The 230686-nt window shown below is 43.9% G+C and carries 233 protein-coding genes, 5 tRNA genes and 3 riboswitches (2 of these 241 only partly in view); of the genes, 176 read left to right on the forward strand and 62 right to left on the reverse strand.

The features are described 5' to 3' along the window. The 3 genes from ACSQ2E_RS00295 to dnaB form a co-directional block, all read left to right on the forward strand. On the forward strand, positions 1 to 882 hold the final stretch of the coding sequence (locus ACSQ2E_RS00295; RefSeq protein WP_435988842.1) for a DHH family phosphoesterase. It extends 1092 nt beyond the left edge of the window; 882 of the gene's 1974 nt are visible here — the last part of the coding sequence; its start codon lies beyond the left edge, outside the window; the stop codon is at positions 880 to 882. Further along, on the forward strand, positions 879 to 1325 hold the full coding sequence (gene rplI, locus ACSQ2E_RS00300) for a 50S ribosomal protein L9 (protein ID WP_435988843.1): 447 nt from the start codon (positions 879 to 881) through the stop codon (positions 1323 to 1325). Before ACSQ2E_RS00295 ends, rplI begins: the two co-directional genes overlap by 4 nt. A gap of 187 nt (positions 1326 to 1512) precedes the next feature. Next, positions 1513 to 2865, forward strand: a complete 1353-nt coding sequence (gene dnaB, locus ACSQ2E_RS00305; protein WP_034764791.1) for a replicative DNA helicase — start codon at positions 1513 to 1515, stop codon at positions 2863 to 2865. 41 nt (positions 2866 to 2906) lie between these two features. Here dnaB and ACSQ2E_RS00310 read toward each other — a convergent pair whose 3' ends face one another. Beyond that, the gene (locus tag ACSQ2E_RS00310; protein WP_435988844.1) at positions 2907 to 4631 is read right to left on the reverse strand and encodes an ABC transporter ATP-binding protein; all 1725 of its coding nucleotides are present in this window, start codon (positions 4629 to 4631) and stop codon (positions 2907 to 2909) included. A 653-nt stretch (positions 4632 to 5284) separates the two neighbouring features. On the opposite strand from ACSQ2E_RS00310, the gene ACSQ2E_RS00315 reads away from it, so the two are divergent. Next, a complete protein-coding gene (locus ACSQ2E_RS00315) occupies positions 5285 to 6577 on the forward strand; it encodes an adenylosuccinate synthase (protein ID WP_435988845.1) in 1293 nt (430 codons plus the stop codon). Between the two features lie 41 nt (positions 6578 to 6618). Here the strand turns inward: ACSQ2E_RS00315 and ACSQ2E_RS00320 are convergent, their stop codons facing one another. After that, a complete protein-coding gene (locus ACSQ2E_RS00320; protein ID WP_435988846.1) occupies positions 6619 to 7641 on the reverse strand; it encodes an ion channel in 1023 nt (340 codons plus the stop codon). A gap of 123 nt (positions 7642 to 7764) precedes the next feature. On the opposite strand from ACSQ2E_RS00320, the gene ACSQ2E_RS00325 reads away from it, so the two are divergent. The 20 genes from ACSQ2E_RS00325 to ACSQ2E_RS00420 all read left to right on the forward strand — a co-directional run bounded on the left by ACSQ2E_RS00325 (position 7765) and on the right by ACSQ2E_RS00420 (position 23311). Next, positions 7765 to 8229 carry a hypothetical protein gene (locus ACSQ2E_RS00325; protein ID WP_435988847.1) on the forward strand — a complete coding sequence of 155 codons (465 nt, stop codon included), beginning with the start codon at positions 7765 to 7767 and terminating at the stop codon, positions 8227 to 8229. Then, entirely contained in the window at positions 8226 to 8534 is a 309-nt protein-coding gene (locus ACSQ2E_RS00330) for a hypothetical protein (RefSeq protein WP_435988848.1), read from the forward strand. The genes ACSQ2E_RS00325 and ACSQ2E_RS00330 overlap by 4 nt, the downstream gene beginning before the upstream one ends. A gap of 1 nt (position 8535) precedes the next feature. Further along, positions 8536 to 9777: a glutathionylspermidine synthase family protein gene (locus tag ACSQ2E_RS00335; RefSeq protein ID WP_435988849.1), complete on the forward strand. Its 1242-nt coding sequence runs from the start codon at positions 8536 to 8538 to the stop codon at positions 9775 to 9777. A 15-nt stretch (positions 9778 to 9792) separates the two neighbouring features. After that, positions 9793 to 10206: a DUF350 domain-containing protein gene (locus ACSQ2E_RS00340; RefSeq protein ID WP_435988850.1), complete on the forward strand. Its 414-nt coding sequence runs from the start codon at positions 9793 to 9795 to the stop codon at positions 10204 to 10206. Between the two features lie 273 nt (positions 10207 to 10479). Then, on the forward strand, positions 10480 to 11445 hold the full coding sequence (locus ACSQ2E_RS00345; RefSeq protein ID WP_435988851.1) for a nuclease-related domain-containing protein: 966 nt from the start codon (positions 10480 to 10482) through the stop codon (positions 11443 to 11445). A 175-nt stretch (positions 11446 to 11620) separates the two neighbouring features. Beyond that, a tRNA-Lys gene (locus ACSQ2E_RS00350) sits at positions 11621 to 11696 on the forward strand. 9 nt (positions 11697 to 11705) lie between these two features. Next, positions 11706 to 11780, forward strand: a tRNA-Glu gene (locus ACSQ2E_RS00355). A 72-nt stretch (positions 11781 to 11852) separates the two neighbouring features. Beyond that, positions 11853 to 11926, forward strand: a tRNA-Met gene (locus tag ACSQ2E_RS00360). A 146-nt stretch (positions 11927 to 12072) separates the two neighbouring features. Beyond that, positions 12073 to 12149: transfer RNA gene (locus ACSQ2E_RS00365), tRNA-Asp, on the forward strand. Between the two features lie 159 nt (positions 12150 to 12308). Continuing rightward, positions 12309 to 12381 (forward strand) — tRNA-Phe (locus tag ACSQ2E_RS00370). A gap of 354 nt (positions 12382 to 12735) precedes the next feature. Continuing rightward, on the forward strand, positions 12736 to 14220 hold the full coding sequence (locus ACSQ2E_RS00375; protein ID WP_435988852.1) for a peptidoglycan DD-metalloendopeptidase family protein: 1485 nt from the start codon (positions 12736 to 12738) through the stop codon (positions 14218 to 14220). A gap of 216 nt (positions 14221 to 14436) precedes the next feature. Beyond that, complete coding sequence (gene yycF, locus ACSQ2E_RS00380) at positions 14437 to 15144, forward strand: response regulator YycF (protein WP_060674576.1); 708 nt, start codon at positions 14437 to 14439, stop codon at positions 15142 to 15144. A 6-nt stretch (positions 15145 to 15150) separates the two neighbouring features. Then, positions 15151 to 16977, forward strand: a complete 1827-nt coding sequence (gene walK / locus ACSQ2E_RS00385) for a cell wall metabolism sensor histidine kinase WalK (protein ID WP_435988853.1) — start codon at positions 15151 to 15153, stop codon at positions 16975 to 16977. Beyond that, entirely contained in the window at positions 16974 to 18293 is a 1320-nt protein-coding gene (locus ACSQ2E_RS00390) for a YycH family regulatory protein (RefSeq protein WP_435988854.1), read from the forward strand. Before walK ends, ACSQ2E_RS00390 begins: the two co-directional genes overlap by 4 nt. A 3-nt stretch (positions 18294 to 18296) precedes the next feature. Further along, positions 18297 to 19103 carry a two-component system regulatory protein YycI gene (locus ACSQ2E_RS00395; protein ID WP_435988855.1) on the forward strand — a complete coding sequence of 269 codons (807 nt, stop codon included), beginning with the start codon at positions 18297 to 18299 and terminating at the stop codon, positions 19101 to 19103. A 5-nt stretch (positions 19104 to 19108) separates the two neighbouring features. Continuing rightward, on the forward strand, positions 19109 to 19903 hold the full coding sequence (locus tag ACSQ2E_RS00400) for an MBL fold metallo-hydrolase (protein ID WP_206857680.1): 795 nt from the start codon (positions 19109 to 19111) through the stop codon (positions 19901 to 19903). A gap of 264 nt (positions 19904 to 20167) precedes the next feature. Then, positions 20168 to 21412, forward strand: coding sequence for a S1C family serine protease (locus tag ACSQ2E_RS00405; RefSeq protein WP_435988856.1), 1245 nt, complete (start codon positions 20168 to 20170; stop codon positions 21410 to 21412). 120 nt (positions 21413 to 21532) lie between these two features. Continuing rightward, on the forward strand, positions 21533 to 21691 hold the full coding sequence (locus ACSQ2E_RS00410) for a CxxH/CxxC protein (RefSeq protein ID WP_336200735.1): 159 nt from the start codon (positions 21533 to 21535) through the stop codon (positions 21689 to 21691). 94 nt (positions 21692 to 21785) lie between these two features. Continuing rightward, positions 21786 to 22265 (forward strand): 23S rRNA (pseudouridine(1915)-N(3))-methyltransferase RlmH, encoded by a 480-nt coding sequence (rlmH, locus tag ACSQ2E_RS00415; RefSeq protein WP_435988857.1) that lies wholly within the window; start codon positions 21786 to 21788, stop codon positions 22263 to 22265. A 65-nt stretch (positions 22266 to 22330) separates the two neighbouring features. Continuing rightward, positions 22331 to 23311, forward strand: a complete 981-nt coding sequence (locus ACSQ2E_RS00420; RefSeq protein WP_435988858.1) for a Gfo/Idh/MocA family protein — start codon at positions 22331 to 22333, stop codon at positions 23309 to 23311. A gap of 104 nt (positions 23312 to 23415) precedes the next feature. On the opposite strand, the gene ACSQ2E_RS00425 is transcribed toward ACSQ2E_RS00420, so the two are convergent. Beyond that, positions 23416 to 24411, reverse strand: coding sequence for a tRNA dihydrouridine synthase (locus ACSQ2E_RS00425; RefSeq protein ID WP_435988859.1), 996 nt, complete (start codon positions 24409 to 24411; stop codon positions 23416 to 23418). A gap of 332 nt (positions 24412 to 24743) precedes the next feature. Here ACSQ2E_RS00425 and yiaA point away from each other — a divergent pair, with 332 nt between their 5' ends. Continuing rightward, positions 24744 to 25214, forward strand: coding sequence for an inner membrane protein YiaA (yiaA, locus tag ACSQ2E_RS00430; RefSeq protein WP_435988860.1), 471 nt, complete (start codon positions 24744 to 24746; stop codon positions 25212 to 25214). Positions 25215 to 25534: 320 nt separating this feature from the next. Here the strand turns inward: yiaA and ACSQ2E_RS00435 are convergent, their stop codons facing one another. The 3 genes from ACSQ2E_RS00435 to ACSQ2E_RS00445 all read right to left on the reverse strand — a co-directional run bounded on the left by ACSQ2E_RS00435 (position 25535) and on the right by ACSQ2E_RS00445 (position 28798). Continuing rightward, positions 25535 to 26725, reverse strand: a complete 1191-nt coding sequence (locus tag ACSQ2E_RS00435) for an MFS transporter (protein ID WP_435988861.1) — start codon at positions 26723 to 26725, stop codon at positions 25535 to 25537. A 145-nt stretch (positions 26726 to 26870) separates the two neighbouring features. Further along, positions 26871 to 28289: a PH domain-containing protein gene (locus ACSQ2E_RS00440; protein ID WP_435988862.1), complete on the reverse strand. Its 1419-nt coding sequence runs from the start codon at positions 28287 to 28289 to the stop codon at positions 26871 to 26873. Continuing rightward, positions 28286 to 28798, reverse strand: coding sequence for a PH domain-containing protein (locus ACSQ2E_RS00445; protein ID WP_435988863.1), 513 nt, complete (start codon positions 28796 to 28798; stop codon positions 28286 to 28288). Before ACSQ2E_RS00445 ends, ACSQ2E_RS00440 begins: the two co-directional genes overlap by 4 nt. A gap of 551 nt (positions 28799 to 29349) precedes the next feature. Between ACSQ2E_RS00445 and ACSQ2E_RS00450 the strand changes: the two genes are divergently transcribed. The 5 genes from ACSQ2E_RS00450 to ACSQ2E_RS00470 are packed head-to-tail and all read left to right on the forward strand — an operon-like array spanning position 29350 to position 31830. Further along, positions 29350 to 29688, forward strand: a complete 339-nt coding sequence (locus ACSQ2E_RS00450; protein ID WP_435988864.1) for a hypothetical protein — start codon at positions 29350 to 29352, stop codon at positions 29686 to 29688. 13 nt (positions 29689 to 29701) lie between these two features. Beyond that, the gene (locus ACSQ2E_RS00455) at positions 29702 to 30424 is read left to right on the forward strand and encodes a hypothetical protein (RefSeq protein WP_435988865.1); all 723 of its coding nucleotides are present in this window, start codon (positions 29702 to 29704) and stop codon (positions 30422 to 30424) included. After that, entirely contained in the window at positions 30421 to 31122 is a 702-nt protein-coding gene (locus ACSQ2E_RS00460) for a hypothetical protein (RefSeq protein ID WP_435988866.1), read from the forward strand. Before ACSQ2E_RS00455 ends, ACSQ2E_RS00460 begins: the two co-directional genes overlap by 4 nt. Before the next feature lie 30 nt (positions 31123 to 31152). Further along, on the forward strand, positions 31153 to 31530 hold the full coding sequence (locus tag ACSQ2E_RS00465; RefSeq protein WP_435988867.1) for a hypothetical protein: 378 nt from the start codon (positions 31153 to 31155) through the stop codon (positions 31528 to 31530). A 33-nt stretch (positions 31531 to 31563) separates the two neighbouring features. Continuing rightward, complete coding sequence (locus ACSQ2E_RS00470) at positions 31564 to 31830, forward strand: hypothetical protein (RefSeq protein ID WP_435988868.1); 267 nt, start codon at positions 31564 to 31566, stop codon at positions 31828 to 31830. Positions 31831 to 31890: 60 nt separating this feature from the next. Here the strand turns inward: ACSQ2E_RS00470 and ACSQ2E_RS00475 are convergent, their stop codons facing one another. The 4 genes from ACSQ2E_RS00475 to ACSQ2E_RS00490 form a co-directional block, all read right to left on the reverse strand. Beyond that, positions 31891 to 33837 (reverse strand): FtsX-like permease family protein, encoded by a 1947-nt coding sequence (locus tag ACSQ2E_RS00475; protein ID WP_435988869.1) that lies wholly within the window; start codon positions 33835 to 33837, stop codon positions 31891 to 31893. After that, positions 33827 to 34588, reverse strand: coding sequence for an ABC transporter ATP-binding protein (locus ACSQ2E_RS00480; RefSeq protein WP_435994347.1), 762 nt, complete (start codon positions 34586 to 34588; stop codon positions 33827 to 33829). The genes ACSQ2E_RS00475 and ACSQ2E_RS00480 overlap by 11 nt, the downstream gene beginning before the upstream one ends. Positions 34589 to 34688: 100 nt before the next feature. Further along, positions 34689 to 35693, reverse strand: a complete 1005-nt coding sequence (locus ACSQ2E_RS00485; RefSeq protein ID WP_435988870.1) for a sensor histidine kinase — start codon at positions 35691 to 35693, stop codon at positions 34689 to 34691. Continuing rightward, complete coding sequence (locus tag ACSQ2E_RS00490; RefSeq protein ID WP_435988871.1) at positions 35690 to 36376, reverse strand: response regulator; 687 nt, start codon at positions 36374 to 36376, stop codon at positions 35690 to 35692. The genes ACSQ2E_RS00485 and ACSQ2E_RS00490 overlap by 4 nt, the downstream gene beginning before the upstream one ends. 177 nt (positions 36377 to 36553) lie before the next feature. Here ACSQ2E_RS00490 and ACSQ2E_RS00495 point away from each other — a divergent pair, with 177 nt between their 5' ends. The 7 genes from ACSQ2E_RS00495 to essA all read left to right on the forward strand — a co-directional run bounded on the left by ACSQ2E_RS00495 (position 36554) and on the right by essA (position 47557). Then, the gene (locus ACSQ2E_RS00495; RefSeq protein WP_435988872.1) at positions 36554 to 37180 is read left to right on the forward strand and encodes a hypothetical protein; all 627 of its coding nucleotides are present in this window, start codon (positions 36554 to 36556) and stop codon (positions 37178 to 37180) included. A gap of 515 nt (positions 37181 to 37695) precedes the next feature. Next, on the forward strand, positions 37696 to 37989 hold the full coding sequence (locus ACSQ2E_RS00500) for a WXG100 family type VII secretion target (protein WP_034764875.1): 294 nt from the start codon (positions 37696 to 37698) through the stop codon (positions 37987 to 37989). Between the two features lie 80 nt (positions 37990 to 38069). After that, positions 38070 to 38309, forward strand: a complete 240-nt coding sequence (locus ACSQ2E_RS00505; RefSeq protein ID WP_435988873.1) for an EsaB/YukD family protein — start codon at positions 38070 to 38072, stop codon at positions 38307 to 38309. Between the two features lie 14 nt (positions 38310 to 38323). After that, on the forward strand, positions 38324 to 39619 hold the full coding sequence (gene essB / locus ACSQ2E_RS00510) for a type VII secretion protein EssB (protein ID WP_435988874.1): 1296 nt from the start codon (positions 38324 to 38326) through the stop codon (positions 39617 to 39619). 15 nt (positions 39620 to 39634) lie between these two features. After that, complete coding sequence (essC, locus tag ACSQ2E_RS00515; protein ID WP_435988875.1) at positions 39635 to 44092, forward strand: type VII secretion protein EssC; 4458 nt, start codon at positions 39635 to 39637, stop codon at positions 44090 to 44092. Beyond that, a complete protein-coding gene (gene esaA / locus ACSQ2E_RS00520; RefSeq protein ID WP_435988876.1) occupies positions 44089 to 47085 on the forward strand; it encodes a type VII secretion protein EsaA in 2997 nt (998 codons plus the stop codon). Before essC ends, esaA begins: the two co-directional genes overlap by 4 nt. Before the next feature lie 7 nt (positions 47086 to 47092). Further along, complete coding sequence (gene essA, locus ACSQ2E_RS00525; protein WP_435988877.1) at positions 47093 to 47557, forward strand: type VII secretion protein EssA; 465 nt, start codon at positions 47093 to 47095, stop codon at positions 47555 to 47557. 206 nt (positions 47558 to 47763) lie between these two features. On the opposite strand, the gene ACSQ2E_RS00530 is transcribed toward essA, so the two are convergent. Both ACSQ2E_RS00530 and ACSQ2E_RS00535 read right to left on the reverse strand, forming a co-directional pair. Then, positions 47764 to 48165, reverse strand: coding sequence for a carboxymuconolactone decarboxylase family protein (locus ACSQ2E_RS00530; protein ID WP_435988878.1), 402 nt, complete (start codon positions 48163 to 48165; stop codon positions 47764 to 47766). A 106-nt stretch (positions 48166 to 48271) separates the two neighbouring features. Then, a complete protein-coding gene (locus ACSQ2E_RS00535; protein WP_435988879.1) occupies positions 48272 to 49147 on the reverse strand; it encodes a LysR family transcriptional regulator in 876 nt (291 codons plus the stop codon). A gap of 180 nt (positions 49148 to 49327) precedes the next feature. Here ACSQ2E_RS00535 and ACSQ2E_RS00540 point away from each other — a divergent pair, with 180 nt between their 5' ends. The 18 genes from ACSQ2E_RS00540 to gvpU all read left to right on the forward strand — a co-directional run bounded on the left by ACSQ2E_RS00540 (position 49328) and on the right by gvpU (position 61064). After that, positions 49328 to 50614, forward strand: coding sequence for a GntP family permease (locus ACSQ2E_RS00540; protein ID WP_435988880.1), 1287 nt, complete (start codon positions 49328 to 49330; stop codon positions 50612 to 50614). A 20-nt stretch (positions 50615 to 50634) separates the two neighbouring features. Continuing rightward, positions 50635 to 51411, forward strand: coding sequence for a 3-hydroxybutyrate dehydrogenase (locus ACSQ2E_RS00545; protein ID WP_435988881.1), 777 nt, complete (start codon positions 50635 to 50637; stop codon positions 51409 to 51411). A 544-nt stretch (positions 51412 to 51955) separates the two neighbouring features. After that, positions 51956 to 53134: an Alp7A family actin-like protein gene (locus ACSQ2E_RS00550; RefSeq protein WP_435988882.1), complete on the forward strand. Its 1179-nt coding sequence runs from the start codon at positions 51956 to 51958 to the stop codon at positions 53132 to 53134. Positions 53135 to 53143: 9 nt separating this feature from the next. Then, positions 53144 to 53737, forward strand: coding sequence for a hypothetical protein (locus ACSQ2E_RS00555; protein WP_435988883.1), 594 nt, complete (start codon positions 53144 to 53146; stop codon positions 53735 to 53737). Positions 53738 to 54099: 362 nt separating this feature from the next. After that, on the forward strand, positions 54100 to 54360 hold the full coding sequence (gene gvpA / locus ACSQ2E_RS00560; protein ID WP_435988884.1) for a gas vesicle structural protein GvpA: 261 nt from the start codon (positions 54100 to 54102) through the stop codon (positions 54358 to 54360). A 51-nt stretch (positions 54361 to 54411) separates the two neighbouring features. Next, entirely contained in the window at positions 54412 to 54903 is a 492-nt protein-coding gene (gene gvpT, locus ACSQ2E_RS00565; protein ID WP_435988885.1) for a GvpT/GvpP family gas vesicle accessory protein, read from the forward strand. Positions 54904 to 54927: 24 nt separating this feature from the next. Next, positions 54928 to 55401, forward strand: a complete 474-nt coding sequence (gene gvpQ / locus ACSQ2E_RS00570) for a gas vesicle protein GvpQ (protein ID WP_435988886.1) — start codon at positions 54928 to 54930, stop codon at positions 55399 to 55401. A gap of 21 nt (positions 55402 to 55422) precedes the next feature. Beyond that, positions 55423 to 55683 carry a gas vesicle protein GvpJ gene (gvpJ, locus tag ACSQ2E_RS00575; RefSeq protein WP_034764908.1) on the forward strand — a complete coding sequence of 87 codons (261 nt, stop codon included), beginning with the start codon at positions 55423 to 55425 and terminating at the stop codon, positions 55681 to 55683. A gap of 80 nt (positions 55684 to 55763) precedes the next feature. Continuing rightward, on the forward strand, positions 55764 to 56030 hold the full coding sequence (gene gvpO / locus ACSQ2E_RS00580) for a gas vesicle protein GvpO (RefSeq protein ID WP_034764910.1): 267 nt from the start codon (positions 55764 to 55766) through the stop codon (positions 56028 to 56030). Positions 56031 to 56059: 29 nt separating this feature from the next. After that, a complete protein-coding gene (gene gvpN / locus ACSQ2E_RS00585) occupies positions 56060 to 56983 on the forward strand; it encodes a gas vesicle protein GvpN (protein WP_435988887.1) in 924 nt (307 codons plus the stop codon). A 14-nt stretch (positions 56984 to 56997) separates the two neighbouring features. After that, entirely contained in the window at positions 56998 to 57762 is a 765-nt protein-coding gene (locus tag ACSQ2E_RS00590; RefSeq protein WP_435988888.1) for a GvpL/GvpF family gas vesicle protein, read from the forward strand. Beyond that, positions 57762 to 58022, forward strand: a complete 261-nt coding sequence (locus tag ACSQ2E_RS00595) for a gas vesicle protein GvpG (protein ID WP_435988889.1) — start codon at positions 57762 to 57764, stop codon at positions 58020 to 58022. The genes ACSQ2E_RS00590 and ACSQ2E_RS00595 overlap by 1 nt, the downstream gene beginning before the upstream one ends. 4 nt (positions 58023 to 58026) lie before the next feature. After that, positions 58027 to 58833: a GvpL/GvpF family gas vesicle protein gene (locus ACSQ2E_RS00600; protein ID WP_435988890.1), complete on the forward strand. Its 807-nt coding sequence runs from the start codon at positions 58027 to 58029 to the stop codon at positions 58831 to 58833. 23 nt (positions 58834 to 58856) lie between these two features. Beyond that, positions 58857 to 59132 carry a gas vesicle protein gene (locus tag ACSQ2E_RS00605; RefSeq protein WP_435988891.1) on the forward strand — a complete coding sequence of 92 codons (276 nt, stop codon included), beginning with the start codon at positions 58857 to 58859 and terminating at the stop codon, positions 59130 to 59132. Further along, positions 59098 to 59382 carry a gas vesicle protein K gene (locus ACSQ2E_RS00610; RefSeq protein WP_034764925.1) on the forward strand — a complete coding sequence of 95 codons (285 nt, stop codon included), beginning with the start codon at positions 59098 to 59100 and terminating at the stop codon, positions 59380 to 59382. The genes ACSQ2E_RS00605 and ACSQ2E_RS00610 overlap by 35 nt, the downstream gene beginning before the upstream one ends. Before the next feature lie 22 nt (positions 59383 to 59404). Further along, complete coding sequence (gvpJ, locus tag ACSQ2E_RS00615; RefSeq protein ID WP_435994349.1) at positions 59405 to 59737, forward strand: gas vesicle protein GvpJ; 333 nt, start codon at positions 59405 to 59407, stop codon at positions 59735 to 59737. Between the two features lie 15 nt (positions 59738 to 59752). Continuing rightward, the gene (gene gvpT / locus ACSQ2E_RS00620) at positions 59753 to 60643 is read left to right on the forward strand and encodes a GvpT/GvpP family gas vesicle accessory protein (RefSeq protein ID WP_435988892.1); all 891 of its coding nucleotides are present in this window, start codon (positions 59753 to 59755) and stop codon (positions 60641 to 60643) included. 19 nt (positions 60644 to 60662) lie between these two features. Beyond that, positions 60663 to 61064 carry a gas vesicle accessory protein GvpU gene (gvpU, locus tag ACSQ2E_RS00625; RefSeq protein WP_435988893.1) on the forward strand — a complete coding sequence of 134 codons (402 nt, stop codon included), beginning with the start codon at positions 60663 to 60665 and terminating at the stop codon, positions 61062 to 61064. Positions 61065 to 61214: 150 nt separating this feature from the next. Here the strand turns inward: gvpU and ACSQ2E_RS00630 are convergent, their stop codons facing one another. The 5 genes from ACSQ2E_RS00630 to ACSQ2E_RS00650 all read right to left on the reverse strand — a co-directional run bounded on the left by ACSQ2E_RS00630 (position 61215) and on the right by ACSQ2E_RS00650 (position 67093). Beyond that, positions 61215 to 62570, reverse strand: coding sequence for a GntP family permease (locus ACSQ2E_RS00630; RefSeq protein ID WP_435988894.1), 1356 nt, complete (start codon positions 62568 to 62570; stop codon positions 61215 to 61217). Positions 62571 to 62584: 14 nt separating this feature from the next. After that, a complete protein-coding gene (locus ACSQ2E_RS00635; protein WP_435988895.1) occupies positions 62585 to 63721 on the reverse strand; it encodes a glycerate kinase family protein in 1137 nt (378 codons plus the stop codon). Positions 63722 to 63851: 130 nt separating this feature from the next. Next, on the reverse strand, positions 63852 to 65009 hold the full coding sequence (locus tag ACSQ2E_RS00640; RefSeq protein WP_435988896.1) for a CdaR family transcriptional regulator: 1158 nt from the start codon (positions 65007 to 65009) through the stop codon (positions 63852 to 63854). Positions 65010 to 65295: 286 nt separating this feature from the next. After that, on the reverse strand, positions 65296 to 65553 hold the full coding sequence (locus tag ACSQ2E_RS00645) for a GlsB/YeaQ/YmgE family stress response membrane protein (protein ID WP_060674001.1): 258 nt from the start codon (positions 65551 to 65553) through the stop codon (positions 65296 to 65298). A gap of 70 nt (positions 65554 to 65623) precedes the next feature. After that, positions 65624 to 67093 (reverse strand): phospholipase D family protein, encoded by a 1470-nt coding sequence (locus tag ACSQ2E_RS00650; RefSeq protein WP_435988897.1) that lies wholly within the window; start codon positions 67091 to 67093, stop codon positions 65624 to 65626. 145 nt (positions 67094 to 67238) lie between these two features. Here ACSQ2E_RS00650 and ACSQ2E_RS00655 point away from each other — a divergent pair, with 145 nt between their 5' ends. The 3 genes from ACSQ2E_RS00655 to msrB all read left to right on the forward strand — a co-directional run bounded on the left by ACSQ2E_RS00655 (position 67239) and on the right by msrB (position 69438). After that, the gene (locus tag ACSQ2E_RS00655) at positions 67239 to 67910 is read left to right on the forward strand and encodes a haloacid dehalogenase type II (RefSeq protein ID WP_435988898.1); all 672 of its coding nucleotides are present in this window, start codon (positions 67239 to 67241) and stop codon (positions 67908 to 67910) included. 219 nt (positions 67911 to 68129) lie between these two features. Beyond that, the gene (locus ACSQ2E_RS00660) at positions 68130 to 68459 is read left to right on the forward strand and encodes a CHY zinc finger protein (protein WP_435988899.1); all 330 of its coding nucleotides are present in this window, start codon (positions 68130 to 68132) and stop codon (positions 68457 to 68459) included. Between the two features lie 40 nt (positions 68460 to 68499). Beyond that, positions 68500 to 69438 carry a peptide-methionine (R)-S-oxide reductase MsrB gene (gene msrB / locus ACSQ2E_RS00665; protein ID WP_435988900.1) on the forward strand — a complete coding sequence of 313 codons (939 nt, stop codon included), beginning with the start codon at positions 68500 to 68502 and terminating at the stop codon, positions 69436 to 69438. Positions 69439 to 69566: 128 nt separating this feature from the next. Here the strand turns inward: msrB and ACSQ2E_RS00670 are convergent, their stop codons facing one another. The 3 genes from ACSQ2E_RS00670 to ACSQ2E_RS00680 form a co-directional block, all read right to left on the reverse strand. Then, positions 69567 to 69701 (reverse strand): hypothetical protein, encoded by a 135-nt coding sequence (locus ACSQ2E_RS00670; RefSeq protein WP_435988901.1) that lies wholly within the window; start codon positions 69699 to 69701, stop codon positions 69567 to 69569. Positions 69702 to 69847: 146 nt separating this feature from the next. Next, positions 69848 to 71404 carry an FAD-dependent oxidoreductase gene (locus tag ACSQ2E_RS00675; RefSeq protein WP_435988902.1) on the reverse strand — a complete coding sequence of 519 codons (1557 nt, stop codon included), beginning with the start codon at positions 71402 to 71404 and terminating at the stop codon, positions 69848 to 69850. A 115-nt stretch (positions 71405 to 71519) separates the two neighbouring features. Next, positions 71520 to 72374 carry a bifunctional 5,10-methylenetetrahydrofolate dehydrogenase/5,10-methenyltetrahydrofolate cyclohydrolase gene (locus ACSQ2E_RS00680; RefSeq protein ID WP_435988903.1) on the reverse strand — a complete coding sequence of 285 codons (855 nt, stop codon included), beginning with the start codon at positions 72372 to 72374 and terminating at the stop codon, positions 71520 to 71522. Between the two features lie 46 nt (positions 72375 to 72420). Next, a riboswitch (ZMP/ZTP riboswitch) is annotated at positions 72421 to 72516 on the reverse strand. Positions 72517 to 72712: 196 nt separating this feature from the next. On the opposite strand from ACSQ2E_RS00680, the gene ACSQ2E_RS00685 reads away from it, so the two are divergent. The 9 genes from ACSQ2E_RS00685 (at position 72713) to ACSQ2E_RS00725 (ending at position 82212) form a co-directional block, all read left to right on the forward strand. Next, positions 72713 to 73444, forward strand: a complete 732-nt coding sequence (locus ACSQ2E_RS00685) for an SDR family NAD(P)-dependent oxidoreductase (protein ID WP_435988904.1) — start codon at positions 72713 to 72715, stop codon at positions 73442 to 73444. Then, a complete protein-coding gene (locus ACSQ2E_RS00690) occupies positions 73441 to 74460 on the forward strand; it encodes an S-adenosylmethionine:tRNA ribosyltransferase-isomerase (RefSeq protein WP_435988905.1) in 1020 nt (339 codons plus the stop codon). The genes ACSQ2E_RS00685 and ACSQ2E_RS00690 overlap by 4 nt, the downstream gene beginning before the upstream one ends. 11 nt (positions 74461 to 74471) lie before the next feature. Beyond that, positions 74472 to 74828, forward strand: a complete 357-nt coding sequence (locus ACSQ2E_RS00695) for a VOC family protein (protein WP_435988906.1) — start codon at positions 74472 to 74474, stop codon at positions 74826 to 74828. Positions 74829 to 75146: 318 nt separating this feature from the next. After that, positions 75147 to 75791, forward strand: coding sequence for a YczE/YyaS/YitT family protein (locus ACSQ2E_RS00700; RefSeq protein ID WP_435988907.1), 645 nt, complete (start codon positions 75147 to 75149; stop codon positions 75789 to 75791). A 249-nt stretch (positions 75792 to 76040) separates the two neighbouring features. Next, on the forward strand, positions 76041 to 76736 hold the full coding sequence (locus ACSQ2E_RS00705; RefSeq protein ID WP_435988908.1) for a DNA alkylation repair protein: 696 nt from the start codon (positions 76041 to 76043) through the stop codon (positions 76734 to 76736). Between the two features lie 108 nt (positions 76737 to 76844). Next, positions 76845 to 78023 carry a MalY/PatB family protein gene (locus tag ACSQ2E_RS00710; RefSeq protein ID WP_435988909.1) on the forward strand — a complete coding sequence of 393 codons (1179 nt, stop codon included), beginning with the start codon at positions 76845 to 76847 and terminating at the stop codon, positions 78021 to 78023. A gap of 255 nt (positions 78024 to 78278) precedes the next feature. Then, positions 78279 to 79469, forward strand: a complete 1191-nt coding sequence (locus ACSQ2E_RS00715) for a glycine C-acetyltransferase (protein WP_435988910.1) — start codon at positions 78279 to 78281, stop codon at positions 79467 to 79469. Between the two features lie 91 nt (positions 79470 to 79560). Further along, positions 79561 to 80502 carry an L-threonine 3-dehydrogenase gene (locus ACSQ2E_RS00720; protein WP_435988911.1) on the forward strand — a complete coding sequence of 314 codons (942 nt, stop codon included), beginning with the start codon at positions 79561 to 79563 and terminating at the stop codon, positions 80500 to 80502. A 441-nt stretch (positions 80503 to 80943) separates the two neighbouring features. After that, a complete protein-coding gene (locus ACSQ2E_RS00725; protein ID WP_435988912.1) occupies positions 80944 to 82212 on the forward strand; it encodes an ATP-binding protein in 1269 nt (422 codons plus the stop codon). 55 nt (positions 82213 to 82267) lie between these two features. Here ACSQ2E_RS00725 and ACSQ2E_RS00730 read toward each other — a convergent pair whose 3' ends face one another. Further along, positions 82268 to 83629 (reverse strand): YjiH family protein, encoded by a 1362-nt coding sequence (locus tag ACSQ2E_RS00730; protein ID WP_435988913.1) that lies wholly within the window; start codon positions 83627 to 83629, stop codon positions 82268 to 82270. 366 nt (positions 83630 to 83995) lie between these two features. On the opposite strand from ACSQ2E_RS00730, the gene sda reads away from it, so the two are divergent. Next, positions 83996 to 84127: a sporulation histidine kinase inhibitor Sda gene (gene sda / locus ACSQ2E_RS00735; protein ID WP_224944160.1), complete on the forward strand. Its 132-nt coding sequence runs from the start codon at positions 83996 to 83998 to the stop codon at positions 84125 to 84127. A 121-nt stretch (positions 84128 to 84248) separates the two neighbouring features. Here sda and ACSQ2E_RS00740 read toward each other — a convergent pair whose 3' ends face one another. Continuing rightward, entirely contained in the window at positions 84249 to 85562 is a 1314-nt protein-coding gene (locus tag ACSQ2E_RS00740; RefSeq protein WP_435988914.1) for a short-chain fatty acid transporter, read from the reverse strand. Between the two features lie 134 nt (positions 85563 to 85696). Continuing rightward, entirely contained in the window at positions 85697 to 87211 is a 1515-nt protein-coding gene (locus ACSQ2E_RS00745) for a BCCT family transporter (RefSeq protein WP_435988915.1), read from the reverse strand. A gap of 160 nt (positions 87212 to 87371) precedes the next feature. Here ACSQ2E_RS00745 and ACSQ2E_RS00750 point away from each other — a divergent pair, with 160 nt between their 5' ends. After that, entirely contained in the window at positions 87372 to 88241 is an 870-nt protein-coding gene (locus tag ACSQ2E_RS00750; protein WP_435988916.1) for a Cof-type HAD-IIB family hydrolase, read from the forward strand. A gap of 60 nt (positions 88242 to 88301) precedes the next feature. Next, complete coding sequence (locus ACSQ2E_RS00755) at positions 88302 to 89393, forward strand: PQQ-dependent sugar dehydrogenase (protein WP_435988917.1); 1092 nt, start codon at positions 88302 to 88304, stop codon at positions 89391 to 89393. Positions 89394 to 89462: 69 nt separating this feature from the next. Here the strand turns inward: ACSQ2E_RS00755 and ACSQ2E_RS00760 are convergent, their stop codons facing one another. The 3 genes from ACSQ2E_RS00760 to ACSQ2E_RS00770 form a co-directional block, all read right to left on the reverse strand. Continuing rightward, entirely contained in the window at positions 89463 to 89555 is a 93-nt protein-coding gene (locus tag ACSQ2E_RS00760; protein WP_219169586.1) for a putative holin-like toxin, read from the reverse strand. A 73-nt stretch (positions 89556 to 89628) separates the two neighbouring features. Beyond that, on the reverse strand, positions 89629 to 89850 hold the full coding sequence (locus ACSQ2E_RS00765; protein ID WP_435988918.1) for a hypothetical protein: 222 nt from the start codon (positions 89848 to 89850) through the stop codon (positions 89629 to 89631). 3 nt (positions 89851 to 89853) lie between these two features. Next, positions 89854 to 90429, reverse strand: coding sequence for a sigma-70 family RNA polymerase sigma factor (locus ACSQ2E_RS00770; RefSeq protein WP_435988919.1), 576 nt, complete (start codon positions 90427 to 90429; stop codon positions 89854 to 89856). A gap of 300 nt (positions 90430 to 90729) precedes the next feature. Here ACSQ2E_RS00770 and ACSQ2E_RS00775 point away from each other — a divergent pair, with 300 nt between their 5' ends. Beyond that, a complete protein-coding gene (locus tag ACSQ2E_RS00775) occupies positions 90730 to 91074 on the forward strand; it encodes a hypothetical protein (RefSeq protein ID WP_435988920.1) in 345 nt (114 codons plus the stop codon). Positions 91075 to 91124: 50 nt separating this feature from the next. Here ACSQ2E_RS00775 and ACSQ2E_RS00780 read toward each other — a convergent pair whose 3' ends face one another. From ACSQ2E_RS00780 to ACSQ2E_RS00815, 8 genes are all read right to left on the reverse strand, one after another. Next, the gene (locus ACSQ2E_RS00780; protein WP_435988921.1) at positions 91125 to 91919 is read right to left on the reverse strand and encodes an SDR family NAD(P)-dependent oxidoreductase; all 795 of its coding nucleotides are present in this window, start codon (positions 91917 to 91919) and stop codon (positions 91125 to 91127) included. Positions 91920 to 92144: 225 nt separating this feature from the next. After that, positions 92145 to 92792: a TetR/AcrR family transcriptional regulator gene (locus ACSQ2E_RS00785; RefSeq protein WP_435988922.1), complete on the reverse strand. Its 648-nt coding sequence runs from the start codon at positions 92790 to 92792 to the stop codon at positions 92145 to 92147. A gap of 33 nt (positions 92793 to 92825) precedes the next feature. Further along, entirely contained in the window at positions 92826 to 93842 is a 1017-nt protein-coding gene (locus tag ACSQ2E_RS00790) for an ABC transporter permease (protein ID WP_435988923.1), read from the reverse strand. Next, a complete protein-coding gene (locus ACSQ2E_RS00795) occupies positions 93832 to 94560 on the reverse strand; it encodes an ABC transporter ATP-binding protein (RefSeq protein WP_435988924.1) in 729 nt (242 codons plus the stop codon). The genes ACSQ2E_RS00790 and ACSQ2E_RS00795 overlap by 11 nt, the downstream gene beginning before the upstream one ends. A 170-nt stretch (positions 94561 to 94730) precedes the next feature. Then, entirely contained in the window at positions 94731 to 95414 is a 684-nt protein-coding gene (gene bshB2 / locus ACSQ2E_RS00800; RefSeq protein WP_098438675.1) for a bacillithiol biosynthesis deacetylase BshB2, read from the reverse strand. A 34-nt stretch (positions 95415 to 95448) separates the two neighbouring features. Further along, positions 95449 to 95796 (reverse strand): YojF family protein, encoded by a 348-nt coding sequence (locus ACSQ2E_RS00805; protein ID WP_435988925.1) that lies wholly within the window; start codon positions 95794 to 95796, stop codon positions 95449 to 95451. A gap of 185 nt (positions 95797 to 95981) precedes the next feature. Further along, positions 95982 to 96785, reverse strand: coding sequence for a pyridoxine/pyridoxal/pyridoxamine kinase (pdxK, locus tag ACSQ2E_RS00810; RefSeq protein ID WP_435988926.1), 804 nt, complete (start codon positions 96783 to 96785; stop codon positions 95982 to 95984). 155 nt (positions 96786 to 96940) lie between these two features. Then, the gene (locus tag ACSQ2E_RS00815; protein WP_435988927.1) at positions 96941 to 97291 is read right to left on the reverse strand and encodes a general stress protein; all 351 of its coding nucleotides are present in this window, start codon (positions 97289 to 97291) and stop codon (positions 96941 to 96943) included. Positions 97292 to 97424: 133 nt separating this feature from the next. Between ACSQ2E_RS00815 and ACSQ2E_RS00820 the strand changes: the two genes are divergently transcribed. From ACSQ2E_RS00820 to ACSQ2E_RS00835, 4 genes are all read left to right on the forward strand, one after another. Beyond that, positions 97425 to 98183 (forward strand): DUF4230 domain-containing protein, encoded by a 759-nt coding sequence (locus ACSQ2E_RS00820; protein ID WP_435988928.1) that lies wholly within the window; start codon positions 97425 to 97427, stop codon positions 98181 to 98183. A gap of 15 nt (positions 98184 to 98198) precedes the next feature. Beyond that, complete coding sequence (locus tag ACSQ2E_RS00825) at positions 98199 to 98873, forward strand: uracil-DNA glycosylase (RefSeq protein ID WP_435988929.1); 675 nt, start codon at positions 98199 to 98201, stop codon at positions 98871 to 98873. Between the two features lie 285 nt (positions 98874 to 99158). Continuing rightward, on the forward strand, positions 99159 to 99452 hold the full coding sequence (locus ACSQ2E_RS00830; protein ID WP_435988930.1) for a YwdI family protein: 294 nt from the start codon (positions 99159 to 99161) through the stop codon (positions 99450 to 99452). Between the two features lie 15 nt (positions 99453 to 99467). Beyond that, positions 99468 to 99839, forward strand: coding sequence for a DUF423 domain-containing protein (locus ACSQ2E_RS00835; RefSeq protein WP_435988931.1), 372 nt, complete (start codon positions 99468 to 99470; stop codon positions 99837 to 99839). A 49-nt stretch (positions 99840 to 99888) separates the two neighbouring features. On the opposite strand, the gene gerQ is transcribed toward ACSQ2E_RS00835, so the two are convergent. The 3 genes from gerQ to hemQ form a co-directional block, all read right to left on the reverse strand. Continuing rightward, on the reverse strand, positions 99889 to 100356 hold the full coding sequence (gene gerQ / locus ACSQ2E_RS00840; protein ID WP_336200802.1) for a spore coat protein GerQ: 468 nt from the start codon (positions 100354 to 100356) through the stop codon (positions 99889 to 99891). A 24-nt stretch (positions 100357 to 100380) separates the two neighbouring features. Then, positions 100381 to 100803, reverse strand: a complete 423-nt coding sequence (locus ACSQ2E_RS00845) for a cell wall hydrolase (RefSeq protein ID WP_435988932.1) — start codon at positions 100801 to 100803, stop codon at positions 100381 to 100383. Positions 100804 to 100942: 139 nt separating this feature from the next. Next, a complete protein-coding gene (gene hemQ / locus ACSQ2E_RS00850; RefSeq protein ID WP_435988933.1) occupies positions 100943 to 101689 on the reverse strand; it encodes a hydrogen peroxide-dependent heme synthase in 747 nt (248 codons plus the stop codon). Between the two features lie 297 nt (positions 101690 to 101986). Between hemQ and pta the strand changes: the two genes are divergently transcribed. After that, positions 101987 to 102958: a phosphate acetyltransferase gene (pta, locus tag ACSQ2E_RS00855; protein WP_435988934.1), complete on the forward strand. Its 972-nt coding sequence runs from the start codon at positions 101987 to 101989 to the stop codon at positions 102956 to 102958. Between the two features lie 179 nt (positions 102959 to 103137). Continuing rightward, positions 103138 to 103980, forward strand: coding sequence for a lipoate--protein ligase family protein (locus ACSQ2E_RS00860; protein ID WP_435988935.1), 843 nt, complete (start codon positions 103138 to 103140; stop codon positions 103978 to 103980). Positions 103981 to 104089: 109 nt separating this feature from the next. Here the strand turns inward: ACSQ2E_RS00860 and ACSQ2E_RS00865 are convergent, their stop codons facing one another. Beyond that, the gene (locus ACSQ2E_RS00865; protein ID WP_435994351.1) at positions 104090 to 104905 is read right to left on the reverse strand and encodes an RsfA family transcriptional regulator; all 816 of its coding nucleotides are present in this window, start codon (positions 104903 to 104905) and stop codon (positions 104090 to 104092) included. Between the two features lie 247 nt (positions 104906 to 105152). Here ACSQ2E_RS00865 and ACSQ2E_RS00870 point away from each other — a divergent pair, with 247 nt between their 5' ends. From ACSQ2E_RS00870 to ACSQ2E_RS00880, 3 genes are all read left to right on the forward strand, one after another. Continuing rightward, positions 105153 to 105377 carry a DUF1450 domain-containing protein gene (locus ACSQ2E_RS00870; RefSeq protein ID WP_060674304.1) on the forward strand — a complete coding sequence of 75 codons (225 nt, stop codon included), beginning with the start codon at positions 105153 to 105155 and terminating at the stop codon, positions 105375 to 105377. A gap of 271 nt (positions 105378 to 105648) precedes the next feature. Further along, a complete protein-coding gene (locus ACSQ2E_RS00875; RefSeq protein ID WP_435988936.1) occupies positions 105649 to 106947 on the forward strand; it encodes an HD domain-containing protein in 1299 nt (432 codons plus the stop codon). Between the two features lie 46 nt (positions 106948 to 106993). After that, complete coding sequence (locus ACSQ2E_RS00880) at positions 106994 to 107503, forward strand: YwgA family protein (RefSeq protein WP_435988937.1); 510 nt, start codon at positions 106994 to 106996, stop codon at positions 107501 to 107503. A 67-nt stretch (positions 107504 to 107570) separates the two neighbouring features. Here the strand turns inward: ACSQ2E_RS00880 and ACSQ2E_RS00885 are convergent, their stop codons facing one another. Continuing rightward, positions 107571 to 107759: a DUF4083 family protein gene (locus tag ACSQ2E_RS00885; protein WP_435988938.1), complete on the reverse strand. Its 189-nt coding sequence runs from the start codon at positions 107757 to 107759 to the stop codon at positions 107571 to 107573. 153 nt (positions 107760 to 107912) lie between these two features. Next, positions 107913 to 108098: a 2-hydroxymuconate tautomerase gene (locus ACSQ2E_RS00890; RefSeq protein WP_034765056.1), complete on the reverse strand. Its 186-nt coding sequence runs from the start codon at positions 108096 to 108098 to the stop codon at positions 107913 to 107915. A 277-nt stretch (positions 108099 to 108375) separates the two neighbouring features. Here ACSQ2E_RS00890 and ACSQ2E_RS00895 point away from each other — a divergent pair, with 277 nt between their 5' ends. Together ACSQ2E_RS00895 and ACSQ2E_RS00900 are read left to right on the forward strand one after the other, a co-directional pair. Continuing rightward, a complete protein-coding gene (locus ACSQ2E_RS00895) occupies positions 108376 to 108981 on the forward strand; it encodes a site-2 protease family protein (RefSeq protein ID WP_435994353.1) in 606 nt (201 codons plus the stop codon). Positions 108982 to 108996: 15 nt separating this feature from the next. Then, positions 108997 to 109503, forward strand: a complete 507-nt coding sequence (locus tag ACSQ2E_RS00900; protein ID WP_435988939.1) for a YwhD family protein — start codon at positions 108997 to 108999, stop codon at positions 109501 to 109503. A gap of 311 nt (positions 109504 to 109814) precedes the next feature. On the opposite strand, the gene ACSQ2E_RS00905 is transcribed toward ACSQ2E_RS00900, so the two are convergent. Further along, positions 109815 to 111875 carry a transglycosylase domain-containing protein gene (locus ACSQ2E_RS00905; protein WP_435988940.1) on the reverse strand — a complete coding sequence of 687 codons (2061 nt, stop codon included), beginning with the start codon at positions 111873 to 111875 and terminating at the stop codon, positions 109815 to 109817. A gap of 423 nt (positions 111876 to 112298) precedes the next feature. Between ACSQ2E_RS00905 and speE the strand changes: the two genes are divergently transcribed. The 5 genes from speE (at position 112299) to ACSQ2E_RS00930 (ending at position 116708) form a co-directional block, all read left to right on the forward strand. Further along, positions 112299 to 113129: a spermidine synthase gene (gene speE, locus ACSQ2E_RS00910; RefSeq protein WP_435988941.1), complete on the forward strand. Its 831-nt coding sequence runs from the start codon at positions 112299 to 112301 to the stop codon at positions 113127 to 113129. A gap of 103 nt (positions 113130 to 113232) precedes the next feature. Further along, positions 113233 to 114105 (forward strand): agmatinase, encoded by an 873-nt coding sequence (gene speB / locus ACSQ2E_RS00915; protein ID WP_258264530.1) that lies wholly within the window; start codon positions 113233 to 113235, stop codon positions 114103 to 114105. A 207-nt stretch (positions 114106 to 114312) separates the two neighbouring features. Then, positions 114313 to 114750 (forward strand): DUF1934 domain-containing protein, encoded by a 438-nt coding sequence (locus ACSQ2E_RS00920; RefSeq protein ID WP_286162912.1) that lies wholly within the window; start codon positions 114313 to 114315, stop codon positions 114748 to 114750. 4 nt (positions 114751 to 114754) lie between these two features. After that, positions 114755 to 116425, forward strand: a complete 1671-nt coding sequence (argS, locus tag ACSQ2E_RS00925; RefSeq protein ID WP_435988942.1) for an arginine--tRNA ligase — start codon at positions 114755 to 114757, stop codon at positions 116423 to 116425. A 103-nt stretch (positions 116426 to 116528) separates the two neighbouring features. Continuing rightward, on the forward strand, positions 116529 to 116708 hold the full coding sequence (locus ACSQ2E_RS00930; RefSeq protein ID WP_032086963.1) for a XapX domain-containing protein: 180 nt from the start codon (positions 116529 to 116531) through the stop codon (positions 116706 to 116708). 46 nt (positions 116709 to 116754) lie between these two features. On the opposite strand, the gene uvsE is transcribed toward ACSQ2E_RS00930, so the two are convergent. From uvsE to ACSQ2E_RS00945, 3 genes are read right to left on the reverse strand one after another with little or no spacing between them, the layout of a single operon-like run. Beyond that, on the reverse strand, positions 116755 to 117708 hold the full coding sequence (gene uvsE, locus ACSQ2E_RS00935; RefSeq protein WP_435988943.1) for a UV DNA damage repair endonuclease UvsE: 954 nt from the start codon (positions 117706 to 117708) through the stop codon (positions 116755 to 116757). Positions 117709 to 117719: 11 nt separating this feature from the next. Then, positions 117720 to 118925 (reverse strand): cardiolipin synthase, encoded by a 1206-nt coding sequence (gene cls, locus ACSQ2E_RS00940; protein ID WP_435988944.1) that lies wholly within the window; start codon positions 118923 to 118925, stop codon positions 117720 to 117722. Further along, positions 118913 to 119107 (reverse strand): hypothetical protein, encoded by a 195-nt coding sequence (locus tag ACSQ2E_RS00945; protein ID WP_435988945.1) that lies wholly within the window; start codon positions 119105 to 119107, stop codon positions 118913 to 118915. Before ACSQ2E_RS00945 ends, cls begins: the two co-directional genes overlap by 13 nt. 119 nt (positions 119108 to 119226) lie before the next feature. Between ACSQ2E_RS00945 and ACSQ2E_RS00950 the strand changes: the two genes are divergently transcribed. The 10 genes from ACSQ2E_RS00950 (at position 119227) to ACSQ2E_RS00995 (ending at position 133730) form a co-directional block, all read left to right on the forward strand. After that, positions 119227 to 121344, forward strand: coding sequence for a 4Fe-4S dicluster domain-containing protein (locus ACSQ2E_RS00950; RefSeq protein WP_435988946.1), 2118 nt, complete (start codon positions 119227 to 119229; stop codon positions 121342 to 121344). Positions 121345 to 121669: 325 nt separating this feature from the next. Further along, positions 121670 to 122857 carry an acetyl-CoA C-acetyltransferase gene (locus ACSQ2E_RS00955; protein ID WP_435988947.1) on the forward strand — a complete coding sequence of 396 codons (1188 nt, stop codon included), beginning with the start codon at positions 121670 to 121672 and terminating at the stop codon, positions 122855 to 122857. A 221-nt stretch (positions 122858 to 123078) separates the two neighbouring features. Then, a complete protein-coding gene (locus ACSQ2E_RS00960) occupies positions 123079 to 123930 on the forward strand; it encodes a 3-hydroxybutyryl-CoA dehydrogenase (RefSeq protein ID WP_435988948.1) in 852 nt (283 codons plus the stop codon). A gap of 29 nt (positions 123931 to 123959) precedes the next feature. Next, positions 123960 to 125096, forward strand: a complete 1137-nt coding sequence (locus ACSQ2E_RS00965) for an acyl-CoA dehydrogenase (protein WP_435988949.1) — start codon at positions 123960 to 123962, stop codon at positions 125094 to 125096. 170 nt (positions 125097 to 125266) lie between these two features. Further along, positions 125267 to 126406 carry an acyl-CoA dehydrogenase gene (locus tag ACSQ2E_RS00970; protein ID WP_435988950.1) on the forward strand — a complete coding sequence of 380 codons (1140 nt, stop codon included), beginning with the start codon at positions 125267 to 125269 and terminating at the stop codon, positions 126404 to 126406. Positions 126407 to 126517: 111 nt separating this feature from the next. After that, complete coding sequence (locus ACSQ2E_RS00975) at positions 126518 to 127171, forward strand: TetR/AcrR family transcriptional regulator (protein ID WP_435988951.1); 654 nt, start codon at positions 126518 to 126520, stop codon at positions 127169 to 127171. Next, complete coding sequence (gene icmF / locus ACSQ2E_RS00980; RefSeq protein ID WP_435988952.1) at positions 127168 to 130434, forward strand: fused isobutyryl-CoA mutase/GTPase IcmF; 3267 nt, start codon at positions 127168 to 127170, stop codon at positions 130432 to 130434. Before ACSQ2E_RS00975 ends, icmF begins: the two co-directional genes overlap by 4 nt. Positions 130435 to 130756: 322 nt before the next feature. Further along, positions 130757 to 130939, forward strand: coding sequence for a hypothetical protein (locus ACSQ2E_RS00985; protein WP_435988953.1), 183 nt, complete (start codon positions 130757 to 130759; stop codon positions 130937 to 130939). Between the two features lie 160 nt (positions 130940 to 131099). Further along, positions 131100 to 131663, forward strand: a complete 564-nt coding sequence (gene rpoE / locus ACSQ2E_RS00990) for a DNA-directed RNA polymerase subunit delta (RefSeq protein WP_435988954.1) — start codon at positions 131100 to 131102, stop codon at positions 131661 to 131663. 462 nt (positions 131664 to 132125) lie between these two features. Next, positions 132126 to 133730 carry a CTP synthase gene (locus ACSQ2E_RS00995; RefSeq protein WP_435988955.1) on the forward strand — a complete coding sequence of 535 codons (1605 nt, stop codon included), beginning with the start codon at positions 132126 to 132128 and terminating at the stop codon, positions 133728 to 133730. Positions 133731 to 133840: 110 nt separating this feature from the next. Here the strand turns inward: ACSQ2E_RS00995 and ACSQ2E_RS01000 are convergent, their stop codons facing one another. Then, on the reverse strand, positions 133841 to 134365 hold the full coding sequence (locus ACSQ2E_RS01000; protein ID WP_435988956.1) for a DUF2529 domain-containing protein: 525 nt from the start codon (positions 134363 to 134365) through the stop codon (positions 133841 to 133843). 194 nt (positions 134366 to 134559) lie between these two features. On the opposite strand from ACSQ2E_RS01000, the gene ACSQ2E_RS01005 reads away from it, so the two are divergent. From ACSQ2E_RS01005 to ACSQ2E_RS01165, 33 genes are all read left to right on the forward strand, one after another. Further along, positions 134560 to 134922: a response regulator gene (locus ACSQ2E_RS01005; RefSeq protein ID WP_034765110.1), complete on the forward strand. Its 363-nt coding sequence runs from the start codon at positions 134560 to 134562 to the stop codon at positions 134920 to 134922. Between the two features lie 180 nt (positions 134923 to 135102). Then, complete coding sequence (locus ACSQ2E_RS01010) at positions 135103 to 135960, forward strand: class II fructose-bisphosphate aldolase (RefSeq protein ID WP_060674348.1); 858 nt, start codon at positions 135103 to 135105, stop codon at positions 135958 to 135960. 178 nt (positions 135961 to 136138) lie between these two features. Continuing rightward, on the forward strand, positions 136139 to 136780 hold the full coding sequence (gene fsa, locus ACSQ2E_RS01015) for a fructose-6-phosphate aldolase (protein ID WP_258264583.1): 642 nt from the start codon (positions 136139 to 136141) through the stop codon (positions 136778 to 136780). A 178-nt stretch (positions 136781 to 136958) separates the two neighbouring features. After that, on the forward strand, positions 136959 to 138242 hold the full coding sequence (locus ACSQ2E_RS01020) for a UDP-N-acetylglucosamine 1-carboxyvinyltransferase (protein WP_435988957.1): 1284 nt from the start codon (positions 136959 to 136961) through the stop codon (positions 138240 to 138242). Between the two features lie 368 nt (positions 138243 to 138610). Next, positions 138611 to 139573 (forward strand): class II fructose-bisphosphatase, encoded by a 963-nt coding sequence (gene glpX, locus ACSQ2E_RS01025; protein WP_258264551.1) that lies wholly within the window; start codon positions 138611 to 138613, stop codon positions 139571 to 139573. Positions 139574 to 139917: 344 nt separating this feature from the next. Further along, a complete protein-coding gene (gene rho / locus ACSQ2E_RS01030) occupies positions 139918 to 141180 on the forward strand; it encodes a transcription termination factor Rho (RefSeq protein WP_060674356.1) in 1263 nt (420 codons plus the stop codon). Between the two features lie 222 nt (positions 141181 to 141402). Next, on the forward strand, positions 141403 to 141615 hold the full coding sequence (rpmE, locus tag ACSQ2E_RS01035) for a 50S ribosomal protein L31 (RefSeq protein ID WP_034765123.1): 213 nt from the start codon (positions 141403 to 141405) through the stop codon (positions 141613 to 141615). 297 nt (positions 141616 to 141912) lie between these two features. Continuing rightward, positions 141913 to 142524: a thymidine kinase gene (locus tag ACSQ2E_RS01040; protein WP_060674359.1), complete on the forward strand. Its 612-nt coding sequence runs from the start codon at positions 141913 to 141915 to the stop codon at positions 142522 to 142524. A 336-nt stretch (positions 142525 to 142860) separates the two neighbouring features. Next, positions 142861 to 143313: a hypothetical protein gene (locus ACSQ2E_RS01045; protein WP_435988958.1), complete on the forward strand. Its 453-nt coding sequence runs from the start codon at positions 142861 to 142863 to the stop codon at positions 143311 to 143313. Between the two features lie 132 nt (positions 143314 to 143445). Continuing rightward, complete coding sequence (prfA, locus tag ACSQ2E_RS01050) at positions 143446 to 144516, forward strand: peptide chain release factor 1 (protein WP_435988959.1); 1071 nt, start codon at positions 143446 to 143448, stop codon at positions 144514 to 144516. A gap of 2 nt (positions 144517 to 144518) precedes the next feature. After that, positions 144519 to 145385: a peptide chain release factor N(5)-glutamine methyltransferase gene (gene prmC, locus ACSQ2E_RS01055; RefSeq protein ID WP_435988960.1), complete on the forward strand. Its 867-nt coding sequence runs from the start codon at positions 144519 to 144521 to the stop codon at positions 145383 to 145385. Between the two features lie 304 nt (positions 145386 to 145689). Then, entirely contained in the window at positions 145690 to 146529 is an 840-nt protein-coding gene (spoIIR, locus tag ACSQ2E_RS01060; protein WP_435988961.1) for a stage II sporulation protein R, read from the forward strand. A 137-nt stretch (positions 146530 to 146666) separates the two neighbouring features. Then, positions 146667 to 147107 carry a GNAT family N-acetyltransferase gene (locus ACSQ2E_RS01065; protein ID WP_435988962.1) on the forward strand — a complete coding sequence of 147 codons (441 nt, stop codon included), beginning with the start codon at positions 146667 to 146669 and terminating at the stop codon, positions 147105 to 147107. A gap of 304 nt (positions 147108 to 147411) precedes the next feature. After that, on the forward strand, positions 147412 to 148452 hold the full coding sequence (locus ACSQ2E_RS01070) for an L-threonylcarbamoyladenylate synthase (RefSeq protein ID WP_435988963.1): 1041 nt from the start codon (positions 147412 to 147414) through the stop codon (positions 148450 to 148452). A gap of 106 nt (positions 148453 to 148558) precedes the next feature. Beyond that, on the forward strand, positions 148559 to 149113 hold the full coding sequence (locus ACSQ2E_RS01075; RefSeq protein WP_435988964.1) for a manganese efflux pump MntP: 555 nt from the start codon (positions 148559 to 148561) through the stop codon (positions 149111 to 149113). Positions 149114 to 149782: 669 nt separating this feature from the next. Beyond that, the gene (gene ltrA, locus ACSQ2E_RS01080; RefSeq protein WP_435988965.1) at positions 149783 to 151219 is read left to right on the forward strand and encodes a group II intron reverse transcriptase/maturase; all 1437 of its coding nucleotides are present in this window, start codon (positions 149783 to 149785) and stop codon (positions 151217 to 151219) included. Positions 151220 to 151437: 218 nt separating this feature from the next. Next, the gene (locus ACSQ2E_RS01085) at positions 151438 to 151875 is read left to right on the forward strand and encodes a low molecular weight protein arginine phosphatase (protein ID WP_435988966.1); all 438 of its coding nucleotides are present in this window, start codon (positions 151438 to 151440) and stop codon (positions 151873 to 151875) included. 18 nt (positions 151876 to 151893) lie between these two features. Then, positions 151894 to 153183 (forward strand): methyl-accepting chemotaxis protein, encoded by a 1290-nt coding sequence (locus ACSQ2E_RS01090; protein WP_435988967.1) that lies wholly within the window; start codon positions 151894 to 151896, stop codon positions 153181 to 153183. Between the two features lie 117 nt (positions 153184 to 153300). Next, positions 153301 to 153744 carry a ribose 5-phosphate isomerase B gene (gene rpiB, locus ACSQ2E_RS01095; RefSeq protein WP_435988968.1) on the forward strand — a complete coding sequence of 148 codons (444 nt, stop codon included), beginning with the start codon at positions 153301 to 153303 and terminating at the stop codon, positions 153742 to 153744. A 12-nt stretch (positions 153745 to 153756) separates the two neighbouring features. Then, positions 153757 to 154299 carry a TIGR01440 family protein gene (locus tag ACSQ2E_RS01100; protein WP_435988969.1) on the forward strand — a complete coding sequence of 181 codons (543 nt, stop codon included), beginning with the start codon at positions 153757 to 153759 and terminating at the stop codon, positions 154297 to 154299. A gap of 404 nt (positions 154300 to 154703) precedes the next feature. Next, on the forward strand, positions 154704 to 155945 hold the full coding sequence (glyA, locus tag ACSQ2E_RS01105; RefSeq protein ID WP_435988970.1) for a serine hydroxymethyltransferase: 1242 nt from the start codon (positions 154704 to 154706) through the stop codon (positions 155943 to 155945). Positions 155946 to 156359: 414 nt separating this feature from the next. Continuing rightward, positions 156360 to 156989: a uracil phosphoribosyltransferase gene (gene upp / locus ACSQ2E_RS01110; protein ID WP_435988971.1), complete on the forward strand. Its 630-nt coding sequence runs from the start codon at positions 156360 to 156362 to the stop codon at positions 156987 to 156989. Positions 156990 to 157007: 18 nt separating this feature from the next. Then, the gene (wecB, locus tag ACSQ2E_RS01115) at positions 157008 to 158159 is read left to right on the forward strand and encodes a non-hydrolyzing UDP-N-acetylglucosamine 2-epimerase (protein ID WP_435988972.1); all 1152 of its coding nucleotides are present in this window, start codon (positions 157008 to 157010) and stop codon (positions 158157 to 158159) included. A 692-nt stretch (positions 158160 to 158851) separates the two neighbouring features. Next, complete coding sequence (locus tag ACSQ2E_RS01120) at positions 158852 to 159073, forward strand: AtpZ/AtpI family protein (RefSeq protein ID WP_098438721.1); 222 nt, start codon at positions 158852 to 158854, stop codon at positions 159071 to 159073. A gap of 6 nt (positions 159074 to 159079) precedes the next feature. Continuing rightward, on the forward strand, positions 159080 to 159454 hold the full coding sequence (locus ACSQ2E_RS01125; RefSeq protein ID WP_229595906.1) for an ATP synthase subunit I: 375 nt from the start codon (positions 159080 to 159082) through the stop codon (positions 159452 to 159454). 22 nt (positions 159455 to 159476) lie between these two features. After that, a complete protein-coding gene (gene atpB, locus ACSQ2E_RS01130) occupies positions 159477 to 160190 on the forward strand; it encodes a F0F1 ATP synthase subunit A (RefSeq protein WP_034765155.1) in 714 nt (237 codons plus the stop codon). Positions 160191 to 160267: 77 nt separating this feature from the next. Continuing rightward, the gene (gene atpE, locus ACSQ2E_RS01135) at positions 160268 to 160480 is read left to right on the forward strand and encodes a F0F1 ATP synthase subunit C (protein ID WP_032086923.1); all 213 of its coding nucleotides are present in this window, start codon (positions 160268 to 160270) and stop codon (positions 160478 to 160480) included. A 141-nt stretch (positions 160481 to 160621) separates the two neighbouring features. Next, positions 160622 to 161149, forward strand: coding sequence for a F0F1 ATP synthase subunit B (gene atpF, locus ACSQ2E_RS01140; RefSeq protein ID WP_435988973.1), 528 nt, complete (start codon positions 160622 to 160624; stop codon positions 161147 to 161149). Further along, a complete protein-coding gene (locus ACSQ2E_RS01145) occupies positions 161146 to 161682 on the forward strand; it encodes a F0F1 ATP synthase subunit delta (protein WP_435988974.1) in 537 nt (178 codons plus the stop codon). Before atpF ends, ACSQ2E_RS01145 begins: the two co-directional genes overlap by 4 nt. Before the next feature lie 27 nt (positions 161683 to 161709). Further along, entirely contained in the window at positions 161710 to 163218 is a 1509-nt protein-coding gene (gene atpA, locus ACSQ2E_RS01150; protein ID WP_435988975.1) for a F0F1 ATP synthase subunit alpha, read from the forward strand. A gap of 71 nt (positions 163219 to 163289) precedes the next feature. Then, positions 163290 to 164147, forward strand: a complete 858-nt coding sequence (locus tag ACSQ2E_RS01155) for a F0F1 ATP synthase subunit gamma (RefSeq protein ID WP_435988976.1) — start codon at positions 163290 to 163292, stop codon at positions 164145 to 164147. A 70-nt stretch (positions 164148 to 164217) separates the two neighbouring features. Next, complete coding sequence (gene atpD / locus ACSQ2E_RS01160; RefSeq protein ID WP_336201464.1) at positions 164218 to 165621, forward strand: F0F1 ATP synthase subunit beta; 1404 nt, start codon at positions 164218 to 164220, stop codon at positions 165619 to 165621. Positions 165622 to 165643: 22 nt separating this feature from the next. Then, positions 165644 to 166048 carry a F0F1 ATP synthase subunit epsilon gene (locus ACSQ2E_RS01165; protein WP_034765168.1) on the forward strand — a complete coding sequence of 135 codons (405 nt, stop codon included), beginning with the start codon at positions 165644 to 165646 and terminating at the stop codon, positions 166046 to 166048. A gap of 44 nt (positions 166049 to 166092) precedes the next feature. Here the strand turns inward: ACSQ2E_RS01165 and ACSQ2E_RS01170 are convergent, their stop codons facing one another. From ACSQ2E_RS01170 to ACSQ2E_RS01190, 5 genes are all read right to left on the reverse strand, one after another. After that, positions 166093 to 166764 carry a DUF2642 domain-containing protein gene (locus ACSQ2E_RS01170; RefSeq protein ID WP_435988977.1) on the reverse strand — a complete coding sequence of 224 codons (672 nt, stop codon included), beginning with the start codon at positions 166762 to 166764 and terminating at the stop codon, positions 166093 to 166095. 23 nt (positions 166765 to 166787) lie between these two features. Beyond that, positions 166788 to 168140, reverse strand: a complete 1353-nt coding sequence (locus ACSQ2E_RS01175) for an arsenic transporter (RefSeq protein ID WP_435988978.1) — start codon at positions 168138 to 168140, stop codon at positions 166788 to 166790. Continuing rightward, positions 168130 to 168288, reverse strand: coding sequence for a hypothetical protein (locus ACSQ2E_RS01180; RefSeq protein WP_435988979.1), 159 nt, complete (start codon positions 168286 to 168288; stop codon positions 168130 to 168132). Before ACSQ2E_RS01180 ends, ACSQ2E_RS01175 begins: the two co-directional genes overlap by 11 nt. Positions 168289 to 168440: 152 nt before the next feature. Beyond that, entirely contained in the window at positions 168441 to 169106 is a 666-nt protein-coding gene (locus ACSQ2E_RS01185) for a hypothetical protein (protein WP_435988980.1), read from the reverse strand. Positions 169107 to 169135: 29 nt separating this feature from the next. Continuing rightward, positions 169136 to 169597, reverse strand: a complete 462-nt coding sequence (locus tag ACSQ2E_RS01190) for a hypothetical protein (RefSeq protein ID WP_435988981.1) — start codon at positions 169595 to 169597, stop codon at positions 169136 to 169138. A gap of 495 nt (positions 169598 to 170092) precedes the next feature. Between ACSQ2E_RS01190 and ACSQ2E_RS01195 the strand changes: the two genes are divergently transcribed. The 5 genes from ACSQ2E_RS01195 (at position 170093) to spoIID (ending at position 174900) form a co-directional block, all read left to right on the forward strand. Then, entirely contained in the window at positions 170093 to 170653 is a 561-nt protein-coding gene (locus ACSQ2E_RS01195) for a hypothetical protein (RefSeq protein ID WP_435988982.1), read from the forward strand. 211 nt (positions 170654 to 170864) lie between these two features. After that, on the forward strand, positions 170865 to 171101 hold the full coding sequence (locus ACSQ2E_RS01200) for a DUF1146 family protein (protein WP_060672855.1): 237 nt from the start codon (positions 170865 to 170867) through the stop codon (positions 171099 to 171101). A 219-nt stretch (positions 171102 to 171320) separates the two neighbouring features. Next, a complete protein-coding gene (locus ACSQ2E_RS01205; RefSeq protein WP_435988983.1) occupies positions 171321 to 172070 on the forward strand; it encodes a YwmB family TATA-box binding protein in 750 nt (249 codons plus the stop codon). Between the two features lie 32 nt (positions 172071 to 172102). Then, positions 172103 to 173410 carry a UDP-N-acetylglucosamine 1-carboxyvinyltransferase gene (murA, locus tag ACSQ2E_RS01210; RefSeq protein ID WP_435988984.1) on the forward strand — a complete coding sequence of 436 codons (1308 nt, stop codon included), beginning with the start codon at positions 172103 to 172105 and terminating at the stop codon, positions 173408 to 173410. A gap of 476 nt (positions 173411 to 173886) precedes the next feature. Continuing rightward, positions 173887 to 174900, forward strand: a complete 1014-nt coding sequence (gene spoIID / locus ACSQ2E_RS01215; RefSeq protein ID WP_435988985.1) for a stage II sporulation protein D — start codon at positions 173887 to 173889, stop codon at positions 174898 to 174900. 33 nt (positions 174901 to 174933) lie between these two features. On the opposite strand, the gene ACSQ2E_RS01220 is transcribed toward spoIID, so the two are convergent. Continuing rightward, positions 174934 to 175371 carry a VanZ family protein gene (locus ACSQ2E_RS01220; protein ID WP_435988986.1) on the reverse strand — a complete coding sequence of 146 codons (438 nt, stop codon included), beginning with the start codon at positions 175369 to 175371 and terminating at the stop codon, positions 174934 to 174936. A gap of 420 nt (positions 175372 to 175791) precedes the next feature. Between ACSQ2E_RS01220 and ACSQ2E_RS01225 the strand changes: the two genes are divergently transcribed. The 12 genes from ACSQ2E_RS01225 (at position 175792) to ACSQ2E_RS01280 (ending at position 186065) form a co-directional block, all read left to right on the forward strand. After that, a complete protein-coding gene (locus tag ACSQ2E_RS01225; protein ID WP_435988987.1) occupies positions 175792 to 176688 on the forward strand; it encodes a peptidoglycan DD-metalloendopeptidase family protein in 897 nt (298 codons plus the stop codon). Positions 176689 to 176979: 291 nt separating this feature from the next. Continuing rightward, positions 176980 to 177162 (forward strand): hypothetical protein, encoded by a 183-nt coding sequence (locus ACSQ2E_RS01230; protein WP_435988988.1) that lies wholly within the window; start codon positions 176980 to 176982, stop codon positions 177160 to 177162. A gap of 24 nt (positions 177163 to 177186) precedes the next feature. Then, a complete protein-coding gene (locus ACSQ2E_RS01235; RefSeq protein WP_435988989.1) occupies positions 177187 to 177489 on the forward strand; it encodes a DUF4212 domain-containing protein in 303 nt (100 codons plus the stop codon). 33 nt (positions 177490 to 177522) lie between these two features. Further along, a complete protein-coding gene (locus ACSQ2E_RS01240; RefSeq protein WP_435988990.1) occupies positions 177523 to 179190 on the forward strand; it encodes a sodium:solute symporter family protein in 1668 nt (555 codons plus the stop codon). A gap of 878 nt (positions 179191 to 180068) precedes the next feature. After that, positions 180069 to 180329 (forward strand): sporulation transcriptional regulator SpoIIID, encoded by a 261-nt coding sequence (gene spoIIID, locus ACSQ2E_RS01245; RefSeq protein ID WP_034765200.1) that lies wholly within the window; start codon positions 180069 to 180071, stop codon positions 180327 to 180329. A 562-nt stretch (positions 180330 to 180891) separates the two neighbouring features. Next, on the forward strand, positions 180892 to 181902 hold the full coding sequence (locus ACSQ2E_RS01250; protein ID WP_098438738.1) for a rod shape-determining protein: 1011 nt from the start codon (positions 180892 to 180894) through the stop codon (positions 181900 to 181902). 47 nt (positions 181903 to 181949) lie between these two features. Then, the gene (locus tag ACSQ2E_RS01255; protein WP_435988991.1) at positions 181950 to 182792 is read left to right on the forward strand and encodes a flagellar hook-basal body protein; all 843 of its coding nucleotides are present in this window, start codon (positions 181950 to 181952) and stop codon (positions 182790 to 182792) included. A gap of 56 nt (positions 182793 to 182848) precedes the next feature. Then, positions 182849 to 183691, forward strand: coding sequence for a flagellar hook-basal body protein (locus tag ACSQ2E_RS01260; protein WP_435988992.1), 843 nt, complete (start codon positions 182849 to 182851; stop codon positions 183689 to 183691). 15 nt (positions 183692 to 183706) lie between these two features. Beyond that, positions 183707 to 183982, forward strand: coding sequence for a DNA-directed RNA polymerase subunit beta (locus ACSQ2E_RS01265; RefSeq protein ID WP_435988993.1), 276 nt, complete (start codon positions 183707 to 183709; stop codon positions 183980 to 183982). Positions 183983 to 184291: 309 nt separating this feature from the next. Continuing rightward, the gene (fabZ, locus tag ACSQ2E_RS01270; RefSeq protein ID WP_435988994.1) at positions 184292 to 184726 is read left to right on the forward strand and encodes a 3-hydroxyacyl-ACP dehydratase FabZ; all 435 of its coding nucleotides are present in this window, start codon (positions 184292 to 184294) and stop codon (positions 184724 to 184726) included. Between the two features lie 167 nt (positions 184727 to 184893). Further along, positions 184894 to 185193 (forward strand): hypothetical protein, encoded by a 300-nt coding sequence (locus ACSQ2E_RS01275; RefSeq protein WP_435988995.1) that lies wholly within the window; start codon positions 184894 to 184896, stop codon positions 185191 to 185193. Between the two features lie 550 nt (positions 185194 to 185743). Further along, positions 185744 to 185894, forward strand: a riboswitch (cyclic di-GMP riboswitch). A 33-nt stretch (positions 185895 to 185927) separates the two neighbouring features. Next, positions 185928 to 186065, forward strand: a complete 138-nt coding sequence (locus tag ACSQ2E_RS01280; RefSeq protein ID WP_435988996.1) for an anti-repressor SinI family protein — start codon at positions 185928 to 185930, stop codon at positions 186063 to 186065. 34 nt (positions 186066 to 186099) lie between these two features. Here ACSQ2E_RS01280 and ACSQ2E_RS01285 read toward each other — a convergent pair whose 3' ends face one another. Continuing rightward, the gene (locus tag ACSQ2E_RS01285; RefSeq protein ID WP_034765209.1) at positions 186100 to 186420 is read right to left on the reverse strand and encodes a helix-turn-helix domain-containing protein; all 321 of its coding nucleotides are present in this window, start codon (positions 186418 to 186420) and stop codon (positions 186100 to 186102) included. A 97-nt stretch (positions 186421 to 186517) separates the two neighbouring features. Next, entirely contained in the window at positions 186518 to 186958 is a 441-nt protein-coding gene (locus ACSQ2E_RS01290) for a YwpF-like family protein (protein ID WP_435988997.1), read from the reverse strand. Positions 186959 to 187226: 268 nt separating this feature from the next. On the opposite strand from ACSQ2E_RS01290, the gene ACSQ2E_RS01295 reads away from it, so the two are divergent. Both ACSQ2E_RS01295 and ACSQ2E_RS01300 read left to right on the forward strand, forming a co-directional pair. Continuing rightward, positions 187227 to 187604 carry a single-stranded DNA-binding protein gene (locus ACSQ2E_RS01295; RefSeq protein ID WP_435988998.1) on the forward strand — a complete coding sequence of 126 codons (378 nt, stop codon included), beginning with the start codon at positions 187227 to 187229 and terminating at the stop codon, positions 187602 to 187604. A 23-nt stretch (positions 187605 to 187627) separates the two neighbouring features. Continuing rightward, positions 187628 to 187801 (forward strand): hypothetical protein, encoded by a 174-nt coding sequence (locus ACSQ2E_RS01300; protein WP_430339893.1) that lies wholly within the window; start codon positions 187628 to 187630, stop codon positions 187799 to 187801. Between the two features lie 614 nt (positions 187802 to 188415). On the opposite strand, the gene ACSQ2E_RS01305 is transcribed toward ACSQ2E_RS01300, so the two are convergent. The 3 genes from ACSQ2E_RS01305 to ACSQ2E_RS01315 all read right to left on the reverse strand — a co-directional run bounded on the left by ACSQ2E_RS01305 (position 188416) and on the right by ACSQ2E_RS01315 (position 194858). After that, entirely contained in the window at positions 188416 to 191241 is a 2826-nt protein-coding gene (locus ACSQ2E_RS01305; RefSeq protein ID WP_435988999.1) for a DEAD/DEAH box helicase, read from the reverse strand. Then, entirely contained in the window at positions 191234 to 192868 is a 1635-nt protein-coding gene (locus ACSQ2E_RS01310; protein WP_435989000.1) for an SWIM zinc finger family protein, read from the reverse strand. The genes ACSQ2E_RS01305 and ACSQ2E_RS01310 overlap by 8 nt, the downstream gene beginning before the upstream one ends. Positions 192869 to 193253: 385 nt before the next feature. Continuing rightward, entirely contained in the window at positions 193254 to 194858 is a 1605-nt protein-coding gene (locus ACSQ2E_RS01315) for an alkaline phosphatase (protein ID WP_435989001.1), read from the reverse strand. A 133-nt stretch (positions 194859 to 194991) separates the two neighbouring features. Here ACSQ2E_RS01315 and ACSQ2E_RS01320 point away from each other — a divergent pair, with 133 nt between their 5' ends. After that, complete coding sequence (locus ACSQ2E_RS01320) at positions 194992 to 195519, forward strand: hypothetical protein (protein ID WP_435989002.1); 528 nt, start codon at positions 194992 to 194994, stop codon at positions 195517 to 195519. Positions 195520 to 195547: 28 nt separating this feature from the next. On the opposite strand, the gene ACSQ2E_RS01325 is transcribed toward ACSQ2E_RS01320, so the two are convergent. Both ACSQ2E_RS01325 and ACSQ2E_RS01330 read right to left on the reverse strand, forming a co-directional pair. After that, on the reverse strand, positions 195548 to 196783 hold the full coding sequence (locus ACSQ2E_RS01325; RefSeq protein WP_435989003.1) for an efflux RND transporter periplasmic adaptor subunit: 1236 nt from the start codon (positions 196781 to 196783) through the stop codon (positions 195548 to 195550). Positions 196784 to 196806: 23 nt separating this feature from the next. After that, positions 196807 to 197472, reverse strand: coding sequence for a hypothetical protein (locus ACSQ2E_RS01330; RefSeq protein WP_435989004.1), 666 nt, complete (start codon positions 197470 to 197472; stop codon positions 196807 to 196809). Positions 197473 to 197734: 262 nt separating this feature from the next. Continuing rightward, a riboswitch (cyclic di-GMP riboswitch) is annotated at positions 197735 to 197810 on the reverse strand. A gap of 197 nt (positions 197811 to 198007) precedes the next feature. On the opposite strand from ACSQ2E_RS01330, the gene ACSQ2E_RS01335 reads away from it, so the two are divergent. After that, the gene (locus ACSQ2E_RS01335) at positions 198008 to 198169 is read left to right on the forward strand and encodes a hypothetical protein (protein ID WP_435989005.1); all 162 of its coding nucleotides are present in this window, start codon (positions 198008 to 198010) and stop codon (positions 198167 to 198169) included. Positions 198170 to 198314: 145 nt separating this feature from the next. Here ACSQ2E_RS01335 and ACSQ2E_RS01340 read toward each other — a convergent pair whose 3' ends face one another. Beyond that, positions 198315 to 198728 (reverse strand): helix-turn-helix domain-containing protein, encoded by a 414-nt coding sequence (locus ACSQ2E_RS01340; RefSeq protein WP_435989006.1) that lies wholly within the window; start codon positions 198726 to 198728, stop codon positions 198315 to 198317. A gap of 196 nt (positions 198729 to 198924) precedes the next feature. On the opposite strand from ACSQ2E_RS01340, the gene ACSQ2E_RS01345 reads away from it, so the two are divergent. The 8 genes from ACSQ2E_RS01345 to hutG all read left to right on the forward strand — a co-directional run bounded on the left by ACSQ2E_RS01345 (position 198925) and on the right by hutG (position 206711). Then, entirely contained in the window at positions 198925 to 199113 is a 189-nt protein-coding gene (locus ACSQ2E_RS01345) for a hypothetical protein (RefSeq protein ID WP_435989007.1), read from the forward strand. Positions 199114 to 199259: 146 nt separating this feature from the next. Then, complete coding sequence (locus ACSQ2E_RS01350) at positions 199260 to 199832, forward strand: transposase (RefSeq protein WP_435989008.1); 573 nt, start codon at positions 199260 to 199262, stop codon at positions 199830 to 199832. Positions 199833 to 199932: 100 nt separating this feature from the next. Next, positions 199933 to 200415 carry a hypothetical protein gene (locus ACSQ2E_RS01355; protein WP_435989009.1) on the forward strand — a complete coding sequence of 161 codons (483 nt, stop codon included), beginning with the start codon at positions 199933 to 199935 and terminating at the stop codon, positions 200413 to 200415. A gap of 214 nt (positions 200416 to 200629) precedes the next feature. Next, positions 200630 to 201076, forward strand: coding sequence for a hut operon transcriptional regulator HutP (gene hutP, locus ACSQ2E_RS01360; protein ID WP_079534321.1), 447 nt, complete (start codon positions 200630 to 200632; stop codon positions 201074 to 201076). A 226-nt stretch (positions 201077 to 201302) separates the two neighbouring features. Next, a complete protein-coding gene (gene hutH, locus ACSQ2E_RS01365) occupies positions 201303 to 202835 on the forward strand; it encodes a histidine ammonia-lyase (protein ID WP_435989010.1) in 1533 nt (510 codons plus the stop codon). Further along, a complete protein-coding gene (gene hutU, locus ACSQ2E_RS01370) occupies positions 202828 to 204498 on the forward strand; it encodes a urocanate hydratase (RefSeq protein WP_435989011.1) in 1671 nt (556 codons plus the stop codon). The genes hutH and hutU overlap by 8 nt, the downstream gene beginning before the upstream one ends. 1 nt (position 204499) lies before the next feature. Further along, the gene (gene hutI / locus ACSQ2E_RS01375; protein ID WP_435989012.1) at positions 204500 to 205786 is read left to right on the forward strand and encodes an imidazolonepropionase; all 1287 of its coding nucleotides are present in this window, start codon (positions 204500 to 204502) and stop codon (positions 205784 to 205786) included. After that, complete coding sequence (hutG, locus tag ACSQ2E_RS01380) at positions 205764 to 206711, forward strand: formimidoylglutamase (RefSeq protein ID WP_435989013.1); 948 nt, start codon at positions 205764 to 205766, stop codon at positions 206709 to 206711. Before hutI ends, hutG begins: the two co-directional genes overlap by 23 nt. Before the next feature lie 180 nt (positions 206712 to 206891). On the opposite strand, the gene ACSQ2E_RS01385 is transcribed toward hutG, so the two are convergent. Both ACSQ2E_RS01385 and ACSQ2E_RS01390 read right to left on the reverse strand, forming a co-directional pair. Beyond that, on the reverse strand, positions 206892 to 207218 hold the full coding sequence (locus tag ACSQ2E_RS01385) for a hypothetical protein (RefSeq protein WP_435989014.1): 327 nt from the start codon (positions 207216 to 207218) through the stop codon (positions 206892 to 206894). 204 nt (positions 207219 to 207422) lie between these two features. After that, positions 207423 to 207551, reverse strand: a complete 129-nt coding sequence (locus ACSQ2E_RS01390) for a hypothetical protein (protein WP_435989015.1) — start codon at positions 207549 to 207551, stop codon at positions 207423 to 207425. Positions 207552 to 207749: 198 nt separating this feature from the next. Here ACSQ2E_RS01390 and ACSQ2E_RS01395 point away from each other — a divergent pair, with 198 nt between their 5' ends. Then, entirely contained in the window at positions 207750 to 208631 is an 882-nt protein-coding gene (locus tag ACSQ2E_RS01395; RefSeq protein ID WP_435989016.1) for a helix-turn-helix domain-containing protein, read from the forward strand. A gap of 423 nt (positions 208632 to 209054) precedes the next feature. Here the strand turns inward: ACSQ2E_RS01395 and ACSQ2E_RS01400 are convergent, their stop codons facing one another. Further along, positions 209055 to 210119, reverse strand: a complete 1065-nt coding sequence (locus ACSQ2E_RS01400) for a LysM peptidoglycan-binding domain-containing protein (RefSeq protein WP_435989017.1) — start codon at positions 210117 to 210119, stop codon at positions 209055 to 209057. Between the two features lie 337 nt (positions 210120 to 210456). Here ACSQ2E_RS01400 and ACSQ2E_RS01405 point away from each other — a divergent pair, with 337 nt between their 5' ends. The 16 genes from ACSQ2E_RS01405 to ACSQ2E_RS01480 all read left to right on the forward strand — a co-directional run. Continuing rightward, positions 210457 to 211413, forward strand: coding sequence for an NAD-dependent epimerase/dehydratase family protein (locus tag ACSQ2E_RS01405; RefSeq protein WP_435989018.1), 957 nt, complete (start codon positions 210457 to 210459; stop codon positions 211411 to 211413). Positions 211414 to 211722: 309 nt separating this feature from the next. Further along, entirely contained in the window at positions 211723 to 212052 is a 330-nt protein-coding gene (locus ACSQ2E_RS01410; protein WP_435989019.1) for a hypothetical protein, read from the forward strand. Positions 212053 to 212067: 15 nt separating this feature from the next. Next, entirely contained in the window at positions 212068 to 214296 is a 2229-nt protein-coding gene (locus ACSQ2E_RS01415; RefSeq protein WP_435989020.1) for a cell wall-binding repeat-containing protein, read from the forward strand. Between the two features lie 90 nt (positions 214297 to 214386). Then, positions 214387 to 215832, forward strand: a complete 1446-nt coding sequence (locus ACSQ2E_RS01420) for a cell wall-binding repeat-containing protein (RefSeq protein ID WP_435989021.1) — start codon at positions 214387 to 214389, stop codon at positions 215830 to 215832. An 86-nt stretch (positions 215833 to 215918) separates the two neighbouring features. Continuing rightward, complete coding sequence (locus tag ACSQ2E_RS01425) at positions 215919 to 218132, forward strand: N,N-dimethylformamidase beta subunit family domain-containing protein (protein ID WP_435989022.1); 2214 nt, start codon at positions 215919 to 215921, stop codon at positions 218130 to 218132. Positions 218133 to 218355: 223 nt separating this feature from the next. Next, complete coding sequence (locus ACSQ2E_RS01430; protein ID WP_435989023.1) at positions 218356 to 219414, forward strand: glycosyltransferase family 4 protein; 1059 nt, start codon at positions 218356 to 218358, stop codon at positions 219412 to 219414. Positions 219415 to 219464: 50 nt separating this feature from the next. Then, entirely contained in the window at positions 219465 to 220742 is a 1278-nt protein-coding gene (locus ACSQ2E_RS01435) for a glycosyltransferase (protein ID WP_435989024.1), read from the forward strand. After that, positions 220732 to 222060, forward strand: coding sequence for a flippase (locus ACSQ2E_RS01440; protein WP_435989025.1), 1329 nt, complete (start codon positions 220732 to 220734; stop codon positions 222058 to 222060). The genes ACSQ2E_RS01435 and ACSQ2E_RS01440 overlap by 11 nt, the downstream gene beginning before the upstream one ends. A gap of 98 nt (positions 222061 to 222158) precedes the next feature. Continuing rightward, positions 222159 to 223172: a Gfo/Idh/MocA family protein gene (locus ACSQ2E_RS01445; RefSeq protein WP_435989026.1), complete on the forward strand. Its 1014-nt coding sequence runs from the start codon at positions 222159 to 222161 to the stop codon at positions 223170 to 223172. A 12-nt stretch (positions 223173 to 223184) separates the two neighbouring features. Beyond that, a complete protein-coding gene (locus ACSQ2E_RS01450; RefSeq protein ID WP_435989027.1) occupies positions 223185 to 224519 on the forward strand; it encodes a nucleotide sugar dehydrogenase in 1335 nt (444 codons plus the stop codon). A gap of 68 nt (positions 224520 to 224587) precedes the next feature. Beyond that, the gene (locus ACSQ2E_RS01455) at positions 224588 to 225709 is read left to right on the forward strand and encodes a glycosyltransferase family 4 protein (protein WP_435989028.1); all 1122 of its coding nucleotides are present in this window, start codon (positions 224588 to 224590) and stop codon (positions 225707 to 225709) included. Between the two features lie 21 nt (positions 225710 to 225730). Beyond that, positions 225731 to 226978: a glycosyltransferase family 4 protein gene (locus ACSQ2E_RS01460; RefSeq protein ID WP_435989029.1), complete on the forward strand. Its 1248-nt coding sequence runs from the start codon at positions 225731 to 225733 to the stop codon at positions 226976 to 226978. Then, the gene (locus tag ACSQ2E_RS01465) at positions 226975 to 228090 is read left to right on the forward strand and encodes a DegT/DnrJ/EryC1/StrS family aminotransferase (protein WP_435989030.1); all 1116 of its coding nucleotides are present in this window, start codon (positions 226975 to 226977) and stop codon (positions 228088 to 228090) included. Before ACSQ2E_RS01460 ends, ACSQ2E_RS01465 begins: the two co-directional genes overlap by 4 nt. 12 nt (positions 228091 to 228102) lie before the next feature. Next, on the forward strand, positions 228103 to 228813 hold the full coding sequence (locus ACSQ2E_RS01470) for a DapH/DapD/GlmU-related protein (RefSeq protein ID WP_435989031.1): 711 nt from the start codon (positions 228103 to 228105) through the stop codon (positions 228811 to 228813). 50 nt (positions 228814 to 228863) lie between these two features. Beyond that, positions 228864 to 230351 carry an O-antigen ligase family protein gene (locus ACSQ2E_RS01475; RefSeq protein WP_435989032.1) on the forward strand — a complete coding sequence of 496 codons (1488 nt, stop codon included), beginning with the start codon at positions 228864 to 228866 and terminating at the stop codon, positions 230349 to 230351. Then, on the forward strand, positions 230317 to 230686 hold the 5' portion of the coding sequence (locus ACSQ2E_RS01480) for a hypothetical protein (protein ID WP_435989033.1). It continues 320 nt past the right edge of the window; 370 of the gene's 690 nt are visible here — the first part of the coding sequence; the start codon lies at positions 230317 to 230319; its stop codon lies off the right edge, out of view. Before ACSQ2E_RS01475 ends, ACSQ2E_RS01480 begins: the two co-directional genes overlap by 35 nt.

Consider the following 230686-nt stretch of genomic DNA (forward strand, 5'->3'; position numbering starts at 1 on the left):
ATGAACCAGCGTGATGGCTATGTCGTCTTGAACTTTAATGAAATTGATAATGGTGTGAAACGATTGATGAAGGAAATCAAAGCGAATTCCGATCTTCATCCCCGCTTCATCACCCCGGAGGAAGCACTTGAGATGGCAACGGATGATACGGTGCTCGTCGTCGTCGATACCCATAAGCCTTCCCTGGTCATTGAAGAAAAGCTTTTAAATAAGGTGGATAAAGTCGTCGTCATCGATCATCATCGACGGGGCGAAGATTTTATCAAAAACCCGCTGCTTGTCTATATGGAGCCATACGCTTCCTCTACGGCAGAGCTCGTGACAGAGCTGCTTGAATATCAGCCGAAGCATGAGAAGATCACGATGCTCGAAGCGACGTCGCTCCTCGCCGGGATCATTGTCGATACGAAGAGCTTTACGCTCAGAACCGGATCAAGAACGTTCGATGCGGCCTCGTATTTACGGGCACAAGGGGCGGATACGGTGCTCGTCCAAAAATTCCTCAAAGAGGATGTCGATACGTACATCAAGCGTTCCAGGTTAATCGAATCGGTCAAATTCTTCCGTGAAGGAGTCGCCATTGCGAAAGCAGAGGATGATGTCATTTATGATCCCGTCCTCATTGCCCAGGCAGCAGACACTTTATTGACGATGGATGAGGTCATCGCTTCCTTCGTCATTTCAAAACGGGATCCTGAAACAATCGGTATCAGTGCACGTTCACTCGGTGACATAAATGTACAGATCATTATGGAAAACTTGAACGGTGGTGGTCATCTAACCAATGCCGCCACTCAAATCAAGCAGGTATCGGTCCTGGAAGCGGAAGAACAGTTGAAAGAAGCATTAAATGATTATTTTGAAGGGAGAAAAGAGATATGAAAGTCATTTTCTTAAAAGATGTAAAAGGTAAAGGGAAAAAAGGCGAAGTGAAAAACGTAGCAGACGGTTATGCACATAACTTTTTATTGAAAAAGGGCCTGGCTGTTGAAGCGACGAATGCAAATATGGGTCAACTTGAGGGGCAAAAGAAGAAAGAACAGCAAGTCGCTCAAGAAGAACTGGAAGAGGCAAAAAAATTAAAAGCGACACTAGAAGACATCACGGTTGAGATGAAAGCGAAGTCCGGTGAAGGCGGCCGATTATTCGGATCCATCACGAGCAAGCAAATCGCAGATGCACTGAAAAAGGCTCATGACATCAAAATCGATAAACGTAAAATCGAAATGAATGACGCCATCCGTGCCCTTGGTTACACAAATGTTCCTGTGAAACTGCATACAGATGTGTCCGCAACATTAAAGGTACATGTAACGGAAGAATAGTTTTCCACTGAATATACGAAATTTGGTAACTTCATTTTGAGAAAAACATGTTAAAATGAATATAGCTTGATATAAAATGTGATCTGGATTTTATCCTGATCACATTTTTTCGGTAGAATACCATTCTTTTTTTATATAGATAATGAAAGTCAGGATCTGTTTGATCGTAAGGGAGGCTTGAGCATAGATGAATGAAATGTTTCAGGACCGGGTTCCACCTCAGAATATAGAGGCTGAACAAGCGGTATTAGGGGCCATTTTCCTGGAGCCCAGTGCATTGACGACCACATCGGAAATATTGATTCCAGAGGATTTCTATCGTCATTCTCATCAAAGAATATACAACGTCATGCTGAATCTTGGGGATGGTGGAAAAGCCGTCGACCTGATTACGGTGACTGAAGAATTGGCAGCAGCGAAAGAGCTCGAGGATGTCGGCGGGGTAGCTTACTTAAGTGAACTGGCCGCTTCCGTTCCAACCGCTGCAAATATTGAATATTACGCCAAGATCGTGGAAGAGAAATCATTACTGCGCAGGTTGATTCGTACAGCGACTGATATCGCTTCCGACGGCTATGCCCGTGAAGACGAGGTGGACAGCCTCCTGAGCGAAGCGGAAAAAAATATCATGGAAGTGGCCCAGCGTAAAAACGCCGGAGCTTTCCATAATATTAAAGATGTACTGGTGCGGACGTATGATAATATCGAAACCTTGACGAATCGGAAGGGTGACGTTACGGGGATTTCAACGGGATTCGCCGACCTTGACCATATGACGGCAGGATTCCAGCGAAATGACTTAATCATTGTAGGTGCCCGTCCTTCCATGGGGAAGACCGCCTTTGCCCTGAACATCGCTCAGAACGTAGCCGTAAAAGCCAAGGAAAATGTAGCCATCTTCTCACTCGAGATGGGTGCGGAACAGCTCGTCATGCGTATGCTGTGTGCGGAAGGGAACATCAACGCACAGAATCTCCGTACAGGTGACTTGACGGATGAAGACTGGAGAAAGCTGACCATGGCCATGGGTAGCCTCTCGAATGCCGGTATTTACATTGATGATACGCCGGGGATCAAAGTAGGGGAAATCCGTTCCAAATGCAGACGTCTCGCACAGGAACACGGTCTTGGAATGATCCTCATCGACTACTTACAGCTGATCCAGGGTAGCGGTCGTTCCGGCGAAAACCGTCAGCAGGAGGTTTCAGAGATTTCCCGTTCCCTTAAGGGGCTTGCCCGTGAGCTTCAAGTTCCCGTTATTGCCCTGTCCCAGCTCTCCCGTGGAGTGGAGCAGCGTCAGGATAAGCGTCCGATGATGTCGGATATCCGTGAATCAGGAAGTATCGAGCAGGATGCGGATATTGTAGCCTTCCTTTACCGTGAAGATTACTATGACAAAGAAGCGGAAAACAAGAATATCATCGAGATCATCATCGCCAAGCAGCGTAACGGTCCGGTTGGGAACGTATCATTGGCGTTCGTGAAGGAATACAATAAATTCGTGAATCTGGAGCGGCGGTTTGACGACGCTCCGGCTTAATAGAAAAAAATCCAAGCTTATCAGGCTTGGATTTTTTATTGTTATAAGATCGTTGCATGCTGATGGGCATGGAGCCTGGTAAAGATTCCATTTTCATTAGAGAGCAACTCTTCATGCGTCCCATCCTCGGCTATCCCGTTTTCAGTGACGACCAGAATACGGTCCGCTTTCCTGATTGTTGCCAACCGGTGGGCAATCACCAGGGTGGTCCGGTCTTTTGCGAGTTCATTTAACGCTTCTTGAATGATCGCTTCTGTTTCTGTATCCAGAGCAGAAGTGGCCTCATCCAGAATCAGGATCCGTGGATTCTTAAGGAACATACGGGCAATGGATAAACGCTGCTTTTGCCCTCCGGAAAGCTTCAGTCCCCTCTCCCCGATCTGGGTCTCATATCCGTCTGGAAGGGATGCGATCAAATCTGTCAGATGCGCACGTCTCGTCGCTTCCTCGATCTCTTCCTGAGTGGCATCAAGTTTCCCATAAGCAATATTTTCACGGAGTGTCCCAGTAAATAAGAACACATCCTGCTGTACGATCCCGATCTGGGAACGGAGGGATTCCTTCGTCATCTCACGAATATCGATCCCATCAATGGTGATGGCTCCTTCTTCTATATCATAGAAGCGGGGAATCAATGAGCATATCGTGGTTTTCCCGGCACCGGAAGGACCGACAAATGCGACCGTCTGTCCTGAGTGAATGGTGAAGGATAAATCGTTCAGAATGGGCCGGGCAGGCTCATATCCAAAAGTCACGCCGTTAAAGGCAATATCCCCTCTCAGCGTGGACACTTCAACGGCATGGGGGCGATTCTCGATATCCGGCTCCACATCCATGAGCTCGGTGAACCGCTTAAAGCCTGCCATTCCCTTCGGATACAATTCTAAGAGTGCCGAAATCTTGTCGATCGGTTTAAACAGAACGTTAATATAAAGAATGAAGGCGACAAGCTCCCCATACGAGAGAGCCCCTGAAAAACTTAACCAGGCTCCATATACTAGTATGATCAAGGTCATCAACCGAGTCGTAATATAAATCCCTGATAAATTCACACTCATCACGTTATATGCTTTTAACTTGGACTTTCGGAAAAATTGATTATTCTCGTTAAAACGTTCCATTTCATAAGACTCATTCGTGAATGACTGAACCACTCTTGCCCCCGAAACACTATCTTCAACGCGGCTGTTGACGTCAGCAATATTTCCGTACATCTTCGTCCAGGCCGCATTCATTTTAATATTTGAATACGAAATGAGCCACACAAGGAATGGAACAATGATGATCGCAACTAAAGCAAGCTCCATATTAATCGAGAGCATGATCCAAAAAGCCCCGATAAAGGTCATGACGGCGATGAACAGATCCTCTGGTCCGTGGTGGGCAAGCTCCCCGATATCCATCAGGTCGTTTGTCACCCGGCTCATGATATGACCCGTTTTCGTATTATCAAAGAATCGGAAGGATTGCCTCTGAACATGATGAAACAATTCCCGCCTCATATCCGTCTCGATATTGATCCCGAGCTTATGCCCCCAGTAGTTCACAACAAACTGCATACTTGAACTGAGCAAATAGAGAACCAGGAGACCCGCTGAAACAGCCAGAATCGTACTCCAATTCCCATCGGGCAATAAAGAATCGATGAACCACGATACCGCCAAAGGAAATCCTAACTCTAAAAGTCCCACTAACACCGCACAGGCAAAATCAATATAAAAAAGCCGCCGGTGCGGACGGTAATAACTAAAAAATCGTCTAATCATCAAATCGTCACCTCAATATTCAATTGTATGTAAAATTCAAAATGCTTATTTTAGATTAGCAAAAGATTCTAAAATGCGCTATATAATCTACCAGAACATTAAATCTTTATCCAAAAAAGGATAGTAGTCGGTTGATTTCTTAAATTGAGACAAACCATACAAGTTTTAATAAACAGCATCCTTTGGAGTGGTTAGTGATATATTAACTGCTATCATCACACATTAAATCTAAAACGATCACTAAGCAATTCTATACAATAATCATAATGAGCTCTGTTCACGACTCATTAATATGATTGTAAGGGGATTTGCGAGACTCCTGCGGAAAAACGGGCGAGCCAAGACCCCGCAGCGAATGCGAGGAGGCTTGGCCGGTCGTCCTCGGAAAGGGAGTGAATCCCCTTACAATCAAAGGATACGTTGGTCAAACAGAGCTAGAACACCCACATTGAGTAATATCGTTTACTAAAATTAATTTATCAAAAAAATCAACCACCAACTGTTTTTAACAGAAAAAAGCATGCGTTTACACGAACATAAATATAATTACCTATATAAACGTTCGTGTTTTGATTGACTTTCAGTGTTAGTGTTGATAAAATGAGTTTGTTTGATAAAAGAGGGAATACTAATTCCCGTCGGAGGTGCTTAATATGTCTTCAGTAGTAGTAGTAGGTACACAATGGGGAGACGAAGGAAAAGGAAAGATCACTGACTTCCTTTCTGAACATGCAGAAGTAATCGCGCGTTACCAAGGTGGGAACAACGCGGGTCATACAATTAAGTTTGACGGTGAAACATATAAATTACACTTAATTCCATCAGGTATATTTTATAACGAAAAAACGTCCGTTATCGGGAATGGGATGGTTGTCGATCCGAAAGCTCTTGTGAAAGAGTTAAAGTATCTTCACGATCGCGATGTGAAAACAGATAATCTTAGAATCAGCAACCGTGCACACGTGATTCTTCCATATCACTTAAAACTGGACGAAATCGACGAAGAGCGTAAGGGTGCCAACAAAATCGGTACAACCAAAAAAGGAATCGGTCCTGCTTACATGGATAAAGCCGCTCGTGTCGGTATCCGTATCGCAGATCTTCTGGATCGTCAATCGTTCGAAGAAAAGCTTACCCGTAATCTTGAAGAGAAAAACCGTCTCTTTGAAAAATTCTATGAAACAGAAGGCTTCAATATTGAAGACATCCTGGATGAATACTACGAGTACGGTCAGCAAATCAAGCATTACGTTGTCGATACATCCGTTGTCTTAAACGATGCCATCGATAATGGCCGTCGTGTTCTATTCGAAGGAGCTCAAGGGGTTATGCTTGATATCGATCAAGGTACATATCCGTTTGTCACATCTTCTAACCCGGTAGCTGGTGGAGTAACAATCGGTTCTGGTGTAGGTCCTACAAAAATCAACCACGTAGTTGGCGTATCCAAAGCTTATACAACCCGCGTAGGGGACGGACCTTTCCCAACGGAACTGACGAACGAAACAGGAGACAGAATCCGCGAAGTGGGCCGTGAATACGGTACAACGACTGGACGTCCGCGCCGTGTCGGCTGGTTTGACAGTGTGGTTGTGCGTCATGCCCGCCGTGTCAGTGGCTTAACGGATCTTTCATTGAACTCGATCGATGTATTAACTGGAATCGAAACATTGAAAATCTGTGTTGCTTACAAATATAAAGGTGAAGTCATGGAAGAGTTCCCGGCTAACCTTAACATCCTGGCTGAATGTGAGCCTGTGTATGAAGAGCTTCCAGGCTGGACGGAAGACATCACAGGATGCAAGACGTTAACGGATCTTCCTGAAAATGCCCGTCATTACTTAGAGCGCGTATCACAATTGACAGGGATTCCTCTTTCCATCTTCTCAGTCGGACCGGACCGCTCTCAAACAAATGTTGTTCGCAGCGTGTGGAGCCCGATTTAAGGATATAAAAAAATCTCAGCCTACAAGCGGCTGGGATTTTTTTATTGATTCAACTCTTCGTATACCCGGTCATGACAAACCACATAGAGAATGTCAGCAGAATGAAGCTCCCGGTTCGTGGCGTCGGTGAAATCCATATTATCATTCACGGCAAGGAGAATGGCCCCTTTTTCAAGAAGTTCCTCTGATGCCTGCTTGATCGTCTTCCAATTTTCTTTCACCTTGAATTCATGAATGTTATTGCCGTACCGTTTACTGAGTAATTGTCTGAATAAATTCGTCGTCCCGGGATGCAGGGTGGCTTTTGCCATGAGAAGGGAGACAGAATCATTGGATAAAATAAAGTCTTCGACGGCGATATGCTGAAATTTAGGAATATGACGGTCTTCCGATACTTCCACGATCGTATGAACTTCCTTCTGATGGGTTTTCGATAATCCTTCAACGGCGGAAGCTATTAACAATGTCTTACCATCTATCAGGGAAGGATCCTCGATTTTGGAATCCGAAAAGATCGCCACCCGCTTAGCCTCAAAGATATTCGCCATCAGCAAGATATTTTCATCAGAAGGGTCCCCCTGGATGAAGTGGATCTGCTCATGCTCGATCGGTGTGACGGGAAGCATATCGATGAGTACAATTTCAGCATCGGGAACATGGGCGAGAATTTCTTCAATGGCCCTTTCCGTTTTCTTTGACCAATTGATGTAAATGTAATGATCTTCATATGTATACACTAATTTTCCCTCCCTTTTGAATTTCTGAAAAGTGGTAATCGAATCAACGGTCTTACTGATCAACACCCCAATGATCCCGATTCCAAAGATGAAGAGGAAGATCCCAAGCATCCGTCCTCCAACCGAAACGGGGAAATAATCCCCATAACCGACAGTAGTCAAGGTCGTCATCGTCCACCAGAATCCGTCAAAGAGCGTTGGAAAGGTTTCAGGTTCCAAAAAATGACTGCCAACGGTTCCCAATAGGATAATTATCAGAGATAATAGAAGAATGAAACCAAAGTCCATTTTTGTGATCTGTTTCCAAATCCTTTGGAAAATAAGCATACAACCCCTCCTTTTTTAAAAAAATCATAGTTCAATCATACCAATGAACTACCGGGAAATGAAACCTTTTCCGCAGTGGTTCGTATAGTTAAAAGAAATCATTGTAGGAGGCTGGAGTTATAAATGAAAGCATCGATATTAGAATATAGATTGAGAAAAGGGAACGACACCTTCGAAGCCATTTATCATTATCAGGATATTGAGCTGGAACAGATCCTGGCAAGAAGGGAATGTGAGTTCTTCGTGAAGGAAGGAGTCACCTACCGGCAGCTATCTTCTGCCATCGAAGGGAACCTCTTCATCATTTATGTTGAAACGTATGAGGAAGAACCGCTGAAGGATCCATTGTTTCCCCCTGAACGATTGATACTGGAAATACGTGAATTAAATCAGCGGAAACAGAATCCTATTTTAAAAATAGAACACCATGATTACCATCTTGACATTCTAAGTGTCATCGGTTCTGTTTACTCTTATATAGATGGGACTGAATGGGAACGGGACTCTGCTGAAATCGATGAGGACCGTTATGTGTATATACTATATGTGAAAGCAACGGGATGTAAGCTGGAGGAGGAAAGAAGATGAACAAAACGAAAAAGATGATGGCGGGAGTGGCCGCTTCTGTCATGGCGATATCTGTCACTGGATGCGGGAATCAGGATCTTCCACCGGAACCGACGGATGTAGACTGTGACGACTGGGATTGGGATGACGATAGCGGAACGTATTATTGCGATGACAACCGGTCACCACACTTTGGCTACTTTTGGTTTGCTGGCAGGATGTTTAAAAACAAATCAAATCTGAAGAGTTTCTCTAAATATAAATCATACTCCAAAAGCTATAAATCAGGAATCGGAAGCGGTTCTAAAGGTGGATTCGGAGGATAATATGACTACCTCTCATCGTGAAAAAAGAAATGACTTTTACAACAGAATTCCGGAGTTCTGGCACAATTTATATGACTTGGAATATGCCTTACTGGATATTCATATGAAGTCACGTGAAGCGGTTTTGGGGATTCACGAAGCGACAAGCCGCGTGTACGCCATCTTTGATAAGACAGCCGATCTGCTTCGGGAATTAGAAGACGATACCCTCCTCGAGCTCGGATATCCCGAGGAATCCATTTCTTATATAAAATATAAATCCATCCCGCAAGAATGTCTCATCGGGAGATTCGATTTTGTCGTTTCAGAAGGAGAAATGAAACTATTAGAATTTAATAGTGATACTCCCACATTCATAAAGGAACTCAATTACGTGAACGGAAAGGTATGTCAGTATTTTAATTGTATGAACCCGAACGCGGGAATGGAAGAGCAATTAACCAAAGAGTTGAAACGGGGTCTCTTATCTTCCTGGAAGTCCCTTGGCCGAAAAGGAGACGCAAAAATCGTCTTCACTTCTCATGCCGATCACGAAGAAGATTACTTGACGACGAAGTATATCCAGACGCTTTCCGGGGTCCCTTCAGAATATGTCAGTCTGGATCAGCTGCACATTCGGGATGATGGACTATATACTCCCGCCGGAGAGCGGATCGATGTCCTATACCGGCAAACCTATCCCGTCGAGCATCTCGTCGATGATCAAGATCCATTGACCGAAGAAAAAGTAGGTCTGGACCTTATGCAATTGGTCTTGGATAAAAAGCTAGCAATCTTGAACCCTCCCTCCGCATTTTTATTGCAATCAAAAGGGGTGCAGGCGCTCATATGGGGTCTGCATGAAGAGGGGAGTCCCTTTTTTACCGAAGAAGAACATCAGTGGATCGAACGCTACTTCCTTCCAACCTACCTGGACCCCGAGCCCTTCAAAGAAAGCGGGATGACCTACGTACAGAAACCTGCATTCGGCCGCGAAGGAGATACGGTCAAGATTTTGGAAGCGACAGGGAAGGTCCTGTTGGAGGATAAGAATGAAACCTATAAACAAACCCTCCCTGTCTATCAAAAGTTCTGCCCCCTGCCTGTCTCAGTAATCACAACCGATGGAGGGGAAAAGGAAGCAAGCCTGATGGTTGGAAGCTTCATCATCAACGGCAACCCCGGCGCCATAGGCATCCGAGCCGGAAATGCCATCACCGATAACGAATCATACTTTCTGCCTGTAGGGATACGGGAGAAATAAAAAGGAGAGAAACATATGCAAATCATAACTAGTGACGCCCTACTCAGCTTTCTTGCCCATGTCGGTACCGGCCTTGGACTAATGCTCCTCGGAATCACCGTGTTCGCCTTCACCACCAAGTTCTCAGAAGCGAAGTTAATCAAAGAAGGAAACATCGCCGTAGCACTGAAGTTATGGGGGAAAGCCATCGGACTCGCGATCGTCATCTACACCGTCTGGGCGAACAGCCTGAACCTGCTTGACGCGTTCATCTGGGGCCTGATTGGAATCGTGACCCAGGTCATCGCCTACTGGATTATCGAGTACGTCCTCACCCCGCGTACGAACTTAGCCAAGAAAGTGGAAGAAGGAAACATCGCCATCGGATTCAGCCTATTCTCCGCCGCGATCGTCGTCGGATTGGTTGTGGCGGCTAGTTTGACATATTGATTGTGGGATCTGCTGTTGGAGCGGTTATATGGCTCTGGTGGCGGGTCTTTTTTTGGGGTGGAATTCAAGTGGAATTCACTTTTGATAATATATTTTCGGTTTTGAAAATAAAAGTGGGGTTTTTGATAATATAATCCTGGTTTTAAAAATAAACATTGAGGTTTTGAAAATAAAACCTTGTTGAACCGGTATAGAGTAAAATATTTACAGAGAGAGCAGGATTTTCTTAAGAAAAGGAGAATAAATAATAAAAATCAGTATTGGAGTGATGAAATGATCAGCAAAGAGCGTCCTTTTCCGATTAAAATTCAAAAACTGCAGGTCCTGCTACTTCGTATTTCGGAGAACCATCCCAAAACAAAATTTATCAAAGAAAACCTTTCAAAAAGTCTAGCTGGTTATAACGGAGAGAAATCCATCGACTATTATCTAAGCCTCCTCCCCACTAAATCCTTCTACATTTTGCATGACCTACGTCTCCTAATAAACGGTCGCTATTTCCAGATTGACACATTACTATTAACAAGCAGCTTTGCACTTATTTTAGAAGTGAAAAACATTGCCGGATCAATAGAGTTCGATTCCATCTTTAATCAAATCATACAGAAGAAGAACGGTCTAGAGATTGCATTACCCGATCCCATCATCCAGACAGGAAGGCAGGAATCACAATTCAGATTATGGTTACATGAGCATCACTTCCTTCCTATTCCCATTCGTACACTCATCGTTATAAGTAATCCTCAGACAATTATCCGCTCTAATGATAAGAATGTCAGTCAGCAGGTCATTCACGCTGCTTTGCTCCCCCAAAAAATATCTCAATTGAATGATAAATATCAAAAACCCATTTTATTAGATAAAGATATTAGAAGAATGATTAAGCAAATAAAAAAACTAGATACTCCCTTGAATCCCTCAGTATTAAACCAATATCATATATCCAGAGAAGATATTATAAATGGAGTGGTATGTGAAATATGTGGTTATCTCCCCATAGATAGAGTACACGGTTATTGGTACTGTCCTACCTGCAAATCAAAATCAAAATCAGCTCACCTTAAGACTCTTGAGCATTATGATCTTCTTTTTGGTAATGAAATAACTGGGCGGCAACTAAAAGATTTTATAATGATTTCTTCACCTTCCCTTGCAACAAGAATATTAAATTCCGTCTGTGTAGAATCTCGTGGTAAAGGAAAGGGGAAAGTCCACACATTACCGTTTAAGGAAAAGTAGATTAGGAAATCACTCCAAAACCAACGTTTCAACCAAATTATTCCCCGAGAAATAATTTTCGACAAAAAAACCAAAAAAACTGTTGCCCTCGACAATCATACTGTGATATTATTAATTTCGTTGTCACGAAAGAGGCTTTGATCAAGCCTTCGATTCGTGTTTATATAAACTTAGAGAGCCATTAGCTCAGTTGGTAGAGCATCTGACTTTTAATCAGAGGGTCGAAGGTTCGAATCCTTCATGGCTCACCATTTTTCTACGGCCCATTGGTCAAGCGGTTAAGACACCGCCCTTTCACGGCGGTAACACGGGTTCGAATCCCGTATGGGTCACCAAAGTTTTTTTGCGAAGCATAAGCGGAGTGAAAAATCTTCCTTAATTATTTGTAACTTACCATTTCTTATCGTCGCGGGGTGGAGCAGTTCGGTAGCTCGTCGGGCTCATAACCCGAAGGTCGCAGGTTCAAATCCTGTCCCCGCAATACCATTTTGATTTGTTTATGAATTTGAAATTGATAATTCGCGATGAGTCAAGTATGGATAGTTATTTTCGCTATCGCAGAATATTGAAACTTATTTTGCTGGCGCAAAGTAATGAATGTTATTTTGACTATCGTCAAAAAACTCTGGTCCGGTAGTTCAGTTGGTTAGAATGCCTGCCTGTCACGCAGGAGGTCGCGGGTTCGAGTCCCGTCCGGACCGCCATTTTTATATTTGATAGTCATAGAATGGAAAAGGGTTTCGATAAGCGAGAAGGTCGAGGAAGCGATCGAAGGAACACCAGAGCGTATTTTATATACGTGAGGATGTGACTGAGTGAGCTGACGAAGAGATTCGAAGCTTAGCGGAAGCCGAAAACTATTTGGCTCAGTAGCTCAGTTGGTAGAGCAATGGACTGAAAATCCATGTGTCGGCGGTTCGATTCCGTCCTGAGCCATCACACAAAAAGTACTGCGACGACTTTGCCTCTCGTAGTACTTTTTTATTATGCTCTGTAATATTCATGTAACATAAAACAACAAAAATCCTCTAATTTCTACCAACCCTATTTCATTCAAAAATCAATCCTTAGACCCATATCATTCCCATTATGACGCGGATCATCGTCCAAAAGACTAAGAAATATTTTCAGACAAATTATACAGTTATATTACAATCATGATTCTGCGTCCCGGATTTCGTCGAATTATGGTAAATTAGTAAAGTAGTAATTTCAAAGAATTCGACTAAATTAGGCATAATGAACTACCGTTAACTGGGATTTTTGCTTTAGTTTATAGGAGGCAAGTCAATGAGTTTTGTAGAGAAGTTATCACCCATTTTAGAAAAATACAAAAAATTTAATATTCGACATAGATCAAGTCAATTAGTGAAGAGAGTAGGGATTACAACACTCGCTCTTACCACTTTAACCTTTTCTTCTGCTGCGGCTACGGGGTCTGAAGAAGATTTGCAAACCATCTATCATGTGTATATGGGTAGTGAGTATGTAGGTGCCGTTACAAGTCAGGACGAAGTAAAGGCGGTATTAGAGGAGAAGCTTGAGAAGGCTCAGAAGGAATACAGTGATTACCAAGTTGATTTTGATCATGAAGTTACATACATACCTGAGAATGTATTTGAAGCTTCCAAAACAAATAATCAGCAAGTCATTGAGAGCTTAAATCAATCTGTAGCAATCGAAGCAAATGCATTTGCTTTGGTTGTCGATAATAAGCCGGTTGCTTATGTGAAAGACGAACAGGCCGCTGAAGAAGCGTTAAAAGCCTTTAAGCTTAACTATGTTTCTGAAGAAGAGCTGGCTGAATTAGAGGCAAGGAAAAATGACTCTTCAACTACTTCATTACCCGCTTTAAAAGAAAATGAAACTCGTTTATTAGAAGTTTCTTTCAAAGAGAATATAGACGTTAAAAAGGCGCAGGTGAGACCGGAAGAAATGATGTCTCCTGAAGAAGCGGCTGATTTTCTTGAAAAAGGTGCGTTAGAAGAGAAGAAATACCAGGTGCAAGAAGGCGATTCCCTAAGTACGATTGCCGAAGATCATCAATTGACGACCGGTACTTTACTTAAGTTGAACGAAGGTATGAAAGAAGACGACGCGTTGAAGGTCGGTACAGAGTTAAACGTTACTGTATACGAGCCGCTTGTTCACGTACTTGTTAAGAAGGAAGCAAATAAGATTGAAAAGATTCCTTATGATAAAGAAGTAGAAGAAGACTCTTCTATGAATAAGGGCGATACGAAAGTAAAACAAGAAGGTCAGGATGGTGAGAAATCCATTACTTTTGAAACGACGGAGGTAAATGGTTCTCAAACCGCTAAAAATGTAAAAGAAGAAAAGAAATTAAAAGATCCAGTGAAATATATCGTGATTAAAGGAACGAAAGCCGTTCCTTCAAGGGGATCGGGAAGTTTTGCATGGCCGACGAATGGCGGTTATATTTCTTCCAAGCAAGGACAAAGATGGGGGAAAATGCATAAAGGTATCGACATCGCCCGTCCAAGTGACCGTACCATCAAATCCGTTGATAACGGAAGAGTCGTATCAGCAGGCTGGGACGATGGCGGTTATGGAAATAAGGTCATCATCGATCATGGAAATGGATATAGAACTCTTTATGCTCATTTAGACTCGATCTCTGTGTCTGCCGGCCAAACGGTTGAAAGAGGGCAAAAACTCGGGATCATGGGAGAAACCGGGGAAGCAACAGGCGTTCATCTTCACATCGAAATATTCAAAAATGGATCATTGATTAATCCATTGGATGTACTGTAATTATATAGAGGTAATCAAGCAAGGGACTGACACAATCATTTTATTTGTCAGTCCCCTTTGTTATATTTAGATTATAGTCAACAAGCATTGAAATAAAGGGTATGATAGAGTTAAAGATGAATTAATATGAAGAAAGTGATAAATTTAAAGGAAGAATCTTATACTAATCACAACTTTATATGATACATTACTTTTTTCTAAAGGAGATCAATTGATATGGAAAAGAAAATATTAGTCGTTGACGATGAGAAACCAATTGCAGATATATTACAGTTTAATTTAAAGAAAGAAGGATATGAGGTTCATTGTGCATATGATGGCGATGAAGCGGTGAAGATGGCGGAAGAAATTAAACCGGATCTTGTCCTTCTTGATATCATGCTTCCGAATCGTGATGGAATGGAAGTGTGCCGTGAAATCAGGAAGAAGTATGAAATGCCGATCATCATGCTGACAGCGAAGGACTCTGAAATTGATAAAGTATTGGGACTGGAGCTTGGGGCGGATGATTATGTGACCAAACCATTCAGTACACGTGAATTGATTGCCAGGGTGAAAGCCAACCTGCGACGTCATCAGCACGGTGCGCAGCAAGCTGTCGAGGATGAAAATAATGAAATAACCGTCGGATCCTTAACGATCCATCCGGATGCCTACGTTGTTTCAAAACGTGGAGAAACAATCGAATTGACGCACCGTGAGTTCGAGCTACTTCATTACTTAGCAAAGCATATCGGACAAGTCATGACCCGTGAGCATTTACTTCAAACTGTTTGGGGTTATGATTACTACGGGGATGTACGTACAGTCGATGTTACTGTCAGACGTCTTCGCGAGAAAATTGAAGATAACCCGAGTCACCCTACCTGGATCGTAACACGTAGAGGAGTAGGTTATTACTTACGAAATCCTGAACAGGAGTAATATGTAATGAAGAAAGTTGGCTTAACCCGTTCGATTCATTTGAAATTTGTTCTGATCTACGTCCTGCTCATCCTGCTCGCCATGCAAATCATCGGGGTTTATTTTGTGCGGGAACTTGAGCAGAAGTTGGTGGAGAACTTTCAGTCTTCCATTACGAACCGAGTAGAATTATTAGAGTATACGATTAAGGAAGAAATGGTGAAAGAACGTGAGGATGATGATCCCACCCAGGAAGAGGACATTAGAAGAATATTAGAAGACAGCAGCAAGAATTCAGACATCGCTGAAATCAGGGTGATCGATAATCGAAAGCGGATAATCGGTACTTCCGATCCGAATAACCAGAAGCTTGTTAACAGGGTGACCTCGGATAAAGATGTTAAAAGGGTACTTGCACTGGGTGTTACTTCTGAAAACACGTATGTTGATAATCAAACACATGACCGCATTTGGGTGCATGCGAAACCGATTGAATCAAACAATGAAGTGATTGGTGCCATTTATATCGTTGGTGAAATTGAGAGGGTCTACGACCAAATGAATGATATAAATAAAATCTTTACCAACGGTACCCTGATTGCCCTGTTCATAACGGCTATTCTGGGAGTTTTATTGGCTCAAACCGTCACCAGGCCGATTTCAGATATGCGAAAACAGGCACTGGCTATGGCGAAAGGGAATTTTTCTAGAAAAGTTAAAGTTTATGGATATGATGAGATCGGTCAGCTTGCCATCACGTTTAATAATCTGACAAAGCGCCTCCAGGAAGCTCAGGCAACGACAGAAGGAGAGCGAAGAAAGCTTTCATCCGTCCTCTCTTATATGACGGATGGAGTCATCGCCACCGATCGAAAGGGAAGGGTCATCCTTATCAACGACCCTGCAGCAAGTATGCTGAATGTTTCACGTGAAACAGTCGTTTCCCAACCCATCGTTTCACTATTGGGGCTGGAAGAAGGATATACGTTTGATGACCTGTCCAATGAACAGGAGTCCATCATTTTAGACTACAGCACAAAGGATAAACCATATGTCCTGAGGGCTAATTTCTCTATTATTCAAAAAGAAACCGGGTTTGTAAACGGTCTGATCGCTGTTTTACATGATATTACGGAACAGGAGAAGATTGATCTGGAGCGAAGGGAATTTGTAGCCAATGTATCCCATGAGCTCAGAACGCCGCTTACGACGATGAGAAGTTACTTAGAGGCTCTTGCTGAAGGTGCATGGCAGGACGAAAGTATAGCCCCTCAATTCCTGGATGTCACTCAAAATGAAACCGAGAGAATGATCAGGCTGGTCAATGATCTCTTGCAGCTTTCTAAAATGGATAGCAAAGACTATCGATTTAATAAAGATTGGGTTGACTTTATTCTCTTTTTCCATAAAATCATCGACCGATTTGAAATGACCAAAAATATAAATGTAACCTTTCAACGGTTTTTACCGGAGAAGGCATTGTTCGTAGAATTGGATCAGGATAAAATCACTCAGGTTTTAGATAATATCATTTCCAACGCATTGAAATATTCCCCTGAGGGTGGAACGATTACGTTCAAAGTAAAAGAAAAAGACGGCTACATTGAAATCAGCGTATCGGATCAAGGGTTAGGTATTCCTAAGGAAAACTTAGAAAAAATCTTTGAACGTTTCTACCGTGTTGATAAAGCCAGGACAAGGCAAATGGGTGGTACAGGTCTCGGTCTTGCGATCGCAAAAGAAATGATTTCAGCACACGGTGGGGATGTGTGGGCGACCAGCACGGAAGGGAAAGGGACTACCATCATCTTTACCCTCCCATATGAAGTCGAACAAGAGGATGAATGGTCATGAAATACGAAAAAATAAAATCGATAGTCTTAACCTTACTAGTGTGCCTAAGCATTTTTCTAACCTTTAACCTTTGGACGTATCAACCCGGGTATGACACGATAGATAGTAACGAAGCCTTTGATGTTTCTGTTGGAGAAAAGATTGAGCAAACAAACCTTGCGAAGGTGTTGATCAAACCGTATCAACTTTTTTATCATTCTGCTAACAAAACCGTAGGAACACTGGATGGTAAGGAAATGAACAGTGTGATAAAAGGGTTGAGTGGTTGGACGCTGTTTGATTTGAAAGATTACTCAAATCAATATTCTAAAGATGAGATGAGATCTATTATTCAGGGTGCACAGAAAGTTGAGATTGTTTTTCCTGATACTGTGCCTCTATCTGTTTATAGCCGCGTCATTCATTTTGAAGATAAAAACATTCCCACTGCTTCATTCGACCGTATTGTAATCGATTTGAATACAGTAAACTCCGATACAGGGACGATTTATTTTGCATCCCTTGATTCCGGGAAGAAGTATTTTTATGAATGCCGCGTCAATGCGGAAAGCTTACAAAAATTCGAGAAAAATTTCTTGAAACAGGTTGCTTCTTATGATGAGTATATTGAGCAGCCCTTGAACTCAAAGAAAAATATTTTTCTACCCAGATTACCCAAAGAGTATAAAAGCTATCGGTTTTATGCTGATACATTATCATTAGAAGATTTTAAGAAAGCCCTATTCAGCGATCCGAATAATGTTGAAGTAACAAAGAATACCTTTATTAATATACCGAGCGTAATGAAGACGTATGACGAATATAGTACTCTTTCGTATATAAATTTATCTGTCGAAAACGATGCCTCCATGCCTCCTGCTACTCTATTTCAGAAAAGCATGGAATTTGTCAATGATCACGGGGGATGGACGGATGACTATCATTTTTATTCCATCAGTTCTGTAGAAAATAAGATTGTGTACAGACTATTTATGGAGAACCATCCGGTTTTTAATGAGAATAATATGGCTGAACTCACCCAAGAATGGGGAAGTAATTCCATCAGCAAGTATGAACGGTCGTACTTTACATTGGATATGGTTTCGAAAAACGCGATCAGAGATGTGCAGCTCCCTTCTGGTGCCTCTGTACTGTATGCGTTGAAGAAGAATAGCCCGAAAGAATTGGAAGAGATTGAGGACATTGTCGTTGGATATAAGATGACCAGGGATACCAATGAATCCAATAGGAAATTCTTAATATTTGAGCCTTCCTGGTACTACAAGTTTAGTGGAAATTGGATAAGGGTCCCACTGGAAGAATTGGAGGGATTCTAAAAGATGGATTGGAGTAAAACAAAGAGCATTTTCATTATCGTCTTTCTGGTTCTGGATATATTTCTCCTGACTATATTCATGAATAAAATCAGGGCGAGTAATCCAGCCACTTTAGAACAGACTTCCTTTGAAGAAACGTTAAAAGCGGCTAATATACAGTATCCGCCCAAACTGTCAAAAGAGCCTGTAAAAGATGCGATTATCAGTGCCAGCAAAAAAAAATTCAGTGAAAAAGACCTCGAAAAGCTAACTGCTCAGGAAGTCAATGCTGTAAATGAGAGTACAATCAATTCAACTTTGAAGGAACCTTTTCCCATTAGTGAAAAATTTTCTCCGGCAGAATTGAAGGGATTTTTAAAAGATGAAATCATCAGTGGAGAGCATTACAGTTTTTGGAAATATAATAAGGAAGATCAGACCCTCATCTATTTCCAGACGTACAAAGACCGGAAAATCTTTAATAATACAAACGGGAAGTTGATTCTCTATTTAAATACAGATAGGGAAATTGTCTCATACAAACAAACATTGTTGGAAAACCTGGAGGAATCCACCGGAAAAAAACAGCTGGTAACTCCTTTTGATGCACTAAGGTTCTTAGTGGAAAACAATGAAATTGACAATGGTAGTGAAATCATCGATGTCCCAAGCCTGGGTTATTCAACCCTCGAACTTGATGATTATCAAGTATTGGCACCAACCTGGCATTTCATTGTTGAAAAAGATGGGAAGAATGAAGATTTATTTATCAATGCAGTGGAAGCACAGATCGTAGAGATCACCAAACCGGAAAAAGAAACATTGGAGTGAGAGATATGACGATGCATTTTAGTGTACTTGCAAGCGGCAGTACGGGAAATGCGATATTTGTTGAATCGGAGGAACATTCCTTTCTTGTCGATGCCGGATTGAGTGGCAAGCAGATGGAAGGATTGTTCAGTCAGATCGACCGAAAGATTGAAGATTTGTCGGGGATTCTGGTCACTCATGAGCATAGTGATCACATTAAGGGGATCGGTGTATTGGCGAGGAAGTACAAGCTGCCGATCTATGCGAACGATAAGACGTGGAACGCCATGGACGGTCTGGTGGGGAAGATTGATACAGAGCAGAAGTTTTCTTTTGATATGGAAACGGCCAAGCATTTTGGGGGATTAAGCATTGAGTCGTTCGGGGTATCACATGATGCTGCCGAACCGATGTTTTATATTTTCCATCATGGGGATAAGAAGCTTGTTCTTGTCACCGATACGGGGTATGTAAGCGATCGGATGAAAGGGATCATCTCGAATGCCGACGCCTATGTATTTGAAAGCAATCACGATGTAGGGATGCTCAGGATGTGCCGTTACCCATGGAATATCAAACGTCGGATCCTCAGTGATTACGGCCATGTATCCAATGAAGATGCGGCCATTGCCATGAGTGAAGTGATGGGTGATAACACCAAGGGTATTTACCTGGCTCATCTAAGCCTTGATAACAATATGAAAGATCTCGCAAGAATGAGTGTCACCCAAACACTCGAATCACAAGGAATCATGGTAGGAGAACAAATCGATTTATTTGATACGGACCCTAAAGTACCAACACCTTTAGTTGCGATTTAAACCAATTCAAATGTTTATGATTTTTCTGTTAAAGGTATGAAAAAGGTGAGGGCTTCTGTCTTCGCCTTTTTGTATATCTCCGCGGAAAGTAAGCACCCAATCACTAATCGCTTCGTAAAAACAACAATGTTAACAACCTTACATAAATAGTAACCTAATAAATTTCTTACCATCTTTTCATCATTTTTTAATTTAATCTGACTATAATCGGGCTTGTAAAGATAAAATAACTAAAGGAATAGCTGGTAGAAAGGATGAAGATACATGGGATATTATGACGGTGATCATAATTCAGAAGGCAGGAACGTCAGGCAAAAGGGAAATCGGGGAGGAATGTTCCTGGCGGGGCTTTTGGGAGTGGTCCTTGGGGCGGTCCTCGTAATCGTGGCCATTCCTCAGCTGACGAACTTTGATATATTACCTTATTCGGTCCAACCGGATCAGGATTTGAAAGAAACAGATCAGACGTATCATAATGGAACCACCAAGAATGTGTCTGTCAATGTGACGACGGATGTGACAAAAGCCGTTGAAAAGACCGGGGACTCCGTGGTAGGAATCACGAATATCCAATCCCAGAGCTTCTGGGGTCAGGGTGGTGGTCAGACCCAGGACCAGCAGGCAGGAACGGGATCAGGGGTTATGTATAAAAAAGAAGGAAAAACAGTCTATATCGTGACGAATAATCACGTGGTTGAAGGGGCAGATCAATTGGAAGTCACCCTCGCTGACGGTACAAAGGTTCCTGCTAAACTCCGTGGCACTGATGTTTGGACAGACCTTGCCGTCATTGAAATCGATGGAAGTAAAATAAAGAATGATGATATTGCCGAGTTTGGAAATTCTGATGAGCTGAAAGCGGGTGAACCTGTCATCGCTATCGGGAACCCCCTTGGACTTCAATTCTCTGGTTCCGTGACGCAGGGTGTCGTTTCAGGTGTAGAGAGAACGATTCCTGTCGACATCAATCAGGATGGTATGGAGGATTGGAACGCAGAGGTCCTGCAAACGGATGCAGCCATCAACCCGGGTAACAGCGGTGGAGCCCTTATCAATATTTCCGGACAGCTGGTCGGCATCAACTCCATGAAGATCGCCCAGGAAGCGGTGGAAGGAATCGGACTCGCCATCCCGATCAACTATGCCGAGCCGATCATCGAAGACCTTGAGCAGTACGGAGAGGTCAAGCGTCCCGCTATGGGCGTGACACTGGAAGACGTCAATCAGATTTCTGCCTATCACCAGCAGGAGACCTTGAAGCTGCCGAAAGATATCAACTATGGTGTGATGATCAGACAAACCGTTCCAAATTCACCTGCTGCTCAAGCTGGTTTACAGGAGCTTGATGTCATCACAGAACTTGATGGTGAAAAGATAGAGAATGTGATCGACTTGCGGAAGCATCTTTATAATAAAAAAGAAGTGAACGATCAAATGAAAGTCACTTTCTATAGAGATGGTAAGAAGAAAAAAGTCACGATGAAATTGACGGATGAGTCCCGATTATAATATGTGGATAAATGAAAAGCAGGAAGGCGGTGCGCCCTTTCCTGCTTTTTCTTTACATGATATGATGATTGTGGATAAGTATATAAACTACATTTTGAAGAATGGTTAGGAGGAAACGACATGATTTTCTGCTGCTTGGAGCATGTGGAATTAGCCATGGATATTGTCGTCGATGAACATGAGGTAGCGCCTCAACTAACAGAGCTTTCTGAAGACAAGAAGTTATCCACAACCTGTGAATATTGTGGGAATAATGCCGTATATATAGTGGCGAACTAATATTCTCATACTATATGAGGATTAGTCTTGTGGATATGTGGATAATTTCTGTGGATAACGTGTTTGTAAATTGTTTGTAAAGCGAGTGTGGATAGTGAACATCACAATAGTAACGGTTGGTAAATTGAAAGAAAAATATTTAAAGCAGGGAATCGATGAATATGTGAAGCGTCTTCGTGCGTACGCAAAGATTGATATTGTCGAGCTGGCAGATGAAAAGGCCCCTGAAGTACTCAGTGACTCTGAAATGGAGCAGGTGAAGAATAAAGAAGGTGAACGGATCTTAGCGAAGATCTCATCCGATCATCATGTCATTGCCCTTGCCCTTCAAGGGAAAATGCGTTCTTCAGAAGATCTCGCCGATAACCTGGACAAGCTTGCAACGTACGGTAAAAGCAAAGTGGCGTTTGTAATTGGCGGATCATTGGGACTGAGTGATGAAGTGATCAAGAGATCCAATGAAACCCTTTCGTTTTCGAAAATGACTTTCCCCCATCAATTGATGAGACTGATTTTGGTGGAGCAGATCTATCGGGCGTTTCGGATTAATCGGGGGGAACCGTACCACAAATAGTCCGGAAAAACGATAAAGTGACGTAAGGTATTTATGAAGAATGACATTTGAGGAGGGGTCCACCCATGCAATATGAAAAAGTCCGCTGGGGAATAATCGGCTGCGGCGATGTAACAGAAAAGAAAAGTGGCCCTGCTTTTCAAAAGGTACGAAACTCAGAGCTTGTGGCAGTCATGCGGAGGACGGGTGAACTGGCGAAGGATTATGCTGAAAGACATGGAGTAGCGAAATGGTACGACGAGGCTGATGCCTTGATTAACGATCCTGATGTGGATGCAGTTTATATCGCCACTCCTCCAGGTTCACATAAGGAATATACGCTGATGGCAGCGGCTGCCGGGAAACCGGTTTATGTGGAGAAGCCGATGGCGCGTACCTTCGAGGAATGTAATGAGATGGTGGCTGCTTGTAAGGAGGCTGGTGTTCCTTTGTATGTAGCATACTACCGCCGGGCTCAGGAACGCTTTTTGAAGATAAAAGAATTGCTTGATCAGAACGCGATTGGAGACGTTCGTTTTGTCACCTCGACCCAGTATCAAACAGCAGGAGAAGACGTGAAAGATTCAGATCAATTACCTTGGCGTGTTCAGCCTGAAATAGCAGGAGGTGGGTTGTTCTTCGATTTGGCCAGCCATACCCTTGATATACTTGATTTTCTACTCGGACCGATTCAAGAAGCAAAAGGTTTCGCTTCCAATCAAGGGAGATTTTACAAGGCGGAAGATATTGTGACTGGTACATATCGTTTCACATCGGGCGTACAAGGCGTCGGAACCTGGTGCTTCACGGCTTTTGAAAATGTGGATAAGAATGAAATTGTCGGCAGCAAAGGGAAGATCAGCTTTTCCACTTTTGGCGATGATCCAATCACGCTGACGACAGTTGAAGGAAAAGAGCAATGGAGTTTTGAACGGCCGCTTCATGTCCATCAGCCGCTTGTAGAAACAATCGTGAAGGAGCTGACCGGGAGTGGCGTTTCCTGTCCCAGTACTGGAGACTCTGGTGCACGAACCAACTGGGTGATGGATAAGATAGTAGGGAAGTAGAAAGTACCTGATTCCTCCTATAAAACATCGACTACCAGTATGGCTATCCTAAAAAAGAGAGAAGAGCATTTTCGCTCCTCTCTCTTTTTTACTACTATTATTATTTACTTAGAAACAGAAAAGCCTTCCGCATCTTTCACTGCATCCGCATATTCATCTAAAAGAGCACGAACTTCATCGGAGGTCTCTGATTCCATCAGGCGATTTCTCAGCTCACTTGCTCCCCGGAATCCACGTACGTATATTTTAAAGAAGCGGCGAAGCGGTTTGAATTGGCGCGGCTCAAGTTCTTCTGAGTACTTATCATGAAGATCGAGCTGCAGACGCAAGAGATCGAGCAGTTCCCCACTCGTATGGTCTTTCTTCTCCTTTTCGAAAGCGAACGGATTGTGGAAAATCCCACGTCCGATCATAATGCCGTCTACACCGTATTTCTCCGCAAGTTCAAGTCCCTTCTCTCGGTCAGGGATGTCTCCGTTGATCGTCAGTAATGTATGAGGGGCGATTTCGTCCCGAAGCTTCTTGATTTCAGGAATCAGCTCCCAGTGAGCATCAACGTCACTCATTTCCTTTTTCGTACGTAGGTGGATGGAAAGATTGACAATGTCCTGTTCCAATAAGTGCTTCAGCCAGTCTTGCCACTCCTCCACCTTGGTGTAACCAAGTCGTGTCTTCACACTGACGGGAAGTCCTCCTGCTTTGGCTGCCTGGATGATTTCAGCTGCGACATCAGGTCGGCGGATCAGGCCGGATCCTTTTCCATTCGCTGCGACATTGTGCACCGGACACCCCATATTGATGTCGATTCCGCGAAAGCCCATTTTAGCCACACCGATACTCGTTTCACGGAAGTATTCAGGCTTATCCCCCCAGATGTGGGCGACAATCGGCTGTTCGTCTTCCGTGAACGTCAGACGTCCGCGGACGCTGTCTTTTCCTTTCGGGTGACAATAGCTTTCTGTATTCGTAAACTCTGTAAAAAACACGTCAGGTCTCGCCGCTTCACTCACCACATGACGAAAAACGACATCGGTCACAGCTTCCATCGGTGCCAGAACAAAAAATGGCTTAGGCAACTCATGCCAGAAATTTTCTTTCATACTCTATTTAAACCCTTTCCTTTAGGGAAGCGTATTCCCAAAATTAAAAAGTAAGATGCTTTACTGTTATCCATTCCTGGTTAGGATGGATTCCAACCAGTATATACTTTAATGGTATTGGACAAAAAGTGCAAGGGGACGCGTCGTCTTGTTAGGAGGGAAATACTTATTATTGAAGAAAAATGAACCAAATCTTGAATAGATTAATAAGGTGATCAGTACTTTGAATATGGAAGAATTTATTTCATAATACCGAACACAATCTGTAAAAAATTGCTATAATTGTTTACAGAAGCAGTGTATCGACCTGCGAAAGTAAAGGGGAGCCGCCAATGTCTGATTTTAATGAAAATCCGTTAATGAAGAGCGATGAAAAGAAACCGAAGATCAAGATGGAAAGAAAAGAAGGGGAACCGACGTCTGCCTTTAAAGGGGCAAGTTGGGCAGCTTTGGTGATAGGTGTTTCCGCTTATCTGATTGGCTTGTTCAATGCCGGAATGGAACTCAATGAGAAGGGGTATTACTTTGCGGTATTGGTATTCGGGCTCTATTCAGCTGTATCCCTGCAAAAAGCTGTAAGGGACAAGGAAGAGGATATTCCTGTTTCGGGCATCTATTATGGGCTCAGCTGGTTCGCCGTCATTGTAGCCGTATCCCTGATGACCATCGGACTCTACAACGCCGGAAGTATCATCCTAAGCGAAAAAGGATTTTATGGAATGTCGTTTGTTCTTAGTCTATTTGCGGCCATCACGATTCAGAAAAACATCCGGGACACCCAGGTGGCAAGAGATAGAGACTAATGAGTGGCGGTACTGCTTTCAGTGCCGCCCTTTGCTATTCATAAAGCGTATTTCAAAACCAGGGTTTGAGATAGAGAGTGGACTGGTTTGCTGCTGAATAAAGAAAATTCGACATGGTGGCACGAATATTCTGAGATTCGCATAATTAGTTGAAATCCCGCATGAAAAACTTTTTCTCCGCACGTAAATCGAAATTTTCGCACGATCCAGATCATTTTCCACATGATTCTTCCCATAATAAAGCTTGCCTCACAGTAAACCCAGTTAAAAAAAGAAGTATCCAAGAACCATTTTACGTTCTGGATACTTCTTTTTAAACGTTATGCTGCACTTATCTGCTTCTGATCCAACCGATAACTGAAGAAAGTAAGCAGACTCGCACAAATTGCAACCACTCCGCCGACGAGGGTCACATTCATCAACGGTCCCTGGTGGTAGACAAGGCCACCGAGTGCCGAGCCCATGGCGATGCCGACATTGCTTGCAACCGGCATCAGGGAAGCGGCGAGGCCAGTCGCTTTAGGCTGATACACACCGGCAAGGTCGATCAGGTAAAGCTGAGTCGATGTGGTAAGGAGGATGGCCATTAAGGACATTAATCCGATGTTGATCAATCCGATGATAAAATGATCGGTCGTAAAGTACAGGGCAAACAGGACAAATGCCTGGATAAGAAACACGAATCGGAGGCGTCCGATGGCATTGTGACTGGCAATCTTCCCTGCAAGGATGTTGCTGAATATTGAGATGAAGCCGTAAGCGAACAGGATCAAGCTGATGGAGCTGCCTGGTGCTCCCATCTTGTTCAGAATCGGGACAAGATACGTAAATACTGCATAAGTTGCACCGAAGCCAAGGGATGGAATGAAGAAAGCCATCAGGATCCTTGGATGAGTCAATAAGGAGAACTGATCACGCATGGAACTGCGGTATTGACTGAGCTTACTTGGCAAATTCATGAACGATGCCAAAAAGGCAACGACACCTAATAACGTCGTCAAAAGGAACGTAGCATGCCAGTTGTACCATTCGGCAATGACCGTGCCGATGGGAACTCCGATGACGTTTGCCAAGGTAAACCCGCCGAACACGAATGAGATGGCGACGCCTCTTTTTGTGACGGGAATGGCCTCACTGGCGATCGTCATGGCAAGGGAAATCAACACTCCTGTCACAATCGCTGTCAGCATCCGAAGAGCCATAAGCATGACGTAGCTTGTGGAAATCACGCACAAAGCATTCAAAACGATGAACGACCCGATCAAACACAACATCCATTTCCTCTTTGGAAAATGACTAGTTGCCGACATGACAATGGGTGTGGCGATGGCAAAGGTAATCGCAAACGCTGAAACAAGCGTGCCTGCCTTTGCATTTGTTATATGAAGACTTGAGGAAATCTCCGTTAAAATTCCGACGATGACAAATTCGCTTGTCCCGAGAACAAATGTTAATAACGTAAGAGTAAAAATAAGGAACCAATGTTGTTTAGATAATACCGTTTCTTTCATACGTACCTCTTTTCTAAGTTGAATATCCATATAGGATAGAGTGGGCAAACAATTTAACCATCATACCATAAAACATTTTTGCGCAGTATCCCTTGTATGTGAAAAATACAAACAAAAGGGCAGGGGCTAAAACAAATCCGTCTCCCTAAGAGACGGATTTATGATAGTACCATCGATAAAATGTTTCAGCTTCCTCACTTGATATTCCAAACAATAAACTTTCATGGGTGGGGTTTGCCCGGTTTGAAAACGTGATGGTAGCCACACCAAACTTCCGCTCGAGAAAAGAGTGCTTTACCATTACCTGCTGGATCCGATTACGATGTGTAATGAAGGTTTCATTGATCCATCCTCCCTTACGTATTTGGATGGTTTGCCCGTGCCGTGAATAGCTCGTATACCAGTAATCTAGAAATCTCAGGAAAATGGTAACGGCAAAGATCACCCCTGCCATCCACATCCATTCAATCTTGAAGATCCAGAACCCAGCAATCGCAACGATTGTCAGATAATACGGCTGGATAAGCTTCAGCCAAAGGACTTTTACAGGAAAGCGTTCCATCTCCTCATTAACTGGGAACTGGGGAAGGATGGCATGCAGCATCTCATACGCTTCCTTTTTCGGCATAAACGGATAAAACGAACTGATGTCCTCTTCGGATGAACCGGCACTGATCAATTTAATGGATACGATTCCTATCATTCTTTTGACAATGGATTGTTCCACTCTGACTGCTTGTACTTTATTCTTTGGAATAGAGAAGCTTACCTCATTCCCGATCCCTTTCTCGATATAAATCCGTTCGTGATCATCAGTGATGACATAGTTTCCGTACTTAATAGACGTTTTCACGAAGCCAATCAAAATGGACAGCAACATGGCAGCAAGGAATAAAGTGACAAGAATCCATACATGTCCAAGGAGATAATGCCAGGCACTTTCCGCAGATTTCTCAATGGCAAAGAAGTCTGCCAAATTGAAATAGACGGCACTTAATAACGGGAAGATCGCCAGGAAGCTGAGTGAGGTAAAAGATGCTTTGATCAGATCCTTCCTGGTCGTCTGGAAGTGTACCCTTCGTTCTGGTATCGTCTTTTCTTCCAATTCAGTCAATTCCTGAGTTTGTTCAAGGTGAGTCAGGATTCGTGCCTTTTCAGCCTGTGTAATAACAGGAAAATGACAGGTAGAGTCCTCGTCGTTTGTCCCGGTCTCCATTGTTAAAGAGGTTAATCCGAACCAGCGATGGACGAAGGTGGTATGGGACCTGTGGCTATGGATCCGGTTCCAGGCAACGGTTTTTTGCTTTTTAATGACCATCCCTTCTTTGAAGATGATGGACTTCGTTCCTAATTCATAGCGGTTTGAGAACCATTTGGTAAAAATAGAGACAACAGAACCCGCTGTCACGATTAACAATGCATAGCGGCCCCATACTACCCATCCGGCAGTTGAGTTTGCCTTCAGGATGAACAGGAGGAGATAGAATCCAAACTGGTTCTTAACGATTGATACCAGTTCAACAAGAATATACGCGGGATGATATCGTTTCGAAGGTTTGATCATGCGCCCATTTCTCCTTCTTCGGCATCCCTTATTTTTGCGAAGGTGGCAATCTCTGTTTTTAATGATTTTGCAATATCGGATGAGATGGCCGGTATTTTATGATTGGAAGTCGTGGTCCCGATTTCCAGGTCATAAAGATCATACCGACGCATGATCGGACCCTGCTCGGTTCGGACGTATTCCACTTTTTCCATTGGGATCAGAACGTGCTGCTGCTGCCACTTCCCGAATTTCAGTTGGACAAATTCCCGGTCAACCTGGTAGCGCCATGTTCTTTGCAGATAAACAGGTTCAATGAAGATGGAGAAAATGGCAGAAAGAATGAGTAGAACTCCTAGTATGTATAGGACGATTTCAACCCAGTCATACCAATCGAATTGGTTGGTGCAAAATATAAAAATTCCTATGATGAGCAGTGCAGTTGTATGCCCAATCGTGTTGGAGATTCGCCAGACTTTGGTGGCATTGTTTGATATGGTTTCCGTTGGTTCTGTTATATGTAAGTACATATGGTTCACCTCTGTCTATATTTACGGTTTTAAGAAACAAAAAGTTTCATAGAATATGGAAATTAATCATGACATCTATTAAGTGATTCTTACTGATAGATACTATCAGTAAGAAATTTCTGTGATATAGTGAGTGATATGGTAAATTTTAGATGAATGTACGACTATTGAGGTGAGCAGAGCTGAAGAAACTGAAAGATATAGATGATATTACCCGTGTGTACCTGAGCAATATGCAGCTTCCTAAAGAAAACAGAAGAAATGTGATAGGGTTTCTAATCCTACTTTTGGACTTTTTAGGATTGCTTCCTTTACTGAGCATTCCTTTTTCTTCCTCTTTTTTCTGGGCTGCACTGGCACCTGCTGTTTTTATTCATCTCTGGGGTATTCTTTATATCGTTGCTCCTTACAAATTTGAACGGTCTTATTACTTATACATTGGAATTTTTGGGGTTGTAAATACGTATGTATTTTTCCTTGTTATTCAAAAGCTTTTATATCTTCATATCGGTGTAGAAAGCAGTCGCTTCTTTTACATAGGATTAGTGTTGATGGTGTTGCTATTGGTTTTTATTCAGGTTTTTCATGTGAAAATGCTTTCTTCCGGTGCCTATGTCAAAATCCAGGATGGAAAGTCTCCATTTACTATTTCATCGATTGTCGCTTTTTCAACTTTTGGATACGTTGCTGCACAGTTTTTAATGTCTTATATGCTCACTGACTCAGTTTTTATGATTATATTAATGATGGCGTATACTGTTGTATCCATCGTGACTGCTTATTTATCAACTTTCGTTCACCGGTATATTTATATACAAAGAAATAATGAAAAAGTGCTGAAAATGTATCCTGATTTTGGGAAACCAAAGGATTTCAGGAAGTTTGGTTAGGGGGATTTTATCGTTGAAGCAGAAAAAGGTAGATGATATTACTCTGTCTTATTTAAGGTTCCAATCACCCAGAGAAAACAGGAGTAATATACTGGTGTTCTTTTTCGTTTTTCTGGATCTCATTGGTGTGCTTTTCCTTCTGGGAGAGCCCTTGATTCCTTCGTTATTTTGGGGTGGCATGATTCCGGTGATATTCATTCACCTGTGGGCCATTTCATATGTAATTGCCCCTTATACGTTTGAAAAATCCTATTATTTATTTTTCGGAGTGTACGGGGTTATCAATACCTTCGTGTACTTTTTAGTGATACAAAAATTGATATATTCTCATTTTCAAATATTCGGAACAACCCCTTTGATTTTAGGCTCAATTTTATTTGTATCCCTCCTTTTCATCATGAATTGGATGAATACCCGCTTATTGTATTCGGGAACGTACTCACGTCTTCAGAAAGGAGAAAAGAGTGTAAACCTTTCTCCTATTGTCACAGCCTCAGGCATTGGGTACGTACTGGCACAGGTAATCTTATCTTCCTTTTTTGTAGAATCAGTGAAAATCCTTATGATCATTGGCGTGTTCTCTATCCTCTCTGTGGCGACCGCCTACTTTTCTACAAGCATCCATAAATATATTTATATCAGAAGAAGTATCGAGAAGGTAAAACAGGTTTATCCCCAATTCGGGTTACCGAAAAGAGAACGAACGGTGAGTGAGGAAAAAGGGGAGATGACATGAACAAACATAAGGATATTGACCCAATCACATTATCTTACTTGAATTTGCAAACACCGAAAGAGAATAGGAGAAATATCATTACATTCTTTATCTTTTTTTTAGACATCATTGGTCTCCTTCCCATTTTGGGAGAGCCTTTCTCCTACGCATATTTTTGGCCAGCTGTTGTACCAGTGGCATTTATACATATATGGGCAATCGTTTATTTGGTTGCCCCATTTATGTTTGAAAAGTCGTACTACCTGTTTTTCGGTATATATGGCATCGTGAATACATATGTGTGTTTTTTGGTGATTCAAAAATATTTGTATGTATATGCCGGATTGGATGGTAGGGTCCCGTTTATTTTAGGTGCGTTGTTACTACTGGGATTGCTGGTGTTTTTCCAGCTATTTAATCATAGATTGTTGTATTCCGGGACGTATGCAAGACTGCAGAGAAATGATCAGAAGGTTACGTTATCACCTATTTTAACTGCTTCGAGTATAGGGTATGTCATTGTTCATTTTTTGCTTTCTACGTTCATGACGGAATCTCTTACTATGATCATCATCGTTACGGGAGTGTCCATCCTATCGATACTCACCGCCTTTTTTTCAGTATCCGTTCATAAATACTATTTTATTTTGAAACATGAAGAAACCGTTAAGAAGTTGTACCCTCAGTTTGGTTTACCTAAAAGGAAGAGGGGAATTTAACGGGGAATCATTTTTTTTGGGGGGAATTACATGTCAAGAAAGAAAGTAGTAGGATTTATCCTTGTGTTTGTGGTGTTTACCTTGATTGCATGTTCGCTATATGGAATAAATGTTCCTTTACCCAGTTCCTATATTCCATTAATGATAGCAGCAAATGGTGTGTTTGCTTTTTGCTCTATTTTTACTCAGCGATTGGTTATTGCTTTATACGAAGTGAATGTCTTCGAAGGAAAAGAGAGTTTAATCGGATATTTTAATAAGTACACGGCTATCTTTACATCGGGTCTTAACTACTATATACAAAACATATTAAACCGCCTTCCTTTTCTAGTGAATAAGCTCCTGGCCTTATGTTTTTTCCTATCTCTTGTTTGGATTGGCTTTGGGATAATTGGAATCTTTAATTAACATTTATGAAATGGTGGAAAGGCGGGATATAGCATGTCAAAGGAAGAACTTATTCAGCTTTCAAAAGTGAATAAAGAAGTTAAAAATAAGGATGAGAAATTCTTCTCTTTAAAACGAGGCTTTATTTTTTACTGGAAAAGTAATGTTTTCCTTCTCTTTTCTATTCTTCTATTCTTATTGAATAAGAACAGTTGGGCTCCGGATGGAGATAGTTATGTATGGTTATTTGGCATCCAGGTTGAAGCGTTACTTATTCTGCTCTCATTCATTGCTTGTTTACGTCCCAGGATATTGGAATAGGTAAAAGGATTCGGTATTAAATAAAAGAGCCATCCCTACATCAAGGGATGGCTCCTTCCATTATAGCGACGCTTTAATCACTTTTTTATAATACAAAACCGATAATACACCAAAGATTGAATACAACACCGTATATAAGACCATCACGATGATCATCGGCGTCCAGACTTCGGCTCCGAACAGGAACCATCCGGATTGGACCGCAAAGTAACTGTGTAGAAGTCCGATGAGGAGAGGGATTCCGAAGCTGAAGAGCTGTTTGGCTTGAATGCCTCTCAACAAGTCTCCTTGAGTAAATCCTAATTTTCGTAAAATCGTATAGTTCGGCTTCTCATCTTCACTTTCGTCCATCTGTTTAAAGTACAGAATACAACCAGATGTGATCAGGAAAGTGAGGCCGAGGAACCCGACGATGAACATCGTGAGGCCGATGTTTTGTTTTTGTTCAGCTTTCATGTCGTACTGTGAAGCGTTCCCCCATCTTTCAACTAGATTTAACTCATGAAAGAGGTCGTTTGCTTTCTTTAAGTCTTTTTCCTTTTCGATGTTCACACCGATATACAGTGAGGACTCCCTCTGAATTTCTGGATCCAGATCCTTTTTCAATTCCTGGAAAACATGGTCATCCACAATGACCGCAGGGGAACCAAACCCTGTAAACCACCCTGAAATCGGGTATTCATCCCGCATTCCCAAGTATTTGAGCTTTATGTTCTTCGTTTTTCCTTTCAGCTCTATCTTACCGGAATCATGTAGTGGCATTAGCTTTTGAAGTAAATCGCTATAGCCTGTAAAGACTGTTTCACCTTCTTTTACGTCAATACCTTCTACACTTTTTTCACTGATGACAGCAGTAGGCATGGCATCTTGTGATCCGTTCAGTTCACTGAATTCAGAGTCTGCAATGTCTTCCAGGTTCACGAGAACTCTAATGACTTCAATCTCCTCTTTTTTGAATTCAATACCTTTATTCAAAAGGGCTTCTTTAAAATCATTGAAGTCTTGTTTGTTTATTAATGAAAAATCCGCAGGAACATTATTTTCAGCCGTTTTTTCAGCTGAGTAATATCCGATATAGCTCAATGACAGTAGGGCGATAGCCAGAGCCGAAACCGTTGTGATGATCGTCAACAGTAAGGCACTCGATTTCATCCGGAACATGATGGATGAAAGGGACAGGACCTCGTTAATGTTCAAGTAGCCATTCTTTTTCTTACGGATCACATTGAAAATAAAGCTGACGGACCCTTTATAAAAAAGGTAGGTTCCGAGAATGACGGAGCCGAGTATAAAGAGCATGGCTCCATACAGTTGAGTCATGGTCGTGAAGTCGCCGCCAAACAATTTGGAAGATACATAATACCCGGAAGCTATCAATATGATTCCGAAAACCCCAATGACCATTTCAAGCTTGGACATCTTTTTCACTTTCGTTTCCGTTGAAGATCGGACTCTGAATAGTGATAAGATGCTTTGTCTTTTGATGAATACAAAGTTCATCAGCATGATCAGCAAGTAAATCGCACAGAACACGATAACGGTCTGGATGAGGGCCTTAGTCGAGAAATGCAATGTGGCAATCGCATCAACGCCGGTTATATTGAATAAAATCATGATGATTAATTTGGAGAAGGAAAACCCGATCAAGATACCCAGTATCAAAGATCCAAAATAAAGGATGAAATTCTCCACACTTAAAATGCGGAAGATTTTATTCTTTGTCATGCCGATTAGCTGAAATAACCCGATTTCTTTGCTTCTTCTCTTAATGAAGAGGGTGTTGGCGTATAAAAGGAAAATCGAGACGATGACCACAAGCAAGACAGAAGCGGCTCTGACGGCTGCTCCACCTTTGATGGTTCCCTTCGCTGCATCCATGGACGGATCATACTGGAGGGTCACGAAGGCGAAGTAAAGGGCAACACTAAAGACTAAAGCAAATACATAAAGATAATAATTCTTCAGGTTCTTCTTCAAATTCCTGAAGATCAAGGTATTAATGTTCATTCTGCACCCCGCCAAGCACTCCTTGGGTTTTCATGATGTCACTGAAGAAATGCTGTCTTTCCTGTTCACCTTTATTTAATTGCGTATAAATTTGACCGTCCTTGATGAAAACGACCCGACTACAGTAACTTGCCGCAACGGGATCATGTGTGACCATGACGATCGTCGCCTTCAGCTTTTGATTGAGCTCGCTCAGTTTATTCAGAAGATCTGACGCTGATTTCGAGTCGAGGGCACCCGTCGGTTCATCTGCGAAAATAATGCTTGGTTCATGGATGAAGGCACGGGCTGCTGATGTCCGCTGTTTCTGCCCCCCGGAGATTTCGTTCGGATATTTATCTTTCAGTTCAAGGATCCCTAGCTCGGAAGCAAGGTCATTGAATTTCTGATCAGCTTCTTTCTTAGGGGTCTTGGTGATGGATAATGGCAGAAGGATATTTTCTTTCACCGTTAACGTGTCGAGCAGGTTGTAATCCTGAAAGATAAAGCCGAGGTGATGCTTTCGGAATTGTGCGAGCTGCTTTTCTTTCATCATCGTCATTTCATTGCTTTCAATTTTAATCGAGCCCTCGCTCACTTTGTCGATGGAGGATAGGACATTTAAGAGAGTCGTCTTTCCGGAACCCGACGCCCCCATGATACTGACGAATTCACCCTTTTGGATCGACAGGTCGATTCCCTTTAACACTTCCTGCTTATTGAATTTATTTCCGTAGCTTTTATGAAGTTTGCTTGCTTCTAGTATTGTCATCATATAAAACTCCTTTGATTTGATACCTTTATTATAAAAAGCAGGAAGTTTGTTTTCCTTTTATTGTTCGAACAAAATAGAAAAGCATGTGACATTTTTGTCACACGCCGGTAAGTTGGACGAAATCATTTTTCTCCGGGAATATGAGGGTGACCCGGGTCCCTTCTCCCCGTTTGGATTCTATCTCTATGGAAATCAGCAGAGATTCTGAAACTCTCTTGGTTAAATATAAGCCCATGCCGGTAGAGGCGGTATCATTGTGGTCAGTGGTCGAAGTGAATCCTTTTTCAAAGATCCTTGCCAGGTCCCTGGAGTCGATCCCCCTGCCGAAATCCTGAATGGTGAGAGCCACTTTACCATTTCTTTTTTCGCTTAATATGACAATGTCCGATTTAGAGCTATATTTAACGGCGTTAGTCAAAAGCTGTCTGATCATAAAAGCGAGCCACTTCGCATCGCTCAACACGTTTGTGATCTTGAGTTGAATGTCAAATCCGATCCCCTTCTGAATACACCAGGATTGTAAGGTTTTTATTTCCTGAAAAATGACAGACTCGAGATCGGTGTCCTCAATGTATAAATCATTCTTCATAAAAGACATACGCTTCTGGTGCAGCTGCCGATCCAACAAAAGGTGGATGCGCAGCCACTCATATTTTAAATGAGACTTCAAAGGTTCGTCTTCCAAACGTTCAATCATCAAATGCATCGCCGTCAGTGGGGTTTTCACTTCATGGATCCAGGACAGAAGGTCGTCCTTTTCCTGTTCGAGCATCATTCGATTCTCAGATGCTGTCTTTCTCAAAAGGTTCGCCTGCTCCGATAGACTATCCGAAACGATTTCCTGGAATGGAGTATCCGGGGCATCCAGCCCTGTAATATTGAGATTATGATCCCATTCTTTCAGACGCTTGAAGAATCGGATTTCCTTCTGATATCGGATGAACACAAATACAATGAAAAAGAGCAGAGACAGAAACACCATATACATGATCGGTTGTAACGGGATGGCCCTATCGATAGAGGCGATAAAGATCCATAACAGGTGGAGTCCAAGCACGAACGAAATCCAGCTTTTCCGTTCCCATAAGAATGTACGGATCATGGCGAACCCTCTTCAATGGCCAGATACCCCTGCCCGACTTTCGTTTCAATGAAACGGCCCAATTCGATCTCTTCAAGGCGCTTTCTGAGGCGGTTCACATTGACGGTCAACGTGTTATCGCTGATGAATCGCTTGTCGTCCCAGAGGCTGTTCATCAGCGCATCTCTGCTGACAATCTTATTCTTCTGTTCGATTAGAAGCTTTAATATGTACATTTCATTCTTCGTCAAATCGATAGAACCGATCTCATTGGATACCGTATTCCGTTCAAAATCAACGGTTGCTCTGCACCAGGTCTTGATACTCACCTGTTCGGTGTTATAGTTATACACCCTTCTGAGAGTGGCCTGGACCTTTGCGATGAGGACATCGAAATGAAAGGGCTTCTGGATGAAATCATCTGCCCCAAGCTGCATGGACATGACCATATCCGTCGGGTGATCCCGGGAAGACAGGAACAGGATGGGCACATTGGAATGCGTGCGGATCATCCGGCACCAGTGGAAGCCGTCGAATCTAGGCAATTGAATATCAATGATCACAAGATCCGGTTTCACCTCTGTGAACTCCTGCATGACATGATTGAAATCGTTGATTCCATATACCTCATAGGACCACTGGGAAAGCCGTTCCTTTATTTCATTGAATAGGGTTGTATCATCTTCGATTAGTAATAATTTCAATTTCTTTCACCACTCTAACTTGCTGTTTACATAAATTGTATAGGAAATCTCATATGTTTGCCATATGCCTGAAGATAGGAACTGTTTTATTTAGAAATATTTAGATTATTTTTACAAAAGATGGGTATTTAATTTCTAAAAGCAATTGACCAAATTGCATAAGAAAGGAATTAAATCATGAAGAAACTTCTCGGGTTAGCATTGATAACAGCCGTTCTGTTAAGTGGATGTGGTGAAGTGCAGATTTCGATTAATAAGGATCAGGAAGTGGAGGCCGAGACCGCCAGCAAGAAAAAAGAGAATGAGAAAGTGGATCTGATCAGTGATGAACCAGAAAGTGAAAAGACGAGGGAAGCAGATAAGCAAAAGGCAATCCTTCGATTCATCAACGAGGATATCTATAAGGTAGCGGAATATGAAGTCGTCGCCTTCCAGTCACTGGCTTCCGTATCAGGAGTCAACTATACGGATGATCAAACCGTCTACAGGGAATTGACCACCAACACCATTCCAGCTTACAAGAAAGCATTGAATGAAGCCCAGGGCATTGAGGCTGAGATCCCTGAACTTGAAGAAATGGGGGACCGCGTCGTGACGGCAACCCAGACCTTTTATGATGCCCTCATTCTCGAAAAGAAGGCGATTGAAGACCAGGATGAAGGTTTGATCAATGAATCCAATGCCAAAATGGAGGAGTATTACAAACTGGTGGACGCCTATCACTCGGACATGAAACTTCTTGCAGAAGAGTATAATGTGACGTATGACCTGAATGAACCGAAACAAAATGTAGAAGAATTATAAGTGAATAAAATTAAATGAACTTTTTTCTGTCAAAACCTAATTCCAGAATGAAAGGAGTTAGGTTTTTTTAGGTGCTAAATGAATCTTTTTAAAAAAATTCTATATAAGAAAATTTTATTAAAAATGCGGTTTATTAAAGTAAAAATAAGGATATATAGTAAGTACTTGTAACTATTTGATAAGATTATCCAATCTTTATTCTCCAGATTCATGAATACCGGGGAGCCGATAGTAATTGTTTTCGTACTATTTACCTAATAAATGATAGTGGATCTTGTATCAAATGACCTGTAATTGATTATTCCTGTAGTTATAAAGTTTCCTTTTTCCTGTAAAAATTGTGTTTATATGTATGTTTATAATAGTATGATATTGGAAGTGTGGAAACAATTGTAATTTTAAGGATATTGAGTAAAAAAGGGTTACATAGTTTAGTTGATTTCATGTTTCTTATTTGGGTATTCTGATTTGAAATAGATGATTACCACCAATTTTAATTAAGGGAGAGGAATTACATGTCAGGAATTATTCGTGTTACCCCAGCAGAATTGATTAGTATGTCAAACCGATACACAAGCGAAAGCAGCCAAGTTGGTGAACAGATTTCACGCCTTGACAATATGATATCTGAGTTGGAAGGTATGTGGGAAGGTGAATCAAGCCGTGCGTTCGGTGAGCAATATCAAACACTTCGTCCTTCATTCCTGCAAATGCAACAACTTCTTGAAGACATCTCTATGCAGTTGACCAGCACAGCCAAGTCTCTTGAAGATGCAGATGCTCAGATCGCTAATCAAATTCGCGGATAAGTCTATCCCAATCCATTTTAAACCTGAAGGAGCGCTTATCATTATGTGGGGCGCTCCTTCCTTATGAGGTGAACCCGGACATGTATATAGAAATCACCATTGATCTTAATCGTTATGATGAGAGTTCTTTCGATCTCAGACTATCAAATTATCATACTGTGAAAAAACTGATTGATCTTGTATGGCAGTCCCAAAAACTTACGGCTGAAACCAGGGATGGCTATTGGATCCGGATTGCCAACAAGCATAAAGTGGTTCCAGGCAATATGCGGCTTGTTGATGCAGGGATCCACACAGGAGATCGAATTGAAATTTTATAAAGGAGACCAATAGAATGGCACAAAATAGTGGATCTTACTTACAAGAAAAGCTGGAAGCCGTAATACATAGAAAAGATCATCGTATCACGCTGATTTTTCAAAAAGAGAAGATTAAATTGGATGACGTAACAGAGATCGGCTTCCTAAAGGAGTTATCCCCTTCCATTCAAAGAGATATCACCATGGAAAATGATGAATTATGCATGGTGAATACCGTACCGGAGTCCTTCTCGTTTCATCCTCAATTAAAGGCAAATGAGAAAGAACGTTTGATGACTGCTTATCAGTTGGTGCAGAAAATTCAAAGACATACACTGTCACGCCTCCACCTCATTATATGTCCCGAAAACATTGTGTTTGACCAGGGAATGACACCTCATTTCATTCACTACGGTGTGAAAGAGAGTCTTCCCCCATACGAAAGAGACCAAGAGCTGCTGCTTAAAGAAACGAAAGCCACAGTAGCAGCCATTGTAGATTCACAGCATAGTTTCAAGGACTACTTAAAATTCAATGGAACATTGAAGTTATCTTCCCTTACAAAGGCTATTCTGGAAGCAGGTAGCTTACAGGAATTAAGTGAAGTGTTGAATCATTTCATCGCAGAGGCCAAAAAATCTGAACGTTTATACGTGAAGGTCAGCAAGAAGAAATGGAAGGTCAATCGGTATGTTCTCCTTGGGGTCTCTATATGTTTAGTCCCTGCAATCCTTTATTCCATTTATTCTCTTTTCTTCATGAATCCAAAGCAGGACAGGGTTGTAGCGGCGCAGGAGAGTTTCCTGCTTGAAAAATATAGTGACGTTGTGACGGAGCTCCAACCATACGAAATTGACGAAATACCCAAGGTCACTCAATACCAGCTTGCCCTTTCCTATATCATTAATGAATCCTTGACCGAGGATCAAAAGGAAAATGTGCGTAACACGGTCTCGCTTCAATCAGATCCTCTATATTATGAGTATTGGATTAATATCGGAAGAGGGGAGGCGAAGGAAGCGTTGGAAACAGCCCGTTTCTTAGAAGACCGTGACCTGATCCTATTTGGACTCTTGAAATACAGGGAACAAGTGAAGGCTGACGGAGACCTTGATAGTGAAGAAAGACAACAGGAATTAAATGAAATAGAAAGTGAAATTGCTGAATATGAAGAAGAAATGAAGGCATTGGAAGAGGAACAAACTTCACAGCCGACTGAGTCACTGGAGCAACCGCAGCAGGCTGAAGATAAAGCGGAACCGGCTACGGACGGAGCAGAATCTGAACCTTCAGAATCAAAAACAAAAGATGATAAGAAAAAAACAAACTAACAGGGGGGTGAACACATGTATGCCCTATGGGTTTTTCACGACCATTATTATCAAACAATCCTTTTGAAGGATGAAAACAAAAAAATTACACTAGGTCCCCATATAGAAGATACGATCACTATTTTATCCTTGCCATCAGCTATTGAAATAGAGTATTCCGGATCAACATTCCATCTTCATCACGAAGGGGAGGAAGGAAGCATCCTTGAACCAGGCAGTGATCATTGCGTTCGGCTTGAGGATAATGAGCTGCATATCATCATCACTTCATTCAAACCAAAGGCTGAAATCTATTATATAGGACATAAAGAAGAAATCAGGATGTCGACCATGAATCCTGAAGCAACGATCTATCATCCATACGGGAACAGGGAAGCAAGCTGCTTCTGGTATAAGGATTCCGATGGTGGATGGATAGTGGAAACAGGTGATTCTTCTTCTCTCTATCTAAATGGTCACCTGGTTACAGGAAAACAGAAGCTCCAAACAGGTGACATTCTATTTACTGCTTTCTTATCCGTTACCCTGTTAGAGGATGATTTAATCGAGATACATAGTATTGAAGACTATCAGACTTCGTTGGTGGAGACTGTGAGACCGTTGTCCGAGATGCAGAAGAAATATCCCAATTACCGCCGCACCCCGAGGATGGTTTACGATCTGCCGGATGAAAAAGTTCAATTGTCCTTTCCGAGTCAGGAATCAAGTGATACAAACCGGAGTCTGTGGTTAATTATCCTTCCTCCACTCATGATGCTGATCGTCATGGGAATTGTAGCCATTGTAATCCCGAGGGGGATATTCATCATCATCTCGATGGTCATGTTCACCACCACCCTTGTAACATCGACCGTCCAGTTCTTCAAAGATAAAAGCAGCAAGAAGAAATCTCAGGAACGCAGAAAACGCATCTATACTCAATACTTAGAGAATAAAAGGGAAGAGCTTCAATCCCTTGCGGGGAGACAATCTGACGTCCTTCAATTTCATTTCCCTTCTTTTGAAAGGATGAAATATCTTACAGAGCAACTATCGGACAGGCTCTGGGAGAGAACGATCGAAAGTCCCGACTTCCTGCAGTTCCGGTTGGGCAGGGGGAAGTTACCTGCCAGTTACAGTATTTCGGTGAATTCTTCCGATATGTCCAATCGTGAAATGGATGAGCTATTGGAGGAGTCACAGAAGTTAGAAGAGGCCTATCGGGAAATCGAACAATTACCGGTAACTGCCGATCTTCATAAAGGGGCAATTGGTCTGATTGGGAAAGAGTCCGTCTACAAAAACGAGATTCACCAGCTTATCGGCCAATTGACGTTCTTTCATAGTTACCATGATGTACGATTCATCTCCATCTTTCATGAAGAAGAGTATAAGGATTGGGAGTGGATGAAATGGTTACCCCATTTTCAATTACCGCAGTCCTTTGCAAAAGGGTTTATTTACAATGAGAAAACGAGGGATCAAATCCTCTCCTCCATTTATGAAATCCTGCGTGAAAGAGATATAGATGAAGATTCAGAAAAGGTAAGATATGCTCCTCATTTCGTCTTTGTCATCACGAATCATCAGCTTATTTCTGACCATGTGATCCTTGAATACCTGGAAGGGGAGTATGGACACTTGGGGATGTCTGTCATATTCGCGGCAGAGGCAAAAGAAAGCCTATCAGATAATGTTCACACCCTTGTCCGTTATATTAATGACAACGAAGGGGATATCCTGATTCAAGATAAAAAAGCCGTAAAGATCCCTTTCACTATGGATGGGTATGAGCATGATGGAAATGAGAAATATGCCAGAACCCTGCGAACCCTCAACCATCAGATCGGGATGACCAACTCGATCCCTGCAAGCGTGTCTTTCCTCGACATGCTCAGAGTAAGGGATGTGGATCAACTGCCGATTGAAGAAAATTGGCTATCGAGAGAATCAGCTAAGTCGCTGGCTGTGCCTGTAGGCTTAAAAGGTAAGGAAGATATAGTTGAACTTAACTTGCATGAAAAGGCACACGGACCTCACGGATTACTTGCAGGAACGACCGGATCAGGTAAGAGTGAATTCCTGCAGACATATATTCTATCGTTAGCGGTTCACTTCCATCCCCATGAAGTAGCGTTTCTGTTAATCGATTATAAGGGCGGCGGAATGGCTCAACCGTTCAAGAACATCCCTCACTTATTAGGGACGATCACCAACATCGAGGGAAGTAAGAACTTCAGTACCAGGGCGCTTGCCTCCATTAAGAGTGAGTTGAAACGGAGACAGCGCTTATTCGACCGTTATGAAGTGAATCATATTAACGACTACACCCGCCTCTACAAACAAGGGAAAACGGAAGAGCCCCTTCCTCATTTATTCCTGATCTCGGATGAGTTTGCGGAATTAAAGAGTGAAGAGCCGGAGTTTATCAAAGAATTGGTCAGTGCAGCCCGTATCGGTCGTAGCCTGGGGGTTCATCTTATTCTGGCCACCCAGAAGCCGGGCGGTGTCATAGACAATCAAATCTGGAGTAATGCCCGTTTCAGAGTAGCATTGAAAGTGCAAAACACAGAGGACAGCCGTGAAATCCTCAAAAACGGGGATGCTGCTTCCCTGACGGTGACAGGAAGGGGATACCTGCAGGTTGGAAACAATGAGGTGTATGACTTATTCCAATCAGCCTGGAGCGGTGCCCCTTACCAGGAGGAGTCCTTTGAAGCAGAAGATGAAGTGGCGATCGTCACGGATCTCGGACTCATTCCTTTATCAGAAGTATCGACAAATCCCGGCAGTCAAAAAGACATGACCAGTGAAATCGACGCTGTAGTCGATCGGATAGAAGCGTTACAGAATCAAATGGACTTGAAAAAGTTATCCAGTCCTTGGCTCCCTCCATTGTCCAATCGGATTTACAGAACAGGATTCGCCCAGACTGAGGAGAATAAAATCCTCCTCTCGATGGTGGATGAACCGGAGAAACAGAGCCAAACCCCTTATCATTATGAGGTGATTGAGGATGGAAATGTCGGTATCTTCGGTTCATCCGGGTACGGGAAGACCCAAACGCTCATTACGTTATTAATGGGTATGGCTACACAGTTTACCCCGGAAGAGATCCATTATTATCTTCTCGACTTCGGGAATGGCGGATTGCTGCCACTGAAGCAACTGCCTCATACGGCAGATTACTTCCTGATTGATGAGGAGAGGAAAATAGAGAAGTTCATTGGGATTTTAGACGATGAACTGGCACGCAGAAAACAACTGTTCCAAAAACAAGAGGTCAGTTCAATCAAAATGTATAACACTGTAAGTGAAGATAAACTTCCTCTTTTATTCGTGACCATTGATAATTTTGATCTGGTCAAAGAAGAAATGCAGGAGCTTGAAACGCAGATCAATCAGTTTGCTAGGGACGGCCAATCGCTTGGAGTATATATGTATTTTACAGCTACACGAGTAAATTCTGTACGACAGTCGTTGATGAATAATCTCAAAACGAAAATTGTCCACTATTTAATGGACAGTTCAGAGGCTTATACGATGTTAGGGAGGTTACCTTTTTCCCCGGAAGCCATTCCGGGAAGGGCCATCGTTAAGAAAGACACGGCTTACTTCTCCCAAGTCTTCCTTCCTACTGAAGGGAAGGATGATTATGAACAGCTGAATCTGTTGAAAGAAGATATTCAGTTATTAAAAGAGAAATATAAAGGCTTGTCTTCACCTAAACCGGTGCCGATGCTGCCGACAGAACTGACCATGGTCAACTTCACCCAGTACACGGATTCAGGAAGGAAAGCTGGCCTGCTGCCGATCGGGCTGGATGAAGAGACGGTTGAACCAGTGTATGTGAACTTCAAGAAAACAAAGCATTGCCTCGTATTGGGACAGGCACAAAAAGGGAAAACAAATGTGTTGAAAGTATTAGCCAACACAGCACTCCTCCAGGACAGTGAACATATTGCGATCTTCGATTCCATAGACAGGGGATTATCGAATTTGATGAGGGAAGAAAAGGTTGTATATATGGAAAATAAAGAGCATATTTCCATGTGGCTTAACAGAGTGGAGGAGTTATTCAGTTCAAGAGAAGAGCAATATAACTTATCCATTCAAAAGGGAAGCACTCTCCCATCCTTCTCTCCTGTAATGTTGATCGTGGACGGGTATGCAAGATTCCTGCAAAATCTGGATCCCCTTCTCCAGGACAAAATTGTGAAGTGCATGAAAAATTACAGTCACTTAGGCTTCTGTGTGATCGTTTCCGGAAACAACAGTGAGTTAACGAAAGGCTACGATACATTGACGGTTGAAATGAAACAAATTCGACAAGCCCTTGTGTTGATGAAGAAATCAGAACAAACTCTATTCACTCTCAGTTATGACCGGAGAGAGCCGGAAATCCAGCCTGGTTTTGGTTATTATATTGAGAATGGAAAAGAAATAAAAATTCAAATACCACTTATGGTAACGGAAAGGAAAGTACACGCATGACAGAGAAGGTAAGCCTGTTCAAACTTTTATTAGCGGTCATGATGATTCTTGCAACTCCTCTTCTATTCTTCCGTTCAGTAGGTGAAAACCCGCTGAAAGTAAAAGAAAACGCCACTAAAGCCATTGCCATTGTGAACGAAGATGCAGGGACAGAAGTAGATGGGGATCCCTTGTCATTTGGTGGGGATGTGACGTCCATACTAGAGGATCAATCATCCTTTGAATGGACAGTCGTTGGCAGAAGTGCAGGAGAAAACGGTCTTCAAAGTTCAAAATATGACGCAGTGGTCTATATCCCTTCGGACTTCTCTGACAAAGTCATGACATATGATGAAGAAAGACCGGAAAAGACAAACTTGAATTTTAAAGTCCAAAGCCAACTGAATGCCGTAAATAAGGAAAAGGTCCAGCTGGAAATCGAAAAAGCCACCAAAAGGGTCAATCATAAAATGTCCTCCCTTTATTGGAACTATGTATCAGCGGATATGGAGAATATCCGGGCAGAATTCGATGAAATTTTACAAAAAGAACAGACGTTCCAAGAAACGATGCTGGCATTCTATAAACCTAGCTCAAAGGATCTCGCTGGCCAGATCGAACAGCAGACATCGATGCTATCAAACCTTCAAAACTCGATCCAGCAGGCGGACAGTCGGGCACCGGAGCAGCAAAATTCACTTGAATCCTTTGAACAAAGCCTTTCAAGCTTCGTAGAATATGTGAATCAGTATAGAGAATACCAAGATAAACAAAAGCAGTTATTAGCGGATATCCAGTCTCAATCCGTACAGATGATCAACGAATCAACTGAAAATCAGCAGCCGCGTTACTTAAAGTCCAAATCACTCTTCTCAGAACAAAGTGAGGCTTTAACGGCAGGTTTGACCCAGTTGAATAACAATATGGATACAAACCAAGAGGTATTTACTGACCTCCAGCAGCGTAGATTTGAAGAAGTAGGCAGACAAGTGGAAGACTTCTATTCTTTTCAGGAAAGAGTGTTGAATTTCTATCAGCAATTACAGGACACAACGACGCTGAATAACCTGCAAGGAAATATCTTTGAACTTAATAATAAGTTGGCTGAAGGAGATGGGGAGATCTTCAATCCACCTGCCCCACCTGAAATTCCAGAGCCGCCAAAAGATGGAGAGGATCCCGAACCTCAACAGGTCGTCATTTCCTCACAGGAAGGTGAGCCCGAGCCAGGGGAACCAAATGATCCTCCTCCTGCACCACCGAATTTAGAACCGGAAATAGCGGAACTGACGGCCATTTCAACAGAAATTGATACGTTGAAAGAAACACTGACTAAATTAACAGTACCAACACTTAAAGACATAACGGATGCTGTGACCACTATTCATACGATCAATGATCGCATCTCGAAGGTCAGAACGCAGTTGGAAGAGAAAAAGAATAGCTCTGAAAACCCTCTTCAAGCTGAAGTGGATAGACTAAAGGCAGAAGTATCAAGACTTCTTAAAGATAATCAAACATTGATTGATAAAATCGATGAACTGACCAAACAGGTTAAAACTCTTACAACCGAAAATCAAGAACTCAAAGATCAAGTAAAGACATTGACAGAGACAAATGAAGTTCTCTTAAACCAATTGGAGATGTTCTCAGACAACATTTCGAATATCGTTGCCGAAATTGAGGATAAAGAGAGTTCAATCCTGAACTCGGCCGCTTTATCGGAAAATAGAAGAAACACTTTATATGGCTATTTTTCCCGAGGGATTAATAACTATAAGCTTATGGATCTTCTACAGTACTATTCTTACCTCGATCGGTATGAAGCGACTCTAAATGGAATGTTAACGGAGAATGGAGTGAAAGCGGCCGTTCTTCAGGATGAAGAGCTTAAAAATGAGGTCAATGAGATATTGAAAGTGAGTCAGACTGAACAAGCGGAGTGGAAACAATTAAATACAGGGTTGCCGACTACTGAGGATGCCCTTATCACACTTCAAGACTCATACACTGTATTTGCTGCTGAATACAATCAAACCATAGATGATCAGCAATCACAGGTTACAGAGAGCCTGAATGCGATTAATCAAGAAGCAACAAATGTATTAAATCGAATCCAGCAACCTGAACAAGCTGCTCCAACGCCTGTCACAGGAGCAGCAGGCCCTGATTTAGTAGGGAATCAAAAGCAAATCGGAAGTGAAATCAAGTCTATCCATTCCTTCCTGGATACAGTGAGTGAAAGTCAAAATACAATCGTTTCCTATACGAACGAGCTTCAATCAAATGTGTCCAATGTTCAAAGTGATGCAGATACCTTGAATAATAAGTGGGCAACGAATGTAGCTTCCACTCAATTAATCCGTGATGATGTATTCAGCGTCCTTGGGAATGCGTTCGTTGACGGGCAATCCAATGGGTATGTATATGATTTCTTAACAAATCCTTTAAATGTAAAGGGTGATGTTCCGGAAGAGAAGAGTGCGAGCGTTCTTCCACCGGTCGTTATTCTGTTTATCATCTTGTTATCCAGCTTGCTTATCGGATATACAAGTTATTACTTTCAAAATGCCCCTCTTTGGATTCAAGGAGTCATTTTTCTTCTCCTGAATCTAATTGTCGGATTTGTGATCAGCTTGTACGGTCTGGACATCTATCCGTTGGTGGAATCCCGTTCAGTCGAGTGGACGATCTTTACGATTCTCCTTTTATTGGCTGCATCTGGACTGGTCAGAGTGGCTTTTGTGGCACATCGTTTAGTGGGCTGGTTTGTTTCTGTGGGACTCATCACCCTGTTTGTGACACCACTATTAGCCTTGACTACGCCGAATTTCAATTTTAAAGATCCGATGTCTACTGTGTATATGTCGATTCAATACGGCACGGAGTCACTTTTCAATCAAGCGGTCATCGTTTTGGGATTGGTCGTGATCGGCCTTGCCGTCTTACAGGTATTGTTGAATAAACGATCCATCAAACAAACCGACGAGACAACAGAAGCTTATGAGGGGTAAAATCCTTTTGCTCCTGACCTCCATCGTCAGTGTAATGATGATGTTCGGTTCACCTATTTTTGCAGGTACAAGCATAAATGAATTGATTCCAAACGACTATCAGGAAAATAAGTTCAAAAAAAATAGTGACCTCATCCATGATCAGTCATCAACAAACCAGAAGATCCGAATTCCCGATGAACAGAAGAACCTGACCTTTGAAGGACGTCCAAGCAACGGATTGAACGAGTTGAAAGATAAAATTTTCTACAATGAAGAAAAAGATACCAATACAATAAAAGCAAAAGCTGTAAATCTAAAACTTTTTAGTCAATCCGAATCGGCACGATTAGGTGGATTGGAAGAAGACAGTCAATCCTCTTCTTCCCTTTCTCTTTTGATTGCTGTATTTGTAGGGATTTGTGTATTACTTCTCATCATGGTTATTATCATCTGGAATAGAACGGCTCAAAGAAAACAGGGATTGAAATAATAAGAAGAGGTGCCCAGCGAAATATGGGCACCTCTTCCTTTATTAGTTATAAGTCTCATTCACCACCCTATATAAATGCACAGAAGCCCCTTAATTTCGTCATATCGACCTTGCTAAGGGGTAAGGTTGGTATTAGAAGTGAAAGACCTAATAAAGCAATCTAGACGAAAAGAGACCTGACAATTCATTCAGGTCTCTTTTTTAGATCAGTGTTTATCTTCATGACGGATAGCGAATACTTTTTTCGCCACCGTTAAGGCATTAAGAACGCGTGGGAACCCTGTATATGGGATTAAATGAGTGATGCTCTCGACGATTTCTTCCTCCGTAAGCCCTGCTGTGAGTCCAGTGTTGATATGGAGCTCAAGCTGAGGCTCCGTTCCTTGTGTCACAAGGGAGGAAATGGTGACGAGGGCACGTTGCTTATTCGTCAATCCTTTTCGGGAATATATTTCACCATAGGCAAATTCAATGATGTATTTTGCCACATCGGGAGCGATATCTTCCAGTGCTTCAGAGATTTTGAGATGAGTGGCGATTTCTTTGTTATCGGTCAGTGTGTATTCCATCAGTTTATCCAATCCGAGTTGATATCTGTCTTGATTCATCTTCCATTCCTCCTGTCTAAGTTGCTACAGGAATACTATAACGCTGAAAGTATATATGCGTAAAATACATATAATTTATCGGTAGTATGCAAAATAGTTATATGTTTTATCGATCATCCAGCATTTTCTTGAACTCACGAACAGCAAAAGATTCATATCGTCCTTTTTTCGTGATGATCCCTAAGTTCCAGGGAACGACTGGGTTTACGATGCGAATGGATTTGACGACTCCCTGGTCCACTTTTTTAGAAATGGATTGAGGGAAGATGGAAATGCCAAGATTTTGCCCGATCATTTCACCTATGAAATCCCACTGTGAACTCTCATAGGCGACCTTAGGATAAAATCCCGCTTTTCTGCACTCATCAATGATTTTGTCATGCAGGGCAAAGTCTTCACTGAAGAGGATGAAGTCCTCGTCATGTAATTCGTTCATTTCCACCGAATCTTTTTCCGCCAATGGGTGAGAGTGATGAACAAATAGCATATGTTTCTCGGAAACGAAGGGGACGACATCAAACTGCTCTTCATCCATCGGTAAGACGACCACACCAAGGTCCAGCCTCCCATCCCTCACTTCTTCCTCCACTTTATTGGCACCATACTCGTTCAGCTGTATCTGGATGTCCGGATATAATGTTTTAAATTCCTTTATGATGCTTGGAAAAAATAAAAAACCAATCAAAGGCGGGATCCCGATTTTGATTTTCCCTTTCTTTAAGTTCATTAAGTCATACAGATGAGTCGATAAGTGATCAAGAGATTCAAGGATAACCTGTCCCTGTTCATAAACGATTTCGCCCGCTTCCGTCAATTCGATTTGCCGTGCGGACCGGTCGATCAGTTCCATGTCCAGTTCATCTTCCAGACTCCGTACCATCTTACTGAGGGTGGGCTGGGATAGATGAAGAACGTTTGAAGCCTTCGTAAAACTTTTGAATTTGGCCACTTCATTAAAGTAGGTAAGCTGTCGAATATCCAATAGTTTCTCTCCTTTTCAATCTATAACTTTTTTGCATGATAAGTATAGTTTTAATTCATTTTACTTATTAATAGGAGAAGAGTAAAATTTCTTACGTCAAAATAATTACTGTTTAAACGATTGAAGAGTAGTGCGAATGCGTGCACTCTCTTTTGTTTTCTTTAGAAGGGTGGAAAGAAGTTGTTTAGTATTTTAATAGGATTGGTGCTATTGATGGTCTTCGCTTACCTGGGGTGGTCCATCATATGGATTGCACCGATCGTCGCAGGCATTGTCGCGCTGATGAGCGGTATGGATCTGATGGAAACGTACACCGACACTTATATGTCGGGGTTCGTGAATTTCGCCAAGCAATGGTTTCCGATTTTCTTACTGGGAGCCGTTTTCGGGAAGCTAATGGAAGATACAGGGGCAGCAAAATCTGTCGCTTATCAGATCACGAAGATGATTGGGGAGAAGCGAGCCATTCTTGGGGTGCTGGTCGCTTCGGCCGTACTGACTTATGGGGGCGTGAGTCTCTTCGTCGTTGTGTTCGCCATCTATCCCATCGCTCTGGCATTATTCAGAAACGCGGATATCTCAAGAAAGCTGATTGCACCGACGATTGTACTGGGGGCATTTACGTTCACTATGACGGCTGTTCCGGGAACACCGCAAATACAGAACTTAATCCCGATGAAGACGTTCCACACGACACCAATGGCAGGTTCATGGATGGGAATTGTATCCTCAATCATCATGGCTGTCGGGGGATACCTGTGGCTCGTGGGCAGACAGAAGAAAATGGCTGCAAGCGGGGATACCTTTAAGGAAATCAGTCAAGCAGGGGCAGGGTCCAATGAAGAGCAACAAGCTTTACCGAATTGGATCGTCTCTTTGCTGCCATTACTTTTGGTTGTCTTGTTATTGAACGGTATCAAATTGGACGCCATTCCTTCTTTACTGGCAGGGATTGTTCTGATTCTCCTTATTAATGTGAGCAGGTATAAGAAATTCATCCCTTCCATTAATGAGGGGGCAAAGGGCTCTGTGATGGCAATCATCAATACCAGTGCCGCAGTAGGATTTGGTGCAGTCGTGACGAGTGTACCTGACTTTGACCGCATCACGGATCTAGTATTAGGAATTTCGTCAAATCCCTTGATCTCTGAGTCATTGATCGTACAGATCCTTGCCATGATCACCGGTTCTGCTTCAGGTGGAATGGGAATTGCCATGCAGGCACTGGGCGACACCTATTACCAACTGTCTCAATCGACGGGAATCAGTCCGGAAGCATTTCATCGCATGGCTTCCATTGCTTCCGGGGCATCGATACTGCCTCATAACGGAGCATTATTGACGCTTCTGGCGGTTACGAATGTAACGCATAAAGACTGTTATAAAGATGTGTTTATTGTCGGTCTTGTAATCCCTACCATCGCAGTCATAGCAGGGATCATCATGGCAAGTATAGGATTAATATAAAATTAAAGGAGTGTTTTGAAATGGTAGAAAATAAAGTGGTTTTAATTACGGGTTCAGCAAGCGGCATCGGCTTTGAGTTAGGGAAATCCTATGCTGAAAAAGGAAGTAAAGTGGTACTGACAGATTTGAACGAAGAGGGTGTTAAAGCAGCTGCTGATAAACTTAAAGCTCTTGGATATGAAGCAATTGGACTTAAAGCTGACGTAACGAGTGAAGAAGATATCAAGAATATGATCGACACAGCCCAAAAACAATATGGACGCATCGATGTACTCGTGAACAATGCGGGGTTACAACATGTGTCTCCAATTGAAGAGTTCCCGACAGCGAAGTTTGAACTTATGATCAAGATCATGCTTACCGCCCCTTTCATAGCCATCAAACATGTTCTGCCAATCATGAAAGAACAGAAGTTTGGCCGTATCATTAATGTCTCTTCCATTAATGGCTTAGTGGGCTTTGCTGGAAAAGCTGCTTACAACAGTGCGAAACACGGCGTGATCGGATTGACGAAAGTGGCGGCTCTGGAGTCGGCTCCTTTCGGGATCACGGTGAATTCAATTTGTCCTGGTTATGTTGACACACCACTCGTAAGAGGACAATTGAAGGATATTGCCACTACGCGCAACGTTCCTTTAGAAAAAGTACTGGAAGAGGTCATCTATCCGTTAGTCCCTCAAAAACGCTTGCTCGATGTCAGTGAAATTGCCGATTACGCAATGTTCCTGTCCAGCGATCAAGCGAAGAGTGTAACGGGACAAGCGGTCGTCATCGACGGCGGATATACCGCACAATAAATTGTTTCATTCTTTATAAGACTTCGGCGTATTAAATGCTGAAGTCTTTTTTTATCCTTTTATCGAGTCGTTAGACGACATTTCTATTTTCAACACAAACGTTCTTCCGCCGACATTTTTATCCCTAGCCACTTTCTGAATCAATTTTATCCCAGGACATCTTTTTTCACTCTTCAATTTCCATCTACTTAAAATGTAATAAAAAGGTAGTTTTCTAGTTTCGTAGTGTAGTAGAAAGAGCACGATTTGAAGTAAGAATATGTAAAATTCACTGAGTTTACATATTTGTATACATGTAAACAAAAACGTATACAAATGTATACAAATATGTACACATGTACACAAACAAGTACACATGTTGTTATTAAGGTATGTGTACAATTAATGTATACAACGATACAAAAGTGTATACAACTCAACGCTCTCTCGCTTGCCATATTCGATAGAAAAGTAGGATTGACCGAAGACGAGAAATTGTATACTCTGAGAGTAAGAGTGGAAATGTTTTGACAAATTCTTACTCATGAATGAAAGGATGATTTTAATGACTAACTCTCGCATTGCAGCCATTGATGTTGGTAATGATTCTTTAAAAGGTATGTTTGGAAAAATGGACGCTGAGGTGAATATCCCGAACGTCATCGCAAGGGATGTTGAAGACCGTCCTATCATCGGTATCGAGGAGCTGGATACACAAGACCCGCTAGACGGCATACATATCCGTGTCCACTCCCCTGCCCTGAAAGACAATAATGCAATTTATCGTGTCGGTAATCTTGCGACCAAGAGCAATAACTCGACTGAACTGGATCCAGGCAGTAGTAAATCAGAAGAAGATCAAACATTAGTCATGCTGTTTGCTTCTATCGCACTGGATGCAGCGCGTCACGAATCAGATTTTAAAAAGAATAATAATGTAATAGAAGCAAACTACACACTGGGAACAGGACTTCCCCTGCGTGAAGTAAAGGAAGGGAAAGATGTTGGATACCGTTCAAGATTATTAGGTTCGGTTCACCAGGTCGAATTCCTTGTTACTCCACGCTATCAAGGCATCAAAGTAAATATTAAATTTGATGAAGTGAAGGTGTATCCTGAAGGATTCGCTGCTTTTATCAACCTTGTGATGGATAATAATTCAAATATCATCAACAAAGATTTGATCGATAAGCGCATCTTGATACAGGATATTGGTGGATTATCAACAGATATCGCGGTCATCAAAGATCGTAAAGTAGACGATGATAAAGCTCAAGGGTTTAACCTGGGTGTATCTGAATCACTTGAATTGATTCGTGAGGAGATCCGTTCGAAGCATGGTATTGAGCTTGACAGCCGTCGTGATGTGGTCGAAATCATCACGAAGAAAAATGACCGCAATCATATTATGGTAAAAGGTAGTCGTACAAGCGTACACGATATCGTAGACCGCATCATGCTTGAACTGGCTAAGAAGCAGTACCGCCATCTTCGCAATATGTGGCAAAAGAATTCCCAAACGGAAATCTGCTACTTCATCGGTGGAGGGTCTAGTGTCCTGAAAGAATATATCAAGACGCTTAACAACAATCTTGATGGGTACAATATCGACTTCTTTGAAGATGAGAAGGAAAGTATCTGGATGATGGCCAATGCTTACTACAAGCTGATTGCCGACTTCTCAAGAAAAACACAAAAGCAACAAGCCCCGAAAGAAGAACAAAAATTAGCGAAAACCAAATAGGGTGATGGTATGACTGAAAAAGGGATGTCGAGGGGACAGCCGATCACATTTCGGATCCCTTCAGATACACCTGACCACGTTTTAAAACATTTACAAAAGCTCAAAGAAAAAGAAAAACGGAATTTCTCCAGTAAAATTGCAGAGCTTGTCCTAAACGGGGTAAATGATACGATTTCCAAACAGCGGGAAGCGATTACGATTCCACTTCCGAAGGGTCTGGACAAGTCCCAACGTGACTGGCTTAAGCATGAACACTCAGAAGCGCTGCTTGGAAGCATCGTATACCAGTTGCTTTCAAACCCGGTACGGACTGCCTCCCTTCTTGCTTCTTTGAGCAGTAATTCATTGGATATCGATGAAGCACTTTATCTTCAGGAAGAATCGGCAGCAAGTCACGATACCGGAAGAGAGTGGTCCCTTGATCAAGTGATGGATGATATCCCTGAAGAAGTAGTGGATGAACGTTCGTACTCAACAGATGAAGAACTGGACAACTTCGACTGGGACAATGCCATGAAACCCAAGGAAACCGTCAATGAGGAACCTAAAGAAGAGTCAATGGATGATCTGTTAGGAGACTTCCTTGCCCAAATGAATAAATAACAAGAACCTGGAGTGTGGCCCTTTGGCCTATCGCTTCAGGTTCTTTTTGGTTCTATATCCCCTATCGCTTCTAAGCATATTCACCCTTTAAATTCAACCACCTATTATAGTTGGAAACTGTAACCGATTTGTCTTATTTGAATTATTATTTCCACAAAAACTCCACAAATGCATATGCCTCTAAGGGAAAATTGTTACAGCCTGTTACAACCGATTTAAAACATGTATAAAAAATGGCAGTTTACTTCAAATAATTCCCACCACATGGTTTAACAGGGGCGGAAATCGAGGTAAACACCGATTAAACAGAATAAAATTTTTGCACACAGTCATTGGCTACACCAAATAAGAGGAGAGATTCGATGAGTATTCAAAAAAGTAATGATAGCTCAAGTCTCGCAGAAGTAATTGATAGAATCCTGGATAAAGGAATAGTCATTGATGCATTTGCCAGAGTTTCCTTGGTAGGAATTGAAATTCTTACAATAGAAGCAAGAGTCGTCATTGCAAGTGTAGATACATGGTTACGATATGCAGAGGCAGTTGGGCTCTTAAGAGACGATGTTCAAGAAGAGGGCTTAGCGAAACAGGAAAATGAAAGAGGAACAGCATTTAGCGTTTAAACAAGTAAGTAACATATAGTTTTACTATTTTTTCTAGAAAAGAGGATGGATATGGCAGAAACAAAAAGCAGTCAACAAGTGGAAGAAACGAAAAATACTGAAGGAAACGAAGAACAAACAACTGAAAACAGACAATCCATGAATTACGCGATTATAGGTGGAGTAGTCGGAGCGGGTCTCGGATTGCTTACAAATCCGGGTACAGGAAAGAAAATGGTGGACAGTTTAGGGAAATCAGAAGTGATGAAAGCTGCAAGTAAAGAATTGCGAAGGTCAGCACAGGAATTCCTGACAGAGCAGGCCATCATCACCCTTAGACAATCCGCTACCGGATATATGAGCAGGCTCGAAGGTGGTTTGCTGTCACCTAAGAAGAAAAAAGAAGAGGCGTCGGAGAACACTGATGCCAAAGCTGAACAGAATGAAGGTTCTTCCAATCAATCAGAAGAATTAGAAGGGATCAAAGAAGAAAACAAGAATTTGAATGAGCGTTTAGAACGTATCGAGGAAATGCTGAACAGCCTGGTGGATTCTAAGAAATAATCGCATCCCTGAAGGGGGCATTACATGAGTAAGCCTGTAAAAAAAGCAGTTGGGAAGATGGCTAAAAAAGCATACGACCATGCTCCAGAACCAGTGAAAGATAAAGTGAAAGATACGTTGAAAGACAAAGCGAAAGAAACATTTGTAAACAGTGTGGAAAGTGGTATTCAATCAAAAGCCAACGAAGCATCAGCGAAATTAGATAATGCAAAAGAGAAAAACGCCGAAAATGTTCATAACAAAGCAGAAGAAGCAAAAGAAAAAGTACAGGATGTCCTGCTTTCCGTACGAGAAAAGTTAGGAAACGCAAAGGAAGCAGGAGAAGAGTTTCAAAAGAAAGTCTCTTCATCGAATGACAAACAAACAAAAATCAAAGGCGTGGGAAATATTAAGGGAGCAAGTGACATAAAGAGTTCCTTTAATATAAAGAGTTCGACTGAAATCAAAAGTTCGGAAAACATTAAATCATCAAAAGACATTAAGACAATCTGTTCATAAACACTGGAAGGAGAATAACAATTGGCTATTCAAAAGAGTAATAACAGTTCGAGTTTAGCAGAAGTCATCGACCGTATTCTGGACAAAGGGATCGTCATTGACGCATTTGCAAGAGTATCCGTCGTTGGAATTGAAATATTGACAGTTGAAGCAAGGGTCGTCATCGCAAGCGTTGATACATGGTTGCGTTATGCAGAGGCAGTAGGCCTCTTACGGGATGACGTCGAAGAAAACGGACTTGCTACACAGCAGAATGAAAGAAGCTCCCAGTTCAGCATCTAAATGGAGTACCACTAAAAGAATAAAAGTATGAAGGGGGCCATTATTGGCACCCTCCCCTTCATCTAAAGTAGGAGGCAGCTATGGTAATCAAAGAAATCATGAATAGTGTGACGGATTTCTTCAATGAACATGTAGCTCCGGTCCATAAGATAACGTCAGTGGAACTGACAGAAGATGAAGGCTGGAAGCTGCAAGTCGAAGTGATTGAAGAAAAAGAATATATGAAGAAATATGCGAAAGACGAAATGCTTGGAACATATGATGTTCTACTTAATAAAGAAAAGGAAGTCACGTCATTTAAACGACGGGATATCCGTTACAGAAGTGCCATTGGTCAGGAAATGTAGTGGCTCTAGCGAGTAGGAGGGAATTGTAAGTGACGGTCTTAACAAAACGGATCAAAAAGGATAGCAGGGCATTAATACAAGATGATGAAACGAAAGAATTGCTTTCGCGCTCATTGCAATATCTAAAAGCTGGATATCCTGTGCATTTTACAGGCCCTTCTGGAGCCGGAAAAACGTCTCTTGCACTCGCACTGGCGAAGAAGAGAAAAAGACCGGTTATGCTCATGCACGGAAACCACGAACTGAATAATAAAGACTTAATTGGTGATTTTACGGGTTATACAAGTAAAAAGGTCGTCGATCAATATGTACGATCCGTTTACAAAAAGGACGAAAGCGTCACAGAGACATGGAGAGACGGTCGATTACTGGAAGCCGTCAAGAATGGTTATACCCTTGTATACGATGAATTTACACGATCACAGCCGACGACGAATAATATCTTCCTATCCATTTTGGAAGAAGGAATCATTCCGTTGTATGGTTCGAAGCTCACAGAGCCCTTTATTAGAGTACATCCGGAATTTGCCATCATATTTACTAGTAATCCTGCAGAGTATGCAGGGGTTTATCAAACACAGGATGCTCTACTGGATAGGTTAATCACCATTAACGTAGATTACAAGGGAGCAGAACAAGAAGCGAAGATTGTATCAGAAAAAGCTAACCTGGTTATGGGTGAAGCAAGAGCGATTACTACACTAATCTCAACATTACGCGATCAATGTACAAATGAAATGAACGGACCGAGCTTGCGTGCTTCCTTAATGATTGCAAGACTCGCCATTGAATCAGACATTCCCATAGACGGTAAGGATACAGATTTTCAACGTCTATGTATTGATATAGCAGCACATAGTATAAGTCGATGTATCGACGGGGAAAACTCACAAGAAAAAGCAGAACAATTGATTATAGATGCATGTAAACGTATGAAGGTATCTGAGGAATAAAGGAGAGTATTATAATGAGCCAGGAAGAAATGGGAATTTATATATTTTGTGCCATCCAAACCAATGAAGACGATCAATTTGGTTCGATTGAAATAGAAGGCCAAGAACGCGAGACGTTCACGATCAGATATAAGGACGCAGCTATGGTAGCAGCAGAAGTGCCCATGAAAATTTATCATCCCAAGAAGCAGAATTTACTGATGCACCAGGGAGCTGTATCCCGGGTCATGGAACAAAAGGATACGGTCATCCCGATCAGCTTCGGAAATGTCTTTAAATCAACAGACGATGTAGAGGCACTGCTTGAAAACCTTTATCCACAGTTCGAAACTCTTTTCCCGGCCATTAAGGGAAAAATCGAGCTGGGCTTAAAGGTTATCGGTAAAAAGGAATGGCTTGAAGCAATGGTAAAGGATAACCCTCAGGTAGAAAAAATGGCCACAGCCGTTAAAGGCAAATCAGAATCAGCAGCGTATTATGACCGGATTCAGCTTGGCGGAATGGCTCAGAAGTTATTTGCTTCCCTCCAAAGTGAGATTAAGGAAGAAGTGTATGCACCTCTTGAGGAAGCGGCAGTATCGGCAAAGGCCAACGAACCTTCAAGTGAAAAAATGCTTCTTAACGCTTCTTTCTTAATCGACCGGGATCAGGAAGAGTTGTTCGATCAAAAAGTCAATGAAGCACATGAAAAGTGGAAGGATAAGGTCGAATTTAATTACAGCGGCCCTTGGCCGGCATACAACTTTGTCAACATACGATTGAAGGTTGAGGAAGGCTGATGATTCATAAATTGGGGAGTGCACCAATTAATTTAGTCATAAAAGTCGCTGAAAAGATCAAAGAAGAGGCAGACAAAGAATTGTACGACCTTCCTACCATTCAACAAAAATTGATTCAGCTTCAGATGATGTATGAATTAGGAGAAATTCCTGAGGAGGCATTCCAGGAAAAAGAAGATGAGCTCTTAACAAGGTATGAAATTGCGAAACAGATGGAAATGGAACAATGGGAAGAATTAACGAAAAAGAAACAAGGGTGATCAGATGAGCGATTTACTTTATTTATACGGCTTAATTCCGACAAAAGAAGCAAATAAAGAAAACCTGCCCTCCATGAAAGGATTCGATGGAGAAAGTGAGCTGTACTCGATTGAAATCGGAGAAGTGACAGCCATAGTTTGTGATTTACCATCAAGTGAATACTCTGAAGAAACCATTAAGGACAAAGTCGATAACGACATGGATTGGCTTCAGGAAAAGGCATTTCATCATCACGAAACGGTATTGATGGTTTCAAAGTTGTATACCATCATCCCCTTGAAGTTCTGTACATTATACAAAAATGAGGATAGCCTCAAGTCCTCGATAGAAGGCAATCGAAACAAGCTCGAGGCGACCTTTGAACAGCTGGATGGCAACGAAGAGTGGAACGTCAAGATCTACTGTGACGATAAGCTGCTGAAAGAACAAGTAAGTGAAAACAATCCATCCATCGAAGCCAAAAGGAAAGAAATCAGCGAGTTACCAAAGGGCAGGCAGTTCTTTGAAAAGAAAAAAATCGATCAGCTGATTGATCGGGAACTAGAAAATGAAAAGAACCGACTTTGTGAAGAGGTTCATGAAAAGCTGAAAGAACATTCCCTGCATGGGAATATCAAAAAAAATTGGAGTAAGGATGTCACAGGCCGACAGGAACATATGGCCTGGAACAGTGTATTTCTCCTTCCTGCATCCAAAGTAGATGAATTTGTTGAAGAAATAAAGCAATACGAAGAAGAACTGGGACACGCAGGTTGGAAAATTGAAGCATCCGGCCCTTGGCCACCTTATCATTTTTCTAGTTTTTCTTAATCACAAAATAAGGAATGAGAAATATGACAGTCAGAGAATCGATCGAAAACAAAGATATAGCCCTTATAGATATTTTAGATGTCATTCTCGACAAAGGTGTGGCGATAAAGGGAGATTTGATTATATCCATTGCAGGTGTCGACCTCGTGTATCTGGATTTGCGAGTGCTGATCTCCTCAGTTGAGACATTGGTGCAACACAAGCAGGGAACGCGCAAAACGGTAACATCCGATCATTTCGATAAAGAAAGGGAGGGATTGATTCATGCAACAGGCCAGCGGGACAAATGGGCGAATTAATTTCGACCCTGAAAAAGCAGAACAAGGATTGGCACAGCTTGTATTAACTGTTGTAGAACTATTAAGGCAAATCGTCGAGAGACATGCGATGCGCCGTGTAGAAGGCGGCACGTTAACAGATGAACAAGTGGAGAATCTAGGCATTGCCCTAATGAACTTAGAAGAAAAGATGGAAGAGTTGAAAGAGGTATTTGGTCTTGATGCAGAAGACTTGAATATAGATCTTGGTCCTTTAGGGAGCTTAATGTAATGCCGAATAAGGAGGTTACATGATGGGTATGGAGCATCCGGCACAATCCAACACAATCGTGGATGTATTAGAAAAGATTTTAGATAAAGGAGTTGTCGTGGCAGGAGATATTACGGTGGGAATCGCCGATGTCGAGCTGCTTACGATAAAGATCCGCTTAATCGTTGCTTCTGTAGATAAAGCAAAAGAAATAGGCATGGACTGGTGGGAAAATGATCCCTATCTCAGTTCCAAAGCCGCAGATAACAACACGAAAGCACTTGAAGAGGAAAATAAGAAATTACAGGAACGACTGGAATCACTTGAAAAGAAATTGGATACAAACCGTCTTAATACGGCGGAAACAACTAACTAAATGGAGGTTTTACCGATGGCAGAAAAAAATAATAAGCAAAACACAACAGTTGAGAATCAAGAACAGGAAAAGAATTCAACAAATGAGAATAAGGCAAGAAGAAGCGGCCCTATCAAAAGAACCGTGGCAGGAAGTCTGTTAGGAGCAACTGTAGGATATCTGGCAACACCTGAAAATGGAAAGAAACTTCTGGATCGTATCGATCAGGAGAAAATCAAAAGCAAAAGCCTGGACTTCGGGAATGCAGCAAAGGAAAAATCCAGAAAAGCCGCTGTCTCGTTAAAATCGTCAACAGCTAACCTGTTCAAGCGTGATAAAGAGGAAGAAGCTTCTGAAGACACGGAAACGGCCGTTAACTCAACAGAAACGAACAGTCAAGAAGAAGAGTCTAGCCAGGACTATGATGCCCTTAAACAGGAAAATGAAGAACTTCAGACCCGCTTACAGCAATTAGAAGAGAAAATGAATCAAATTGCCGGAGCAGGTGAAGATGAAAGCGATGAAGAGGAAGACGAAGACGAGGATGAAGAAGAAAAAGAAGAAGAAAAAGAAAAAGAAGAAGACGAAGAAACTTCTTCAAGTAAGAAATCTTCTAAAAAGCCTAAAGAAGAAGCGTCTGATGAAGATGAAGAAAATGTAGAAGACAAAGAAACTGATGAAGATGAAAACGCAGAAGACGAAGAAACTGATGAAGATGAACAAGATGATAGCGAAGAAGAGGAAGAAGCTTCCAGCAAGAAGAAATCAAACGGCAAATCTGGTTCAAAGGGAAAGAAGCGTTCTACTCGCAAGTCTTCAGCTAAAAGTAAAAAATCTGCAAAAAAAGATGATGATAAAGACGAAGGTCAAGACAAAGATCAAGACGAAGATACAACAATCTCTACCGAAGATGATACTGTAGCTTAACAATAAAGGAGATGTGAAAATGAGTGTAGAATCAGGTACAGGGAAGGATAGCATCTTAGAATTTTTTGTACAGGCATCAAACAAGCATGATTTTTCATTAGACATCACGTTAAACGTCAAAGGAGCTGTCGTAACAGGTACCCTCGTCTCCGCAAAGGAATACTTCGATTCATTGAGTGAAACCTTTGAGGATGGCAGTGATGTAGCTCAGAAGCTGAGTGAGGAGCTTGCGAGAGCCGGAGAATCTGTAGAAGAAAATCAAAGTGCTGAAGCTCACTTTATTCATTTGAAGAACACAAAGGTGTATTGTGGCGACAGCAAGCCGACCCCTTCGAAAGGGAAGATCATGTGGCGTGGGAAAATAAGCGAAGTCGATGGATTCTTCTTGGGTAAAATAGCAGAATCGAAAAGTAGTAAATAATGCAAAAAAAGCAGCCAGATACAGTTACTGGTTGCTTTTTTGTATTTTCAATCCCTCGACAAGGAATTATTTCCCGGGGAGGATTTACCGGATTCGACACAAATCTCCTTTCCGGTAATCGAAGGAAAGGAGATTTTGTTATGATCCCGGTTACACAAGGATGACCCAAAGGAGTAAGGTGAAAACAAGAGCCGTTAAACCTTGAACCAGTGTAGCTGCAGTTTGCGCCTTATACGCATCTGTGACTTTCATCCCGCTGAATTGGGTTACAACCCAGAAATAACTGTCATTGACATGACTCACTGTCATGGCCCCTGCACCAATGGCCATGACCACTAAAGCAAGAGGCACGGCTCCATCAATCCCCATCTGTGGCAGCAATGGAGCAATCAAGGAGGAAGTAATGACGAGCGCCGCGGTTGAAGAGCCCTGAGCCGATTTTAATAGTGCCGCGACAACAAATGGTATGAGAAGGACGAGGGCACCGGAAAGCAAACCTCCGTCTGCGATTCCTTGAATCAATTCTGCAACAGGAGTCGCCTTGATAACGGAACCGAATGCTCCTCCTGCGCCTGTGATTAATAGAATATTGGTTGCATCTTTCATCCCTTGAGTGACCCAGCCGTTCAGGGTTTCTTCATTCCACTTCGGCATGAGGGCAAAGGCAGCGAGGACTCCGATGAGTAAAGCGACAACAGGAGAACCGATGAATAAGAGGACCTCTGCTGCTCCGCCTTCCCATTGAAAGAAGCTGACGATTGAACCTGCACCAATCAAGAGGATGGGAAGTACAATCGGAGCAAAGGATTTGAACGTTGAAGGAAGTTCCCCGAAGGATTTGACGATCTCATCATAATCCAAATCCAGTTCTTCTTCCCCTTCGATTTTAATTTTACTTGCGACTTTGATGGCCCAAAGATACCCTGCCAGAATCGTAGGAATGGCTACAATCATCCCGATTAAAATAATGGTTCCTAAGTAGTCGCTGGCACCGATGTTCCCGGCTGCTGCGATGGGACCCGGAGTGGGCGGAACCAGCGTATGGGTGGCATATAGCCCTGTTGCAAGTGCAACGGACATGGAAGCTAAAGCTACTTTTGCACGCTTTGCCAACGCTTTTTTCAAGCTTGAGAGAATGACGTATCCGGAGTCGCAGAAGACGGGGATGCTCACGATTGCGCCAATAAGGGACATAGCCAATTGTGGCCTCTTTTCCCCCACTAAACGAAGAACCACTTCTGCCATCCTGAGAGCGGCACCGGATTTCTCTAAAATAGTCCCGATTATGGTACCCGCTACGATAACGATACCAATATACCCCATTAATCCTCCGAACCCACCGTTGACTGCTTCTACGACGGTATTCAGTGGCAGTCCTGCAAAGATACCGACCAAGAACGCAGCAAACAATAACGATAGAAAAGGCTGAAGCTTCAATTTAGCCGTTGTGAAAATGATGAACCCTACCCCTAATACAATGACCGTAAATAACCAAATTCCTGACATAAGATTTTCCCCCTTTATCTTTCTCCCTTTGTTACGTGTAAAATTCGTGCGATGTTCCTTGTTTCATGGTAAAGCAGTTCTTCTGCCCGGCTGATGCTCTCAGCAAGAGTCATTGGGCCAATGGCAATGGAATGACAACTGGTAAAGTCTTCGTATAAATGTTGAAACCCTTCTCCTAAGCTCCCGGCAACAAGAGATACCGGCGTATGATGCTGTTTAGCAATGGATGCTACATAAGAAGGGAGTTTACCAAACAGTGTTTGATAATCGCTTTGTCCTTCACCGGTAAGAACCCAATCTGCCTTCCAAATCGCAGCTGAAAGATCGGAAGCTTCAGCCACCAGTTTAGCGCCTGATTGAATTTTGCCGTTTAAATGAAGGAAGGAAAAGCCGAGTCCTCCGGCAGCACCTGCACCATTTGTGTCCTTGAAATCGCTCCCATTTACTCCTTTAAGCAACTGACTGTAGTGAAGCAATTGCTGATCGAGCTCTTTCACCTGTCGTTTTGTGGCCCCTTTTTGAGGGCCAAATACAGATGAGGCGCCTTTCTCACCGCATAAAGGGTTTTCCACATCTGAAGCAATATGAAAGGTACAGTCGTTTACTAGAGGGTGAAGGGTACTCCAATCCACACTGGAGATGAGTCCTAAATCTCTTCCAAAGGACCCCAAAGTATGACCTTGTTCATCAAGGAAGGTAACACCGAGAGCTTGAAGCATTCCGAACCCGCCATCATTCGTCGAGCTCCCGCCAAGTGCAATAATGAAACTTCGAAAGCCTTCTTCCATGGCTGAAGCAATGACTTCCCCAATGCCATACGACGTAGTGTGGTAGGGATTCCGTTTTTCAATGGGCACCATTGGTAACCCTGAAATGGAAGCTATTTCAATAACAGCTGTCTTTTGATCTCCTAACACACCGTACTCTGTGGAAACTTTTTCTCCTAAGGGACCGGTTGCGATCGTTTTTACTTTTTTCCCTCCCGTTGCGTAAATTAAGGTCTCGAGCGTTCCTTCGCCACCATCGGCCATGGGGATGACGTTTGTTTGAAAGCTTGAGGATTCATCCTTAAAGGCTTTTTCCATAATAGTTCCGACCTCGAGTGAGCTTAAACTTCCTTTAAATGAATCGGGGGCAATAAGAATATTCATAGCGACTCCTTTTTCAGAAAATATAATCCATTTACTCATTTAATCAATTTTAGTAAGCGGTTACAATGTAAATTAACCTAAACATTTCTTTATAAATAGAAAAAAGATTGTGCATATGCACAATCATATTTCACGCCTCTTTATTCATCTCTTGAATAAGCAATATAAACCGAAGTAAGATGGCATCATCAAATTGCCGCGGGTTGAGACCTGTCAGTTCCTGGACACTTTCAAGTCTGTAGAGAAGTGTGTTGCGGTGGATATGTAATGAGATAGCCGTTTCTTTCATGTTTAATTGGCAGTCAAACAACCGCTGGAGGGTATATCGCAGGGAGGCACTCACATGAATGGTGCGCTCATGATATCGGTTCATGAATTCCTTCCGAATCTCAATGGGTATTTGCTTGATGAAATCCATAATACCCCAATCCTGAATATGAACATAGTCAGTGAACTGTGGGAAGCTCTCCTGTAATTCAAGACAGTTTTGTGCCTCCACATAAGATTTTCTATATCCTTTGACTCCTGAATAGCCATTGCCGACAGCCATCTTCACCTTGAAATGCTTCTCCTGTAGATGTTGATGCAAACGCTTGGCCAAGTGGCATGCTTCTTCCTTAGTGGGACAAATACTTGATGGGACACCGAGGACGCAGTGGGAGTCAGTGATAAAGGATTGAAACTGTACCTTTGGTAATTGAAGCTTCATTCTTCTTAAAATCTCTTCTTTGACCATTGATAAAGGGAGGTTGGTTGTAGAGTGAGTGGATATGTCATCAAACTGAATCAAAAAAACTTGAACATTCTGGCTTGTTTCAAGATGTAAGTAGTGATGAGCAAATGATTCATTTTTTCTTTCATCAAAATAATGGGGGTGAACTAAATCCAGTAACCAATTATCCATGAGTGTTTTTTTATGTTGCAATTGACTATGGAAATGGACCTGTTGAAGCATCACTTCCACTGTGACTTTTACGATTTTCACGAACTGTTCCAATTCCGAGGGAGACCCTGTTACGCCGACAACTCCAATCATTTCCCCGAGAAACTCAATAGGGAGGTTGATGCCTTCTTTAGAACCATGATACCTGTCTGAATCATGCTCAGAAATAATCAATGGTCTTTTTTGTTTGAGCACAAATAGAGCTCCTTCATGAACGTGATTCATCCGTGTAGCATCTGTTGTGGCAACAATGACACCCGACTCGTTCATGATATTGATATTGTAGTGTACGATGGTTTTTAATTTTGCGATGATTGGATAGGCTAATTCTTCTGTAATATGCATATGGAACACTCCGTTCATTTGACCTGCCTTCATTCTAGCATATGTTTTCTTTCTGCATAATTCGGGTAAAGAATACTATACAAAGGAGGTTACCTTCATGAAACGTTTAATGGGAAGACTGATCAAATGGGGACCTATTATTTACCCGATTTATAAGAAGTATCGGAATAAAAGAAGACATAAGAAATCGATGACATATTAAGAGGGCAGCCTGCATGGGCTGTTTTTTTATGTCTTTTAGCACAAATAAAAAACCCCTGGATTCCAGGGGTTTCAGTATTCTTTCTTAATGAGACGTTCTTCTCATTCCTCTTAGAATTAAGCTTAATAAGAAGACGAAGATGATCGCTCCCAATAATGCCGGGATGATAGCGATTCCTGCAAGGGACGGGCCGAAGCTTCCAAGAAGTTCCCCACCGATCCATGCACCGATAATACCTGCTATGATGTTTCCGATGATTCCACCTGGAACGTTTTTACCTAAAATTAGACCAGCTAGCCAACCGATGATTCCACCAACAATTAAATATAAGATAATACCCATCTTTTCTTACCTCCATGTAATGTTTTTATGTTGTTAAAAGTTATTTTCCCCTTTTTTCAAATGTCAAAACCTAATATGTTGTCACTTGAAAAATTTTCTGCAGAATATACATGACATACTTAACAGCAGGTAACTTATCCTGATATTTTTCATAGTCAACGGTGTAGGTCCCGTTTTTATTATTCCAAATTCGTTCGAAATAGTCGTCGACTTCGGTCATGGTTTTGCTGTCTGATGGGGCCGTCAGCTTCAGGTTTTCTTCCAGGTTATAATCATCCAGGTTTCGGGATGTATAATTACCCGATCCCCCGATCACGGTACTTTGCTTTTTCCCTTTTACATAAATGAATTTCGTATGATACTGCTCTTTGTTCGTGTTATACCATCTAATGGTGATATGTTCGTTCTCCAGTTTATAAAGCTCGGCTGCAATGGGAAGGTTCGGCAGTCCGATTTTTTCTTGTCCAAAGGCGTTCTGGTTCGGGTCCAGTACTAACCGGATGTCAACTTCACGTTCTGCCGCATCCTCAATTGCATCGATGATGTCCCGATCCGCAAGGTAGAACATGCCAATCCAGGCCTCGTCGCCTTTTTTGGCATCATCTAATGCCTTTACCACCCCTTTTTGAATTTCTCTTTCCGTCAGGATCTGTGCGTTGACAGATGTTTCACCTGGAGGTGAGGCTTTGACCGAATCGTTTACCTCTTCCTTTGTAGGGAAAGCATTCAAATTCCCACCTGAAAAATCCGCTACGGCTTTTTCAGCTTTGACCATGTCTTTGATGATGTCTCCTTTAACCTTAAAAGCGATATTCGAGTGAAATCCGCTGGCATCATGTGGGTTGGCGGATAGGATGAGTCCCGAGTCTTCCGAGATGACGACTTTTCGATGGTTGGCTTTCACGTTCAATAGTTTTAAATAGGATCTCATCGTGACCTTCGGGGCAGAAGGGGACATAGGGTTAGGCAGCCACCCGTAGCCATCCTGTCCGAACCATCCTAAAGCGGTCCTCCATACGCCGGAATAGATGAGGTTGGGATCCCGGAGGCGGTTCAAATCGGTAAAGACGACCTCAGCGCCAAGCTTTTCCAATGGTTCAATTTGTTTCGCTTGGTGTGACCCGTAAGTCGTGTTGACGACGTCACTGATAAAGACCACTTTCAGGTCGGGCTTCTTTTTCATTTGTTCTTCAATCTTCCTGGACAATGTTTCACTGATCTTCGGATAATCACGGTCACCCTTTGTATAGCCATTTACTAAGAATAAGTCCAAAATGAGAAAATCATCTGCTTCTTCAATGGTTTGATACACCTCATCAAAGATCGATTGATCATAAAGTTCTTTCCCATCCTTCTGATAAGTGAGGTCGTATAAGAATTCTACGTCACTCTCCGGTATGGTATAAGTATCGCTTGAGTATGAGATTCCTGGTGGTAAGGGCTTGATGCGGTTGTAAATCATCACCGCTGTCAGAATCAATATGATGGCTCCCCAGATCCACCATTTTTTCTTCTTATACCACTTTTTCTTTGTCTTCAAATGAATTCCCCTGTTCTACTGTTTTTTCTTACTATACCCCCAATGCCTCTGGGAGAATCCACATGATTTGAAGAAAATGGATTGTGAAAGTTTACATTCTGGGAAATAGTCTATTATATAAGGAGAATCTGGGAGGAGTGTGTGTATGTCAAATCTCAACATAAAAGCTTTTGTATTCGATGCCTATGGAACGTTATTCGATGTTCATTCCGTTATTGAAAAATGCAATGAACTTTTTCCTGAGAAAGGGGAGGAAATCAGTCAGGTTTGGCGGCAGAAACAATTGGAGTACAGCTTCCTGCGTCAGTTGATGGGAACGTATACAACCTTTTTCTCCATCACGAAGGATGCCCTTCATTACGCGTGTGTACAAGTCGGGGTCGATCTTACTGATGAAAAAGAGAAGGTGTTATTGGATGCCTATCTGGAATTAACTCATTATGAAGAAGTGGAAAGTGTACTGGGGGAATTATCATCTCATCAAACCGCGATTTTCTCCAATGGTTCCCTGGATATGCTTTCACCGCTGGTTGAGCAGTCGTCGTTTGGTCCCTTATTGGATGAAGTGTTGACAGTGGATGAGGTGAAGCAATTCAAACCAACTCCGATGGCTTATCAGCTTGTCCTGAAAAAGCTTGGAGTCAAAAGGGAGGAAGTCCTGTTTATGTCCTCTAATCCATGGGATATAGCAGGGGCCGCTAACTTTGGTTTCCATACGGCTTGGATCAATCGCCAGGATAAGGTGATGGATGAGCTGGGTGTGAAACCTGATTTTGTCTATCGTGATTTGAACGGAATACTTGAGCATAAGAGCTAGGAACAAGAGGCTGATCTTCTTACGTCGTGAAAGACATTAGAAGATCAGCTTTTTCTTTTATCGGCAGTTTCGGGGAACTTCAAAAATCTTCCCACTCCCTTTCCGTTTAAATTCATTGTATAGTACAGGTAGATCATTAGACTGATTTCCTTTCTTTTTTGAGAGGAATACGAATCCTAAATATAGAAGACTACTACATACTGATTGGGGAGGAAAATCATGACTGAAAAGCTGATTCCGGTATCCGGCGTAGAAGTGGATTCTAAAACAAAATGCAAGCATTATCGAACACCAAAGGATATCATCGCCATTAAATTCAAATGCTGTAACACCTATTACCCTTGCCACTCATGTCACGAAGAAGTGACAGATCATGATCCCATTCTCTGGTCTCCGGAAGAGTGGAATACGAAAGCGATTCTTTGCGGGGAATGCCATAATGAACTAACGATTTTACAATATATGAACTGCCAATCGGTCTGCCCGCATTGTCAGTCTTCCTTTAATCCTGGGTGTCGGAACCATTACCACCTTTATTTTGAAGGGTGAAGGACAGCGATGTTTCACGTGAAACGAAGGGAATGATGAAATGGAAAAGGCGACGTTTGCAGGAGGTTGTTTCTGGTGTATGGTGGAACCCTTTGAGAATCAGGAAGGAATCGAAGAGATCATCTCCGGCTATACTGGCGGGGATACGGCAGATCCAACCTATAAAGAAGTGACGTCAGGCGAAACCGGTCGTTATGAAGCAGTGCAGATACTATTTGATCCTGCCTTGTTTTCGTATGAGAAACTACTGGATCTTTACTGGCGACAAATTGACCCAACAGATCCCGAAGGACAATTCAAAAATCGGGGAAGCTCCTATCGGACAGCGATCTTTTATCACAATGAGAGTCAAAAAAAGGTTGCGGTGGACTCTAAAAAAGAATTGGAGAAGAGTGGAAGGTTTGCAGACCCCATTGTGACAGAAATCCTCCCCGCCAGGGAATTTTATCCTGCGGAAGACTATCATCAGGATTTCCACAAGAAAAACGCTTTCCGATATGCGCTTTACAAACGCAGCAGGGAAGATTTCCTGAAGAAATATTGGCCAAAGGATCGATCCTATTTAAAAGGGCAGCTAACAGAGATGCAATATTTCGTCACCCAGGAAGATGGGACGGAGCCACCATATGAAAACGAATTCTGGGAAAACAAAAGAGATGGAATATACGTGGATATCGTGTCAGGGGAACCCCTCTTCACGTCGAAAGATCAGTATGACAGTGGCTGTGGGTGGCCCAGCTTTACAAAGCCGGTCATGGACGCAAGCGTCAGCGAACGATACGATCTCTCCCATCTTTCCACCCGGAGGGAAGTCAGGAGCAGAGAAGCGGATTCCCATCTTGGCCATGTATTTTCGGATGGGCCGGGTCCCAAAGGACTTCGCTACTGCATCAACTCTGCAGCTTTACGGTTTATCCCTACAGAAAAACTTGAAGAAGAAGGATACGGTGATTTTCTGTTATTGTTTCCTGGTAAGTAAAGCCATGCCGGCCGCCACGGTTAGCCAAAGGACTTCAACCAATAGGAGGAAGAATCCTCCTTGCAAAAAAGAACAACCGGAAGCAGATGATGTCCCACTGTTTCCGGTTGTTGGTCTATGACAGGTTCCTACTTTTGTGGTCGGTTTTTCTTGGCATTTTCCTGCCCGGTTGTAAATTCGACTAATTCAGAACTTGTGCGATTTCCTCTTTTAGCATTCGTGTTGCTTTGAGCATTGCGGTTACCTTTTTTTGTGCGTCCCATTCAGAATCCCTCCCAAAATAGTCAAGCATCTATAGTGTAAGGAGTTACGCAGGAAATATTCTTCTGTATCATGCGACAAAATATGTCAGATACCTTGGTTTTTCAGTTTATTTCCCAGGCTATATTCGACAAATATCTCATTTTCTCTAGAGGTCCGTCCCTCCATCGTTTAATTCGAACCTTGTGAGGGGTTTCTTGGCAGGGCCTTCGATGACGTCTCCGTCAATGGAGAAGCGTGAGCCGTGACAAGGGCAGTCCCAGGTGTGGTCTCCGTGATTCCATTCGGTTTCGCAGCCGAGATGGGTACAGGTTGTGTCCACGACATGCAGTTCTCCGGATTCATCACGGAACCCTCCACATCGGCGTCCGTTCAAATTGACGACATCGCCTTCCCCTTTCTCAAGGTCCTCGGGCTTTTTAGATGGGATTTGCAGTTTTCCTTTAATGAGCTTGCCGGCTACATTGAGATTCTCCTTGAAAAAATGCTTGATACTTGGGTCAGCGACAAACCTCGAAGGTGAGTAGATGTCTGCATAAATGTGATGATTTCCTAAGATCTGGTCAGAAAGGATCTGGCCGGCAAGAGTACCGGAAGTCATGCCCCACTTATTAAAACCTGTTGCCACAAAAATCGAGGGATGCTTTTCCGTCAACTTTCCGATATAAGGCACTTTATCAAGGGTGATCAAGTCCTGTGCGGACCAGCGATACCTTATTTCCTCTACACCGACAACCTTTTCTGCAAATTCCTCTAGTGCCCTGTAGTGGTTCATCGTATCTTTTCCTTGCCCCGTTTTATGTTTATCCCCGCCGATCAGAATGAGTTTTGCCCCATTTTCATCCACTTCATAGCGGAGGGAACGAGTTGGATCTTCTGCGCTGATATACATGCCTCCCGGATAATCCTTGTTAGCTTTCACCCCGATGATGTACGAGCGTTCTGCATGCATTTTCGTGAAATAAAAGCCCATGCCATCATAAAAGGGGAAGTGGGAGCAGATGACGACGTATTCACTATCGAGATGATAACCGTCAGAGGTGACAACCTGAGTGCTGTCTCCTTCATTGATGGTCTTGGCAGGGGTTCCTTCATAGATTTGGCCGCCCAATCCAGTGTAAGAATCGATTAGGGCTTTAAGATATTTCAATGGATGGAATTGAGCCTGTTTTTTCATCACCACTGCCTTTTTGATATCCAGGTTGAGAGGGATATCTTCTTTGAGCCTACCTGCAATATCCAACTTCTGATACGCTTCATATTCCTTTTCAATCTTCTCTGCATATTGGTCCGATGTTGCATACACATACGCGTCTTCTTCTGAAAAATGACAGTCGACGTTTTCGTTATGAATGGTGTCCTTGATGAACTGGATAGCCTTGGTTTGGGACAGATAATATTTCCTTGCGAACTCTTCCCCGAAATGCTGGATGAGTTCATCATAAATCAACCCGTGCTGTGCGGAAATTTTGGCGGTTGTATGACCTGTCGTGCCGTTCAAGACGTGATCAGCTTCTATGAGGGCAACCTTCTTCCCGCCTTTTGCCAACAGGTAAGCAGTAGTGATCCCTGCCATCCCGCCTCCGACAACGGTCACGTCTACTTTAATATTTTGATCCAGCTTTTTAAATAGGGGGAGTTTAGTCGTTTCTCTCCAGTAGGGTTCCGGTGTGTTGAAAAATGCATTTTGTTGGTGTGTATCCATATGAACGCTCCTTTAACTTTCTATTCCTTACCATTCTCTCCCGAAATGAAGAAAAAATAAGTAAGAATGAAGAAAAAAAGAGACCGGCTCAGCCAGTCTCTTAATGGATCGCTTTTTATGAACTCTGCAGAATGCGATCATCTTTCTCTGCAGATTCAACGGTTTGTTTTAACAGCATGGAAATCGTAACAGGGCCCACTCCGCCTGGAACGGGTGTGATGGCACTGGCCTTTTCATAGCATGCTTCATAATCAATGTCCCCGACGTTCCCCTTGTTGTAGCCGGCATCAAGTACGACAGCACCTTCTTTTAACCATTCCCCTTGGATGAAGTTCGGTTTGCCGACAGCTGCCACGACAATATCTGCAGTAGCGAGAAGGTCAGGGAGATTTTCTGTATAGGAATGACATGTCGTCACGGTAGCGTTCCGGTTCAATAACATCATGGAAACGGGTTTGCCCAGGATCGGACTCCTTCCAACCACGACGGCATGTTTCCCCTCAAGGGAGACTTCGTAGTAATCAATGATGCCCATGATGGCCGCCGGAGTACAGGATGGATATTCACCAAACCCCAATGAATTTTGACCGAACCCGAGGCTCGTGACCCCATCCACATCCTTTTCAATGGAAATCGCTTCAAAGGCAGCACGTTCGTCGATATGATGGGGAACGGGGTGCTGTAAGAGAATCCCATGGACGGAAGAGTCATCATTCAACTCCCCGATCACGTCAAGCAGTTCTTCTGTAGTCGTTTCTTTAGGAAGATGAATGCGCCTCGATTCCATTCCGATCTTCGCACAGGCATTTCCCTTCATCTTGACGTACGTCGCAGAAGATGGATCATCTCCGACCAGCACCGTTGCAAGACACGGAGTGATTCCCTTCTCCTTTAGTGCAGCTACTCTTGATTTCAGGCTTTCCTTAATTTCAGATGCAACAAGTTTCCCGTCTAATACTAGTGGTTCCACTGCAATCCCTCCTGATTAGAGTAAAAAAAGACAAGGGTATCCCCTTGCCTTCTGCCCAGGCGAACGGCTTTGGCTCATGTTTTGTAAAATTCGCAGCTCCCTTGTGGTTAATTCCACATTTTCGCCAGTCACTGCTTTAATTATCTTCAAACTCATTGTAACACGAATATAAAATGTATTTCCAGTATTAATGTTCGTGTTTTTTATCGGAATACATCAAAAGACTGAGAGGGTGCTACATCTAATTTTCTATATGGTTCAACTCCGAATAGACGATTTTTTACCTTTGGAAATTCCATACACTGGGAGTAACAAGAGAAATGAAAGGGGTATGGAATATGTTTGAACATAAAGTCGTCATGATAACGGGTGCTTCCAAAGGACTGGGGAAGGCATTGGCCGTGAAGTTCGCTGAAGAAGGAGCGAAGGTGGCCATCTGTGCAAGAAACTCAGGTCCACTAAAGGAAGTGGAGGAAGAACTGAAAGTATTGGGAGCTGAAGTTGTGGCTTGTGAGGCCGATGTTTCGAGTGCACGGGATGTTGATCGCTTCGTGTCGGTAACGGAGGAAGTGTGGGGAAGCGTTGATGTTCTGATAAATAACGCTTCTGTGTTTGGACCGGGGCCGCGTCTGTTGGCGGATTATCCAGAGGCGGAGTTTATGGAGGTGCTCAGGATCAATACGTTAAACCCATTTTTAGTAACCAAACGGGTTCTTCCCGGAATGATCAGCAGAGGGACGGGGTCCATCATAAATATAACTTCAGAAGCGGGCCAAACAGGGTTCGGAGAATGGGGGGCGTACGGTATTTCAAAATTCGCGGTGGAAGGAATGACTCAAACGTGGGCTGACGAGCTGAATGGGACAGGTGTGCGAGTGAACATGGTGGATCCGGGTGAGATGGACACGGAAATGCACGACAAGGCTGTACCTGAATGTGATTATCCCCTTGCGAATCCACATGATCACCTTGATGTCTTTCTTTACCTCGCTTCTGAGGCTTCGACAAAGGAACACGGTAAGAGATTTGAAGCACAGGAGTTTCAAGGGAAAGCGAGGGAGGAGGCATGAATGAACATTCGAATTCATTTCACATCCCCTCCCGTTTGAACGCGACGACACCCATCGAGCTTCAAGGGTTTGAAAGGGATGACGTAAAGCTGATGGTGCTGGACCGTGAGAACGGCAAGTGTGAACATGCTGTATTTAAAAACCTGCCTGATTTTTTAAATGAGGGGGATGTGCTTGTTTTTAATAACAGCAGAACACTTCCCGCTTCACTCAAAGGGACACAGGGAAACCGGAATGTCCTCGTTCGCCTTTCCCGGAAAAAAGGTTGTAACACATGGGATGCCCTCATCCTTGGGGACTTTCATCAGGCGGGGGAACCAATTCACTTTCCAGGAGGTGTATCAGGGCGCATAAAGGGTCAAGGAAGTGAAAGCCCGCTTGTACAGCTGGAGTTCAACAAGGGTGGCAGTGAACTGATGGATTTTATTTTCAAATACGGTGAGCCCATCCGTTATGAATACATCCAGGAGCCTTGGCCCCTGGATTATTACCAGAATGTCTATGGATCGGTACCGGGGTCCGTTGAAATGGCCTCTGCCGGAAGAGCTTTTACATGGAGGCTATTACAAGCCTTAAAAGAAAAAGGAGTCGGCATTGTGTTCATCCAGCTCCACGCAGGCTTGAGTTACTATGGAAATGATCGCTGGCCGATGCCAGAGCACCATCCCGAAGACTATCAGGTTAGTTCAGGAGCGGTTAAAGAGATACTTCACGCTAAGGATCGGGGGAAGAGGGTCGTCGCAGTGGGTACGACGGTTGTACGGGCACTTGAGACGATCATGATTCAGTACGGGCAGCTGCAGCCGGCTGAAGGTGTCACCAATCTGTATATATCCGGCGATACACCCCTCCAAATCGTAGACGGCCTCATTACAGGGCTGCACGAACCGGAAGCGAGTCATTTGAATCTCTTAAAGGCGTTCATGTCAGAGGACAAATTGCGTCATGCCTATCAAACGGCACTGGCAAAAAACTATAAATGGCATGAATTCGGGGATATGAATATCATTTTGTAAGGAGAATGGATATGAGACTTCATCATATAGGGATGAATGTATTGAGCCTGGAGAGGTCGAAGGAATTCTATCAGACCCATTTTGGGTTTGAAGAAGAAATGATTTTTGAGTGGGGCAGTGAGAGCATCCTGTTTTTAAAAAAGGGGGATTGCCGATTCGAGCTCATAGAGGAATCTGGGAATGGTGAGGGCTCACCATGTGCATTCCTTCATATTGCATTGGAAGCAATGGACCTTGAAAAGGAAGTTGGATTCGTAAAGGAGAAGGGGTTGATGCCTGTGGAAGGCCCCCTTCTTCTTGAAAATGGATGGAAAGTGGCTTTTTTATTTGGTCCCGATGGAGAAATCATTGAAATGATTGAAGAGTAGAGGATGGTTTATTGTTTTTGAGAGAGTGAGCCATCCTGAATCCAGCCGTTTTGTCCGATAATCCAGCCGTTTTTCGTGAAAAACCAGCGGGAATAGCCATAAAACCAGCCGTTTTCGGCGAAAATCCAGCCAAAACCCCAAGAAATCCAGCCGATTAACAATAAATGTAAAAAATAAATGAACGCACGCGCAACAACTCCCCCCTACTAAATTATCCCCACCAAACCCATAGGCTTTATGAAATTTTTTTGTCTGTGATTCTGTGATACAGTTATCCGGGTAATAAATGAACTGACTATGGTGTAGGAAGGGATTTTCATGAATAAAGAAAAGAGTTTACGCTGGTCGTTTTTCTTTGTGGGACTGCTTGTACTGTCGTTTGGCATCAGCTTGACGATCAAGGGGAAAGACCTTGGAATCGGACCTTGGGATGTATTTCATTATGGGTTATTCAAGCAACTCGGTCTGACGATCGGGACGTGGTCCATCATTGTGGGCTTCATCATCCTGTTTGTGACAGGTATCGGGACCAGGTCATTTCCTAAAGCCGGTGCTTTTATCAATATGCTGTTAATTGGCATTTTCATAGATGTGTTTAATTTTGTACTGCCTGATCCTCATTCGCTTGTGGCTCAAACCATTGTATTTGCCATTGGGATCGTGGTGATCGGGTATGGAATCGGTCTGTACGTATCAGCGGACCTCGGAGCGGGGCCACGGGATAGTCTCATGCTGCTGGTCGTTGAGAAAACGGGTTGGAAAGTTCAATGGGTCCGGAATGGAATGGAAATCATCGTGTTCTTCTTCGGGTGGTTATTGGGTGGTCCTGTCGGGATCGGTACCGTGATCATCGCACTCGGACTCGGTTCCATCGTTGGATTTTCATTACCTCAAAGCAAAAAGCTGCTTCACTTTCTCATTGCAAGACAGATGGCAAAACGCGACAATCCTTTAGCAAGCTAAGGATTGTCTTTTTTTACATTCTAAAAGGTATTTCAAACGATCATCCAGAAGTATGAATAGAGTTCAGGTAAGCGGGATCTATTATGTGAGAAGGAATGGGTGGGAGTATGAAAGAGCTTGTAGACTATTGTTGTTTCTGTCAAAAGCCTCTCTATTGTTTGGACGGTTTCTTTAACGGTGTTCAAATCGGGGACGGAAAGTGCTGTTGTTTTGAATGTGAGGAACGGAGTCAAAAGGAGGAGACGTTACATGAGTCATGAGTATGCTGATAAACTGATTGCTCTATTGAACGATCATCAAAACAGTGAAAATCGGGAAGCCATGGAAGCTTATATGAGGAATCAATTTGAGTTCTTTGGCATCAGGAGTCCGGAACGCACTCTCTTGCTCCGTGATTTTGTGAAAGAAAACGATAAACCGGCCATTGAAGAATTGCCTGATATTGTCCGTTCTCTCTGGTCCCGGCCTCAGCGAGAATGTCAATACGCCGCTCTCGGCCTGATCGATAAACAATCAAGGTACTTAACAAAAGAGCATCTTCCCCTTTTGGAAGAAATGATCGTAACGAAATCCTGGTGGGATACGATTGATCATATTGCTTCCAATCATGTAGGGAAAATCTATCGTAAAGAAGAAGATGACACATACTTAGAGAAATGGATTCAATCGGATAATATGTGGTTGAACCGCATCGCCATACTCCATCAATTGAAATATAAGGACAAAACCGATGAGGCTCGCCTATTCAGATACATCAAAATGCACCATCAATCCAATGAATTTTTCATCCAGAAGGCCATCGGCTGGGCCTTAAGGGAGTATTCAAAAACGAATCCAGAAGCGGTGGAAAATTTCATTGCTTCAGAGGAGCTGGCTCCACTAAGCATACGAGAAGGATTGAAGCATGTGAATCGAAAAGCTAAGGTGGAGAAAACGGTAAAGTAGCAAGGGGTCCCGCAAAGAGATAAGGGGAAATTCCTATTTGTTTGTATTCACCCGGGCCCCAATCTAGTATAAAGTAAAGAAAGATAGATTCGAGAGGGGCATTGGGATATGAATTGGAATGATTGCATCGAGAGAACGAATACTCACTCCGTTAAATGGTCGTTTCCAAAAGGGGATGTGATCCCTATGTGTATAGCAGATATGGACTTCCAGGTTTCTTCTGCCATTGTGGAAGCACTGAACAAGAAGGCCCGGCACGGCATTTACGGCTATACGACATTTAGCGATCGATACTTTGAGTCCATTATGTCATGGTGGAAAAGACGATTCCAGATGGATATTAATAAAGAATGGATCAGCTTCAGTCCCGGGATCATTCCCGGAATCAATGTACTGCTGTCCGTGCTGACTGAGCCTGGAGACGGTGTCATCATTCAGGATCCGGTTTATTATCCTTTCTATAGCACGATTGAGAATCATGGCTGTTCGGTAGTGAAGAATACTTTGCTCTATAAAGATGGTATGTATTCCATCGATTTCGACGATCTGGAAGAGAAAGCGAGTCGCTCAAGAACCAAGATCCTTATCCTCTGCAGCCCGCATAACCCTGTGGGGCGGGTGTGGACGGCTGAAGAACTGAGGAAAATCGGTGATATTGCCAAACGTCATGATCTATGGATCATCTCCGACGAAATGCACGGAGACTTAGTGTACGAAGGAAATGAACATATTCCTCTCTTTAAAGGGGATGAGAGTCTGTTGGAGAGAAGTATTCTATGTGCAGCTCCAAGTAAAACGTTTAATATAGCGGGGCTGCAAACCTCCATCCTCCTTATTCCCAGTGAAGAAGTAAGGGAGAAGTATCAGGACAAGCTCACCGGCTTTGGATTGATGCGGCCGAATGTGTTTGGAATCGAAGGCACGATCGCGGCTTATGAGGAAGGGGAACCGTGGCTGAAAGAGCTCCTGATGGTGTTGGAAGAGAATAAACAGTATGTAGAGAACTATCTGGGGCAGCATCTGCCGGAGCTTAGAGCCATCCAGCCACAGGCCACACATCTGATCTGGATCGACTGTACCGGGTTGGACATGCAAGGGGAAGAGCTTTGCAGATTCTTCTTAGAAAAAGCCCGGGTCAAATTTGACGAAGGCTTCAAATTCGGAGAAAGCGGCCAATCCTTCGTCCGAATGAACATCGCCTGCCCCAAGGAACGTGTCGACCTGGCCCTGAGAAGAATGCACGAAGCCATACTCCAACACCGTCTCGAAGGCAAAATAGTTAAATAACGAACTTGGATGAACAGAAGTGACGGCTTTTGTTCATCTTTTATTTTTCGTCAAATAAAATCAACTAACTTCAACCATTAAGGGAACACTAACATTAACCCGAAAACTGAAGATAATTTTTGTCCATCACGAAAAAACATGTTAAACTAAAAAATAGAATAATCCTTAGAAAACACAAAGAACCAACTGATAAATATTGTATTTTTGGAGTGGACATTTGTTTTTAAAACGCTTACATAACAGGAGGACGAGTATATGACAAGCAAGACATTAGATCACTTTCTACAAGAGAACCTTGAAGATTTAAAATCACGCGGTTTGTATAATGAAATCGATCCATTGCAAGGAGCTAATGGACCGGTGATCACCATTAACGGGAAAAAGCTCGTGAACTTATCTTCAAATAACTATTTGGGACTTGCTACAGACGAACGCCTGAAAAAGGTTGCGATTGAAGCGGTGAAAGAATACGGTGTTGGAGCAGGAGCTGTCCGTACCATCAACGGTACGCTGGATCTTCATGTGAAGCTTGAGGAAAAGCTTGCGAAATTCAAAGGGACAGAGGCAGCGATCGCTTATCAATCAGGATTTAACTGTAATATGGCAGCCATCTCAGCTGTGATGGATAAGAATGATGCCATTCTTTCAGATGAACTGAACCATGCATCCATCATTGACGGGTGCCGTTTATCGAAAGCCAAGATCATCCGTTTTGGTCACTCCGATATGGAAGATCTTCGTGCGAAAGCGAAAGAAGCTAAGAATTCCGGTCAATACAATAAAATCATGATTATCACTGATGGAGTATTCTCAATGGACGGGGATGTATGTAAGCTCCCTGAAATCGTTGAAATCGCTGAGGAATTCGATATCATGACGTATGTAGACGATGCTCACGGTTCAGGTGTCCTTGGTAAAGGTGCCGGTACGGTCAAACATTTTGGCCTGTCTGATAAAGTGGACTTCCAAATGGGTACATTATCGAAAGCGATCGGTGTAGTCGGCGGATATGTGGCGGGAACACAAAACCTGATCGATTGGTTGAAGGTCCGTTCACGTCCATTCCTATTCTCCACATCTCTGACACCTGCAGATGTGACGGCTTGTACGGAAGCCCTTGATCTTATTATGAATTCAACGGAACTTCAGGATAAAATGTGGGAAAACAGCCGTTATTTGAAGGAAGAGCTGACGAAGCTTGGATTCGATATCGGAAACAGTGAGACACCTATCACGCCTGTGATCGTCGGTGAAGAACAGGCAACGCAGAACTTCAGTAAGCGTCTCTATGAAGAAGGGGTTTATGCAAAATCAATCGTTTTCCCAACTGTGCCAAGGGGAGCAGGACGTGTCAGAAACATGCCTTCCGCTGCACATACGAAGGAAATGCTTGATCAGGCGATAGCAGCATATGAGAAAGTCGGAAAAGAAATGGATATTATCTAATCAAACAGTACAAACCGTATAGGGCGCGACTTACATAGCCGTCCCTATATGTAATACGATATCACCAAAGGTAAATGCAGGAGGAAAGACGATGAAAAAGATTTTAGTAACGGGTGCTCTTGGACAAATTGGTTCTGAGCTCACCAATAAAATGCGTGAAGTATACGGTTCAGATAACGTTATCGCAACGGATATCCGTGAAACGGATAGTCCGGTTGTGAAAAATGGACCGTTTGAACAACTTGACGTCACCAATGGCGAGAAAATGTTTGATATTGCGAAAACACATAACGTGGATACGGTCATTCACCTGGCCGCGCTGTTATCCGCGACGGCAGAAGAGAAACCGCTTCTCGCTTGGAATCTGAACATGGGCGGACTTGTGAATGCCCTTGAGACGTCAAGAGAATTAGGATGCCAATTCTTCACACCGAGTTCCATCGGAGCATTCGGCCCATCTACACCAAAGGATTCCACACCACAGGATACAATCATGCGCCCAACGACCATGTACGGGGTGAACAAAGTATCAGGCGAGCTTCTTTCAGATTACTACTTCACGAAATTTGGAGTGGACACCAGAGGGTTGCGTTTCCCTGGGCTTGTTTCATATGAAACCCTCCCAGGCGGTGGAACGACGGACTATGCTGTAGAAATCTACTACGAGGCAATCAAGAATAATGAGTATACTTCCTATATTGGTGAAGGTACTTACATGGATATGATGTATATGCCGGATGCCCTCAATGCGATCATCGACCTGATGGAAGCGGACGGTTCAAAGCTTGAGCATCGCAATTCCTTCAATGTGTCAGCCATGAGCGTGGCGCCTGAAGACATCGCCGGAGCGATCCGCGTTCATCAGCCGGATTTCAAGCTGGATTATCACGTCGATCCCGTTCGCCAAAGCATTGCTGAGAGCTGGCCAAACGCCATCGATTCAAGTGCAGCCATGAAGGAATGGGGCTTTAAAGCGGAATACGATTTAGCGAAAATGACATCAGATATGCTGGATAAATTGAAAACGAAATAAGAGAAAGGATCCCTGTGAAACCGTTCATGGGGATCCTTTTTTCACTGTTCAAAATGTCTTAGGAAATACGACAAAAAGTGACAATATCTGATAGGTCCATGATATAATGAAAGAGAGAGTTCCCTTTTGTGGAAAAAAATGGTGAAAACGCTTCTCGATTATGCCCAACTTCAGTCCCGCCATCGTGTCTATATTTTCAAATGAATATTAATATCTGAAATTTCAGACCGAACGTGTTGACTTCGTCAATCGTACCCAAGTTATGCTGCGCATTCTCCCAATCAATTAAGGGACGATTACTTGGTTTGGTTTAATTAGGAGGGTGGTACATATGAACTATAAAGGTATGGGAGTCTATGTCCTCTTTTATAACACATCGATTGGTCCGTTATATATTTAATTTATTTTGAATAAAAAGTATGAGTGAGACGGGTGACTAAAATGATTGAGAAAATGAATCGTACGAAGATACATGCATTTCACAATTTAATCATGATCATGATGGCTCTATTCGTGTTTCAGATCCTCGCTATACTCATGCTTGATAAGCCTTGGAACATCATCGCTTCACTTCTTCTGGTGAGTGCAGCAGCAGCGGTTCTCCTCTTCCTGTTAAAGGAAGGAAATCAGTTTATGCTAAAGCACCAGAAATTATTAGAAGAAGAAAATCAGCTCTCGACCCTTCTTCATTCGCTACCCGATTTTGTCTGTTTCAAGGATGGGGAGGGGCGCTGGTTGAAGGTGAATCAGTTTGGACGTAAGCTGTATAATCTTGAGGACATTGATTATGTCGGCAAGACGGATAGGGAGCTGGGCAAGCTGGTTCCATTCTTTAAAGACGCCTTTGACTATTGCATCGATTCCGATGAGGAGTCATGGAAAGCAGAGCAAGTCACACGATGCGAGGAAGGGTTTTATCTTCCAAACGGAGAGTTCAAAACCTTTGACGTCATTAAAGTCCCATTATTCCATTCGAATCAGGAACGAAAGGGACTGGTCATCATCGGTAGGGATATTTCCCAACAGAAGATTGCAGAAGAAATGCTGTTAAGAAAAGAGAAGCTTTCCGTTGTGGGGGAACTTGCGGCAGGGATCGCACATGAAATCAGAAACCCCCTTACAAGCATCAAAGGCTTCATTCAACTGTTGGAAGAAAACGAGCATGTATCCGGCCACTACCTTAAAGTCATGTCTTCTGAAATGGACAGGATCAATCAAATCGTTGGGGAGCTCCTCATTTTATCCAAGCCTCAAATGAGGGAATATCAACCTTTTGATATGAGTGACGTCCTGAGGTATGTGGTCAAGGTCATGGGGCATGAAGCCCTTCTTAAAGGCATCACATTGAATATACAACTACCATCATCCCCGATTCATGTGTTCGGGGATAAGAATCAATGCATACAAGTCTTTATCAATATTATTAAAAATGCCATAGAGTCGATGGTTGAAGGGGAAATCGATGTCGACTGGAAAATAAGGAACGAGTCCATTCATATCATCATCGAGGATGAGGGGACAGGTATCCCTCCAGATCGATTGAAACGACTGGGAGAGCCGTTTTTCACACTGAAGGAAAAGGGCATGGGACTCGGGCTTACCATCAGTCAAAAAATTATCGAAGACCATAAAGGATCCCTTCAGATTGATTCTGAGGTGAATAAGGGAACGAAAGTGGAAGTGACGTTTCCGGTGGTTCAAAATAGTTAACAGATGTACCTATCAAAAAAACCAGGTTCGGATCCGAACCTGGTTTTTCCTATTCTTAAAAGATCATATGAGCAATCGCTACAATCACAAGTAACGTCAAAAATGTCCGTTGCAGGAAGATGATGACCAGATCCTTGAAATCGACCGGGATCTTGGAACCAAGGAGCAGTCCGCCAACTTCAGACATGTAGATCAATTGTGTGACAGATAAGCAGGCGATGACAAAGCGCGTCAATTCACTTTCAATTCCCGATCCGAAGATGGCCGGTAGGAACATATCAGCAAACCCGACAAGGATGGAGCGTGATGCTTCCGTTGCTTCCGGGATTTGCAGAAGCTCAAGGACCGGAATAAGCGGCATCCCAATGTATTCAAAGAACTTTGTGTTCTCGGCAACAATCAGGGCCGTTGTCCCGATCGCCATGACGATCGGTGCCACCCCCATCCACATATCCAGCACATTTTTCATTCCATCTGTGAAGAACTTCGAGGCACTGTTGTTGTTTTTCGCCTGTACAAGAGCCTGCTCGTAGCCATAACCGACACGGCTGTAACCTTCAGGGATCTCTTCCATCGTGTTTTTCCCTTCCTGACCATTGAAATACGTGTCAGGTTTACGGGATAAAGGCGGGATCCTCGGCAGGATAATCGCTGCAAGAAGTCCTGCGGCAGATACGGTCAGGTAAAATGGAATGAAATATTCCCCAAGATTCACCTGTGAAATGACGACAAGGCAGAAGGTGATGGATACGACTGAGAAGGTTGTCCCGATGACCGCTGCTTCCTTCTTCGTATAATAACCATCTTCATATTGCTTGCTTGTCAATAATACGCCGATCGTACCGTCCCCAAGCCACGACGCTAAGCAGTCAATGGAAGAACGACCCGGAAGGCCGAATACAGGACGCATAATTTTCGTTAAAAGTGCACCGAATAATTCGAGTAATCCGAAATTCAATAATAGCGGCAGGAAAAGTCCTGCAAAAAGAAATACAGAAAAAAGAATAGTGAGAAGTCCGTCCGCGTTTAATAGAAGTCCCCCTGTTGCATCTGACCAGACCCACTCAGGCCCTAGCTTAAACAGAGTCATCACGGCAAAGATGGCGCCGACTACTCTGACAACGGCCCATACAGGCCTGACATCGAATAGACTTGTAAAAAACGGTGATTTTTCAATGAAATCCGGGTGTGCGAGCTTTGTGATGAACGTGCCGATGACCGTCAGGATGATCAAGCCTGTCATAATGGAAGGTACATAGCTGCCGATCCAATCCTGTAGAAGCCCGGATAAGACCGCGATCGGTATCGTAATTCCGTCTTTCCCCGGGATCGGTATCATAAATAGAAAAACTCCCAATAAGGAAGGGATGATAAATCGTAAATGACTTGTTAGTGTAAAGCGATGTTGCTGATTCATAAATTCACCTCAGAAGTAGTAGTAACGGAAAATGAAACATTATTCATTTTAATGCATACATATAAATTTGTCCACAGAAAGTTAGAGGAATAGAATGTATGTATCCCTCAGTAGGTTTTCCCAAAGGAAGGCGGGGTGAAACATAAAGTATTAATAATATCCAGTAAATCTATAATACCAGAAAAGAAAGCGCTATCTTTATGTATGTTTACCATTTTACTAAAATTTTAAAAAATTTCAATAATAACATGAGTAGAAGGTGAATATAGAACTAAAAAAAGATTTTATAATTTGAAAATATGGGTTTAACCTCTGTTTATGTGGGTATAAAGAATTCATACCTTAGATGGTCAGGAGTTGTAAACGATGACATCTTTAACAAAACTTACAGAAGAACAGTTGGCCAATGTCTACCAATTGGCGCAGGAAGAAGGATTGGAAGAAGAATTTATTGAGATGTTAGAAGGAGAGCTGGAGAGAAGGGAAAGTGTACGATAGAAGGTAAGCGAATATAAAAGATAATGAGCTTCTATACATACCGGCCGGTCTCTTAGGAGGCCGGCCTTTTTATGGTTCCAGGTAAAAAACACCATCCGGAAGAATAGCACTGCTTATTCCATTATAAAAATAGTAACCCCAGTGAAATGACCACGCCACTGATGACAAGGATGATCACACAATAGCCCATAATATCCTTTGCCTTCAGTCCTGCGATGGCAAGAGCCGGCAAAGCCCAGAATGGCTGGATCAAATTGGTCCATGCATCACCCCATGCAACGGCCATGGCAGTTTTGGCGACCGATGCATCAAGGGTTTGAGCGGCATCGAGCATGATTGGAGCCTGAACAGCCCACTGTCCGCCACCGGAAGGAACGAAGAAGTTGACAATCCCTGCGCTCAGGAAGGCGAAGAAATAAAACGTCGCATCATTTGAAATCGATACAAAAGCTTCACTCATGACGACAGCGAGTCCGGATGCAGTCATCATCCCCATGATCCCCGCGTAGAAAGGGAACTGGATGACAATCCCGCTTGCTCCTTTAATGGCCTCTTGTACAGCCGCAAGGAAGCGCTTCGGCGTACCGTGAAAAAGAATGCCGAGAAAGAGGAACAGAAAGTTTACGATATCTAAATTTAGTGCGAAACCATTTTTAACAAAGTATGAGAATAAGAACACAATTCCGAGCACCGCCACAATAATCGATAAAATCATACTATTTTCAAGTTTATCGGCAGGAGTCATCGCTTCTTTTTCAAGGGTGGAAGCTGTCTCATTGAAGAGCTCGGGGTCAACCGTTATCGTCTCTTCTTTCGATGGCATTAACATCCTGTTGGTGATCGGAAGGACGATAAATAATGCTGCAACGATGATGAGAGTGGACGTGGCAAAGATGGTTTCATTGGTCGAAATGACCCCGATCAAATCCTGAAACGGATGACCATCAGTCGCAATCGAAAGCGGAATCGATCCTGAGAACCCTGCATGCCAGACGACAAAGCCCGAGTATGCACTGGCGATGAGCAATCGGTAATCGACGCCCTTCACCCGCTTGGCCAATTCTTTTGCAAATAATGCCCCGATGACAAGTCCGAATCCCCAGTTGATCCAGCTTGCAATCATGGAAACCACGGTCACGATGACGATGGCAGAACCAGGAGATTTGGCAAACGAAGCAAGAAACCCGAGGAACCGTTTAAATAGAGGACTGCTCGCAAGAACGTACCCTGTCACAAGGACCAGTACCATCTGCATGGAAAAGGCAAGCAGGCTCCAGAATCCATCCCCCCAATACTGAACCATCTCAAGACTTGAACTTTCAGTGAAAATGAGCCCAAGGCCGAACACGACCAACGTTAAAATGACCACGAATAAAAATGGATCCGGCAAATAACGCTGCATGATTTTGTTAGATAATGAAATAAGTCCCTTCATCTTCATCCCCCTTATAAAAATATACCTCCATACTATTCTTCTATAGCGATGAATGAAAACCCTTTCATTCTATATGAAATTGCAGAAAATGATAAAAAGCGCCTGCACTCTAATAAGAGTGCAGGCGCTTAGGATTATTTTTTTACCGGACGGGCTTTGCTTTTTTCTTTCCGTAGAAGCCGGAATAACGTCACACACATGAAGATCAGGATGACTGTGAATGGCAGTGCAGAGACGAGAGAAGCGGTCTGTAATCCCTCGAGACCACTGGATACGAGCAATACAGCTGCTATGGCGGCAATCAATACTCCCCAGACGACCTTCACGATCATTGGAGGGTTCAAGCTCCCCTCTGTCGTCATACTACTTAAAATGTATGTCGCTGAGTCAGCCGACGTAATGAGAAAGGTAAAGATCAACAGAATGGATAGGACAGACAGGACCATGGTAAAGGGAAGTTCACCATATGTTGAAAATAAGGCACTCGTCACATCTTTATTGACCCCTTCCGCAATCGAGGTACCGCTGAATAAGTCCAGGTGAAGGGCAGTTCCCCCAAAGACGGCGATCCACATGAGGGCAATGAGTGGTGGAACGACCAACACGCCTACAATAAATTCCCTGATGGTCCTCCCTCGTGATACCCGTGCGATAAAGGCACCGACAAATGGAGACCAGGCGATGGCCCATGCCCAGTAGAAAATCGTCCAGTCCTGTACCCATGTGCCTCCCTGATAAGGTGTGAGACGAAGGCTGTAGCGGATGAAATTCGAAATGTAATCACCGATTCCAAGTGTGAATGTGTTTAAGATAAAGACTGTCGGACCGACGATGAACACAAAGAGCATCAGAAAAAGAGCCAAGGATAAATTGAGATTACTGAGCCATTTAATACCTTTATCAAGTCCTGTTGTGGAGGATGCTAAGTAAAGGATGAGCAGGATCAATACAATCACCAATTGAGTCCATGTGCCACTTCCTATTCCAAAGACGGAACTCAATCCTCCATTGATCTGCAGGATCCCGAGGCCGAGTGAAGTAGCGACACCCATGACGGTTGCAATGACCGCGAGTATATCAATCGTATTTTTAATGCCTTGTGACCCTTTACGTTTCCCGATCATGGGTGTGAGAGAGGTGGAAACGAGTCCATTGTCCCCTTTTCTAAATTGAAAGTAGGCAATGATCAACCCGACAATCGTAAAGACCGACCATTGACTGACTCCCCAGTGGAAAAAGGCATACCCCATCGCGAGGCGTGCGGCTTCTTCCGTCTGTGCTTCCACACCCGGGATCGGAGTTTCAAAGAAATGGCTCATCGGTTCTGCAATCCCCCAGAACACAAGTCCAATCCCGAACCCGGCGGAAAACAACATTCCTATCCATGTGAAGAATGGATACTGTGGCCGTTCCTCATCCTTTCCCAGACGTATTTTCCCGTATCTACTTCCCATAAGAAACAGTAGAAATAGCACAAAGAAAAATACGGACACAAGATAAAACCATCCAAACGAATAGGTGGTGAAACCAAAGGCTGCATTCGCTCCTTGTGCAAAAAGTTTCGGAAAAGAAGCGCCAAAAACAACTAAGATGGACAGAATAATAGCTGAAATCCAAAACACTTTGTTCAAATATGTACGGTTACCCATGAATAATCCTCCTGACGTAATAGACGAGCATTCTCTTTATTTCTCATACCCTAATTCTTGCAGGGTATTCATATCAGGAGGGTGTTCAGTATAAAACCATAAAAGATTCATGATACAATGGCTAAATTAAGAATATTCAACAACAGGAAGGTGTTTACAAATGATTACATTCATTGCTACAGATATGGACGGAACGCTATTAAATGAAAATCAGGAAATCAGTGAAGCGAATAAGCAGGCTATCCTGGACGCACAGGAGCAGGGGATCGAAGTGGTGGTTGCCACAGGCAGGTCATATGAGGAAGCCCGTTATGTCATACAAGAAGCAGGCATCTCATGCGATATCGTCTGTGCCAATGGAGCAGAAGTGCGGAACAAACAAGGTGATATCATCTATCAGGCAGGGATTGAATCAACGCGCGCAAGAGAGATTGCCGCTGTCTTGAATGAAACCGGCATTTACTTTGAAATCTACACCGATCAGGGTACGTATACGGAAGACTATGAAATGGGAGTCGAATTGATCGTCAACATTTTCACAACGGCCAATCCCGGCGTGTCTGAAGAACAAGTTAGACAAGCGGCCAGGGAACGATTTGAAAAAGGTCATATCAAGCTAGTGGAAGATTACGGGGTCCTATTCGCAGATGACAGCCAGCTAGTCTACAAATTCCTTGTTTTCTCCTTTGATGAGAAGCAGCTGCAAGAAGCGAACGAGAAATTAAGTGAACTTACAGGCATCGCCATCAGCTCATCGGGTAAAGAAAATATTGAAGTGAACAGCCTTGAGGCACAAAAAGGCGTCGCTCTTGAGAAACTGTTGAAGGACAAAGGACTTTCCCCTGAACATGCCATGGCCATGGGTGATAATCTTAATGACCTGTCCATGATGAAAGTAGTCGGAAGACCCGTCGCCATGGGAAATGCCCTGGAGCAGATTAAGGACTTCTGTCCATTCATCACGGCAACGAATAAAGAGGATGGTGTAGCTAAAGCCATCCTGGAAGTGATCCACCAACCGGCAAAGTAATGAGAACTCCTTCTGTTGTCCATACTGGTAAAAAAAGAGTGAATAAAGGGAGCTGGTAGGATGAAAATTAAAATGGGTTGGCTCGTGTTTCTCATGAGTCAGAGCTTACTACTCAGTGCGTGTTCGTTCGGACAGCCAGATGTGCAGCAGGAAGAAAGTGAATCCGTCACCAGGCCGAGTGTCGAAAGTAAGGTTGTGGCGCAGGATCTCTCCATTCCCTGGTCCATCCAGAAGCTTGGGGCTGTGTTCTACCTTACTCAACGGACCGGGGACATCGTTGAAATAAAGGATGGAAATAAATCCATAGTTAAGACCAGGCTTTCAAAGCCATTATCGGATCGACCTGAAGCGGGGCTGTTGGGGTTTGTGCTTCACCCGGATTTCGAATCGAATCAACAGGCCTTTGCCTATTATACGTACGGGGATTCAGATGCCAACTACAATCGGGTCGTAACCCTGAAGCGGAATGCAAGCGAATGGGCCGAGGAAAAAGTCCTGTTGGACCGAATCCCAAGCGGTCAATTTCATCAAGGTGGCAGGCTTGAAATCAGTCCCGATCACAAGCTCTACATTACCACCGGGGATGCCACCAGGCAGGATCATGCTCAGGATCTCTCTTTCCTTGGTGGGAAAATTCTTCGCATGGATCTGGATGGCGGGATCCCATCTGATAATCCATTTGAACAATCATACGTTTACAGCTACGGCCACCGGAACCCCCAAGGCCTTGCATGGAGCCAAAATGGTGAATTTTATGAAACCGAACATGGTCCGAATGGATTTGATGAAGTCAACCTGATCAAAGCCGGAAACAATTACGGCTGGCCGAAAATCACAGGTAGTGATAAGGAAGAGTCCATGATTTCCCCGCTGGCACACTCCGGGGAACCTTCATGGGCACCTTCTGGAGCGGACTTCTGGAATGCAGATTTCGTATTTGCATCCCTCGCTGGTCAAAGCGTAAAGCGATTTGATACGGAAACGGGGGAAGTAACCGATCTTCTCACTGGATTTGGACGTGTCAGGGATGTGCTGGTGGAAGGGGACACCCTTTATTTTGTCTCCAACAACACAGATGGGCGCGGAATCCCCCGTGAGAATGACGATAAGCTGTATGGGGTGGATTTGAAGTCAGTGATGAATGAAGAATAGAGTGACGGAAACCTCCCTTCGTTTTGGGGAGGTTTTTTTCGCAAAAAAAAAACACGCTCTAAAGCGTGTTCATGAATGTTTATTTTCATCATTGGCTTTCAGAATCGCAATCACGAACATCCCAAAACTGAGCATCAGAGATAATACTTCGAATGTATTCATTATACATCGCCTCCTTATTCTAAGGCTTCCCGGATTCAAGATTGTCCTATACGCTTGAAATAAATGGAATGTTTCACTGCTTCTTTTCGTCAAATAATCCCGGGACATTTTCCAATGAATAGTTCCTGACATACCGGATCAATTTGATTTTTAACTCCTGCTCGAGGTCGTCCCTGTTTTCGAGTCGGGTCAAGTTCAATGATTTCCTGATTTTCGGTTCGAACCTCCGGATGACCTTCGTTTCATATTCCGTGTTACTCTTCGCTTCTTTGACTAAATCGTATAAAATTCCCATGGTTTATGATTCTCCTTTTTCTAAAATGGATTTTAATTTACGTAACGCTTTTCGATGGGCTTTCGAGACGGCTTGTTGGGATACACCCTGCATTCTTGCTATCTCCGTATCAGACCGCTCCTGCACATAGGCTAAATCCAGGATATGCTTTTGTTTGTCGGTCAACGTTTTATAAGCCTGCAGGAGTTCTTCGTTCTCCAGGCATTCCATTAAGGTCGAATAATTGGTGAAAGGTGCAATATCCAATGCGGGATCCGGAACAAGGTCGACATACGATCCGCCATCTTCACCCACCTGGTTATCCAGGGTGAGAGGATGACGTTCGCTATATTTTCTTATATGCTTGTCAAAGTTCACACTGTGAAAATAAAGGGATGAACTGACATAAGAGGTAAACCGGATATCAAAATAATAGGCTTTAAACGCTTCGTTTAAATGCTCTTCCTTCCTTGCACTGGGGTGACGTAAAAAATCTTCGACTAACTTACGGTTCTCGATTTGACTGATAAAGGACTCAACGGCTTTATTGTATTTGAGATGAGGATAATGACGATAAAATTCACTCACTAATGAATCCATTTTTTCACCACCAATAGAACATATGTTCGATTTTAAAGTAAAAAAAAGAGGAGAAAACATCTCTCTGCTTTTACTCTATAAAGAAGCGGAAGGGACCCATTTCCACAACCTTCTTCTCTTTAATCGATCCATAGTACTATCTATTAAACCACATATTACAGAATGAAGTAAGTGATGAATGCACTAATTTTCCCTTATTATCCACTTATTAGATGGGGGTGGGATTTTATAAAGGAGATTGAGGGTAGTTTATGTAATATAGTATACAAGGTTCATTCTTTATGAAAGGGAAGTGACGGGATGAGTGGTAAATGGGTGTTCGCCTTTCTTTTGGCAGGTTTGTTGCTGGGTGGATGTGCTGCAGACGATGGGAAGAAAGATCAGGATTCTACTGAAGTCAATTCGGATGTCCCTGCTGCCGAAACGGAACAGCCTGCGAATAAAATGGATGTTCTGGCCAACGATGAAAAGATCATAGAGATGTTAAAGAAGACCGGAGTCATAGCGGAAGACGCTACTCATGAAGAGATTGAAAAGGCTCTTCAGAAATACCTCCAGGATAAAAACAGTGACCAGCTGATGAATGAGAAAGAAAAGAAAAAATATATTGATGAGATTAAAAAGAAAATCCAAGAGGGCAGCTAGAAATTGGGAACGGGCAAGGGTGAAGAACCCTTGCCCGTTTCTTCATGGGATCAGCGCATGACACTGCCCCCTGAAATTTTGACCGATTCTCCGACAATGTTTGCGGCAGCATCACTTAATAGATAAACGATGGTGTTCGCGACTTCAACGGGGGAGGTTAATCTTCCAGAAGGAATGCTATCCTTCGCGATTTCCAGTTGATCCTCATAACTTCTGCCTTCCCGTTCCCCTTTGGATTTGATGGCGTTTCGACCCATCTCTGTATCGACATACCCCGGGCAAATGGCGTTGACTCTGATATTTTCCTCGATCGCTTCATGGGCAAAGGCCTGGGTGAACCCTGTCACTGCAAACTTGGATGCACTGTAAGCAATGTTTCCGTGGGTACCTCTCAGTCCGGAAAGGGATGAGATGTTAACGATCGCTCCACCTTTTAATCCCTTCATTTGGTTATAGACGTCCTGGGAGAGCTGAACCAGTGAGAAATAGTTTAGTTCCATGATTTTTCTCATATCTTCTTCAGTCAGTTTCTCCACCAGATCACCCCCGCCAATTCCGGCCGAATTCACAAGGCCTGTGATGGGACCGTGCTGCTTTCTTGCAGCAAATAGAAGCTGTTCGCGGTCTTCGGTTTTCGTAAGATCCGCTTTATGGAGAAAGACACTGGAAGGATCTTGGCATTCTGCTTTCAACTGATTCAGTTTTTCTTCATTCCGACCCGTAATCGTCACCTTGGCACCCGCTTGAACGGCAGTTTTTGCTGTTTCATATCCGATCCCCCCGGTGGCACCTGTGATAAGGATATGCTGATCTTTCAACGTGTTTTCATGAAAAAGGAAACTCATTTTTTTACCTCCTTGTGATGTATAGTACGTTTTACCCGGGGGGGAGAGGTGGGAAACGGAAGGTGGCCGTTTTGAAAATAAAATCCCGTTTTTGAAAATAAAAGGGTGAGATTTGAAAATAAAAATGGATTTTTGAAAATAAAAGTAGTGAAATTGAAAATAAACGCTCCGGGACTCCACCTGCAACTGAAAAAGGACCCCGATTTGGAGTCCTTTCTACACGTTTTAACCCTTCCCGATCCCGTTTACAATCATCTGCACGGTCATCTCGATCTCTTTTTCATCATTCCAATCGGCTTCAGGAAGGAAAAGGTACCGAACGATGAGCAGGCCGAAGATGCTTGTAGCTGAAAATCGCACGACAGCTGGTGATGGCAGGTCGATAATCTGCCCCTTATCTTTATAATGATCAACGAGGCGAACGAATTTCTCGAATACCTTTTCAGCGATATGCTCTCTGAACTGTTCTTTCAATTCGGGATGAAAAGGGATTTCCTGTATCAATATTTTAAAAGCGGTCATATTCTCTTTGAGGAACTCCTGGCGATTCAAAATCATCGCTTTCAGGAAATCTTCGTACCGGTCATACTTGGCATCAAGCACTTTATTAAGATCCCGGATTACAAAAGGAGCGATCAGTTTGGCCATCGTAGGGGATACAATCGAAAGAAGCAGGTCCTTCTTTGTTTTGTAATGCCGGAAGATGGTTCCTTCTGCGACGCCTGCCTTTTTAGCGATTTGACTGGTGGAAGTGGAGGCGTACCCTTTTTCAGCAAACATTTCGATGGCTGCCTCCACGATTTTCTGTTGTTTTTCCGTCAGTGATTCTTCTTCATCGAACAACTGTTTAAATATATTTTTTTCTTCAGACATTATTAAACCCCTAACTTGTCGTTCATTCCTACCCTATATTTTACGGTATTTTCGGAGGGCTGCAACATTAAGGACGATAAAGAGTAGAGAAAAACCGATCAGCACGGATAGATTAAAGAGTAAATCCCCGAATGCATAGCCGCGTATCATGACATCCCTTAGTGCATCAGCTGCATAATAAAGCGGGGTTAACGGTCCGATCCAGCTTAGCCACTCGGAGATGGTGTCTAAATTGAATAATCCCGAGAAAAAGATCTGAGGAACCACGACAATCGGAATGAACTGCATCATCTGTAATTCATTTTTAGCAAAAGCGGACAACAATATTCCGAGAGTAAGAGCAGTGAACGATAAGGAAACGATGATGATCAATACGTTGAAAAAGCTGCCTTTCATCATCATGTCCAAGATGTAAATTGAGTACCACGAAATCAGGGAAGCCTGAAGGAGCGTCACGATCCCGAAGCCAATGACGTAACTGACGACCATTTCCCAGATTTTAATGGGAGAAGCAAGCAATCGCTCGAGTGTCCCCGTCGTTCTCTCTCTTAAAAAAGACACGCCACTGATTAAAAAGACGAAGAAGAAGACGAAAAATCCAAGGAGGACGGGTCCAAAGGAGTCAAACATCTCCATGTCCTTACTTCCATAGACGTATTTCACTTCATCGGTCATGTTTTGTGAAGGAGAAGGGAATAAGGTCTGTACCTTCTTCATGACGGCCCCATTGACAGTGGGATCACTGCCTTCGATGACAATGGATGGTGAAGTGGGGTCTTCGAATGAAATATAGCCATCCAATTTTCCACTTTTAATGTCCTTCAATGCTTCATCAGGGTTCGGATAGACTTGGAAATCCTCTGTATCAACCTTCGCTTCCATCTTTTGCGGCAGGTCTACAATGGCGACCTTTGCGTCATAATCCTCAGTGTCAAAAACAAGGGACAGCATGCTGAGGATCAGGAGTGGTGCCAGAAACATCAGGGCCAATGTGCGTTTGTCCCGGAGGAGCTGCTGAAGGATACGGATGACAAATCCACTAATTCTCAACGGAAACACCTCCATTTTTCAAAAAGACATCTTCAATTGAAGTGACCCCGTACGTTTCTTTAATCCCGGCAGGTGTGTCGCTTGAAATGATTTCTCCATGCTGCAGGAGACCCAGCGCGTCACATCTTTCTGCTTCATCCATGACGTGAGTCGTAATGATCAGCGTCCTGCCTTCTTCTTTCAGCCGGTGGAAGCTGTCCCAGATTTCTTTTCGCAGGACGGGATCGATTCCGACGGTCGGTTCATCAAGAAATAGGACTTCAGGTTCGTGTAGAAGGGCGATGGCGAGTGAAAGTCTTCGTTTCATCCCGCCTGAATATTGATGAACCGGCTTGTTCAGGTGTTCAAGTAGATCGACGGTGTTCATCACTTTTTCGATTTGTGCTTTTCGGTCGTTTTTCTTTAATCCATAGAGGGATGCCATGAAGGATAGGTTTTCTTTAGCCGTCAGCTCATCGTATAGGGCATCGGATTGAGCCATATATCCGATGGTCGGGTAAAGGTCGTCAGCCTTCAGCTTGTTCCCTTTGAAGGTCACACTGCCGGATGAAGGCGTTTCAAGTCCGATCATGAGCTTGATGATTGTCGTTTTCCCTGAACCTGACGGGCCCAATAATCCGTAGATTTGTCCTTTAGGAATAGCAAGATTGATTTTTTGTAATACGTTCTGTGAGCCAAATGATTTTGACAGCTCCCGTAATTGGATAATGGAATCCATGTAAATCACACCTTTCAAAAGTAGTGAGTGATTACTCACTATTAATATAAAGTAAGAGGATCGTTTTGTAAAGTGAGTAATCACTCACTAATTTATTCTTCTCATTTATTTTTAGAAGAGCCTACATGAAAAAAAGAGCCTGAGCAGCGGCCCAGACTCTTCTTATCTCATTATTTCACGTTGTCATTTTCCCATTGATAGCTCCAGAATCGTTCAACGGTGACCCATTTTAATGATTCAGGATCATTTTGCTGAATGCCTTTTTCAAGATCCTTCAGCATCCAGGCCGTTTGGGAGATATGGGCCTTCATGGCACCGATTTTTTGATCTTTGACCGGTGTGATATCAACAAAGATATCGGGTTTGCCCAATTCTTCTTCGCAATTCTTAGAGAATGCCAGGCAATGAAGCTTTGGTCTTGATGCTTTCGGAAGGCGTCTGACGGCACGGACGACGGCTCTTGCAGTTGCTTCATGATCCGGGTGGACCGAGTAGTCCGGGTAGAACGTGATGATGAGGGACGGGTTTAATTCTTCGATCAGCTCCGTCACCATGTTTGAAAGCTTTTCATCATTTTCAAATTCAAGGGTCTTATCCCGGTAGCCCATCATGCGCAGATCCTGTATTCCCATCACGTCGGCGGCTTTTTGCAGCTCTTTTTTCCGGATTAAAGGAAGGGATTCCCGGGTCGCAAATGGCGGGTTTCCTAAGTTCCTTCCCATTTCCCCTAATGTGAGGCATGCATAGGTGACGGGCGTTCCATTGTTTACGTGGGTGGAAATGGTCCCTGATACACCAAATGCTTCATCATCCGGGTGAGGGAAGATGACAAGTACCTGTCTTTCTTTTTCCATTTTGACCTCTCCTTTATTTATAGGTTCAAGTAGTTTAATTGAAAGGGGTTGGACTGATTTCAAGGGCAACGGCCAGTTTCCCGTCCCCGCCATGTCCTGCAAGCAGCAAGCGGCCCTGTTCATCGAATTCATAATGAGTCAATCCCTCGGCATAGATCCAGCCGATTTCAATTTTCAGACCGACACGGTAAGGTCCGTCCCCGATGATTTTTCCGTGCTCGTAGTTCACTTTTGCGTTACGCATATAGGCTCCCGCGGAGAAGAAGCCTTCATTGAAGTGTGAAGCGTAGGCTCCGTTGGTGGTTTCTAAATGTATATAAACGTCCTGACGGGCAAGCTGGGTGATGATTCCCTGCACATCGGCAATCTTAATTGGTTCCATTCTTTTTCCTCCTTAAATACAGAAAAGACTCTTAACCATTATGTACTATCTTACTAAAATTCATGATTGAATGCGAAAAGTATGATTGAGAGAAGGGGGATTCGCGACAGTGGAGGTCCGTCCCTCAAAAAAAGGCGCCAGGCACGAATGGGTATATTCGTTCCTGGCACCTGGGCGGGAGAGTATTATTTATTGAAGCGGTTGTAGGCTCCGTGCATGACGGGCCCTACGTATTCGTTCAGTTTGAAGCCGTGTTTGATGGCTGCAGTGACGAAGGATTTGGCATTCTTAACCGCTTCTTTCACGTCTTGTCCATTGGCAAGGTTTGCCGTGATGGCTGCGGCGAACGTGCATCCTGCTCCGTGGTTATAGGTAGTTTCTACTTTCTCTTCTTCAAGTAGAGTGAATTCGCTTCCGTCATAGAATAGATCGAGTGCTTTATCGTGCTTTAATTGCTTTCCGCCTTTGATGACAACGTTTTTAGCTCCCAGGTCGTGAATCTTCCTGGCTGCTTCCTTCATTTCATCAATCGTTTTAATCGGACCGGTCCCGGCAAGCTGCCCCGCTTCGAACAGGTTAGGGGTGACAACGGTCGCACGCTGCAGTAAGTGCTCTCTCATGGCGTCGGTTGTTTCAGGGTGAAGGACTTCATCTTCCCCTTTACATACCATGACTGGATCGATAACGACTTTATTTAAACCGAATGCATCGATTTTTTTCGCCGCAAGTTCAATGATCTCGACCGTGCCGAGCATTCCTGTTTTCATGGCATCGATCCCGACAGACATAACCGTTTCCAATTGTGCTTCCAGTGTATCGATGGATAGTGGGTGAACGTTATGGTGCCAATGGTTGTCAGGATCCATGGTCACGACAGTGGTAAGAGCCGTCATACCATATACGCCGTGCTCCTGGAATGTTTTAAGATCGGCTTGGATCCCGGCGCCTCCGCTTGAGTCGGATCCGGCGATCGTGAGTGTTTTTTTCATGGCTGCATTCCTCCTGTGATTTCGTTTCATTGTAAAAGTCTGACTAAAGAATATAATATCGGACGGGTAAATACAAATCCTTTTGACTATAGATGACGACAAAAAAGACGCCGGATGAAAATCCATCGACGTCTTTACGTAGCTGTTAGACAAACTTAGAAAGGTTTCGCATTATTATTCGTAGCTTCTTTAGAAGCAACAATGACAAGCTTGCCTTTATCAAGTTCTTCCTCATAGGCATCGGCTTCTGCCTGATTCATCCCGACAGACTTCATTTTCGAACGCAGTTCATCTCCGCGGCTGTTGAACATATTACCCATGGATTCAAGGATTCCCTGCTCTTTTATCCCGGTTGATTCCGTATTTGTTGCCTCTGTGATGTGTTTAGAGCGATGTTTGTCATGAGCGAATACGTAAATGTCATCTTTCGTATAACCTTCACTTGTGAACATTTCGATTTCTTTCTTTGCCTCTACCACATTCTGTACTGTTTGAACTTTATACATGCTTATTACCTCCGTGTTTTTATGTCTTGTCCCTTCTTTTCCCGGTAGGATCAACTTCAAACTTTCCAAAATATAGAAATAGAATAAATGTTTCCAAGATTCTACATTATTTCCTATAATAGAAGAGAGGAAGGTGAAGGATTTGACAAGTCAACACAAGAAAATACAAGAAATGGAAGCGGTTTTGGCAGATTTGAAGGCGGCTGAAAGACAAACGGGTGCCTCTTTGGCCATTGACAATAGAAGAAGCGGGCGTCGGGGATTGACCAATACCCTCCTGGCTTCGTGGAAAAGAAGAGTGTTGCTCTTTCTGATGGTGCTCTTGCTAGTGGTGGGAGGGGCATCGATAGGAGTCTACTACTGGTTATCTGGATCTACTTTTACAGAAGAAAAGGGCTCATTTGTGGAACGGATTCAAGAAATGAGTTCACTGGCCACGGCTCAAGGGTTTGTGAAAGCCGTGATCGAGCAGGAAGATAATCAGTTATTCGGGAAAGAAATCAATGCGGATCTTCCCGGAACGAAACGAAAACTTCTGATGGTCGTGCCCGGGACCGTCCTTGCCGGGGTAGATTTACAAGAGATCGATGACAAAGATATAGTAGTTAATGAAGAGAAGAAAGAAATCCGGCTTACGCTGCCCCGTGCGGAAATCCTTCAGGAACCGTCCATCGATACGGACAATATCAAGACGTTCTCTGTGGAAGGGATCTTCCGTAATGATGTAGATTGGAATGAAGGGTTTGCCCTTGCGGAAGTGGCAAAGGATCAAATCAGTCAGGAAGCGATCGAACAGGGGATCCTTCAAGCTGCTGAAAAAAATGCTGAAAAATCATTGACGGGTTTCTTTGAACAATTAGGGTACGACGTGACGATTGAATTTCAAAACTAGAAAGGGTGTCTGCTGGTGTCGGCGATTTTTCAAAATGATTGGGGACACGTTCTGGAAGATGAACTTCAGAAGGAGTACTACCGGGATTTACGGGAATGGCTGAAAGGGGAGTATCAGACGAACCTCACTCATCCACCCATGCACGATATTTTTAACGCTTTTCACTATACAGCCTTTGAAGACGTAAAGGTTGTCTTACTGGGGCAGGATCCGTATCATGGAGCAAATCAGGCAGAGGGCTTGAGTTTTTCTGTGAAAAAAGGGGTGAAAATTCCTCCCTCCCTGCGAAACATGTACAAGGAGCTTCAGGAGGATGTGGGATGTCCGGTTCCCAATCATGGCTCACTGGTGAAATGGGCCGAACAGGGTGTCCTCCTATTAAATACAGTGCTGACCGTCGGGGACGGCAAGGCCCACTCCCATAGAGGGAAGGGGTGGGAACGGTTCACAGATCGAGTCATCTCCTTATTGAATGAGCGGGAGAAGCCGGTGGTGTTTTTGCTATGGGGGAAGCCTGCCCAGGCGAAGCAGTCGTTGATTGATTCATCCAGGCACTACATTGTCACGGCTCCCCATCCGAGCCCTTTATCGGCCCACCGCGGCTTCTTTGGAAGCAGACCTTATTCAAAAACGAACGGGTTTCTTCGTGAACAGGGAATGGAAGAAATCGACTGGTGTGTAGAATCGTGATGTTTCACGTGAAACACAGAGGGAGGAAGCTTTGTGAAAAAGGAAGAAAGGATCAACTGTTTTCAATGTCAGTATTTTTATACAACGTGGGAGCAGGCTCACCCGCGGGGATGTAAAGGCTACGGGTTTAAAACAAAAGCGATGCCTTCCCTTGTGGTTTTACAATCCTCCGGAAGTCCATGCATGAAATTCAAGGCGAAACAAAGATGATATTTGCGAAATCCTTCAATAAGAATTAGGATAAAGACGTACATACTGTAGACCTTGTGGAAGGAGTCAATCATTGTGAATATCCCACATCAATCATTAATCAAGAAAATCGAACATGAACTCGGTAAAGCGAAGTCTGCTGAAAAGTCCCAGCAGATCCGTGAACATGTTTATTCAATAAAAGCACTATGTGAAGTATTGCTGGAGGAGAACAACGGGGCATCCACCCAGACTGCGTTTTCCCAACCTCAGCAAACGATGCCGTATTTCCAGGAATCACAGCCTGTTCAGAAGCCCGTTTCCATTCAGAAGGAAGAGCCTCTCGAAACAGATGACGGAGCCAATGGCAATTCTTTATTTGACTTTTAACCTAGGAGGTTCATCATGAAAACATTTATCATTATCGGTGCCATCAACGCCTTTTTATCCGTGGCACTCGGGGCTTTCGGTGCCCACGCATTGGAAGGGAAGATTTCACAGAAATACATCGATACGTGGAATACAGGGGTTCTTTATCAAATGTTCCATGCGATCGGGATCATCATCGTCGGAGTGCTGATGGGAAATGTCACGCCAACATCCCTGCTTTCCTGGTCAGGCTGGCTGATGCTGATCGGAATCATTCTTTTCTCTGGAAGCCTTTACGTACTGAGCATCTCAGGAGTGAAAATCCTAGGGGCGATCACACCGCTTGGAGGAGTATGCTTCCTCGTCGCCTGGGTACTTTTGATCGTATTTGCAGCGAAAACATTATAAACAAAAAAGATACCCTGTCAGGAAGTGGATTTCCTGACAGGGTATTTTTTTAGCGTTGGGAATAGCTTTGCATGGAGCCTCCCGCACCATATGGATATTCATATTCGATTTCTTCATCAAATGTAATGTAATCAAGATAAATCATCGGAATGAGGTACCGTGTGCCGGTTTGTGGATCGCTCAGGATAAGGTGATCCCGGCCGGCGGCTTCAATGATCCCTTTGAACACTTTCGCATTCCATTCCTTATTATTTTCAAACGTCGTATAAACCGTCGCGACTTTTCCTTTATTCAACCTGAGAATATTCTCGATATACGACTCTTCAATCGGAAGCATTCCCGGAACATTTTGAGAAGGCGCCGGGGCATTAGTAGGGGAAGGAATTTGAAACCCTCCACCGCCTTGCTGCTGGGGATAGTATTGTCCCTGACCTTGCCCACCACCGTAATACTGACCATAAGGATTATAAGCAGATTGATTATACCCTTGATACGGGTTTGATTGTTGGTTCGCCAAACCGAATACCTCCTTTAAGTAAGATTAATATACTTTCGGACAATCACCTTGAGTGGGTTGAAAGAAACAGTGGGACTTGAACCGCCCGGAGTTCGACTGGTTATACCATTGATCCGGACAGCTCCCGGCCGGCTTAAAGAACCAAAGGGAGTAAGACGCAGGGTGATACCTGCCACCTTTAATGGTCTTCCGCGCCAAATCGATATCCTTCTGCCGGGCCCGCTGATAGAAATAGCTTTTCTGGGTGGCCTCAAATCCACCGGGACTCTGAAACACCATATCCTGAAGATTAGCCAATTGCTTAAAGTCAAGGCAATCGGACCGGACCCGATTCACACCGACATTTCCCACCATAAGCATTCCAAGCTGTCCTTCACCCTCGGCCTCAGCCCTCATCAGTCGAGCCAGGAGCTTCACTTCCTTCTCGTTATAAGGAATAACACCCATCTTCTCCCACCTCACTTTAGAAGATGCTATGTCTCACTATTTCATGTCTATGTGGTGGGAGAAATATTTATTCATTTGTTTTATTGACTGAACCCATAAAAAAACGACAAGCCACAGGGACTTGTCGTTTATGTTGTATTTAGTTGACGTGAAGGAATTTTGAAATACCTTCTTCTTTTAACAGGTTTCCTACGTAGAAGGCACCGAACTCACCGAAGCGGGCGCTTACTTCATCAAAACGCATTTCGTATACGAGCTTTTTGAACTGAAGCACGTCATCGGCGAACAGAGTGACACCCCATTCGTAATCATCGAAACCAACAGATCCCGTAATGATCTGTTTCACTTTACCTGCGTATTGGCGGCCGATCATACCATGACTTCTCATCATGTCACGACGCTCTTCCATCGGCAGCATGTACCAGTTATCATTCCCCTGGCGGCGCTTGTCCATCGGGTAGAAGCAGATATGCTTCGCTTTTGGAAGGATCGGGTAGATGCGTTCCTGTACGTATGGATTCTCGTAAGGATCGCCCTCTGAAGGCATGTAGTTGCCGAGTTCCACTACAGAAACGTATGAAAATGTCGGAATAGTGAACTCAGCGATTTTCAGCTTGTTGAATTCATTTTCCAGCTCATTTAGTTCTTCCATTGTCGGACGAAGGATCATCAGCATGAAGTCCGCTTTCTGCCCAACAATCGTGTAAAGGGCATGGCTTCCTTCTTTTGCATCCTGAGTGCTGTTCAATCGATCTAAGAAACGGTGGAATTCTGAAATAGCCGAGGCTCTCTCTTCACTCGGAAGCATCTTCCATGAAGTCCAGTCCATTGCGCGAAAATCATGCAGGGAATACCAACCATCTAATGTTTGTGCCGGTTCTGCCAACGTAATCACTCCTTAAAGTACTTTTTCCAACTTTACTATATCATAGTTTCACCCTAGAGTAAGAATACAAAACCCAATGTCGCAAAAATGGCACAAATGGTGGATAGCCGGTGGATTTCTGGAACACACTATCCTCGTAGATTGTCATATAGGCTTAGGTTATTGTCAGTTTGGGTAAAATTATTAGAAAACAAAGACTTTTGAGTTGAAACCGGTATCATTACTCCTTTTCCTTGAATTCTTCATTGAGAAGAGTATTCTAAGATTGGATATGTATAAATCAAGGAGGTTCCTCTATTGAGCAACTTATTTACAACATTAACGGATAAAGTAAAAGGCAAAGAGTTAAAGATCGTTTTCCCTGAGGGGACGGATGAACGCATTCTGACAGCAGCATCCCGTTTGTCTGCTGCCGGTATCCTGACACCGATCGTAGTCGGAAACGTGGATGAAGTGAATGCCAAAGCGGATCAGCTGGGAGTCAAGCTTGACGGTTGTGACGTCCTCGACCCGGCATCATTTGCTGGAATGGACGAGCTTGTGAAAGCATTCGTGGAACGTCGTAAAGGAAAAGCGACTGAAGAAGATGCGAAGAAAATTCTCTTGGACGGAAACTACTTCGGTACGATGCTTGTATACACCGGCCAGGCTCACGGACTTGTAAGCGGCGCAGTCCACTCAACAGCTGATACGGTTCGCCCGGCCCTGCAGATCATCAAAACAAAAGAAGGCGTCCGCAAAACATCCGGTGTCTTCATCATGGTACGTGAAGATGAGAAGTATGTATTCGCTGACTGTGCGATCAATATCACTCCGGACAGCCAGGATCTAGCTGAAATCGCCATCGAAAGTGCGAAGACAGCTGACATGTTCGATATCGATCCACGCGTTGCGATGCTGAGCTTCTCGACAAAAGGATCGGCTAAATCACCTGAAACGGAAAAAGTGGTAGAAGCCGTATCTCTCGCAAAAGAAAAAGCACCGGAACTGACTGTCGACGGTGAATTCCAATTTGACGCTGCCTTCGTTCCATCCGTAGCAGAGAAGAAAGCACCTGGTGCGGACATTCAAGGGGATGCCAACGTATTCGTATTCCCAAGTCTTGAAGCAGGAAACATCGGATACAAAATCGCACAACGTTTAGGAAACTTCGAAGCAGTAGGCCCGATTCTTCAAGGACTGAACGCCCCTGTGAACGATCTTTCCCGCGGTTGTAACGAAGAAGATGTGTACAAGCTTGCATTGATTACGGCAGCTCAGGCGCTGTAAGGAGATAGATGTATTGGGAAACCGGATCCTTTAGGGGGTTCGGTTTTTTTGTGTTTTTTATTAGTGCCAGGCACCAGGTGATGGATCCGGTATTTGTTCACCCGTCCGGCCCCTTTTTCAGAAACCCCACCATTATGTGATATAATGAGCTCGCATGTTGTAAGTGAAGGAGAAGCGTTATGGATAAGGAAAAAGCGTATGCACTGCTTCGTCAAGATCGATGGAGAGTGATTGATCAATCAAGTTTGGGACCGATGTTCGGGGCCCTGCAGTCGTTTGCCATGGACGATACATTATGTACGGTGATCGGAGCAGGTCAGTCTGATCCGACGGCACGCTCATGGGTCCATCAGCAAACGGTTGTATTAGGCATTCAAGATACAAAACTGCCGTTTCTTTCTGATGCCTTGGAGGTGTTGGAAGAGGAAGGCTACCGATATATTGTACGAAACTCCGGGGGCCTTGCGGTCGTATTGGATGAGGGGGTACTGAATCTTTCATTGGTTTTCCCAGATTCTGAAAAAGGCATCGACATTAACCGTGGATACGACGCGATGTGGCTGCTGGTAAAGGATATGTTCAGGGAATTTGACGTGGAGATCGAAGCGAAGGAGATCACACAGTCTTACTGTCCCGGCAGTTACGATCTCAGCATCAATGATCAGAAGTTCGCGGGGATCTCCCAGCGGAGGATCCGAAACGGAGTAGCCGTTCAGGTGTATCTTTGCGTCAGTGGGAGCGGTTCTGAGCGGGCGGGACTGATTCAGCGTTTTTATGAGACCGGACTGAAGGGTGGAACGTCGAAGTTTACGTTTCCGACGATTGACCCTGAGGTGATGGCTTCTTTATCGGAGCTCTTAGGCGTCGAATTATCGATTCAAGATGTGATGCTCCGCTTCCTGCAATCGTTGAAAGGATTCAGCGGCGAATTTTACAGCAGTGCCCTCCAGGGAGAAGAGTATGGGATGTACGAGATGTATTATCAGCGGGTCGTGGATCGGAATGAAAAGGTATTAGGATAATGAAGAGAGCGGGACTTCTATGGGAATGGGAGTCCGGCTTTTTTTATCCCGGCATCCCTTCTCTACCAAAAAACCAGCACGCCCACAGGCGCACTGGTTGGGAATCCCATTATTCAGCAACTTTCTCGAGATTTCCGTTTCGGTCCATCTTGAATCGCGGTGCTTTCGATTCGTCTTCATCGAATACGACGAGTTTTCTGGCCCGGTTCATGATTTGCATGAGTGTTTCGTAGTCTTCCTGCATCGTAACGGAGTTGTTTTCAAGGGCTTTGACTTTCTTTTCGAGATCGGCATTCTCTTTTCGGAGGTCGGAAATCTCCTGCTTCAATCTCTGATTCTCAATTTTCACGTAGTCGGAGTTCATGTTGGTTTGGGCCAGGTTCTGAAGGAACGCGATCACCTTTTCAAGGGTGACTTCCCCTTTAAGTCCCGATGGTTTTACAACATGGTTGGCAGCAGGTGCTTGTGGCGCCACGTAAGCTTGTTCCTCACTTGCTTCCACTTTAAAGTTCTGTGCTGCTTCTTCAGTTTCTTTCCCCAGTTGCTCTGTTTCCGGTACGTAGTTCTCGTACTCGGCAAATTCCATTTCTTCTTCCGCTTCAGACATTGATAGAGACATAGCGTCTAAATCTTCGAAGGAAGGTGTCGGTGGCTGGTATAATAGCTTTTTCTTGCCGCCCTGGTCTTTCCCGAGGATGCGGTGGCGCTGTTTGCGTTGTTTTTTTGCTAGTGAAAGAGCTTTCTCGTACTGGTGGCGCACGACGGCGTTCCAGCGGAATCCACATGCGGCGGATGTGCGGTTCAGTTTGTCCCCGACTTCCTCGAAGGCATTCAGCTGTGTGCTGCCTTCACGCACATGACGTAGGACCGTTTCTGCCAATAATAGATCATTTTCTTCCGTCCAGGCATCCTGTCTTGTTTTCATCATCATTTCATCTCAACTCCCAAAGTTTTCTTAAAGTATTCGTTGATTAAAGGATGGACCATTTAGAAGGTTTTTATACGAATATGTTAAAATTATTTTCTGTCTGCTAGTTTCGTTGTATCAGTGATGAACGCATGCAGGATGGAAACGATGTTCACTTGCAAAACATGACTGAAAACTGTATTCTATAAATCGATGTTTACGACGTATAAAATCCATTTCAATAGATAGAAAGGGTTGTTGACAGATGGCAAACGAATTCCGTGTTTGCGATGATTGTCAGGCCGTTAACCTAAAGACCTTGATCCCGAAATTAAAGGATATTGATCCGGATGCACCGATCGACATTGCGTGCCAATCCTATTGTGGTCCAGGACGCAAAAAGACATTCGCCTTTGTGAATAATCGTCCTGTAGCGGCGTTGACTGAAGAAGAACTGATGGAAAAAGTGATCAAGAAAATAAAGAAGTAAAAGGAAACTTCCACCTGAGGGAGTTTTTTCTTTTCTACTGATAAAAATAAATAAAGGTTTGCGCCTCCTTGGAAAAGGAAACTACATAAGGGGCAGAGAAATAATAGGAGAGAATTTTTTGTCAAGCGTCCAAATTTTTTTGAAGGATTTGGAACGCTTGCGGTTGAACTATCAAAGGACAAATACCTATTTTTTTCGACAAAATTCGAGATGAATGCGATGACGCAAGTCGCTATAATAGAAATATGCTAGTTTAGGAAGAGGGTAGAAGATGGAGTATGCCAAGCAGAAATTACATGAAGAAAAAGTATTTAAAGACCCTGTTCATCGCTATGTTCATGTAAAGGATCGCGTGATTTGGGATTTGATCGGGACGAAAGAGTTCCAGCGACTCCGCAGAATCAGACAGCTCGGAACCACCTACTTGACCTTTCACGGGGCAGAGCACAGCCGGTTCAATCATTCTCTTGGCGTGTATGAGATCATTCGCCGCATCGTCGATGATGTCTTCGTCGGAAGACCGGAGTGGAATCAGGATGAGCGATTACTGTCATTGTGTGCTGCGTTATTGCATGATCTTGGGCACGGACCGTTTTCCCATTCCTTTGAAAAGGTGTTTCACCTCGATCACGAGCATTTTACCCAAGCCATCATCTTAGGGGACACAGAGGTGAACGCGGTTCTCGGTAAAGTGGCACCGGATTTTCCAAAACATGTGGCAGAAGTGATCGCGAAGACGTACAGTAACAAGCTGGTCGTCAGCCTCATTTCAAGCCAGATCGATGCCGATCGTATGGATTATCTGCAGCGTGACGCCTATTTTACAGGGGTTAGCTATGGACATTTCGACATGGAGCGGATCCTCCGTGTCATGAGGCCGCGCGAAGATCAAGTCGTCATCAAGCAAAGCGGGATGCATGCCGTGGAGGATTACATCATGAGCCGCTATCAGATGTACTGGCAGGTATATTTCCATCCGGTCACCAGAAGCGCAGAAGTGATCCTGACGAAAATACTACATAGGGCAAAGGAGCTTCATGAAGAGTCCTATTCCTTTAAGCAAAGCCCGATCCATTTTTATTCCCTGTTTGAGGGGGAAGTGGCCCTGGAGGATTATTTAAAGCTGGATGAAGCGGTCATCATGTACTATTTTCAGATTTGGCAGGAAGAAGAGGATCCGATTTTACGGGACTTATGCGAGCGGTTCATGAACCGGAATCTCTTCAAGTACGTGGAATTTGATCCAGCGAAGGAATACAAGAAGCACAGTGAACTGGAAGCCCTCTTTAAAAAGGCGGGAATCGATCCCGATTATTATTTAGTGGTGGACTCATCTTCAGATCTTCCATACGATTTCTACAGGCCGGGCGAGGAAGAGGAACGCCTCCCGATCCATCTATTAATGAAAAATGAGGAGCTTCGTGAACTTTCCAGACAGTCGGATATCGTGGATTCCATCTCCGGAAAGCGCCGGACCGATCATAAATTATACTATCCAGTGGATTTACTATATGACGAATCAACAAAGAAAAATATTAAGCGCCAGATACGTTCGATTCTGGAGTTGTAGACAAGAGCCTGACATATGCAATACTAGGAGTAGGAGATGACGTACATTGTTAAAAGAGCATGCAAAATTGATGAGTGCCTTCTTAGCCTCGGGTGAAGTGGTGGGAAGAAAGAAGCTTCAGAAGATGATATACATCGCGAAGAAGCTTGAATTCCCGTTTCAGGAAAAATTTCAATTTCATTTTTATGGTCCGTACTCGGAGGAACTGACGCTTCGGGTGGAGGAGCTATGCAATATGGGGTTCATCTCCGAGGTGAAGGAAAAAAAGGGCGGCTACTTTCAATACCGCTATGCCGTCACGAAAGAAGGGGAGGACTTCCTGGAGATCTATGAAAAGGATATGCCCTGCCTGAAAGATTGCCTTACGGATATGAACGTTCAATCAGCACGCTTTTTGGAACTGGTTTCGACCATCTTATATTTTGATAATCTTTCAAAAGAAGAAGTCGTGGAAAAAGTGTTCACACTCAAGAGCAAGCAGAAATATACAGAAGAAGAAATCGACGAAGCCTTCGCTTACATTGATGGACTAAAATCGAAAAAAATCGTTCAGTAGAGAACGTTCTTATAGGATTGAAAGGGGGGATCACTCGACAGGAGTGATCCCCCTTTATATAATCTTGCTATTTTGATGATTGATCCATTTTTTCAATGATTTGATCAAGCTTTTCTTCAACCTGTTTGTCTTGGTTCCGCTGCTGGATCCTTCTGTTTCGAAGCCCTTTCGCCACCACAAAAGCGACAACGACAATGGCTATAAGTAAAGCCGTCATGAACAACTGTAAGAAAACATCGCCAATCGTCATGTCCATTCATTTCATCCTTTCCGTCGACTGTATGGTATATCGTATTCTTAAGATGCAAATGTTGCCCGTGTGGAATCCCGGATTTATGAAAAAGCGAAGACATAAGACAAGCCCGCTGAAAAGGAATGCCTTTTCAGCGGGCTTGTCTTATGTTTGCTTCTATTGATCACTGAGTCTCTTGCCTCCGACGGCATAGTGACCTTTCGTCATTTCTTCAATGAAGACGACGATTTTTTCTTCAGGGGCACCGGTTGTTTCGCTGACGGCTTCTGTCACTTTTTCAACGAGGGCACGTTTTTGCTCTTCTGAACGGCCTTCGAGCATTTTTACGGTGATATAAGGCATAATGATTCGCTCCTTGGTTTTGGATTTGGTACAATCTGTGGTAGGCTCCTGTATTCATGCCTACCATTTAAATGTAATGGGTAGGGGATGAGAGAGCAAGTTTGGTATGATGGAAAGATGAAGTGTCATGAAGGCAGGAATTTTTCTGTATACTATGGAATAAGAAAGTAAAACATTTTTTAAAGGAGTACATACTTTGGATACAATTAGCTCACTTTTTGAGTCGATCTCCGTCTTTCGGTTGGAAGAGCTTCCGTTTGTCGTGATCGCCCTCGTCATGGCCTTTACGGTTCATGAGTTCGCACACGCCTTTGTGGCATACAAGTTCGGGGATACGACAGCGAAGGATCAGGGAAGACTCACATTGAATCCGATTCAGCATCTGGACCCCCTGGGAACCATTTTAATATTAATCGCGGGATTTGGCTGGGCGCGGCCTGTGCCGGTCATGAGATCACGTTTTAAGAATCCCCGGTTGGCGGGAGTGTTGGTATCGGTTGCCGGCCCCCTGAGTAATTTTTTACTGGCGTTCATTGCATTCGGTTTTTTCTATTTCTTTGTAGGGGTGACGGGCGGAGTCGGGGTACCGCCGTTTGTCATTGATCTCCTGCAGATGATCGTTTACTTGAACGTACTGTTGTTTGTCTTCAACTTACTGCCGTTCCCTCCACTGGATGGGTACCGGATCATCGAGGACTTGTCACCGAATCATGTCAGGGCAAAATTGTCCCAGTATGAGCAATATGGCGTTCTGCTGTTTTTAATCATTATCATCACGCCTCTGGACGAATATACGATCTGGCCGTTATTACAAGGCGGCATGACCGCGACCAATCAGGCATTCAGTGCGATATTCACGACTATTTTTTCAATCTTTAACTAGAAGGAGTGACGTTTCATGGAAAAGAAAAAAAACATTGGATTCAATATCATCAAAAGTGATCCCACTGACGGCCATGGCGGATACGGGGTAGGGTCATTGAGCCTTGATAATGTTTCGCCTGTGATGATTGATGTCGAAGAAGGTGAAGCGACGATCGAAATCGGCGCCTTGCATGCAAGAAGCCCGATTGAAAAAGGGATCAAGTTCACGAATAACCGTGAGGACTCGGCTGGCGGTAAGCTGTACTGGCTGATCTGGGTGACCATCGACCGGATGGAAGACGGCCCGTACTATGCAGGCATGACGGCTTGTGAGCTCGTCGTGAACCGCGAGAAGCGCAGGGGCTACAAGTCCATGCCGGAACATGTGAACAATATGGATAAATCCATCAAGCGGAAGATCGTGCTGGATCAACTGGACGATAAATCCAAAGGCATTCTCACGGACTTTTTAAAGAATCATGATGAAGGCATGTGGGAACGCTCAAAGGAGGAACTGAAGGAAGCGCTAAAAATAAAATAGATCGTTTTGTGAACAAAATGTGACATTTTTTTGAATATGTCGTTCACATCTTGCTCTATGGGTGGAAAAAAAGTACACTTAAATCACAGTTTGCACATAAACTAGGACATGAAAAACCCCGGGTTCGCACAAACCCGGAGTTTTTTATTTTTTTATTGGTATATAGCTGGAAATTGGTTTTTCGAGATGTCCAGCTCCAGGGGCTTGGGGCTCGAGGTCATAAGCCAAGTCACCCAAAAAGGCAAAGAACGCCTTTCCGGGTGACTCGTCTTATGCTTGTCGCCCCAGTGCGAGCCCCTTCCGCTTTTCGGTTAAAAAATCCAATCCCTAACTTTATCATACCAAGACTTCTTCTCTTTTTCCGGTACCTTTTCTTTCGGTGCTTCTTTTTCACCCAGATGTTCATGGCAGTATTCTGTCGGTTCTGTGCCTTTTACAAAATAGGTGAAGCGCTGAACGGGACAGTCTTTTGTTGCGAGCAGTCCGTTATGGGGGTTCACGGCCACGCCGACGACGCCCTTGGTCGGTTTGAAGTTTTTGACGGGTTCATTCTTCAGGGCTTCCTCCATGAAGTGGACCCAGATTTTCTTGGCATAGTATTTATCATCGACCAGGGAGACTTCTTTTCCTTTATCGTATCCGGTCCACACTCCCGCTGTTAATTGAGGGGAGTAGCCGATCATCCAGTTGTCTGTATTGGTTGTCCCGGATTTACCTGCATAGGGACGGGTCGCGTCTTTCCGGATCTGGATCCCTGTGACCGTCGAGTAATCATTGAGCTTAGGATCGAATATCCCGGTGAGCATATGGGTCATGACATATGTGAGATCCGGGTCAAGTACCTGCTCTTTTTTAGATTTCTGTTCATAGATGATGTCCCCCGACCAGTCTTCCACTCTTGTAATGAAGACGGGCTTCACTTTATAGCCGCCATTGGCAAAGATGCTGTAGGCATTGACCATATCGATGACCCGTGCCCCTGATGTACCGAGTGCCGATGAAGGATATTTTTTCACCTTTGTCGTCAATCCGAACTTCTCTTTTGCCGTTTTCGTCAAGGTGTCCTGACCGATGAAGAGGTGGGTCTTCACGGCGTAGACGTTATCAGATAGAGCGATGGCCTGGGCCAGGGTGATGTCACCATCTGCAAATTTATTGTTGTAATTATGAGGGGTGTACTTTTTTCCATCATCGAATGTGAAGGACGTCATTTCGCTCTTCATCGTCGTGGATGGCGTAAACCCCTGCTTTAAAGCAGAGTAGTAGAGTAACGGCTTGATCGTTGATCCCGGCTGGCGGATTGCCTGCACGGCACGGTTAAATGGACTCTCTTCGTAATTTCGACCCCCGACTAAAGCTGTTACATATCCATTTTTCGGGTTCATGGACACAAACCCCAATTGGATATCCGATTTATCGGGGATCTGTTCCTTCACGACTTTCTCGGCGGCTTTCTGGTGATCGGGGTTTAGGGTCGTGTATACCTTCAGTCCTCCCATCTCAATCGTGCGTTCCTCGATTCCCAAGTCGGAGCGGAGGATACTTTTCACTACATCTTGAAAATAGGGGGCGGTTTCCGCCTTTTGATGGGCGTGCTCGCCTGTGATGCGGATTGGTGCGGCTTTGGAAACGGTCTCTTGCTCTTTTGTTATAAAGCCGTCATCGGTCATGGACTGAAGAATGAGTTCCTGTCGATTCTTGCTATTTTCAAGATGGGTGACAGGCGAATAGTAGGACGGTGCTTTCGGTATCCCGGCGAGCATGGCCGCTTCGGAAACCGTCAATTGATTGGCATCCTTGCCGAAGTAATATTGACTCGCTGCCTGGACACCGTATGCGCCGTGTCCGTAATAGATGGTATTTAAATAGCCTTCTAGAATGTCCTTCTTGGAGTAGTTCATTTCAATCCTTATCGTATAAAGGGCTTCTGAAATCTTTCGTTTCCACGTCTTATCATGAGAAAGAAATAGATTGCGAGCGTACTGCTGTGAAATGGTACTGGCCCCCTGTACCTTCGACATCGCTTTGACGTCGGCCAGTGCTGCCCCTGCCATCCGCTTCAGGTCAAACCCGTAATGCTGATAGAAGCTTTTGTCTTCAATGGAGATCGTCGCTTCAATGAGGGCAGGTGAGATTTCCTTCAGTCCCACCCAGTAGCGCTTCTCGTCTGTATTCGTTTCTCCTATGACCGAACCATCCTCACCGTAGATCAAAGTAGATTGAGGGACGGCAAGGGGAGGCGGCCCCTGGACCTTGGCGTAAATCAAAACCCCCATGATCCCCAACAAAAAGAGGACCATAGCCGCGAGAGCCCCGACCACTGCAAATCTCGCATATTTCTTTGTCTTCCCCATTCGAGCCATCAGTTCCATACCTCTCCCTACTTTCCCTACAGAGGTCCGCATCATTTGAGGGACGGACCTTGGATTTTTCTTATATTTGTTATTTCGTTTATACTGATTACTGTGTAGTATCAGTATGAAAAGATTTACGAGATTTTAAACCTAAAAGGTTTAGAAAAAATTTCACTTGAAATTTTGCTAGATTCCACTATACTTTTTCTCATGTTTGTATTTATCATGATAGGGAAGGATAAAAATGACGTCCGTTCCGGATGTTTTTATAAATAGGAGTAAAGCCCGTTATGTCAGGGTTTCGCTTAACAGAGTGATCTATTTTGTCCTAAAGATGAACGTGTGAAAACTCAAACTAGTGGTATATGATTTTGACAGCGAAGATCGACCTATGCTGGAAAAACTGATAAAAATATAAAAACAAGAAGGGAAGTTGAAATAATGAGTGGACTTTGGTACACAGAGAAACAAACAGAAAACTTCGGGATCACGATGAAAATCAAGAAGACTTTACATACAGAGCAAACGGATTTTCAATATCTTGAAATGGCTGAAACAGAAGAGTGGGGCAATATGCTGTTCCTTGACGGCATGGTCATGACGAGCCAGAAGGATGAGTTCGTCTATCACGAAATGGTCGCGCATGTTCCATTATTCACGCATCCGAACCCGGAGAACGTATTGGTTGTCGGCGGTGGAGACGGAGGCGTCATCCGTGAAGTGTTGAAACACCCAAGCGTGAAAAAGGCCGTACTTGTTGAAATCGATGGGAAAGTGATCGAGTACTCCAAGAAGTATCTTCCTGAGATTGCAGGAGAATTAGAGAACGAGCGGGTGGATGTACAAGTCGACGACGGCTTCATGCACATCGCGAAGAGTGAGAACGAATATGACGTGATCATGGTCGATTCCACTGAGCCTGTTGGTCCGGCGGTGAACTTGTTCACAAAAGGATTCTACGCAGGGATCTCGAAAGCCCTGAAAGAAGACGGAATCTTCGTCGCGCAGTGTGACAACCCTTGGTTCAAAGCAGACCTTATCCGCCAGGTACAGAGCGACGTAAAGGAAATCTTCCCAATCACACGTCTGTACACAGCGAGTATCCCCACATACCCAAGCGGATTGTGGGCCTTCACGATCGGTTCCAAAAAGCACGACCCGATTGAAGTGCCGGAAGAGCGTTTCCACGACATCGAAACGAAATACTACACACCGGAACTGCACAAAGCAGCATTCGCCCTTCCGAAATTCGTTAAAGACCTGACAAAATAAATGGGAGGGACGGACCTCACATTTCAACGGTAAATCGCTTAAAATCAATGAGGGACGGACCTTAACCAAGGTCCGTCCCTCTCTAAAAGAGAGGTTGAAGAATATGCGTTTTGATGAGGCTTATTCAGGTAATGTGTTTATTAAGAGCCATCCTTCTTATGAGGATAGCCAGGTGGTCCTTTACGGGATGCCGATGGATTGGACGGTCAGTTATCGTCCTGGTTCCCGTTTCGGCCCGACCCGTATCCGTGAGGTGTCCATCGGTCTGGAGGAGTATAGCGCGTACCTAGACCGGGAACTTGAAGAAGTGAAATACTATGATGCCGGTGATATCCCGCTTCCGTTCGGTAACCCGCAGCGGAGCATCGATATGATTGAAGATTATATCGACGGCCTGCTCGGAGACGGGAAGATCCCGTTCGGAATGGGTGGGGAGCACCTGGTCTCATGGCCTGTGATGAAAGCCATCGCGAAGAAATACCCGGATCTTGCCATCATCCATATGGACGCTCACACAGACCTGCGTGAAGAGTATGAAGGGGAGCCGCTATCCCACTCGACTCCGATCCGTAAGATCGCCGAGCATATCGGGCCAAAGAACGTTTATTCATTCGGCATCCGTTCCGGGATGAAAGAAGAATTCCAATGGGCGAAGGAAAACGGCATGCACATTTCGAAATTCGAAGTGCTCGAGCCGTTGAAGGAAATCCTTCCTCAGCTTGCAGGACGTCCTGTTTATGTGACGATTGATATTGACGTATTGGACCCTGCCCATGCTCCTGGAACCGGAACCGTGGACTGCGGGGGAATCACATCCAAGGAATTATTGGCATCCATCCATGCCATTGCTCACTCAGACGTGAACGTCGTGGGAGCGGATCTGGTGGAAGTGGCGCCAATCTATGATCCATCCGAGCAGACAGCGAATACGGCAAGTAAGCTGATCCGTGAAATGCTTCTTGGCTGGGTGAAATAAACCATCAAAGCCTCTTCTCATTGGCAGAAGAGGCTGTTCTTTTGCCGATAATCCGCTTACATCCCCCCAATAAATGAAAACTCACCGTGTTCCATTGCAATTTCCCACAATACTTCTTATACTTAATTAGTTAGAAGGAAGGGACGTCTATTTGAGGGACGGACCTATCACTTGATCGGACCCTAAAAAGAAAAGGATGTGAGTGGTTTGACGGCAAAAACAGATTACACCCCTGTCAAAGTTCACTTGAAAACCAAAATCACAATAGGAGAGGAAAGTGACTCTTTTGAATTGGTATCATTTGGTCGATACTATGAAAAGGGAGATGCCGTTTTTCTAAAGTACGATGAAGTACAAGAGGAAGGGACCACTCATACGATTGTTAAAGTAACGGATCGACAGGCCCTCATCCTCAGAAGCGGGGCAGTCAAAATGAGAATGGCCTTCAACGAACTCGAGGAACAGAACGGTTCTTACGAGAGCCAGCTCGGCACCCTTTTACTTACAACCAAAACGAAAACACTTTCACATACACAGAGTGACTCGGAGCTTGAAGGGAATTTCAATCTTTCATACGAGTTAAAGATGCAGGACAGCCCGGTTGGGGATTATGTTATGTCCATTCACTATAAGGAGGAAGCATAGCGATATGAATATCGTCGAAAAAGTACAAGAAAACCTGAAAGCCGAAATCAGAGCAGCGGTCCTGAAAGCGGGACTCGCAACTGAGGATCAGATCCCGGATGTCATCCTTGAGATCCCGAAAGAAAAGTCACACGGGGATTATTCAACGAATATGGCCATGCAGCTGGCAAGAGTCGCAAAAAAAGCACCACGCATGATCGCTGACGACATCGTCGCTAACTTCGACCAGTCCAAAGCGTCCATTGAAAAAATGGAGATTGCAGGACCCGGCTTCATCAATTTCTACATGAATAACGAATACTTAACAGATTTGATCCCGTTGATTCTCGATCAGGATCAGGAATACGGTCAGTCAGACGCGGGAAATGGTGAGAGAGTGAACGTCGAGTTCGTATCTGCCAACCCGACAGGTGACCTTCATCTAGGTCATGCCCGTGGAGCGGCCGTCGGTGATTCCCTATGTAACGTCCTTGAAAAAGCGGGCTATAACGTAACCCGTGAATACTACATCAATGACGCCGGAAATCAGATCCACAACCTGGCGATCTCCGTTGAGGCACGTTACTTCCAGGCACTTGGACAGGACAAGGCGATGCCTGAAGACGGGTACCACGGGGCGGACATCATCGGAATCGGAAAGAAACTGGCTGAAGAATTCGGCTCGAAATATGCAGAAGTAAGCGACGCGGAACGCTACAAGTTTTTCCGTGAATACGGCCTGAAGATTGAAATGGCCAAGCTTCAAAAGGATCTTGAAATGTTCCGCGTTCCGTTCAATGTGTGGTACTCTGAAACATCCCTTTATGAAAATGGGAAAATCGATGCGGCATTGAAAACGCTGAGAGATAACGGTCACGTATACGAAGAGGAGGGCGCAACCTGGTTCCGCTCGACTGAACTTGGCGATGACAAGAACCGTGTTCTTATCAAGAACGACGGCACGTACACATACCTGACTCCGGATATTTCCTATCACCAGGATAAATTCGAGCGCGGGCATGATGTGCTGATCAATATCTGGGGAGCGGATCACCACGGTTACATCCCACGTATGAAGGCGGCCATCGAAGCACTTGGCTTTGACCGTGACAAACTGGAAGTGGAAGTGATCCAACTTGTTCACCTTTACAAAAATGGTGAAAAGATGAAGATGAGTAAGCGTACAGGGAAAGCTGTTACGTTACGTGAGCTTGTGGAAGAGGTCGGCCTTGATGCTGTCCGCTATTTCTTCGCCATGAGAAGTGCCGATACGCATATGGATTTTGACCTGGACTTAGCGGTTTCCCAGTCCAACGAAAACCCTGTATATTATGCTCAATATGCCCACGCGCGTATTTGCAGCATCCTTCGCCAGGCAGAAGAACAGGGGCTGGCTTCAGAAGACAAGATCGACTTAAAGCTGATCGGTACGGAAAAAGAAGTAGACCTACTGAAAAAGCTGGGTGAGTTCCCGCAAATGATCGCCGACGCTGCGGAGAAACGCACGCCTCACCGTGTGGCAAACTACATCAATGACCTGGCATCTGCTTTCCACAGCTTCTACAATGCTAACAAGGTACTTGATGAAGATAACCGTGAACTGACGACAGCACGTCTCGCTTTAGTAAAAGTCGTTCGTGTCACGTTACAAAACGCCCTTGCCTTGATCGGTGTAGCAGCTCCGGAAAAAATGTAAATAGATATACCAAAGGTCCGTCCCTCATCAGGATGGACCTTTTTCTTATATTTCCCCCGCTTTGACGTATAATAATGGAAGATGGATGAAGGAGGAGAATGGTATGAAAACCGTCGTATTGGCGATCGTAACCGGATTTTTAGTCGGGTTTATCTTTGCTTTATTTAAGTTACCGATACCGGCCCCGCCAGCATTGGCAGGAATTGCAGGAATTGTGGGTATTTATCTTGGGTTCAAAGCCTTTATGGCAATTCAGCCCTGGATCGAGTCTGTATTTAAATGATGTTTACATAAAAAAGATGAACACCCAAGTGTCCATCTTTTCTTCTTTACCACTCAAGGGTCCCGCCATTGATCCTTTTCACCCCGCGGATGGAAGCTAAATCTTCAATCAGCTTCAGCATAGCAAGATCTTTATGTTTGGCTTCGATCATAAAATCCACGTCCTGATTAAACGTTTTCAGGGTTTTGAAGAAACCTTCCACAAATCCCGGATCGACCAGGACGGCATGGGAGCGGAAGGCACTAGCAGATTTAGGGGAGGAAATATGTATTTTCGGCACTAAATCTCTCCTGTCCCAGGTGGAAAAAATCTTTTCAAGATACCCCTCAAGAGGCTTATCACTTGGATTGGCTTCGTGATGGTGAATGTCCAGAACCATGGGGATCTTCTCTTTTTGACAAACGGTGAGCGTTTCTTCGACGGTATAGGTCTTGTCGTCATTTTCGAGTGTCATGATGTCTTTTACATCCGGAGGGAGGTCTTTCAGGTTTTCATGAAAACGGATCAGCGTTTCTTCCTTATCCCCGTAGCTCCCGCCGATATGGATATTGATGACGGAATCCTTCTCGATCCCCATATATTCAAGCATCCGGTAGTGATACACCATATCTTTCACAGCATTGTCCGTCACATGCTGCTTGGGACTCGTGAATAAGGTGAACTGGTTCGGGTGAAAGCTTGCCCTGATCCCGAGCTTTTTGATCAAATCCCCAAGTTCCTTCCATTCATGTTGAAAAGGGGAATGGAAATCCCATTCCACTTCAGGATGAGTGGCAAGGGGAACGAGGGAGCTGGATAATCGGTACAGCTTGATTTCATGAGCCGCACACAGATACAGGATGCGTTTCGTATGCTCCAGGTTTAACCTTGTCACTTCCTTCAGGCGATCCATCCGTTCGCTCTTGGGTAACTCCGTGAATCGCTTGAATGTCATGGTTTTGGCCGGGCTTGCATCCCATAAAGAGAGGGAGTTCGCCACGAATCCCAGTCGGACTTTCATGTGTCATCCCCCTAGAGTAAGATTGAAATGGCTGAAGCGACGCGTTCTTTTAACCGGGTGAGCACAGAAACCGATGAGAGGTCGCTTTCGCTTAACATGTCGGATGCCGCCATGTCTTTTTCCATTTCCTTTTTCAACGTCTGGATAAATCCTTTATCGTAGATCAGGTTATTGATTTCAAAATTGATAAAGAAGCTCCGCTTATCAAAATTGGCCGTGCCGATATCACAGAAATGGTCATCGACGACCATCACCTTTGCATGATAGAAGCCGTCCATGAACTGATACACTTTCGCACCACTAGCGAGCAGGGGCCTGAAATAAGGGAAGGCTGCTTCTTTCACCAGCATATGATCGGCATTATTCGGGATGATGATCTTGACGGTAACCCCTCTGTCCAGTGCCCCCAAAAGCGCGTCCATCAAGATCGGAGTAGCAATGAAGTAGGGTGTCCCGATAATGATTTCGCTTTGTGCTTCGTCGATGAATTTTCCAAAGAAGTCTTCAATATTAACCCCCTCGGTCGGGAAAATTTGATGCTGAATGCTTCCTTTATCAGCGGGAGGGAAATACTTTGCTTCGTTCTTCAAATCCTTCTGTGTAGCGCGGTGCCAGTCAATGCAGAACTCAGTCTGAAGATCGTGGACACCTTCACCTTCCAACCGGAGATGATAATCCCTCCAAGGAGAAAGCTCGGGCTTATCATTTTCATCGATATATTCCTTTCCGATGTTGTAACCACCCAAATAACCGATCACCCCGTCGATGACGGTAATCTTCCGGTGATTACGCTGCTGGGAGGAAAAGAACAGGTAGGGAAGCTTGACTCTCCGGCAGAAATCGACTTCCACACCCGCATCACGAAGCTCCTTTACCTTCGACTTCGGGACGTTATGACTCCCGATTTGATCCATCAGAAGACGGACTTCAATGCCTTCTTGTGCCTTTCCTTTCAATAATTCCAGGAACCTCAAGGCAAAGTGGTCATCCTGGACGATATAAAATAATACATGAATGGAGGCCCTTGCTTCTTTCATGTCTTTAAACATTTGATCGAAAAGCTCGGGTCCCCTTGAAAATAATTCGATATCACTCATTCGTTTCTCATAATCTCTTCTTGTCCGCGTCCGGATGAAATGACTTCTCCCCAATTTGAAATCGAGCATCAGCCATCCGATGATTGCGGCAAGAATAACCAATAGGATTAACCACCACATAGAATCACTCTCTCATTTGCATTATCTTTAGTATGTCCTCTTTCTTTGGTACTTTGCATCCTTTCTTCTTTTTCCCTTTCACTAGTCCTTTTGAAACCTGTGGGGGGTACAGAAAGTCCTGTTTTTTTACGAGCTGAAGGATCACCTGTGAAAAGGTTTTCATTTTTATTCGGAAAAACCATTGACTGAATGCTCATTCATAATATAATGGAGATATGAACTATTCAGAATATTAATTTGGTTTGTAAAAGTTTGAACAAAGGGGAAGTTCATCGGACCAAAGAAGGGGGAGTGTTTGTCTATGAATGGGTTACTCATTCTCAATTGGGTCGCATTTATCCTTGTGACCGTTTATGCACTGAGTCTGTTTGTGTATGTAGTAAAGACGAGAATTGAATATATTAAGCTCGGGAAAAAAGTGGAGTTCGACAAACGATTCAAAGAACGATTCCAGAAAATCCTGGTCAATGTCTTCGGACAAAAGAAGCTCTTGAAGGATAAGAAAAGTGGAGCGATCCACGTGATGTTCTTCTACGGATTCATCCTCGTTCAGTTCGGGGCCATCGATTTCATCTGGAAAGGGCTTGCTCCGGGAAGTCACCTGCCGCTGGGGCCTTTATACGCTGGATTCACGTTCTTCCAGGAAATCGTCACACTCATGATCCTCGTAGCGGTTGTGTGGGCATTCCATCGCCGCTATGTTGAAAAACTGGTCCGTTTAAAAAGAGGATTCAAATCTGGGCTGGTCTTGTTATTTATCGGTGGATTAATGCTGTCGGTCCTAGTCGGGAACGGAATGGGCATCATCTGGCATGGGGAAGACCTTGCCTGGACGGAGCCTGTAGCATCGCTGATCGCAGGGGCACTTGGAGGCATCGGGGAAACGGCATCCATCGCCATTTTCTATGTAGCCTGGTGGATTCACTTACTATTCTTACTGGCATTCCTTGTGTATGTGCCGCAATCCAAGCACGCTCACTTGATCGCAGGTCCTGCCAATGTTTATTTCAATCGTTTAGACAACCCTGGGAAGCTTAAGCCCATCGATTTTGAAGATGAATCAGCCGAAAGCTTCGGGGTAGGGAAAATTGAAGAATTTACACAGCACCAAATGATCGATTTCTACGCATGTGTGGAATGTGGTCGTTGTACGAATATGTGTCCGGCAACCGGGACAGGGAAAATGCTTTCCCCGATGGATCTCATCGTCAAACTTCGGGATAACCTGACGAATCACGGTGCTGTCGTGACGCAGAAGAAGCCTTGGGTGCCGACATTTGCATTCAATGGGACGAAAGGGAACCAGCTTGCGATGGCAAGTGCCACTCAGGCGGCTGAAGAAGCGGCTGCCGGTGCTGCGTACAGTCCAAGCCTGATCGGGGACGTCATCACGGAAGAAGAAATCTGGGCATGTACCACGTGCCGTAACTGTGAAGACCAATGTCCAGTCATGAATGAGCACGTAGATAAAATCATCGACCTTCGCCGTTACCTTGTCCTGACAGAAGGAAAGATGGATGCAGACGCACAGCGCGCTATGCAAAACATCGAGCGTCAGGGAAATCCTTGGGGTCTGAACCGTAAAGAGCGTGAAAACTGGCGTGAGGGAAGAGAAGACGTGACGATCCCAACGGTAAAAGAAATGAAAAAAGCGGGAGAAGACTTCGAATTCCTATTCTGGGTCGGATCCATGGGTTCATTCGATAACCGAAGCCAAAAGATCGCCTTATCCTTCGCCAAGCTGATGAATGAAGCCGGCGTGAAGTTTGCGATTCTCGGTAATAAAGAAAAGAACTCCGGTGACACACCGCGCCGTCTTGGAAACGAGTTCTTATTCCAGGAGCTTGCCGGTCAAAATATCGCTGAGTTCGAAAAACATGAAATCAAGAAGATTGTAACGATTGATCCGCATGCGTACAACATTTTTAAAAATGAGTATCCGGACTTTGGCCTGGAAGCGGAAGTCTACCATCATACTGAACTTCTGCATCAGCTGGTACAGGAAGGGCGCCTGAAGCCGCAATATGAAGTGAACGAAACAATCACCTTCCACGATTCCTGTTACCTTGGCCGTTACAATGAAGTGTATGACCCACCGCGTGAAATCCTGAAATCCATTTCCGGAGTGAAATTGGTCGAGATTGAGCGTAACCGTGAAAAAGGCATGTGCTGTGGAGCGGGTGGAGGACTCATGTGGATGGAAGAAGACGCAGGACACCGCGTCAACGTCTCCCGTACCGAGCAGGCACTGGCTGTCAGTCCATCGGTCATCAGCTCAGGCTGTCCATACTGCCTGACGATGCTATCGGATGGTACAAAGGCAAAAGAAGTGGAAGAAACGGTTTCTACTCTCGATGTCGCAGAAATTCTTGAAAAAGCCGTTTGTGGCGATCTAAAGGACCAACCGGCTGCATCTTAAAAAGAATATTATCCTTTAGATAATGAATGGCACACGCGTTCATCAAACAAACAGGAGCGAAACAAAATAGTCTCTATTGCGTTTCGCTCCTATTGTTTTTCTACAATAGTAAATTTAATAGAAAAATAAAAACTTTCTAAAAAATCGGGTGCGTTAGCATTAAAAATGAAGTACAATAAAGGTATATCGGGGACAAAATTTGTCCCTTCTCTTATGAGGATTAGTTGAGCGAGCGTTCAGTCGAAAGTCGATCAAATTTTTTTAAGGTAAATTGAAAGCGTATACAAATTAACGGATAAAACCCATATAAAGGAGAGCGATGGAGATGGGAAAAACGGTTATTTTAGACGGAGCAAGAACGCCTTTTGGTAAATTCGGGGGAAGCCTCAGCAGTTTTACAGCTTCAGAGCTTGGCGGTTTCGCTATGAAGGAAGCCTTGAAACGGGCCGGCGTAAACGGGGAAGAAGTAGAAGAAGTCATCCTCGGATCTGTTTTACAAGGAGGACAGGGCCAAATCCCTTCCCGTCAGGCATCACGCCACGCGGGCTTACCTTGGAATGTCAAAACGGAAACGATCAATAAAGTATGTGCGTCAGGAATGCGAAGTGTCACATTGGGAGACCAGATCATCCGTGCAGGCGACGGTGAAGTGATCGTGGCAGGTGGAATGGAATCCATGTCCAATGCTCCTTACATCCTTCCGAAAGCGCGCTGGGGATTTAAAATGGGAGATTCTCAGGTAAAAGACCTGATGGTACACGACGGATTGACGTGCAGCTTCAACAATGTCCACATGGGAACGTACGGAAATGAAACAGCGAAAGAATTTGAACTATCAAGAGAAGAGCAGGACGAATGGGCACTCAGAAGCCATCACAGAGCCGTAAAAGCGACCGAAGAGGGAGTGCTCGGTGAAGAAATCGTTGCTGTTGAGGTTCCTCAACGCAAAGGAGATCCGATTGTCGTAGCGAAAGATGAAGCCCCACGGAAAGAAACATCCATCGAGGCACTGGCTAAATTAGGGCCTGTCTTCGGATCAGAAGGAACGATCACAGCAGGGAACGCTCCAGGGGTCAACGACGGAGCGGCAGCCATGGTCCTCATGAGTGAAGAAAGAGCCAAGAAGGAAGGGAAACAGCCGTTAGCGACCATCCTTGGCCATACTGCCCTTGCTGTTGAAGCGAAGGACTTCCCGCAAACACCGGGGCTTGTGATCAACGAGCTTCTCAAGAAAACAGGGAAATCCCTTGAAGAGATCGATTTGTTTGAAATTAACGAAGCATTTGCAGCCGTGGCATTAACGAGCGGGAAAATCGCCGGCCTTGATCCAGACAAAGTCAATGTGAACGGTGGAGCCGTTGCCCTTGGCCACCCGATCGGAGCAAGCGGGGCCCGCATCATCCTTACACTCGCATACGAACTGAAACGCCGCGGAGGAGGAATCGGAATAGCCTCGATCTGCAGCGGAGGCGGTCAAGGGGATGCGATCATGATTGAGGTAGCGAAGCAGTAGGGTGACTTGTTGTACCAGGTACAGATGGGATTGTTTGTACCAGGTACATAATCGGTGGAGTGTACCAGGTACACACTTGGCGAAGTGTACCAGGTACAAAGAGAGCAAAGTGTACCAGGTACAAAGGGGAGTGATTGTACCAGGTACACTCCTGAGTTCAGCAGCTGACCCACAAAAAACCAACTAGATTACTAGTCTCATATAACAAAGGGGAGAACAAAATGAACATTAAAAACGTAATGGTCATCGGCGCGGGACAAATGGGCGCAGGGATCGCCCAGGTCTGTGCACAGGCAGGGTTCAACGTATACCTGAACGATTTGAAAGAAGAGTTTGTCCAAAAGGGAATGGGTGTCATCACGAAGAATCTGTCCCGTTCCGTTGAAAAAGGAAGAATGTCTGAAGAAGATAAAACAGCTACAGTAAATCGTTTGACGGCTTCAACTGATATCCAGGACGCCAAGAAGGTGGATCTTGTCATCGAAGCGGCAGTTGAGAATATGGACATCAAAACGAAGATTTTTGCTCAGTTGGATGAGATCACGCCGGAACATACGATTTTGGCTTCGAACACGTCTTCCCTTCCGATCACGGAAATTGCGGCAGCGACGAAGCGGCCGAAACAAGTGATCGGAATGCACTTCATGAATCCGGTACCGGTGATGAAATTGGTTGAAATCATCCGTGGGCTTGCGACAACGGATGAAGTGTATCAAGTGATTGAAGATATGACGAAGTCACTTAATAAAGTACCGGTAGAGGTGGAAGATTTCCCGGGATTCGTTTCAAACCGCATCCTGATGCCGATGATCAATGAAGCGATCTACACCCTTTATGAAGGGGTGGCGAGCAAAGAGGCGATCGATGAAGTGATGAAGCTCGGTATGAATCACCCGATGGGACCGCTGACTCTGGCTGACTTCATCGGACTCGATACATGCCTCTATATCATGGAAACCCTGCATGAAGGTTTCGGTGACGATAAATACCGTCCATGCCCGCTACTCCGGAAATATGTGAAAGCAGGCTGGCTGGGTAAGAAAACGGGCCGCGGCTTCTATTCGTACGAGTGATCACGACGAACATCAGGGAGGAAACAGTCATGGAGTTACGATTCACGGAAGAGCAGCAGATGATGAGAAAGATGGTCCAGGATTTTGCCGAAACAGAAATCCAGCCGTTCATCGAGAAGATGGAAGCGGGGGAGTTCCCGAGGGATATTTTAAATAAAATGGCCGGGCTTGGCTTGATGGGAATCACGATTCCCGAGAAATATGGCGGATCAGAGATGGATTTCACCTCGTATATCATTGCGATTCATGAGTTATCGAAAGTAAGCGCAACCATCGGTGTCATCCTGTCGGTTCATACATCCGTAGGAACCAATCCGATTCTTTACTTCGGAAACGAGGAGCAAAAGCAAAAGTTCCTTCCGAAGCTTGCAACTGGTGAGTATTTAGGGGCTTTCTGTCTGACCGAGCCAAGTGCAGGGTCCGATGCGAAGAGCCTCAAATCCCGGGCCGAAAAGCACGGGGACCACTATGTGGTGAACGGATCGAAAGTCTTTATCACCAATGGTGGGGAAGCCGATACGTATATTGTCTTTGCGACGACGGATTCGACGAAGGGGAGCCGTGGGGTATCGGCCTTCATCGTTGAGAAGGATACACCTGGTCTTGTGATCGGGAAAGACGAACATAAAATGGGGCTGCACGGTTCACGTACCGTCCAGCTGACGTTTGAAGATATGAAAGTCCCGGCTGAAAACCTTCTCGGTGAAGAAGGGGAAGGCTTCAAGATCGCCATGGCGAACCTGGATGCCGGCAGGATCGGAATTGCCGCGCAGGCACTTGGAATCGCGGAAGCGGCTTTCGATTACTCAACGGCTTATGCAAAAGAACGGGTGCAGTTCGGCAAACCGATCGCCGCGCAACAGGGAATCGGTTTTAAGCTTGCTGATATGGCGACGGCCGTTGAAGGCTCGAAGCTTCTTGTGTACAGGGCTGCTAATCTTCGCTCTAACAACATCTCCTGTGGGAAGGAAGCCAGTATGGCTAAGCTGTTTGCTTCGAAAACAGCCGTTGAAGCGTCGACGGAAGCGATTCAGGTGTACGGCGGATATGGGTATACGAAGGAGTATCCGGTTGAGCGCTTGTTCCGTGATGCGAAGGTGACGGAGATTTATGAGGGTACGAGTGAGATTCAGCGGATGGTGATTGGGAAGCATTTGTTGGTGTAGATGAAAGTGTTTATTTGAAATTTTGATAGGGTGTCGTTGTGCATATATTCTGAAGCGTGTCAGGCCCCGATTTAGATTGTGATGTTTCATGGCGTAAAGGGGTTTGTGGCATAGCTTGTTTCTTGAGGGTGCCAGACCCGGTGTGTAGATGATAGGAGGAGGAAGTTGAGATGAATTTTAAGTTATCAGAAGAGCATGAAATGATACGTAAGATGGTGCGTGATTTTGCGCGGAATGAGGTGGCTCCTACTGCTGCTGAGCGTGATGAGGAAGAGCGTTTTGATATGGATTTATTTAAGAAGATGGCAGAGCTTGGGTTGACGGGGATTCCTTGGCCTGAAGAGTACGGCGGGATCGGCAGTGACTATCTGGCGTATTGCATCGCTGTTGAAGAACTTTCAAGAGTGTGTGCGTCTACAGGTGTTACATTGTCCGCCCATACTTCGTTAGCCGGTTGGCCAGTATATAAATTTGGTACGGAAGAGCAGAAGCAGAAATACCTTCGTCCAATGGCGCAGGGAGAGAAGATTGGTGCTTACGGACTGACAGAACCGGGTTCGGGATCTGATGCAGGCGGTATGAAGACGACGGCCCGTTTAGAAGGAGATCACTACGTATTGAACGGCTCTAAAATTTTCATCACAAACGGTGGGATCGCTGATACGTATATCGTATTTGCCTTGACGGATCCTTCCCAGCGCCAGCGTGGAACGAGCGCCTTCATCGTAGAAGCAGACTTCGCAGGGTTCTCTGTTGGGAAAAAAGAGAAGAAGCTAGGGATACGCTCTTCTCCAACAACTGAGATCGTATTTGAAGATTGTAAAGTACCGAAAGAGAATATGCTTGGAAACGAAGGCGATGGCTTCAAAATTGCGATGATGACACTTGATGGCGGTCGTAACGGGATTGCCGCTCAAGCAGTGGGGATTGCTCAAGGAGCACTTGATGCGTCCGTTGAGTACGCAAAAGAGCGTGAGCAGTTCGGTAAACCGATCGCAGCGAACCAGGGGATTTCATTTAAGATTGCTGATATGGCGACATCCATCGAGGCTTCACGTCTATTAACCTATCAAGCTGCATGGCTTGAGTCAGAAGGGCTTCCATACGGGAAAGAATCGGCGATGTCGAAGCTGATGGCCGGGGATACGGCGATGAAGGTGACGACGGAAGCGGTTCAGATCTTCGGTGGTTATGGCTATACGAAGGACTATCCGGTAGAGCGTTATATGCGTGATGCGAAGATCACTCAGATTTATGAGGGAACTCAGGAGATTCAGAGGCTGGTTATTTCGCGGATGGTGACGAAATAGGATAGCTAGGTTAAGAGAGATAGACGGGTATCTGCTTTGTTGGGGGATGAAGCAGGTGCTTTTGGAGTAGGGGTCAATGGGAGAATCGGAATATAAAGGCGGTCGGTTGTTTTGAATAAGAAGAGGGAAGTTCATGCTTCTGTTAAGGATGAGCGTTTGGTGGAAAAGCGGCGTGATCAGATGATTCGCGGGGCCGTCTCTCTGTTTAAACAAAAGGGGTTTCACCGCACCACGACCAGAGAGATTGCAAAGGCCGCCGGATTCAGTATCGGAACGCTGTATGAATATATACGAACAAAGGAAGATGTCCTGTATTTAGTGTGTGACAGCATTTATGAGCAGGTTCGATTGGAGCTTGAGGAGCTTGATGTCGGTAAAGGGACGCTTGAAAATTTACGTCTCGGTATCGCTCATTATTTTCAGGTGATGGACCGGATGCAGGACGAAGTACTCGTCATGTATCAGGAAGCGAAATCCTTATCGAAGGATGCCCTTCCATATGTGCTCCGGAAAGAACTTGAAATGGTGGGGATGGTGGAAGATCTCATCAAAGGCTGTGTCGACAGCGGAAAGCTTGAGCTTGATGATGATCAGATCCATATGCTGGCCCAGAATGTATTCGTCCAGGGGCAGATGTGGGGATTCCGTCGCTGGGCACTTCAGAAGAAGTATACACTCGAGGAATTCATCACTCTTCAAATCGAACTCACTTTTACCGGAATCATCGGATTTGAAAAACAAGGGAGAACAGGGGGAGTAATATGAGCACGGTTGAGATTTATAAACCAAAGCACCATGTTCGTTTTGTCACGGCATCGAGCCTGTTTGACGGACATGATGCGTCGATCAACATAATGCGTCGGATTATCCAGGCAAGTGGGGCGGAAGTCATCCACTTAGGCCATAACCGTTCTGTAGAGGAAGTCGTCAATGCTGCTATTCAGGAAGATGTTCAGGGGATTGCGATTTCATCCTATCAGGGTGGACACGTGGAATACTTTAAATATATGTACGACCTTTTAAAAGAAAGAGGGGCTTCCCATATCCGCATTTATGGCGGAGGCGGCGGAGTGATCATACCGCGTGAAATCAAGGAGCTTCACGAATACGGGATCGCCCGCATCTTCTCACCTGAAGACGGACGGACTCAGGGTCTTCAAGGCATGATCAATAAGATGATCGAGGAATGCGATTTCCCGACCATCAAGGGAAGCGTGAATCAGGAAGTCGAGAAGCTTTCTACCGGTAATGTGAACACGGTATCAAAGCTGATTTCACTTGCCGAATATCAAGTCGGGGCAAACGAAGAAGTGGCAGCGACAGCCCAGACCGTTTTTTCTGAAATCAAGAGCTTGGCTAAAAGTGCACCTGTCCTTGGGATCACGGGAACGGGTGGTGCAGGGAAGAGTTCCTTGACGGATGAACTGATCCGCCGTTTCATCAACGAACTTCCAGAAAAGAAAATCGCGATTTTGTCCATCGATCCAACGAAACAAAAAACGGGAGGGGCTCTTCTTGGGGACCGTATACGCATGAATGCGATCTTCAATCCCCGTGTTTATATGAGAAGTCTTGCCACACGTGGTTCGAAAACGGAACTTTCACTGGCGATCAAGGACGCGATCAATGTCGTGAAAGCGGCAGGATATGACCTGATCGTCGTGGAAACAAGTGGGATCGGGCAGGGGGATGCTGAAATCGCCGAGATCTGTGATATGTCCATGTACGTCATGACAAGTGAGTTCGGTGCACCGTCCCAGCTGGAAAAAATCGATATGATCGACTTTGCCGATCTGATCGTCATCAATAAGTTCGAGCGCAAAGGCTCGGAGGATGCGAGACGCCAGGTACAGAAGCAGTACCAGCGCAGTCATATGCTCTTTGATAAAGATCTTGATGACATGCCTGTGTACGGCACGATCGCCAGCCAGTTCAATGATCCGGGAACCAATGCATTATTTGCGGCAATTGTCGAAACGGTGAACAGGAAAATGGAGCTGGATTGGAAAACGGGCTTCTCCAAAGACGTAGATGTGGAAAAACAAAACGTCATCATTCCAAACAATCGTCGTTATTATCTGCGTGAGATTGCGGAAACGGTGCGTAATTATCATAAAAAAGCGGAAGAGCAAGTGAACCTGGCTCGCCGTTTGTTCCAGCTTGAAGGGGCAATCGAAGCGGTCAATGAAAAAGAAACGAATGATGGGGTTGTAACGTCCCTTCAAACGTTGAAAGAAGAAGTCGAAAACAAACTAACATCAGAATCGAAACAGATTTTACAAAAATGGGATAACCTTAAAGAAACATACAGCAAGGATCAATTCATCACAAAGATCCGTGATAAAGAAATCGTCACTGAGTTAAAGACGAAGAGCTTATCCGGACTTGATATTCCGAAAGTCTCCCTTCCAAAATACAAAGACTACGGTCAAATTTTAGATTGGGTCTATAAAGAGAATGTTCCAGGCTCATTCCCTTACACAGCAGGAGTATTCCCGTTCAAACGCAAAGGAGAAGATCCGAAGCGTCAATTCGCCGGTGAGGGAACGCCTGAACGGACGAACCGCCGTTTCCACTACCTGTCGAAAGATGATGATGCGAAACGATTGAGTACCGCCTTTGATTCTGTGACTTTATACGGTGAAGATCCGGATCACCGTCCTGACATCTACGGAAAAGTCGGAGAAAGCGGCGTGAGCATCTGTACGCTGGAAGATATGAAGAAGCTGTATGCTGGTTTCGATCTGTGTGCGCCTTCAACATCCGTGTCCATGACGATCAATGGTCCGGCACCGATCATCCTTGCCATGTATATGAACACGGCGATCGATCAGCAGATCCGCATGAAGGAAGAAGAGCTCGGCCGCGTACTCACAGTAGAGGAATATGTGGAAGTGAAGGAACAGACCCTTCAAGTCGTTCGCGGGACGGTTCAGGCAGATATTTTAAAAGAAGATCAGGGACAAAATACGTGTATTTTCTCAACTGAGTTCGCCCTGCGCATGATGGGGGATATCCAGCAGTACTTCATCGATCACAAAGTACGGAACTATTACTCTGTATCGATCTCCGGTTATCATATCGCCGAAGCGGGAGCCAACCCTATTTCCCAGCTTGCATTCACATTGGCAAACGGGTTTACGTACGTCGAATACTATTTAAGCCGTGGAATGGATATCAACGCCTTTGCGCCAAACCTATCGTTCTTCTTCTCGAACGGCCTCGATCCTGAGTATACGGTGATCGGACGTGTGGCACGACGCATCTGGTCGACTGTGATGAGGGATAAATACGGTGCGAATGAACGCAGTCAAAAGCTGAAGTATCACATCCAGACATCCGGTCGATCCCTGCATGCCCAGGAAATCGACTTCAATGATATCCGTACGACGCTTCAAGCATTGATGGCCCTGCAGGATAATTGTAACTCCCTGCATACGAACGCCTATGATGAAGCTATCACGACACCGACGGAAGAATCCGTGCGCCGTGCCATGGCGATCCAGATGATCATCACGAAAGAACATGGATTATCCAAAAATGAAAATCCGCTTCAAGGCTCGTTCATCGCAGAAGAGCTGACGGATCTCGTGGAAGAAATGGTCCTCACAGAATTCGACCGCTTAAATGACCGCGGTGGCGTACTCGGATCCATGGAAACACAATACCAACGTGGAAAGATCCAGGAAGAATCCATGTACTACGAAATGAAGAAGCATTCCGGTGAACTTCCGATCGTGGGAGTGAACACGTACCTGAATCCGAATCCACCTTCAGAAGAACAAATGGACAGCATGGAACTGGCACGTGCCACAAAAGAAGAAAAAGAAACACAAATTCAAAATCTGCGGGACTTCCAATCACAACACAAAGACCAAACCGAAGAAGCCCTCACCCGCCTGAAACAGGCAGCGGTCGGCGGAGGAAACATCTTCGAAGAACTCATGGAAACCGTAAAAGTCGCAAGCCTCGGCCAAATCACACGCGCCCTCTACCAAGTAGGCGGCCAATACCGACGCAATATGTAACAAATAAAAGGAAATGAGACTACTGTATCAGTGCAGTGGTCTCTTTTTTCAGTAGGCTAATATTTGATGATCAGTATGCATAGTAGTAATAATGAAGTGGGTTTTCTTTTGTTCTTTGTCAGGAAATCAACAAAGCATCTCTCATAAAAAATTAAAAAAAAATCACATCAAGTTTAAAATCCCGCCAAACCGTCTATCCTTTATACGAAATCAACCAATTTTTAACATGAACTTAATACTTATAGGGTAGGATTTCCTGTATAATAAGAATTATCAGACAAGGAGACAGGAAAGTACGATACATACGTTTGGATGTGAGACTGTGAAGACCATTTTTCGCTACATACTATTAATCATCACCATATACGCCGCCATCCGTTTATATCAATTTCAACTGGGTGCCATCCCTTTTTTCCTGCTCTCTTTTTATCTATTCTATGAAGCGTTCCGGGTCGTAAGGAACAGTCACAAAGAAGAGAAATGGGGAAATGGCAGGCCTTCCTGAAATCAGTTGCGAAAAAAATGCGAAAAAAACGAGATATGTATAGCATAAAGTGATTTATATTGATTATAATGTTGAATATGGTTAAAATTGATAATGGAGAATTTTTGCCCTTTTTTACTCTACTTAGTAGAGTGTGAAATAGAGAAAGGAAGTGCGTAAAGTGAGTCTTAAGCAATTATCCAAAGAAGAATTGAGTCAAACATCATTCATTGAATTGGCACATGAAATTTTAGTAGAGAAAAAGCAAGCGATGGCATTTGAAGAGATCGTGAAGGAAATCAAAGGTTTGCTTGGAATCTCTGATAAAGAGGTAAAGAGCCGTTTACTTCAATTCTACACGGACTTGAATATCGATGGACGATACATTGCCATGGGTGATAACCGTTGGGGACTAAGAGAATGGTACCCGGTTGATCAAATCGAGGAAGAGACCGTTCCAACCATGAAATCCAGCAAAAAGAAAAAAGCGAAGAAAAAAGACGAAGATCTGGATCTGGAAGATTTCGATGATCTGGATGATGAAGATCTTGATTACGAAGATCTTGATGATGCCGACGATGATGATGATCTTACGGATGACGACGATGTCGAAGTTGATGCAGACGAGGATCTGGACATCGATGACGACGACGACGAGGAAGAGCTCGAGATCGATGAATTCGACGATGTCGAAGAAGACGACGAAGACGAAGATGATGAATCAGAAGAAGAGGAAGAGAAATAATCTCTCCCGAATCAGTACGGCTCCCGTCAGGCTTTATGGCCTCCCCGGGGGCCTTTTGATTTGCGTGAAATGCTTGAAAATTCTATCCCTTATTCTATGCTTGACTTCTACCTCTTAGGAAGGTAGTATTTTATTTGGGCTCCCTAAACAGGGACAGATCACGTATATCACGCTCCCCTTACAAGATTGTAAGCGGGGCGTTTTTTGTTTTTATAAGAAGTATGCATTGACATGAACGGGTTTTTGCCAGCCTTTTATAAGTGACGGATCGATTCTTTAAAGACCCCTTACATTTTTATGTATCTTGATAACAAGAGGCTGTCTTTAAGCGTGAGTATGCAGATGAATTTATTTTAAGAGAATGGACTTGTCCTTCTTTGAACAAGATAAATTCATGACATACCGACAAAAGACACCCTCTACTTTTTTTGAACCAAACTTACTTTAAAGGGGGACATATACATGACTAAGTATATTTTCGTAACAGGCGGCGTAGTGTCGTCACTAGGGAAAGGGATCACAGCAGCGTCCCTTGGAAGACTACTCAAAAACCGTGGAGTGAGCGTCACGATTCAGAAGTTCGATCCATACATCAACGTGGATCCGGGAACGATGAGCCCTTATCAGCACGGTGAAGTTTTCGTAACCGATGATGGTGCTGAGACGGATCTTGACTTGGGTCACTACGAGCGTTTCGTTGACATTAATCTGACGAAATACAGCTCTGTGACAACAGGTAAAATCTATTCTACTGTTCTGAAAAAAGAGCGCCGCGGGGATTATCTTGGCGGGACTGTGCAGGTCATCCCGCATATCACAAATGAAATCAAAGAGCGCGTTTACCGTGCCGGCCGCGAAACGAATTCCGATGTCGTGATCACGGAAATCGGTGGAACGGTTGGAGATATCGAATCACTTCCATTCCTTGAAGCGATTCGCCAGATCAAGAGTGATGTCGGTCGTGACAACGTGATGTATATTCACTGTACGCTTATCCCTTACATTAAAGCGGCGGGTGAAATGAAGACGAAACCGACTCAGCACAGCGTGAAAGAACTCCGCAGTCTCGGAATCCAGCCGAATGTCATCGTCGTGCGTACAGAAATGCCGATGACCCAGGATATGAAAGACAAGATCGCGTTATTCTGCGATATCGATAAACATGCGGTAATCGAAGCAATGGATGCAGATACGCTTTACTCTGTACCACTTGCTCTTCAGGACCAGAAACTTGATGAAATCACATGTCAGCACTTGAAGCTGAACTGCCATGAAGCAGACATGACCGAGTGGAATGAGCTGGTCGACCGTGTGAAAAACCTTTCCCGCAAAACAAGGATCGCCCTTGTCGGGAAGTATGTTGAATTGCAGGATGCCTATATTTCTGTAGTGGAAGCTCTCCGTCATGCAGGTTATCATTTCGACAGCGACATTGAAGTGAGATGGTTGAATTCTGAGCTTGTCGACAGCGAAAATGTTGCCGAAAAACTGGCAGACGTAGATGGGATCCTTGTACCAGGCGGCTTCGGTGACCGCGGTGTCGAAGGAAAGATCGCTGCGACTCAATATGCCCGTGAAAACAAGATTCCTTTCCTTGGAATCTGCCTTGGCATGCAGCTTGCATCTGTAGAATATGCCCGTAACGTCCTCGGAATGGAAGGGGCACACTCAGCTGAGCTTAACCCGGAAACGCCATACCCGGTCATCGATTTATTACCGGAACAAAAGGATATCGAAGATCTTGGTGGAACACTGCGCCTTGGATTATACCCATGTAAGCTGACAAAAGGTTCAAAAGCCTATGCAGCCTACGATGGGGAAGTCGTATACGAACGTCATCGTCACCGCTTCGAATTCAATAATCACTACCGTGAGCAAATGGAAAAAGCCGGCTTCATCTTCTCAGGTACAAGCCCAGATGGCCGCCTTGTGGAAATCATCGAGCTGAGCGACCACCCATGGTTCGTCGCATCTCAATTCCACCCGGAATTCACATCACGCCCGACACGCCCGCAGCCTCTATTCAGAGACTTCGTGGAAGCGTCACTTGCGTATGGTGAAAAATAAGATTTGATTGAAAGCTCTCCCGGTTTGGGAGGGCTTTTTTGTGTTTGAATAATCCCAAACCAACCCCATCAAAAAAAGCCCATCCCCAAAAAGGGAACAGGCTCCATTCATTACTCCTCATACTCCTCCAGCATCTCACGGATCACAAACCCCAACGCGAAATAGAGATAAAGAGCAGCCATGCTTGACGGGAAGCTCACGCGCTCACCGATTTCATCGCCGGGGAGCATTCCTTTGATCACTTTTGTATCCAGGTGAATGTCGGCAAGGTCTAAAAGACTCTCTTCCCCTTCCACCATACCGGACACCGCTACAAATGGTACACCGTCAGCAGAAAGCTTCTTCGCGAACGCAACGGCGTCTTCATCCGTGGAATAGCGGGTGAAGATCAGCACACGATCCGCTTCTGTCAGTTCAATGGTAGAATCATATCGTTTAGCGGATGGAAGGGGCTCGGCACCGAAAAGGGCTTCAGCGGTTACGGCTTCCATTTCCCGGTAGCCTTTTATGTAGATGCTTCCTTGTCCGATGGCGGCCTGGGCAAGGAGGCGTGCGCCGTCCTCTATTTCGAATTCCTGTTTATCATAAATCCGTTTGAACAGTCCCGTTAACTGAGTGGTGAACATTTTAATCATTGAGTTCAGTTCTCCTTCCATATTCATCTTCGACATTTCTCATCATAACGCTTATTATAAAGGGGAAAAAGGTCTCTAGCAAAATCTTGAGAATAAGCAGGATTTTTTTACAGAAAAAGAGAATAAGTAATAAATATACAATTATTTACCGTCGGAATACATAATTTATTAAAATGTGAAGGGGACTGAGGTATATGAATGAGAAGATTCTGATTGTGGACGATCAATTTGGTATTAGGATTCTATTAAATGAAGTGTTGCAAAAGGAAGGCTACCAAACATTTCAAGCTGCGAACGGCATCCAGGCTCTTGAAATCGTAGATAAGCATTCCCCTGATCTGGTTTTACTTGATATGAAAATTCCTGGAATGGATGGAATTGAAATCCTGAAGCGGATGAAGCAGAAAGATGCGGATATCCGCGTCATTATCATGACCGCATACGGAGAACTCGACATGATTCAGGAGGCAAAGGACTTGGGAGCGCTTACCCATTTTGCGAAGCCGTTTGATATTGACGATATCAGACAAGCCGTCAGACAGTATATTCCAGTATAAGGAAGTTATTTGAATAGTAAAAATAGTAGTATTTTTAACATTTCGCCTCTGCAGTTGGTAAAATCAATTCTGTTTTGGTATGATACAAGTGAATTTGTTAACTATGTCACAAGGTGTTATCCATAACGCCGCCATTTATACCAAAATGGTCGACTGACTGAATAAAAGGAGGAAATAACTATGCCTTTAGTTTCAATGAAAGACATGCTTATTCAAGCAAAAGAAAAAAGCTACGCGGTAGGTCAATTCAATCTGAATAACCTTGAGTTCACCCAAGCGATCCTGCAAGCGGCTGAAGAAGAAAAATCACCTGTCATCCTTGGTGTATCTGAAGGTGCTGCCCGTTACATGAGCGGCTTCAAAACAGTTGTGAAAATGGTTGAAGGTCTTATGGAAGACCTGAACATCACAGTTCCTGTTGCGATCCACTTAGATCACGGTTCAAGCTTTGACAAATGTAAAGAAGCCATCGATGCAGGATTCACTTCTGTTATGATCGACGCTTCTCACGGTCCTTTCGAGGAGAACATTGAAATCACTTCTAAAGTGGTTGAGTATGCTCACTCTAAAGGTGTTTCTGTTGAAGCTGAGCTTGGAACAGTTGGTGGACAAGAAGATGACGTCATCGCTGACGGCGTTATCTATGCAGACCCTAAAGAGTGTCAAGAACTAGTAGAACGTACTGGTATCGATACACTTGCACCTGCTTTAGGTTCCGTTCATGGTCCTTACAAAGGTGAACCAAACCTAGGATTCAAAGAAATGGAAGAAATCGGAGCTGCTGCCGGAGTACCATTAGTACTTCACGGTGGAACTGGAATTCCAACAAAAGATATTCAAAAAGCGATTTCTTACGGAACAGCTAAAATCAATGTAAATACTGAAAATCAAATCACTTCTGCTAAAGCAGTACGCGAAGTATTAGCGGCTGACACAGAAGTATACGATCCACGTAAATACATGGGTCCAGCTCGTGAAGCAATCAAAGCAACAGTAATCGGTAAAATGCGCGAATTCGGTTCTTCTAACCAGGCGTAAGAGACAGGTAATGTTTGGAAAGACCTAGCTGGTAGATTAGGGGCTTTCCTTATGTGGTAGAAAAAGAATGAAGCTGTAGGATGGGACTGGCACCGGGAGAGGTTTGATACCTTTTGGGTCAGTCCCTTCCGTTCATTAAAAGATGATTGAAAATTTTGTCGAAAATGGGGTAGAGGAAATGAAATTTTTCATAGACACAGCAAACATGAGTGAAATCAAGGAAGCATTTGAATGGGGTATTCTTTCAGGAGTGACGACGAATCCGTCCCTTGTAGCAAAAGAGAAGGGCGTAACATTTGAGGACCGATTAAAAGAAATCACGGATCTTGTTCCTGGTTCTGTAAGCGCTGAAGTCATCGCATTAGATGCTGAAGGCATGATTAAAGAGGGAAGGGAGCTTGCGAAGATTGCGCCTAATATTACGGTGAAGCTTCCAATGACACCCGACGGTCTGACGGCTGCATCTACTTTTGCTAAAGAAGGAATCAAGACAAATGTCACGCTGATTTTCAGTGCGAACCAGGCGCTTTTAGCGGCTCGTGCTGGAGCGACGTATGTTTCGCCTTTTTTAGGAAGATTGGATGATATCGGTCATGACGGACTGGAGCTGGTTTCCCAGATTGCCGAGATCTTTGCGATTCACGGCCTGGAAACGGAAATCATCGCGGCATCCACCCGTCATCCGCAGCATATTACGGAAGCAGCGCTCCGAGGGGCCCATATCGCAACAGTCCCTCTTAAAGTATTGAAGCAATTATTCCAGCATCCCCTGACGGATAAAGGAATCGATGCCTTCTTGAATGACTGGAACAATCGCTGATTTTAGGTCAATCGGTCTAAAGGAAAAAAATTCGTTTATCCTATACATGTTTTGACGAATTATGTATACACTAGTAGACAATACTTCTTAGAACGTCTTCTATTGGAAAAATAATCCTTTTTGTTTGAGGTATAGGGAATCATGCCCTAAATCGATGAACAGTGGAAGGGAGTTTAATATGGAAAAGCTAAAAATTGCAGGAGGTTATCCCCTTGAAGGTACCATTAAAGTCAGTGGGGCCAAAAATAGTGCGGTAGCCTTGATCCCGGCAACCATTCTTGCTGATTCTCCGGTCACAATCGAAGGGTTACCAGATATCTCTGATGTAAGAACGCTGAAAGATCTCTTAGAAGAAATCGGTGGTTCCGTCTCATTGGAAGATGGGGATATGAGTGTAGATCCAAGTCAAATGGTGTCCATGCCTTTACCAAGCGGGAAGGTGAAGAAGCTTCGTGCTTCCTATTATTTAATGGGTGCGATGCTCGGACGTTTCAAAAAAGCGGTCATCGGATTACCGGGTGGATGTCATCTTGGTCCGCGTCCGATCGATCAACATATTAAAGGGTTCGAAGCACTTGGAGCGGAAGTCACCAACGAACAGGGTGCGATTTATCTCCGTGCCGATGAATTAAGGGGTGCCCGCATCTACCTTGACGTCGTGAGTGTCGGCGCAACGATCAACATCATGCTTGCAGCGGTTCGCGCGAAAGGCAGAACGATCATTGAAAATGCGGCAAAAGAACCTGAGATCATTGACGTTGCCACATTACTGAGCAATATGGGTGCAAAGATCAAAGGGGCAGGAACAGACGTGATCCGTATCGATGGAGTGGACGAGCTTCACGGCTGCCGTCATACCATCATCCCTGACCGCATTGAAGCAGGAACATTCATGATCCTTGCAGCAGCAGTCGGTAAAGGTGTGCTTGTCGACAATGTCATCCCGTTACATATGGAATCGGTTATTGCCAAGCTCCGTGAAATGGGAGTGCCGGTTGAAACAAACGATGATCAGATCTATATCGGCAGGGCGGACAAGCTCAAATCCGTCGATGTGAAGACACTCGTTTATCCAGGTTTCCCAACGGATCTGCAGCAGCCCTTCACCACGCTATTGAATCGTGCAGAAGGTTCTGCCGTCGTAACGGACACGATTTATTCAGCCCGCTTCAAGCATATCGATGAGCTGAGAAGAATGAATGCCACGATCAAAGTCGAAGGACGTTCCGCCATCGTCAACGGTCCTGTCCAATTGCAGGGCGCCAAAGTGAAGGCAAGCGACCTCCGGGCAGGAGCCGCCCTCGTCATCGCTGGCTTAATGGCCGAAGGAATCACAGAAGTCACCGGCCTCGAACACATCGACCGCGGCTACAGCGACCTCGTAGCCAAACTCGAAGGCCTCGGAGCCACCATCTGGCGTGAAAAAATGTCCGCAGAAGAATTGGAACAGATGAAATCATAGATTCTTGAGAATATGATAAAGATGTTTGTTCAACTTGTCTTTTAGATTAAGTGAAAATATCTAAGTTGATTGAAGCGGAAGGTGCTCGACTCCTGCGGGACACGCTGGACAGGTGAGACCCCACAGGGCTTTAGCCCGAGGAGGCTCACCGCCAGCCCCGCGGAAAGCGAGCACCTGCAGCGGAAATCAACAACTACTGGCTTTTTTTAACATTTTGTTAGCGCTTTTCTACTCAAACAAACCATTATGTCCTACTTTTTTCGAAAAAAAGTCTCTCCAACCGCCTTAATGTGTTACAATAAATCTGTCAATATGTTATACAATTTAAGAATATTGTAAAACAAAAGGGAACACGGGAGGCTATATACATGGAAAGAAGTTTATCAATGGAGCTAGTTCGAGTAACAGAGGGGGCTGCCCTTGCATCGGCCCGTTGGATGGGTCGCGGAAAGAAGGATGAAGCGGATGACGCTGCAACTTCTGCCATGCGCGATGTATTCGATACCGTACCGATGAAAGGAACGGTCGTCATCGGTGAAGGGGAAATGGATGAAGCTCCAATGCTTTATATTGGTGAAAAATTAGGGACAGGCTACGGTCCACGCGTCGATGTAGCCGTCGATCCGTTGGAAGGAACGAATATCGTTGCTTCCGGAGGCTGGAATGCACTGGCGGTACTCGCAGTGGCAGACCATGGAAACCTACTGAATGCACCAGATATGTATATGGATAAAATCGCAGTCGGACCGGAAGCGGTCGGGGAAATCGACATCAACGCTTCTGTCATCGATAATCTGAAAGCCGTTGCGAAAGCAAAGAATAAGGATATTGAAGACGTAGTGGCGACAGTCTTGAATCGTCCACGTCATGAACATATCATCCAGCAGTTGAGAGAAGCGGGAGCCCGCATCAAGCTGATCAATGATGGAGACGTGGCAGGCGCCATGAACACAGCATTCGATCATACGGGTGTCGATATCCTATTCGGATCCGGCGGTGCTCCAGAGGGAGTTCTTGCAGCCGTTGCCTTGAAGTGCCTAGGCGGAGAAATCCAAGGGAAACTTCTGCCGCAGAACGATGCAGAGCTCAAGCGTTGCATCGGAATGGGGCTGGATGTGGACAAGATCCTTCGAATGGAAGACCTTGTATGCGGTGACGATGCCATCTTTGCAGCAACAGGTGTAACCGACGGAGAACTGTTGAGGGGTGTTCAGCTTAAAGGGACATACGGCCTCACTCATTCTGTCGTTATGCGTGCGAAGTCCGGTACCGTCCGATTCATCGACGGGCGCCACAGTCTTCAGAAAAAACCAAACCTGGTCATGAGATAATAGAACCAAGCAATACAGAGAGAGAAACCAACTCCTCTTAAATAAGAGTAACGGATGGGCAGGACTTCTGCCCGTCCACGCTCTTATCACTCACTTTTTTTCTTCATAGCGGAAAAAATGCTGCCTATCTACCAAATCTACCTTCCTTTTTTTACCCAGTCATTGATTCTTAATGAAAAGTATGGTTACAATAGATAAGGTTTTTATCTTCAGCGTTTTTTCTATATATATGCTTCAACTATTTCTTCATTTTTAAGAAAATCTACCCGATTTTGCCTCTTTTCTAAAAGAGAGACAATGACAGTTTTTTCAAGTAAGACAAATTAATAAAGCGTGGTGTCATAATGGAAGAGTTAACAATCTCTAGCTTAGAAAATATGAAGCTGAAAGAGCTTTACGAGCTAGCCAAACAATACAAAGTTTCTTATTATAGTAAATTAACAAAAAAAGAACTGATTTTTGCCATCCTTAAAGTTCGTGCAGAACAAGAAGGCTTCTTTTTCATGGAAGGTGTCCTTGAGATCATCCAATCAGAAGGCTTCGGTTTCTTACGTCCGATCAACTATTCTCCGAGCTCTGAGGATATTTATATTTCTGCGTCACAGATCCGTCGTTTCGATCTACGTAACGGGGATAAAGTATCGGGAAAAGTACGTCCTCCGAAAGAAAACGAGCGTTATTTCGGACTGCTTCATGTTGAAATGGTGAACGGGGAAGAGCCTGATTCGGCGAAAGAGCGCGTGCATTTCCCAGGATTGACGCCTTTATACCCTGACCGTCAAATGAAGCTTGAAACAGAACCAAATAAAATTTCTACACGTATCATGGATCTCATTGCACCGGTTGGATTTGGACAACGTGGTCTGGTCGTGGCACCGCCTAAAGCCGGTAAGACGATGCTGATCAAAGAAATCGCCAATTCGATCACAACGAACCATCCTGAAGCAGAACTCATCATTCTTCTGATTGATGAGCGTCCAGAGGAAGTAACGGACATCGAACGCTCGGTAGAAGCAGAAGTCGTCAGTTCGACATTTGATGAAGTGCCGGAAAACCACATCAAAGTGGCCGAGCTCGTGCTTGAGCGCGCCATGCGTCTGGTTGAGCACAAGCGTGACGTCATCATCCTGATGGATAGTATCACTCGTCTCGCACGTGCGTACAACCTCGTCATCCCGCCAAGTGGACGGACTCTCTCCGGTGGTATCGATCCTGCTGCGTTCCACCGTCCGAAACGATTCTTCGGGGCAGCCCGGAACATTGAAGAGGGCGGAAGCTTGACGGTTCTTGCAACGGCCCTTGTCGACACAGGTTCCCGTATGGATGACGTCATTTATGAAGAATTCAAAGGAACAGGTAACCTTGAACTTCACTTGGACCGTTCCCTTGCAGAGAGACGCATCTTCCCGGCCATCGACATCCGTCGTTCCGGAACGCGTCGTGAAGAACTTCTCATCAAACCGGATCATCTTGAAAAACTGTGGGCGATCAGAAAAGCGATGTCCGATCAGCCTGATTTCGCTGAGAAGCTTATGCGCAAGCTGAAGCAATCGAAGACGAATGAAGAGTTTTTCAATGTGTTGACAGAAGAGTCCAAGAAGCGTTAATCTAATAATCGAATGATTTTTCAAGGAAAAGGGAGACTGGAATTTCCAGTTTTACAGGTTGCAAAAATACCTTGTCCTTGTTATAATGATATCAATGTGTTTTTTAAAAATTGGATGTGGTAAGGGGCTGGCTATTACTCTCATGCTTATGCTCATATCACATATATCTTCGTAATAAATTACTCTGTCTCAGATGATTCAGGGCGGAAGGAGATGAAAGAAATGAAATCAGGAATTCATCCTAAGTACAACACGATCAAAGTTAGCTGTGCTTGCGGTAACGAATTTGAAACTGGTTCTGTAGCGGAAGAAATGCGCGTTGAGGTATGTTCTGAATGCCATCCATTCTACACAGGACGTCAGAAATTCGCTGACGCTGGTGGACGTGTTGACCGTTTCAACAAAAAATATGGTCTTAAAAATCAACAACAATAATGAAGAGCCAGAAGGCCGCATCGTACGCCTTTGTGCGTAGATGCCATTCCTTCTCTTCTATTAGAAAAACAGGCAAGGATCTTCATGCTTGCCTGTTTTTTATTACGTTTAAAGCAAATGGTTGAAGAAATAGAGGCAGTTCCAATTGAGCTGTGCCTCTTTTTTTCTGCCAAATTACCGGATTTTGAGCATTATTCCCGTACATAAAGGAATGCTTTATACTAATGAATCGTCCGTTCTCACTAACAGCCAGGCTGTTTTTTATAGATCAATGTGTAAGGAAGGAGAGGCGCTTTCGTGTATGTCATGAAACAAACGGGTTGGGTAGAAGTCATTTGCGGCAGCATGTTCTCAGGGAAATCCGAAGAACTGATCCGCCGGGTCCGACGCACTCAATTTGCCAAACAAGAAATTGCTGTGTATAAGCCAAAACTAGATAATCGCTACAGCGATGAGTCGGTTGTATCTCATAATGGTACCTCTGTCATCGCCAAAGCAGTCGAGGAGTCAAGTGTGATCCTTGATGACCTGAATCCGGAGGTGGATGTCGTTGCCATCGATGAGGTTCAATTTTTTGACGAAGGCATCGTCGACGTCGTACAGAAGTTAGCGAACAGCGGATACCGTGTCATCCTCGCAGGACTTGACCAGGATTTCCGCGGAGAACCATTCGGCCCGATGCCGGACTTGATGTCCATCGCTGAGCAAGTGACAAAGCTTCAAGCCGTTTGCGCCGTCTGCGGCTCTCCGGCAAGCCGCACGCAGCGCCTGATCAATGGTGAACCGGCTTGTTACGACGACCCTGTCATCCTCGTCGGGGCATCAGAAGCCTACGAGCCAAGATGCCGCCATCACCATGAAGTACCGACCGGAATGAGCGTCACTCCGGATATGGTGAAGGAAGTTTAAATTTTTGGAACAAAGTCCCGAGATTGGGGCTTTGTTTTTTTATGTTTTTAAGGAAAATGGAGAGAAAATCCGATATTTGTGCTCATATGCAGTCGTGTGAAGCAGGATTTAGCTGTGCTTTTTTTGAAAAGGTGTCTGCGGGCTAGAATTGCGTCATTTTCGACCGGGATTGCGTCATTTTATGATTTATTGCGTCGTTTTCAAAGTAATTGCGTCATTTTTTTGGTTAATTGCGTATTTTTACAAATATTCCCTCTAAACTTATTTACTTCTTAAATCTGCCATGTGCATAACCACCATCCTCCAGGAAAGCCTAAAAGCAGGAGGTGTGAAAGTATGAAAAAAGTAGCATTAGCTTTAACTTTTACCGTTTTCTTTCTTTTGATTACAGCATGTGGTGTGAATCAGGAGTCGGAATACGGTGTGCATAATGACAGTGGCGGGACCCGTTTCATCGATAATCGAAAGGCGGAAATGGATAAGCGCCAGGATAAAAATGAGCGGGAAATCACTGATCAAAATCCCAATTTCCCTAACCTGACCAATTCTCAAGGTACGACTTCCACGACAACCGGTGTGTATGAAGACAAAGCCCGTGAAGTGGTAAGGGATTATTCAAAATTCCAGCCTGATGAGGTATGGATCAATGGGAATCAAATGTGGGTGACGGCCCACACGAAGAAGGAAATGACCATGGCGGAGACCGATAAAGAGGAAGCCATGCTGAAAGACAAGTTGCAAAGAGCGATTCCCCGCTATGATATCAATGTGAAAATCACCGAAAGATAATGAAAAGGGGGAGCTTATGGGCTGCCCCTTTTCACGTAAAATCCTCCCCTCTCAATTCCCGCTCCTCCTTGTGTTTACATACACCATATAATATAATTGTACTGTTATGGACTAAAATTGAGGTGAATAGCTGTGTTCGATCGTTTACAAGCAGTGGAAGATCGCTATGATAAGTTAAATGAACTATTGAGTGATCCAGAAATTGTGAATGACCCAAAGAAGCTAAGAGATTATTCAAAAGAACAATCAGACATCCAAGCAACGGTAGAAGCATATCGAGAATATAAAGAATTAACCGGGCAGTATAAAGACGCGAAGGCGATGCTGGATGATAAGCTTGATGCTGATATGCGTGAAATGGTGAAGGAAGAAGTTTCCGAGCTTGAAGAGCAAATCGAAGCGTTGGAAGCCCGTCTGAAAATATTATTGATCCCGAAAGACCCGAACGATGATAAGAACGTCATCATGGAGGTTCGTGGTGCTGCAGGTGGAGATGAAGCAGCCCTGTTTGCCGGTGATTTATACCGCATGTACAGTCGATTCGCAGAAGCACAAGGCTGGAAGATCGAAGTCATGGAAGCGAACTCCACTGGTGTCGGTGGATACAAAGAGATCATCTTCATGATCAACGGAAATGGCGCATTTTCCAAAATGAAGTATGAAAACGGGGCACACCGCGTGCAGCGTGTACCTGAAACAGAATCTGGCGGACGGATCCATACGTCGACAGCAACGGTTGCCTGCCTGCCGGAAGCGGAAGAAGTCGAAGTCGATATCCACGATAAAGATATCCGTGTCGATACGTTCGCATCCAGTGGCCCGGGAGGACAAAGTGTTAATACCACCATGTCTGCCGTGCGTCTGACGCACATCCCGACAGGTGTCGTCGTGTCATGTCAGGATGAAAAATCGCAAATCAAGAACAAAGAGAAAGCAATGAAAGTATTGCGTGCCCGCGTTTACGATAAATTCCAGCGTGAAGTCCAAGCGGAATACGATGCGAATCGTAAATCTGCCGTTGGAACAGGTGACCGTTCTGAGCGTATCCGTACGTACAATTTCCCACAAAACCGCGTCACGGATCACCGCATCGGCCTGACCATCCAGAAGCTTGACCAAATCCTTGAAGGAAAGATGGATGACGTCATCGATGCATTAATCATCGAAGATCAGTCCAAACTTCTTGAAAGACTGGAAGAATAGTCATGGTGACGGTATTTGAAGCCCTGAAATGGGCTTCTTCTTTTTTAGTCGAAAATGACCGCGATGAGAATGTGGGAGAAATCTACTTGCGGCATTTGCTGGGCATGTCACGTTCCCAGCTGCTGGCAGAACAGCGGAGGTCCGTCCCTCAAGAAAAATGGGACGAATTTCAGGAGGGGATCCGCCGGCATGTCGGGGGCGTCCCGATTCAGCACATCATCGGGTCAGAGGAGTTTTATGGCCGGGAGTTTGTGGTGAATGAGCATGTTCTGATTCCGAGACCGGAGACGGAAGAACTCATTTATTATGGTCTGCAGAAGATGAAGGATTTGTTTAGAGATTCGGCCGCTCCTTTGCAGGCAGCCGATGTCGGGACGGGAAGCGGTGCGATAGCGGTGACGCTGAAACTGGAATCGGAGCGGGTACCGGTTGAGATGATGGCTGTCGATATTTCTCCGGAAGCACTGGAGGTTGCCAGGGAGAATAGCATAAGACTTAAGGCAGATGTGCGCTTTTTTGAAGGAGACTTGATACAACCTTTAATCCAAGCCGGAATGAAGCTGGATATTCTTTTATCCAACCCTCCCTACATCCCGCTGACAGACCGTGAAACTCTATCCGATGTCGTAATCGGACACGAACCTGAACTCGCATTATTTGGCGGAGAAGATGGCTATGATTTATACAAACGCTTTATGGAAGAACTTCCTCTTGTCATGAAGGAAAGATGCCTGATCGGTTTCGAAGTCGGCGTCGGCCAGGGAGAGACGGTTGCGGATCTGCTGCGAGCGACCTTCCCGGAGGCAGAAACAGAAGTCGTCCATGACATCAACGGGAAAGATCGTTTGGTGTTTTGTGTAAGAAAATAAGTGTATGCCCTCGATTTTAGTGATCGGGGGTTTTTTTTGAAGAAATGGAGCCGATTTAGAATGAATCTGTGCGAATATTTAGCCTCGTACCTGTTCCAATCTACTAATGATCACGTTTATTATCAAAACCGACTAACTTATTTTCAAAACTAAAGATTTATTTTCAAAACCACCCCGTTTATTATCAAAAACAAGATTTTATTTTCAAAAAGCCCCACCAACCAATTTTCCAAAACAAAAATGTTATTTTACTAGTTTAAGATTTCCCCCTTTTGACCACACTGTTTACCAAGGGGGAGAGGACATGAAAACAAAACACACAGTACTATTGTATATCTTGATTCTATCATTAGGAACGATTCTAAGTTTATATATACCGAAGCAGGAAATGGCGGCACAGGAGACGATGGTGATTCCGGAAGAAGCGATTCGCCTGCGGATACTGGCCAATAGTGATCTGGATGGGGATCAGAACGTGAAGAGACTTGTCCGGGATGAAGTCAACAAAGAGATCACGAATTGGGTATCGAATCTGACGTCACAAGATGAGGCGAAAGCAGTCATCAAGGAAGGATTGCCGCAGCTTCAGAAGATTGCGGAAGATGTCGTCGCGGCAGAAGGTATGGATCAATCAGTGAAAGTGGAGTTTGGTAAAGTGGACTTTCCGACGAAACTATATGGTCAGTATCTTTATCCGGCTGGTGAGTACGAAGCGGTGTTGATCACACTTGGTAAAGGGGAAGGCGCAAACTGGTGGTGCGTCCTGTATCCGCCATTATGCTTCCTGGATTTCTCTACTGGAAATGCAGTAAGAAGTACGGGCTTTGAAACGAAAGTGGCGGCTAGCGGGAATGAGGTAACGGAAGTGGATCCTGAAGATGCAACTCAGGTGAGCGAAGATGAATCTGAAGATGACGTGATTGCGTATAAGCAAGTCGAAGTGGATGCAGTAGAAGCCGGTGTAATTGATGAGGAAGAAAAGGTAGAGGTGCCTGTTGGAGAAGAGGTGAAAAAGAAGGAAGTACAAGTTGAGGAAAAGGTAGAAAACCAAGAAGAACCGGTCTTCGTTGAAGATCAGGAAGAGGAAGAAGTCGAGGTCCGTTTCTTCGTAGTCGATCTTTTCAAGGGGTTATTCAATAAATAAAGTAAGAAGCTTCATCCGCTTAGGATGAAGCTTTTTCTTATTTCAAGAAAGTCTATCTTTCTAGCATTTTTTGTTCTATTCTCCTTCTCCTCTCATACATTGATACTAGAGGATGATAGAAAAGGGAGGATGAAAGGATGTTGAAAGTGATCCGCCAGGCAACGAGTGAGGATATTCATGAAGTCGTGGCCTTCTTGATGAAAGCAGGATTAAGCACGGAAGGCATTAAACATAGCATTGACTGTTTTTTAGTAGTGGAAGATTCGGAAAACCGGTTGATTGGGACACTTGGAATCGAGGTGAAGGAGAAGATCGGCCTCCTTCGGTCACTCGTGGTCACGTCATCTTTTGAAAGCGAAGAGTTATTTGCCCTTTTTCAGGAAATTTTAAAGCTTGCGAAAGAAAAAGATCTGACGCGTCTATATTTGATTTCCAATCGGAAAGCGTCCCTCGCGTTCTTTGATCTATTAGGTTTTAAGCAGGAGACAGATCCTGTTGTGGATGAGTTGAAGCATTTTATTCATGCGAAAAAGTTATCCACTGTGGATAACTGCATCACCATGAAATTGGATTTATAGATTTTTCGATAAGAATATTGTCGGTGAATTCAGGACTGAACCATTCTCAAATAAATGGTTCAGTTTTTTCGTTGGGAATTCGACATAATAAGAGAAAGCGGTAACTATTTCTTTTTTCAGAATTATTCACATCATCCACAGGTTTATCCACAATTCTCGACGTTTTATCCGCAGTTTGTGGATAATACTTGAGAATTTACAGAGTTTCTTTTATACTTTCAAAAGAAAAGGAACTCGTCAATTCAGTATTTGTACACAAAAAGTGAACAGATTTAGTTTGGATAGATAAAGGTGGATGACATAGATGATGAAACATTGGATTGTGGAAAGTGATGTGGATAAAAACAAAAGTTATCCACAAATTGTGGATGCAGCGAAGATTCTTCAAAAGGATGAGGTGGTAGCCTTCCCCACGGAGACGGTTTATGGACTGGGGGCAAATGCCACATCGGATCGTGCGGTGGAAAAAATCTTCAAAGCGAAAGGCAGACCGTCGGATAATCCACTGATTGTCCACATATCAAATAAAGAGCAGTTAGAGGGACTGGTGGAAGAGATTCCGTCGGATGCAGCGAAGCTCATTGACGCTTATTGGCCGGGGCCTTTAACGATCATTTTTAAAAATAAGGAAAACGTATTTTCCGGAAAGGTGACCGCTGGACTCGATACAGTGGGAATCCGGATGCCGGACCATCCCGTGGCGCTCTCCATTATCGAGGCAGCGGGACTGCCGATTGCTGCCCCGAGTGCGAATCGGTCGGGTAAACCGAGTCCGACAACGGCTCAGCACGTTATCGATGACCTTGAAGGCCGGATCGCCGGAGTGGTGGACGGTGGCGAGACGGGAGTCGGGGTGGAGTCGACGGTGGTGGATTGTACGGGAGAAATCCCGGTCATTTTGCGTCCCGGCGGCATCACGAAAGAGCAGCTCGAAATTGTCGTCGGGAAAGTGGAAGTGGATCCTTCCTTAAAAGATGGCAAGGGTGCCCCGAAATCACCCGGGATGAAATATACTCACTACGCACCGGATGCCCCTGTTTATCTAGTGGACGGGACGAGGGAAGATGTGCAGCGATTGGTGGATGAAAAAAAGGCAGCAGGGCTCAAGGTCGGGGTTTTGACGACGGAAGAATTCGCGGGGGAGTATCAGGCGGATATCATTCTTTCCGTCGGAAGAAGAGATGATTTGAAAACCGTAGCCCAGCATCTCTACGACACGCTGCGTGCTTTTAATAGAAGTGATGTGGATATTATTTTTGCCGAAATGTTTCCGGAAGAAGGAGTCGGGCTTGCGATCATGAATCGCCTTCAGAAGGCTGCCGGTTACCGCGTGATAAAAGGATGAACGCTTTCCCCTATGGTCTTTCATAGGGGTTTTTGTTTTGTATTCTAAATCTCTTTGGACGTGCATAAGTTGTTTTGTAGGCATGTCCGGAGGGGGAAATTACAAAATGACAACGATTATCGGCGAACTGATGACCTTGATGTTAATGGCATTTGCTCTTGGGATGGATGCCTTTTCGATCGGGATAGGAATGGGTATGTTCCAGCTGAGATTAAAGCAGGTCTTTTATATAGGATTGGTTGTCGGGGTCTTTCATGTATGGATGCCGCTGCTCGGAATGATGGCGGGGAAATTTTTATCGGAAACGTTCGGGTCCTTTGCCGCATACGCAGGGGGTGTGCTGCTTATCGTACTTGGAATCCAGATGTTCGTGTCGAGCTTCAAGGAAGAGGAAACGACCCTCATCTCACCCGTGGGATTTGGATTGATCCTTTTTGCGTTAAGTGTGAGCCTGGACAGTTTTTCAGTCGGATTGACCCTCGGGATCTTCGGGGCACGAACGGCCGTCGCCCTCTTCTGTTTCGGGATCGCTGCTACCGTGCTGACGTGGGCTGGATTACTCATCGGCCGGAAATTCCAGGGTGTGCTTGGAACGTACAGCGAGGCACTTGGGGGAAGTATACTGTTTGCGTTTGGTGTGAAGCTTTTGTTGCCGATTTGATTGGTGAGAAGGTCCGTCCCTCGGGGGGGGGCTTTTTTGTGCGACGGGCAGTCGCACCTTGAGTGTTCCACACTCAAGATGAATTGTTAAGGGTTGGAGTACGATACGTAGTATAAACGGCTCCCGAATCCCGGAAGATTCATCGTCTCGAAGGTGAAAGTCCTTCCGTTAGAGTGCTGATACAACTAACGAAGACTAATCTAGGGCATAATTGTGAGATTGTGTTCGGAGGAGATGCGGATAATCGAGAGACCCGTAGTCGGATGTGCAGACCCAAATGCAAAAAGTGTGAAGCACGGCGGCTGGGTAAGTTGGCGACCATGCGAAAATAATGGGAAGTCTTAAAGGTGTTCATTCAAAGAATCAGCCGAATGAGCTCAACTTATCAAGTGATGGTGCTGGGTATGTACAGAAGGAAAGTGCGATGACCCCGTGAGATCTCTATCTTACCGTCAGGGCATTGTCCTATAAGGAATTCCGAAATGGATAATGTGGATAGAGAAGTCAGACGTTCTCATAGTACGGAAGTAGCCAGATGACAAAACATCTGGTGAACGGAAGGGGAACGACCTTGTGACTCTACACAAGTAAAGGTGTGTAATGACAACAGACCACGATACTTCGGTATAAACGAACTGAATGTACACAATGAAAGGTGTGGAATACGTAGTGAATCAAGAATTAAAGCTTAAATGGCATAGTGTATACGGACAACTACTGTTTGACCGTAAATTGAAAAGTGCGTGGGAGAAAGTAAAAGCCAACAAAGGTTCAGGTGGAATCGACGAAGTAACTCTTGAAAAGTATGAGGAGAACCTGGATGAAAATCTAGATAATCTACTCGGCAAACTGAGAGCGAAAGAATATGAGCCTACTCCTGTCAGACGCTCCTATATACGCAAGAAGAATGGAAAACAGAGACCTCTCGGTATTCCTACGGTCGAAGATCGGATTGTTCAACAATCTCTGCGAAACGTATTAGAACCAAAATTCGATGACCATATCTTTCATAATTGGTCATGTGGGTATCGTCAAAATCGCGGAGCCAAACGAGTTGTACAAATTATAATGTGGAATATTGAACAAGGATACAATCACATTTATGATTGCGATATCAAAGGCTTCTTTGACAATATCCCGCACAAGAAACTGATGAAGGTCCTAAACAAATATGTAGCGGACGGTACAGTCCTAGACATGATTTGGAAATGGCTAAAAGCTGGATACATGGAAGAAGGGACCTACCATCGCTCAGATTCAGGTACTCCTCAAGGTGGAGTGATTTCTCCACTTTTAGCGAATATCTATCTGAACGAACTGGATTGGACACTTGATTTACACGGCATTCGATTTGTACGGTATGCCGATGACTTCCTCCTTTTCGCCAAATCCAAAGAGGACATTAAGAAAGCCGAACAAATCACAAAAGAGAAACTCGATGAACTAGGTCTGGAAATTTCTATCGAGAAGACTAGAATTGTCGATTTCAATCATGATGATTTCGACTTTATTGGTTTTACGTTCCAACACTGGAGAAAACGTAAGAAGGATGGTAAACCTTACTATTTAGCCAAACCAAAAGATGAGACCTGGAAAGACTTTCGAATGAAAATTAAGAGAGCCACCAGGAAAACACTCACCTTAAGCAGAGAAGCGTGGTACCAACGCGTAAACTCCATCATTCAAGGAAAGGTAAACTTCTATCTAACCTTGTGGAAAGCGATTGAAGAATTCAAAGAGAAGGGATATCGACTGAACTGTTGTTTCAACATATTCAGAGATGAACTACTGGCAATAGATTCTTACACTCGCCGAAGGCTGAGAGTCGCTATGCTTCACAAACATCCTTCACAACGAAAAGGATGGGTGATGAGTACGAAATGGAACATTGAATTCTTTGCGTGTACAGGTCTTAAATCTGCTTTTCAAATATATTACGGAAAACAGTATGGAGATGGTATTGAATACTACCTCCAATACATGAAAGATAAGCAAAAGAAGAAATACAAAAGAAGTCTGGAGAGAGCAAAAGAAAAGGGAGAGGAATACTTTTCTTCACAACGACTTTCTAAAATACACTGTGCGAATAAGTTTGCATCATCTTGAACTAAGCGGAATCACATTGGTAAGCCGTATGCCTTAATAGGGCACGTACGGTTTGATGAGGGGGTGGCCTTGAGAAAGGTCACCCTACTCTATTGTCTGGCTACGGCAGGTTGTCGCCCGAGGACGAGCCGGGCTAGCCTTTCTTTTTGTATTCTTTGTGAATGGTCTATGGTCGGATTGGAAAATATTTTATAATAAGTGGTAAGGAGGATGACGTGATGAATATTTTGTTTGTTTGTACAGGAAATACGTGCCGGAGCCCTATGGCTGAAGCGGTTTTGAAGCATAAAGGGGCAGATAAGTTCGATGTGAAGTCTGCTGGTGTTTTTGCCATGGAGGGAAATGATGCGTCATTTCAGACTAAAGAAGTGCTGAAAGAGAACGATATAATACATAGACATCAATCAAGTTCGCTCTCAAAAGAGAACCTGGATTGGGCTTCCTATATTTTTACGATGACATCGAATCATAAGCGGTCGATTGTGGATCAGTATCCACATGTGGCGGACAAAACTTTTACACTGAAGGAGTTTGTCCTTGAAGATCCAGCTGATTTGGATGTAACGGATCCATATGGTGGAAGTGTGGACCTCTATAGACATACATACAGAGAGTTGGATTCATTGATTGAGGAGTTAATGAAAAAGTTGGGCTAAAGACAGGGAGAGAGAAAGATGGGGAAAGTGAAGAGCTACAAGTCGGGTCTTAGAAAGAAATTGGTCTTCTTTATCACGCTTCTGGCGTTGGTAACGTATACCACAAGTGCCTTTTTTATTTATGTGATCAAACCTGCTTTTGCGCCTGATATGAATGAGCTGTGGTTCACGATCATGACCCTTGGCATGGGTGTATTCTGGTCAGCGGTTCTGGCCTTTTTTGCAGCGGGATTCATCGTCAAACCGCTGCAGCGCTTGGAGCAGGTTGCACTGAAAGCGGCGGAAGGGGACATCGCCATCGAAGTGGATGTACCGAAGTCCGATGACGAAATCCGTTCACTGGCACTGGCGTTCAACCGCATGCTGTATAATTTGCGTGACATGGTATCAAGCATCGATGACAATTTTAACAAAACCAATCGTAATGTCATCGAGCTGTCGAAATCATCGGAAATCGCTTCTACACAAGCGAATTCAATTTCCAAAACGATCAGCGAAATTTCAGCGGGTGCCGAAAGCTCTGCTACGGCGATTCAATCGACGGCTGAATCTGTGGAGGATGTCATCAGGATTGCCCGTGAGGTACAGGATCATTCCAAGTCATCCGAGCATATGTCGAAAAACATGGTGACGGAGCTTCAGGGAAGTAAAGAAGTGATCCATTCCCTTGTTGAAGGCATCAATCGACTGGCAAAAGGGAATGAAGATTCGTTGGACGCCGTGCGCCGACTCGAAGACAACGCGAAAAAAGTGGAACAGATCATTCAATTGGTAGGGGATATCGCGAATCAGACCAATCTTCTCGCCTTGAATGCCTCCATTGAAGCGGCACGTGCCGGGGAACATGGAAAAGGGTTCGCAGTTGTCGCAGAGGAAGTCCGGAAACTTGCCGATGAAAGTGGAAAAGCGGTTCAAGGTATTTCGGAACTGATCAAGAATATCCAGACTGAAGTCGGGAACGTGGTTGGACAGATCACGACCCAGGTTGATTCTGCTAATTCCGAAGCACAAAAAGGAACGCAAACCAATGAAATGATTGAAACCATGACGACAACGATTCATGAAGTGGCGGACGCAGTCCAAAATATCTCGGTCCTCGTCGATCAGCAGATGGACAGCATCCAGCTCACTTCCCAGCAATCACAGGAAGTCGCCGCCATCGCTGAAGAAACATCAGCGGGGGCCATGGAAGTATCGGCTTCCACGAAAGAGCAGGCGGTCGTCATGAATGACGTCGAGAAGCTTGCCCTTAACCTGAAAGAACAGGCAGAAGCACTAAAAAGCACGATTACACGTTTTCATTTATAAAAGATAAGCGGGCATGAGGGACGGACCTCATGCCCGCTTTTTCATGCTGAAAAGCTTTATATAATGAAGAGGATGTGGCAAAATAAACGTATCAAAGGTTATGGGGAGTGGGAGAATATGAAAATAGCGATTGCGTCGGATCACGGCGGAGTGAATATCAGGGAAGAAATCAAGTCATTAATAGAAGAAATGGGTCTTGAATATGAGGATTTCGGCTGTGAATGTGGCACATCCGTCGACTATCCGGACTATGCCGTTCCCGTTGCAGAAAAAGTGGCAAGCGGTGAATTTGACCGGGGGATTCTGATCTGCGGGACGGGAATCGGCATGAGCATCTCGGCTAACAAAGTAAAGGGGATCCGGTGCGCCCTTGTGCATGATGTATTCAGTGCTAAAGCGACCCGCGAACACAATGACAGCAATATGCTTGCCATGGGTGAGCGCGTAATCGGTCCGGGACTGGCACGCGAAATCGCCAAAACGTGGCTTGGAACCCAATTCGAAGGCGGACGCCATGCAAATAGAGTAGGAAAGATCACGGCATACGAAGACAAACAATAAGGAGTGGGTTTCATGGAAATCGCTCAATTGAAAGATGAACTGCAGACGATCCTGCATGATTTCAGCCGTCAGGTTCTGCTAAAAAAAGGACAAGTATTTGTCGTCGGCTGTTCAACCTCTGAAGTAATGGGAGAACGGATCGGCACGGCGGGGACCATTGAAGTGGCGGAAATGATTTATGACGAGTTGAAGGGCTGGGCAGATTCGATTGGGGTTTCGTTGGCATTTCAATGCTGTGAGCACTTGAACCGAGCGCTGGTCCTTGAGCGGGAAGCAGCGGAACGGAAAGGGCTCGATGAAGTCACGGTCGTTCCCGTGCGAAAAGCAGGAGGGGCCATGGCGACAAAAGCCTATCATTCCTTCGACGATCCCGTCATGGTCGAGCACATCAAAGGCGACGCCGGCATCGACATCGGGGACACTTTCATCGGCATGCACCTGAAACACGTAGCCGTCCCGATCCGCGTATCCCAGAAAAGCCTAGGCGAAGCCCACGTCACCCTCGCCAAAACCAGACCAAAACTCATCGGCGGAACCAGGGCCGTATACGAATAGAATTATGGGATAAGGTCCGTTTCTCTTGTTTATGAGGGACGGACCTTTATTTTGGGTTTGCCTCAAAACAGGGTGTCAAACCCGAACGATTAACGGGGACTAGGGGGAGATGATTTCCTTGACGGTGAGTCAGGGTATGGGGGCATGCAGGGAAAAGGATCCCTCGAATTCTTCTGCATTCTATAAAAGTAGTCAAAACGCTACTTAAATGTGATTGGCGAAGGGTTGAAAACTGTTTGTGAACAGTATCACATGAGGTCCGTCCCTCAAATGGGTCTCTAAACACGAACGTTACGTTTTGACTAGAGGTTTTTATTTCGCCTTTTGATGAATCGTGTTAGAATGGGAGTGAATGAATCAATGGGGCGCCGCAAGTTGGGCCTATGAATTAAAGGGGGATATGTATGAGTAAGATTGCCAAGCAAGATCCGGAAATTTATGCAGCGATTCAAGATGAATTAGAGCGTCAACGAACAAAGATCGAATTAATTGCATCTGAAAACTTTGTCAGTGAAGCCGTTATGGAAGCACAAGGCTCGGTTTTGACAAATAAGTATGCAGAGGGGTACCCAGGTCGTCGCTATTATGGTGGCTGTGAGCATGTGGACGTAGCCGAGAATCTGGCCCGCGACCGTGCGAAAGAGCTTTTTGGAGCGGAGCATGCCAATGTTCAGCCTCACTCAGGAGCTCAAGCCAATATGGCAGTCTACTTCACCATCCTTGAACAGGGCGACACGGTTCTTGGAATGAACTTATCTCATGGGGGACATCTGACTCACGGAAGTGCGGTCAACTTCAGTGGAATTCAATATAACTTCGTAGAGTACGGTGTGGATGAAGAAAAGCACCTCATCAACTACGAAGATGTTAGACAAAAAGCATTGGAGCACAAGCCGAAGCTGATCGTAGCGGGGGCAAGTGCGTATCCAAGAGCGATCGATTTCGCGAAATTCCGTGAGATCGCAGACGAAGTGGGAGCTTACCTGATGGTGGATATGGCTCACATCGCCGGTCTTGTAGCGGCTGGACTTCACCAGAACCCGGTTCCGTATGCAGACTTCGTAACGACAACGACTCACAAAACATTGCGCGGACCACGCGGCGGGATGATTCTTTGTAAAGAAGAGTTTGCGAAGAAGATAGACAAGTCTATTTTCCCTGGTCTTCAAGGCGGCCCACTCATGCACGTCATTTCAGCTAAAGCTGTGTCATTCGGTGAAGCTCTGCAGGATTCCTTCAAAGAATATGCACAGAACATCATCGACAATGCGAAACGCTTAGGAGAAGGTTTGGTGAAAGAAGGGATCGATCTTGTATCGGGCGGTTCTGATAACCACCTATTACTGATTGACACTCGTTCATTAGGCTTGACTGGTAAAGTTGCTGAAAAGGTTCTTGATGAGATCGGAATCACCGTTAATAAAAATACGATTCCATTTGATCCGGAAAGCCCATTTGTCACAAGCGGTGTCCGTATCGGAACAGCAGCGGTTACGTCCAGAGGATTCGGACTCGGAGACATGGACGAAATTGCTTCCATCATGGCATTGACATTGAAGCACCATGAAGACGAGGCTAAACTGGAAGAAGCACGCAAGCGCGTGTTGGATTTAACAAGCAAATTTGAATTATATCCTGAAAGATAATCGATGTTGACCTCTTCATTAGGGACGGACGTTCCTGGTGGGGAGGTTTTTTTAGTTGGAGGGGTTCCATATTTTGTTAAAAAACGCAATTGATTAGTAAAATGACGCAATTAACGAAAAAACGACGCAATAAAAATAAAAATGACGCAATTACAACGAAAAATGACGCAATAATCATGAAAACGACGCAATCACCTCCACCCCAAGCCTCCTGGGCAGTACTCACTCAGTCAAAATAAACAAAAACCTCACTGAAGAGATCTATCTCAACTCAAATCTTCTCAATTCTAACGATTCCATTACACTTCCCAACTCATGTTGCTCTTAAATTGTCTTTTATGTACAATAGTCTGAGGTGTAAATGAAGTGGACAAACCATTTTTACATAAAACTGAATTAAAAGGAGAGAGTCGTATGGGCAAAGTATATGTATTTGATCATCCGTTGATCCAACACAAATTGACGTTTATCCGTGATAAAGAAACAGGAACAAAGGAATTTCGTGAGCTGGTAGACGAGGTTGCAACACTGATGGCCTTTGAGATCACACGTGACCTTCCTCTTGAGGATATCGACGTTGAAACGCCGGTAAGCAGCGCTAAAGCGAAAACCCTTGCAGGAAAAAAATTAGGGATCGTCCCTATTTTACGAGCTGGCCTTGGAATGGTCGATGGAATCCTTAAATTGATCCCGGCTGCGAAAGTGGGACATGTCGGGTTATATCGCGACCCTGAGACTCTTAAACCGATTGAATATTACGTGAAGCTTCCAAGTGATGTGGAAGAGCGTGACTTCATCCTGGTTGACCCGATGCTTGCAACGGGGGGATCTGCTGTTGAAGCCATTAACTCATTGAAAAAGCGCGGTGCTGTAAGCATCAAATTCATGTGCCTGGTTGCTTGTCCTGAAGGTGTGGACGCCATCAAAGAAGCGCACCCTGATGTTGATATCTTCATCGCCGCTCTTGATGAGAAGCTGAATGAAAAAGGCTACATCGTTCCTGGACTTGGGGACGCGGGAGATCGTTTGTACGGAACGAAATAAGAAAGGCAGGGAGAAAAAATGACGAATCCAATCAAGGTAATGACGATTTTCGGAACAAGACCGGAAGCCATCAAGATGGCTCCTCTTGTCCTGGAATTGAAGAAATATCCGGAAAGCTTTGAAACGATTGTAACAGTAACAGCTCAGCACCGTGAAATGCTTGATCAGGTATTGAATATTTTTGATATCAAACCTGATTTCGACCTGAACATCATGAAGGACCGCCAAACATTGATTGATGTAACGACACGTGGGTTAGAAGGTCTTGATAAAATCATGAAAGAAGCAAAGCCGGATATTGTTCTTGTACATGGTGATACCACGACAACATTCGTGGCAAGCCTTGCAGCCTTCTACAATCAGATCTCGGTTGGTCATGTAGAAGCAGGCCTAAGAACGTGGAATAAATATTCACCATTCCCTGAGGAGATGAATCGTCAGCTGACAGGTGTCATGGCGGATCTTCATTTTGCTCCAACGGAAAAATCATCCCAGAATCTTCTGAATGAAAGTAAGAAAGAAGAGGGAATCTTCATTACAGGTAACACAGCGATTGATGCGTTAAAAACGACGGTAAAAGACGAGTACCATCATGAGGTATTGGAGAAGGTTGGAGATGATCGGCTAGTTCTACTGACGGCTCACCGACGTGAAAACCTGGGTCAACCGATGCGTAACATGTTCCGTGCCATTAAGCGATTAGTGGAAGAGCATGATGATATCCAGGTTGTCTATCCGGTTCACTTGAACCCGGCCGTTCGTGAAGTCGCGGATGAAGTACTTGGAGACGATAAGCGGATTCATCTGATTGAGCCTTTAGATGTCATTGATTTCCATAACTTCGCCTCCCGTGCACATCTGATTCTGACAGATTCTGGCGGTGTTCAGGAAGAAGCACCTTCGTTAGGAGTTCCGGTTCTGGTCCTTCGCGACACAACCGAGCGTCCGGAAGGGATTGAAGCCGGAACACTGAAGCTTGCAGGTAATGAAGAAGAAAACATCTACAAGCTTGCGAAAGAACTTCTGACAGATCCTGAAGCACACCGCAAAATGTCCAAAGCAACAAACCCATACGGAGACGGACAGGCATCCTACCGAATCACCCAAGCGATCCGCTACCATTTCGGTCACCTGGATAAGCGTCCAAAATCCTTCGATCCGAATGAATGAAACTGAGTAAAGGTCCGTCCCTCTTACAATTTTTGAGGGACGGACCTTTGTTTTTTAATACGCTAGCAATTTGAAATCAGTTGGAAGTATTTACATTAAATTCAAGGGTTACTCAGTAGGGGATTCTTCTATATAATGGAGGGGCATGCGAAGTAGGATATCTATGAATTTGTTAATATATTTCAAAGTTGTGCGTGTGGGGTGGGCAGTCGGATGGGCTTTTCGACGGATCCAGCTCCGGGGGCTTGGGGCTCGAGGTCATAAGTCAAGCCGACCAAAAAGGCAAAGGACGCCTTTCCAGTCCATTCATCTTATGCTTGTCGCCTCTGCCCAACCCGCCTCCGCTTTTCGAGATCCAGCTCCGGCGGGTAGTCCCTCGAGGTCACAACTGAAAAATCCCAAAAGGCAAAAAGCGCCTTTAGGGATTTCCCAGTTGTGCTTGTCGGGCCTGCCCAACCCGCCTCCGCTTTTCTGGTAATTGTGTTGAAAATGTGAACAATCTGGAAACGCGTGGATAGGTTGTGAACTTTTTAACTTGAACGCATTGACATAGATTAAGCCCTATTGTATGCTTACAAAGGATGTAAAATGATAAGGTTTTCACAATGCGGAAACCCTTATGCAATCGGTTTTACATCATGTCTGAAATGCTTGCCTCATGTTCAAATTTCGTTTGAATGGGAGAGGTTGAAATGGGTCAAAAAAACGAAAGCCCATATAAAGCGATGGCGATTTATTCTGCCATTCTAGCACAGCTTGTCGGGTCTATCTTAGTCGGGATTTTCCTGGGGAGATGGATTGATCAGCAGGTTGATTCAGCACCACTCTTTTTAATCATCGGTTTGCTCCTCGGCCTTGCCGCAGGGATTTATGCGATGCTTCGAACAGTACGACATTTCTTCTTAGGAGAATAATAAGATATGCCGGAACTCCATCAAATGTTTAATAGACAGCGGAAATACATAATTTACGTGCTTTCTATTTACGTCCTGGGTTGGGGATTCACCACCCACAAATCAGTATTCTTAGGGTTAATTTTAGGGACAGTTTTAAGTCTTTATATGCACTGGGGCATGACCAAGCGGGTCTCGAAGTTCGGGGACGCCGTGGTAGAGGGAAAAAAAGTGAGATCACTAGGAACCACTTCCCGTATGGCCGCAGCCGCCCTTGGAGTCATCATTGCCACACGATTTCCAGAAACATTTCATCTCCTAAGTCTTATTATTGGATTAATGACGACCTATATTGTCATTATGATAGATTATTTTTTCAGCAGCTTCAAAACTAATAAATAGCGGGGAAGAGAGGTGAAGTATTTTGAATCATGGAGCACCTACAGCCCATTTTCTGGGTTTGACTTTTAACCTTGCGAACGTTTTGATGATCACGGTCGCAACGGCCATAGTGTTTATTATTGCCCTCTTATCTACACGTCGCTTAGCCCTGAAGCCTACCGGTATGCAGAACTTTTTCGAGTGGGTGATGGACTTCGTCAAGGGGATCATTAAGAGCAACATGGACTGGAAGACGGGTGGCCGTTTTCATATCTTAGGTCTCACGATTATCATGTATATTTTTGTATCGAATATGCTGGGTCTGCCATTCTCTGTCGTGTATGACGGCGAATTATGGTGGAAATCGCCTACAGCCGATCCTGCCATCACGATGACCCTGGCGGTTATGGTCGTGGTACTATCCCATTTCTATGGAATCAGGTTGAAAGGGTTTGGCGAATATGGGAAAGACTTTTTCAAACCTATGTGGTGGTTATTCCCGCTAAAAATCATTGAAGAGTTTGCAAACACTCTTACATTGGGTCTTCGACTTTACGGTAACATCTATGCCGGTGAAATCCTGCTTGCACTACTTGCGGGTCTTGCCGTTAACGGTGGTATCGGAGGAACGATCGGAGCAATCGCACCAATGCTTGCTTGGCAAGGATTCTCGGTATTTGTCGGATCGATCCAGGCGTTCATTTTCTGTATGTTAACAATGGTTTATATGGCTCACAAAGTTAGCCACGACCATTAATATATACCTGTTCATTACGGTGGACAAACATATATGTAAAAAATATTTTTCTTATACATTAAAGGAGGAACTTTAGAATGAGTCTTATCGCAGCAGCAATTGCAGTTGGTTTAGCAGCACTAGGAGCAGGTATTGGTAACGGTCTTATCGTAGGTCGTACAGTAGAAGGAATTGCACGTCAACCGGAATTACGTGGTACTTTACAAACAACAATGTTCATCGGTATCGCATTAGTTGAGGCACTTCCAATCATCGGTGTAGTTATCGCTTTCATCGCACTGGGAAGCTAATAAAACGGACAGGTTGAATGGCGAAGTTCGTCTTGACGATTATCTTCGCCATTCCTATGTATTAGAGAATAGATTCTTTGCAAGAACGGTTCATTTATAAAAAATACGATCCAATCGATTCTTGAAGGGAGTGAATCGAGTATGTTTACTAACGCATTCGTTATAGGTGAGGCAGCAGGTCACGGCGGCCTTAACACAGGGGATATTGTCTTTCAGCTGATTATGTTCCTGGTCCTTATGGCGCTACTAAAGAAATTCGCCTGGGGTCCATTAATGGGAATCATGCAGCAGCGTGAAGACCACATCGCCGGTGAAATCACGGCAGCCGAAAAGAGCCGCACTGAGGCAAATAATATTTTAGAAGAGCAAAAGAAACTTCTGAAAGAAGCTCGTCTTGAAGCTCAAACAATGATTGAAAACTCTAAGAAACAAGGTTCTGAACAACGTGAAGAGATTATCGCAACTGCTCGTCAAGAGGCAGAGAGATTGAAAGAATCTGCAAAGCGCGAAATCGAAACTCAAAAAGAACAAGCTGTTGCAGCACTACAGAAACAGGTTGCATCTTTATCAGTACTTATTGCTTCTAAGGTCATTGAGAAAGAACTTTCTGCTGATGATCAACAGAAGTTAATTAACGATTATATTCAAGAGGTAGGGGAAGAGCGATGAGCTACTCTACAGTTGCAAAACGCTATGCGTTAGCTCTTTTCGAGATTGCCCAGGATCATAATCAGCTTGAAGGAATCGAAGGAGAGCTGCGTACAGTGAGAGCGGTTTTCCTTGAGAACACCGAATTAGCGGTTCTCTTTGAAAATCCTAAGCTTACGTTAAATAAGAAGAAGTCATTGATTCAGGAAGCATTTTCCACGGCTTCCCCTTATGTCTTGAACACATTGATGCTGATGACGGACCGTCACCGTACGGGCGAGATCACAGGGATGGTTGAGGCATTCATCGAATTGACAAACGAAGCACGCGGGATTGCAGATGCGACAGTGTATTCTGTACGTCCTTTAACAGAAGATGAGCAAACAGCATTGTCGTCTTCTTTTGCTAAAAAAGTCGGAAAACAATCATTAAGAATTACCAATGTGACAGACGAAAATTTACTGGGCGGCATCAAGGTCCAAATCGGGACCCGCATCTATGATGGAAGCCTGCAAGGTAAATTGACTCGTCTTGAGCGTGAACTAATTCGTTAACTTTCGTATAAATGAGGGGTGAAATTCATGAGCATCAAGGCGGAAGAAATCAGCGCGCTGATAAAAAAGCAAATTGAAAACTATCAGTCTGAGATGAAAGTAAGCGACGTAGGTACAGTTATCCAAATCGGTGACGGTATCGCTCGTGCTCATGGCCTCGACAATGTCATGGCTGGAGAGCTTGTTGAATTTTCTAACGGTGTCATGGGTATGGCACAGAACTTAGAAGAAAACAACGTTGGTATCATCATTCTCGGACCATATACTGACATTCGTGAAGGCGATGAGGTTCGTCGTACTGGACGTATCATGGAAGTACCAGTAGGACAAGAACTAGTTGGTCGTGTAGTAAACTCACTTGGACAACCCGTTGATGGATTGGGTCCAATTGCAACAACAAAAACGCGTCCGATTGAAAGTGGGGCACCTGGTGTCATGGATCGTAAATCCGTACACGAGCCACTTCAAACGGGTATCAAAGCGATCGATGCGTTAGTTCCAATCGGTCGTGGACAACGTGAATTAATCATCGGTGACCGTCAAACAGGTAAAACATCTGTTGCCATCGATGCGATTCTGAACCAAAAAGACCAGGACATGGTATGTATCTACGTTGCCATCGGTCAAAAAGAATCAACAGTACGTAACGCGGTAGAAACATTGCGTAAGCACGGTGCATTAGATTACACAATCGTTGTAACGGCATCAGCTGCTTCACCGGCTCCGATGCTATTCTTAGCACCATACGCCGGTATCACAATGGCTGAAGAATTCATGCACAGTGGCAAGCACGTTCTTGTCGTGTACGATGATCTTTCCAAGCAGGCTTCTGCTTACCGTGAGCTTTCCCTATTATTACGTCGTCCTCCAGGCCGTGAAGCATTCCCTGGTGACGTATTCTACTTGCACTCTCGTCTACTTGAGCGTGCGGCGAAATTGAGTGATGCAAAAGGTGGAGGTTCCATCACGGCATTACCATTCGTTGAAACACAAGCAGGAGATATCTCCGCTTATATCCCGACAAACGTTATCTCCATCACGGACGGACAGATTTTCTTACAATCTGACCTATTCTTCTCCGGTGTACGTCCGGCGATCAATGCAGGTCTTTCCGTATCACGTGTTGGTGGATCCGCACAAATCAAAGCAATGAAGAAGGTTTCCGGTACGCTTCGTCTTGACTTAGCCGCTTACCGTGAACTAGAAGCATTCGCTCAGTTCGGATCGGATCTTGATAAAGTGACACAGGCGAAACTGAATCGTGGTGCGCGTACAGTAGAAGTACTGAAGCAGGATCTTAACAAACCACTTAAAGTTGAAAAACAAGTCATGATCTTCTATGCACTGATTAAAGGTCATTTAGATGATATTCCAGTTGTAGATATCCGTCGTTTCGAGTCTGAACTTCTAAGCTGGTTAGATCACAACCATACTGAACTGTTAGACCATATTCGTACGACTAAAGGTCTTCCTGAAGATGATGCAATGAAAACCGCGATCAATGAATTCAAGAAGACATTCATCAAGTCTGAATAAGGGAATATAGGGGGAAGGGCTTATAAGCCTGCTCCCTATACTTAACAATATGTAAAGGGTGGTGAGAACCAGTGGCATCGTTACGCGATATACAAACTCGTATTACTTCTACCAAAAAGACAAGTCAAATCACCAAAGCAATGGAAATGGTATCGGCTTCTAAATTGAATCGTGCGGAGACGAATGCTAAGTCATTCGTACCTTACATGAATAAAATTTCTGAAGTGGTGACATCCGTTGCAGCGGGCAGTCAAGGTGTGAGGAATCCGATGCTAGTCTCCCGCCCCGTTAAAAGAACCGGGTATCTGGTCATTACATCAGACCGTGGTTTGGCGGGGGCATATAACAGCAGTGTAATCCGTGCTGTTAGCAATCGAATTAAAGAGCGTCACAGCTCAAATGATGAATTTGCCATTATTGCTCTGGGCCGTGTCGGTGCTGATTTCTTCCGTAAAAAAGGCTTTAATGTCCTTGAGTCGGTAACGGGTCTTCCGGATCAACCGAATTTCGCAGACATTAAAGATATCGCAAACAAAGCGGTGGGTATGTTCTCTGCAGAGGCATACGATGAACTGTATATGTTCTACAACCACTATGTAAGTGCGATCCAACAGGATGTTACGGAGAAAAAAGTGTTACCATTAACGGATCTGACTCCTTCAGGAAAGCTTGCTTCATATGAATTCGAGCCTTCTGCAGAGGAAATCCTTGAGGTATTGCTTCCTCAATACGCTGAAAGCCTGATTTTCGGGGCTCTCCTTGACGGGAAAGCAAGTGAGCACGCCGCCCGTATGACAGCGATGAGAAATGCAACCGATAATGCAAAAGAAATCATCGGTGACCTTACACTGAAATTTAACCGTGCGCGTCAAGCAGCGATCACTCAGGAAATCACGGAGATCGTCGGCGGGGCAGCGGCACTCGAATAGAACATTAACGGTATTTAAACCGTTTATACTTCATAAAGTTTTTGTCAAAAGCTAGTTAGGAGGGAAAGAGATGAACAAAGGACACGTTCTTCAAGTAATGGGTCCAGTTGTTGACGTCAAGTTCGCCAGCGGGCAACTTCCTGATATCTACAACTCTTTAAAGATCCAAATTGCAGATAGAGCTGAACTTACATTAGAGGTTGCCCTTCACCTAGGTGATGATTCTGTACGTACGATCGCAATGGCATCTACGGATGGTTTACAACGTGGAGCCGAAGTACTCGATACAGGAGCACCAATCTCTGTACCAGTAGGGGATGTAACGTTAGGTCGTGTATTCAACGTTCTGGGTGAATCAATCGATTTAGACGAGCCTCTAGCAGCAGGTATCCGTCGTGATCCGATTCACAGACAGGCACCTACATTCGATCAACTTTCTACAGAAGTTGAGATTCTTGAAACAGGTATCAAAGTAGTAGACTTACTTGCTCCATACATCAAGGGTGGTAAGATCGGTCTATTCGGTGGTGCCGGTGTTGGTAAAACCGTATTAATCCAGGAGCTTATCAATAACATCGCCCAAGAGCACGGTGGTATCTCTGTATTCGCCGGTGTTGGAGAGCGTACTCGTGAAGGAAATGACCTTTACCACGAGATGAGCGATTCTGGCGTTATCAAGAAAACAGCGATGGTATTCGGACAAATGAACGAGCCGCCTGGTGCGCGTATGCGTGTTGCCTTGACGGGTCTTACAATGGCTGAATACTTCCGTGATGAGCAAGGTCAAGACGTACTTCTGTTCATCGATAATATCTTCCGTTTCACACAAGCAGGTTCAGAGGTTTCTGCCCTACTAGGCCGTATGCCATCTGCCGTTGGTTACCAGCCGACACTTGCGACTGAAATGGGTCAACTGCAAGAGCGTATCACGTCAACAAACGTAGGTTCTGTAACATCGATCCAAGCGATCTATGTACCTGCCGATGACTACACGGATCCGGCTCCTGCAACAACTTTCGCTCACTTGGATGCAACAACGAACCTTGAGCGTAAGCTTTCTGAAATGGGTATCTATCCTGCGGTAGATCCATTGGCATCGACTTCCCGTGCTCTTTCTCCAGAGATCGTTGGAGAAGAACACTACAATGTTGCACGTAACGTTCAACAGACGTTACAGCGGTATAAAGAACTTCAAGATATCATCGCGATCCTTGGTATGGATGAGCTTTCTGATGATGATAAGCTGACAGTACAACGCGCACGCCGCGTACAGTTCTTCTTATCTCAAAACTTCCACGTTGCAGAACAGTTCACCGGCCAAAAAGGTTCTTACGTAGAAGTGAAGGACACAGTTAAAGGCTTCGTTGATATTCTTGCAGGTAAATACGACCACATTCCAGAAGATGCATTCCGTCTTGTAGGTCCGATCGAGGACGTACTGGCTGCAGCTAAAGAAATGGGCGTAGAGGTATAATTAGGGACCAGGAGGGAAGAAAATGAAGACATTAAAAGTCAATATTGTCACTCCCGATGGCCCAGTGTACGATTCAGAAGTGGAAATGGTGAGCACGAAAGCTCAAAGCGGTGAGCTTGGAATCTTACCTGGACACATTCCGATGGTTGCTCCACTACAAATCGGTGCGGTTCGCCTGAAAAAAGGTGGCAACACTGAGCTTGTAGCTGTCAGTGGCGGATTCTTAGAAGTACGTCCTGAACAAGTGACAATTCTAGCACAGTCTGCTGAAACAGCAGAAGCTATCGATGTACAACGCGCGAAAGAAGCAAAAGGCCGTGCTGAAGACCGCATGCAGGCACAACAGGACGACGTAGACTTCCGTCGTGCCGAACTCGCTCTGAAGCGTGCCATGAACAGAATTAACGTTTCCGAACGTAATTTCTAATAACGAAGAAACCACCTTTCCTTTGGAGAGGTGGTTTCTTTTTTTTATGGCAAATGGACGGTTTGAATATGCTGCATATTCAAGTAGGTCGATTCGCCCTTGGCTGTGATCAATTCCATGATATTATCTGACACTCTCTCGATCTTGCCTATCATTTCTTCCTGGACTCCAAGGTTCAAGACTACGAGGTGACCGCTCAATTTTTCAAGTTGAACCTCGAAGCTTCTGGCCAGTGTGATGGAGTTCGACGGATTAACAGGCAGATTTTCCTTGCTCAAGCGGTAGGGAGAAAGATTGGTAGAATAGGGGATGAGCCATTTTAAATGTTGCAGGGAGATGAACATCGTTTTGTAAACGGGGGAGTAGAATGCGAAGTAATTGTTCATGATCCCTGTTATATAACCGTGTATCGGCTGATTGCCCGTTGTGTAGATTTCTAGGAATACCCCCTTGGCCGTGGTCAGGATTTTTCGCAGGGATAATTGATCTTCCTGTTCGAGCTGTGGACTCACAGACGGTTCATCGATCCCGATGGAGTCTTTCGATACAACCGACATGTTTTTAATATGAGAAGTGGAGATATAAATATAGTCGACTCCGTTATAGACGATCAGGACCTCGCTGCCCACCTCGATCAAATATCCATTAATGGTTTTTTTTCCGGTCAGTTCGATGATGACTGCTTCACCGGTAAATGCAGAATAAACATTTTTCATAAGCTTTGACACTCCTTCCTAGTTTAAAATAACCACTCTATCCAAAGGTACAAACTGTATAATCCGACTAATAGGCTGACTGGGACAACGAATATGGTCACCCTCAGATAGCGGCTCCAGGAAATGGTGATTCCGTGGGTCTTTAAGATGAACATCCAGATCAATGTGGCAAGCGTGCCCACTGGTGTCAATAAAGCACCAATGTCACTCCCCATCACGTTGGCTAAATAAGCGATCTGCAAAATGTGGGGGTCCAGTCCCATCTCCGTAATGGATAAGGTGCCGATCATCACAGCCGGCAGATTGTTAAAGAGATTGGAAATCACGGTAAGAAAAATTCCCATCAAGATACTGGCATTGAAGGGCTGTCCGACAATATGATCCCTGAATTGATCAACGATGAAGTCGCTTAACCCGACATTTTTCAATCCATACACCAGCACGTACATATTGAAAGCGAACAATAGAACATGCCAAGGCGTCTTTCGGATAATATCCACGACCCCCATCCTGGTCCGGATGTACCTGAGGAAGATTATGAACACGGCCCCGACCATACCGATGATTTCAAGTGGTACGCCAAAAGGGGTCAGGGCAAAAAAGGCGGCCCGGGTGAGAACGACGATCAGCAAACAATACTTGATCAGGGTAAAATCGATTTCTTTCTTCTGCTCATTCGAGGAAAGAGGATGGGAGTAAGAGTAGGCTTGGGCATCTTTTTTCCAATTGATCGAGACATCCAGGATTCTTTTCGGGATTGATTTGCGGAAGTAGAGGTAGAGCAGATAAGCGATGACGAGGATGGCGACCATGGAAGGCACAAACATCATCTGAACGTAGTCCTGCAAGGTGAGACCGACGATTTTCAGGGCTATGAGATTTGAAATATTGCTGACGGCGATGGGCGCACTGGCTGCAGTGGCAATAAGGGCACCTGATAGAAGATAGGGGATTTTCTGATGGTTCTTGAGCTTCAATAGGGAAGTCATATGGATGATGATCGGAGTGGTGATGAGGATGCTGCCGTCGTTATTAAAGAACATGGTCATCATAAAACATAATATCATCACATAGATATACAGCCTGAGCCCCGACCCCCTCGACCTGTTGACGATATTCACGGCCACCACCCGGAAGAAACCAATACTCTCAAGGACGATGGACATCATAATCGTCGATAATATGGTAAGAGCCGCCCCGCTCACAATATCCACGATGGTAAACACATCGCTGAAGGGAACGATTCCTATAAGAAGAACGATGGCAGCCCCGATGGATGTAGGGATGGTTTCATTGATCCCGAACGGTCTCCATAACATGACGATGATGGTAAGGGAGAAAATGATCGTCATAAACCAAAACATATTATCGGGCATGTGATTTCGCCTCATTTGTGATAGAAGAAGGCGAAGCATCTAAATGCTCAAAGAGTGGATGTTTGTCCACCTTTTTAGAAATAGCGGGTTTAATAAAAAGAAGATGAAAGATACTTCCCAAAAGTACAAAATAGATGATCAAGAACATGATCATTCCTCCTTTCAAATCGCAATCCTTTATGAATCACCCCAGCATCTTCTTCAACTGCAACAATCAATCAGGAGGATGCTGAGATTTTTCATGAATATCATTAGCCTGTTCATCCGTTATGACCAACTTTTACTCAGATTCTGCCGTCTTTACTTGGAGGTTCTCTTTTTTGAGGAAGGGGATTTTGCCCCTTCAAGTTCATCGTAATAGAAAGCAGGCTGTTGTTTTTTCTTCGTATTTTTAGAGGAGGATTTTGTAGAAGATTGGTTTTTAGAACGTTGCTGTGATGATTTTTGGTTTGAATTGCTCTTGTTGGATGATTCCTGGTTCTTTGAAGAGTCTTGTTTCTGTGAGGAACTATCTTTACTGGATGAGTTGTCTTGACTATCCGAAGTCGTTTTCTTTGTTCCGTCATAAATGTTCAGAACGGAGGCATGCTGCAGATACACCCTGTCCTTCCCCTGGGTCAACACGATGTGGTCTTCTTCCACGGCTGAAAGGATCCCTGAGTAGGAAGCCTTTCCGGATCCATTGATCGTCACCCAGCTGAGTAAGCTCTGGGACAAAACATCGGACATTTTTTCACCCTTCAGGTGGTCGTCCGTAATAGGCAACGCTTCTACATCCTTGGAATTCTTCGTGACTGCCTGGATTTGTGAAATCGGGTAATATAATGTTTCGTTTTGACTGGAGTAGACCGTCAGATAATCCGTACTGACCTCCGCTAATTGACCTGACAGTTTTGTACCGTCATTGAGAATGATATTGACCTGATAACCTGTTAATCCCTTTAATGAATCGGTGAAATTACTCATTCATGATTCTCCTTTCTTGATATAGAAGATTACTTCTCTTCTTCCGTTTTCTCTGCTTTTTTAGCCTTCACGCCGTAGCTGATGCTTTTGACATGGAATGCAGCCAGGCGGACAACCTCTTCATTCAATACGAGTGTGACGAATTCATCATTCGAATTCTCAAGTATTCCCTCGAGTTTCTCAGGACCACCGCGGTTGATGCTCACCCATTGATATTTCAAGCTGGTGAGTAAAGCTCCAAACGTGTCTTCCTTCATAAACTCCAGACCTTCTTCAGAAAGCTCCTCCACATTAAACGGCAGACCGGATTTAATGTTTTGGGAGATGCTCTTAACATGGGAAGTGTTGTAGTAAATCACTCCATCTTTTTCTGTTAAAAGAGCGAAATGATCGTCCCCTCCATAAAGAAGCTTTCCGGTACGCGATTCAGGACCGCCGCGATTCACCTTGACAACCTTCCCGACTAGCGAAGACATTAATTCTTTATTCATACCTGTTCCCTCCAGTTGTATATAAACATTTTCACTATATGTATATGTGACATGCCGTGACGTCGTACTACTACAGACGCCCTTTTTAGTGGACTAGTTGGCGTTAGGAGGGAAATGGGCAGGGGAAACGGAAGCTTTGTTGCGATTAAGAGGATAGTGGTTGGTTGATTTCCGCTGCAGGTGCTCGCTTTCCGCGGGGCGTGAGTTGAGCCTCCGCGGGCTTTCCCCTGTGGGGTTTCACTGCCCAGCTACGGCGGCTAGCCCCTCGAGGTCATAAGCTAAATGGCCCTAGAAGGCAAAAGGTCGCCTTCTTAGTCCATTCATCTTATGCTTGTCGGGGCTGAGCAAGCCGCCTCCGCATTTCATACTTTCCCGCTATTCCCGTCGGAGTCGAGCACCTTCCACTCCAATCAACTTTATAGGTGGTGGACTTATCTACTTCCATGCACAGCTAAAAACAGGTAATTAACAACGTGTTCAGTGGTGGATTTTAGCTTGAATAGTAAGAAACTATTTATTCGTTTTATTACGCTAGTAAGCTCTGTCACGATATCTCTTCAAGATGGTGAGGGGAACGGCGTAGACTCCTGCGGAAAAAACGGGCGTGCCGAGACCCCGGAAGCGAAGCTGAGGAGGCTTGGCCGTTCGTCCGCCGGAAAGCGAAGCCGTTCCCATCACCATCTATCGCACTCAAACATAGACAGAGCAATGGAAGTTCCTATGAAATTATTCCGAAAAAATCTTTATGAAAAAATAGGCTCTGATTTAGGCGGGGACAACCCAAACGCGGGAGGGGAAGGGAGCGTAGACTATAGGAAAGGACAAAAGGAGGATGGGAAAATGAGTTCGAAAAAAGGACAAGGAAAAGGGAAGCAGGAGTGTAAAAACTACGGCGAATATCAGTGGATGATCGGTGATATGGGTCAGCAGGATGCCAAAGGCGGCAAAGAGAAACAAAAGGGCCGGGGCAAACAGGCAAAATGCGGCTGCCAGGGATACTACTACGAATGCATGGAAAAAGGCCAAACAGGCAAAAAGAAAAAGAAAAAGAAATAGAAATAGAAATAGAAATAGAACCTCCAACCAACACCTCCCCGGTACACCTCACGTACCTAATGGAAACCACCCATTACAATCCTCAGTAATGGGTGGTTTTGTTGAGGGACGGACCTCTGCAAAAAATTTGCAAAATACATATATAGTTACTGAATAATGTGTTAAAATGGTCTATGTGTGTCGAATTTGGTCATTTGAAGGAGTGAGAAGAGTGGTGGAAAGCTTTGGTCAACAGGCCCTTGTCAGCATGCTTGTGCATCTATTTGTATTCGGGATTACGTTCTGGGCATTGCAAGCCATTCAGCTGGACAAGCTCCTGAAGAAGAATCGAGTCGCACAAGGGAGACTATTGTATATCCTACTAACGGTCGCAATCGGGTCAGCCGTCAGCCGTTTTTTACTGGATTATTACCTATGGTCTCAGAGCTTGCCGGTTTTCTTTGAATAAGTAGAGATCTGACAAAAAATAGGCCTTCCAGCATGTTTTCAAGGGGCACTGTTTTGAGTAAGATTAATTTTGTGTTCGTGCCTTTGTGAAAAAGTTTCAAAGTGAAACCCTTTTCATAAGACTCGCTTGAAAGCTCAATAATTGTAAAAAGATGACGACAATTTTCAAGTATGTTCTCCCCCTATTCGGACAGACTTTTAGTAAGGGGAGGAATGAAAAATGGGTCGGTATTTTTACATTATTTTAATCTTTTTGGTTGGATTAGGTTTTCTTCCTGTCATTAATGGGAACAACACTATCGTAGCCAAGCATTTATTAGACATTGAAAAGCTTGATCAAGCCATTGTTCATTCTCAAGGTCAGATAACTGAATGGTCTCTATATGCAAGAGAAAACAAAAAAAGCTTCACGAATAAAGGGTTTGCCAAATATAGTACTACTATGCAGGAAACATTTTCTGATTTTGACTGGGTGACAGAAAAGTCAGCTGAAGGAGTAGTGGTTGTGGGACAACGTCAGACGTCTCACGGGGAAGAAACCATTAAATTGCAGCATACCCCCACAAACGGGCATTCGGTATCGTACATTATGTATGAAATGCGCGGAAATCAGAAAACGTTGGGAGAAAAGACCAAGCAGCATATCAAGTCTGAATTTATCCCAAATATGGAAATCATTTTCACTTCTAAACCTATGATTTTCTCTTGTATAAAAGGCGAATTCAATGATAAGCTTGAGAAAGTTTTGTCGAATCAGGCTGTCGAACTAATGTCGAAATTAGACGCGAAAGAATTGGAATCACTTAAAGAAGAAGACTTTTATTCCATTTCAGCTTACTCGCAACAAATGTCACGGACTATACCAACAAAAAATGATGATATGAACATACAACTAGGTCTACGGAAAAGCGGAATGGGCGCTAAGACAACCTTTGTGATTGGCACACCCATCCTAATTATTGAATATTAATATAGAGAAATTGGACGCGGAGGGGAATACTCTTGGAAAAAATTATCGTCCGCGGCGGTCAGCGTTTAAGCGGTACAGTGCAAGTTGAAGGAGCAAAGAATGCCGTTTTACCAGTCATCGCTGCTACATTATTAGCAAGTGAAGGAAACAGTGTCATTAAAAATGTACCACCACTCTCCGATGTATATACGATTAATGAAGTATTACGTCATTTAAATACAGATGTAGAGTTTAACAATGGTGAAGTCATCGTGAATGCATCTAGAGAGTTGTTTGTAGAAGCACCATTCGAATATGTACGTAAAATGCGTGCATCTGTTCTTGTAATGGGTTCACTCTTAGGCCGTACGGGGAAAGCGCGTGTCGCTCTTCCTGGTGGCTGTGCGATTGGATCAAGACCGATCGACCAACACTTAAAAGGCTTTGAAGCAATGGGAGCCAAAGTGAAGGTAGGAAATGGTTTCATCGAAGCTGAAGTAGATGGAAGACTGAAAGGTGCCAAGGTGTATCTGGACTTCCCAAGTGTTGGGGCAACAGAAAACATCATGATGGCAGCCGTTCTTGCAGAAGGAACAACCATCCTTGAGAACGTAGCAAAAGAACCTGAAATCGTCGACTTAGCGAACTTCCTGAACAAAATGGGAGGAAGCGTGGTAGGTGCGGGAACCGGCACGATCCGTATCGAAGGTGTTGAACGCCTATACGGTGTCGAGCACAGCATCATCCCTGACCGTATCGAAGCAGGAACCTTCATGGTAGCTGCAGCGATCACTCAAGGTGATGTCCTTATAAAAGGTGCGATTCCTGAACATCTATCTTCATTAGTGGCGAAGATGGAAGAGATGGGCGTTACGATCATCGATGAAGAAGAAGGTCTTCGTGTCATCGGACCGGAGAAACTGAAATCCGTCGATATCAAAACAATGCCTCATCCAGGTTTCCCGACAGATATGCAATCCCAAATGATGGCATTGCTTCTGGCAGCTGACGGTACCAGCGTCATCACGGAAACCGTATTTGAAAATCGTTTCATGCATGCGGAAGAATTCCGCCGCATGGGAGCAGACATCAAGATCGAAGGACGCTCTGTCATCATGAACGGACCAACACCTCTTCAAGGGGCAGAAGTGGCTGCAACTGATCTTCGCGCTGCAGCAGCACTTTCCATCGCTGGTCTAGTGGCAGACGGTTATACTCGCGTAACAGAACTGAAGCATTTAGATCGTGGATATGTGAACTTCCATCAGAAGCTTGCAGGCCTTGGTGCCGATATCGAGCGTGTGAAAGAAGCGGAAGAAACTCCTGTTTCTGAGCAGCAAGACATGATCAAGGATGCGTAAATAGATAGTGAAAAAGGTGAGCTCTTTTTGGAGGGCTTGCCTTTTTTGTTTGGGGCTTTTGGTGTGGAGGGCGACGGGTATTTGGTGAAAAAAGTAATTCGACTGGATTAATGATTGTTTCGGCTGGATTATGTTCGGAATCGGCCGTTTTTTTCAGGAAAGTGGCTGGATTTTACAGGGGAACGGCTCTATTTCAGAAGAAAACGGCTGGATTCGGAAGTTGAGAGACCGAGATCCGGGTGTCACCAGTATATATTTTCAAAAGCACCACACTTATTTTCAAAAACCCCATTTTATTATCAAAACCACCCCATTTATTTTCAAAAACCAAAGTCCCCCTGCACGCTATCATTCCCTACCCCAAAACTCTCCCAATTCACACTCATAATTGCTTGTCCACTACCATACATATGAAAGAGAGTGGAGAAGTGTGCTAGGACATTCTCCTATTTAATCTTTCATTGGAGGCCGCGAACATGAAGCAGTTGAAACCCGTAGTGATCATCTTCTCAATCTTTATCAGCATCATCTTTATTGTACCTACTCTGCTGGTACTCCCATTTTCATCAGACAAGGAAACGGCCAACCTGGACGAAAAACTGAAAAACTCACTATCCGTTGAAGAATTGGCAGACTCGGTCGAGGTGGCGGTGTATCGATCCAGTCAGGATCTCATCGAAAAGCTCCCCCTTGAGCAGTATGTCGTAGGGGTAGTGGCGGGTGAAATGCCGGCCGATTTTGAAAAGGAAGCATTGAAGGCACAGGCCCTTGCAGCAAGGACGTATATGGTCAATCAGCTTCTGTCAGATGACCCTTCTGTGCCGAAGGGAGCCGATGTGACGGATACGGTATCCCATCAGGTCTATAAAAACCAAAAGGAACTGGCCACTCTATGGGGCTCCGACTACGACTGGAAAATCAAGAAGATTTCAGAAGCGGTCCTTGAAACGAAGGGGAAAGTTCTCACATATGATGATAAACCGATTACGGCCGCCTTCTTCTCGACAAGTAACGGCTATACGGAAAACTCAGAGGCATACTGGACAGATGATATCCCGTATTTACGGAGTGTGGAGAGTCCTTGGGACAAAGCATCACCCAAGTTTGAAGATCAAAAGATCATCCCGATCAATGAATTCAAACAGAAGCTAGGTGTCACACTGCCTAAGGACGGGTCGGTGGGAACGATCACATCAAGGACCGAAGGCAAAAGGGTGGCGAAAGTAGAAATCAATGGGAAAGAATTCACCGGGCGGGAGATCAGGGATAAATTGGGCCTCAGATCGTCGGACTTCACCTGGTACTTGAAGGATGACCATATCGTCATTGCCACAAAAGGGTTCGGCCACGGAGTCGGAATGAGCCAATACGGGGCAAATGGGATGGCGAAGGAAGGAAAGAATTATAAAGATATCGTGACCCATTATTATAAAGATGTAAAAATAACAGAGTCCAGCAAACTCCTGCAGAAGGTGACGGCACAAAGATAAGAAAAGGATTGAGTATGGTCATGGTGACCGTACTCAATCCTTTTTTACATAAGCTTCAAACCTCTTCATCGCCTTCGTCAACCTGTGATCCGGATTTCTGAAATAAGTGCGGTTTACGATCCAAAACAGGACCGTGACCCCGATCAGATCCTTGGCGGCATCAATCATCGTGGAAGACCGGTACGGTACGAAGGACTGATGGATCTCATCTATGAATCCGTAAAAAATGGCTACTAGTGCAACAGTGAAATTCAATGTGAACCGAAGCCTTCCGTGTGCGAGCAGTGCGACGACAAACAATGCATATAAAATCCCGAACTCAACCAAGTGGAGGGATTCCTTGATGAACCGGTCCATCCCATCATCAGGAAACCGCAGCACCGCATCATCGGGATTGCTCGACATGATCCAAATCAGTATCATATAAAGAAAAGGCGCATTCGTCAGCACATATTTAAGTAACGTTTTCATATTCCAGTCGTCCTTTCTGTTTTTATTATTGTACCATGCAGGGAGATTACAGGAATCTGTCAGATTGAAATATCCGAGATTTTGTCACATGTTGCTTAACATGTAGTTTTTCGTATTTTAGTTATATTAGAAACTTATCCTAGTAAAGTTGATTGAAGCGGAAGGTGCTCGACTCCTGCGGGAAACGCTGGACAGGTGAGACCCCGGAGGGCAAAGCCCGAGGAGGCTCACCGCCAGCCCCGCGGAAAGCGAGCACCTGAAGCGGAAATCAACCAGCATTCGCTTTTTAAAAAATTCAATAAAATCCATAGATCATACATATTCCTCCCCACTTTGTCGAAACATAAGAAATTAAAATTTTTTTGCCAATGTGTATATATTTTCAGAATTCTGTTCAGAATGATTGCTGAGGTGATGAAAATGAGAGAGGAAGAAAAGAAACAACCTTCTCAAAACTTTTTGAAAAGACGTTGGGCATACCCAGCAATCTATTTAGCAAGTGCAGCAATCATTATCACGGGGATTCTGTGGTACCAGGCAGGAAATGATGTAAACGAGAAAGCCAAGGATTACAGCTATGATGGAGTTCCTACTGACAATGAGTTCAACCAGCCTGCAGAAGAAGTCAATCGTTCATTGGAAAACTTTGTAATGCCTGTTTCAAGCCCTGAAGATACAGTGATCGAAAAACAATTCTACGACACTGAAGCTTCAGCTGAAGAACAGGAAGCTGCCCTAGTCGTGTATGGAAACATGTACTACCCGAACCAAGGAGTCGACATCTCGAAAGACGGGAAGGAATTCGATGTTCTGGCTGCCATGAGCGGTACAGTCACAAAGGTTCAGGAAGATTCCTTACTTGGTAATACGATTGAAATCGAGCACAGCAAAGGCATCGTGACTCGTTATCAATCAGTGAAAGATTTTGAAGTCGCGGTTGGAGATGTAGTCGATCAAGGACAAGCCATTGCGAAATCAGGAAAGAGCTTATTCAATGAAGAGGCCGGCGTTCACGTACACTTTGAAATCCGTAAAGCGGATGTTGCTGTGAATCCAATGGAATACTTCAATAAGTCTCTTGCCACTCTTCAAGAAGCACAGCTTGAAGACAAGAAAGTTTCAGGTGACCAGCCGGATGCAGAAGCTGCTGAAGAAAATGCCGTAGAAGACCAAGCTAGCGAAAACAAAGCTACCGAGGACAAAGCTACGGAAGAAAAAGACGCAGCTGAAGAAAACAAGTCCACTGAAGAAAAACAGGACCAGGCCAAGCCGAAACAAGAAAGCAAAGACAGCGCTGACGTAAAAGACGAAGAGTAACACCTATAAATGAGGGCTGACCGAAATAACGGTCAGCCTTTTTGCTTGTCCAAAAAAATTTCCTTGGAAATTCGACAGGGAGGAAGGTTTACTGGAAAAGCATTTCCAGTGTCATTCTATTAATCAATCTAACCATATGTTCAAATATCTTTATTTTAGAAAAATGAATGGGGAACATATGTCGCACGGTTGTCGTTTTTTCTTTATTGACCAGGCTTTTTCCAGTAAAGATAATGATGGCATGAGTGAAATTTCAGAAAATTAAGTCTTTGGAAAGCGGGAGGTGAAACGTTGATCTACTTCAGTCTATTTTTACTCATCACAGGAGGGTGCATCATCCTTGCCCTGAGAAAGAAGCGGGCATTCTTTCTGACCATACCATTCGTGTCTTTATTCATTTATTTTATTGTGCAGATCGCCATTGTCCCGGTGCCGTTTATTGAAACAGTGAAGTTTATTTTCAGTTTAAAATAATGAGCTTGAAAAGGGGTTACGTACATGAAGAAAATTGATAGAGCGAAAGCCGATCGGTATTTTAAAGAAAAAAATCGATATATGGCACTGTATTTAGTCATCTGGCTCCTTTCCTCCTTTGGTATCGTGCTGTTTGCCGAAAGCTTCTCCACCTTTACCATTAACGGATTTCCGTTCCATTATTTCATGGGCGCTCAAGGATCGATCATCATTTTTATTGTTTTGCTTTACGTGAATGCGAAGGTGAGTGACGTGATCGATAAGAAATATGGTCTGGATGAAAGCCGGAATGAGCAGATTAGCTACGGAAAAACGCTGGATCATTAAATTAAATAGAGAAGAAATAGGGGGAAAGAATGAATGGATACTCAGTTTATCGTATCGACGTCTATTATACTGTTGACCTTTGCGTTATATATCGGAATAGCGGTTTATAACAAAGCGAAAGCAACATCGGATTTCTATGTAGCCGGTCGCGGGGTGCCGCCGATCTTTAACGGGATGGCGATCGGGGCTGACTGGATGAGTGCGGCATCGTTCATTGGACTGGCTGGTACTGTCATGATTCTCGGTTATGACGGGCTTGCTTATATAATGGGGTGGACAGGCGGATATTTATTGTTGACCTTCCTCCTCGCACCACAGCTCAGGAAGTATGGACGGTATACCGTGCCGGAATTCATCGGGGACCGGTATAACAGTCACACAGCCCGGGTCATCGCCGCCATCTGTACGATTATTATCAGTTTCACGTACTCGATCGGTCAACTGTCAGGTTCGGGTGTGGTCATCGGCCGTCTATTTGAAATCGATGCCAAGGTCGGAACGATGATCGGGGTCGTCCTCATTGCCTTTTACGCTGCGTTCGGCGGCATGAAGGGGATCACGTGGACTCAGGTAGCTCAGTATATCGTATTGATCATTGCGTACTTGATCCCGGTCATCTTCATGTCCCTGCAAATAACAGGAAACCCTGCTCCGTGGATCTCTTACGGGGAGCTGGTCGGGAAAATCGGTGAACTCGACCGTGAGCTCGGTGTGTCGGAATACTTCGCTCCTTTTACAAACGGGACGAAGTGGCAGTTCATGGCCCTCATGTTCACACTGATGGCCGGTACCGCCGGGCTTCCCCATGTCATCGTCCGGTTCTATACCGTTTCCACGATGAAGGCGGCGCGCTGGTCAGGTGCGTGGGCACTCCTTTTCATCGGGCTTCTTTATCTATCAGCGCCAGCTTATGCAGCCTTCTCCCGGTTTATTTTGATGACAAAAGTAGCGGGAAGCAAAATCAGTGATTTGCCTGCCTGGACGGCCTCATGGGTCGACACGGGGAAACTGCAGGTGGCTGATGCGAATGGAGACGGGATCCTCCAATGGAAGGAAATCATCATTTCGAATGATATCGTCGTCATGGCGACACCGGAGATCGCGAACCTTGGCGTATTCGTCATTGGGCTCGTGGCGGCAGGTGCCATGGCAGCGGCGTTATCGACGGCAGGCGGATTGATGATCGCGATTTCGTCTTCCTTTGCACACGATATTTACTACCGCGTATTCAAACCGAATGCGACCGAGCGGAATCGTCTGGCGGTTGCACGCTGGTCGATTGTTGTGGCTACTGTCCTGGCCGGAGTGGTGGCGCTGAATCCTCCAGGGGTCATCACCCAAATCGTCGCCTGGGCCTTCGCCCTGGCGTCAGGGACGTTCTTCCCGGCCCTCTTACTTGGAGTCTGGTGGAAGCGCTCCAATGCCCAGGGGGTGATCGCAGGGATGCTTGTGGGGCTGGCGGTGACTCTCACCTACATCTTTCTGGCGCGATCAGGCATTACCCTGTTCGGAATCATTGACACAGGAGCAGGTGTGTTCGGGGCAGCCTCAGCGGCCATTGCAAATATCGTCGTGTCCCTCATGACGAAGGCACCTTCACAGAAGATCCAGGAAGAAGTAATGGACCTTCGATATCCGGAACAGATGACCTTTAAAGACGGGGAAGTCTGGGTGGATGATGAGGTTGATTTTAAAGCATGATGGATAGAAGCCTTAGAGGGGCGTAATATTAAAAATAAGCGGAAATTTTCCGGTTAAGAGTTTAAGAATGGAGCTTTGTTCGGGATATAAGCGGAGTTATTCCGGTTAAGCAAAGCAAAATGGAGCATTTTTACGTTTATCGAGTAAATAGCCGGAATCTTTCAGGCTATTTAAGATATTTTCAGTTCTATTTGATAAATAAGCGGAATTCCTCCGCTTATTTATCAAACTGGCTTTAGCATCTATTGAACATGTATAGAAGAAAATTCGAAAAAGGCTTAGGGATATTTGCATCTCTAAGCCTTTTTGATTGTGATATAAACTGTAGATTATGCTCTGGCAGTGTATGTGATTGCTATAACCGTTTTGCACCTCAAGTAAATCCGTTCTGGGAATCCCGGTACAGATTTTTCCTTTGAACAGAGAAAATCAGACATTTTCACAGATTCATCGACTCATTTCTCAGGAAATAGTGAGGGAAGGGGAAATGATACAGATGATGTCGAATGGCATCGGATCATTCGTCATGTCAGGAATTCGGGTCCATTTAACCATGTAGAGGTCCGTCCCTCACAGTCATTTTTCAGAAAATTCAATCGAAACCTTGTCCTTATTGTGTTTTTTGTGCATATATGTGGGCACAAGCTAATAAAATGAAACAAACCTATCAAAAAGAGAGTGTTTGAGGTGAGGAATCGTCATTACACCATTGATCATTAGCTGAATAAGTTGTTTATACGTTGTAACATCAGGAAGCTGCCGTCCTAAATAAGGCTTTCTGCCGCTTGCCCATGAGCAAGGGGTCTATACTATATCATTGATGCGAAAGCGAGTCTCATTTCACACTTCTCACATCCAATTTAGGGAGGTCGAGTGGTGTGCACGATTACATCAAAGAGAGAACAATCAAGATTGGTAAGTATATCGTGGAGACGAAAAAAACTGTTCGTGTAATTGCGAAGGAGTTTGGCGTGTCCAAAAGTACTGTCCATAAAGATTTAACGGAACGACTGCCAGAAATCAATCCGGATCTCGCAAATGAAGTCAAAACCATACTTGATTACCATAAATCAATCCGGCATCTACGAGGTGGAGAGGCAACCAAGCAGAAGTACAAAAAAGAAGAGCTCCACAGTTAACACAAATACGCCAAGCCCCAGAATGATGGGTTGTGCTTGGTGTGTTTTTGTGTTTGGGTGAGTGGTTGTTTGGTGTACCCTGTGTTGTTGTACCAGGTACAAATGGTTAAAAGTGTACCAGGTACAAGAAGAAGTTGTTGTACCAGGTACAAAGAACCGTGGATGTACCAGGTACAAAAAACCATGAATGTACCAGGTACAATTTATGCATCCGACTGATTTTTGACTGCTGATTTCAAGATGAAATTCACCTGTCAAAAAACCAGAAAAAATCAGCAGGTGAAATCACTTAACTATTCAGCAGCTGAACCCCAAAATCCCCCCACCAACAACCAAATTTAATACTCCTGTAATATCCCTCTCTAAAACACCTATCTTTTCCCAAAATAATAACAATATCAATACATTTTTTTGACAAAGAATATCGCCACTCGACATATTTATGGTAAAATAGTTAATTAGGTGAAAGTTTTACCTTAACGTTTTTGCGTAATGACATAAAGATGAAACCATAGATGAAATACAATGTTGAAATTGTAAAAGTAGAAGGGAGAAACATAAGATGTTCGCGAAAGATATTGGGATTGACCTTGGTACGGCTAATGTATTGATTCATGTTAAAGGAAAAGGGATTGTCTTGAATGAGCCATCCGTCGTGGCACTGGATAAGAATACGGGTAAGGTACTAGCTGTAGGTGAGGAAGCGCGCCGCATGGTTGGACGTACTCCTGGAAATATTGTGGCGACTCGCCCGCTGAAAGATGGAGTCATCGCAGACTTTGATGTGACAGAAGCGATGCTGAAACATTTCATCAATAAACTCAATGTAAAAGGATTCCTTTCGAAACCGCGCATTTTGATTTGCTGCCCGACGAACATCACGAGCGTTGAGCAAAAGGCGATCAGGGAAGCGGCTGAAAAGAGTGGCGGGAAGAAGATTTATCTTGAGGAAGAGCCTAAAGTGGCGGCGATCGGTGCCGGGATGGACATCTTCAATCCGACTGGAAACATGGTCGTGGATATCGGTGGAGGAACAACGGATGTAGCGGTTCTTTCCATGGGTGACATCGTGACGAGTCAGTCCATCAAAATGGCCGGGGATAAATTTGACCACGAAATTCTGAATTATATTAAAAAAGAGTACAAGCTTCTGATCGGGGAGCGTACAGCTGAAGATATCAAGGTGAATATCGGGACGGTATTCTCTGAAACACTTGACGAAGATCGCAAGGAAATGAGCATCCGCGGACGTGATATGGTATCAGGACTTCCACGTACGATCACTGTGACATCGAAGGAAATCGAAGGGGCTCTTCGTGAGTCAGTGGCGGTCATCGTACAGGCAGCGAAAAATGTCCTTGAGAAGACGCCGCCGGAATTATCAGCGGACATTATTGACCGCGGAGTTATTTTAACAGGTGGTGGAGCCCTTCTTCACGGAATGGATACGCTTCTTGCAGAAGAACTGAAAGTACCGGTATTGATTGCGGAGAACCCGATGGATTGTGTAGCAATCGGAACGGGATTGATGCTTGAGAATATCGATAAGATTTCGAGAAGAAGAATCGGGTAAAACCCATGCGCCATTGATCCGATATAACGGTTAAGAGGTGAAAGTAGATGTTTAGAGGATTTTATACAGTAGCATCCGGCATGCTTTCTCAACAGCGGAAGACCGAGATGCTGACGAACAATATGTCGAATGCCAATACACCGGGCTACAAAGCGGATCAGGCTTCGATGCGGGCGTTTCCTGAAATGCTGATGGATAGGATGGATTCCACATCGATCCCGACTGAAAAAAAGCTGTCGCTTCCTTTTAATCAAAGAGTGGGGGCACTCAATACAGGTGTGTATATGCAGGAAACGATCCCTTCCTTTGTGCAGGGTGATCTTCAGGAAACGGGTCGCGGCTTGGATGTGGCGCTTCTGGATGGTTCCATGCCTGTTGATGAAGAGACAGGAATCCGTGGATCGGTGTTCCTGACGGTGGAAGGAACGGATGGATCACCACGCTATACGCGAAACGGAAATCTGACAGTGAACGGCAACGGTTTCCTCACCACGAACAGCGGTTTTTATATGCTGGATGAAAATGGTGACCGGATTCAACTGGCAAGCGATCAGTTCACGGTCGGGGAAAATGGTCAGATTGTCGTGGATGGGAATGCCGTCGCAACATTGGGAGTAGGTTACTCGGATAACCCGAACCTGTTAGTCAAGCAGGGAGATGGGCTGTTTGCCACAGAAGGTACTGCAGTTCTTCCGGACGCGTATGAAGAAGAGAATGTTTCTTTTGCTGCCAAGCAGGGCTTTCTGGAGCGATCCAATGTCGATGCTTCCCGTACGATGACCGACATGATGTCGGCGTACCGGGCTTTCGAAGCCAATCAGAAAGTGCTTCAGGCGTATGACCGGAGTATGGAAAAGGCAGCCAACGAAATCGGCAGGGTCAACGGATAGCAAGTATTGTAAATGAATTTCGTCACTGAATACCTTATAATAGGGGAGAACGTGTCATGAATCGGACGATGATTACAGCAACCAACACATTAGGCCAATTGCAGAAACAGATGGATATGATTGGTCATAATCTTTCGAACGCAGATACAAATGGATACAAGCGCAGGGATGCAACTTTCTCCGAGATGCTTGTGCAACAGGTGAAAAATCAGAGCGTAGACAAGTTCGAAACAGGCAGGTTAACCCCTCTTGGAGTCAGGGAAGGGAACGGTGCCAAACTTTCACAGGCGCAGCTGATCCTGAATCAGGGGTCGTTGAAAGCTACAGGCCGCTCTCTGGACTTCGCGTTGACCAGCGACCGTCAGTTCTTCAAGGTGCTGGCGGCTGATGAAGACTCGAGTGCCGTACGCTACACGAGGGACGGAGCATTCTCTGCGAGTCCTACCGGGAACGGGGAAATGATGCTCGTGAACGGAAGCGGGCTGCCGGTACTGGATGAGAATGATAACTATATTACGTTTTCTGAGGATGCCTCTTCCTTTCAGCTTGGTGATAACGGGGTTCTGACCGTTACAGGTGCCGGTGGGGGAGAAGAACGATTTAACCTCGGCGTTGTGACCGTTGAAAAATCTCAATTTCTGGAGCAATTTGGCGGGAACCTGTTAGGTTTTGCAGACAACCTGGATGAACTAGGCGTCACGGAAGATGAAGTGGTGACCAACGTCACGGGTGGAGCACGATCTGATATTTCCATGGTTCAGAATTCGTTAGAAGGATCGAACGTGGATATCAGTAAAGAAATGACGGACATGCTGAGTGTTCAACGATCATATCAATTCCAGGCGCGATCGATCTCCCTTGCAGATCAAATGATGGGCCTTGTAAATGGGATACGCTAAAAGGAGTTAAATGCTATGAGTGAAAAAGAGCTACTGCAAGAAAAAGTGACAAGAGAATCAGTAAAAACAGAAAAAAAGGCAAAGCAAAAGGACGAAACTAAGCCATCACGCTGGGTGCGTGTTCGCATGCTTCCCATCTGGCTCAGAATCCTTCTGTTCATCCTTCTTCTTGCAGGAAGCCTCGTCCTCGGTGCCGTCATCGGCTTCGCTGGCATCGGCAACGGCAACGCTGCCGACGTCTTCAAAGCAGAAACCTGGCAGCATATCATTGATATCGTAATGAAGAAATAATTTTTGAGGGACGGACCTCGAAATCGTTAGCTTTTACGACAGTGAACCTTGATATAACAGGGTTTCGTTGCGGATGGAGCTTGTGATTCGAGGTCCGTCCCTTTTTTTACGTAGATATCGTTGCAAATTTGGAGTTGGGAGGGACGGACCTCGAATTTGATGCCTTTTTTGAGGAGAAATGTTGATATAAAGGGATTTCCTTGGGGGATTAGGGCGGATTTCGAGGTCCGTCCCTCCCATCCTGTTGCTATTACAACCACAGTTTCTGTACAATAAGGTGTACATACATATTGGTAGGAGGAATTATTTATGCTTGATATTAATGAGATTAAAGAGATTATTCCCCATCGTTATCCGTTTTTGCTGGTGGATCGGATTTTAGAGGTGGAGGAAGGCAAGAAAGCGGTCGGGATCAAGAATGTGACGGCGAATGAGGAGTTCTTCAATGGTCACTTTCCTGATTACCCTGTGATGCCGGGCGTGCTGATTGTCGAGGCGCTGGCTCAGGTCGGAGCTGTGGCGATGCTGAAGGTCGAGGATAACCGTGGACGTCTGGCGTTCTTCACGGGCATTGACAAATGCCGTTTCAAGCGTCAGATAAAGCCTGGTGATCAGCTCCGACTTGAAGTGGAAATGATCCGCTTTAAAGGACCGATCGGTAAAGGAAAAGGTGTTGCAACCGTTGATGGTGAAGTTGCTTGTGAATTAGAGATGATGTTTGCTCTTGGGGATAAGCAAGAGTAATCAGGTATAATGCGGCCGGGTTTGATGTGATTCATTTCACGTCAAATCCGGCTTTTTTTACCTTGAAAAAATGATTCCATATGCAAGTTAATTCATTTTCCGGGAAAGCTAACAAAAGACCAACGTAACGGTCTTACATTAACCAACATAGAAAGGAGTCATACATCATGAGCAAAAAGTTACTATCGATCCTTGGTGGATCTGCACTTGCCGCTTTCCTTCTTGTAGGATGTAACGCCAACCAGGAGCCTCCTCCGGAAGACGAAGCACCAGTGGAAGAAAACGACAACATGGATGAGAATAACGATATGAACGACAACGGGGACATGAATGAAGAGAACTACCCTGAGTCAGAAGACAAGAACAAGCAAGGCGACAAAGATGCAGCGAAGGATAACAACACACCTGAAGAAGACGCTGTAGAAGATGATATTGATATGAAGGATAAGGATAATAAGGACGAGTAATGGGGTAAGACAGAGGCGACTATGAGTTGCCTCTGTTTTTTTATAAAAATAAAAAATCCAGACTTTCATTTTTATGGAAATTAGACTATAGTTAATTTATAAAGTTCTTTATACAGAACAAAATGAATATATTAATAAGAACGAAGTGATCATAACATTAGAGAGGTGGATAAATGTATAAAAAAGTTTGCAATCGATGTACTCGCTCTTCATTCAGTAGCACTGAAACAGGTGATTGGATTTGCCCATCTTGCGGTCATGACTTAACTGAAGCACCATTTTATACGCCCTTCTTAAGGCATAGTGATTTTATCCCACTCCGAAAAAAGTTAGAAGCTTATGAAAAGAATATGAACAATAAATATCTTTGAATTTCGACAAATATCTTTATGCTTTTAAAGAATACAACAATTTATTTAGTAATAAACTTGGATAATGTCGAATAAAGCATTCACTTGTAGGAAAAAAGTGTAAAAATTTTCTTTGAATAGACAAAAAATTTTGAAAAAAGATGGTACTATTGATATAACGAAAAGCGATGAAGAGTGAGGGCAGAAAAAGGCAAACCCATTGAAAAATGGGGACGCAAAGTCACAGGTCTAAAGTATTAATAGTAAATCAATTTCCTGGAAGACTACATATGAAAGACATCAACGTGAATTTGAAACGCATATTAATACGATGGCGGCTGGATTGCCTGGAATACGTTTACTGTATTTTAGGAGGGAAACAATTTGGGGAATAGAGAATTGGACCAAGAATGGGTTGAGCTAGTGAAAGAAGCCTTGGAAGCAGGAATATCTAAGCAACAAATCAGGGAGTATTTACAAAAGCAATCCCAGGAAGTAAAGGCCGGATATAAAATAATGTAATATAAATAAAGTCTTGCGAACTCTTCGCAAGACTTTATTTATTGCCTAATTTCCATTTATTAAATTCAATGAACTCCCGGAACTGTTCCTTGGTGATTCCAGAATCCATTGCTTCTTCTGCAATCTTCATCCATTCGTGATCAATGTTTTGATCCTCGGGTTGATCGTATAATAGAGCATCCATAGGAATTCCTAAAGCCGCTGAAACTTTCTCCAGAAACTGAATGGAAGGGTTTTGTTGAAGGTTACGTTCAATTGAACTCAAATATGACTTAGCTACGCCTGCTTTTTCAGCGAGCTCCGTCATGGACATTCTTTTTTCTTGTCTGTATTTCTTAACTCTCTCTCCAATCATCAGGGACACCTACCTAAAGACTTCATGTTTGAAGTCACAATATTAAATATAATTATATCATAAATAATTCGACAAGAAATTACATATATTCGTATTATTAAATGCTCGGCTTTGCCGTTGCCGGAATCCTCGGCTTAGATACCATCTTCTCACGGAACTCACGAACGAGTTCATCCCCGGAGTACCCTTTCTGGACTAAGTCATCAAGCAGTATCTCCGCATATTCATTCCGTTGTTTCTTCAATTTTCCTTCAAACATAATGCTGATATGTTTATCCATTTCTTTGATACAACGGATGGATGTCATGAAGGCAGCAGGATCATTGGCTGCATGGGAAATCACGACCTGGATTTCCAAGTCTTCTTTGCTTTGCTGAGCCTTTTGGAAAAATTCGATGTATTCATTCGACATATACGTTTCGACAAGCCATGTTTTCTGACCGTCTTCTTTATTGATGATCAGACCGTCCACAAGCTCGAAGTCATGCAGTTCCTCGTTCTCCACTACTTGAAGGGAAATCACTTTAAAGGTTTTCATGAACGAACATCTCCCATTTAAAGGTTTTATCAAATTATATCACAGGGGGGATTTGTTTCCCTAATACATTTATAAATGAAAAAAATGACGAAAGATGCAATTTTGTGTTTTTGACCATGATTTTAATGAAAAAGAGGAAAATCTCCCTAGGCGAATTTCCGAAATTCAAGCCGTTTTTACCTCTAATTTCGGAAATTCACGATTTTACAAGATTTGCACATAGAAGTAAGATGAGATCACCTTAACAGAAAGGAGGAGATGAACCCAAGTGATCAACCAAGTGACCCTGGTGGGAAGACTGACGAAAGATCCGGAAGCGAGAAAAACAACGGAGGGAAAATCAGTACTTAGCGTGACGATTGCCGTGAACCGGCCTTATAAGAATCAGCAAGGCCAAACTGATGCCGACTTTGTACTCTGTACGATGTGGAACCGTGCAGCGGACAATACGGAAAAGTACTGCAGGAAGGGTTCCGTCGTTGGGGTGACCGGCCGCATCCAAACACGTTACTTTGAAAACGATCAAGGGAAGCGGACGTATATCACCGAAGTCGTCGCTGAAAACGTCCGTTTCCTGGACAGTAAGCAGGCATCCCCGGTTACACCTGAACCGAGCAAGAAAGAACCAATCGAATTGCCGTTCTAATTTTTTAAAAGGGAGATGGAGTTTTGGTCACACTGCAAGAACTTGAACAAAGAATCGATCGACTGGAAAAAATGACGGAAGATCTCATTAAAAAAGTAGCAAGAGTCAATGTCGAAAACTTCTACTTATCTCAACGGGTAACCGCCCTTGAACAAGGATACGAATATCCAAACCCGGTTTTGAAAACCTCATCTTGATCTTTTATAACCCTCAACCAGATTTCTTTCCATAAGCGTCAATCCAACCTATAAGTACTCTGTCTCAAATTCCAATGGTCACCCGCACGATGCCCCTGATTTGCCTCATTAGACATAAATATGTATAGCGGTTAGTAAGTGAAATATTCCCCTTTTTGTCTTCATATTGAGCCGGTTTCCTTGAGGGGAGGCTGGTGTTTTTTTTATTTGGTATGGTGAATCATTTTGTGTAATTATAATTGAAAAAAAGAAAATTAGAAGACGTGATATCGTTTTAGATTAATAGAGGAGGTGGGTTTGTACAGGTTTTGGCATGTAATGAGACGAATTTGAGAGATACTAAGAAACTGGGGGAGGGAATCCCTAGTTTGAACCGGTTTCAGGCATTTATTTTATGAGAAATTGGGCTGTATGAGTGTGTGGTGATTCGCTATGAGATTAATTGCGTCATTTTCTTGAGTGATTGCGTCATTTTCAAATTAATTGCGTCATTTCCATTGTTAATTGCGTCATTATTTCAATTATTGCGTATTTTTCCAAATATAACCATTTGATAGTTAATAACTCCTCAAAAAAACCCCTTTCCCATAAAAGGAAAGAGGCAACAACAACATCTATTCCAACACCAGCAACGATTCCAGATCCTGATCCGACAATTCCGTCACCCACTGGTCACTGCGGATGATTTCGTCGTTCAGAGCCTGCTTTTTCATGAGCATGGCATCGATTTTTTCTTCAAGGGTGCCTGATGAAACGAGCTTGTGCACGTGAACGAAACGTTTCTGGCCGATCCGGTAGGCACGGTCGGTGGCCTGGTTCTCGACGGCCGGGTTCCACCAGCGGTCGTAGTGGACGACGTGGTTGGCAGCGGTCAGGTTCAGACCGGTACCGCCTGCTTTCAGTGACAGAAGGAAGACAGGGAAGTCGCCGTTTTGGAATTTCTCGACGAGTTCATCCCGTTTTCCTTTAGCCGTGCTTCCGTTCAGGAACGGGACATTCACATCGAATTCTTCCTTCATCACTTCCTGGATCATCTCGCCCATTGAGATATACTGGGTAAAGATCAGGCAGGCTTCGCCAGATTCTAGGGCGGTTTCCACGATGTCCTTCAGTTTCTGCATTTTTTCAGAGCGGGACAGGATCGACTTCGGGTCCGGTTCTTTCAAATAGAGAGCCGGATGGTTACAGAGCTGCTTCAGTTGGTTAAGCATTTGCAGGATCAATCCTTTGCGCTCAAAACCGCTCAGTGTTTCTATTTTAGCAAGCGTGTCTTTCACGAGCTGCTCATACAGGGCCGCCTGCTCGGCAGTCAGATGACAATATTCTTTCTGCTCGAGTTTTTCAGGCAGATTCAATTCGACTTCAGGATCTTTCTTCGTACGGCGCAGTAAGAATGGCTTGATTTTGGCCTGAAGCTCTTTGACTTTTTCTTCGTTCTCGTCTTTTTCGATGGGAGCGATGTAATTTTTCTGGTACTGGGTGAACCCACCGAGATAGCCGTGGTTCAGGAAATCAAAGATTGACCACAGTTCTGACAGACGATTCTCCATCGGGGTCCCGGTGAGAGCAATATGATGCTTGCCGCTCAGCTTACGGATTGCACGGGACTGCTTCGTATTGGCATTCTTGATATTTTGGGCCTCATCAAGAGAAATCGATGTCCATTCGACGAGTGATAGCTCGTCATAATCGATATGGGACAAGCCGTAAGAGGTGAGCACCACATCGACATCTTTGATGGCAGCCGCAAAACTTTCTCCCTTCGCACGGGTTGGACCGTAATGTAGATGAACCTTCAAGTCCGGAGCAAATTTCTCCAACTCACGCTGCCAGTTTCCGAGAACGGAGGTAGGGGCAACGATCAGGGAAGGGGTTACCGGTTTTTCGGTATCCCTCACATGTTGCAGATACGTGATCAGCTGTACCGTTTTCCCGAGTCCCATGTCATCAGCAAGACAGGCGCCAAAGCCAAACTTCCGTAAAAAGAGCATCCAGCTCATCCCCAGCTGCTGGTAGGGACGGAGCTCACCGATAAAACTATCAGGCGTTTCCGTAAGCGGAATCGATGACACATTCGTCAGCTGATGAACCATTTTTTTCATGGAGCGGTTGAGCTCGAGCTGGATCCGAGCGTATTGATAAGGATCATGCTCATCGTCATTGGAATCCGTTTCCGACTCATCGTCCTCACGGGGGACAAGCTCCTGTTCGAGCATATCCTGGATCGAGATTCCTTCCTGTTTGGCTTTCGTCATCATCTGTTGAATCCGGCGAATCATGGCAGGATCGAGCTTCATCCACTGACCGCGGATTTTGACCAATCGGCGTTGATCATCAACGAGCTGATTGAAGTCATCCTCAGAAAGATTGACACCGTTCATGGAGAGACGCCAGTCGAAATCGAGCATGGCGTTGAGTCCCACGAAGGATTTACGATAGCTCGTATCCGTGTTTTTTAGCTTTGCTTTCACGAGTACTTGGGCATCCTTCATCGCTTCCCACCAGGATGGGAGGAGGATCTCAATGTCGAGATCGATGAGCTTCTCACTGAGCACGGATAGAAAATCCCATGCGTCGTGTTCACCAAGTGAGGTCCTGAGAGAGCCATCCGTGTCACGGAGGATCGGCAGCATTTTCATCCAGCGTTTCTGTTCAGCGGATACGTCGTTCAGATGTTTTTTCCAGGAAGGGGGAACCGTGTCTTCAGCAAGGGATATGATCCGGTTCTGTTTCTTTCGATCTCGTAAAATCGTTTCGAGTTCCCAGGACTCATCCTCATCAAGAGGTTCGGTTATTCGAAGTCCGATTGAAAACGGCAGTTCTTCATCTTCACCGGCAATCCACTCACTCCAACGCTTCTCATCAAAGTACGCATCAAGCTCCTCAGACGTCAGCGTACTCTCCTTCAGCTTCTGAATCCGCTTCATCGCACTCGATCCACCAGACGCCATCGCCTCATTCAACGCCCCCTGAAACCAGTTTTCCGTTAAATTTTTGAGGGACGGACCTCCACCGGGAAGCTCTTCCTCCCAGAATTCGTCGTTGAAGTTCGACCAGACTTCATCGGGGATGTGAAACTGGAGTCCCTTTTCCTGCCATTCTTCAAAGCGAGGCAGCCAGCGTCCGGCTTCAACGGCCTCATAGATCACCGGTGCAATCGCAATGCATGCCTGCCCGGTTTCATCCCAGTCCCACTGGATCATGCTGCTGAAATGCTCGCCGGCAAGAAGGGTCAGGAACTGCCATTTAGTGACCGGAACGCCACCGTTCGATTCCTCGATAAGGGTTCCGTAGTAGCTTTCTTCATGCCAAAGAAACAGCTGCCCCTTCCATTCTTTCGTGGGAAGGAGTTCGCCTTCATCGTTTTCCGCAGTGATGTAGAAACGGTCTTCATATTCAGTTGTATGGACATTGATTTTGACGGAAGACAGTTTAAGCATCGATTAACTTACCCTTTCTGCACTCTTCTTGGAACGCGCGTAAACGCTTATATTTCTCCAGAATATAGGGGAGATACACATCCCACTTATCGGTTTTCTTCGTTTTTTTATAAATCGTCCGGATCTTCTTCATATAACGGACGGCGAGCTTGTAGCTGTCGCGGTTCTTCTGATCGATCGCGGTGATGACGCCGGCGTAATAGATGGGAAGGGCGAGTTCGGGTGCTTCCTTCGTCACGTCACGGAGACCCATGCCTTCCATTTCTGCAATGCTGTAGCTCATATATTTCTGCAACTCAACCCACTCTCGGTAAGCTTTCGCCGTGATGAGATACTCGTTGTATGAGAAAAAGCTGTACGGAAGCATGGAGAGGAGAAGCTCGTTCACTAGCGTGCTGTCCTTTTCCATCAGCCAATCCATCGGCAGAATCCGCACGAACCAGCGGACGAACCGGGTCGCTTCATAATAATCAAGGGTCTCGAGATGGTCCGGCATTCTCGACAAGATATTCCGCACCAGAAAGAAGCCGACTTCATACCGCTTTCCGACGAAGAATTTACGAAGCCAGAATTCGCTGTAAGCGACGAGTTCCGTCCCAAGCTCATCCACCACTTCACTCGCTTTATTCAAATCTTCAAGGAGGAGGTATTGATGAAGGATGGCCACGTTGTGAAAAGTGGGATCCTGGACTTCTTCCTCTTCCAATCGCGTGACTTCTTCGCGGCGCCAAGACTTCTGCTTGAACAAGTAGTACCATAGGAAGCGGTACACCTCAGCCTTCATCATCGTACTGTTCTCAGTTGAATCACTCATCTCGATCGTCTGCTTTTTCAAAAAAGCAATATACGGATCGAAGCTGAACGGCATGGCATGGATCGACAGCTTCTCTACGGCATCTTCCATTTCGCCCAGGAGGAAATCGTACATGCTGTACTGCTCACGGCTCAGCTCGACATTCCGTTTTTGTAGAAAAAGGTCGATTTCAATCGAGAGGTAAAAGGTCGCAAACAGCTGATAAAGGGGCTTCCATTCCCGTTCGAACGGCGCTTCCTTCATAAATCGCTTCGTGATATTCTGAACGAGGACGTCCATTAAATAGGGCTGTCTTTCCAGTAACTCCAAGTCTTCTTTTTTAAGAAGAGACTCAAAGAACTGCCACCATTCCTCTGGGCTGTTGCCCCGTGTTTTCCGTTCGTTCAATAGATCGCTTGCCTTCTTTAAGGCACCGTGTTTTTTCATTAATTCATCCAGTGACTGTGCTTCCTGACTGGCAGGCTGAGATTGACTCCGCCAACTCTGGATCCACTCACTGACCCGTCCAACTTTGTTATAGAGCATAAAAAAGGTCGCCATTTGATGCCGGCACCATTTGTCCTGAGGGCATGAGCACTTGCTTAAAAGGGGGAATAATAAATTCAGCTCTAGGGTCACAGGCGTCACATCCTGGACCTCCGCCGTCACTTCATCTTCCCGGACCTTTACGTTCGAAACCAGATTCTGACGGAACAATAGAAGGCCCTTCGAAACGACATTCTTGCTCTCGTCCTGATTCGGGTCCAGCTCACCCTGTATCGACTGACTCATGGGAAGCAACTTATCCTTCAACTCCTGAATACGAATCGACATCAACCAACCTCTCCAATCTATAAAATCGCATTCTTTTATTATAACGCAAAAGGAGGGGGAAAAGGAACTTGGGGGTGGGGGAAGTGGTGGAAAGGGGATGTGGGGTTTGTCGAATGGTGTGGTTTGGAGAGGTGGTTTGGTGGCGGGGATCGCGATTTGTAAGGGAGCGGGCGGCGGGATAGGTCGATAATATAATTGAGGACTGTTAAAAAGATCCCTGGTGAGGTGCCAGGCACCGGCCGCTGGAAGGGATTTTGAAAATAAATCTATGGATTTGAAAATAAACTCAAGGGATTTGATAATAAATCATCTAAATTGAAAATAAATCACCCATTATTGAAAATAAACCCAACGTTCCCCTTTCAAAACCTGCCCAATCCCCACCCTACTCCTCCACATGCACATAAAACGTCTCCCCATCATACACATTCACGCTCTTCAACCCCACTTTTTCATCATTTCTCCAATAAAAATCCTTATTTTCCGGAAAACGAAGTACCAAATCATCACGCTTCGCCACCATCACAGGGTTTTTAGAGGTCCGTCCCTCAAACGACACCTCATAGCCTCTATCCCGGTAATATTTCACTCCATCCACATACCATGAAGCAAACGTGCCGTTCCTCAGTGAAAATCCCATAAAAGTAGATATCATCCTTGGGATGTCGGTGTTTTCGATCAGTCCAACCGGCTTACCTGGTCCATATGAGTATAAAAAGACGTCTTCACCGGTATGCCCGTGGGTGGTGAAGCCGAGATGTGCCCGCTTCGCCATCAGTTTCACCATTTCATTCTCAAGACCCTCAACGCTCTTTGCGGCTTCCATTGCGCCAAATTCCTTCTCGCTCAGTTCACCCAACCCATAGCTTGAAAGAACCTCTTTTAAATTCGATCGATCCTTCTTCAGCTGTGATGTAGCGCCCTTGACGGTAAGCCTTGCTTTCTTCAGTGGCTTGATGAACCTATCGGCAGGCATACTTTTATAATCACCGTTTGTCTCGTGATTCCCAAGCGTCAATCCGCTATTCCCATGATCGGTCACGGCAACCACCATGGTGTTTCCGTCCTTCCGGGCAAAATCAAGGGCCTCACGGACTGCATCGTCAAAGCTCAATACCTCACTGATCATGCCGACCGGATCGTTCTTATGAGCGGCCCAATCTACCTTGCTGCCTTCGACCATGAGGAAGAATCCTTTTTTACCTTGAGAAAGTCGGTCAATGGCTGCACGGGTCATCTCTTCAAGGGAGGGCTCATCGGGATTCAGCTGAGGACGGTCCAATTCATAGGAGATATCTTCATCAGCGAACACTCCCCACAGCTTTGGTGATGATGTCCCCCTTAGAAGTCCGTCCCTCTTCAGAACCAGCTCATATCCTGAAGTATGGATCTCTTTAAAAAGGTTTTCTCCGTCTTCACGGCTGATCTGTTTTGTTTTCAGCATGCCGTCATCGTCTTTGGTGGGTTCCTTGGTTTGCGGCTTTAGCCATGCAGCACCACCGCCTAACACAACGTCCAGTCCTTGGTACACCTGCTGTTCACCGATATCCCCGAACTCATCCCGGTTCAAAACATGGGACGTGAAGGCAGCGGGGGTGGCGTGCTGGATGGGGGAGGTGGACACGATGCCAGTGTTGTATCCGGACAGTTTAGCGCCTTCAAGGACGGTCAAGACGGGATGTCCATCGGGGTTCATCCCTATATAATCGGCTTTCGTCTTCACACCTGTCGCCATGGCGGAACCTGCTGCAGCGGAATCGGTGATGGCAGACTGGGCGGAATACGTCCGGACGCCGCCTCTGAGAATCGTATCGAGCTTAAGGTCCGTCCCTCGATACCAGCGGGACAGGGTGAGGATGTCGGAGTTGGTGCCGTCCATGATCATGAGGATGACGTTTTTGTGGGGTGGTGGGGCGGCTGTTGTGGAGGTGGCGGGCAGGGTGAGGGCTAGTAGTGATAGGAGGATGGTGAGGCGTTTGAGTGTTTTCATGGTGGATTTCGTGCTCCTTTTCTTTTGGTGTAGGTATAGTATTTGTTGGTGGGGGAGGAGTATGTATGTTTTGTAGGTCATTTCGGCATTTCTTCACATGTAGTACAATGAACTAAAAAGGGTTCGTGGAAATATGAAGAAAGAGAATTTTATTTTCGTTTTTTCAATGCTGGTTGTTATCACAATTTTACTCGTCTCTGAGACATCTGTAGAGGTCATGGCATTCCTTGGGCTGCTGGTTGTTATCATTTCGGTGCCTGCCATTAGACAGGGGATATGGAAGGACAACTTCCGAAAAGTGAAAGCCGCTTTTTATACCACCGTTTGTTTTACCATTGGCTTATTTATTTTCTATTTCTCTCTGTCTATTTTTGCAGGGGATTCATATAGTACAGGTGGAGAGTTGTCACTCTTTGTTTTGGTGGTGTTTTTGTTTAGTTTGATCGGTAATGTTTTTTATGGGTTACCTGTTTCACTGGTGGCCGAATATATTTCCATAAAGTTTTCTTCTATGCGCCCTTGGGTTTCGGGAGTTATACATATTGGACTCGGTGCTATCACTTACTTTATTTTTCCCGGTTTATCATTAGGAGCCATAAGTTGTGCGGTCATATTTTTTATAATAGATGAGGTACTATATAAAAAAAGCGTCCTATCTTGATTGAAAGGACGCTTTCCATATACTACGATTATTTCCGTTCCAAAATCCCCAACAATAAATTCTCCAATATCGTCGGACGATCGAATTTCTTCAAATCTCTCAATTTCACTTTGTCCCAATCAAGGGCTGTGATGAATGTTGCGCCTTTTTGTAGGGCGGGAATCTCGTCAGGATAGACGATATAGTATTCCCCTGCTTTCACACCGGATTTGATTTGTTGCTGTCCATCGACTGTGAGGCCGGTTTCGACTTTGCGTTTTTCGACGGTGCCTTTTGATGTTAAAATCCAAATATATTTCGATTCGCCATCTTTTTCAACGGCCGTTACCGGGACCACGAAGGCACCTTTGACTTTATCCGTAATGATGGATAGGAAGACATGGTGTCCTGGAAGCAGTTCGTTTTTTGTGTCCTGCAGTTTAATTTCTACAGGGTATAGGCTGTCTGTTTGGATGTGCGGATCGTTTTTGGGAAGGGTTGCCACACGGGTGACAAGCCCTTTTAGAATTTTTTTCTCAACATCCGATTGGACGGTTGCACTCATATTTTCATCGACTCTGACGATTTCTTTTTCCGTCAGATCGGTGGTGACGATGGTTGACTCTGAGGCAATCGTGATCAATGGATTGTCGATCGCATGGGATAGGTCCTTGATGGTTCCGTCCACGCTGCTTTGGACGGTCAGGGTCGTTTCGTACGATTCGATATCGGAAATTTGGCGCTCGAGATTGTCGATTTGACTTTCCAGGCGATCAATTTCAAGTTCCTTGGCGGCAATTTCTTTTTTAAGATCATATTCCGATTGAAGGGCACTGGCGTCGATGGGAATTTCTTTGTCGTCCGTCGAGCCTGATGGAAGGGATGATTCCAATCGCTTCAGGTCGGAAATATTGCCTTCGATGCTGTCGATCTCGTCTTCAAGTTGATCAGCTTCTGATTCCAAGACGCTCTTTTGCTGAGATTGATCGGTTACTTCATACTCATATAGGGGTGTTCCGGATTTAACCTGATCCCCTTCTTTGACAAGGAATTTTTTAAAGGAGCCGAATTCATCGTTAAAATAGATGTAGTTTTCTTCTTCAGAAGCAACGACGCCGGCTTTCGGCATTTCTTTTGCAAGAGCCCCTTTGTTGACGGGTTCCCATTCGGCGACACGGACTTCCCGGTCGACTTTACTGTCCGCTTTTTCAATGAGATATGTATTGGCGCCTATAAAAAGGAGCGACACGGTGAGGGTGGTATAGAATAAGGTTCGTTTGTACATGAATGTTCACAGCCTTTAAATAGTTAGATTAGAGTGGATAAATCCAGGAATGCAAGAAATGCAGTAGCAGCCCAGAATAGTAGATTCATTAACAAAATCACGAGCCAGATGAGCCAGTTTTTTTGCTGAGTGAGTCTCTTGACGCCTTTGTATTGAATATAGAAAACCCATATCTTAAATAGGGAGAAACAGCCCAGGAAATAGATGACCCATGGTTTAGCGGTTATGTATTGAGCAATGACTCCGAGTGATAGGGGTGATGAGAACCAATCAAGTGAAAGAAAAAGGGATAATGGAATATAGGTCAGTCTTTCAATTAATAGTATGAGTAAGACCAGGCTTTGGGTGATGACAAGCTTGCGATATTCCCCTTCGTCTGAAATGGTCCAGAAAATCAGGGCCGGTACGAACAGGATGACTGCCGCATATACTATTCCAGAAATGATTCTTCCTAATAGGAACAAGAACTTTTCCATCTCGAATGTGAAGGGTGAAAGTTTCGTCAGTTCCTTTGAAAGAGGGTCCATACCGATTCCAAAGGAAGAAATGAGGCCAAAGATAAGGGCAGACAATAGGAAAACAAGGAGAATCTTTTTTTTATATCCTCTTAATACTTCCATTTCCTTTAATTGATAAAAGAAGTAGGATGGTTGTCTTAATCCCCGGATGAGTTTAACTTCTGTATGCATAAATGGTTGCCTCCAACTAGTTTTGATTACTTCTCTTATTCTATCGAAAAACCCCGAAAGTTTCCATAAATTGTAGAATGGAAATTTATAAAATTAAAAAAGCGCCTCAAGACGCTTTTACATGTTATACGTTAAAAATGTAGTGCCCGCTATTAGAGCGACAGTAAAAACAAATAATCCTATGTACATCCACATTTTACGAGCTTTCTTTTTTACTACTATTTCTTCGGGTGTCAAAAACGACAAAATAATCCCTCCTTGGTTTGGTAGCTGGCTGGCATGTAATAGCCCCTATAGCTTTGCGTCATCACCTTTCGATGATTTTGCCACTTTTCAAGACCATACCACTATTATATCGACGTTTGGTTATGGAAGTTAAATAGGCCTAAAGTATGTTTTGAAGATCATTCTAAAAAAATTTATCTTTAAACAAGTGACGTTTTCTGGTAATATAGCATAAAATTGATGTTTGAAATGTCGTCTAATAGTGTAATAAAGTGATATAAACTGTTTAATGATGTAGGAGGTTGTCTTTTTGAAAGGAAATGCGAACAACGATCAGCATATTTTGAACGTTATCCAAAAAGCGTTCGACAAAGGTCAACAAGGAAACATGGATACCAACACAATGATCCATTGGCTAAAACAAGAACTCCAATCCGGATACACCATAGATACAAACCAAAAAGCGCTCTAGACCCCAAAAACCCGGGAATCTAGGCGCTTTTTTTTTTTGAGTGAATTGAGGGACGGACCTCACTTTTATGAAAAGATAGGAAAGGAAATCCCGGTATAACAGGGTTTAAGCTGCGAATAGTAAGGTCCGTCCCTCCCGTGGGATTCTACCAGTCCTTCGTCGTCTGGTAGAAGTGGTTTACGTGTGCGATGAATTTTTCTTTGCGCTTTTCTGTGAAGTAGGAGAGGGATGACAGGGTTCGCTTGAATTTTGGATGCTCCTGGAGGGTTTTTAGAATTTCTTTTGTTTCTTCGTCTTCGAAGGTTTCTCTCAGGATCATGGGGTCGTGGCTTTGTCCAAGGCTGTCGCTCTCCTCCCCGTACATGATCCGGTTCATTTCATGGGTCGGGATTTTATAGACTTCCTTAAAGGTAAGCAGCATTTTGTAGGGGATGTCCCTTGCACCGGTTTCATAGTTTGATAATGCGCCCTGGCTGATATTCAGGCGAAGGGCAGCTTCTCTCTGGGTCAGCTCTAATACATCATTGCGATAATGCTGTAACTCTACATGTAGATCCATTGTTTTCACCGACTATCCCTTTTTTCTTCAAGATAAAGGTTTTACGGGCAGGTATTAGGAAATTACACGTTTTGAAATATTTATTCTGATTACGTTTAAATATAATTTGGAAAAAGTATACAAATTTACAGTAAAACGTATTAAAATGTAAATATAATTGTGATTTTGTCGAATTGGGGGTAAAGGTGGAGATAGAATGGGGGAACAACATAATAGGGATGAGGCTGGCCTTTCTACGAAGGAAATAAAGAAAGTCATCACATGGATCCAGATGAAACCGGAATCCAACCTGGTGTTCAGCACAACGCATCACGGTAAACGGCGAGTCATCTACTACACACCAAAAAGCATCACCAACCTAGACGACCACAGAAGAGATAGATAGAACGAGGGACGGACCTCTCTACCCATTCCATTTACACGGTATTGTGAATGAATAGAGGTCCGTCCCTCAATAAAAAAGAGGATTTTACGCATTCGTGTCGAATAGATTTAATGTAAGATTATGAGATTGAGAGAAGGAGTGAGGGTATGGTTCGAACGCCTCGGAATTGGAGTCCGGGAACGACGTATCATGTGACGGCGAGAGGGAACCGGAAGCAGGATCTGTTTCATGATGATGACGATCGCAAGAAGTATTTAACGTATTTGCAGGAAACGAAAGAAAAGTACCCATTTACCATCCACGCCTACTGTTTGATGTCCAACCACATTCATCTGCTGATCGAAACCCACGATGTTCCACTGGAGAAGTCCATCCGTATCCTTCACACCCGATACGCCGTCTATTTCAATAAAAAATATGATTATGTCGGGCATGTGTTCCAAGGGCGGTATGGATCGACCAAGATCGATACACCATCGTATTTTATTAATGCCAGCAGATATATCCACCACAATCCAGTTGAAGCAAAACTCACCATTCACCCCGAGACATACCCCTGGAGCAGTTATCCTTTCTACATCCATTCCATTGATAACCCCTTACTTTCCAAGGAACGCACGCTCAATTATTTTCCGGCTCCTCAAATCAGCAGATATCAGGAGTATGTAGAAAAGGGCGTACAAAAAGTAGAACTCCATAAAAATACAATTAAAAAGTGAAACAATAGAAGTTTTTGGAAAAAATATAGAGGATTTTGGGTGTTGGTGTCGAAATTCATATTCAGTAGGACGAAATCCCTATTTTTAGGAGGAGGAAAGTATGAGAAAAGAATTTCTTTTAGTATTCGAGGATTTTCACATTTCCAAAAGAATCGTCAAGAAATCAAAAAAACATTTAGTCGTTTTTCAAGGGCAGCATTATTACAATAAGTTAGTCGTGGTGAACCGTCCGCCGGGATTCTCTCATGCGCTCGAGAGCATCATGTACTCGGATAAAATTCTCGAAACAGTCGGGTTCACGACATTGTTTGCCGTTCCCGTCGATCGGAATCACTCCATCCCATTCAAGTTTGTCCGGATAGGTGACATCACACCAAAGGATTGTAAGATTGTACTCGAAAAGCGGGAGGGAACGGAGCGATTGAATATCCTGCCCTTGTACCCTGTAGACGGCCCACTTTCCAGCGAAGACAAACAGGATATCCTATCCTACTTAAGCCTGAAGTCCGATGACGGAACCGTCACCTACTTAATGAACAATCCCCAGATATTCAAAGGAAAAGGAAAAAAACAAGAAGAGTAAAGGAGGAATGAGGCGAACCTGAACAGGTACGTCTTTTTTTGAGGGACGGACCTCCACCTCCCGTACCACCGCAAAAACCCTTTACCACGCTACCAAACTACCTCTCTAAGTTTCTAAAATCACTCTTTTTTTCGTTGACCTCTCCTGATTCAGACCATACAATAATAGTAGTTATTAGTATTTTTAGAATTTTCACGTAAGGTGCGAATGCCACTTGAATAAGACAGATCACACTCGTATCGGAAAAAATGCCATGCTTCTTCTCCTCTTAGACAGGGAAGAGGAAGAGTGGAATCGTCATTTCAATGAGCTGAATTGGAGTTACTGCACCGGTAAGATCGGTTCCATGGACAGTCAGAAGATTGTAGCCGCGATTGAAACAGCGGCGAAGCGGAGTGACCTGGTCCGGGAAGATCTGTACCGGGAGATGCATGCCTTGTATCATGCCATCATGGAAGCCCTGACAGGGGTCACCCGCGGTCAGACCCAATTGGGTGAAATTCTGCGGACAGTGGGCTTGCGCTTTTCGGTTGTGAGAGGGACTCCGTATGAAAGTGAAGAGGAAGGCGAATGGATCGCAGTAGCGTTATACGGGACGATTGGTGCGCCAATTAAGGGATTGGAGCACGAAACGATCGGCCTTGGGATTAATCATATTTAAATAAGAGAGAGCCTAGAGATATTAGTTGAAAGGAGGCTCGACCAACGGCAGAAGTCTGTCTTTGGTCGAGCCTCCTTTTTGTGTGGGAACGAAGACACAGGGGTCCGTCCCGCATCAGGGTAAAGCGTTAAAGAGAAAAAATCAGCAATAACAGCATATAACAATGGGAACGAGCCGAATTCAGGTGTTTTTCGGAGGTCCGTCCCTAAAGAAGGAGGAAATTAAGATGGTGGAGTTGACGGGTTGTAGTTTGAGTTTGGATGAGGCGAAGCGGGTGATTTATGGGAAGGAGCCTGTGGAGCTTTCGCCGCTTAGTATGGAGCGGGTGCGGAAGAGTCGTGAGGCGGTTGAGAAGATTGTGAAGGAGAAGCGTGTGGTGTACGGGATCAACACGGGCTTCGGGAAGTTCAGTGATGTGCTGATCGATGCGGATGATGTGGAGGAGCTTCAGCTCAACCTGATTCACTCCCATGCGTGTGGAGTGGGGGATCCGTTTCCGGAGAACGTTTCGCGTGCCATGCTTCTATTGAGATGTAACGCTCTGTTAAAAGGATATTCCGGAGTTAGACCGGTCGTGGTCGAGCGGTTAGCGGAATTCCTGAACAAAGGGATCCATCCAGTTGTCCCACAACAGGGTTCACTTGGAGCAAGCGGGGACTTAGCACCCCTTTCCCATCTGGCACTCGCTCTGATGGGGGAAGGAGAAGTCCATTATCAAGGAGAGGTCCAACAAACTTTGCCGGTCCTGTCAAAAGAAAACATTTTCCCGATCCAGCTTCAAGCGAAAGAAGGATTGGCACTCATCAACGGAACCCAGGCGATGACGGCAATGGGTGTCATCGGGTACCTGGAAGCGGAAGAGCTTGCCTTCCAAAGTGAAATAATCGCCAGTCTGACCTTGGAAGGATTAAGAGGAATCATGGATGCCTTCGACGAAGATATTCATTTAGTAAGGGGATATCCTCAACAGATCGCAACGGCTCAAAGAATCAGAGATTACCTGCAAGACAGCAAGCTCACAACGAAACAGGGTGAGCTCCGAGTACAGGACGCTTACTCCCTAAGATGCATCCCACAGGTTCACGGAGCCTCCTGGCAGGCACTGGACTATGTAAAAGAAAAACTCGAAATCGAAATGAACGCGGCAACGGATAACCCGCTCATTTTTGACGACGGAGAGAAGGTCATTTCAGGCGGGAACTTTCACGGGCAGCCGATCGCATTCGCCATGGACTTTATGAAGATCGCCATAGCAGAACTCGCCAACATTTCAGAACGACGGATCGAACGACTTGTGAATCCGCAGCTGAATGATCTGCCGCCTTTCTTAAGCCCACAGCCTGGGCTGCAGTCGGGAGCGATGATCATGCAATACTGCGCGGCATCACTCGTATCGGAAAACAAAACCCTTGCCCATCCGGCGAGCGTCGATTCGATTCCATCATCCGCTAACCAGGAAGACCATGTCAGCATGGGAACGATCGGATCACGTCACGCTTACCAGATCCTGCAGAACACGAGAAGAGTCCTCGCAGTCGAACTCATCTGCAATCTGCAGGCAGCAGAGCATCGAGGGACGGACCTCATGGCCAGCAAAACACGCCAATTTTACGAAGAAGCGAGAAAGGTCATTCCTTCCATCACGAAGGACCGGATCTTCTCGAAAGACATAGAAAAAGCCAACCAGTGGCTGCAGCAAACAACCCTAAGGACACTCATCAAACCAACCAAAACAAAGGAGGAAACGACAAATGGTTAAGGCAGACAAACGAATCGTACAAGTGAAAAGAGGGACGGACCTCGAATGTAAAGGGTGGGAGCAGGAAGCGGTTCTTCGCATGCTCTACAACAATCTTGATCCCGAGGTAGCGGAAATTCCTGAAGAGCTCGTTGTATACGGTGGAATCGGGAAAGCGGCTCGTAACTGGGAGTCTTTCGACGCCATCGTCCATACGCTAAGAAACTTGGAGAATGATGAAACCATGCTCGTCCAATCCGGTAAACCGGTTGGTGTGTTCAAAACCCATAAAGCGGCGCCAAGAGTCCTGCTATCGAACTCAGTCCTCGTGCCGAAATGGGCGAACTGGGAGCACTTCCACGAGCTTGATCAAAAGGGACTCATGATGTACGGCCAAATGACAGCGGGAAGCTGGATCTATATCGGTACCCAGGGAATCCTGCAAGGGACGTACGAAACGTTTGCTGCCCTTGCGAAGAAGCATTTCAACAATTCCCTTAAAGGGACGATCACCCTCACAGCCGGATTAGGAGGAATGGGCGGGGCGCAGCCACTCGCCGTCACGATGAACGGAGGAGTCGTGATCGCCGTTGACGTGGACGCAGAACGTATCCAGAAGCGCCTCGATACAAAATACTGTGACGTGAAAACCGATTCCATCGAAGAAGCACTGATGATGGCGTATGAAGCGCGGGATCAGGGCAAGCATCTATCCATCGCCTTACTAGGAAACGCGGCTGAGGTTCACCATGAACTCCTCAAGCGTGACGTCAAAATCGACATCGTCACCGACCAGACATCGGCCCATGATCCACTCAACGGTTATGTACCAGAAGGATATACACTCGAAGCGGCAACAGAATTACGCAAACAAGATCCGAAAACCTACACTGCCCTGTCACAAAAAAGTATGGCCAAACACGTGGAAGCGATGCTTGAATTCCAACACCGTGGATCCATCGTATTCGACTACGGCAACAACATCCGTCAGGTCGCGAAGGATGAAGGAGTCGACAATGCCTTTGATTTCCCTGGCTTCGTACCGGCATACATCCGTCCACTATTCTGTGAAGGAAAAGGACCATTCAGATGGGCAGCATTGTCTGGAGCCCCGGAAGACATCTACAGAACGGACCGCCTGATCAAAGAGCTTTTCCCTGAAAACGAAGCCTTGAATCGCTGGATCGATATGGCACAGGAGCAGGTGGCGTTCCAAGGGCTTCCTTCCCGCATCTGCTGGCTGGGCTACGGTGAGCGTGTGAAGATGGGCCTTGCCATCAATGAATTAGTGAAAAACGGTGAGTTGAAAGCACCGATCGTCATCGGTCGTGATCATCTGGACTGCGGATCCGTTGCGTCACCGAACCGTGAAACGGAAAGCATGAAGGACGGAAGCGACGCGGTGGGTGACTGGGCAATCCTGAACGCCCTCATCAACACCGCGGCAGGCGGCTCCTGGATCTCCTTCCACCACGGCGGCGGAGTGGGAATGGGCTACTCATTACACGCCGGAATGGTCGTTGTGGCAGACGGGACGGACCTTGCACAGGAACGTCTTGAGAGAGTCCTCACAACCGACCCCGGTATGGGCGTCATCCGCCACGTCGACGCAGGATACGATATTGCGGAAAAAACAGCAGAAAAACATAACATCCACATCCCAATGAACAAAGGAGGAGAATAATATGACCGCAGAAAAACATTTCGACACCATCATCGACAACATTGGACAGCTCCTGACGATGGACCATGGGGACGGACCTCTGAAAGGGGAGGCGATGAGCAAGCTTCCCGTACTCGAGAATTCGGCCATTGCCATCAAGGACGGCCTTATCGCCTGGATCGGCACGCACGAAGAAGCACAATCCCTCAAAGCAACGGAGCGAATCGACGCAGAAGGGAAGCTCGTCTCACCGGGTCTCGTCGACCCGCACACGCATCTGGTCTTCGGAGGCTCACGTGAACACGAAATGGCACTCAAGCAGCAGGGAGTTCCATACTTAGAGATCCTGAAGCGGGGAGGCGGCATCCTGTCAACAGTGGGTGCCACCCGCGAAGCATCGGAAGAAGAGCTTCTCACAAAAGCACGCTTCCACCTAAACAGGATGATTTCATACGGAGTCACAACAGTAGAAGCGAAAAGCGGATACGGTCTTGACCGCCAGACAGAGCTAAAACAGCTAAAAGTAGCCAAACAACTAAACGAAACGCACCCGGCAGAAATCGTCTCCACATTCCTGGGAGCACACGCCATCCCGCCTGAATTCAAAGGACGCCCGGATGAATTTTTAGAAGAAATGCTGGACCTATTAAACGACATCGAAAAAGAACAGCTCGCTGAATTCGTCGACATCTTCTGTGAAACAGGCGTATTCACCGTCGAGCAGTCACGAGGGTTCCTGAAAAAAGCAAAAGAAAAAGGTTTCTCCGTCAAAACCCACGCCGATGAAATCGACCCTCTCGGCGGAACGGAAATGGCAACGGAAATCGGAGCCACAAGCGGAGACCACTTAGTAGGGGCATCTGACAAAGGCATCCAGGCACTGGGCGAAACCGACACGATCGCCGTTCTCCTGCCAGGAACGTCCTTCTACCTGAACAAAGGGAAGTACGCCAACGCAAGAGGGATGCTCGAAGCGGGAGCGGCCGTCGCCCTATCCACCGACTTTAACCCGGGCAGCTCACCGACGGAGAACCTGCAGTTCATTATGAATCTGGCATCCCTGCAGCTGAAAATGACGCCAGAAGAAATCTGGAACGCCGTAACCGTCAATTCTGCTTACGCTATCAACAGGGGAAACTCGGCAGGAAAGCTGATCAAAGGCCGTAAAGCAGACATCGTTCTATGGGATGTGCCGAACTATCACTATGTCCCATATCACTACGGGGTCAACCATACCAACACCGTCATGAAAGACGGATGTATCATCTACCGCAAGGAGAAGCTTCATGAGCATATTTCAACACATTAAGCCGGCAGGAAAAGCGCTGTTCAAAGACCGCTACACAACGAAAGCAGCAGAACTCCTGACAGCTTGGGAAGAGGGAAAGAAAGGGGACATCGCCATCATTGGCGCTCCCCTCTCCAAACCCTCCATCTCCCACTCAGGAGCAAGCTTCGCACCCGACGCCATAAGACGGTGCCTGAACTCATTCACAACCTATAACATTGAAAGAGGGACGGACCTCGCCGAAGACAAAAAAACGATCATCGACTTCGGCGATATCTCCATGCACCCGACGTCCATAGAAGAATCACATCAACGAATCTATGAATCAACGAAAGCAGTTACCGAAACAAACGCTGCCCCCTTCACCATCATCCTGGGAGGCGACCATTCAATCACCACCTCAACGATCAAAGCCATCAAGGAAATGAAGGGGACGGTCGGGATCATCCAGTTTGATGCCCATCATGACCTGAGGAACACAGAGGACGGAGGACCGATGAACGGTACACCTTTCAGGAGATTAATAGAAGGTGGCCACATTCAAGGAGAGCATCTCATTCAAATCGGTATCCGCAACTATGCCAATGCGAAAGCCTACCATGATTACGCCATCAAGCAGGGTGTAACGGTGTATACGATGAAGGACGTCAGGCAACAAAACATGACAAAACTCATCCAGGAATCCCTTGCCCAACTGGACTCCCAAGTCGACACCATCTACCTCTCCGTCGACATGGACGTCCTCGACCAGGCATATGCCCCAGGTTGCCCGGCGATCGGTCCCGGGGGGATGCATCCGGATACGCTCACTGAGGCGATCCAAACCGCGCTCCAGCATCCGAAAGTCCATATCATGGACATCGTCGAAATTGATCCAACCCTTGACATCAGGAATATGACGAGCAGGGTGGCTGCATTAATCATTATGGAAACACTAGTCAACTAGTTAAAAACGTGTCAAAAATCCATGAGAAAAAATGGCCGACAACCATCGGCATTGAGCGAATTGTCAACGTGAAGTGAACTCGAGCGCGAGTACCCTCCAATAATGGAACTATTAAATAAACGCCTGGAGTCATTTCAACTCCAGGCGTTTAGCTACTTCCTTATAGGGTCAGCCTTCATATCAGTGACCGACATTTTCTCTATTCAACTCATACCCGCAATGAACTTCCTTCATTCCGATTACTTTCATAAAGTGTCTAAGTTTCTTCATACTTACCTCACCCAACTCACCAACCACGTCAAATCGGTCTATTACCGCACACTTTTCAATCGAAACTTGCGTGCCACCCTGGGACTTTCGGTACGTTACCTTGTTATCCATGGCATACGTGGAGACCATGGCTTCCCCGACCTTACAATCACCTTTTGAGAATTCGAAGTGGAATTGGATCGACATGTCCATATCCGAATATAGAGGATTTACTTTCATGCTTAAGCTTTGCATCATGAAGCCCCTTTCTTTTACTATACTTTTATCCTATCACATTGAAAAAAAGAGGGGATTTAGGCTCAGGAAGCAATATTCCACATAGCTGTTTGTTAATGCTGCAAATAAGCGGGTTTTCAGGGATTCCTATAACTCTAAGCATAATTATGTAAAAATAAAAAGCCCCCATATTTGGGAGCGCTATCAATCGAGTGGTTTATAAAATTAATATGCTGTACCTGGAAGTTCACTTTGAAGATTTATTACGTCTGTTTTTGCTGCTGCACTGGAAGTACCTGCAAATCCCAAAACAAGAAATGATACAGTCAAAATTGTTAAAAAACGTCTTTTCATAGGTCTTTCCTCCCTTTCTAAGTTAAAAGAAGTTTCGATAAGATAATATAGAGTAATGTTATAATTATTAAAACATATTTTCTTTAAAAGTAAAATGTGTGTATATAGTCCATTTATCTTATTATGACATGTAAATACGGTATTTTCTAAGGTTTTTATATATAAATATAACTCTAGGAATAATTAGGGGTGGGTTTTATGGATTTTGCTGCAGTTGGTCGAAAGATAAAAGAACTGAGAAAAAACAGTGGACTATCACAAGAAGACTTAGCAGAAGGTATTTGTACTCAGGCTCAAATAAGTAAAATTGAGAAGGGAGATGTATTTCCTTATGCATCAACCTTATATCAAATTTCTCAAAAGTTGGGGGTGGATGTCAACTATTTCTTTGATATAGGGACAACTCCCAGATTGGACTATGTTCAGGAAGTCTTCAAGCAACTTCAAATTATGAGAAGAAGTCTGCGCTTTGAAGAAATGATGGATATTGTACGCACAGAAGAAGGGAATCCGTTATTTTTGCAAAATAAAAAAAACATGCAACTTCTTCTTTGGCATAAGGGGATTTACCTGTGGGAGGTAAAGAAAGAATTTGATAAGGCAATAGTTACTTTACAAGAAGCAGTCGATATTACGTATATAAAAGGGAAGGTAATGCAAGAAAGAGAAATTGAAATTCTTCTGACCATTGGAGCAATCTATTACAAACACAATATTGATAAGGCTGTACAAATCTTTGAAGAAGTCAATGGTCATTTACAATCCCTTCCACACATCAATGATTACACAATTAAAACAAGATTATATTATAATATGGCGAGGGCGTTAACCAGGTTGAATCGAATACATGATTCAAATAAATACTGTGAAGACGCTATTAAATGGTGTTTATACAAAGATAGTTTATATTTGTTAGGAGAGCTTCATTATCAAATAGGTTATAATTTAGAGCTTCTTAATCAACCCCAGAAGGCTAAAGGGTATATGGAGAAGGCGCTTATTGTATTTGAACTCCAGCAGGATGATAAGTACATAAATTTTATAAATAATAAAATTAAAGAATTGTCTGCTCTCAAGTAATTACACGTGGGAATGTTCAACTCACTTGTGTTAAATAGAGGATTAATGATCCATTTCACATCAGCTCCATCCAGGTGTCAATAGATGAATTAAAAGCTCCCGGGTTAAAAAACTGGGAGCTTTTAATTATGAAAGCTTATAGCAGATTTCTTAGTATTTAAAGATTACCCCTTACTCACATTCCCCCTTTTTAGCTAATGCAGATAAAACAGCTTTCACACCTACTGAGTTTCAATTTTCCCTATGTAAAGAATTCAAGTCCTGTGATCAACAATTTGATCGTTCGCGGTACATTTGATTTGGGTATTTTTCACACTAAAAAACCAGAGGGAAAAAGTTCCCCCCGGTTTTGCTTACACTGCCAAGTAGTACATTTCCATATCACCATTGGGAACATAGTACCAGGTAGTGGCTTATTCTTTTTTACAAATCATAAAAACGTTTAAAACCATCAAACTTGGATTTCCAATAGGAATTATCTAAACTAGTAATTTCGACGCCATTGTCACCCGCATGGATAAACTTGTTGTCTCCAACGTAAATGCCTAAATGGGAAATTCCTTTTTTATACGTGTTTTCGAAAAAGACGAGGTCCCCTATAGTAGGTTTATTAACATAGTAAGAACGATTATAATACCCCTCACTGGACGTTCGGCTTACTTTAACACCGCTCTTATTAAAAGCATAATAAATGAAACCGCTGCAGTCGAAGCCTGAAGTTGTAGAGCCTCCCCATGAGTATGGGATGCCCAGTTGTGCTTTTGCGTGAGAAATGAGTGTATGTGTATTGAAAGAAGTAACGCTTCCTTCGTTTGATTGAACAGTCTCAGTAGTAGAAGATGGCTGTGATACTTGAGATTTTCCTATTTTTATAGTTTGGCCGACATAAATCAAGTCACTGGACAAATTGTTCAAACGTTTAATATCTTGAACTGAAACATCATATATTCTACTGATGTAAGATAATGTATCTCCAGACTTAACTGAATATGTATTAGAACTTTCCGGTTTAGATGGTGTAGACGGCGGAGTAGGGGAAGTCACATTCCCGTTACTTTGATTACTGGATGAGGTACCGCTGGCTATGTTAAGTACCTGTCCGGGAAAGATGAGATGGCCATTGATACCATTCCATTTTTGTAATTCTGATACAGTGATGGAGTACTTGTAACCAATGGCACTGAGAGTGTCCCCAGACTTAACCGTATACTTTTGGGCTGAATCTGACGTATTTGATGTCTGGCTTGAAGATGGCTTAACGGCTTGTTCAAGACTTACCGTGTCTACTTTAAGCAATTGATTTGGGAAAATTAATTCGGATTTTAATTTGTTCAATTCTTTGATGGCACTAACGGATGTGTCGTATTTAATAGCGATTGACCAAAGAGAATCACCAGATTCAACTTTATGAGTGTTTGCGGAAGCGGATGCAGCAAACGCAGTAGACAGAACGGCGGTGGCAGCGACAGAAACTAGTGTTTTTTTCACTTATTTTTCTCCTTTTTTGTCAGATGTTAGTTATATCGGTATATAATATTGACATTTTATCACATAAACCCAAAATAGAGACATTTTTATTGAAATTATTACATATTATTTAGTTTTTACCGTGGGTTTTGGAACGTTGGTATATAAACTGGAGTTAGTGTAAAATGATATATATTGAACATGATTTAAATATGAAGTGTTACTTTATTAAATGATATGAGGAGTCGCCTACTATGTAATTTTCCTGTATTGACTGTGGGGGCTGGGTTTGTTTCAATCTAAAATCAGACGGAATTAAATAGAGTATTTCTTAATCAATGTTAAAGGAGTTTTTTGGATGAGCTACTATCTCGTTACAGGTGGAGCCGGGTTCATCGGTTCACATCTTGTTGAAGAGTTATTAAGGTTAAATAAAAAAGTGATTATTGTCGATAATCTTTCAATGGGAAAAAAAGAAAATATATCTGAACATGAAAATGTAACTTTTATCAAGGGAGATATTTCAGACTCGGAATTCGTGACTGACATTTTTAGGAGGTACCAATTTGAAAAGATATACCATTTAGGGGCAATTGCAAGTGTAGCTGCATCAGTTGAAACACCTTTAGACACTCATAAAACGAACTTGGATGCAACCCTGTATTTATTAGAGGAAGCAAAGAAGCAAGGCATCTTGAAAAGGTTTATTTTTGCATCTTCTGCTGCAGTATTTGGAGATGAGCCAACCTTACCCAAAACGGAGACGTCAGATATTAAGCCGTTATCCCCGTATGCAATTGATAAGTATGCTTCTGAACAATATGTTTTGACCTATAATAGACTGTACAATCTCCCAACGACAGCAGTGAGATTTTTTAATGTATTCGGATCCAGGCAGAATCCCTCTTCTCCATATTCTGGTGTAGTTTCTATCTTAACTGATAAATTTTTGGAATTGGAAAGGGATCATGAAGTCGAGTTCACTTTATACGGGGATGGTGAACAAACCCGGGATTTCATCTATGTTAAAGACGTAGTGAGTGCCCTGATGCTAGTTAGTGAGAATGAAAAAGCAATCGGGGAAGTATTTAATGTCGGAACAGGTAACTCAATAAGTTTGAATGAATTAATTTCATTATATGAAAAGTTGACTGGCTTGAAGCTCCATATTAAAAGAGAAGACGAAAGGGCTGGAGATATAAAATATTCCTACTCTGATATAACTAAAATGAAGGGGATTGGCTTTCAATCACTATATAATATGGAAAAAGGGTTAACAGAATACTGGAATGAAGAGACCGAACGTAAAAGATAAGATTCTTAACCCCTGTTTTCACAGAATTGCTGGTTACTTAAACGTATAGAAGTTACTTCCAGAAGAGAAAAATTCATAATATAACAAAGCTTCAGACCCAGGTGAATGCCTGATGTCTGGGGCTTTTTGTGTACCCTTTTTTTACTTCTAAGTCCATTATCTCAGTGTTTAACTTCTATCGAATGTTTAAAACTTGGATTAAAAGTACTCTTTTTCTATTAATTTCTATTTTCTATTTACAATATTTATGAGCTTATATAGTATTTAAATTGAAAAGCGTGTAACTAGAATGTAATGGAGTGGTAATGAATGAAAAAAAGTTTAGGGATTGCATTGTTGTCTGGTGCTCTATTGTTGAGTGGTTGTGGAACGAAAGAGGAAAACGTGGAAAAAAATAACACTTCAGAAAATGCTGAATCCGTCGATACAAATAATGTAAAAACAGAATCAGTCGTTTTCAATGGACTGGCAGACACTCATTCAATGGAAGTTAAAAGTGGCAATAAAGTTATGTCAATTCAGTTTGATCCAGAAATGTTAGACAAAATTCAAGAGCTGGAGGAGGGCGAAGAAGTTCAATTGAAATATAAGGAAAATGAAAAAGATCAGCTTGAATTAGTGGAAATCATAGAAAAATAAATGGAGGTTAAGTTGTTGGGTTATTTTAAAAAAACAATCGTATCTGTCGTAAGTGCCGGAATGATTCTTGCATACACGCCTGCTGAAGCAGGTGCAGCTTCAATATCTGTAAAACTTAAAAACTATATCGGAAATAAAACAAGCCTGACTATTAATAGTGAAGGTGTTTATAAGCTTGAGAACAATAATAATAGGTTTAGCGGCAGCGACCGCTATCAGGTTGCTGAGAATGTTGCCAGCAATGGATGGAACACAGCCGATACGGTCTTTGTAGTGAATTCAATGGCCTTTGCAGACGCATTATCTGCATCTCCCTTGGCTTATAAATACGATGCTCCTATCCTCTTAACAAGAAAAGACAGTATTCCTGACTCAACTTTGAATAAAATTAAATCGTTGAATCCGGATAAGATTGTCATCATAGGTGGAACAGGAAGCGTGAATCAATCTGTAGAAACTAAATTAAAATCAATTACTACTGACGTTTCACGTATTGACGGGAAAGACCGTTTTGAAGTCGCAAAGAAAGTAGCACAGAACCTCGGTACTACAAATAAAGCGGTTGTCACAAATGGGTTAATCTTCTCAGATGCTCTTGCCATTGCGCCTTATGCAGCTAAAAATGGAATCCCTATTATACTATCCAAGAAAGATGACCTTCCAACTGCCTCTCTGGAAGCAGTTCAAGGAAAGTCTGATGTGCTGGTAGTCGGGGGAACAGGAAGTGTAAGTAATTCCGTTTACAACCAAGCAAAGGCAACGGACAGGATTGCAGGTAGTGATCGTTATGAAGTCTCATCCAATATCATCAAAGAACTTAACATTGATTCAAGTATGGCATACATATCAAATGGTTTAACATTTGCAGATGCCTTGACAGGTTCTGTATTAGCAGCTAAAAACGGAGCTCCACTTCTTTTAACGAGAGCAGATAAGCTGCCTGACAGCATCCAATCTACTATTAATGAAGAAAACTTCAATGTGTTTAATATATTAGGAGGTCCTGCATCTGTTAAAGAAAGTGTTGTGGAGCAGCTACCTAATGAATTTAAGCTTAAGGAAGGCACTGATTACGTTGTGAAAAATGAATCTGGAAGATTAGCTATCTACCAGGGTTCTTCTAAGATTGCGGATTTTGGAACGTCCAGTTTTGTCTTGAAGCCGGAAGTGTACTCTCAATCAAATATATTAACGATCATGGGAAATTCTGAAAGAGAATATTTAGGCAGAATGCAATTTAGCTCGGAATCTAATTCTTATGTAAGACCTACAAATTTAGATATTCCCTTTGAAGACTATTTGAAGAGCGTGGTACCTAAAGAGTCCCCTGCCTATTATCATATGGAAGCATTGAAGGCTCAGTCAGTGGCTGCCCGTACTTATGCATATAATGAAGCGGGAAAAACTGTACCGGACGATCAAAGTTATCAGGTGTATGGAGGTTTTGATTGGAACATCAAAACGTCTCAGGCTGTAAATGAAACGAGCGGACAAGTGTTGCGCTATAACGGCAAGTTAATCACAGCTCTATTTTCTTCTAGTAATGGTGGTTATACAGCGACTAATACCGATGAGTGGGGCACGCCGAAGCTGGGTTACTTAACAAATAAGGCTGATCCATATGATACCTACACGTGGGAACTTAAAGTGCCAAAAACGGTAATCAGTGACGAAACAATCACCAATACCTCACCCTACAGTAATGTCAGCCTGGAAGCTGCGTTGAAAAACCCCGGCTGGTGGTGGGACGCTGTAAGTGAAGAGAAAACAGTCTTCTTAGATGGAAACCCAAAAACATCACCATTAATTGATAACGTTAAGAAACAACTGAATGAAAGCTACGTAAACAAAGACATAAAAATCAAATCCATTTCAAGTTTTGTCCTGGATCCTGAAAAAAATGCTGCGCAAAGAAGTCTTGAAGGATCTCTAAGAGTTAAGTTTTACCTGAAAGAAAAGGGGACAAAGAACTATTCGATGGATACTGATGGCAAGCTGAAAGAATTTGAGGAAACAATCGAAAAATCTGCAACTGACTTGAGATATATGTTTGGAACTCTTTATTACAGAAGTACGTACACTCCATCCGTGGATAATGAAAGCGATAGCTTCACAATACACGGAAAAGGCTTTGGGCACGGAGTTGGCATGAGTCAGCAAGCTGCCAATAAAAGAGCGAATGAAGGACAAACGTATAAACAGATTTTAGATTTCTACTATCCTAATACCACATTAGGAAAATAATAAACTAGAATATTGTACCAATAGGAGGAAATAATGAAGAAAGTTTTAGTTTCGCTGGTTGTTTTTTTCGTCTTCTTTGGATTGGCACAAGTGGCCAGTGCGTCGGGTGAATATGAGAGGTTGTCTGGTAAGGATCGATTTGAAGTGGCAGCAAATGTTGCGACAGAAGGATGGCCAAGTGGTGCCAATGTGGTTTTTCTATCTAACTACAATGCCTTCGCGGATGCACTGGCTGCAACACCACTTGCTTATAAAATGAACGCGCCGATCTTGTTGACGCGTCCTGAAGGCTTAGGCGATACAACAAAGAATAAACTTCGTGAACTTTCGCCTTCCAAGGTTGTTATTATAGGTGGAACGTCAAGTGTTTCGAATAACGTCGTAAATGAAGTGAAAAGTCTAGGGATTACAACTGTTGAACGGATAAGCGGAAAAGACCGTTTTGAAGTATCAGCTGCAATAGCAAAGAAGATGCCAAGTTCTTCCAAGGCTGTAGTGGCAAATGGATTGACCTTTCCGGATGCATTGGCAATAGCGCCATATGCTTCAAGGAATGGTATGCCAATCCTGTTAACTCGCAATGATGCAATTCCTACACCGACTATTTCAACTTTACAATCAAGGAATCCCAGTCAAGTAATTGTAATGGGTGGAACAGGCAGTGTGAGTAATGGGGTCTATGCAGATTTATTAGTCTATAGCCCCCTTAGAATTGGTGGAGATGATCGTTATGAGGTCGCTGCTAATATCATTGAGAAACTAAATTTACCGACCTCGACTGGATTCTTAGCGACTGGACAGACGTTTGCAGACGCGTTAACTGGTTCAGTATTAGCTGCTAAGAAAAATGCGCCGGTTTTATTAACAAGAAACTCTTCCTTACCTGAAGCAACAAAGGAAATTTCAGGTCAGAATGGAATGACAAACTTTATTGTATTGGGTGGAAAAGCATCTGTTTCAGATAATGTAGTCAAGGCTGTAGCGGGACCACTAGCTGGGAAATTGATCGTCGTAGATCCAGGTCATGGTTATGATGACCCCGGTGCTTCAGATAATGATGTGATAGAAAAAGAAGTGAATCTAAGTGTTTCTACTAAATTGAAGAGAAATCTTGATGCTAATGGTGCTTATACAATCATGACTCGTGAAGCGGATACGTATCCTACTTTATCTGAGAGAGCGGAACTTGCTAATAAGCAGGGGGCAGATGCATTTATCAGTGTGCATACAAATGCATTTCCATCGAATCCAGGTGTAGACGGAACTGAAACCTATTGGGACGATACCTATGCAGCTGCCAAAAGCCTGGAACTGGCCACTTATATTAACAGAGAATTAGTCGCCAAGTTGGATACAGATAATAGGGGAGTAAAGAACGTTAACTTTAAAGTGATCAGAGAATCCACTATGCCAAGTGTGTTAGTGGAACTGGCGTTTTTAACAAATGAAGAAGATGCAGCGAAATTGAAAAGCGATTACTATAGAGAGCAAGCTGCAATCGGAATCACAAATGGAGTTCTTACTTTTTTCAGATAATTAGGGTAAGGAATGATATCGGAAAGGCACCTGGAAATTGATTATTTCAGGTGCCTTTTATATAACTTGTGAGGAGATAGACATTAATGAAAAAGTTCACATTACTCTTTTTCTGCACCTTTGTATGGATGGGTTTCATAACGGGAGCAGCTGAAGCGGAAACAGTACAGGTGAGAATTGACGGGCAAAACCGGTTCGAAGTAGCGGTGAATATTTCAAAAAAGTACTGGGGAAATGGTGCGGACACCGTTATAATAACAAATCATCTGGCTTTTGCAGATGCACTTTCGGCTTCACCATTGGCCTATTATAAAGATGCACCTATTTTACTAACAAGGAAAGATCAGTTAACAAGTGAGACAGTTAAGGAATTAATGAGATTAAACCCGAAGGAAATAATGATCATTGGAGGGGAAGGCAGTATTAACCCAAAGGTTGTTACACAAATCAACCAATCTAAAATCTCCAACCTGCACACTATTTCTAGAATTTCGGGTAAAGATCGATTTGCTGTATCAGAAAATATTGCCATGAAGTTGCCTCCTTCCTCTAGTGTAATCTTGGCTAATGGCCTGATTTTTGCCGATGCATTATCAATTGCCCCGTACGCTTCAATTAATAATATTCCCATTTTATTGACAAAATCCAATGATATTCCATCTTCTACCTTAAAGTTGATAAAGGAAAAGGGGATATCCGCAGTCACAATAGTTGGAGGGAATTCAAGTGTAAGCAAAGAAGTAGAACAATTATTACCTGTAAAAGAGAGAATTGGAGGAAAAGACAGGTATGAGGTATCTGCTAATATCGCTAAAAAACTTTTCCCTGAATCAAGGCAATCCTTTATTGCCACCGGACTTACTTTTGCTGATGCATTAAGTGGATCTACCATAGCAGCAAAATCAAAAGGCCCTGTATTACTCACAAGGCCAAATCATACACCCGATCTTATACATTCATATTTGATTAGCAGACAGCCTGAGAAAATCACCATTTTTGGTGGTTCAGCATCTGTGAATGAGAAAGTGATATATAAACCTGGAAAATGGGAAGTTGATAAGAAATCTTCTTCAATACAGGGTTATGCTGATAAGCCATCCTATCAGACTGGTGACGAGGTTTCGTTATTTATATCCAGCGAATATGGATATGGGGCAGAAATTTATAGAATGGGCTACTACAATGGGGAAGGAGCAGCATTAAAGAAATCAGTCGGTTATTTTTCAGTGCTGAATCAATCTAAGAAAAAGCTGAATCCTGAAAATTTAGATGCCAACTGGGTGAAAACCGGTCATTTCTCCATACCGGAAGATTGGGAAAGTGGAATGTATTTAATCAAACTGGTTGACAGCAGATTAAACTCTTCGTATATTCCGATTGTTATAAATTCCAATGTTCAAAATGAAATTGGAATAGTGATAGCCACAAATACTTACCAAGCCTATAACAATTGGGGCGGTAAAAGTTTTTACGGCTACAATAGTACAGATCATGAACCTTCAATCAATCTATCTTACCACCGCCCATATCTGGAGGGAAATGGGGCGGGGCAATTTTTTAAATATGAATACAATTTAATCAGGTGGCTGGAGAAGAAAGGTTATACATTGAATTATTATTCAAATGTTGATATAGCCAAAGGGAAATTAGAAGTGGACGATCCAAAACTACTTATCATACCAGGGCATGATGAATACTGGACAAAAGAAACTAGGGACAGCATTGAGAAATTAACCAAACGCAATATGAATCTTGCAAACTTAAATGCTAATGTGGGGTATTGGCAAGTTCGATTAGAAGAGGACGGTACCAATATTGTCGGCTATAAAGCAAAAGCTGATCGGGATCCCTATCAGAAATTATTCCCTGGCAACGTGACAACTCAATTTAGAAGCTCACCGGTTAACAGGCCGGAAAATCAATTATTTGGAAGCATGTATAGGGGGATTCCAGATAGAACATATCCCATGGTAATCACTAATTCATCTCATTGGATTTATAAGGGGACAGGACTTAAAGATGGTGATGAAATAGCAGGTGTTATTGGTGGTGAAGTTGATCGGTATGATGGGGAAATACCTGGAGTGGAGTTGATTTCAAGATCCCCGGTAAACTTATACGGGAAAAAGAGCGTGGCCGATGTTGTCTGGTGGGATAAGCCTTATGGCACTAAGGTCTTCTCTGTGGGGACATTTAACTGGAACTGGTTCCTGGACCCCTATGGCCATACTGATGTCGCTGCCTATAATCGCAGTATTGAATTAATGACAGAAAATGCTTTAAGCGAATTGCTGGAGTGAAAAGATAGAAAAGATTCCCTCATCCGGTAACCAGATATTTTAGTCATTATTACCACTAATAAACTTAAGGATAGGTTAGAAAATAATCTAAGTAGGGTAAAAGCTAATGAAATCTATTTGTAAAAAAAAATTCATTTCTTTGGATGGATTTTATGTTAAACTGATTGAGGACTAAAATTTAGAAATTAAAGAACTAATTTTCAAAATAAAAGGAGTAAATATAATGGACATCAAGTTGGTAATGTCGGTGCTTTTATCCTTTGTCTCCGTCCTTATTGTCACTCCATGGGTTATTAAATTTGCAAAACTCATTGGCGTAGTCGACCAGCCGAATCAACGGAAGGTGCATACCAAGGAAATGCCTCGAATGGGTGGTCTGGCAATTTTCATTGGGGTCCTTGTAGGCTACTTTGCATCAGGTTTATACAAAGAGCCCATCGCTTCTATTACTGTGGGAGCTCTGATTATCTTAGTCATCGGATTATTGGATGACAAATTTGCTTTGTCAGCCAAGGTTAAGCTGGCAGGTCAAATCATAGCCGCTGTCATAGTGGTATATTCTGGGTTAACAATAGAATTTTTATACATTCCTTTTTTTGACAGGATTGATATTGGCATCCTGGCCATTCCGGTAACTTTATTATGGGTAATCGGGATAACCAATGCAATCAATTTGATTGATGGATTAGACGGCCTGGCTGCAGGTATATCTTCCATTAGCCTGGCGACCATAGCTTTCATGGCTTTCATAAATGGAAAAGCATTGATTCTAACATTAGCTTTAATCGTGCTTGCAAGCGCCATTGGTTTCCTGTTCTACAATTTCCATCCTGCTAAGATCTTTATGGGGGATACAGGTTCATTATTCCTGGGTTACATGATAGCGGTATTGTCACTATTGGGATTGTATAAGAGCGTGACACTTTTCAGCTTTGTCGTACCTATTTTGATACTCGGAGTACCTTTATTTGATACTACTTTTGCAATCATTCGAAGGGTAGTGAATAAGAAACCAATCTCTGCTCCGGATAAATCACATCTCCATCATCGATTAATAAATCTGGGGTTTTCACACAGAGAAACAGTCTTAATTATATATGCACTTGGATTATGCTTTAGTATAAGTGCCATTATTTTCACGAAAGCTACTCTATGGGGATCGGTATTATTGCTTGCGACATTATTGATAGCCATTCAAACCATTGCAGAGGTTATCGGCCTTGTGAACGAAAAACACAAACCTTTTTTAAGGTTTTATAAAAAAATCTTAGGCCGTCTATAAGCTGTGGGAGCATTCCTGCAGCTTTTTATCTTATTAATAAGGAGATTAACATGAAACAAGTTCAAACACTTATTCTTCTCACAAGTAGGTTTCCTTATTCACCTGGAGAAGAATTTATTTATAACGAATTAATGATTCTCTCGCAGAAGTTTAAGAATATACTCATTGTGCCAACTAACCAGGAGTGTTGGAACAGGGATGAACCACACGGCAGGGAACTTCCTGCAAATGTAAAAGTTCATATAATCAAGAGCGAAGTGGTAAACCCTAAGGTAAGGAAAGTGAAGAGCTTACTATCAGGGCTTACAAACCCTTTCGTTAGATCTTGGTACAAAAAAGATATTCAAAACGCAAAGGAGTTTGGGCTTAAAGGTAAGTTTAAACTCTATAAATGGGTTGTTGATGCCTATCAGATCCGGAAGAAAGTTGAATTGATCGAAAACAGTATGTCCGAAAATGTTGTTTATTATTCCTACTGGTTGACACCTGCGGCAGCTGCACTGGCAATGTGGAAAAAAAATAATCCAAAAATTAATGCTGTTTCAAGAGTTCACGGTGGGGATCTGTACTGGGAACGTCATGCTATGCCTTACTTACCGGTACAGGAAGAAGTGATTCAATCATTAGATAAAATCTACAGTATTTCTGATAATGGAAAAAAGTACTTAGAGGGAAGATTCCCGGAAATAAGTTATAAAATCGAGGTTAGCCGTTTAGGAACAAAAGGTTTAGAACTCTCTAACACGGATGAAGTTTACTCTTCACATAATCCCATTAAATTGGTGTCCGTTTCTTACTTAAAAGGTGTAAAAAGGGTTCACTTAATTGCGGAAGCGATAAGAAAAGCACAAGTACCAGTTCACTGGGTCCATATAGGGGACGGACCAGAGAGGGAGAAGGTTCAGGGCATCATAGATCAGTTTCCTGAAATGAGCAAGGGAGAGTTACTCGGCAGCCTGTCAAATGAAGAAGTGATAAATGCTTTGAGCAGTCAAAGGTTTGATCTTTTCATAAATGTGAGTGAAAGTGAAGGGATTCCCGTCACTATTATGGAGGCGTTCAGTGCAAGGATTCCTGTTCTTGCCACCGATGTCGGGGGGACATCAGAGCTAGTGAATGCTACAAATGGATGGTTGCTGAAAAAAGATTTCGCCCCTGAAGAAATCGCAAGTATTTTAAACAAGATAGGTACTTCACCAGAACTAATATCTCAAAAAAGAGAGCATGCTTACCAAATGTGGGAAGAACATTACTCTTGCGAAAAAAATTATTCCGAGTTTGCCGAAAAATTGTTATCAATAGGAGATTTAACACAAGATGGAAACTAAAAACTCATTTTTTTCAAACAGTCTAATTACCCTAACCCGACAATTGGCGAGTATCGTCATCGGAATTACCCTAATTTCTGTCCTTGGAAGAACTCTTGGGAAAGACGGGTATGGGGAGTACACCCTTATCACGTATGTTCCATTGATGATCATGACATTCCTTAACTTAGGATTAAATTCTTCTACCATTTATTTTGTCAGTAGAGAAAAATATTCACTTAAAGAAATATTCAATACCAATGTTCTGATGGCCCTCTTATTATCGTTAATTGGAATCATCATCGGAACAGTTGTCATGTTCCTGTTCAAAGAATCTAAGTTCGATGAGTTAAATTTATCCCTTCTCTTTGCGAGTCTGTTTGCATTACCGTTTATGTTGGGGATGATCTTTTTACAAACCATCTTTCAAGGTCAGCAAAAATTTAAGACGTTTAACACTGCACTATTAATACAACAGTTGGGAACAGTGGTATCGGTTCTTATTTTCGTCCTATTGTTTGATTTAGGGCTGGAAGCCGCAGTTTTCTCTTTTGGTATTGGATATTTTTGCAGTGTGACCTATTGTTTAATCATTTTATTTACGGTTGAGAAATTACAGCTCAGCTTCCGCCGTTTTTCAAAAGCTTACTTAAAGGAGTCTGTAACGTACGGAATAAAGGCTCATATCAGTAACGTCATGACATTTTTAAACTATCGACTAGACATTTTCTTTTTAGGGTTTTTCTTAGGGAAAGGGTCGGTTGGTATTTATTCTGCCGCGGTGAATATCGGAGAAAGACTTTCGATTTTTTCCCAATCAATTTCCAGTGTCCTTCTTCCGAGAATATCTTCTTCAAAGGAAACGATGGATCGAAATAGAATAACTGCACTTGTGACAAGGATTATGACCCTATTTATGATTTTGTTAGGAGTAGCAGTATTTATATTGTCTGATTTTATTTTTGATGTCATTCTTAACAGTGAATATGAGAGTAGTTCTCTTATGTTACAACTTTTAATTCCAGGTATAGTCGTCCTTGCAGTAGAGAAACTATTATCAAATGATCTTGCTGGAAGAGGAAAACCAGAATTAAACATGTATGTTTCGATATTCAATGTTGTTTTGAACGTCATTCTGAATCTGGTTCTCATTCCTTCCATGGGGATTAAGGGAGCGGCGATTGCTTCATCTATTACTTATATTTTAAGTTTTATGATAAAAGTGATAATATATTCTCGAGAAACGAAAGTGAAGCCTTTCGAATTATTGGTTATCAGAAAGTCCGATGTTTTATTACTCAGCAGTACGGCTAAGAAATTAGCTAAATCATTCATGTAACGAAATTGAAAAATATTTATAACCCAAATCCCTATCATTTTGTGTATGATAGAGAGTGCGAACAAGAATGAGTATAAGTAGACAGGTGGTTAGTGTAGATGATTAAGTTTGGAATTGTTGGTTGTGGTCATATTGCGAAAAAACACATAAATGCCATTCAAGAAGCAGATGGAGCAATCCTTGAAGCGATTTGTGATACTCAACCCGAACGAGTGGATATGTTTTCTAATGAATATAAAGTAAAGGGATATACAAGTCTTGAGGAAATGTTGAACGCCGATGTGGATGTAGTGAATATTTGTACTCCAAGTGGTTTTCATGCTGATATTGCCGTGCAAATTGCAAATGCAAAGAAACACGTCATTGTAGAAAAGCCGATTGCACTTACACTGGAAGATACTGATAAAATCATCCACGCATGTGATGAGAATAATGTGAAGCTGGCAGTAGTTCATCCAAACCGATTCAGACCGGCATTTGTAGAGCTGAAAGAACTTGTGAAAAGTGGAGTGTTCGGAAAAATAAGTCATTCTAATGCAACAGTGCGCTGGAATCGAAATCAGGAATATTATGACCAGGCACCATGGAGAGGAACAAAAGCTCTGGATGGCGGGGTTCTGATGAATCAGGCTGTTCATAATCTCGATCTTCTTATATGGTTAATGGGAGATGTTAAAGAAGTATATAGTATGGCAGCAACGAGGGTTCGGGATATTGAAGCCGAAGATGTTTCAACCGGACTTGCCCGTTTTGAAGATGGCTCATTAGGTGTCATCGAAGCAGCCACTACAATCTACCCGAAAAATTACGAAGAGTCCATTAGCATATTCGGGGAAAAAGGAACCGTTAAAATAAGCGGGGCGAACGCCATTCATATAGAGCATCTTACGCTTGAAGGAATGGATGAAGCAGAAACGGAACATTTCATAGAAAAAATTAAAAATGATCCTTGGGGTAAGCCGGGACATCAATGCATCATTGAAGATATGGTGCAGGCAATTAAAGAAGACCGCGAACCTATTGTGACAGGAATGGACGGTAGGAAAGCATTGGAATTGGTCTTATCGCTTTATGATTCAGCAGAACAAAATAAACCAATCATTCTTAGCTAAGGAAGGGATTTTATGATGGATACAACTTTATCAGTACAAGCTCAGACCCTATTTAATAAAATTGCCAATAAAGAAGCGACAATCGGTGTAGTCGGATTAGGTTATGTCGGATTGCCACTTGCGGTAGAAAAAGCAAAAGCAGGATATAAAGTTATTGGATTTGATGTTCAGCAAAAACGTGTCGACATGGTTAACGATGGTATCAATTACATTGGTGATGTAGTGGATGAAGAACTTGCTGAAATTATTCAAGATAAGAAGTTATTGGCCACTACCGACTACTCGTTGATCAAAGAAGTAGACGCTGTAGCGATTTGTGTTCCTACTCCACTTGATATGTATCAACAACCTGATACATCTTATGTTGAGAGTTCGGGTAAAGAAATAGCTAGGTTTATGGAAGCGGGCATGCTGATTGTTCTGGAAAGCACAACGTATCCAGGAACGACAGAAGAAATCCTCAAGCCTATTCTAGAAGAAACGGGTTTGAAAACAGGTGAAGATTTCTTCCTGGCTTATTCACCTGAACGAGTAGATCCGGGTAATAAGGATTTTAATACCAAAAACACACCTAAAGTTGTAGGTGGAATCACTCAAAACTGTACAAAAGTAGCTGCGGAACTTTATAAAAATGTGCTTGAAGGGGATGTCCATGAAGTGTCATCACCGGCTGTAGCTGAAATGGAAAAGATTCTCGAAAACACTTTCCGTCACATTAATATTGCTCTTGCAAACGAAATGGCAGTGTTGTGTAATCGTATGGGGATCGATGTCTGGGAAGTCATTGATGCGGCAGCAACAAAGCCATATGGTTTCATGCCGTTTTATCCAGGTCCAGGATTAGGTGGTCACTGTATCCCAATCGATCCATTCTACCTGACATGGAAGGCGAGAGAATATAAATATCATACAAAACTGATTGAATTAGCTGGTGAAATTAACAATGCCATGCCGGAATATGTAGTCAGCCGCAGTATGCAAATTTTAAATAAAAGCCAAAAGTCCTTAAATGGTGCAAAGGTACTTGTACTAGGGGTTGCTTACAAGAAAGATATCGAGGATGTACGTGAATCTCCTGCTCTTGATATCCTAAGTGAAATGAGTAAAGAGGGTGCCGACTTTACAGTGGTAGATCCTCACGTCAAACAATTCAGACTTAACAACCAGATCGTTGAGCCGATCAACTTAACAGAAGAAGCCCTTGAAAATGCAGATCTTGTTCTTATTACAACCGATCACAGCAGTTTTGATTATAAGATGATTGCTGAAAAGGCTTCTGTCATTTTCGACACACGTAATGCCATGAAAAACTATCGTGACGAGATTAAAAACTATTATCGCCTATAAATTTACAGTAAAAAGAGTCCATTTTTCTTTTGGACTCTTTTTACCAGTATTATGAAAGAGTGATTCACTTGAAAGTTTGTCATTTAACTTCCGTACATCCAACCGAAGATATTAGGATCTTTGTGAAAGAATGCTCGTACTTAAGTGAGGCGGGTTTCGATGTTAATCTGATTGTGGGTAACAGCGAATCATATGTGAAAAATGGAGTCAATATAGTCGGAGCGCCTGTGGAGTCGACCAATCGTTACGTAAGAATGATCAACGGTCCTCGGAGTGTATATAAAAAGGCCTTGGAGCTGGACGCTGACGTATACCATTTTCATGACCCGGAGCTACTTCCGATCGGGTTGCTTCTTAAGTCTAAAGGAAAGAAAGTAATCTATGATGTACATGAAGATGTCCCTCAACAGGTCTTATCCAAACAGTGGATTCCTAAGCCGTTAAGAAAGCTGGTATCCAAAATGGTAGAAGGACTGGAACGATATGCTTCCAAGAGGTTTGATGCAGTAGTCACAGCGACTCCGACCATTAATGAAAGATTTCTTACATATCAGAAGAACTCTGTCATCATTCATAACTTCCCGATTATGAATGAACTGATAGGTGAAGGTTCCACTGATGCAACAAAAGAAATGAACAGTAATAAAATTGTATATATTGGCGGTATTACGAGGCTGCGCGGTATTGAAGAAATGGTCCGTTCCATGGATGAACTGAATCAGGAATCGGATCATCCCATTACTCTTCATTTAGCTGGAGCATTTGCCCCGGCTTCCTTACAGGATGAAATGGAAAAGCTCGATGGATGGAAGCACGTAAACTTCGAGGGATATCTAAATAGGCAAGAGGTTGCAACATTACTCAATACGTCTTATGCGGGTTTAGTGATCCTGCATCCGGAACCAAGATACGTGGTTTCCTATCCCATCAAATTGTTTGAATACATGTCTGCTGGGATGCCGGTCATAGCAAGTGACTTTCCGTTGTGGAGAGGCATTGTAGAAGACGCGCAATGTGGAATATGCGTCGATCCGCTTAATCCTAAAGCCATTGCCGATGCAGTAAAATATCTGGTCGATCATCCTGATGAAGCCAAGGCAATGGGTGAAAGTGGCCGTCGGGCAGTCATGAATAAATACAATTGGGAACAGGAAAGTATTCGTTTAGTTGAGTTATATAACAACTTATAACGGCTTTAAAGGGTGAATTTTTTGAAAATATGGATGCTGAATGCCGTCGCATTAAAACCAAATGAAACAGGGATTACACGTCATTATGACCTATCGAAACACATGGTGGATAAAGGTCACGAGGTTACCATCTTCGCAAGCAGTTTTATCGTTTACCTCTTTAAATGGCGTGATCCCAGGAAAAAGAATTACTCTGAGAACGTTAATGGTGTCGATTTCGAGTGGGTTTGGACACTTCCCTACAAAGGAAATGGACCTAAACGATTACTCAATATGATGAGTTATATGCTTACAGCCGTGGCAAGAGGTTTGAAGAAAAAGGATAAGCCGGATGTCATTGTGGGATCCTCTGTCCATCTCTTTGCCTGTTTAGCGGGATATGTATTAAGTAAGGTGAAAGGTGCTACCTTTATTGTTGAAATCCGGGATTTGTGGCCTAAAACGCTAATCGATTTCGGTGCTATTTCAAAGAATCATCCATTAGCGTTATTATTCGGATGGATTGAAAAGTTCGTATATAAGAAATCAAAGAAGATCATTGTCACATTGCCCGGAGCTTATAAATATATAACGACTCTTGGTATTCCGGAAGAAAAGATTGTTTACATCCCGAATGGAATCGACATGGATAAAATCCATGAGTTAGAAAACAAAGCCTCTCTTGAACCTGTTTTGCAAACGATTCGGGAAGATTATCCTAAAATCGCCATGTACTTGGGGTCACATGGTGTAGCCAATTCCCTTGATACAATTGTGGAGGCAGCCGGCAGATTATCCAGGGAGGATACGGCATTTGTGTTTGTAGGAGAGGGACCTGAAAAAAAGAACTTGAGAGCCAAAGCAGAAGAACTTGGTTTGAAAAACGTCTTTTTCCTGGATGGCATCCCGAAAAGAGAAGTAATTTCTACGTTGAATCTTGCTGATGTCTTAATGGTCTCTATGCTGGATACAAATTTATATCAATATGGAATAAGTTTAAATAAACTTAATGATTATTTGCTATCAGGAAAACCAATCATATTTTCTGGAAGAGTGTTCAACGATATAGTAGGCAACGCTCAGGCAGGGCTGACGGTCACTCCGGAATCTCCTGAAAAATTTGCAAATGGGTTGGAGAATTTATTAAACTTAACAAGTGAAGAGAAGGAAAAGATAAAACGCAATGGATATCGTTACTTGGACGAGCACCATAATATCGAGAAATTGTCGAATCAATTCCTCTCAGTCTGCATGAACAATCATTATGAAAACAAGGAGAATGCCCAATGAAGGTACCTATGTTAGATTTAACAGAACAATATCAAAACTTAAAAGAAGAAATCCATACAGCTATGGAGGACGTTATGTCTAAAGCCCATTTTATTCTGGGGCAAAATGTGAAAGATTTAGAAGCTTCTGTGGCAGAATACAGCAATGCAGCACACGGTATTGGTGTCGCAAATGGATCAGATGCTTTAAACATTTCTATCTTAGGTCTGAATATCGGACCTGGCGATGAAGTGATTTGCCCTTCCTTTACGTTCTTTGCTACGGCAGGGGCAGTGGCAAGAGCGGGAGCAACACCGGTATTTGTGGATATCGATCCTAAAACATTCAATATTGATCCTGAAAAAATTGAAGCCGCCATCACACCAAAGACAAAAGCGATCATTCCTGTCCACCTTTATGGACAAATGGCCGATATGGATAAAATTAAGGAAATTGCTGATAAACATAACCTTGCCATCATTGAGGATGCAGCCCAATCAATTGGCTCACTATATAAAGGGAAAAAAGTAGGAGAGCTTGGAACGACAGCATGTTACAGCTTCTTCCCTACCAAGAACCTGGGTGCATATGGAGATGCAGGTATGATCATCACAAGTGATGATGAAGTCGGTGAGCGTATGCGTGTCATCCGTGTACACGGAAGCAAACCTAAATATTATCACCATGTACTTGGATACAATAGTCGACTTGATGAGTTACAAGCAGCCATTTTAAATGTGAAATTCAAGCATCTGGATGACTGGAGTAACCAACGTCGTGAAAACGCCTATTACTACAATGAATTACTTCATAAAGAACTGGGCGATATGATCGTTACCCCTTATGAAGAAGAATTTAATCACCATGTATACCATCAATATACAATCAGAGTACCTAAACGTGATGAACTTCAAGCATACCTTAAAGAGCAAGGTGTGGCGACAATGATTTACTATCCACAACCATTACATTTGCAGCCGGTATTTAAAGAACTTGGCTTTAATGAAGGGGATCTACCTGAAACGGAAAAGGCAGCCAAAGAAGCCATTTCCTTACCGATGTTCCCGGAATTGAAAAGAGAACAACAGGAGTATGTTGTTTCTAAAATAAAAGAGTTCTACAACAAAGCTTAAAGGGGAATACTGATGAAACCTGTTAAAGTTGGACAAAATGTAGTCATTGAAGATGGTGTGGAATTTGGAGAGAATGTAACCATTGGACACAATGTCATCATTTACGCTGGTACCAAAATCGGGAAGAATGTCATGATCCAGGATAATGCAGTGATCGGGAAACAGCCGACCAGAGCAAAGAATTCTATTCTTCCTGAAGTGAAAAAACTCCCACCTGCAGTCATTGGGGATGGAACAACACTGGGGACTTCATCAATCATTTATGCCAATGCCGAGTTAGGGGAAGAGGTATTTGTGGCAGACCTGGCGACGATCAGAGAGAGAGTGACAATCGGTAATCAGACGATTGTCGGGCGTGGCGTTTCTGTCGAAAATGATTGCACGGTCGGAGATAAATGCAAACTGGAAACGAATTGCTATATTACAGCCTACTCCCATTTAGGTAATTATGTATTCGTTGCTCCTTATGTTGTAACGACCAATGATAATTATATGGCTCGATCGAAAGAGAGATATGATAAATTCAAGGGTGTAACAGTCAAAGAAGGTGGAAGAATTGGTGCCAATGCACTCATTCTTCCAGGTAAAGTCATACATGAAGATGGTACAGTAGCGGCAGGCAGTATTGTATCAAGAGATGTAGAGCAAGAAACACTTGTTGTTGGGTCTCCTGCCAAGGCGCTTCGCAAGGTACCTGACGATCAACTATTAAGAAATCAATAAACTTATTAGAGGCTGTTTCTGACAGCCTCTAATTATTAGGTGATGATCTTATGAATACATATGCCAAAACGAAATATCATGCATTTTTTATAGGGCTCGCGATCATACTCCTATTGGCTTATCTTGTAGTCATGTTAAAGGGAGTTGACCTACAAAAGCTCTTACTGTTCTCATTTGTTGGAGTGACAGGATATGGTGGATTGACTTTTATCTGGCATAGATGGTGGAAAAAAGCCCATCGTTTCCATATTACAGTCAGTTTACTTGTCATCTCGTCCTTCATCGGAGCAGCTGTACCCCTCTATAAGCTTGCCGGGTTTACTATTTATCCGTTCAGGATCTTATTAGCAGGGTGTATTTTCATGTTAATAGGCTTCAAATATTATCAAAATAAGTATATCCTTGCAGGACTTAACAGGATGAAGGAGAACATTTTTACAAGCTTTGGCGGACTATGGCTCTTCTTCGGGGTTTTCGCTCTTTCCTGGTCGATCAACCCGATGAATACAATTCAGGATATCATATTCCTCGCAAGTGGAATTTTCCTTATTTACCTCATTCTATTAGCCTACAGAAATGAAGAAGACTATAAAGAGTTATATTTCTATTGGATCATCATGTCCCTCCTCCTTGTAGGAATAGGACTGATCAACCATTTCTTTCAAATTCATCTTCCGATATCCAGAATCAATCATGTCGCTCAGTATCAAAAAGGTATACCGACAGCCGTCTTTACAAACGAAAATGATTTTGCGAGCTTCCTGGCTATAGCGAGTTTCTTCTTCCTTTCTTTGTTGAAAAATGGAAAGTCTCTAGCATACAAGCTAATCGGTTTATCCGGCATGGTCTGCTCCATTTACTTAATAGTCCTCGCTTCATCCAGAGCAAACTACATTGCAATCCTTCTGGGCTTGATTGTATGGTTTCTATTTGTTTTGAATCCATCTCAAAGGTTGAAGCTATCTCTGGCCGGTTTTTTAATTTTCCTTCCGGTTGTCATCTTCTTATGGGACATAGTATCAGGAGTATTGGGTTCTGTAGGCAAAGAACTCGCCACACTCCTTCCAACGGAGAGTGGTGGAGATTCGGTCAGTATTAGGGAGAACCTTATAAAAAATGTCATCGTATTTTTGGAGGATTCTTTTGGATTTGGCGTAGCCCCGGGAAATATCGAATTATACATGAAAAATTTCCAAGTATTTGACACTTCAGGTGATTTTAATGTGCATAATTGGTGGGCTGAATTACTGATACATTATGGTGTCATTATCTTTGTGGGATACATTCTGTTATTGCTTTACTTATTTATTCAATTAGTGAAGATAGTAAGGACAGACCATGATCAAACCAGTCGATACATGGGAGAAGCATTGATATGCGGTCTGGGGGCATTCACAATGGCAAGCATCAGCCCCAATTCCTTCATGGCGCTTCACTATAACTGGTTGTTCATTAGTGTATGTATAGGCTTTGTTTATATGAAAAAGAAAGGTGAAGATCACATTGTTAAAACAAATGGCAGCATCAATCATCCATAGATTCAAAAAACTCTTTATTCTTCTTTGCATTATTCCAATCCTTACGGCAGGTATTGCGTACTTCATGGAGATGGGGAAAGAGACTACTTATACTGCGTCGACTAAAATTGTGTTAGGGAATTTTGAGAATGAAAAATTGACCAACCCGAGTGTTGTAAAAACATTTTATCAATCTGAAAAGCCCTTGAAAGAGGTTATAAAAGAAGAGAACCTTGATTATTCTGTTAATGAAATAAAAGATGGGTTTAGTATTGAAGAACAAGGGAATAAAGTCATAGAAATGAAGTACACATCTAAAGATAACAATAAGTCTGAAGAAATTGTTCTTGGATTGT

The sequence above is a fragment of the Rossellomorea sp. LjRoot5 genome (assembly GCF_964253455.1).
GTDB lineage: Bacteria > Bacillota > Bacilli > Bacillales > Bacillaceae_B > Rossellomorea.

Coding starts and splice junctions, on each gene's coding strand:
- rplI (WP_435988843.1), top strand. CDS start 879: ATGAAAGTCATTTTCTTAAAAGATGTAAAAGGTAAAGGGAAAAAAGGC.
- dnaB (WP_034764791.1), top strand. CDS start 1,513: ATGAATGAAATGTTTCAGGACCGGGTTCCACCTCAGAATATAGAGGCT.
- ACSQ2E_RS00310 (WP_435988844.1), bottom strand. CDS start 4,631: ATGATTAGACGATTTTTTAGTTATTACCGTCCGCACCGGCGGCTTTTT.
- ACSQ2E_RS00315 (WP_435988845.1), top strand. CDS start 5,285: ATGTCTTCAGTAGTAGTAGTAGGTACACAATGGGGAGACGAAGGAAAA.
- ACSQ2E_RS00320 (WP_435988846.1), bottom strand. CDS start 7,641: ATGCTTATTTTCCAAAGGATTTGGAAACAGATCACAAAAATGGACTTT.
- ACSQ2E_RS00325 (WP_435988847.1), top strand. CDS start 7,765: ATGAAAGCATCGATATTAGAATATAGATTGAGAAAAGGGAACGACACC.
- ACSQ2E_RS00330 (WP_435988848.1), top strand. CDS start 8,226: ATGAACAAAACGAAAAAGATGATGGCGGGAGTGGCCGCTTCTGTCATG.
- ACSQ2E_RS00335 (WP_435988849.1), top strand. CDS start 8,536: ATGACTACCTCTCATCGTGAAAAAAGAAATGACTTTTACAACAGAATT.
- ACSQ2E_RS00340 (WP_435988850.1), top strand. CDS start 9,793: ATGCAAATCATAACTAGTGACGCCCTACTCAGCTTTCTTGCCCATGTC.
- ACSQ2E_RS00345 (WP_435988851.1), top strand. CDS start 10,480: ATGATCAGCAAAGAGCGTCCTTTTCCGATTAAAATTCAAAAACTGCAG.
- ACSQ2E_RS00375 (WP_435988852.1), top strand. CDS start 12,736: ATGAGTTTTGTAGAGAAGTTATCACCCATTTTAGAAAAATACAAAAAA.
- yycF (WP_060674576.1), top strand. CDS start 14,437: ATGGAAAAGAAAATATTAGTCGTTGACGATGAGAAACCAATTGCAGAT.
- walK (WP_435988853.1), top strand. CDS start 15,151: ATGAAGAAAGTTGGCTTAACCCGTTCGATTCATTTGAAATTTGTTCTG.
- ACSQ2E_RS00390 (WP_435988854.1), top strand. CDS start 16,974: ATGAAATACGAAAAAATAAAATCGATAGTCTTAACCTTACTAGTGTGC.
- ACSQ2E_RS00395 (WP_435988855.1), top strand. CDS start 18,297: ATGGATTGGAGTAAAACAAAGAGCATTTTCATTATCGTCTTTCTGGTT.
- ACSQ2E_RS00400 (WP_206857680.1), top strand. CDS start 19,109: ATGACGATGCATTTTAGTGTACTTGCAAGCGGCAGTACGGGAAATGCG.
- ACSQ2E_RS00405 (WP_435988856.1), top strand. CDS start 20,168: ATGGGATATTATGACGGTGATCATAATTCAGAAGGCAGGAACGTCAGG.
- ACSQ2E_RS00410 (WP_336200735.1), top strand. CDS start 21,533: ATGATTTTCTGCTGCTTGGAGCATGTGGAATTAGCCATGGATATTGTC.
- ACSQ2E_RS00420 (WP_435988858.1), top strand. CDS start 22,331: ATGCAATATGAAAAAGTCCGCTGGGGAATAATCGGCTGCGGCGATGTA.
- ACSQ2E_RS00425 (WP_435988859.1), bottom strand. CDS start 24,411: ATGAAAGAAAATTTCTGGCATGAGTTGCCTAAGCCATTTTTTGTTCTG.
- yiaA (WP_435988860.1), top strand. CDS start 24,744: ATGTCTGATTTTAATGAAAATCCGTTAATGAAGAGCGATGAAAAGAAA.
- ACSQ2E_RS00435 (WP_435988861.1), bottom strand. CDS start 26,725: ATGAAAGAAACGGTATTATCTAAACAACATTGGTTCCTTATTTTTACT.
- ACSQ2E_RS00440 (WP_435988862.1), bottom strand. CDS start 28,289: ATGATCAAACCTTCGAAACGATATCATCCCGCGTATATTCTTGTTGAA.
- ACSQ2E_RS00445 (WP_435988863.1), bottom strand. CDS start 28,798: ATGTACTTACATATAACAGAACCAACGGAAACCATATCAAACAATGCC.
- ACSQ2E_RS00450 (WP_435988864.1), top strand. CDS start 29,350: ATGGTGTTGCTATTGGTTTTTATTCAGGTTTTTCATGTGAAAATGCTT.
- ACSQ2E_RS00460 (WP_435988866.1), top strand. CDS start 30,421: ATGAACAAACATAAGGATATTGACCCAATCACATTATCTTACTTGAAT.
- ACSQ2E_RS00465 (WP_435988867.1), top strand. CDS start 31,153: ATGTCAAGAAAGAAAGTAGTAGGATTTATCCTTGTGTTTGTGGTGTTT.
- ACSQ2E_RS00470 (WP_435988868.1), top strand. CDS start 31,564: ATGTCAAAGGAAGAACTTATTCAGCTTTCAAAAGTGAATAAAGAAGTT.
- ACSQ2E_RS00475 (WP_435988869.1), bottom strand. CDS start 33,837: ATGAACATTAATACCTTGATCTTCAGGAATTTGAAGAAGAACCTGAAG.
- ACSQ2E_RS00480 (WP_435994347.1), bottom strand. CDS start 34,588: ATGACAATACTAGAAGCAAGCAAACTTCATAAAAGCTACGGAAATAAA.
- ACSQ2E_RS00485 (WP_435988870.1), bottom strand. CDS start 35,693: ATGATCCGTACATTCTTATGGGAACGGAAAAGCTGGATTTCGTTCGTG.
- ACSQ2E_RS00495 (WP_435988872.1), top strand. CDS start 36,554: ATGAAGAAACTTCTCGGGTTAGCATTGATAACAGCCGTTCTGTTAAGT.
- ACSQ2E_RS00500 (WP_034764875.1), top strand. CDS start 37,696: ATGTCAGGAATTATTCGTGTTACCCCAGCAGAATTGATTAGTATGTCA.
- ACSQ2E_RS00505 (WP_435988873.1), top strand. CDS start 38,070: ATGTATATAGAAATCACCATTGATCTTAATCGTTATGATGAGAGTTCT.
- essB (WP_435988874.1), top strand. CDS start 38,324: ATGGCACAAAATAGTGGATCTTACTTACAAGAAAAGCTGGAAGCCGTA.
- essC (WP_435988875.1), top strand. CDS start 39,635: ATGTATGCCCTATGGGTTTTTCACGACCATTATTATCAAACAATCCTT.
- esaA (WP_435988876.1), top strand. CDS start 44,089: ATGACAGAGAAGGTAAGCCTGTTCAAACTTTTATTAGCGGTCATGATG.
- ACSQ2E_RS00530 (WP_435988878.1), bottom strand. CDS start 48,165: ATGAATCAAGACAGATATCAACTCGGATTGGATAAACTGATGGAATAC.
- ACSQ2E_RS00545 (WP_435988881.1), top strand. CDS start 50,635: ATGGTAGAAAATAAAGTGGTTTTAATTACGGGTTCAGCAAGCGGCATC.
- ACSQ2E_RS00550 (WP_435988882.1), top strand. CDS start 51,956: ATGACTAACTCTCGCATTGCAGCCATTGATGTTGGTAATGATTCTTTA.
- ACSQ2E_RS00555 (WP_435988883.1), top strand. CDS start 53,144: ATGACTGAAAAAGGGATGTCGAGGGGACAGCCGATCACATTTCGGATC.
- gvpA (WP_435988884.1), top strand. CDS start 54,100: ATGAGTATTCAAAAAAGTAATGATAGCTCAAGTCTCGCAGAAGTAATT.
- gvpT (WP_435988885.1), top strand. CDS start 54,412: ATGGCAGAAACAAAAAGCAGTCAACAAGTGGAAGAAACGAAAAATACT.
- gvpQ (WP_435988886.1), top strand. CDS start 54,928: ATGAGTAAGCCTGTAAAAAAAGCAGTTGGGAAGATGGCTAAAAAAGCA.
- gvpO (WP_034764910.1), top strand. CDS start 55,764: ATGGTAATCAAAGAAATCATGAATAGTGTGACGGATTTCTTCAATGAA.
- ACSQ2E_RS00590 (WP_435988888.1), top strand. CDS start 56,998: ATGAGCCAGGAAGAAATGGGAATTTATATATTTTGTGCCATCCAAACC.
- ACSQ2E_RS00595 (WP_435988889.1), top strand. CDS start 57,762: ATGATTCATAAATTGGGGAGTGCACCAATTAATTTAGTCATAAAAGTC.
- ACSQ2E_RS00600 (WP_435988890.1), top strand. CDS start 58,027: ATGAGCGATTTACTTTATTTATACGGCTTAATTCCGACAAAAGAAGCA.
- ACSQ2E_RS00605 (WP_435988891.1), top strand. CDS start 58,857: ATGACAGTCAGAGAATCGATCGAAAACAAAGATATAGCCCTTATAGAT.
- ACSQ2E_RS00610 (WP_034764925.1), top strand. CDS start 59,098: ATGCAACAGGCCAGCGGGACAAATGGGCGAATTAATTTCGACCCTGAA.
- gvpJ (WP_435994349.1), top strand. CDS start 59,405: ATGGGTATGGAGCATCCGGCACAATCCAACACAATCGTGGATGTATTA.
- gvpT (WP_435988892.1), top strand. CDS start 59,753: ATGGCAGAAAAAAATAATAAGCAAAACACAACAGTTGAGAATCAAGAA.
- gvpU (WP_435988893.1), top strand. CDS start 60,663: ATGAGTGTAGAATCAGGTACAGGGAAGGATAGCATCTTAGAATTTTTT.
- ACSQ2E_RS00630 (WP_435988894.1), bottom strand. CDS start 62,570: ATGTCAGGAATTTGGTTATTTACGGTCATTGTATTAGGGGTAGGGTTC.
- ACSQ2E_RS00635 (WP_435988895.1), bottom strand. CDS start 63,721: ATGAATATTCTTATTGCCCCCGATTCATTTAAAGGAAGTTTAAGCTCA.
- ACSQ2E_RS00640 (WP_435988896.1), bottom strand. CDS start 65,009: ATGCATATTACAGAAGAATTAGCCTATCCAATCATCGCAAAATTAAAA.
- ACSQ2E_RS00645 (WP_060674001.1), bottom strand. CDS start 65,553: ATGGGTATTATCTTATATTTAATTGTTGGTGGAATCATCGGTTGGCTA.
- ACSQ2E_RS00655 (WP_435988898.1), top strand. CDS start 67,239: ATGTCAAATCTCAACATAAAAGCTTTTGTATTCGATGCCTATGGAACG.
- ACSQ2E_RS00660 (WP_435988899.1), top strand. CDS start 68,130: ATGACTGAAAAGCTGATTCCGGTATCCGGCGTAGAAGTGGATTCTAAA.
- msrB (WP_435988900.1), top strand. CDS start 68,500: ATGGAAAAGGCGACGTTTGCAGGAGGTTGTTTCTGGTGTATGGTGGAA.
- ACSQ2E_RS00670 (WP_435988901.1), bottom strand. CDS start 69,701: ATGGGACGCACAAAAAAAGGTAACCGCAATGCTCAAAGCAACACGAAT.
- ACSQ2E_RS00675 (WP_435988902.1), bottom strand. CDS start 71,404: ATGGATACACACCAACAAAATGCATTTTTCAACACACCGGAACCCTAC.
- ACSQ2E_RS00685 (WP_435988904.1), top strand. CDS start 72,713: ATGTTTGAACATAAAGTCGTCATGATAACGGGTGCTTCCAAAGGACTG.
- ACSQ2E_RS00690 (WP_435988905.1), top strand. CDS start 73,441: ATGAATGAACATTCGAATTCATTTCACATCCCCTCCCGTTTGAACGCG.
- ACSQ2E_RS00695 (WP_435988906.1), top strand. CDS start 74,472: ATGAGACTTCATCATATAGGGATGAATGTATTGAGCCTGGAGAGGTCG.
- ACSQ2E_RS00700 (WP_435988907.1), top strand. CDS start 75,147: ATGAATAAAGAAAAGAGTTTACGCTGGTCGTTTTTCTTTGTGGGACTG.
- ACSQ2E_RS00705 (WP_435988908.1), top strand. CDS start 76,041: ATGAGTCATGAGTATGCTGATAAACTGATTGCTCTATTGAACGATCAT.
- ACSQ2E_RS00710 (WP_435988909.1), top strand. CDS start 76,845: ATGAATTGGAATGATTGCATCGAGAGAACGAATACTCACTCCGTTAAA.
- ACSQ2E_RS00715 (WP_435988910.1), top strand. CDS start 78,279: ATGACAAGCAAGACATTAGATCACTTTCTACAAGAGAACCTTGAAGAT.
- ACSQ2E_RS00720 (WP_435988911.1), top strand. CDS start 79,561: ATGAAAAAGATTTTAGTAACGGGTGCTCTTGGACAAATTGGTTCTGAG.
- ACSQ2E_RS00725 (WP_435988912.1), top strand. CDS start 80,944: ATGATTGAGAAAATGAATCGTACGAAGATACATGCATTTCACAATTTA.
- ACSQ2E_RS00730 (WP_435988913.1), bottom strand. CDS start 83,629: ATGAATCAGCAACATCGCTTTACACTAACAAGTCATTTACGATTTATC.
- sda (WP_224944160.1), top strand. CDS start 83,996: ATGACATCTTTAACAAAACTTACAGAAGAACAGTTGGCCAATGTCTAC.
- ACSQ2E_RS00740 (WP_435988914.1), bottom strand. CDS start 85,562: ATGAAGGGACTTATTTCATTATCTAACAAAATCATGCAGCGTTATTTG.
- ACSQ2E_RS00745 (WP_435988915.1), bottom strand. CDS start 87,211: ATGGGTAACCGTACATATTTGAACAAAGTGTTTTGGATTTCAGCTATT.
- ACSQ2E_RS00750 (WP_435988916.1), top strand. CDS start 87,372: ATGATTACATTCATTGCTACAGATATGGACGGAACGCTATTAAATGAA.
- ACSQ2E_RS00755 (WP_435988917.1), top strand. CDS start 88,302: ATGAAAATTAAAATGGGTTGGCTCGTGTTTCTCATGAGTCAGAGCTTA.
- ACSQ2E_RS00760 (WP_219169586.1), bottom strand. CDS start 89,555: ATGAATACATTCGAAGTATTATCTCTGATGCTCAGTTTTGGGATGTTC.
- ACSQ2E_RS00765 (WP_435988918.1), bottom strand. CDS start 89,850: ATGGGAATTTTATACGATTTAGTCAAAGAAGCGAAGAGTAACACGGAA.
- ACSQ2E_RS00770 (WP_435988919.1), bottom strand. CDS start 90,429: ATGGATTCATTAGTGAGTGAATTTTATCGTCATTATCCTCATCTCAAA.
- ACSQ2E_RS00775 (WP_435988920.1), top strand. CDS start 90,730: ATGAGTGGTAAATGGGTGTTCGCCTTTCTTTTGGCAGGTTTGTTGCTG.
- ACSQ2E_RS00780 (WP_435988921.1), bottom strand. CDS start 91,919: ATGAGTTTCCTTTTTCATGAAAACACGTTGAAAGATCAGCATATCCTT.
- ACSQ2E_RS00785 (WP_435988922.1), bottom strand. CDS start 92,792: ATGTCTGAAGAAAAAAATATATTTAAACAGTTGTTCGATGAAGAAGAA.
- ACSQ2E_RS00795 (WP_435988924.1), bottom strand. CDS start 94,560: ATGGATTCCATTATCCAATTACGGGAGCTGTCAAAATCATTTGGCTCA.
- bshB2 (WP_098438675.1), bottom strand. CDS start 95,414: ATGGAAAAAGAAAGACAGGTACTTGTCATCTTCCCTCACCCGGATGAT.
- ACSQ2E_RS00805 (WP_435988925.1), bottom strand. CDS start 95,796: ATGGAACCAATTAAGATTGCCGATGTGCAGGGAATCATCACCCAGCTT.
- pdxK (WP_435988926.1), bottom strand. CDS start 96,785: ATGAAAAAAACACTCACGATCGCCGGATCCGACTCAAGCGGAGGCGCC.
- ACSQ2E_RS00815 (WP_435988927.1), bottom strand. CDS start 97,291: ATGTATAAAGTTCAAACAGTACAGAATGTGGTAGAGGCAAAGAAAGAA.
- ACSQ2E_RS00835 (WP_435988931.1), top strand. CDS start 99,468: ATGAAAACATTTATCATTATCGGTGCCATCAACGCCTTTTTATCCGTG.
- ACSQ2E_RS00845 (WP_435988932.1), bottom strand. CDS start 100,803: ATGGGTGTTATTCCTTATAACGAGAAGGAAGTGAAGCTCCTGGCTCGA.
- ACSQ2E_RS00860 (WP_435988935.1), top strand. CDS start 103,138: ATGGATAAGGAAAAAGCGTATGCACTGCTTCGTCAAGATCGATGGAGA.
- ACSQ2E_RS00865 (WP_435994351.1), bottom strand. CDS start 104,905: ATGAAAACAAGACAGGATGCCTGGACGGAAGAAAATGATCTATTATTG.
- ACSQ2E_RS00870 (WP_060674304.1), top strand. CDS start 105,153: ATGGCAAACGAATTCCGTGTTTGCGATGATTGTCAGGCCGTTAACCTA.
- ACSQ2E_RS00875 (WP_435988936.1), top strand. CDS start 105,649: ATGGAGTATGCCAAGCAGAAATTACATGAAGAAAAAGTATTTAAAGAC.
- ACSQ2E_RS00885 (WP_435988938.1), bottom strand. CDS start 107,759: ATGGACATGACGATTGGCGATGTTTTCTTACAGTTGTTCATGACGGCT.
- ACSQ2E_RS00890 (WP_034765056.1), bottom strand. CDS start 108,098: ATGCCTTATATCACCGTAAAAATGCTCGAAGGCCGTTCAGAAGAGCAA.
- ACSQ2E_RS00895 (WP_435994353.1), top strand. CDS start 108,376: ATGGCCTTTACGGTTCATGAGTTCGCACACGCCTTTGTGGCATACAAG.
- ACSQ2E_RS00900 (WP_435988939.1), top strand. CDS start 108,997: ATGGAAAAGAAAAAAAACATTGGATTCAATATCATCAAAAGTGATCCC.
- ACSQ2E_RS00905 (WP_435988940.1), bottom strand. CDS start 111,875: ATGGAACTGATGGCTCGAATGGGGAAGACAAAGAAATATGCGAGATTT.
- speE (WP_435988941.1), top strand. CDS start 112,299: ATGAGTGGACTTTGGTACACAGAGAAACAAACAGAAAACTTCGGGATC.
- speB (WP_258264530.1), top strand. CDS start 113,233: ATGCGTTTTGATGAGGCTTATTCAGGTAATGTGTTTATTAAGAGCCAT.
- argS (WP_435988942.1), top strand. CDS start 114,755: ATGAATATCGTCGAAAAAGTACAAGAAAACCTGAAAGCCGAAATCAGA.
- ACSQ2E_RS00930 (WP_032086963.1), top strand. CDS start 116,529: ATGAAAACCGTCGTATTGGCGATCGTAACCGGATTTTTAGTCGGGTTT.
- uvsE (WP_435988943.1), bottom strand. CDS start 117,708: ATGAAAGTCCGACTGGGATTCGTGGCGAACTCCCTCTCTTTATGGGAT.
- cls (WP_435988944.1), bottom strand. CDS start 118,925: ATGTGGTGGTTAATCCTATTGGTTATTCTTGCCGCAATCATCGGATGG.
- ACSQ2E_RS00945 (WP_435988945.1), bottom strand. CDS start 119,107: ATGGTTTTTCCGAATAAAAATGAAAACCTTTTCACAGGTGATCCTTCA.
- ACSQ2E_RS00950 (WP_435988946.1), top strand. CDS start 119,227: ATGAATGGGTTACTCATTCTCAATTGGGTCGCATTTATCCTTGTGACC.
- ACSQ2E_RS00955 (WP_435988947.1), top strand. CDS start 121,670: ATGGGAAAAACGGTTATTTTAGACGGAGCAAGAACGCCTTTTGGTAAA.
- ACSQ2E_RS00960 (WP_435988948.1), top strand. CDS start 123,079: ATGAACATTAAAAACGTAATGGTCATCGGCGCGGGACAAATGGGCGCA.
- ACSQ2E_RS00965 (WP_435988949.1), top strand. CDS start 123,960: ATGGAGTTACGATTCACGGAAGAGCAGCAGATGATGAGAAAGATGGTC.
- ACSQ2E_RS00970 (WP_435988950.1), top strand. CDS start 125,267: ATGAATTTTAAGTTATCAGAAGAGCATGAAATGATACGTAAGATGGTG.
- icmF (WP_435988952.1), top strand. CDS start 127,168: ATGAGCACGGTTGAGATTTATAAACCAAAGCACCATGTTCGTTTTGTC.
- ACSQ2E_RS00995 (WP_435988955.1), top strand. CDS start 132,126: ATGACTAAGTATATTTTCGTAACAGGCGGCGTAGTGTCGTCACTAGGG.
- ACSQ2E_RS01000 (WP_435988956.1), bottom strand. CDS start 134,365: ATGATTAAAATGTTCACCACTCAGTTAACGGGACTGTTCAAACGGATT.
- ACSQ2E_RS01005 (WP_034765110.1), top strand. CDS start 134,560: ATGAATGAGAAGATTCTGATTGTGGACGATCAATTTGGTATTAGGATT.
- ACSQ2E_RS01010 (WP_060674348.1), top strand. CDS start 135,103: ATGCCTTTAGTTTCAATGAAAGACATGCTTATTCAAGCAAAAGAAAAA.
- fsa (WP_258264583.1), top strand. CDS start 136,139: ATGAAATTTTTCATAGACACAGCAAACATGAGTGAAATCAAGGAAGCA.
- ACSQ2E_RS01020 (WP_435988957.1), top strand. CDS start 136,959: ATGGAAAAGCTAAAAATTGCAGGAGGTTATCCCCTTGAAGGTACCATT.
- glpX (WP_258264551.1), top strand. CDS start 138,611: ATGGAAAGAAGTTTATCAATGGAGCTAGTTCGAGTAACAGAGGGGGCT.
- rho (WP_060674356.1), top strand. CDS start 139,918: ATGGAAGAGTTAACAATCTCTAGCTTAGAAAATATGAAGCTGAAAGAG.
- rpmE (WP_034765123.1), top strand. CDS start 141,403: ATGAAATCAGGAATTCATCCTAAGTACAACACGATCAAAGTTAGCTGT.
- ACSQ2E_RS01045 (WP_435988958.1), top strand. CDS start 142,861: ATGAAAAAAGTAGCATTAGCTTTAACTTTTACCGTTTTCTTTCTTTTG.
- prmC (WP_435988960.1), top strand. CDS start 144,519: ATGGTGACGGTATTTGAAGCCCTGAAATGGGCTTCTTCTTTTTTAGTC.
- spoIIR (WP_435988961.1), top strand. CDS start 145,690: ATGAAAACAAAACACACAGTACTATTGTATATCTTGATTCTATCATTA.
- ACSQ2E_RS01065 (WP_435988962.1), top strand. CDS start 146,667: ATGTTGAAAGTGATCCGCCAGGCAACGAGTGAGGATATTCATGAAGTC.
- ACSQ2E_RS01070 (WP_435988963.1), top strand. CDS start 147,412: ATGATGAAACATTGGATTGTGGAAAGTGATGTGGATAAAAACAAAAGT.
- ACSQ2E_RS01075 (WP_435988964.1), top strand. CDS start 148,559: ATGACAACGATTATCGGCGAACTGATGACCTTGATGTTAATGGCATTT.
- ACSQ2E_RS01085 (WP_435988966.1), top strand. CDS start 151,438: ATGAATATTTTGTTTGTTTGTACAGGAAATACGTGCCGGAGCCCTATG.
- ACSQ2E_RS01090 (WP_435988967.1), top strand. CDS start 151,894: ATGGGGAAAGTGAAGAGCTACAAGTCGGGTCTTAGAAAGAAATTGGTC.
- rpiB (WP_435988968.1), top strand. CDS start 153,301: ATGAAAATAGCGATTGCGTCGGATCACGGCGGAGTGAATATCAGGGAA.
- ACSQ2E_RS01100 (WP_435988969.1), top strand. CDS start 153,757: ATGGAAATCGCTCAATTGAAAGATGAACTGCAGACGATCCTGCATGAT.
- glyA (WP_435988970.1), top strand. CDS start 154,704: ATGAGTAAGATTGCCAAGCAAGATCCGGAAATTTATGCAGCGATTCAA.
- upp (WP_435988971.1), top strand. CDS start 156,360: ATGGGCAAAGTATATGTATTTGATCATCCGTTGATCCAACACAAATTG.
- wecB (WP_435988972.1), top strand. CDS start 157,008: ATGACGAATCCAATCAAGGTAATGACGATTTTCGGAACAAGACCGGAA.
- ACSQ2E_RS01120 (WP_098438721.1), top strand. CDS start 158,852: ATGGGTCAAAAAAACGAAAGCCCATATAAAGCGATGGCGATTTATTCT.
- ACSQ2E_RS01125 (WP_229595906.1), top strand. CDS start 159,080: ATGCCGGAACTCCATCAAATGTTTAATAGACAGCGGAAATACATAATT.
- atpE (WP_032086923.1), top strand. CDS start 160,268: ATGAGTCTTATCGCAGCAGCAATTGCAGTTGGTTTAGCAGCACTAGGA.
- atpF (WP_435988973.1), top strand. CDS start 160,622: ATGTTTACTAACGCATTCGTTATAGGTGAGGCAGCAGGTCACGGCGGC.
- ACSQ2E_RS01145 (WP_435988974.1), top strand. CDS start 161,146: ATGAGCTACTCTACAGTTGCAAAACGCTATGCGTTAGCTCTTTTCGAG.
- atpA (WP_435988975.1), top strand. CDS start 161,710: ATGAGCATCAAGGCGGAAGAAATCAGCGCGCTGATAAAAAAGCAAATT.
- atpD (WP_336201464.1), top strand. CDS start 164,218: ATGAACAAAGGACACGTTCTTCAAGTAATGGGTCCAGTTGTTGACGTC.
- ACSQ2E_RS01165 (WP_034765168.1), top strand. CDS start 165,644: ATGAAGACATTAAAAGTCAATATTGTCACTCCCGATGGCCCAGTGTAC.
- ACSQ2E_RS01170 (WP_435988977.1), bottom strand. CDS start 166,764: ATGAAAAATGTTTATTCTGCATTTACCGGTGAAGCAGTCATCATCGAA.
- ACSQ2E_RS01175 (WP_435988978.1), bottom strand. CDS start 168,140: ATGCCCGATAATATGTTTTGGTTTATGACGATCATTTTCTCCCTTACC.
- ACSQ2E_RS01180 (WP_435988979.1), bottom strand. CDS start 168,288: ATGTTCTTGATCATCTATTTTGTACTTTTGGGAAGTATCTTTCATCTT.
- ACSQ2E_RS01185 (WP_435988980.1), bottom strand. CDS start 169,106: ATGAGTAATTTCACCGATTCATTAAAGGGATTAACAGGTTATCAGGTC.
- ACSQ2E_RS01190 (WP_435988981.1), bottom strand. CDS start 169,597: ATGAATAAAGAATTAATGTCTTCGCTAGTCGGGAAGGTTGTCAAGGTG.
- ACSQ2E_RS01205 (WP_435988983.1), top strand. CDS start 171,321: ATGGGTCGGTATTTTTACATTATTTTAATCTTTTTGGTTGGATTAGGT.
- spoIID (WP_435988985.1), top strand. CDS start 173,887: ATGAAGCAGTTGAAACCCGTAGTGATCATCTTCTCAATCTTTATCAGC.
- ACSQ2E_RS01220 (WP_435988986.1), bottom strand. CDS start 175,371: ATGAAAACGTTACTTAAATATGTGCTGACGAATGCGCCTTTTCTTTAT.
- ACSQ2E_RS01225 (WP_435988987.1), top strand. CDS start 175,792: ATGAGAGAGGAAGAAAAGAAACAACCTTCTCAAAACTTTTTGAAAAGA.
- ACSQ2E_RS01235 (WP_435988989.1), top strand. CDS start 177,187: ATGAAGAAAATTGATAGAGCGAAAGCCGATCGGTATTTTAAAGAAAAA.
- ACSQ2E_RS01240 (WP_435988990.1), top strand. CDS start 177,523: ATGGATACTCAGTTTATCGTATCGACGTCTATTATACTGTTGACCTTT.
- ACSQ2E_RS01250 (WP_098438738.1), top strand. CDS start 180,892: ATGTTCGCGAAAGATATTGGGATTGACCTTGGTACGGCTAATGTATTG.
- ACSQ2E_RS01255 (WP_435988991.1), top strand. CDS start 181,950: ATGTTTAGAGGATTTTATACAGTAGCATCCGGCATGCTTTCTCAACAG.
- ACSQ2E_RS01260 (WP_435988992.1), top strand. CDS start 182,849: ATGAATCGGACGATGATTACAGCAACCAACACATTAGGCCAATTGCAG.
- ACSQ2E_RS01265 (WP_435988993.1), top strand. CDS start 183,707: ATGAGTGAAAAAGAGCTACTGCAAGAAAAAGTGACAAGAGAATCAGTA.
- fabZ (WP_435988994.1), top strand. CDS start 184,292: ATGCTTGATATTAATGAGATTAAAGAGATTATTCCCCATCGTTATCCG.
- ACSQ2E_RS01275 (WP_435988995.1), top strand. CDS start 184,894: ATGAGCAAAAAGTTACTATCGATCCTTGGTGGATCTGCACTTGCCGCT.
- ACSQ2E_RS01285 (WP_034765209.1), bottom strand. CDS start 186,420: ATGATTGGAGAGAGAGTTAAGAAATACAGACAAGAAAAAAGAATGTCC.
- ACSQ2E_RS01290 (WP_435988997.1), bottom strand. CDS start 186,958: ATGAAAACCTTTAAAGTGATTTCCCTTCAAGTAGTGGAGAACGAGGAA.
- ACSQ2E_RS01305 (WP_435988999.1), bottom strand. CDS start 191,241: ATGCTTAAACTGTCTTCCGTCAAAATCAATGTCCATACAACTGAATAT.
- ACSQ2E_RS01310 (WP_435989000.1), bottom strand. CDS start 192,868: ATGTCGATTCGTATTCAGGAGTTGAAGGATAAGTTGCTTCCCATGAGT.
- ACSQ2E_RS01315 (WP_435989001.1), bottom strand. CDS start 194,858: ATGAAAACACTCAAACGCCTCACCATCCTCCTATCACTACTAGCCCTC.
- ACSQ2E_RS01320 (WP_435989002.1), top strand. CDS start 194,992: ATGAAGAAAGAGAATTTTATTTTCGTTTTTTCAATGCTGGTTGTTATC.
- ACSQ2E_RS01325 (WP_435989003.1), bottom strand. CDS start 196,783: ATGTACAAACGAACCTTATTCTATACCACCCTCACCGTGTCGCTCCTT.
- ACSQ2E_RS01330 (WP_435989004.1), bottom strand. CDS start 197,472: ATGCATACAGAAGTTAAACTCATCCGGGGATTAAGACAACCATCCTAC.
- ACSQ2E_RS01340 (WP_435989006.1), bottom strand. CDS start 198,728: ATGGATCTACATGTAGAGTTACAGCATTATCGCAATGATGTATTAGAG.
- ACSQ2E_RS01345 (WP_435989007.1), top strand. CDS start 198,925: ATGGGGGAACAACATAATAGGGATGAGGCTGGCCTTTCTACGAAGGAA.
- ACSQ2E_RS01350 (WP_435989008.1), top strand. CDS start 199,260: ATGGTTCGAACGCCTCGGAATTGGAGTCCGGGAACGACGTATCATGTG.
- ACSQ2E_RS01355 (WP_435989009.1), top strand. CDS start 199,933: ATGAGAAAAGAATTTCTTTTAGTATTCGAGGATTTTCACATTTCCAAA.
- hutH (WP_435989010.1), top strand. CDS start 201,303: ATGGTGGAGTTGACGGGTTGTAGTTTGAGTTTGGATGAGGCGAAGCGG.
- hutU (WP_435989011.1), top strand. CDS start 202,828: ATGGTTAAGGCAGACAAACGAATCGTACAAGTGAAAAGAGGGACGGAC.
- hutI (WP_435989012.1), top strand. CDS start 204,500: ATGACCGCAGAAAAACATTTCGACACCATCATCGACAACATTGGACAG.
- hutG (WP_435989013.1), top strand. CDS start 205,764: ATGAGCATATTTCAACACATTAAGCCGGCAGGAAAAGCGCTGTTCAAA.
- ACSQ2E_RS01385 (WP_435989014.1), bottom strand. CDS start 207,218: ATGATGCAAAGCTTAAGCATGAAAGTAAATCCTCTATATTCGGATATG.
- ACSQ2E_RS01390 (WP_435989015.1), bottom strand. CDS start 207,551: ATGAAAAGACGTTTTTTAACAATTTTGACTGTATCATTTCTTGTTTTG.
- ACSQ2E_RS01395 (WP_435989016.1), top strand. CDS start 207,750: ATGGATTTTGCTGCAGTTGGTCGAAAGATAAAAGAACTGAGAAAAAAC.
- ACSQ2E_RS01405 (WP_435989018.1), top strand. CDS start 210,457: ATGAGCTACTATCTCGTTACAGGTGGAGCCGGGTTCATCGGTTCACAT.
- ACSQ2E_RS01410 (WP_435989019.1), top strand. CDS start 211,723: ATGAAAAAAAGTTTAGGGATTGCATTGTTGTCTGGTGCTCTATTGTTG.
- ACSQ2E_RS01425 (WP_435989022.1), top strand. CDS start 215,919: ATGAAAAAGTTCACATTACTCTTTTTCTGCACCTTTGTATGGATGGGT.
- ACSQ2E_RS01430 (WP_435989023.1), top strand. CDS start 218,356: ATGGACATCAAGTTGGTAATGTCGGTGCTTTTATCCTTTGTCTCCGTC.
- ACSQ2E_RS01435 (WP_435989024.1), top strand. CDS start 219,465: ATGAAACAAGTTCAAACACTTATTCTTCTCACAAGTAGGTTTCCTTAT.
- ACSQ2E_RS01440 (WP_435989025.1), top strand. CDS start 220,732: ATGGAAACTAAAAACTCATTTTTTTCAAACAGTCTAATTACCCTAACC.
- ACSQ2E_RS01445 (WP_435989026.1), top strand. CDS start 222,159: ATGATTAAGTTTGGAATTGTTGGTTGTGGTCATATTGCGAAAAAACAC.
- ACSQ2E_RS01450 (WP_435989027.1), top strand. CDS start 223,185: ATGATGGATACAACTTTATCAGTACAAGCTCAGACCCTATTTAATAAA.
- ACSQ2E_RS01465 (WP_435989030.1), top strand. CDS start 226,975: ATGAAGGTACCTATGTTAGATTTAACAGAACAATATCAAAACTTAAAA.
- ACSQ2E_RS01470 (WP_435989031.1), top strand. CDS start 228,103: ATGAAACCTGTTAAAGTTGGACAAAATGTAGTCATTGAAGATGGTGTG.
- ACSQ2E_RS01475 (WP_435989032.1), top strand. CDS start 228,864: ATGAATACATATGCCAAAACGAAATATCATGCATTTTTTATAGGGCTC.